Raw genomic sequence first — 228228 nt, 5'->3', positions numbered from 1 at the left:
AATGGCAGATCGACCTCGAATATCAGACCGTCATGGTCTTGAAGGCTGGGCGGCAGTTGTGGGTCGGAAGGCGGCGCCCGTCCACCATAACGTGCTCACGCTTTACCGGTTGAATTGCATTATTTGTGCAGCGCACCGCGATATCTTCGGTTCCATCAAAACGCGGGAAAATCTAATAGACATTTTCGAGCATGGGCATTCATAGCCGCATATGATTGAAAATTGAATCTAGAAAAATGGACAAGATCCACCCATAATGTCCATCATTCCGTCAGATTCGATGGACAAAGGAAAGAAAGAAATCTCATTGATTTAACAACGAAACCATCATGTCCATCGACCGTTTACTTGGGTGTGAATTTTTATGTTTCCTGCGAACGGGTGTTTCGCCAGGATCTGGAAGGGCGGCCCGTGGTGGTGCTCTCCAATAATGATGGTTGTGTTGTCGCGCGCTCGGCTGAAGTGAAGGCCTTGGGTGTGGTCATGGGGACACCGTGGTTTCAGATGAAGAAGCTGGCCAAACGGGAAGGAATCATCGCCCTGTCGAGCAATTACAGCCTGTATGCCGATATGAGCAATCGCATGATGGGGATTCTTTCGACCTTCAGCCCTATTCAGGAAGTCTACAGTATCGACGAATGCTTCCTGGATCTGCGGGGCTTTGCGCAAGACCGACTATTCCACAGGGGACAAGCGGCCCGGCAGAGAGTCCGGCAATGGGTGGGATTGCCGGTCGGGGTAGGCATCGCAGCGACCAAGACGCTCGCCAAGCTCGCCAACCATGTCGCCAAAAAGATGCCTGAATATGCGGGAGTCTGCGTGTGGGACGATCTGGCTGAAGGGGATCAGCAGCGTCTCTTGCAACAACTGCCGGTTTCCGAAGTCTGGGGGGTGGGTCGCCAGTGGACCACGCGATTGCAGGAGGCGGGAATTCAGACGGTCTGGGATCTCCGGCAGACGGATCCCGCGCTGATGCGCAAGCGCTTCAGTATCCTCATGGAACGGAGCATACGGGAACTGCGCGGGGAACCTTGCATCGCCATGGTGGACATCCCGCCGCCCCGGCAGGAGATTCAATCCTCGCGATCCTTCGGCCGGGTAACCAGCGCAGAGGAATTGGGCGAAGCGATCAGCCTGTATACCGTAAAGGCCGCCTATAAACTGCGTCGTCAGGGTTCGGTGGCCGGTGCCCTGCGGGTGTTTATTCACACCAGCCCCTTTCAGGCCCATCTACCGCAATATCATGCCACGAGAACCGTCGCCCTGAATCATCCCAGTCAGGATACCCGGGTGTTCCTGCAGGCCGGCCGCATCGCACTGGTGGACATGTATCGGTCGGGATTGGCTTATGCCAAGGCGGGCGTGCATCTCCTGGAGATCACCTCGGCGGATGCCTTGCAGGCCGACCTTTTTACGTCGGCAGAAGATGAGGCGCGCGCCAATCAATTGATGATCACGCTGGACCAGGTGAATGCGCGTTTTGGCAGCGGCACCCTGCAGCCGGGCGTGGCCGGTCTGCAGGAACCGCGTGGATGGGCCATGAAACGCGGCAACAAGTCCCCTGCCTACACGACACGATGGGCGGATCTGGCCAGAGCAAAGCTGGAATAACCGAGATCAGCCTCTATTCCGGTATAGATAAAAGGCAGCGTGCGGGAGGGTGGTGTGTCCGGGAAAGCGCGTTTGCGCCATGAAAGAGCACCGGCGTAGACTTGTGTCACGGTTCACCTTTCCCCTATTTCTGGACATCGGCATGCCCCCATTACGATTTCCTGCGCTGGTGTTGACGCCACCGGCACAGACCGACAACCCGCTGTCGCCGGAACAAAAGACTTTTAACCGCCTCAGCCAGCAGATTGCCAAAGCCCGCCAGCAGATGAGCGATTGGGAATCTGCTATGGAGGCGACGCGAAAGCGTGTACTCAAGGACCTTCTGCCGTTGCGGGACCAGCATCTGCAATTACGCATTCAGCTGCTGGTTCAGCTGGACACCATCAGTCTGACCCAGAAACTGGGGAAAGCGGATAACGAGACCCTATCCCAGATGATCGCCCGCTTGGCCGAGAACCTCATGACGGAATCCTCCGATCCACAGTTGCAAGAAATACATGATCGGCATGGCGGCCCCGACGCAGAAGAACAGGCCATGTTCGCCGAGATGAAAGCGTCCATGGAGGATTTTTTCAACCTAAACCCTGAAGCTGCGGGTGATGGAAAAGGGTCTTCAGAAAACCCAAAGGCATGGACGGAAGAGGAAACGCCACAAACGCAGTCACAGCGAGAAAGCCAACGTACCAGACCCAAAACGGCCCGGCAAAAGGCGCAAGAAGCACGTCAGGCAGAACAGGCTGGGCAGATCCACCAGTCCCTGCAGGGCATTTATCGGCGTTTGGTCAGCGCCGTGCATCCCGACCGGGAGGCGGATCCGGTCATACGTGCCCAGAAAACGGCGCTGATGCAACGGATCAATCAGGCCTATGGGGAAAATGATCTCTTGCAACTGCTGGCTCTCCAGCACGAGTTGGGCCTGATGGACGCGCAAGCGGTCCATAAGCTGGGCGATGCGCATTTGAAAAAGTATAACCAGGCTCTCAAGGAACATCTGGCCACTTTAAAAGGTAAAATGCAGGCACTTCAGCAGCATCTGGCCGGCAGTCTCGGGATACCCCTTTTTGCCATACACTCACCGCATGGTCTGTCGCGGGATATTCAGGAAACCATTCAGGCAACCCGACAGGACATTAGCGGATTACGGCAGGAGATGAAACGACTTGCGCAACCCGCCTACCTCAAACGCTGGATCAAGACTGGACGACGCGAATTGGCCTCGGAAGATTATATCGACGATGAATTTTACTGATGCGAGGGCCACAGCCACTAAAAATAGCGACCGTATAGTTGGGTGAATGGGCGGAATGCAGCTGCCGACCAACAGACTTCAACGGCGGCAGGGCAGCGTTTGCAGTCATTCCCGTCCAGCTTGGGAACGGGTAATATCGGCCAGAAGCGGACGTTCAGTGACGGCACCACGAACAACCGAAGTTCGACCGAGCAGTAGTTGGCGGCCACACATTTTTGCCATTAGACTTGGTGTCACGGCCTCTATGAGCCCCCTCTGGCTCTTAAATTCGAGACAATCAAATCGGAGAGGAGATGACCAGTCATCAACGCACGAACACGAGGTCAAACGCACACGTCGGTCGCGAATTTGAAGGGGAAGCTGCCGCTTACTTCGTCGAGCATGTAGGCCTTGCCCTCTCGCCCTCCTTCAGCGTGCCTATTGGAGTTGCCGAGATACTCAAGCCACATCGCTTCGACTTGGGCAGCGAAAAACCTCCGCTTCTCGTTGAATGCAAGTCCCATACTTGGACAGAGACTGGCAACATGCCGAGCGCCAAGATCACTGTGTGGAACGAGGCGATGTACTACTTCCTCTTGGCTCCCACACGCTACCGCAAGGTCCTCTTTGTGCTCGAAGCCATGCACCCTAGGCGGTCCGAGACGCTAGCAGAGTTCTACGCACGAGCAAATGGGCACCTGATCCCGTCAGATGTAAGCATCATTGAATTCAATCCCGACACAGCGACCGCACGCACGATCAATCAGCAAAGGCCACCCGGCGTGCGCGTTTCCCTACCACTTGCGCCAATCTCTGCGCCGAAGCAACCACGAGTGGCTCGGCCGAGTAGTCCCCCCTGCGAAGCATATCTAGGCGACTTCACAATTCGTCAGATGGAGACGGGAACGATCGAAGTCCTCAAAGATAGTCTTATCCAAAGTCCCGCGATGCCTCTGCTACATCAATTTGCTGCGCATCTTGGCGTTGACACGAGAAATGGCCAAGGCAACCCAATGAACACGCGGCAGCTTGGGGCGGCACTGATTCGTTCTGCATCTCCTGACAGACACCGCGGCATCCCATCCGAACATGTCAGATCAGAAATGGGCGGTTCCAATGTCAAGTGATGATCAAGCCACAGCGAGTTATGCCCACTCTCGCCCGGAAATGCCAAAGCCTCTGTCTTTGGGGCAGTTGCTGGCGCTCGAATCGAGGATCAAGCAAGGCCTCCCGACCAGCGAGCACGAGCGTCAGCAACATGCTGCCGCCCAAGAGGCATTCAAGTCTGTAATGAGAGGATTCCAAGAGCGCTATGCCAGCATCATGGAGCAGTGGCGCCCAGCGCTGATCAAATTGCCCGATGTGTTCCAGCAGGTCGGGCAGTGGCACAAGGCGATTTCGGATCGATTGGCTCCGGTTTTTGCCGGAATGACTGTCGCACTGAGCGAGATGCCCCCGAAGCTTCAATCGGCGCTGGGCGAAAATGGCTGGTACCTCGACGGTGAGCTGGGAATATCTGATCTGTGGCACCTGGAGGAATTGTTGCTTGCTGGCGAGATTGTCCATGTTGATTTAATCCTAACTCAGCACTATGAAGATCGCTTGCAAGACATCGAGGACCATCTCATCAAAGTTCTCCCAAATCGGGAGAAAATTCTTCGCGCAGCACTTGCGGCGCATCGTCGCGGGGAATTTGAGTTATCCGTCCCCGTGCTACTTGCCCAGTCGGACGGGGCGTGCTTAGATCTGACGGGTTATCACTTTTTCATGAAGGATCGCGCAACTGGGAGGCCGAAAGCCTCGCTCCATGTCACTGCTAGCGCCCGAGATGCGTTCTCAATGGCAATGCTTAGCCCGTTGGCAAACGTCCTGCCGATCAACGCGAGTGGAGGCGACCGAAATCGCAGGATTCAAGACCAGGGCCTGACAGGCTGGCGGGAACTTAATCGGCACTTGGTTTTGCATGGGGAGTCGTTCGACTATGGCACGCAAGTGAATAGCCTCAAAGCGGTTTCGCTGATCAATTATTTGGTTGACTTCCTCAGCGTTCGACTATAAAAATTTCAGCTATATGCAAAAAGTGGTTGACCGGAGATTGTGAGGGGGGTGGCGGGAGAAATGCCTGTCGCGTGCAAGGACTGGTTAACCAGGATCATTCTCAACATGTGCCGTTTTGTGCAAAACAGGGATGAATTAAGCAGTCTGGTCACGGGAATCCGATTCTCTGCCGGCTGCCTATCACCCACGCGACCTGCGATTACGAACGGCGGCAGGGCAGCGGGAGCGGACCTTCCCGTCTGGCTTTGGGACGAGTAATATCGGCCAGAAGCTAACCCCGGATACCAGCAATATAGCCGATTTAGTTCAACAAGCAGCTCAACTTAAGGGGTATAAATGAAAAAAACATTCCCTGGCCACTTTCCCCCAGAGGACAAAGAGATCGGTCGTCTTTGGGAGAACTGTGAAATTATTCTTGACACAAATATATTGCTGAACTTTTACCGGTATTCTGACTCCACCAGAAACGACTTCATAAGGGTTCTGCGAGCGCTCAAAAGTCGCTTGTGGCTGCCCCACCAGGTGGCCCAGGAGTACTTTAAAAACAGACTGAACGTTATTGCGCAACAAGAGAAGTCCTACGATGATACTTTAAAAAATATACAAACGCTACAGAGGGAATTGAGCGATGCGAGGAAGCATCCCTTTCTAAGCGATAAGCTAATGCTGAAATTAACGCTGGTGTTGGGAGATGTTATTAAGGAGCTGGAGGCAACCAAGGAGGCTCACGCGAGTCGAACGTCTTCTGACCCAATTCAAAAAGTAATCGGAGATCTGTTCAATGGAAGGGTGGGAGCGCCCTATCCGGATGGGCATCTTGAGGAAATTTGCAACGAAGGTGAAGCACGCTATGAGAAAAAGATGCCGCCAGGCTATAAAGATAACGAAAAGGACGGTGGTGGAAAGTCATCACCAAGCAGCGTGAGTCGAAAATATGGTGATTTCATCATTTGGCATCAGATAATAAATCGAGCAATAGAAACAAAGAATGGCGTCATATTCATCAACGACGATAAAAAAGAAGACTGGTATTTAATCTTCCAAGGAAAAACTCTCGGACCTAGGCCGGAGCTTATCGAGGAGTTCTTGTCTAAGGCCGGCCAGAGCTTCTACATGTACCAGGCTGATCGCTTTTTAGAGCTCGCCGCAACACATTTAGAGCAAAAGATTACGCCCGAGAGCATGGATGAAATTCGCGAGATTCGGGATTTAAGAAAACGCGATATGGATCGGCATGCTGCGCTCTTTCTGCATCGAGAAGAAGAAACGATGGTCCGTGAGGAAATGAAATTCCGCAAAGAAGAAATTGCGCTCATCGCTAGGGCCACCAACACACGTGAGCGATTAGACGCATCACGGATGCGGTTGCAACAGTTAAGCGTCAAATTAGCTCAGTTGCAGCATGCAAAGGTTATCGTTGACAAAAATCAAGAACAGCCTAGAGGTGAAGGATACGAGGCTCTTGAACAAATATTGGAGGCGCGGAGGTTGGCTGATATTGATGATTTGGAAAAAGAATTGCGACTAACCTATGAAGAATCAGCGACAATAGAGCACGAATACATGTCTATCCAGTATATGCTTGCAGGCTTACATAAGAGCACCGAACAACGCTTTGCACGCGGATAGGGGCAAGTATGGGTGAAGCCAGTCTTGATTGTGGCCTCTGCTGAACCGTACGGAATGGCAGCAATGGGTCGGATGATGTTATTTGCTTTCCGCTGCTGAGTGTCGGCAATCAGTCTGCTGCCGACCATCTGGACTCAACGGCGGCAGGGCAGCGAAAGCGGTCATTCCCATTGTGGCTCGGGGATGGCTAGTATAAGCCATCGGCGTCTGTCAAGGTAGTTGTCGTGTCTCCCATTTTTTAAGCGGCTTTTTATTTAGGGTTTAATGTATGCCCAGCATCATTGTCAAAAACACAAAAGGCCAACATTTGCAATGGCGCAATGTGACTTTCCCTGCAAACGGCGAAATTCCTGTTGATGTCGTTTTGTTCAATAAGTTGGTTCATGAGTTCGTTCCTATTTACGGGAAATGCGGCTTAGTTTGGGATGAAAATGAATTTCAGAAATTATTGCAAAAATTACATCCACCTGAAAGATTCAGATTGATTAAAATTATTGGCCGATGGTTAAAAGACCAAGTTCTGGCAAGGGTAATAATCGGTGTCATTGTTACGATTCTCACAACCGCACTAGTTTTCTATATAAACCAGTGGCTAGGCCAACATCAAGAAAAAAGCCCGCCACAATCCCAATCCGCAAAGGTAACTCCTGAATGAAAAACCCTAACCTGGCGTTCAACACAGATGCTCGGTCGATAAAGCGTGGCTCTGCCGCCGGTTAACTCTACGTTAAACATAATGTGGGAAATATGGAATACGTTAATGCAAGCTTGACGCCCCTTTGCTCCGATAACCTAAATAAATTTCATGGTTTAATGAAGTTTATTCGTGAAAAGGATAAAGAAGGAGAAGTGTTATTATTATTTAGAGGGGAGGAGCAACGTAATGTCAAGAGGCGACTATTTGGGGTCGACTCTAAATTTGAATCAGGCGAGATGTTTCAACGTGCATTTTATTTTGGTGAAAAAGCACGGCACTTTTCTGTAGATCATTCCGATGGGGACCGTTCAGCGCTAACTGACATTAATGATATCTCTGATCATACTTTGGAATTTATCTTTGAAAGGATTGCCAATGTAATAAATATTCCTGAGCGAAGATATCATGTTTTAAAAAACACTTCTAGTAAATTTAGGGAGTATTTTTTTGAGCCATCTAACCGCAGAGATTTTTTAGAAAGAGTGAATGGCGCACATACATCAACGGATAAATTAAAAGTTCGCGATTACTATTTGTACTGGTTGCATACTGCAGGTTCACCAGGTATACGTTTAGAAACTCATTTAGTTTCAACTAGTATTGAAAAAAGAATAGCTAGATACTTCTCAAAGGTTAAAAAGTCCACTAAGGATAATTTTATTTTTCACTATTTTATTCCAAAACCATTTCATTTACATGCAATTTCTCCTTGGTTAAGTGATCACCATCAATTGGTTGTATCTGATTGTGGATTGCCTACTTATAAATCTTTAGGGCTATACCCTAATCAAAAAGAAGTAGCAGTAAAAGGCGCACTATTTCCACATTTTATATTAGGAGTAGAGCTGGTTGCTGAGAAAAAATTTGTTGTGAACTCTCACGCTCAACATATTCACGAGTATCAATACGAAGAAATATCCAAGAGCGGATTCCCTATAGACCAGACTGATTTCGCTGAGAGGATTTTCAATACCGGCTATATCCGTTGGGTACAAACTGATCTAAATGGTAACTTTAACCAAACTGATGTTTAACAAGTGCATGTTGTCGGAATGGTTTCTAGCTGGGCTCCAAACCATCCGCAAATGCAGGCGTTCACTGGTAAGCGCCGAACACCGGTCATATGGATCGGTCAGCCTTACTGATCGCATAGGCCGAACTCCGGGCGCTGACGATTCCCACCTTGAATGGCCGCTTTTGGTCATTTGCTTTTCGCTGCTGAACGACCGCAATCAGTCTGTACCGGCCCTTCAACAGAAGCCCTCTCAGGAAGCCTTTGACAGGGGATGGTACAGATCATAGTTCCGCAAACTGGACACAATCTCATTCCTACCAGTAGCCTTCTGCACACATTCCTCACCGGTTTTCACCTTCAAACCCTTGGCAAGTAAGGATCATCAAGGTTTTTGGCCTCGGAGGCCATAGGTTTCCAACTAGATTTTGCATGTAGCCCTTTATTCTGTGTCATAAACCACGCCCTTTGCCCCGCTCTTTATCGCGGTCACGCACGGTCAGTTTATGCCCCTGTTCCAGCAGTGTCACCAATTTGCCCCTGTATGCGGACAATTCTGACATGGCTTTGTAATCACTGCGGTAGACAGCGATCATGTCCCGTGCGGGGCTCAGGAAGGCCACGGAGCGGTCTTCACTCAAGCTGATCAGTATGCCAGTAGCCTGCCCCCTGGATAGGCAATGCGTTGGGAAACCAGATCCCCCACCTTCGGCTAACCGCTGCGCGTCATTGCGTTTCGGGCGCGTGGGTTCCAAGGGGATATACTTGGAGGGTGGCTGGATGGTTGGCTGATATCCCATATTGTGTAGTGCGGTTATGGTGTTGTGGTGAACCTGTCCCACATTCCCCACGTAATAGCGCATAGCGGCTTCAGCTCGGGCTTCCAGCGCCTGCGGAGTGATTAGCCTGTCGGTATAAAGTTCCTGAATATCCCTCTGGTCATTGTCAGCGTATCGCCCCAGCTTGGATACTGCCAGATCTACCGGCGAAAGCACCAGAATATCGAATTGTTTATCTGGCGACTGCGCCACAAAGATGGCGTCCTCTTCCGCATCTGGATGCATCAGGCCGATGACCGGCGCGTAATTACGATCCCAAGTCAGTGTGCAGCGCCGTCCGTGCTCATCCACGTAGGGTACAAGCACTTCTGGCAAAACTATCCGGTGGGAGAAAATAGCGTCCACGTCCTCCGAGCTGCGGGTCGGGGAATACAGAGCCATGGCGGCACCACCCGTCATGATAAGACGTACCGGCTCTTCCAGTTGGCCGTCCATACAAGATTCCGTTTGTCGGATCAACTCTCTCGCAGCTTGAAAAATGGGCCGTTCGGTGTATAGGTGCGGGTACTCAGCAGACATATGGCGGCCGCAATAACCGCTTGAGACGGTCATAGAGCACTCCGGACGAGAGACGCCAGCGAGCGGCCAGGGCATCCATGGGATTGTGCCGTGAATCTCTGGGAAAAAACGGCAACAAGGGGACTTCTGGCAATTGTTTTGCCACGTCATCCAGCCATGGCAATATTGAACGCTGCCATTCCTCATGCTGCGGAGCGAAATAGCAGAGCAAATCTAGCAAATAGCCTCCCCGTTGGGCTGCCGGCCAGTCATGTTGCCGCAGGTTGAGTTCCAAGGCGTCTCGCAGCCCCTCGCCATCCAGATCTGGATTGGCGTGGCGCGTAAAATAACCGAGAGGTGGTTCCAGGTCGCGCAAGGCCATATCCGGTTGAGGGTTACTCAACAACCGGAACAGTGTGGCCGTCGACAGATCTTCTCGCTGATCTAAGTAGTATAAAGCGGTCAGGGCAGAGTCGCGGCCATAAGGATCAACCATCATTTGCTTCATAATGGGAAGCATAGCACTTTAAAGCGAAATGCCCAGCGCCTGCCCGGCCAAGTGCATTCCCGCTTCCTTGCGCAGATCCTGCCCAGGCGTCTCATAACCCAAGCCTGCCGCCTCCTGTGTGAGCTTCTGGATGCGGCGCTCAGCCAGGAAGCGCTCCGTGCTGCCGACGGTGAGGCCTGCCGGATCCGGGAGTCTGGTGGACACCTGCAGGTGATCCATGAGTTGCCGCAGTTTGCGCAACCGTTCGCCGTCCTTCCGCTTGTTAGCCTCGGTGTATGCTCCGGTAGCCCAGACCCTGATTTCTTCTGTTGCGCTCATCGCTCAACCCCCTTGGCTTTGACCTTGGACTGTTCAACCTGTTTTACCGGATCCACATCCAACTTTTCCCGGAAGAATGCTGCCGTCCGGTTATTTTCTGCATTTTTCAGAATGGCTTCATTCGGTTTGAGCCAGCCACCTTGTCCCTGGACGCGCCCGAAGCGCTTGTCCTTGTCCTGCTCTTCCGGGTGAAACTCGGTGAAATCCGCCCGGGCAATCCGGATCTCGCCAGCCTTCACGTTCGGCGTTTGCACGTTCATGTACAAGGTTGGCTTGTTTTCCCGCTCAATCTTAGCGCTGTAATAACGATCCCCGTTGTTCACACGTTCCTCGAAAGAGACCTTGTGACTTTCGTCAACGCCGGACTCCTTGTTGCTGATCCGCACCGTAGCCTTCAGTTGGTTTTCTTTGTCGACGTAGACACCGGACGAATACCAGGTACTCTCCGGCGTTTTCAGGGCGGATTCCATGCGCGGTAGCTGCTCCCTCGGCGGTGGTATCTGGCTGGCAACGCGGGGAGATAACATCTTTTCCGCTGCAATCTGCACATCCGTGTCCTCATCGCGAACCGCCCTGTCCACCTGCGCGTCGGTCATCCTCTGGTGCAAATACGTCACACCAGCCAGTCGGACCTCTGGCTGTAGGTCGGTTAGCACGCGCTCAACCTGGGTATCGTTCATCCGTTCGGCAAAACGCTCTGTGGCCACTTCTCGCCAGGCGGCGTTACGGATGGTCAGTTCCTTCTCTACCTGCTCGTCTGACAGGCGTGAGCTGAGACTGCCGAGCGCTTGCGCCCGCATTCTGTAATCAGGATCATGTAGTGCCCGGTCGACTTGCGCATCATTCATGCGCATCACCAGACTCTTTGTCGCCTCCGCTCGTACTGTAGGCTCCTTGTCCGTCAATGCGTTCTCCACTTGCTGGTCCCGCATGCGCGGCGCCAGGTCGCTTAGTACAGAGGCGCGAGTCTGTATATCGGGGTCCACCAGCGCCCGGTCGACTTGCGCATCATTCATGCGCCCAGCAAACCGATTGACGGATATGTTCCTGACCGGCGCGTACTCGTCGGTTAATGCGCGCTCTACCTGTACGTCATCCATGGATTTTGACAGACCGGCTACGGCGAACACTCGTACATTCGTGTCGGAATCGGTTAGCGCCCGCTCCACCTGTTGTGCGGTCAGAATATCCGCGTGGTTGTGGACCGCCTCCAGGCGCGCCACACTATCCTTACTGGTCAGCTGCGCCTCGATTTCTGCTGGGTCGATTTTCATAGCGCTCATCGTTCGACCCCCTTGGCTTTGGCTTTGGCCTGCTCAACCTGCTTTACCGGATCCACGTTCAGCTTCTCACGCATGAACTGCATCGTATGATCCTTGTCGCCCTTGACGAGCATGGCCTCATTGGGCTTGAGCCAGCCCCCCTGACCCTGGATGCGGTCAAAGCGTTTGTTCTTGTCCTCCTCTTCCGGGTGGAACTCGGTAAAATCCGTGCGGGCAATCCGGATATCACCCTCCTTCATGGTTGGAGCCTGCACGTTCATGAATACGGAGGGCTTATCCTCGCGCTCGATCTTTGCGCTGTAATAACGCCCGCTGCTGCTGCCCTCACGCTCTTCGAAGGAAACTTTGTGGTGCTCATCCAGACCAGTTTCCTGGTGATTGATGCGCACGGTCGCCTTCAGTTGGCCGTCTTTATCGGCATAGACTCCGGCTGTATACCATGTGCCATCTTGCGCCTTCAGAGCCGACTCCATCCGGGGATACTGCCGTTTCTCTTTGTCAGGGGCGGGCCCTTCGAGGTATTTGACCCCCAGCTTCTCACCGATGGCCTGAATGGTCTTATCCTTGGCGCCGTCCGTGCGCGCCGCATCATTGGGCTTGAGGATCCCACCCTGTCCTTCGATTTGCTGATGCTTTCTGTTTTTCAGCTCCGTAAACGACACCATGGCGACTTCACTTTTGGCGTCGGGGCGAACAAAGACGTGAACATCCGGGCGATCCGGAATCTGCACTTTTGCGTGTAAAAAAGGCGTTCCATTTTTGTCATTCTTGGCCTCGTACTCTACCTTGTGTCGTTCATCAAGAGACTGCTCCTTATTGGTAATGGAGACCGTTCCCTTCAATTGACCTTCCTTGTCCGCATATAGACTCGCCTGGTACCAGGTTTCATCCTGTGCTTTAAGAGAGGCTTCCATTCTGGGGTATTGCCGGGTGGCCTGCGGTGCGTTGGCTTGCTGTTCCATGTTGTGACTCCTTTCTGGCGGTGTTTGCGGAGGGATGGGGTTGTCGAAATTGGTGTTGTCGGGAAGTCCCAAAATCGCGGCTACATCTTTGCTGTCATTTGGGTCCAGAGAAACGCTGGGTTGTTGCATAGGTACCTCCTTCTTTTTTGATGGATGTGGTGAAAAACGATCTTGAAAGGCGGCGATAGCGCGCGTATGGACCGCCGGAATTTTGTCCTCCACGAGGTTTTTTGCATGCGTTCTATCAATTTCCTCTGTGCGCCCGGCCATCTGCAGGGTGTACAGCGTATTCAATCGCACGACCCAATAGGGGTCTTCCAGTGCTCTGTTGATTTGTCGCGGTGACATGTACGGCACCACGGCGGCTATGCCAGATGCGCGTTTGTGATCGTCTGGGAGGGCCATCGCCGCATCAACTTCATGACTATGAGTTTCGCGATACGCCGCCAGTTTGTTTTGCTGATCCATGCACTGTGTCAGTGCCGCCCGGATTCCACCAGGCCCCAGTTCTTGCCGCGCATCCGCCCAATCAGCGCCTTTGGGTCCGCCGATGATCTGAGTTGAAGGCTCAAGATAGCGTGCGGCCAGTCCTGCCTCATCCAGACTACTAATGGCATCCCGAGCACCGCGCTGCCCAACCCTATTGATATCGCGGTCAACCAAAACGCCGATTACGGGAACGGCTGTCCCCCGATTGGTAGGTTTATGTGCTGCCTCAGCTTGTTCCATAGCCCACTTCTGAACGCGTCCCACGTCATAGGCGACGATGCCGGGCAAGCCGCTAGCCTGGATGGCTACCGCTGTAGTCTCGAAACCTTCTCCCAGCAGGAGCATGCCTTTCTCCTGGGCAGTGCCTGTGAGAGGCATGGGCACAGCTTCAGGTGGCGGCGGAAGGCGAATGACACCTTTCCGCCCCAGCATCTTACGATCCAGTTTTTGCCCTTCATCGTTGATAAAGGTCTGTTGTATGCCGCAGATATTCCCGTCGCCGCGCATGGGCAGGATCATGACCGCGCGAGCACCTTCCGGTGAAAAACGGTCCGGCAGGCCGATTCTGACCTGGCCCAGCCAGTGGGTATCATCCAGACCCCGATGAGAAAGATATTGCACGGTGACGTCCCTGGCGGTCTGCCACTGCGCGCGCCGGGCGCCCTTGTTCATGGCAGACAGACCATTCAGGTCTGGTCCGTTGTATAATTCCTGCGGAGTTTTGCAGGCCCATGCGCCATTCCACAGGGTGCGGGCCAACTGGGAATTGTCCGTTTGGCGCGCTATCGGCTGATCTGGAGAACCCGATGGAGAGGGGGCTAAATCCATGGTCCGCAACAATCCCTCGATAGTGCCGCCTGCACCCGTCGCCGAGTCTAAGTACACGCCTTTGGCAGGATTGATCTTGTGGGTTTTGTGTCCGGTACCCAGAACATCCGCTTCTATCTCGCGGCCCAGTATTTGATACGGGATACCCGCTGCAGCCAAGGCGTTGACGATGGTTTCGCGGTTATAGGCATTCATGTCAGCGGCCCAGTGACTTCACTTTTTGAGGTGTGCGATCTTCCACCTTGAGTTCGCCGGTCTTGGTGGGCTTTACCGTCACGGTATGTCCGACCATGGCCCTGATTTCCGCCTGATGTACCTTGTCCGGATCACGACCAGATATCAGCATGGGTTTTCCAGCCGGCTGAATTTCGATCAGATTGGTATCATGCACATGTGTTAATTTTCCGGTGATCTGCATGGCATCAGAGCGGTCCATTTGTTGGAACGGCATCAACCCAAACGGTTTGGCCGGGGTGTCGAAAATATCGGTAGCAGGCTGTGGACCTAGTTCAGGGTTGTGGATTTTCAGTATCCGACCATCATTGCTGATGGAAACATCCACCGGCTTCCCCATGGCTTTGCGCAGATAATCATCGCCAAACGAATCGGTTAGGAAACTCTTGCCGATATCGATGCTGACCGGGCCAAATTCCCGAGTATCCAGCAGCACGGCGTACTTCTCGTAATCCCGCAGCACACCGGAAATGCTCTGCCGGTTGTGGTTCTGGATTTCCAGAATGGGCTTGTCGGGATCCACGGGTTCCTGGCGCACATAGTCGGGCAGGTCTTTACGGTGAGACAGAATGACCCGGTGATACACCTGCTTATCCTGCTCAAGCTGGATATTGTTTTGGTGCATGACGGACGCCACTCGGAATTCGAGGGCCGCCTTAACACCGGGAATTCTGGCAGTATCGGTTTCACGGGATGCGCTTTGCATGTCCAGCTTTTCAATGCCGGGCACGGTGTTGGGCAGGTGACCGGTAATGCTTTGCTGGTCCAAATGCGCCAAAGAATCACCCACAGCCTGAATCTGAGGCTTTCCATCCGGGCCGGGCAGTACCGCTTTGTAGCGCACGGGCTGATCCAGGTTTGTGTCCTGCAATACGACACCCGTATTTTTACGCCCATTTTCATCACGGAACTGAATTAAATCCCCACGATTAAGCTGCATGACCTCTGGTTCCATGACTTTTTCCTTTGCGGGGGCTTCATAGTACTGATAATTGCGGATAAGGGAGTCGTCGCCGTCCCAAATGTCTTTGCTCACAGCTTTCCAAGCCAGTTCTTTTCCCAGGTATTTTTCAATGGCCCGATGGAAAGTGCTGGCGTCTAAGTCCTCTTCCAGAAAAGCCTTATCGCCTTTCTGGTAGGAATAATGGGTAATATCACCTTCGATACCCAATGTTTTAAGATCCGACTTGGGCACTTCCAGCCAGCCGTGACCGGCGTCGCTATGGAAGGGGTACCGTTCGCCTGCATCCGGATCGACGGACAATGGCTTGCGTTCGGGTGACTCAATGGATTTTTCCTGACCGACTTCCAGCAATTTCTGCTGTGCGATGACATAATTCGCCATCTTTTCTGCATCCCGCGAAGCGTGGTAAATTTCGTTTTTGTCGTTTTTTAGAACGGATACCCAGCCCTTCGCGTAGGACTCATGATTTTCAGGATGATGGGGGATACCTGTTTTCTCGGAAATAATGTAGGACGCAATTTCCGCACGCAGTTCTTCTTTGGCCCGTAATGTATAGTCAGAGGCTGTCCCGTTCTGAAACTGCTGTAACCTGCTCCGATTCAGGCGATGCTCTGCCATGGTGGAGTGCGCAATCTCATGCGCCGCCGTGGCATATAAATGTCCGGCATCAAGGAAGGATTCCCTGAGCGGCAAGTGAATATCATCATTTTTAGGGCTGTAAAAAGCCTGTCCCGGACTATCGAATAGAATGGGGGCGGACTGCTCATTCTGGTCAAACAGCTTTTCACCTACCTCATGCATGTCGAAATCGTGCGTTTGCGATGGGTCCATCTCATAGGGCGGGATGCCATCAATCTGCGAGGCGTGGAATACCGTGTAATACTTATGGTAACCACGTCTTTCTTTTTCCGCGGCTGGGGTGGTTTGCCCCTGAAATTTCGGTGTCTCGTTGCCGGTTGTCTCTACATTCTTCTCATAGGTTTTCCAGACCTCGATAGGAATACCGTGCTCCCCTTTTTTGACTTGCCAATCCTGTTCGGTAGCTTGTTTGTAAGTCACCCAGCGGGGATCGCCAGTGGGGGCGACGGTCGCCAATAACATACGGTTCCCGCCGTTGTATTCCTTGCCGGTGACGGCGTTGATTGGGCCGGATCTGGGGCCACCGTCATACGGCCGCTGCCAGGGAGCAGTATTTTCTTCTACTGCGGCGACGATACGATCGGTGACTTCCTGGCGAACATCACGTTTCTCCCGGTTGGTGGGCGTGGTTGTACTGTGTGTCTGGGTTGGCATGGGCGTCCTCGCTTATGCATCTGCATGTCTGAACCAACATGGAGGTATAGCGACGGACTTGGTGGTATAGCCATATCTGATTGCGAATGGTAAAGTTATTTCGTGGGACGGGGCTTACTCCTGTGTTGCGCCAAAGCAATTGGATGGCGATTGGATTGTTCTGTATTAGGAAAAAACAAATGATCAACACGAAGTCCCTGATAATGCTGGTCGATGATATGATCAGGAATTATAAGCACGCTTACGCACCTATAATCTCCGTGGTGATAAGGGCGGCTTCATTTTATGGCGTTGTCGTTGTATTCGCCTATCTTTTTCAAATACATTATGCTCCATCGACATTGGCTGGAGTGATAATACTTGCTCCTTATATATTTGTCGTAGGACTTGTTGTTATTGTGTACGTTTATTTTCTTGCTTCTGCTCCTGGTCTTTTTGTAAGATATTTAATGACCTCCAGAGATCAGAGGAAAGCAGATGGGTGGGCCATATCGTTTGGTATATCTATTGTTACAGTGATATTTGTGATTTTATTGTGGATGGTTAACGAGGGGGCTGTAAGTAAGCTTATTAGCAATCTAGTCGTTACCGTAATAACATTATTAATTAGCGTGGTGAGCTATAAAATTGCAGGGCGCCATTTAAACGAAAGGAAACTGCTGACACTGATAAAGGCGACTTACCTGGTTATGATATTGGCGGTCATAATGCCAGTATACCCGAGGTTCCTGATAGAGCTCACGGGCATAGCCAAGCCCGGAGCCTATATTTATTCATCGCAAACTATGGGCTTCAACAAGGTTGATATACGGTTCATCGGAGCTGAGCATCTTGTTGTTTCACCGTATCTTCCCAATGGTAAGGTTTCTGGAGACTATGTGATTCTGCAGAGGAGGGGCGTTGCTATATTTTCAACTGTTCCGACAGGTCCGCAGATGTCAATATTCAAAAGTCTCGTAGTTAAAAAGTAATAATGAGATAATACTGGTAATAAATCCTATCACAGATACTAGATATACTAGGATAGACACGTTTATCCAGTAAGCTCCTATAACGAGCACCATCCTGGCGATTATAGATATGGTAGCAGTGATCAGCATGGTGATGGCATATGCTCTTTGCGTATAGTATTTGACAATCAGCGACTTGTTTGTCAAGACGATAAAAAATACAAAGGGTAAAGGTGAACCAGCCGCTACTATACCTATCCAAAGAGGACTTCCTGGACGGTATATTTCCAAAACCGTCGGAATTGTCCATGTAATTATGAGCCATAACATCATGAGCCGACTCATAGACGCCTTTGTTTGCCTATTCATTACATTACTACCTCTGATTGGCCAGGAAAACGTCACTTCCAAATATCGTCTCTCATTTGCGCGAGGCAAGCCGATCACGCGGCATCTTCATCGCCTCGCTCGTCCCCCGGATCGGAGAAATCAAACAGACTGCATTGCCGGGAGTTTTCAGCGGCAAGCCGCTTCTGTAACGCGATGTTGATCCAGATGCTCTCCATGCGGGCGGGATCCACTTCTTTGCCGTCTGCCCTGGGTTGCCGGGTGCGGCCAGCTCCGCAGACGGCATCGAAGTCCTGTCTTTGCCATCCCGCATCTTCCAGCGCCTCGTAGCAATCGTTTTGGTAGCCGGAGAGGGCGGCCATTCCCTGGATGCCCAGCAGGACGTCCACCAGCTCTTGGTGGGCCTGGTGATCCATCTCATGCACGTATCCGCCGTCTGCCCGGGTAAGCGGGTGGTACGGCGGATCGCAATAGAAGACAGTGGTCGCGGCATCCCATCGGTGGATGACGCCTAACGCTTCGTCGTTTTCCACATAGACCGTCCGCAGTCGTTCGGCCGTAATCAACAGCTCATCATCAATCACGTGTTTCGCGGCACGTGCCCGATTGTCGTCTACCCGGGCATAGGCCCAGCTGGGCTTTCGGGATAAATCACCGTGGAATGAGGCGCGGGTCATGATGAAGAATCGCGCTGCGCGTTCGATATCGGACAGCGAAGAGGGATCGGCAACGCCCCGCCATGCGTTAAATATTTCCCGGCTGTAGGGGGTGAGCTGCAGGTATCGTTGCAAAGCCTCTGACTGGTTCCGCAGCATGGTGAAAAAGTGCGTCACTTCCGAATCCAGGTCATTGATGACCTCGACCCCTTTGGCGGGTCGTGAAAACAACATACTCGCGCCGCCACAGAACGGCTCGACATAGCACAGGTGCCGGTTTGGTTTCGGGAGTGCCGCGTTGATTCTGTCCGTGAATCGGCCTTTGCCGCCGATCCAGACCAAGGGGCTGCGCATCAGGCACCTCCGATTTTTGTGGTGATCGTGGATCGATCATCGCCGATCATGAGGTCTAAAATGTGTGTCGCGAGGACGGCTGTAGGGGCCTTCGTGCGGGCGTGGCGAGCGAGTCCCCGGCGGATATTCCGCATACCGTCACTTCTTCGGGCCAAAAAACGGGCAATCTCCGTAGCCATGGCTAACTCGCCCCGTGGATCCTGCGAAACGCGCAGAAGCACTTCGCGCAAGGAAATCGGCGTCCGGTCTTCACCGTTCATAGGGTCCCCGCTATCTGGAACAGATGATCCTGCCTTCTGGCGCATCTGCCGCATTACGCGAGCGTTTTCCTGTTTCTGGATGAGGACCTCCATGGGACTGTCCGTATACCGGCAGAGCCCGGCATTCAGTGCATCCGGATGGGCGTGATCCGGGTGCAGTAGATCGATGTCCACCACATCGTCCCCGTTCTGCTCCTCATGGCCGGGGCTGATGGGCTTGGCGTGGGCCATATAGTAAATGTCCTGATGAGACACGCCGATACCTTCGGCGATGAACGTGCGGAATTGGGAGATGGTCTGAAAGTAACCCGAGCACATTCTGTCGATATTGAGGTTGGGTATGCGCTGAAAATCGTGGGATTCTATGACCTGGCGCAATATCCGTGACGCCGCATCCCGTGCATCGGCATGGTCCGCGATGATGAGTTTTTTGCGCAGATAGGTGCCCACGGCGAGGGTGATGGCGGCGATGGACTTATTGAGGTACCAGTGCACGGCATATCCCACATCTGCGGATACTTGAGCCCTTTCCAACTGCTCCCGGTACACGGGGACAGCCTTCCGCAACCAGCGATGAAAATTCTGCGCTGATGCGTGTGTGGTAACACTGGCGCGCGGATCCGGGATAAGCCGATCCTGCGGATCTGGGTCGACGAGGGGGTTGCGCGGAGCCGCCACGGCTTTGGCCTCTTCGCAGTCATCCGTTTCCAACCCTTCGTACCACTCTGGCGCTACCGCATAATCATCACCGTCCTCGGCGGCCTGAATCGCTTCGGGATCATCCAGGAGGAGGTTGAAGCTATCCGTCCTCTCGAAACGCCGCGACGTGGTGCCCCAGGTTTGACGCGCCAATTCTTCACGTTCAGCCAGAGGAAGCGGGTAATCCGTATCGATATCCCCATCGCCGACATCGATAAAATCGTTTTTGTCCTGGTTGGATAGATTGGGCATCACACCGATTCCTTTGCTGAACATGGGTTGGGCTTGCGCTTATTTCGTGATGAACTGGTCATTTGTCGCGCCCACGTCGGTGACCAGGCCAGTTAAATTGCAGCAGGAGGCCGCTCTGACAGAGTCGGTCGAAAGCGGCGACTCCAAGATAATTTTCAATGCCTTGTGCAGTTTCGTTCGAGAGCACGATCGTGGGCTTCATATCCCGGTAACGGAGATCGATCACCTCGAACAGGTGCACTTGTTCACCATCCCCGCCAAATTGCTTGCCGACTTCATCGATAATGAGCAAATCAGCTTGTGCGAACCCTCTCAGAACATCGGTTTCCACCAGGTCTCGTGAGCCTTTGCCCCAGGTCTGGCGAATGCGAGTGATGATGCCGTGCGCCGTGGCATGGAGAACGCTACGGCCCATACCCATGACCGTGCGGGCGATTGCGGTGGCGAGATGGTTCTTGCCGGTGCCAGGGTTGCCGCTGAATACCATGCAGGTGCCTTCTGCGGCGTATTCCGCGAAATGCTCGGCATAATCTCTGCAAGTCTCCAGCACCGCCTGCTGGGCGGGAGTCTCCACGATGAAAGATGCGAAATCACAGCTCTGGTAGCGCGCGGGAATAGCGGCACTTTCCAGCAGGCGACGGGAGGCGTGTTCTGCCGCGCAGACCGGGCAGACTGGAACCATGTATCGAACCACATCGGAGTCATCCACCAGCGAAATGAGATAACGGCCATGTTGTTCGCAGTCGCGAAACTGCGGGTGGCGATCGGGCAGTATGGCGACATTCGCCGGATCGAAGCCCCATCGTTGCAACAGCGCCTGCTGGAGATCATTTATCCGTTGAGGGCGTCCTTTATGATGAGGTGCCTGGGACGGCTGTTTGGGTTTTCTGGAAATGCTCATGACAAGCTCCTTCAGAGGCGAACAACGGAGGGGCGGTTGGGGATGGGTGCCTGATCCCCGTGAGTTGGGAGGTTGGGCGTTTGTGTGGTGACCCATTCGGTGCGCAGTTTCTGCCAGTGGCGCAGCAGGGCGTCCGTGGAATGCCCACAGTCCGCGTACCAGCGGTCGTTGCGGGTCAGGTAGTACGCCGCCACAAGCGGGGCTTCCTGGGCTCCCAGGCGGGCTACAAGGTGAGCCAACTGGCCGTTGACCGCCGCATTGCGGATGGGGTCGACGTGGTATCGCGCGCGGTATGCGCTGCTGTAGGCCGCCCAAGTGGCACTGCTGGGTGCGGGGACACCTTTGGAGGAGGTATCACGCGCCGTCCTGGCCGGGGTTGGCGGTTTTAGCTCGGCAAGGTCTTTGCTCGTCTCGCTGTCAATTGGCACCTCTGCGCGTTCGCTTTTGCGGACCAGCACGGGTGGTAGAAGGCTACGCGTGGTGCTTTGTGCCGACAAAGGATTGGTTACTGAATTTTTCCTTTCCACCAGAGGCGTAGCTCTGGTGGAGGCTTTTATATCTTTTACCGGAATACCGGACTTCGGATGTCTGGCGGTATTCGGTGTTTTTGGGTGTGGCGGTTTAGTGGCGGTATCAATGGTGGTATTGTCCCGCATAGCCCCGCCGTTATTGAGGTTGCGTGTGGCGGTATCTGTGGCGGTTTGGGTATGGCGGTTTAGTGGCGGTTTAGTGGCGGTATTTTTTTGGACAGACTCATCCGTGAACGCCAGCGGGAGGAAAAAAACAAGACGCTTGGACTGCATATCGGAGCGGATTTCAACAAGCCCCGCTCGCTCCAGAAGTGCCGCCAGTCGCCTTACTTGATCCTTGCTAGGAGCACCTGTGGCACCAGCGCCCTGGTGCGGTTCTACATACAGCACCTCGCGAATAGCCTGCCAAGATATCCGCCGTTTCATGCCAACCACGCCGTCTTGGAAGTCCATGTGCCTGCGCATTCCCCGTAGGTAAAGCACCTGGGCGGCAATGGGTAGTCCTTGCAATCGTTCGTCTTCGCCATCATTCCAGCAGGTGGTTGTCATGAGCGTTTCACCCTGGCAGCCTGTTCCAGGACCGCGCGGTGCGCTAATGGCAAATAGAACTGCAGGCTGCCGTCTGATGTCGGAATCTGGACGACCAATCCGGCCTCCTCCAGCAGCTTAATGTTGGCCTTGATTTCCGTAAGTGAGGGGTAGCCGAACAGCGCTCGCGATAAACGTCCGGTGGTGCTATGAAAACGCGGTTTTTTATTCACCTGCATGTGTGCCTCCATGGGGCCGCATCGCGCGGCCTTGTAATTGCAATTTGGTGGGAGACTCCCTCTGTTCGTACAACGACATTGCCATATCCCTGTACTTCAAGAAGGAGTTGCTCCCATGAGTTATGAGGCTTTTGCCATCGGATAAGCGCATGCATATACTGAATTGCAAATTATGTAATCTGGCTGTTCGCACAGCCGCACTCACAAAACTCATTATTTTGGAGAAAGACGCATGTCGGAATTGGGAATGAACGAGCACGGAATGATAAGTACGGCGGCAGAGTTTCACGATGAGTACATTAGAAACGGAACAGTATACAAAGATTTTTCTGCCCATTTTGTCAAATTGAATATACATCCAAAGCGATTTATGTTGACCACAAGGTTGGTGTTCGGCCACATTTTGCTCGCCATCGGGGTATAAAACATCGTTTCAATTGCGACGGCAAACCAAAAATTACGCAAAACATCCCCAAACATCCTCCTGCCACAAAAGTGCTGAAGACAGAGATGGATGTTCCGGAGGCCCTGGTGTTGCGGCGGCGGCCCGTAGTTCTCAAGCAGTATAGTGGACATCGTGATGATCCGCCGGATGCGACAGAAATCGAGCGGCGCAGGTCGGCCCCCGGCCTGTATTCCCGTACCGCTGTCTACTCTTCCTCTCTGGTACGCACATTTGCGGAGGCGTATCTTGAAATCATTTATCTTTGCCATGTTCAAAACAAAGCCGTTACCAATATAAATGACATAATAAAATCTGAACTCACTAAGCATCGCCTCGATCTCTTTAGTAACAAGAGAAATTATTATTCTGGGTTTAGACAACCTTACTTCTCGCCAGACTTTGGCGGTACTTATATCTATGATTTTAAAGATAGCCAAGTTCAAGAGATAAGCGATGGCTATGAAATTGAGAGCGTAAAGCCTGCCACGATAAAGGGCAGCAACTACCCCGTATGCGCTATCATTCACAAAGACACCAAAGAAGTAGATTTGCGATGTGCGCACGCAGCGATTCTCAGCGATCTGGAAAACGCCGCAAGAAAAAACCTCCCAGTTCGCGCCTTTTGTTGCGGGAGTATCGAAATGGTTAACGATAGATGTGATCTGCATATCCATAACCTGGATTTGATCTACTTGCGTAATAAATCATAGACACCTATTCAAAGAGATATGGAGGCTGATAAAAAGTTGGCCATAGAATTGGCGAAATCGAGCGCTGCTGACAAGTGCGGCACGAACACGATGACTTCCAGACGTTTTTCCTTGCCACGAATGAACGGGAGTGAGAAACGTTTTGCGCACGTCCATGGATGAGGAGGCCAACAAATGGTGATCTCAACGATTTTTCTTGTGTTCAGTGCATCCAAAGACAAATTAAACGTATCGCTTCTTGGGTGGTCCTGTTCCGCTTCGCTTGACCAGACAACGAGCTTCCTATCTTGGTACTTCTCAATGCAGAACAACCTGGATAGATGATCCGCAAAGAGTCGAATATCGTTCTGTGCATAACAACATCCAGATGTGAAGGCGGTAGTTCCAATATCTGATAGCCCCCACAGTCCTTCTTCATACTGGGTAACACTGATAACCGGGATATGCACATTTTCCTTTCCGGACGGCCCGCCACCGAAATTCTCAATAATAAAAAAATCAAATTTTCCGGACGATGAGGAAAAACCCATAGCATTCAGCATTTCGATAGCAACGGTTTTACCGTGCGGCAGATCTTTAACTTCTGTCACATTTGCATCGGGATCTCGTAGTATGTATTGGTAAGTCATGGTGTGTGGTACGCCTGTCATTTCTCAGCCCTCTCCACCCAGTAGTTTCTGCACGGCCGCCAGCCGATCTCTGGCCGCGGCGTTCTCGCGCGCTAGCCCGGCCAATCGGGAGATGGCATCCCGCAGCACCGAGAGAGCCTCGGTGGCCGCCGCCTCCATCTGGTCTATGAGTTCCTCGGTGGCAGGGGCGGGATGATCATGTGCCCCACGCGCAGGTGCTGGGGACGTCTGGGAAGCAGGGTCCATGGTGGCAGTCATATATTGATACCAGATTTCGTCATCATCTCCGTGGAACCGTTCGATGAATTCGTCGTCTCCCTTTATCTCGAGTAGCGAGGCATCCAGTGTGTCAATTGCCTGAAGGCCTTCGTCTCGGGTAAGCCCGGTCATTGCGCACAAGGCCGTGAGGGAGACCGTGTCGTTGGATAAGAGGACCTCCAAGACTTTCCCGATCGGATCATTCCACTGGGAGGCGGAGCCCTGAGTTGGCGCGGTTTTGGCGGCTGCAGCTGCAGGCTCCGATCCACGGGCGAGCGCACCTTGAACGGGCGGGTGGACGCTAGGGGTGCATGGAGATGGAGCGAGTTCCACCGTTCGTTCCTCATCGCTGGGTATGTCCTGCAGTTCGCCCTTTTTCACCAGCCAGCCCACGGCCTTGTGGACCTGTTCTCGCAGCAATCCGGTGCGTTGCGTGATTTCGGTCGTCGTGCGCGCGCCGTGCGCCACCGCCGCCAGAATCCGGTCCTTTTGGGAGCCCTCGGTGAAAACGGCGAGCGATTTACCGGTACACGTTGGCCCCACCATCACCGTGTGCCCCAGGTCCCCGACGTGCTCGAAACGAAACGGCGTAGCGTCGGTAGTCACACCGTACAACAGCTCCGGGGCGTTCTCGCCGTTCTGCGAAGGGGATACTCGGGAACCCTCGTTGGCGATCTCGAAGCGGCGCTCCTTCGCGCCTAGCGGGGTAATTTCCACCAGAACGGCGGCGCGGCTTTTGGTCGCTAGTAGTAATGTGGCGTGAATGACGGCGCTGACTTCGGACTTGGTCAGGCCGGTAGCCGCCGCGATTTCGGCATAGGTGCCATACCCTTGCCGCACCGCCTCGACGATCTGTTCCTTCTTCGGCAAATGGGCAAGCGCCCCCGGATTGAAGTCCACGAGGCTGGGCTTCTCGCCCCCGTTGTATTCTCCACCGATGTCTTGCGGAGGTTCGCCAGCGCCGACCGTAAGCCCTGCCAGGGGCAAGTGAGTCTCTGGATTGGTCGATGTGGGTGTCGTAGGCTGCACGGCGGAGGCCTCCTGAGAGGTGGATGGTTCAGAGGAGGGAGCTGGTAGCAGTTCACGCTTTTCGGCACCGATCTGATCGGTCATGACTACGGTCGCCGCCTGCGCCGGTATCGAGGCCTGCACCTCACCTGGGGCGGAACCCCCTCGCGGCCCCACGTCCCTCCGGTAGACGGGACGTTCCCCGCGATATTCCTCACGGGGACCTGTGGGCAGATAGGCGGAACGGGCGGACACAACAGGATCCAGTGCGCTCATGGGCGATGTCCTTGCGTGGAAAAATCTTGTAGGTCGGATTTGCAATGCCACCGAAGCCCGGCAACCTTGGCACTGACGCTAAATTGATGGGGGGTGACCATTTTCATCCTTCAGTCCCTCCAGCCTGCGGTTGCTGTACCGGCACCGGTGGTCCCTCGACCGCCACGATTTTTCGCTTTTCCATGCCGTGTATGGGCCCTTCAGAAAGATGCGGCGGCTGGTACGCTCTTGTGATGGTGTGGATCTGTTTTTTCAGGAGCAGTCTTGCGAATGCTGCAGTCTTAAGTCCTTCCCGTTCCGCGATGGCCTTGATCATGGCTGCGTCCTCTTCGGTGAGGCGCACTTTGATCTCCACGTCATGCAGGCCGGGATTATAGGTCTGGGTTTTCATAAGGACTTGTTCCCGGGGAGAGGGGTAATGAAAAGGAAGGAAACCTCCATAAACGCTTGAGGGTGGGGTTCATATGCCTGTACCCGGAGAAAGCTTTCGGCGGGTAGTGACGCGCCGGTTCGTGCTGCTGCGACGTTCCGCAACACGATGGTCCTGCCCGGTGATGGACTGGGCCTGGGGATTGGGGCCGAAGATGTCGGGGCGGAGTTCTTCACGGGTTAAGCGCCTATCAGCGTCCACAAGTTTGTTTACCAGTTTTGGGCCAGGCAGCTTTCGGCCTGTGGCGCACTGATAAAGATATTTCGGGTCCGTGTGGGCAGCAGTTGCAAGCTGACGTAACCCTGCCGGACCTTCAATCGCGTATATGTCTTTTATGTCCATGGCTAGATGGTAGCGAATCGCTACACGCTGCGCAAGGGGGGGGTAGCGATATGCTGGTTTCTGACTTGGTAGCGAATAGTTACTATTCGGTGATGGATTACAAAGAAAACCGAAAGGCCAATCTAAAGGTGCTTGTGGAGGAATACGGATCGGTTAGGGATCTGGTGGAGGCTATAAGCGCGCGCCTAGGCCAGGAGGAGGCCATAAACACAAAATACTTGGCACAGGTTCTATCTGGGTTTCAGGGTTCAAAAGATCGGCGACCTCGGAGTTTGGGGGATGTGGCGGCCGGCCGGATAGAAAAGGGGTTGGGGAAACCCGCTAACTGGATGGACCAAGACCACTCGGCCCCCATGTCCGGTACAGCCCCCACCCTCTCCGGTAACGCCCCCGTAATTGCATGGAGCGACGCCGAAGGGCCTCCACCAGGGATGGTGACGGTTCCTCGTTTGCGCATGAGCTTATCCATGGGTACCGGCAAGATCATGTTTGAAACCGAAGAGCATGAGGAGGGTAACGCCTTCCGTGCCGATTGGCTGGCTAGCATGTGCCTCAAGCCCGGATCGTGCTTTATGGCAAAGGTCGAGGGTGCAAGCATGGAGCCCAAATTAGAAGAGGGCGAAAGTGTGCTGATCGACCGCGCCCAGACGCTCATCATCGACCGCAAGATTTACGCGATAAGTTATGACGGAAAAATCTACTGCAAGCGCCTTTTTAAGGCTGGGATCGAAGTCATCATGCGTTCGGATAACTCTGAATTCCCTGAAATTCGCGCCGCGGCTGAAGAAGTGCAGATCATAGGGCGCGTGGTGTGGCACGCGGGAAGCCTGTGATGCGCTGGGCTACATTGCTGTTCGCGGGCCCTCCTGTGGGTCAAGCTTGTTAGCCATCGCAGAAAGGAAGATATTGAACCGTGAAGCCGCGTATAGCTGTTTTGTTGTGCCTTTTATTGGCTCCGGTGGCGCATGCGACGGATTGGTTTGTTTTTAATTTCAACACTCTGAACTGCATGAACGCTACTCAATCTGGACCGTTTTGAACTATTCGGGCGTGCACGAGAGATTTCTGGGACAAATGATTGAGGGAATGAAAAAAATGGAAGAAAGCAAAGATGTAGGAAAAAAGATATTTGGTCAATCCGTTCAAGCGATGAATGTTCCTGAGAACTTCTTTTACGCGAATTCTGTGCGCGTCTATTCAGGTGCGGGCGATTGCATGTTGGAGTTTGGCCGCTCGCTTCCGGCTGCGTCCCCAGGAGATACCCCTGCAGCCGTGCCTGTCATTGGCCTAGTGGTCCCTGCCTTGGTGGCCGTGCATCTCGCCAAACAGCTTTTAATGCAGGCAGCGTTGCTGGCTCCACAAATGGTGGAGATGAAAGATATAATTGCCAGTGAATTAGGGGATATCAATGTCGGGACTGCCTCCTGACCATTCCGCCCACGTCGGCGGACTTACCCAGATCAGACCGCCCTATATACAATACGTGGCCGCGTCGGGTTACACTGTACCTGTTAGCAAGCCGATAGTAGAGGCAGGAATGACGACCATTGACGAACGAGTTTCAAAGCTGGATACCTCGGTTGCCGTGCAGGGGCAAGAGATCAAGGGTCTTGCCACGAAGGCAGACTTGGAACGCATGGTTAACGATCTAAAAACATTCGTAACCAACGAGCTTTCACCGATGAAGGCTGACATTGGGAATGTCAAGGTTGACATTGCGTCAATCAAGACTGAGATCACCCACCACGCTACCAAGGCATGGGTGTATGCAACGCTGGCCGTAGCTTCCATCGGAGCCTTAGGTGCCATCGGGAGCATTTTCACCGTCCTAAACGTAGCGCCAAAACACTAACTCACCGCCCCACACCCCCCCAATAACCGGCCCTGAGCCGGTTTTTTAATGCCCAAAATCCGCTGATGGCGACTATAGGAATGTTTTGTTCTGGTTAGTAGCGAATCGCTATTGATTAATAGGTAGCGACTCGCTACTATTATCCTATCACCACAACAGATGGGAGCCAGCAATGGGCCAAGCACTAGCAAGCAACATAGACCGCCTGTTCGTAAAGCAGGAAACCAAGGCTGTCACCCAGAAAATGTGGGGGAAGTAGGATGAACGCTTCCAGCGTGGTTGCCCTAGACGTGGACGGTGTACTCGGTGATTACGAGACGCACTGGCGGGAATGCGCTGAGGAAGTCCTTTGCTGCCGCCTGCAAGGCCGCCCCCTGCTCAAGGTGAGCGAGCAGCACAATATGGGGCTGCGCTACGGGTTGACCGGCAAGGACGTGGATGCCGTCTGGCGAGCTTTTAATGAGGATCCCTTGCAGGGTGCAACCCGCTGGGCGGACCTGCCCCTGTATGACCACGCTTCTGAATTGGTGCTCGCGCTGGAGGATCTGGGTTGTACGGTCTGGGCGGTGACCAGCATTGATGTGCAGCATCGCGCCGCCCGGGCGGAGAGTCTTGCCGGGCTGATTCCTGCCGGCCGCATTGTTTGTGTGGGGTTCGCACCCGGCACCGGCCATGCCGCACCGGCTTATGCCAAGGCAAACGTGTTGCGGGACCTGGGCGCAGTAGCCTTCCTGGACGATCACCCGGCCAACACCAATGCGGCTATTGGTTCGGTTCCCTTATCGGTCCTGCTGGATCGGGGGTATCACGGTCTGGAGGCTCCGGAATATGGGGTGACGGTCATTGATGACCCGATGGATTTCCCGGTGCTCGTGGAAAGTTTACTGATGCGTACGGGGAGGGCGGCATGAACAATATTTGTAGCGTGGAAAACATTTCTGAACAGGAGAAGAAAGATCTGTTGGCTCGGTCTTTCGAAAGTGGCGTGAGGTATGTGGACCCACTGCTCGATTGTGCGGATTCAGTGCCGCGTTCCGTAAATCAAATCGTGGCCGGGCTTGGTTTCCGGGGGGAACTCATGGTTTTCGATAAATCGATGTCGTCTTTTTGGAGCGGTTTTTGCGCTCAATGGCGGGACATTAACATGACGCAGGTAAACGACGTAGACATGGAAAACCTCCGCCACATGCTCGGCATCGGTTCGCACATTAAAAAGCGGCAGTGGGGCTACCGTAATCATTTTGCTCCAGGTGGTGCGGATATACAGAGCATGGAACGACTGGAAGCTGTTGTCCTGGTGCGTAAGGGGCAACCTTATCAGGAGACACATTATTACCATGCCACGGAAGCGGGCTGCGTGGCTGCTGGGTTGAAACCGCATCAGGTGCGAAGGGCGATGGTGCCATAATGCTAACCCCACAACTCATTCTCGGGATATCTGAAGAAATTGTCGTTGACCTGTTCGCTGGCGGTGGTGGCATGTCCACGGCCATTGAACAGGCTATCGGTCGCCATGTGGACGTGGCGGTAAACCATAATGCCGAAGCCGTATCCATGCATCAGGTCAACCATCCGCAAACCAGGCATTATATCGGTGACGTCTGGGAGGTCGATCCAAGGGAAGCGACTGAAGGCAGAGCGGTTGGTTTAGTGCATTTATCATCTGAATGCACGCATCACTCCCAAGCCGCCGGCGGACAGCCGCGCAATCAGTCCAGTCGTTCTCTGACCTGGGTTGGCAAGCGTTGGGCCGGTCAAGCAATGCCCAGAGTCATCACCCTGGAAAACGTCAAGCAAATCCTGCAATGGGGACCACTGATCGCCAAACGCGATAAGGCGACTGGGCGCGTCCTGAAATTGGACGGTACCGTAGCAGAAGCTGGTGAACGAGTGCCCCTCCAAGAGCAATACCTGATTCCAGATCCCAAGCGCACTGGACAAACATGGCGTGCCTTCGTGACGCAGCTCCGGGTTATGGGGTATGCCGTGGAATGGAAGATCCTCTGCGCCGCCGACTTTGGCGCGCCGACAACCCGTGAGCGGTTGTTCATGGTGGCCCGCTGCGACGATGAACCTATCCGCTGGCCGGAACCGACCCATACCAAGAAAAAGACCAAGGGCAAAAAGCGCTGGCGATCGGCGGCCGAGTGCATTGATTGGGATATTCCGTGCCCGTCGATTTTCGAGCGCGAGAAGCCGCTTGCGGACGCGACCCTGCGGCGCATTGCCCGCGGGCTGAAAAAGTATGTGCTGGATAGTGCGGACCCATTCATCATCCCGATCGCCCACTACAACGGGCGTGATGCCTGCAATTCTGCCCAGGAACCGTTACGCACCGTAACGGCTTCTCCGAAGGGCGGGACTTTCGCGGTGGCAGCGCCGGTCCTCGCCAAATTGCGCGGGGACAGCGTTGGCACCCGCATGGATGAGCCTGTGCCAACCATCACTTCTGGTGGAAATTCAAAAAGGCCTGCCGGTGCTCCGCATGCACTCGGAGTTATCAGTCCGGTCCTGGTTCAAACCGGCTACGGCGAGAGGGCAGGACAAGCTCCGCGCTCTCTGGATCTGAAAGCTCCTCTTGGAACAGTGGTGGCGGGTGGAATCAAGCATGCGGTGGCAAGTGCCTATCTTGCACAAATGAACGGCGGATTTAACACCACCCCTGGGCATGACGTGCGGAGGCCTGCGAGTACGATTACCAATACGGGGAGCCAGCAACAGGTGGTAATGGCGCACCTCACGCACCTGCGCGGCAACTGCGATGCACGGGATGTGGAAGACCCGTTGATGACGATCAGCGCCGGCGGTCAGCATCATGGTGTTGTAAGCGCTTTTCTGTCACGCCAGTTTGGAGCCAGCGTTGGTCATGGGGCCGATGCTCCGTTAGGTACGGTTACAGCGGGAGGCGGCGGGAAGAGTGCATTGGTCAGCGCTTTTCTGGCGACCAATACCACTGGTCATACCGGCGTTGGCATGGACGAACCGATACCCACCCTCACCACGGGTCAGCATCAGGCGCAGGTGGAATGCACTCTATCCCCAGATGATGAATCTGGCGCTCTACGTGTGGCCGCATTCCTGATTCGTTATTACGGCGAAGGGGGCCAGTGGGGCGATCCGCGCAATCCCATGGCCACCATCACCACCAAGGATCGCCTCGCATTGGTCACGGTCCACATTGAAGGCACTCCGTATGTCATCGTGGATATCGGACTGCGGATGCTCCAGCCCCGGGAGTTGTATCGGGCTCAGGGCTTTCCGGAGAGTTACATCATTGATCACGGCCATGACGGGCGGAAGTTCTCGAAATCGGCTCAAGTACGCATGTGCGGGAACAGTGTATCTCCACCACCGGCGGCCGCGTTGATACGAGCGAATTACGCGGATGCGCGCGGGAGAATGGTGGCATGAAGAACTGGACCCCGGAGCAAGTCGAACGACTTAACCGCCTCCAGCGCGGCGAATTATACGGGCATCCATACACCTGTCCGAACCGGAGCCTGTCTCCCCATCACGATAATGGCAACGATAAAGGCTGCCTTCTGGCCACCACAGGCGGCTGGGTCTGTCCGGATTGCGGCTATACGCAGGACTGGTTTCACGAGTCATCTCTAAAGCTGTTGTCGAGATCCCAGATGTTCTGCGGTTAGGCGCTAAACGCTTAATTTTCTCAAAAGGATAAAGTGATGAGTAGCCACCAAATCATCAAGAAAGGCCCGGTCATCGGCCAGTACGAAAACCGGCCTATCCGCTTCGCCCCTGCTGGGTGCGAGACTAGTGCCGGAGGCACTTTCAGCGCAGCGGAGAAGCAGGCCCTCGCACAACCGGCATATCTGGAGGCATAGATGGCCCGCCTGACGCTTGCCGACCTTTCCCCAGCCATGCGCGAACAGGTAATGGCGCAATACGCCATAGCGCCGAAGAAGGCGAAGGCCAAGAAACAGGCGAGAGCAACCCTGTCGCCCTACGCGGATCTGTTGGGTGACAAACTGGATACGGGATTCCCGGGCCGAATGCTTCGGGAGTACCAGCCCGTCTAGGGACGCAAGTTTCGCATCGATTTCGCGTTCCCCATGGAGAAGGTCGCTATCGAGTTCGATGGGTACCGGTATCACGGATTCTCGAAGAAGGGCTTCAAGCAAGGCCTGGAGCGCCAGAACATCCTCGTGGCGCACGGCTGGCGGGTATTGCGGTACACGCTGACCGATGTGCGGGACAGGTTGGAGGTGGTCATCAAAGAGATTGAGTCGGCACTCATTTCGTAAAGCAGGAAAACAAGGTTGTCGCATTTATCGCTGTATCACGTTGAAAAAAAGGAGAAGTTATGAAAGCCAGCAGTAACCGCCGTAATCGTTTTGCTCTTGCTGTAGCCCTCATCGTCGCCAGCATGGCATCGGCACCCGTTTTCGCCATGGGCGTGCCGCCAGCATGGCTGCCCTTCCACGGCATCGCCGCAGGCCTGGGTGTCGGCACCGAAGGCGTCGGCATCCAGGGCACCACCGCCATCATCCCCAAGGTGCTGAACCTGAATGTGGGTTTCGATTATTTGCACCTGTCCCGCAGCTTCAATACCAATAACGTCAACTACAAGGCCGGCGTCAACCTGCAGGGCGAGCCCATCACCGTAAGCTGGTTTCCTTTCCAGGGCAATCTCAACCTCACGGCGGGCGTGTTCATCAATCAGAACGGCTTCAACGTGACGGGCACCCCGACCCGTGGCACCTATACGTTCAACGGTCATACCTACACCGCGAGTCAGGTGGGCAGCCTGACCGGCAAGACACATTTCAACGGCGCCGCGCCCTACGTGGGCCTCGGTTGGGGTGACCCCATGGACGGCGGCCGACTGACTTTCACCGCCAATGTTGGGGCGATTTACGAAGGGGCACCTAATGTGAGCCTCACCGCAACCGGTGCCGCCGCGAATCCGCAGCTGGCGAGCGACGTCCAGACCGAGCAGAACAATGTGAACAGCAAGCTGAGCGGATATCAGTGGTGGCCGGTCATGGGTGTGGGGCTGATGTATCGGTTTGAGTAATGTTTTGGCCCGCGCCGTGCAGTTTGCAAGGCGCGCATTCACAGAAAAAGGACAATTTATGAAACACAAAATCGTTTATTTTGCACTGATTATGGGGATGTTTGCATTGTCTGGATGCGCCAGTTTGACTAATCCAGTGCCGATTTCCGGTCAGCATCAAACGGCAAAACAGAAGTACGCGCAGGAGCATCAAAACGGCGTGGAGACATTTTTGAGCGAAGTGATCTGAGCCTATCAAACGATGTATCGGTTTGGGTAATTCCAACCGACTACAAGGCGACGGTGCATTCGGCCCATGGGCAGTCGACGGTGATTCCGATGGGCGGTTATCAGGTGAAAGTCGCGCGGAGTTAGTTATTGAGGTTTGGCCGCCCGCCTTTTCAACAGGGCGGCATATTAAGAACATCAAAAAGGAGTATTTCATGCAACTGGATCAGAAGGCCAAAGACGCTATCGAGGACATCATCAATCGCCGGGAGGGTATCGCCTCCATGCAGGCGCAGATCAAGGAAGATATCAAAGCCGTTGCGGAACACCTGGGAGGTAAGCCCGCGCAGTTGAGTAAGATCATCGCCCTGGTTGAGAAGGAACGTGAGAAGGGCGATGTCATTTCCGGCGAACGGGACATCATCGACGCAGCGGAAGAAATGGCCGCGCAGGCGTAATTTGGTGATTACGCTGGAAGCTGGAGGGTAGAATGTTCCTGACCCCTGATGATTTGCGCGCTCTAACCGGGTATAAGCAATGGCCCAAGCAGGTGCAATGGCTGAGTCAGCACGGCTACCGTTTCGATCTAAACGCGGCCAATCGTCCGATAGTCTTACAGGACGAGGTACAACGTCACCTGCTGGGTGTGGAGCGGGCCAAACCGAAAGAGCCACGGTTTGACAAGCTACATCGGACAGGATAAATCAAGCCAATGGGCCGCCCACGTAGCAAAAATCGTCATCTCCCCCCGCACCTGCATCAGAAAGGTGCGATGTATTACTTCGTCTCATCGGCTGACGGCAAGCGGGTATGGACCAAGCTCTCCAGTAGTTATGCCGAGGCCTTGGCCATGTGGGCGCAACTGGAGGGGGCTGCCGCACAGGACAATACCGTTGGATCTGCCATCGATAGGTTCCTGGCTGAGATTTTACAGACTTACAGCGATAAGACACGCAAGGAATGGCCGCGCATGGCGGGCCTCTTGCGTTCCGTGTTTGGCGAAATGCCGTTGAACGCCGTTCGTCCTCACCACATCGCCCGCTATCTCGATGAGCGGCCGGCCAAGGTGGCGGCCAACCGCGAGATTGGCCTGCTGTCCACCATCTACAGCTATGCCATGCGCTGGGGATCCTGCGACACGAATCCCTGTAGGGGCGTACGGCGCAACAAGGAGAAGGCGCGCACTCGTTATATCACTGATGAAGAGTTCCTGGCGATCCAGGAAAAGGCAAACCCGCAATGGCAGTGCATCATGGATCTGGCCTATCTGACCGCCTTGCGTAAAAGCGATATTCTTCATCTGCGTCTGAGCGATATTCAGGACAACCTGCTGGTCGTGCAGACCTCCAAGACCGGCAAGAAACAAGCCTTTGAGATCACGCCAGAGCTCCGCGATGTTCTGAATCGTGCCAAGGGCCTGCGACGGCGGATTGGAAGTTTGTACCTGTTCTGCACACAGGAAGGTCAGCCGTATAGTGAGAATGGTTCCCTGTGGGCCTGGAAGCGCCTCTGTGTCAGAGCTGGTGTGGAGGATGCTCACTTCCATGATATCCGCGCAAAATCGCTTACAGACGCGAATAGGGCGGCTGGGCGTGACTATGCTCAGGCGCTTGCGGGCCATGCTGACGGGTCGATGACAGAGGTCTATGTGCGCGCCAGAGACACGCAGACCGTCAGGCCTCTCGGCGGAGTTGTAGAAAGAAAGCGAGTTGTAGAAAAGGCTACCTCAAAAAAGTAGCCTAACATGTTGATTAATTGGTCGGGGCGATAGGATTCGAACCTACGACATCCTGCTCCCAAAGCAGGCGCGCTACCAAGCTGCGCTACGCCCCGTCGCCGCAGAGAATAGCCGCTTGCCCCGCTGCGGTCAATCTAAACGCGAAAGACGACGCCGCAAACGGTCCAACTCCCCGCGCGCAAGGCCAATACCATCATTCAGGCGCTGGCGTTCCTTGTCACTGAGTTCTTTGCCTTTCTGGACCAGTTCTTCGCTGTAGATGGCGATGGTGTCGAGCAGTTCCTCAACCCGCTCATTCATCCGCTCGCGAGAAGCCACGACGCGATCCCAGGCCCGGTTAGCCTGATGCCGTAATTGTTCACGGGTACGATCGCCCGTTTGCGGCGCAAAAAGCAGGGCAGTGACCGCTCCGGCTACGGCACCGGCTAGCAAAGCGATACCGAGGGCGCTATACCCAATACCATTATCATTTTCATAATCTATCATGATCAAACTCCTTTATCAGGTGATGACAGTGGGGGCCTTGCGACTCGTAAGACTTTCCATCCGGGCAAGATCGCGGCCAAGCCGGATCAGGTCACGCAGGGCACGTTGCGGGTCCTGTTGCTGGCGCTGCGTATCCTTCTCCAGATATTCGTGATAAATGCGCAAAGTGGCACCTTCGGTTCCCGTACCCGACAGCCGGAATATCAGCCGGGCACCATCGGCAAAGAGCAGGCGCAGGCCCTGATGGGTGCTGGTGCTGCCGTCGATAGGATCGGTATAGGTAAAATCATCGGCCGTAATGATGCTGCGTCCTGCCAGAGTTTGGCCGGGGAGTACCGGCAATTGGGCGATGATAGTTTGGATGATTTGCTCGCCAATTTCTGCCGGGAGCTCTTCGTAATCATGGCGGGTGTAGTAGTGACGGCCAAAATGCCGCCAATGCTGAGTGACGATGTCGGCCACGGATTGCCCCGTATCTGCGATTACCGAGAGCCAGGCCAGCACTGCCCAGAGTCCGTCCTTTTCACGGATATGGTCCGATCCAGTGCCGAAACTCTCCTCGCCACAAAAGGTGATTTTGCCGGCATCCAGCAGGTTCCCGAAGAACTTCCAGCCGGTAGGCGTTTCATAGTGGGCAATGCCCAGTGCCTCGGCAACCACGTCTGCGGCCTGGCTCGTGGGCATGGAGCGGGCGACGCCTTTTAGTCCCTGCCGGTATGCAGGGATGGCCGTGGCATGGGCCGCAAGTACCGCCAGCGAGTCACTGGGGGTCACAAAAAATTGACGTCCGAGGATCATGTTGCGATCGCCGTCGCCATCGGACGCCGCCCCAAAGTCGGGCGCATCTTCTGCGAAGAGGTGGTCCGCCAGAGACTTGGCGTACACCAGATTGGGGTCGGGATGACCGCCCCCGAAATCCGTCAGCGGGACGCCGTTAACCACCGTACCGGCAGGCGCACCCAGACGCTCTTCAAAAATCTCGTGGGCGTAGGGGCCGGTGATCGCGTGCAGGGCATCAAAACGCATCCGGAATGGCCCCTGCAAGAGTCGCCTCAGCGCATCAAAATCAAAAATGCGGGCCATCAGTTCTACGTACTCCGCCACCGGGTCGCAGATTTCTACGCGCATGTCGCCCAGCAAAAATTCCCCATCTTGGTCGATATCTACATCTGCACTGTCTAGTGTCTGGTAACCTTGGATGGTCTTGCTGGCAGCCCAGATGGCGTCAGTGATTTTTTCTGGTGCAGGTCCACCGTTGGCGGTGTTGTACTTGATGCCAAAATCGTGATCCGGACCGCCGGCATTATGGGAAGCGCTGAGGATGATGCCGCCGTGGGCATGCCGCGCGCGGATGACGGTTGAGACGGCGGGTGTGGAGAAGAGCCCCCCCCGTCCAACAATGACTTTGCCCCAGCCATTCGCCGCCGCCATCCGGAGGATGGTCTGTATGGCTTCACGGTTATAAAAACGTCCGTCGCCACCAAGAACAAGGGTCTGGCCGGCGCGATCGGGAATAGCGCTGAAAATGGACTGAACGAAATTTTCGAGATAATGTGGCTGCTGAAAAACTTTGACCTTTTTACGTAGCCCGGATGTACCTGGGCGTTGATCGGCGAAAGGCTGGGTCGCAATCTGCAATACCGCCATGGCACACCTCAGTAGTCGAGCGGAACGTCGATAATAGTGGTTTCCCGACTGGCATCGGTACGAATCCAGACCGTATACCCGCTTACCTGCCAGGTACTGACGACCACCCCGCCGTCGCGAATGGCCTTTTCACTGGCTGTAATGAGGTCTTCTTCCATAGCCTCATCCCACTCGCCCAGGACGTGGTGACGGAGCAATTCCTGCGGATCAATTTCTCCGGATTCGAAGATGGCTTGCGCATCGGGGGATGCGAGGATGGTTCCGGGATGAAAGCGCATATTGTTCTCCATAGTTTTCAGATTATAGCAGGAAATAGCTGTTCACAAGGCAAAGCCTTGCGTGCGCAGAAAATCGCGGCTGGGGGCTGCACACTGGTTCATCAGGTGAATACGGTGCGGGTTGCGGCGCACGCGGCGTGCCCAGATCCGCGGATTGCTCAACCCGGCCGCCGCATAGACCTGTTCGCCTGGAAAGAAACTGGTCCGCAAAAACTGGCGAAACACCTCGCGCAGAATGGGGCTGATGAAACGTTTTTTTGCGCGTCCCATGGCCTGACTGCGCATCTGAATGGTGGTGCGGGCAAAAGCCATGTGACGCGCTTCTTCGCGCATGTGGATGTGGGTGATGGCCAGTACCGCTGCGGGCAGATCCTTGCGTGCAAAGATCAGTCGATTCATGCGGTCCGGTACATCCTCACCGACCAGAATGGTTGCCCAGAAAGCTGCGGAGCCTTCGGGCGCATAACGGGCGAAAAGACGGGCCAAGGGCGGGCGCTCGCTCAAAGGGGTCATAAATGGGAGTTGCGCACGTTGCTGTAATTCCAGAAACATGAGGCTGTGCCCCACTTCTTCCCGCAGCTCATGAAGCTGATAATGGTAGCTGACCGGGTCGCGGTACATCTCTTGTAGCGAGTTGGCGCCCAGGCGTTGGATGAACAGAGCCTCCAGCCATAGGCCCAGTTCGCAGAAAGAGACAAATTCGACCTGGGAAAGACGGATGCGTTCGTCCTGACTTAGTTGTACGTATTCCGGCAATCCATAGAGCGATAGCAGTTCTTCGGGGAGCCAGGCTGTTTCTGCATCGAGGCTTTTCCACGGGACGGCCTGGACAGGGTCCCGGTAGTTACTGCTGTGCTCGTTGAGCCGATTGACCAGTGCGTCGTGATGACGCTGGATTTGGGCGTGCGCGGGGATACGTTGAGCGAAGTTCATAGGCTATTCTGCCACGGACGCTCAGCCGCTCCAAGGGTGCTTTGGCTGCTGCCCGCTCATATTGCGTAACCGGGTAATAGCGCTGTACACGTTATAACGAGGGTGCCACCCCAATGTCTGCTGGGCGTGGCTGATGTCGACAACCAGCGGATTTTCCAGGACCTGTAGCCAGCCGGGATCGCCGAGGCTGGTACTAAAAGGGCGTAGCCAGCTATGTACACGGTGCAGTTGGGTGGGGGAGAGGGGAAGCGGCCAGCGGCGAGGAATGCTTGACCAGGGAATGGGATCGGGTGCCGCGATATTGAATACCCCGCCCCGGCCATAGTCCAGTGCCGCCAGCAGGGCGGTAACTGCATCCTCTTCATGAAGGCATTGAATGGGTAGGTCCGGATCACGCAGTCGTAGTCCGTAAGGGCTCGTCGCTATATCGTTTACCAATGCCTGCCCACGAGGACCGATAATAGCGTGCAAACGGAGCCGCGCGATGGCGGTTTGACTTTGCATGATCGTGAATACATCCAACCACTGTTCCAGCGCAGCCTTGTCCTCACTATAGGCAAAACCCGGTACAGGACGACACGGCTGGCTTTCGCGGATGGGGATGGGATTATCTGGCCAGGCGCCATAAGCCGCCACACTGCTGGAATAGATGACTTGCGGCACGCTGGCTTCTGCTGCCGCACGAAACAGATGCTGACTGCCATCGAGATTAATCCGGCGCATTTCCTCGCGCCATCGGCGTTGCGGTCCGCGGCGCGGACTGAGCACCATAAAGGCGAGATGAATGACGCAGTCCACATGCGTCAGATACTCGACAAGTCGCAGATCGCGTATATCCAAAGGCAGGTATTGCAGGTGCGGATGCTGTATGGCGGGTGCCCGGCGATCCAGGGCAATGACCCGGTGGATGTCCGGGCGGGCGAGCAGAGCGGGTAACAGCGCCGCCGCCGTATGCCCTGCCGCACCTGTGACCAGTACTTGCATTATCGGGGGTGGGTGCCGCGCAGGACAGGTAACACCTCATCGGCGAGTAGGTGCAGCGAGCGTTGGGTTACGGCGCTGGGGACCATCCCGGCACCGACGGCCAAAATCAGCCGATCCACGCCCGCCCGGGCGTAACGGGCCAGTTTCTGACGGCAGGTGTCAGGATCGCCTACCACGACCATACCCATAGTCTCTAGCAGACGCAGACTGAGGCCGCGGCGCAACAGTGGTTCGAGAAAGCCGAGACGGTGATAGTATTCATAGCTTTCCTTGAGCTGTGCGAGGACCGGCCGGGTCTGATCCAGCAGTCGCTGGTAATACCAGGTGAAGCCCTCGGCCCAGTGCCGTGCTTCCGCCGCATCCTCCAGACACAGGCAGCCAATGGTCATGGCAAAACCCGCATTCTTGCCTTTTTGCAACGGACCATCTCCATGGTGTTGTCGCCAGCTCTTTTTATAGGCACGCAGATCTTGTTTGATGAGGAACCACGGTTTAAACGGTCCGGAGAGCACGCCAATGCCTTCCTGTGCTGCCCATTGGATAGTCGTCGGGCTCACTGCTGCCGTCCACAGCGGTGGATGGGGTTGCTGGAGGGGTTTGGGAAGAATATCCAGTTCATCGAAATTATAGAGTTTTCCATGATGGCTGAAGGGTCCACCGCCTGCCTGGCGAAGAATTTGTAAGCCTTCCTGCATATGCCGTCGACTGTCTGCCATTTGGCTGCCAAAAAGTTGATATTCCTTGGGGGAAAAACCACGCCCTATGCCCAGTTCCAGGCGGCCATGGCTGAGGATATCCACGGCGGCGACGCGTTCCGCAACGCGCACGACATGATTGTATGGCAGAACAACGATGGCATGGCCGAGACGCAGATTCTTGGTGCGCTGGCTGGCTGCGGCGAGGAAGGTTTCCGGACTGCTGGAGTGAGAGTACTCGCGCATGAAATGGTGTTCCACGAGCCAGGCGCCGTGAAAGCCCAAGGTGTCGGCGAGGCTAATCTCATCCAGTGTTTCATGATAAACTTGGGCCTCGTTGCGGCCGAGATGGGCAGGTACGGCGAGTTCGTAGAAGAGATCAATATCCACCGCGTTGGAGCCTCCATGACCAGCACTGCATCCACCCCGCCCCAAATGTATGAACGGCTGCAAATTGCCATCTTAACATCGGAGCAGATGCATCTGCACTGGGCCGACGCAGGGACGGGCACGCATGTTGTGGCAGCGGCCGGACTGACCTTGAGATCTATTCGGCCTCGGAGTTGGGCAATGATGATGTCTGCGTGAAAAGCCGCTCGCGATAGTAAGCGAGCTCACTAACGGATTCGCGGATATCGGCCAGCGCTTCGTGGCGCTCGGCTTTGGGGAATTTGGGCAGATGTGGATACCAGCGCGTGGCCAGTTCCTTGATGGTGCTGACATCCATCATCCGGTAGTGAAAAAAGCGTTCCAGCCGCGGCATCAGGCGGGCTAAAAAGCGGCGATCCTGACATACGCTGTTGCCGCAGATCGGTGAGGTACCTGCTGTGACATGCTGGTGCAGGAAGTCCAGCGTTTGTGTTTCCACTGCGGCCGTATCCAGGCGACTATCGCGGACCCGTTGCAGGAGACCGGAAGCGCCATGGGTACGCTGGTTCCAGTCATCCATAGCCGTGAGTGCGAATTCCGGTTGATGCACGGCCAATACCGGACCTTCGCAGAGAATTCGCAGGTTGTTGTCCGTGACCAGCGTGGCGATTTCCAGAATCTGATCCTGTTCTGGTTGCAGGCCTGTCATCTCCAGGTCAATCCAGATGAGGCGGTGTGCTTTGGGGTCCATACGGTATCCTTGTTGAGCGAGCCTAGCCTAGTATACCATCCGCTTTAAAGACACAAAAAAAGACGGACCAGAGGTCCGTCCAATAGCCGCAAAACAACCGCTACAAAACTTGTGTTGCAATCGCCCGTCCTAAAGTTATGTCGACCGATTGCTTGCCCCTTTCGCTCCACACCACCTTTTAGTTTGGGTACCGCTGCTGCCTATGGTGGTATAGTAACTCCGACATATTTCGAGAATATTTCCGGAAAATGGTTTTGCGAGGCTGAGATGGCAGTCGTTTTGATAGTGGATGATGATCAGCGGCTTGCGGCTATGCTGCAGGAGTTTCTCGAAGCCCAGGGCTTCGCGGTGCTATGGGCGGCCAATGGACAGCAGATGCGTCAACAAATGGCGGCGGGCCCGGTGGATGTGATGGTGCTCGACTGGATGTTGCCGGGACAGGATGGCATCAGTCTCGCCAAAGAGTTGCGCAGTAAGGAAGGCGGGCCTCCTATTCTTATGCTCTCGGCTCGTGGCGAGGACGAAGAACGTATCCTTGGACTGGAAAGTGGCGTTGATGATTACCTGGCAAAGCCTTTCAATGCGCGGGAGCTGGTGGCGCGTTTGCGGGCCTTGTTGCGCCGTAGCGGGAAAGATGAGGGCGGCGAAAAACTCCACTTTGGTAATTTCCATTTGCATATGGCCGAGCGGCAGCTCTATCGCGGTGATGTGGAGATTGATGTAAATCCAGCGGAAATGGAACTGTTGCTGGTCTTCGCGCAGCGCCCGCGACGTATACTGAGTCGCGATCTTCTGCTGCAGTTGTTGGGCGGAGAAGAGGACGGGCGCTTTGATCGGAGTATAGATGTGCGGGTGACTCGTCTGCGCAAAATTATTGAAGAGAATCCCCGGCAACCACGCTTTTTGCAGACAGAGCGTGGCGCTGGATATCGGTTCATGCCTGTCCCATGAGTCTGTGGCGTGGACGCAGCCTGTTTTCGCAAACGGCCTGGACCTTGGGGCTGGGCATTGTTGTTCTGCAGATTCTGACCTTAGTGATCATTGTAGCTACGGTGCTATATCCGCTGGCCGAGCGCTCGGCGGAGGATCTGGCAGGTTTGATTGTGATCAGTGCGAAAACCTATGCCGAATTGTCTCCGCAAGAGCGCCCCACTTTTTTAGCCAGTCTGCAGGCCGACAATGGGATAGAAATTGCCACGCATCTGGATCGTTCTATAAAGCATACCCATGGGCATATATATGGCTGGTTGCTGAGTCGTGCGCTGGCCAGGCGCTTAGGAGAACCCGTGCGTGTGGATGTTTTGGGCGGAAGCGTGCGTACGTTTTGGGTGCCGGTTACTGTTTCCGGACAAACGGCTTGGGTACATTTTGACCGAGGGCGCTTGGCCTCGTCTCTCCCTGTCGCCATGATTTTTGTGCTGGCTTTTTCAACCCTCGCGCTGTTGGTGCTGACGATGATTCTGGTACGCCGGGTATTACGGCCTCTCGGCGTGATTTCAGAGGCATTGCGCGGATCGTTAAAGGCACCTCTGCCGAGTCTGCCGCGCGGCGGTGCTTATGAGTTCCAGGATATCCTCAATATTTTCGCTAACCTGCGGACCCGTTTGCAGGCGATGATTAATCATCAGTCGTTGTTGCTGGCCGGGATTTCCCACGATCTGCGTTCACCGCTGGCGCGCCTGCGTATGGCCTGGGAACTGTTGCCGGAGACCACGCCGCAGCGTCTTCGGGACGGCATGTTGCAGGATATGGAGCGGATGGATGAGCTGCTGGCCCAATCTCTTGCGCTGGGTCGCGGTATGGCGGCGAAGGTGGCGGATTTTGATCTGATGGTATTGCTGACCGAAGTGGGCGCGGATTTCACGCGGGAGGGCGGCCACTGGGAGGCAGCATTACCGCGTCGTTATCCCTTCCGGGGAGATCGGGAGGCTTTGCGCCGTCTGCTGTCCAATCTTTTAGATAATGCTTTGCGTTACGGCGGCGGGAGGATGACGGCAGAGTTTAAGAAAACGCCGGGGCATCTCCTGTTACGTCTATGCGATGCCGGCCCGGGAATTCCGGAGGCGGACCTGGAAAAAGTTTTTGAACCGTTCATTCGTTTGGATGATGCGCGCGGGCATAGTGAGGGCAGTGGCCTTGGTCTGGCTATTGCCCGTCAATTGGCAGAAGCGCAGGGGATGCGTCTGCGCCTTTTTAATGCCACCGGTGGCGGGCTTTGTGCGGAGTTGTCTTGGACAGTGTGAGCGGACACTGGGGCTGCCGAAAAAGTTGCCACCGGTGCTGGTGATCGTGCCGAGAGATTGTTTGTCGGCATGCGTCGTCTGGTGAAACTTTTGTGACGTTTGATATGGTCCTGCAGGCCCCTGCTTTGACGCAGTAATGTGCTCAGGAAGATGGTCTACACTGTGTTTGTTCGGTGAACGATGGCGATGCAGGAGGTTGCAATGAACACATTGAGGGCATTGGCGGGTGTGATCGCGGCGATAGTTTTGGGGGGGTGCGCAACGGTTACGCCGGTGAGTGGGCAGTTTCCGCCCATTACACCGCATCAGGCGCAGACGGGGGCGGAAAACGGAAAGCTGGTGCGCTGGGGTGGAATACTGATTCAGGCACGGCCGAAGGCTCAGGAGACCTGCTTTACGGTAATGGCGCTGTCACTACGTCAGGATGGACGGCCTTATCTGGGTCAGAAAAAGTCCGATGAAGGGCGATTTATCGCCTGTGCCCCAGGGTTCTACGACCCGGCGCTTTACGCGGCGGGAAGGGAGCTTACCTTTGTGGGTACGGTGACGGGAGTGCAGGTGGAAAAGGTTGGAGGGTATGCGTATCCTTACCCGCAATTGCAAGCCAGTACCGTGTATCTGTGGCCGCTGGAAGTGCCAGAACCCGCCACGAGTAGGGTCTTTATTAACGGGGGCTGGGGTGGCGGTCCTTGGGGACCTTGGGGACCTTGGGGTTGGTGGGGAGGCCCAGGCTGGGGATGGCCTTAATCTCTAGATTGCCTGCCCGGTATTGCTTAGGGCGGGCAGACCCTTTAATATATACGCTGATATTTTGCCGGGATGGCGGAACTGGTAGACGCGCCGGACTCAAAATCCGGTGGTGGTGACATCGTGTCGGTTCGAGTCCGACTCTCGGTACCAAAAAACTGAAGAAGCCCGGTTCTGCCGGGTTTTTTTGTAGCCATTTTTTCCGTTTTTTCACGGAGCTAGGGGGTTTGGCATGGCGATGCAGCGGCGGTTGGCGTGGTTGGCGGTGGCAGCAGGTGCGGTGGCAACACTGCCGCTTGGCGGGTGTGTTGCGCTCCTTGCAGCCGGAGCTGGCGGCGGGGCGGTGGCTTACGCGGAGAACGGCGGGGTCGCCAATTTCTATGCGTTCTACCCGACTTCGGTGAGTCGGGTCAGTGCGGCGTCCCAGGCGGCATTCGGAGAAATGAACATTCGCTATAACGGTGAAATCCACAAGAGTCCTTCTAAGCTTTTGCTTGAAGGTACCACCCAAGATGGACAGACGGCTAAGGTGACGCTGACGTCCATGGCGACGGATGTTACCAGGGCCAATATCCGCATTGGGACTTTTGGTGACAAGCCGTTGTCTTTGCAGTTTCAAAAACTTCTTTCGCAGCGGCTGGGATTGGCTGCCAGTGCGCAAGCCCCGGCGGGGGTGGTGTTGCCCCCGGCCAGCAGCCAGCCAACGGCGCCACAGCAGCCTGAACAGCAAACAATTCCATTACAGTAATTCACCTTTTTCCATGACTGGATTTGGGTTGCGTGCTGCTGGAGATTGTGTCCTAACGCTTTGATAAAAGCTGTCCGGGTTACAAGAAAAATGCCATTGATATAAAAACGTCATAAAAGGTTCATAAAACTGTCACATTGATTTGCTATGGTGGTCCTTTCGGTTGAAGAGGGGCTACCATGAACCTGCAATATCTCATTCATCTCGCCAACTATTCAGATGGCGTTCTTTACATACTCGGTATTCTGCTGTTGGTTGAGCTGGCGGTGATAGTGGACCGCTTTTGGTACCTGCGGCGCACCATTTTGCGTGGGCTGGTGTTTGTACAGGAGTTGGGTAGCCATGGTCGGCTGGATCGTGAAACGCTTAATAAAATGACTACAAGCGCCGGAGACCTGCCCGAAGCCACTTTGCTGCGAATGGCCGCTTCCCATCACGGACAGGTCAAGGGCGAAGCTCTCGCCAGCCGTCTGGAAGAAAGCGTGCTGGTATTGGCGCCGCAACTGGATCGCCGCCTATGGTTGCTGGACACTATCATCACTTTAGCGCCGCTGCTGGGTTTGTTCGGCACGATTATCGGTATGTTCCACGCCTTTTCGGTGCTGGCCGCGCCGGGACACGCTCCGGCGGCGGTCACCGGTGGTGTGGCTGACGCGCTGGTCGCCACGGCAACCGGCCTGTTTATCGCCATGCTCGGCCTGATCGCTTTCAATGCCTTCAACAATCAAGTACGGCAGATTCTCCTGCAACTGGATTCCGTAAAGACCATGCTGCTCAATCGGATGGACGGTCAGCCCATGCTCACGCCGGACAACAGTGATAAACAGCGCGGTGAAGTGCTGTCTGTGGCAAGGGCCAGTTGATGGAGCGCCGTTACTTCGAGCAGAAGAAGGGCCGGGTGGAAATCATCCCGATGATTGATATCATGCTCTTCCTGCTGGTGTTCTTTATCATGATCACGCTGCAAATGATCCCCGATAAGGGGCTGAATTTACAGCTCCCGACCGCTAGTCAGGCACAGCAGCTTCCGCATCCGCACTACACCATCAATATCGATAAGGATGGATCGGTGAATGTAAAGGGTCATCGCTATGATCTCGACGGCCTGCAGAAAATGCTCGCCACTGATAGCGATCCCGGCAAGACTCAGATCACTATCGCTGCCGACAAGGGCGTGCCCTTTCAGAACTTCGTTCATGTGATAGATCGCTGTCAGAAAGCCGGGGTGAGTGATATCGGGATTGCCGCGAAAGCGAGTAATTAGGAACAGAGGGTTGAATCTTTTGTCAGGATTGAGCGTTGAGAATATAGATGAGGAATATAATCGGTGAATACAATCGTCAGTGATCCATCCTGGGCACCACAACGTCCGAAGGGGCATTTCGGACGCGCATTGTTGGTTGGCGCAGTGTTAGAGGTAGTGCTAGTAGGTGGATTGATTTTGGGGAGTAGTAATACGCCACCACCTAAGCCGATGGTAAAGAAGATTATCGCTATTCACATGGTGCAACCGGCACCTCCCAAACCCAAGCCGGTGCCACCGCCACCGAAGCCGGTAGTACATCCGAAGCCGGTGCCTAAGCCGCTACCTCATCCCATTCCCCAGCCGAAGCCGGTAGTGCAGCACGTGCCAGCGCCCAAGCCGTTGATGGCCAAAACACCGTTGCCTACGGCACCTGTGGTACCGCCTAGTCCGCCGGTAACCACGCCACCACCGCCACCGCCCCCCCCGGCGCCGAGTATGGCTGCACGTGAGGCGGCTGTAGATCAGTACGCTGGCATAGTGCGCGCCCGGGTTCAGGCCGATGCCCATGTTCCGGAGGCCGTCCGGCTGATGCATTTGAGTGGCACCGCCGTGATCACCTTCCGGCTGACGCCGTCGGGCCAACTGCTGTGGGCGAAAATTGCTCAATCCAGTGGTGTGAGACCAATTGATAAGGCGGCGCTGAAATCGGTGGAAGAGGGTGCTTATCCGCCATTTACCAAGAATATGCCGAAACATGCCAGCAATTTTAATGTGGAAGTGCATTTGTCAAGCCACTCCTCATAGTGCAGGTGTGATGGTTTCTGGGTAATTGAAACGAGGGTATTTTCTATGGGGCCACAAAATCGTCGGCAGTTTTTGAAGCAGTTGGGACTGGGGGGCGGTGCAGTTATCGCCGCCCCGCATCTGCTGGGTGTGGCACGTGCTGCGGGAGTCAGCGAGGAAAATCTCCTGCGTCAGAAGATTGAGCATGTGGTGGTGATATTTCAGGAGAACCGCAGTTTTGATCATTACTTCGGTACCTTCCAGCCAAAAAACGGGCAACAGATTATCAATTTGCTAGATGCACAGGGACAGTTGGACCAGCGTTTTCTCGGTTTGCAGAAAAATCCGGCGGGTATCACTTATGATAACCTACCGTTACCTACGGAAATTCCGGGTTTTCAGAACGTGCAATTGCCTAACCAGCCCTTCCACATGGCGCCCTATATTCCCGCCAAAGGCAATGTACATTGGGATCCGAAACATCGGTTTTTCCGCATGATAGCGGAGATTAATAACGGTAAGATGGACCGTTTCGTAGCCTTGGCGGGCGGTAGCAAAACCCTTTTGTCGCGGGACGAATTCAAAAAGATGAGCCCTGAGCAGATCGCCTTTGATTTGGCTCGACCCAGTGGTCCAGTGCTGGGGTATTATACCGGTGAAGATCTGCCCTTCTATCACCGGGTCGCGCACCAGTACACGCTCTTTGATCATTTCTTTCAGGCCATGAGTGGCGGCAGTACCGGTAATGCGCTTTATCTGGCGGCCGCTCGTTCCTGTGTTTATCCCAATGCGCCCAAGGAGGTGTGCGCACCCTTCGATCCGAAAGCGGCCGGTCTGGAACACAGCTTCTTTGATCTGCCCTATGACCACAAAAAAGTCTTGGTCAACGATCTGCCGCCGGTGCAGGGACCGACCGATGCGGATGCCGTGAAGGCCTTGAAGATATCTCCACCCCCGGAGGCACAGACCTACGACAATATCGGTGACCGTCTGGATGGCGCCAAAGTATCCTGGGCCTGGTATAACGAAAACTGGAATCGGGTAAAACCGTGGGCGCTCAAGACCGCTTTTGGTCCCGGTGATGGTTCGGCGGTGATTGACACGGGTCAGTTGTATGTGGCTCACCATAACCCCTTCCAGTACTACCCGCGTTGGCCAGAATATGTGCAGGACGGTCGTATGCGCGACAGTGACGACTTTCTCGCCGATGCCCGTGCCGGCAAACTGCCCGGTGTCTCCTTCGTCAGGGCCAGTGCCGCCCATGACGAACATCCGGCCGACTGCGCACCCGTTTATGGCATGGAATGGGTGGAGCAACTGGTGCGCGCTGCCGCTGATGGTCCGGCCTGGGACAAAACCGCCATCTTCATTACCTATGACGAAGGCGGTGGCTTCTGGGATTCGCTGCCGCCTAAAGTGGTGGACGACTACGGATTCGGCACCCGTACTCCGGCCCTGCTTATCAGTCCTTGGGCGCGCCAGGGTTTGGTGGACCATCACCTGGCCAGCACGGCCAGCATCCTCAAATTCATCGAAACCCGTTTTGGTCTGCAGGCCCTCAACCACCGTGACCGCGATGCCTACGACATGATGGGTGCCTTTGACTGGAATCAGAAACCTGAGCGCTTCAGTATCTGATTGTGGTCAGGCTGGCAACGTTAATGCCTTCTCCATAGCGAGAAGGCAGAGCCCGGCAACCTTGGGTATGCCATAACGACTATCATCCGGGAAGGGTAGGGTGGCACCGGTAAATTGATATCCGCGCCGTTGATAATAAGCGGTCAGTTCAGGACGCTGTTTGATAACCCACAGGCGCATACGCTGGACCTGCCAGGTGCCTCGCGCATATTCCTCTGCAGTATGTAACAACGCATTGGCTACTCCCTGATTTTGCCACGGTGGAGCAACCGAGAGCATCCCGCATTCGGCTACTTCTGCTTCGGTAAGTTGTAAATGACAGCAGGCGATCATTTGGTTTTCTTTCGTGGCGACCAGGAAATAACTGTCCGGCCTCCCGGCGAGTTCTTCCAGCATCGCAACATCACAACGCTGGCCCCCCAGTAAATCCGCCTCTGTAGTCCATCCACCTTTGGCAGCTTCGCCTCGATATACACTATTGATGAGCGCGCAAAGGGCAATAATTTCCGTTTTTTGTGCCATGTGGCAAGGATACAACGATTTTGCATGTGCCATCTTTATTTCCTTGCCCTGTGATTCTGTTGTCATCTGTGACGCTTCCAAATAAAAGCGTTATTTGTCAGAAATTTGTCATTAAAAATTCATAATAATGTCATATTGTATTGCTAGAATCTTGTGCGGTTGTAGAGGATTTATGACAAGTTTTCTCCTGCTGAGGATATTATCATGGCATACTGCCCAACTCTGCGCACCGCAGTAATCATGGCACTCTGTGCCTTACCCGTTCTCGCCCACGCCAATGTGACGGTGCCCGCCGTCAGTGGTGCCGAGGCCGCTGCAACTGCCCCCACTGGTGGCAGTGCTCCGGTGACTATTGGCGAAGTAGAGAAAGAAGCGCCGCCGGAGCGCGGCACTGGCTCCCTGAGTAAAGAACTGGTGAAGCATGCCAGCCCGAATGAAAACTTTCAGAGTGTGTTGCGCAATGTTCCGGGCTTTACCGTAATCAGCACTGGACCCGGTAACCTTACCACCAGTGACAGCACCTTTACCTACCAGGGTTTCAACAGCGATCAGATTGGCGTAAATCTGGACGGTGTACCTCTGATTAACACATTCCGTGGTGGCACGAGCGGTCAGGGTGACGACCACGCTCTCACGCCCATTGGCATGGGTCAATTCTCGGGAGTCTCGGTTTACAGCGGTGCCAACACGCCTTCTGAGACAGGCATCAATGCGTTGGGTGCGACGCTGAATTATCAGCCGCGTATGCCCACTTCAAAATTCTACGCCGAGGTTTCGGGTAGTGGCGGACTTTACTCCGGTGGCGTCGGTGATAGTGCTGCCGGTGGGTTTGGTGTCAACTCAGGTGCTTTGCCGTATACGGGAACCAAGCTTTATGCCAACTACTATTACAGCCCTTTCCACAGCTTTATCAACCATGTTTTCTCCACCAACAACAACTACTATTTTGCGGCGGTACAGCCCTACAACCACGGCATGTCCCAGCTCTCACTGATTACTATCTACAATCATGAGATTGCTCAACAACCATCAACTGTGCCATTACCTTTGTTACAAAAATACGGCCGAAGTTTTCAGTGGGCTCCCAACATCTGGAATGATTATACAACTACGAGCTCGTACACCACTATCTTGGGTTGGAAGTCCATTCTAAATCAGAATATGCTGGCCAAAGCCAAGTTTTTTATAACCCAGAATAAGAATGACCGCACGGCCTATGCCAACGCGGCCTACAAAAATGGATATGATGGTTATCCGTTGCCAACAGCACTAAAAAGCTACGCCAATCCCAGCAAGGCGGGTCGACCAAGTAATACTTATAATCCGACGGCATTATTCGGAAGTAGCTATAATGGTACACAGTATCAGCGCTATGTCGATAATTTCGGTAATGCAGGCTTGATGCCGTCTCTGATCTTCCTCTTGCCGGATAATACCGTCACACTCGGTGGATTGTATATGTTCAGTAAGGATCATTCGGCAGAGTATTGGTATGGCCAATCGGCTGTGCCGATGATCAATGGTTACAATGACGCATGGAATGAGCATGATACCCGTAATTATGGGGATGTCTTCCTACAGGATCGTATCACTTTGTTCAATCATCGTCTGATCATCACTCCAGGTGTCAAGTATTACCTGGTCGATACGACATGTAATGATAGTGAAGGGTATTATTACAATTACGGGGGTAGTGTCAGTAACACCTTTAACTACTGGGAGCCATCTTTTGGGGTGAGCTTCCTCGCCACCAAGAATGCAGATTTGTACTTCCATTATGGCCGGGTATATAAGGTGCCTAATATCAGTGCTTATTATGCGGTTATAGGCTCTACACCAGCGCCTGGGCCAATGTTGGTCAAACCGGAGTACGTGGATAGTATTGATACGGGCATCCGCTATAACTTCGGTGATATCAAAACATCACTGGCTTATTTCCGCCGGATGTTCAGCAATAAGTTCGGTTATTTCTATGATAACCAGACGGGACAGACCTTCCAGTATAATGTCGGCAGCGCACTGTATCAGGGGGTGACTGCTTCAGCGGATGCTAAATTACCCTACCATATGAATGCGTTCATCAACTATAGTCTGACCGATGCCAAATATACGTCGAATTTTGATGCCGCCGATGGTGCATCCGTCAGTAGTGGGGAATATGTCGGTGATGTTCCCATGTACAACCTCAACTTCGGTCTGGGTTATCACTACGCCGGATTCAGTGCACGGGTTACCGACCATGTTGTTGGTTCCCAGTACATCAATACCAATAAGGGAGCGCCTGCAGGCGTTTCCTTGCAGCCCTACAATATCACCAATCTTAATCTGGGTTATGCGTGGCGGCCAGGTGATATGGGTGTGAAAAAAGTTACTGCTAACTTGTATGTGGATAACATTTTTAATGCCAACTACATTCCGTATGAATATGAACAGTTGCGGAGTGCAAAATATGGCGGAAACTTTATTACCGCGCAGGCGAGTGCACCGGCTTTTGTCGGTGCCAGCGTGGCGGCCAAGTTCTAAGGTCTGATTGGTATCAGCGGGTTATCGGCGGTTTTCTAATAGCCCTCTATCCGGTGGCCTTACGGTCACCGGTTTTTTGCTATTTTGATCTCACCAGTAGTAACCCACCCCGCGTATTATACGAAGTCATCATGAAATCGCCATAAGAACCGTTCGGATGCTGGGGCGGAGAGGATGTCAGGCGGCACTACCCCGCGCATGCGCAAGATCGGGATAACCATCCTTTAACCACAGCTCCGGCAGTGTTTCCAGAATCTCCCGCACCAGTTCCGGTCCCCGAAAAATCAGCCCGCTATAGACCTGCAATAGACTGGCCCCGGCCTGGATCTTGGCATAGGCATCTGCCGCACTGAGGATACCACCGACGCCAATGATGGGTACCTGTCCCTGCGTCGCACGATAGAGTTGCGCGATGACGGCATTGGATTGTTCCAGCAATGGTGCACCGCTCAGGCCCCCGCTTTCGGAGAGCCCGGGCTGAGAGGTCGGGCGTTTTATAGTAGTATTGGTGGCGATAAAACCGTCCACCAGGGGTTCCGCGCCTAAGGCTAGGCCACCGATAGCGTTGAGATCAGCATTATCCAGATCCGGAGCGATCTTCAGGAGCAGCGGCAGAGGCGCGCGCTGATACTGTACGGCCAGACGTTGGTTGGCTGCAGCAACAGCACAGAGTAGCCCCCGTAAGGCTTCCTCCCCCTGCAGCAGACGCAGCCCCGGCGTGTTGGGTGAACTGACATTGATGCAGAGATAGTCGCCATAGTGAAAGAGCAGCTCCAGTGCGGCGATATAGTCGTCCTGCGCCTGCGCCAGCGGGGTGTCCCTGTTTTTGCCGAGATTGATGCCGATAGGCACCGGATGGCCAGATAATGCCGCCAGTCTGTGGGCAACCGCGGCAGCCCCTTCACCGGGGAAACCCATGCGGTTGATGACCGTCTGCTGTGCCGGATAACGAAAGACCCGAGGGCGCGGATTACCCGGCTGCGGGCGCGGGGTTACCGTGCCGATTTCGATGAAGCCGAAGCCGAGGGCGGGGAGGGCGGCGGCGGCGTGGGCGTCCTTGTCGTAGCCGGCGGCGAGGCCGACGGGGTTGGGAAAATGCAGGCCCCAAAAGTCCTGCGCCAGACGCGGATCGGTGACGCTATAGTGCTTTGTCAGGTAGGCCATGCTCTGTGGCATGCGCCCCAGTGCTGCCAGCGCAGCGATGCTCAGGGTGTGGGCGCGCTCCGGGTCCAACGTAAAAAGCAGGGGGCGCAGCAGACGGTAGCTCATGCCCAATTCCGGGGTGTGAGGAAGTCATCCTTGAGGCGGGCTTCGGGACTACCGGCTTCGCCCTGCCAGTCGTAGGTCCAGGCTGCCAGGGGGGGTAGGGACATGAGGATACTTTCGGTGCGCCCGCCGGACTGTAGGCCGAAGAGGGTGCCGCGGTCATAGACGAGGTTAAATTCCACATAGCGTCCGCGGCGCAGAAGCTGAAATTGCCGCTCGCGTTCGCCATAGGGCAGGTCCCGGCGCCGGGCGACAATGGGCAGATAGCTGGCGAGGAAGCTGTTGGCCATATCCTCCCAGAAGGCCTGCAGAAGCGCGCCATCGCCATTGAGATCGTCGAAAAAAATACCACCGATACCGCGCATTTCCTGACGGTGTCTGATGGTGAAGTAGTCGTCACACCAGGCTTTGAAGCGCGGATAAAAGCCCAAGTCGTGGCGATCACAGGCGGTTTTGAGGGTGCTATGGAAATGCCGGGCGTCTTCCTCAAAGCCGTAGATGGGCGTCAGGTCGGCACCGCCGCCGAACCACCACACCGGTCCCGCCGAGAAAAATCGGTAGTTCATGTGAACGATGGGGACGTAGGGGTTGCGGCAATGCAGTACCAGAGAGACACCAAGGGCGGTGAAGGTCTGTCCGGCCAGTTCAGGGCGGTGTGCGGTAGCCGAGGGGGGAAGCTGGTCGCCATGAACTTTGGAGAAGTTGACCCCGCCTTTTTCCAGCAAAGCGCCGTCGGCAATAACCCGGGTGCGGCCGCCGCCACCGCTGGGCCGTTCCCACAGATCTTCGCGGAATTTTGCGGTGCCGTCTGCTGCTTCCAGGGCGTCGCAGACGCGATCCTGGAGGCTGCGGAGGAAGGTTTCCATTTCGTCTAAGGATGGCTGTTGCATGCTGTTACTCCCGTAAGATACGGCCGCTGCGGGCATCGACAATACGGCTGGGGCGGCGTTGACCGCCCAGCCGGGCCGGTAGTACCCACAGGGAACGACCAAAATAGCGGTACAAGGTGCGCAGGTCACGGGCTGGTTGTTGCCCTGCCGGATTGGCGCTGGTAGAGACCATGGTGCCGCCAAAGGCGTGAGACAAGGCGACGATGGCCGGGTGGGTACTGATCCGCACCGCAATGCCCTCATGGCGTCCGCGTATCCAGAAGGGGACCTTCGGTGTGGCAGGCAGTACCAGCGTCGTTCCGGGCCAGAGTTGTGCCAGCAGGGCCGGGTCTATTCCTTGCGCAGACCAGTACCGCCGGGTGTCTGCCGCCCGGCCTGCTACCAGAAGAACGCCTTTATGTTGTGGGCGCCTTTTGAGGGCCAGAATCCGGCGCAGCGCGCGGCGTTGGCGCGGGTCGCAGCCCAGTCCCCAGACTCCTTCCGTCGGATAGGCGATGACTCCACCGCGCCGTAAATGCGCTACCCCCCGGCGGATATCCTGACGACGCGGATGGCGAGGCAGCATCAGCCGAAAACGCGATCAGGCGCGCCGCAGGCCACGGTAGCCGATGTCCTGCCGATACTGCAAGCCCGGCCAGCGGATATCGGCGACGGCGGCATAAGCCCGCTGCTGTGCAATCGCCAGGCTTTCTCCCAGTGCCGTGACGCCGAGCACCCGGCCACCAGCCGTAATGACGGTGTCGTGGTCTGTCGTAGTCCCGGCATGGAAGATTTTGACCGTATCCCCCTGCGTCTTATGGAGGCCGAGAATGGGGTCACCTAGCTGCGGATGATCAGGATAACCCGCAGTAGCCAGTACGATACAGAGGGCAGCGCGCCTGTCCCAGGCGAGCGCCTTCGGCAGTAGATCGCCGCGGGCCGCGGTCAGCAAGAGCGTATAGAGGTCGGAACGCAAACGCATCATCAGCGGTTGTGTCTCGGGATCGCCTAGCCGACAGTTGAACTCCAGCACCTTGGGTCCGGCGGGACCGATCATCAGACCGGCATAGAGGAAGCCGCAGTAGGGCGTGCGGTCCGTCATCAACCCCTCTGCCGCAGGGCACATCACTTCGCGTAACACCCGCTCACTCATGGCGGTATCCAAGATGGGGGTAGGGGAGTAGGCGCCCATACCACCGGTATTAGGACCCCGATCGCCGTCGCGCAGGCGCTTGTGATCCTGCGATCCGGCCAGCGGCAGGACCTGACCATCCACCACGATGGCGATGAAACTGGCTTCCTCACCTTCCAGAAACTCTTCGATGACGATGGGGCCCCATTGCAGGAACGCGCGTACTGCAGCTTCCGCTTCTGCGCGCGCCAAGGCCACAACGACCCCCTTGCCAGCCGCCAGGCCATCGGCTTTGACCACTACCGGCAACGGATGCTCACGCAGGTAGCCGAGGGCCGCGCTGGCATCGGTAAACCGTCCGTAGCGGGCGGTAGGAAGACCGTGCCGTTCCATGAAGGCTTTGGCGTGGGCTTTGCTGCCCTCCAGCATTGCTCCGGCAGCATTGGGGCCAAAGACCGGGATACCAGCCCGACGCAGGGCGTCCCCCACGCCCGCTACCAGTGGTGCCTCGGGACCAATGACGACCAGCGCGATGTCCAGCGCATGGGCGGCAGCAACCACCTGACCGGCGTCCGTCGGCTTCAGGGCCAGATTATGGACTTTGGCCTCCGCCGCCGAACCGGGATTGCCGGGCACACAGTAGACCTCCGCCACCGCCGCCGACTGGGCTAGTTTCCAGGCGATGGCATGTTCGCGTCCGCCACCGCCGAGGACCATGACTTTCGCGCCCATCTGCGTTCCCTCCTCAACCATGTCGGAAATGGCGCACGCCGGTGAAGACCATGGCGATGCCGTGTTCGTTGGCGCTGGCGATGACTTCTTCATCACGGATGGAGCCGCCGGGTTGGATAATCACTTTTACGCCCGCGGCAGCGGCCGCATCGACCCCGTCGCGGAAAGGGAAAAAAGCGTCAGAAGCCAGCGCCGCGCCGTGTAAGTCAAAGCCCAGTTCCAGGGCCTTGGCCGCGCCGCACCTGGCGGCATCCACCCGGCTCATCTGCCCCGCACCGATGCCGATGGTCTGGCCTTCGCGGCCATAGACAATGGCGTTGGAGCGTACGTATTTACCGACCCGCCAGACAAAGGCCAGATCACGAACCTCCTGTGCCGTCGGCACGCGGTCCGAGACCACTTTCCAGTCCGCTTCCGCTTCCATGCTCTGGTCAAAGTCCTGTACCAGCAGGCCGCCGCGCACGCGTTTGTAATCCCAGCCTGCCCGCCGCCAGGCGCGACCATCGTCGAAGGCGAGTACGCGCAGGTTTTTCTTTTTGGCCAGAATGGGCCGGGCGTCGGGCGAAATAGTGGGCGCCAGTACCATCTCGACAAATTGGCCGCTCATGAGTTCAGCGGTCTGGGCATCCAGCGGCCGGTTACAGGCGATGATGCCGCCAAAGGCGGATACCGGATCGCCGGCCCAAGCGCGCTGATAGGCGCTGAGCAGATCCAGTCCCACGGCTACGCCGCAGGGATTGCCGTGCTTCACCACGCAACAGGCGGGTTCGGCAAATTCCATCACCAGCGCGACGGCGGCATCACCGTCCCCGATGTTGTTGTAAGACAATTCCTTGCCCTGCAACTGACGGGCGTCCGCCAGTCCGCCGCCGCTGCCGTCGCGGTAGAAGGACGCGGTCTGATGGGGGTTTTCGCCGTAGCGCAGGTCCTGGACTTTCTCAAATTGCAGGGACAGTGTCTGCGGGAAGGTTGTCCGGTTGCCATCGGGACCCAGGCTGGAGAGATAGTTGGCAATAGCACCGTCATAGCGCGCCGTGTGGGCGAAGACCTTGGTCGCCAGACGGAAGCGGGTGCTGGCACCGACGCCGCCGTAACTCTGCTCCATCTCCTGCAGCACGGCGGCATAGTCATTGGGGTCGACGAGGACGGTGACGCTCTCCCAGTTCTTCGCCGCCGCACGGAGCATGGTCGGGCCACCGATATCGATGTTTTCGATGGCTTCTTCCAGCGTGCAATCGGTGCTGGCGACAGTCTCGGCGAAGGGATAAAGATTGACGCAGAGGAGATCGATGGCGGGAATACCATGTTCGGCCATTTGCCGGATGTGACTATGGTTGCCGCGCTTCGCCAGCAGTCCACCGTGGATTTTGGGGTGCAGGGTTTTGAGGCGGCCCTCCAGCAGTTCCGGGAAACCGGTGTAGTCGCTCACTTCTTGCACCGCTACTCCATCGGCCATCAAGACCTTGGCGCTGCCGCCGGTAGAGAGTATTTCCACGCCGAAATCCTGCAGTCGCCGGGCAAATTCCACGACGCCCCGTTTGTCGGAAACGCTGATGAGCGCCCTCGTTATCTCACCCATAAATTCCACGACCTCTGAAAAAGTGGCAGTTCAAAATAAAAAAGGCACGATCAGGAGACCTGTCGTACCCAAACCTCCTGATGGAGGGAGCGTTCTGATTCGCGCTGCGCTGATTCAGCTCAGCTGAACGCCCACATTGTAAAAGAGGCGCCGCCGCTATGCAAGCACGGCCAAGCCTCGGCACTCAACCCGACAGGCCCAATCGCATCTCTCTGGATTTCCATCTGCGTGAAAAACCACCCAGATGGGTTGCTGTGCGGGGGTGCTTTTTGATAACGTTTTTAAAAGGCACAATAGTATGAAATAATGTTGTTATATTTATAGTGTTTTAATGTCTGTTGCCCTGCTTAATAGCAGGGTCGGTAATCACCGCATAGGAGCCCATAATGTCCCAGTTGTTGTATGACGACGGAACGCATAAATGCATTGCCTTCACTGATCTGGTGGAGGGCGAGGGGATTCAGGCCAATCAATTCCTTATTGTCAATAATGGGGAAGGGATGTTGCTCGACCCCGGCGGCAACCTCACATACAAGAACCTGCTGGCAGAGATGGCGAGCTATTTCCTGCCGGCGCATCTCGATTATGTGTTTGCCTCTCACGAGGACCCGGATATTGTTGCCTCTGCCAACGGCTGGTTGCTGATCACCGACGCGAAAATTCTCATCGCCAATGAATGGACCCGTTTCCTGCCGCATTTCTGTTCGAAGGGGATGACCGCTGGGCGAGTCATCGGCATTCCGCCGCAGGGCATGAAGATCAATCTGGCGGGTCAGACACTCTTTGTCGTGCCCGCGCACTACATGCATTCAGTGGGTAATTTCCAGGTTTACGATCCGATAAGTAAGATTCTGTTCTCTGGAGATCTGGGCGCTAATCTGGTCAGCGGGCATGATGCTTCCAAAGTGATTGAAGGTGCGGAAGCGTTTCAGACGCATCGCGCTGCATCAGGCATGGATGACTTCCACCGCCGTTATATGGGAGGTCAGAAGGTTTGCAGACTCTGGACTAATATGGTGCGGGGTATGGATATCGAGTGGATTGTGCCGCAGCATGGCGCATCCTTTAAAGGACAGGAGACGGTCACGGCTTTCCTCGACTGGTTCGAGGGGTTGGAATCTGGGCCTGATCTATTGACCCAGAAGGACTTTCAGTTTCCTCTCCCCGAGAACCTCTAAAGGAGGTGTAGGTTGAATCAGGACATGTTTGACGATCTCAATGCACAACTACACGTCATGTCGCCAGAAATACACGGTGCCGCGTTGATTTCCAACGAAGGGGCGGTGATTTTTCAGGAGGGAGAAACGGTAGCGGACCAGAGCATTATCGGTATCGCAGGGGCTGCCGTTATGCGCCTTGCGGAGCATATCAGCGCTGGTCTTGCCGAGTGCCCGGTGCAGGAAATCAGCGTTCGCTGTGACCGCCATGCAGCGCTTTTTGTGCCAGTGGGAGCGGATGCGCTCCTGATGCTGGTACTCTCAGCGGATACGGATACGCGTCCTTTGGCGGGGGCCATCCCCGCTATGGTTTCTGCGTTGAGCCAACGAGTTGTATCATAAGTTATTTTTCTTTATCGAAGTCGTCATGATTTCGCTCCTTTTGCGAGGGATCCCCTTGTTCCATGCGCGGCGGCGTATCGGTCATGCAGCGCGAGGTTGAGTTTCACTACATTGACCACGGGTTCGCCGAGGAAACCCAGCAGGGGTTCTGTCGTATTTTGTTGGACCAGGTGGCGCAATGTCGCGATATCCATTCCGCCTGCCTGCGCTATGCGCGGGATCTGATAGAGCGCCGCCGCGATACTGATATCCGGGTCCAGACCACTCGCGGAAGAGGTTACGAGATCCACCGGAACCGGGCCTTTCTCGGCGGGGTCTGCGGCCTTAAGAGCCTTGATCCGTGCCGCCACATGCTGTGCCAGAACAGGATTGTTCGGACCCAGATTGGAAGCGCCGGACCCGGCGCCATTGTAAGGCACCGCTGAAGTCGCCGAAGGGCGGCTCCAGAAGTACCGCGCTTCGCGAAAATACTGACCAATAAGGCTGGAACCCACGACCCGTCCATGCTGACGAATGAGTGAGCCATTGGCCTGATGGGGAAACAGCACCTGACCGATACCCGTCATCGCCAGGGGATAGAACAGGCCGGTCAGTACGGCCAGAACCAGGAACAGCAACAGTGCGGTTTTGATGTCTTTGATCATGGTGTCATCCTCCTACAGTACAACCAGCAGCATGTCGATCAGTTTAATAAAGATAAATGGTGCAATAATGCCGCCCAATCCGTAGATCCACACGTTGCGGCGAAGAATGTGCTGCGCCGAGTCGGCACGGAACTTGATGCCTTTGAGGGCCAGAGGAATCAGAAAGGGAATGATGAGCGCGTTAAATATGACTGCGGCCAGAATGGCATGGGTGGGTGAACTCAAGTCCATGATGTTCAGTGCTTCCAGTTGGGGGTAAGTCGATACAAACGCCGCCGGGATGATGGCGAAGTATTTGGCCACATCGTTCGCCACACTAAAGGTGGTGAGGGCGCCGCGGGTCATCAGCAGTTGCTTGCCGATCTGGACAATCTCCAGAAGTTTGGTCGGGTTGGAGTCCATGTCGACCATGTTGGAGGCTTCACGCGCCGCCTGGGTACCACTGGCCATACAGAGGCCCACGTCGGCCTGGGCGAGGGCCGGGGAATCGTTGGTGCCGTCCCCGGTCATCGCCACCATATAACCTTCATTCTGGTATTCCCGGATGCGCGCGAGCTTGGTTTCCGGTTTGGCTTCCGCGAGATAGTCATCGACCCCCGCTTCTGCGGCGATAGCGGCGGCGGTCAAGGGATTGTCGCCGGTCACCATGACGGTACGAATACCCATCGCCCGCAATTCGGCGAAGCGGGATTTGATGTCGGCTTTGACGATGTCCCGCAACTCAATGGCACCCAATACCGCGGCGCCAGAGCAGACCACCAGGGGTGTCGCCCCACCGCTCGCGATATTCTGCACCACGCCGTCCAGCTCCGTAGGCCAGATGCCGCCCAGTGCCTGGACCCAGGTCTTCATAGAGTCTGGGGCTCCCTTACGCAACTGTTGCCCCTCCCAGTCCACCCCACTCATGCGGGTCTCAGCGGTAAACGCGATCAACTGGGCGTCCGCCGGTAAACTGTCCCGGCTCTGCGGGTAATGTTTCTCCGCAAGCGTCACGATACTTTTGCCCTCAGGCGTCTCATCGGCCAAAGAGGCGCGGCGGGCCGCCTGCGCGAGGGTTTCCTGAGTGACGGCTAAAACGGGGTAAAACGCCGCTGCGGATCGGTTGCCGTAGGTAATGGTGCCGGTTTTGTCGAGAAGCAGTATATCTACGTCGCCCGCCGCCTCAATGGCGCGCCCGGAAGTCGCTACTACATTAGATTGCAGCAAGCGCACGATACCGGCAATGCCGATGGCGGGTAATAAGGCCCCGATGGTGGTGGGAATCAGGCAGACCAACAAGGCTACCAGCACCGTCAAGCTGATCACTGATCCGGAGTGGCTGGCGTAATGCACGCTATACCAGGAAAACGGATAAATGGTGATGGTGACCACCAGAAAGACGAGCGTCAAAACGACCAATAGTATGCTTAAGGCGATTTCGTTAGGGGTTTTACGCCGTGCCGCCCCCTCCACCATGGCGATCATTTTGTCGAGGAAGGTGTGTCCGGCCTCCTGCGTCACCCGGATGATAAGCCAGTCCGAGATCACCCGGGTACCGCCGGTGACCGCGCTACGATCGCCACCGCTTTCGCGGATGACGGGCGCGCTCTCGCCCGTGATGGCGCTTTCATCGACGGCAGCGACCCCCGCCACTGCCTCACCGTCGGTGGGCACGAGGTCTCCTGCTTCTATCAGGACAAAGTCACCGCTGCGCAGACTCGCGCCGGGAACCTCCTTATAAGTCGCCGTACGCACCGCTTTGGGCAGCTTCTTGGCGGTGACCTCCTGCTGGCTCTGCCGCAAACTGTTGGCCTGAGCCGCCCCCTGACGTTCGGCCAGCGCTTCCGCAAAATTGGCGAAGATGAGCGTCAGCCAGAGCCAGAAATCGATCACGCCGGTAAAGATCGCCTCGCCGTTACGCACGATCAGATCATGAAAAAAGAGGGCCAGCAGGAGCCAGGAGCCGATGTAGACGACGAACATCACCGGATTGCGCAACTGGCGACGGGGAGAGAGCATGCTGAAACTGTCCCACAGGGCGCCCCGGCTCTGATCCTGCCAGTTGATCGGAGATGCCGCATGTTTATGCTGGGTAGATTCCATGAATATGATTCCTCAGTGAGTCAGGCTGCCAAGGGGCGCCAGTTGATCTGCGATCGGACCCAGCGCCAGTGCCGGAAAGAAGTTGAGGGCGCCGAGTAGAAGGATGACCCCCACCACCAGGCCGATGAAGATCGGGGTATGCGTCGTCAGGGTGCCCGCCCCGGCGGGAATCTTCTTTTTACCCGCCAGCGCGCCCGCCAAGGCCAGCAGCGGCAGATAGGGCCAATAGCGACCGAAGAGTATGGCTATCCCGGTGATGAGGTTGTAAAAGGTCGTGTCACTGCTCAGCCCATCAAAGGCGCTGCCATTATTGTTGGCGGGACTGGTAATGGCATAGAGGATCTCGCTGAAACCATGCGCCCCGGGGTTAAGGGCCCCGGCCCGTCCGGCGCTCGTGCTCACCGCGAGCGCCGTACCGATCAGGACCAGCAAAGGCATGACGAGGATAGCCAGTGAGGCCATTTTGATCTCAAAGGACTCGATTTTTTTACCGAGAAATTCCGGCGTGCGCCCGACCATCAAGCCGCCCAGGAACACCGCAAAAATCATGAAAGCGAGCATCGTCGCCAAACCCGTCCCGACGCCACCAAACACCGTTTCCCCCATTTGCATGAAGAAGAGGTTGACTCCACCGGATAAGGGCATGAACGAGTCATAGGTACTGTTGGCCGCGCCGGTGGAGGTGGCTGTCGCAATACTGCCGAACAGCGCCGACGCACCGGCGCCGATGCGATCTTCTATCCCTTCCATATTTCCACCACCGGCGAGGCTCGTCATATTGACTTGCGTGGCGCCGAGATGGGTAAGCAGCGGGTTACCCAATAGCTCAAAATGTTCACTGACCATGGCTAAAGGGACAAAGAGTACGAGCGTGGCGATCATGATGGCCCAGGCTGTGCGTTTGGCCTTCACCATGTGACCAAACATGAACATCAGGGCAGAGGGAATCAGAATCATGGCCACCATCTCCAGAAAGTTGGTGAAGCCCGTGGGGTTTTCGAATGGATGGGCATCGTTCATATCGAAGAACCCTCCCCCATTGTTACCCAGCATCATGATGGCTTCCTGAGAGGCCACAGGCCCCACATGAATCATTTGGTGAAGGATGGTCTTGCCGCCCGAGACAAAGGGCGCGATGAGATCGGCGCGCACCTCCGCCGTGAGGGTTTGCACCACGCCCTGTTCCATGAGGATCAGCGCAAAGAGCACGGACAAGGGGAGCAACACGTACAGCACGGTGCGCGTCATGTCGACCCAGAAATTTCCGAGATCCTTTGTTTTGTGCCGGACGATGGCGCGAATGATGGGCAGGACGATGGTGATACCCGTCGCTGCCGAGAGGAAATTCTGCACGGTCAGGCCCAGCATCTGCGAGAGGTAACTCATTGTGGAGCCGCCGGAGTAATCCTGCCAGTTGGTATTGGTGGTAAAGCTGACTGCGGTATTGAATGCGGAAGCACTTGGGACGCCGCCGTAGTGCAGCGGATTCAGGGGAAGTACACCTTGTGCCAGTAATAAAGCATAGAGAAAAACGCCACCGATCAGGTTAAATATCAATAGCGCGATGGCATAACGTTTCCAATCCATCTCTTGGCTCACAGAAACGCTGGTGGCGCGGTACAGTCCTCGCTCCACGGGACCCAGCAGACGTGTCGCCCAGAACCGATCGCCGGCATAGACGCGGTGCATATAACGTCCCAGAGGCAAGGCCAGCAGAATGGTCAACAACAAAACCACGGCTGTCAGTATGATGGTGGATATCATAGGAACCGCTCCGGATTAAGCAGGAATACCAAAAGGTAGACGAAGAGTATTACGCCCAATCCGAGGCCTATCCACACGAATGCGTTCATTTTATCCTCCTCAGGCGATCCAATAGCTCAACAACGCCTATAGAAGCCAGGAAAAAACCGATAATAATAAATAAATACATAAATTCCATGCCAATCTCCTTCGTGAGAACGGGCCAATACCGCGCACGCAATCATAATTTTCTCGTATGAAAGCCTAGCAATATTCCATCTATAAATTCCATATAAATCATCTATAAATTATATATAAATGGTATATTTTTGAGTAAATCCCACGCATAGCAGATGGCGGCGCGTTAACCCGCTTGGTAATGGCTGGGCTTTGGCCTATGCTCAAACGCGGGCAGACGCGGCAACGAGGGAGCGTTATGGACGGTGGTATCCGGTACTTGGTAATAACAGATGTCGACTGAAAATCGCAAAGACGGACGACCTGATCCGGATGCCCTGTTGGCACAGGTGCAGCAGGCGGAGCAGGCGCGCCAGCGCGGACGCCTCAAGATTTTTTTGGGTGCCGCCCCGGGCGTCGGGAAAACCTACGCCATGCTGCACTACGGGCAGCAGGAGATGGCCAAGGGGGTGGACGTTTTGGTGGGCATCGTCGAAACCCATCAGCGCAGTGAAACCCAGGCGTTGGCCGATGCCCTGCCGCTGTTACCACGCGTGCATATTCCATATAAAAACGTTGTGCTTGAAGAGTTTGATCTGGATGCGGCCCTTGCTCGCCGCCCCGGGCTGCTCCTCTTGGACGAGCTGGCCCACAGCAACGCTCCCGGCTCTCGCCATAAGAAGCGCTGGCAGGATTTGGAAGAACTGCTGGTCGCGGGGCTTTCCGTAGCGACCACCGTGAATGTTCAGCACCTGGAGAGCGTGCACGAAGTTGTCCAGCAGATTACCGGGATACAGGTTCAGGAGACCCTGCCGGATCAGATCATCCAGCAGGCCGATGAAGTGATTCTGGTAGACATCACTGACGAGGATCTCTTGCAACGGCTCAAGGAAGGCAAGGTATACCTGGGTGAACGCGGCCAGCGCGCGATGACGCATTTTTTTCGTAAAGGCAACCTTATCGCCCTGAGGCAATTGGCATTGCGACTGGCAGCGGACCGGGTTGATCTGGAGTTGCGACAGTTTCATCAACAGAATCTGGAAGAGGGGCGGCGTAGCGGTGGCCGGGATCGTTTGCTGGTGGCCGTGAGTGGCCGCCCGGAAGATGAGCATCTGGTGCGTGCGGCTTATCACCTGGCGACTGCTCAACGGGCCGACTGGCTGGTGATTCATGTGGACACCCCGCGCGGTCTGCTGCAGAAAGCACAGACCCAGGCATGGATATGGAACCACCTGCATCTTGCAGAAAGCTTGGGGGCTGAAACCGCACGGCTGACCGGAGTAAATATCGGCGCGGAGGTTTTGGCTTATGCGCGGCTGCGCGACGTCACCCAGGTTGTACTGGGACAGACGCAGGGCTTGCGTAAATTTCTTTGGTGGTGGCCCGGTTCGTTGACGGCGCATCTATTGAACAGCGAGCGCGGCATTGATGTGGTGATTCACCCATTACCAGTTAAAAAAGCCATCACCGAAGATCGCCGCCTGCGGAATCAACAATATCTTGGCATCGTGGACACGCCCTTGCGCCGCCGCACTCGGAATCGCGCCTTTGTGATCAGCGGGGTAACCGGTCTCGCTTTAAGTGGTCTGGCCTGGTCGCTGGAGGCTTACCTAGGTTTTGCCGGGATCTTCATGCTCTACATGCTGGGCGCGGTGGGCACTGCCTTGATGTACGGCCGCTGGCCCTCCCTCATCACGTTCATTGCCGCCATGGTCAGTTACTACTCGTTTGGATTGGATCGCGGTTTGCCAACCACGGTGGGCTCGCTTGCTTACTTTGCACTGATCCTCTCTTTGATTCTGCTCATTAGTCAACTGGTGGCGCGATCCCGCGAGCAGGAGCTCATGGCTCGGATCCGCGAGCGCCGTGCCCGCAATCTCTATCAACTGGTTCAGGCGCTCAGCAGTGCCCGTGGTGTCGAAGGGATTCTCAACGCCAGCATCGAGAAGTTGCACCAAACCCTGGGTATTGTGGTCGCATTCTGGTTGCCGCTGGCGGACAACACGGGTGGTCCTTTGCAGATGTTTCCAGCGTCCACCGAACTGGAAGCTCCACAACGCAACCTGCGGGCCGCTGCCCGATGGAGCTTTTTGAATAAAAAGAATGCCGGGATGAGTACCGACACGCTGGCGGATATTCCGGCACTGTTTATGCCCATGCTGTCCGGCGAGCGTGCGCTGGGGGTCATGATGCTGTCGGATCTCGATCTGCGTCGGGCTCCTGTAGACTGGTTGCGCTTTCTCGAAACGGTGGCGCGACTCATCGCGGTGGCGCTGGATTCGGCGCAAGCTTCTCTGCAACGTACTGAAGCCGATGTCCGTTTACGGGTCGAACAATTGCAAAATGCGCTTTTAGGTGCCGTTTCCCATGACCTCCGGACGCCTTTGGCTGGCGTGCTGGGTACAGCGACGACGCTGCAGCGCAATGCGCAGGGCTTGACTGCCGATGAGCATGATCTTCTGGAGAACATCCGCGAGCAAACCCAAAAGATGGAACACACCGTGGACCGTATTCTGCACATGGCCGCATTGCAGTCCGGGCGACTCAATATCAAAAAAGAATGGGTTCCCCTGGAAGACCTGTTGGTCAGCGCGCGCGATCAGGTTAAGGCCGTATGCACCGATCGTCCTTTCCAGACGCGGATATCCAAGGACTTGCCGTTGCTTCGCGTGGATCCGCAACTCGTGGTGCAAGTGCTCACTAATCTCCTGGAAAATGCTTGTAGATATAGCCCGAGTGACCGCGCTATCGAATTAGAAGCCTATGCGAACGATGCCGAGATTACCGTTTGCGTCATTGACCACGGCTTTGGCGTACCACCGGGCCGCGAAGAGGAAATATTCACCCGTTTCAGCCAGATTAAACCCCCGGTCGGATTGGGTGGAAGCGGACTAGGTTTAGCGATTTGTGCTGCGATTATTGAGCTGCATGGCGGACGCATTTGGGTGCGTAACAGGGTCGCAGTGCGCGGTGCGGTGTTTTGTTTTACCGTACCTCGGGAGACTGAGCCATCTATGCCACCTGACGGAGACTAAGCCATGACAACCACACACGAAGGCGATATGGATATCCTGCTGGTGGAGGATGACCCGAGTATTGGCGGGTTTCTACAGGCGGCGATGGGCCGCGAACCAGGGTATCGCTTGCACTGGGCAACCACGCTGAAAGATGCCTGGAAGGCTTGGGAAAAACGACAAATCCAGGAAGGGCGGCCGTTCGCCCTGATTCTGCTGGACCTGGGGTTGCCGGATGGGGATGGGCAGGGATTAATCCATCGATTACGTGAGCATGGCGGGGAACAGGCATTAATCATCATCATCTCTGCGCGCGGAAGCGAGGCTGACAAGGTACTGGCCCTCGACAGCGGCGCCGACGACTATCTGACCAAGCCGTTTACCATTGGCGAACTATTCGCACGCCTGCGTGCACATTTGCGGCGCCGACCAGCAGGTTCATCCGCCGAATCTTCCCATTGGGTCATTGGCGTCTTGGAGCTGGATGATCTCACCCATACAGTGCGCAAGGGTGGGGTGCCCATAGCGATGACGCCCAAGGAATATCAACTGTTCCATCTTTTTGTGATGAATCAGGGACGGATATTGTCATATCGACGAATTCTCGGTGCAGTGTGGGGAGAACACAGTAGCGATCAGGCCCACTATGTAAGGTTATATGTCAAACGATTGCGGGAAAAGATTGAGGACGATCCCGGAATGCCACAATATCTGGTGACCGAAAAGGGGGTTGGGTACCGATTTGGCGATCTGGGGGTGTCAAAATGACTATATTCAAGGGCAAGATGCCACGCGTTGTTGCGGCGCGGATAAAACGCTAATCAGTCATCGCCATCCGCATGTTTTTGCGCGATAAACCCGACGCCTTCCAGCACTTGATAAAAGTCCCGCGCATAATAATCGGGCGCCACATCGTTATAGGATTTGCTGCCCTGATTGGAGTCCACAAAGATGGTTTTCATCCCCGCTTGTTGGGCGCCATAAATATCCCGATACATGTCATTGCCGACATAAATGGCTTCATGGGGAGCCACTTCCAATTGCTCCGCGGCCATGGCGAATAATCGGGAATCGGGTTTGCGATAACCGTAGTCACTGGAAATAATACGTATATCAAAATATTTCTTGATACCCAGGGCGCGCATTTCGGGGAGGGCGAAGCAGCGTTGTGCGTCAGAAATGGTGGCCAGTTGGTAGGTTTCCTGCAGGCTTTTCAGCGTGCGCTTAATGCCATCGTAACGCTCCAGGCGGGTGCGGGAGAGGGCACGGTGCAGGCGTGCCAATTCTTTTGCCAGTCTTTCCCGGCCTTTGACCGGTTTGCTGTTCTCCTGGGTGAGCAAGGTGTGCCAGATCGCCTCGACGTCTATTTCCGGATATCGTTCAGCGGATTGGCGTTTTCTCTCTTTCATGATAGCGAAGTAGCGTTCCCGGACCTCTCGCCGGTTCATAAAGACCCGGTGATATGTGAGGTAATGGGAAATGCCCCGATAAATCTCTTCCATTTCTTCATTGGTTTCAATGTTGATCATGGTGCCATAAAGATCTAAACAGACGGCGCGTATGGACATGGTGTTACCTCCGCAGAATGTGAATGGCTTCGTGGACCAGGGCTTGGCTGTAGCGCCAGTCAAGCCAGGAATTACGGGCGATGCGCAACAGGGTCATGCCCATATAAAAGGGGATTCGCTCAGTAATCGATGCAAAAGCCGCATGGCGGTCCGGAAAATGGGTGCTGTATTCCCAGAGAAAATGACCGATAAATGGTTCGGCATGCTCTCCATGATGGGTGGTGCGCATGAAATGATGTTTTATTTCCCCGGCAATCATGCCGAGATCATACGCGCGATCGGCAAACTGCATACGTTCCAGGTCGATGGCGATGGTGCGCCGATGGGCTGCGAAGAGAAAATTGGAGGGTGTGGCATCGCCATGGATCAGGACTTGCCGGTCTGCCCACATGCTGCCCATCTGCTGCCAACGCTCCCGGTAATGATAAAGTTCGCCGGTCTGACGGGCAGATATCCGGTGGCGTCTTTGCAAGCGCTCCATGATCTTGTCAAAATAAGCAAAGTGAGCATCAAAACGCACTGTTTCAGAGCGCGCAGTCCAGTTATGTAATTTGGCAAGGAAATAGGCAAGGTCCGTCAGGCGTGCATATAACAACTTTGCGTCATTGTGTTCAATGCTCTCTTCAATGACGCTGGAAAGCGATTGCCCGGGACAGTATTCCTCGATGAGAACGCTGTTCATATCCCGTGAAATCCCCAGGGGTTGCGGAATATACAGCCGCTCGGTTTTGAGGCCCAAGTCGCGCAGCATATGCATATGCTGCCATTCATTATGGGCCAGTTTCCAGGCCTGTTGTGGATCTTTCCCGATTCGGTTGAAAAATTTACCGATGACTTTCTGCTGTGAATGGGTTTCCTCGTAGAGAAAAACCTCATTAGATGCCGGAAACTGGAATACTCGAAACTGACGGAGCTGCTGTCCTGTGTGTAATTGTGGGAATATCTGCTCTTGCAGATACGCATAGAATGGATCGTGGGGATTCAGGCGGCCTAAATATTTCATTTTAACCCTTTTGCCTTATCATGAATCTCCGGAGGGTAGGGATTGCAGCGCTGGGTGTAACTGTATCCCAATGATTTTCCAGCCTGATTCCGCAGTGCGCAGCAACGGCGCAATATTTTGCAGAATTTGTTGCTCCAGTGCAGCCTTGGCGGTGGTGGAAGTGGTGACACTGGCCAAATCCGGAAACGCCATGAAGGGGTTGGCGATACGTGCGTCAAGCTGTCTCTGTAGAGGGTGAAGATCCTGCCAGGGGCCATTGCCCTGCATGATCGCCACTGGGTGAATAGTGAGGGCTTTGATTTTTCCCGCATGGTCTGTGATGGTGACGCCATAAGACCCAAGATCGATGTTGCGTCGGGTCGGTGTTGGTGCTGCCGGGTTCGGTGTCACCGCTGGTGGGCTGATTCTGCGCAGATGAAGCGGCAGATTAAGGGCAATACCCACGGCGATGGCGGCGAGCAGGACCGCCAGGACACCGAAAATAACCCACCGACCACGCCCGGATTTGGCTTGCTTTTTTTTGCGGGCTGCCAATCTCCGTTTCTCCTTTGCCAAGTGAGCAGCATTTATGGGTTCAATATGTTCTTAGTTGTACCATGGGCAAGGCCGACACAACAAACGTGATGCCATTGGGCGATCTGCAGGATTGCATTACACTCCCGCTGAGAACGGGTATTTACACGGACCATTCAAGAGGGAGTTAGGTCATGGCGGCAGGCCATTTGCGACGGGAGGGGGGGACGATTGGGCTGCTTTATGCGAGCCTGGGGGCCATAGTGGGTTCCGGCTGGCTGTTTGGGCCGCTGCATGCGGCGCAGCAGGCGGGGCCCTTGAGTCTGGGGTCCTGGGCGGTGGGGGCAGTGGCTATCTTGTTGTTGGCGCTGGTGTACGCCGAATTGGGGCCAATGATTCCGCGCAGCGGTTCTATTGTTCATATCAGTCATCTGGGCAATGGGCCGTTGTTAGGTCGCATCTGGAGTTGGATTCTATTTTTTTCCTACGTTTCCATCGCGCCGGTCGAAGTGACGGCGGTGCTCACTTACGCAAATAATTATCTGCCGGGTTTTCTCGCTGGTGAAGCGGGCGTGCTCAGTGATCGGGGTTTTGTCGCCGCTATTTTGCTGCTGGGAGTTTTTGTTTTGCTCAATTTTCTGGTGATTCGCTGGGTGCTGTTGCTGAATAGTGCGGCGACCTGGTGGAAGCTGATTATTCCGGCTGCCACTATCTTCGTCTTGTTGAGCTTTTCCTGGCATCCCGAGAACCTGCAATTGCATCATTCCCAGGGGGATCTGGAAGGCATGTTCACGGCCGTGGCCAGCGCTGGGATTATCTTTTCTTTTTTCGGATTCCGGCAGGCGATCGATCTGGCGGGAGAGAGTCGGAATCCGGGGCGCAGTATTCCCATAGCGGTTATCGGTTCGGTGCTGATTGGCACCATGCTGTATGAGGGCTTGCAATTTGCGTTTCTGATGGCGGTGAATCCTGCTGATCTGGCGCATGGGGGATGGTCACACCTGGCTTTTACTGGGCTCACTGGACCCTTTGCGGCATTGGCCGCAGCCGTGGGCGCCGCCTGGTGGGGGGTTATCCTCTATGTGGACGCTCTGGTGTCGCCAGCGGGTACCGCCTTCATTTACACCACTTCATCGGCGCGTATTACCATGGCGACAGGGGAAATGGGCAGTGCACCGCGATGGCTGGCGCGGATTAACGGCAGTGGCGTGCCCTGGATCGCGCTGTTGGCAGTATACGCGGTTGGTGCACTCTTCTTCTTTCCCTTTCCTTCCTGGCAAAAGCTGGTGGGATACATTTCTTCGGTGACTGTGCTTTCTTATAGCCTGGGGCCGATCGTACTCTTGCAGTTGCGTCGTGCCATGCCCGATGCCGTGCGTCCTTTTCGTCTTCGCGGGGCAGAGATGCTTGCTCCAGCAGCTTTTGTGGTGGCTAATTGGATTATCTTCTGGGCCGGGCTCGACACCCTGAGTTTCACTTTTGTCGCGTTGACCATCCTGATGGTGGTTTTTTTGGTTTACCATTATTTCCTCGCCAAAGAGGGCCGTGCACAAAGCCTGGGATGGCGCTATGCGTGGTGGGTGTTACCCTATTTTGCGGGTCTGTGGATCTGCAGCTATCTTGGTCCGCAAAATCTCGGTGGCAGAGGTCTTTTACCTTTTTTCTGGGATATGGCGATACTTGCTGTATTTAGTCTGGTTATACTGCTTGTGGCATTGCGCACGACAGTGGCAGATCAGGTGATGAGAGATTATGTGGAAGGTCTGAACGCGGTGCCGGAGACGGCGCCATAGCCGATCCCGGCGATTGCTCGTCGGTGTGATAGCGATATTCGGCGAAGACCGTCCTGGCTCCCAGTTGCCCTATTCACGGGGCAGGTAGTCGCCGCGCTCCGGATCGGCGCAGATCTTCAGCGTAAAATCAAAGCGCTCATGATGGTGACGAATGACAGGCAGGGGAATGCGGGGATCCTCCAACTCCAGTTGTGGTTCCGGCAGCATTTTCAACTGGGCGCTTGACCAGATAGGGTTGCGAAGTGGCACGGGGCGCTTTGCTGATGTTATCCATGCTCCCCTCCTGAGCTGGTGACTAAGCATTGACCACGGTAATCAGGACGTCAGGTTTGACAGCCCGTGCCCCCAGCAGATCGCGCCGTTACATATTACCGTCGAATTACCGATCGGTGTCTTCTTAGGATGGTAGTTCAGTCCTGGCCGCCGCGTTATCCCGCATGGCCTTCACCGCCTGCCCCAGGCCTTCCTGAAAGCGGTGACTGTGCCCATGCAACTGGCCGAGCAGGAGATGGAGTTCCTCGCGCGTTCCGCTTTGCCGTACCTGAAGGATTTCCCGGCCCAGGATATGCACTGTTTCGTGCTCGGCCAGCAAGGTCTCCACCTCGGGTAGTTCCGATGCATGGGCATGCAGCCAGGTCGTGATCGGGCAGTCGGCCAGTTCCGTATGCTCGTAATCCTCATGTTTCATCACCGACTCTGCTGCCGCCCGCACCCAGCCCAGATGCTGGTACAGGGCCAGCATCGGCGTGTCCGCATCCCCGACGCCGAGGACAAAGCTGCGCACAAAATCCGCGACCGCTTTCGCCTCCAGCGGCCTGGCAATGGCGTACCCCTGGAGATAGTTGATTTTCATCTCGCGCAGGAAAGCGATGTGCGCTTCGGTTTCCACTCCTTCCACGGTGATGAGGACGCCCATCGCCAAGCCCAGATTGACGAGACTTTCGACGAAAATCAGGTCCTGGGGCTTGTTCGACAACTCGCGGATGAAACTCTGATCGATCTTGATCTCGTCAATGGGCAGATTTTTGAGTCGCAGGAGAGAGGCGTAAGCACTCCCCACGTCATCCAGGGCGATTTTGATGTCCGCGCCGCGCAGCCGTTGCAGATGCTCCAGGGCGGCCTCCTGTTCGAGAATTTCCCCGATTTCCAGCACCTCCAGCACCAGGGATGCCGGGGGGATGCCCGGCTGGGTGGCCAGGATGGCAAAGACCGAATCGGCAAATCCGGGTTGATCGAGTTCTTCCGGGGTGACGTTGACGCTGAGAAAGAGGTCGAGACCCATGTCCCGCCATTGCGTCAGTTGCTGCAGCGCCGTTTGCAGCACGAAGCGTCCCAGTGCCTGACGCTCCCGTACGCCAAGGGAAGGAAGGAACCGATCGGGGGAGACCTCCTGACCCTCCCGGTGCCAGCGGGTCAGGGCCTCAAGGCCCGCCACCCGACCTGTTGCCAGAGCCACCAGAGGCTGATAGCGGAGGGTCACCGCTCCGCTGGCCAAAGCCCGCAGGAAATCCTGGCGCAACGTTTCATCGCCCACGGTGAGGGTGCCGAGATCGGGGTGATAGAGCTGCACCCAACCCGCCTTGGTTGGGCTGGTGCGCGCCTTGGCCGCATACATGGCTTGGTCCGCGTGGCGCAGAAGCAGGTCGGCGTCCCCCTCGTCAAAAGGATAGAGGGTCAACCCCAGACTCGCCTGAATACTGACTATCTTCCCCTTGATGTGGAAGGGCTGCGCAATCGCGGCCTGGAGGCGGGCCAGGACCTGATCCAGTTCATTCATATCGCGCAAGCCTTCCAGCAGCAGCACAAACTCATCGCCGCCCATGCGCGCTATGGTATCCGTCCGCCGCACCGCGTCTTGCAGGCGGCGGGCTATTTCTTTCAGCAGGTCGTCACCGGCGGCATGGCCGTAGGTGTCATTGACCGGTTTGAAGGCATCCAGATCGAGAAACCCCACCGCCAGGAGCCGCTCCTGCCGTTCCGTGCGGGCTAAGGCCTGATCAAACACCAGCCGCAGACCATCGCGGTTGGGCAGGCCGGTCAGGACATCGTGGGTCGCCTGCGTGGTCAGGGTGCGCTCAAAGGTCTGGCGTTGCAGTTCCCATCGGCGATCCAGGAAGAGGATGCGGCGATAGGCCGTCAAGCTGAGTCCGAAAGCGATGAGCAGAAAGACCAGAGGGTATTGAATTTGTCGTTGCCACCAGGCGGCCAGCCATTGAGCCCTGGGGACGGAAACGAAAGCGGTCAATGGATAATGGCTCAAACGGGTAAAAGCGCCAAAGCGATAGATCGGCTCCCCCACCGCGACGACGCCCGCATACGTTCCATGATGTGCATGGGGAGCACGCTGCAGTGCCTGTAGCAAGACTCCTCCTGCAGGCACGGGGTGGGCAAGCATCTTGGAAAGCTTGTTCTGGGGTACGGGCCAGCGCCCTTCAATATAAAAGTCACTTCGGAGCAGACCGACAGCCGTTCCCGTGCGCAAGGGCAGATGGCTCAGGAAGCCACCAATACCACGAAAACGCAGCGGCGTGGTTACAACAAACAAGGGCTTTCCCGCCGAGGAAAATATCGTATATCTCAGGGGGATGACCCAATGACCCACCAATGGCCCGCGGTGCGGGTGGTAGATCCCCATGCCAGGTGTCTGTATGCCTTTCTGGAAAGCCGGCCAGATGGCCGGATTGTTGCGAAAATTCGGGAGCGGCGCGCCGACCGGTGCGGTCGTGGAAGCGATCACCTGCCCACTCGGGGCGATCAGATTCGCGCTGACGATATTAGAAGTGGCCTTCTGATAATCGAGCAGAAGCGTCCGGGCGCGGCGCGGATGATGGAGTGCATCTGCGCGCTGTAACTGCACCGCCAAAAACCGGAGCCCGGAGGCGTGGCCGTCCAGCAGCTTCTGTGCGACGGTTGCGACCATGTCGGATTCCAGCGTCAGACGATACTCACTGTCCTGCTCATAGCGATGCCAGGAGAACCAGGCATACCATCCGGAAAAAACCAATACCCCCACGAATGTCCCGTAAAAGACCAGAAATATGGTCCACCGATAGGGAGGCATAGTGATGGGACGGGTGAGAAATGCGGGAATTTTCGGGATGATTTTCAAATTCAAATGTCCCCGTCACCCAGAGAGCTACCCGTCATGACGGCACCGACATGCGCCGGGGCTCCGGTGGCGAACGTGAAAACCGCAAATGGCTTCGGTCAAACACGTTAACCATGATCGCTCTACCTTGATGCAGAAGCGTAACATGTTACCAGTAGCAGCTTTGGGCGACAACCGGATTGGCCTTCCTGGTTATGGTGCGGGCTCAGCACTGTAAACGCGGAGCGCACCGGTTGCGGGATATCTCTGACCGTGGCACTTTAGAAAAGGTTCTTTATGGTGTTCAAGAGCTTGGCACCAAGGTCCATTCCTGCGCCACTTGTCGTAGAAGCCGTGGGTGCAGCAATGGGTGGATAGCCCGCCAGATAATCGCTGACGCCAATAACATTACTACCGCCACTGATGGTAGGTCCGGTCACGGAAGGCGGTCGGAAGAAACCGGTAGCAGGGCTGCCTGCCATGGCGGTCCGCATGAAGTGAATCCAGATGGGTAGTGCCTCACGTGCCCCCGCAGCCCAGCGGCCCATGCTGCGGTTGTCATCATAACCCACCCAGACACTGGTGGTGATATGCGGACTAAAGCCATTAAACCAGGCATTATTTTCGTGGTTGGTCGTGCCAGTTTTGCCCGCAATGTCATTGCGCCCCAAGCTCTGGGCCGCGACGCCAGTCCCGATCTTGATCACCTGCTGCATCATCTCGGTCAGCAAATAAGCAACCCCCGGCGGAATAGCGGTCTCTTGCGCGGGTGGTGCATAACCCATGGGACAATTGAGCAGGGAGATTTGTGTGCCGCGGTTATTCACAATTTTGGTGATGAGGTAGGGATTCGGCAGAAAACCGCCGCTGGAGAAGACCGCATAGGCGCGGGCCAGCTGTAAGGGGCTATAATCTCCCGCGCCGAGCACCATGGAAGGTACTTGCGGTACCTGCTTGGCCGGAAAACCAAAGCGTTGCACATACTGCGCTGCGTAGGGGATGCCGATGTCCATGAGGATGCGAACACTGGGTACGTTATGGGAGTAAGCCAGGTTTGACCAGACCGGGATCGGAGTATTGGAGAACTTATTGCTATAGTTGGTCGGTGTATAGACCTGACCTGTCGGCAAGGTAATGGACAGGGGGGTGTCTGGAATCGGCGTCTGTGGCGTCATATAGCTGCTTTTGCCTGAAGCAAGCAACGCTGGCGCATCCATGGCTGCGGCATAGACAAAGGGCTTGAAGCCGGAGCCCGGTTGCCGATAGGCAAAAACGGCGCGATTAAAATGGCTGAGTTCATAACTGAAGCCACCGACCAGGGCGTGGATTGCCCCGGTGTGGCTATCCAGGCTCACCAGAGCACCCTGTACCTGGGGAATCTGTGAGAGCTGCCAACCGCTATCTCTGCCAGCGGAGGACCAGACATTAACCCCCCATTCCTGACCTGCCCCTGCCGTAACAGAATGTACATAAGGACGCAGCCAGACCAGATCACCGCTGTGCAGCACCGCATTGACGAGGCGTGGTTTGGGCGCGCCGGGGTGGGGGCGTGCCCAGCTCACATCACGCAAGGTCAGTATGATGTTTTTCTTGCCTTCCAGAGCAACTGTAGCGCTTTTGGCATCGGCACTGACCACGACGCCCCATTTGAGATTGGCCGGGTCATGGGGGGGTAATACATTGGGCCGCTTACCGGTGAGCGCGGCCTGCAATGCGTTGCCGCTGAGACGCTCGATGGGGCCGCGATAGCTTTTGAAGTCCATACTGGATAAACCCATATCGTAATTTTCCAGCCCTATGGCAACGGCTTTGTTCGCGGCTTCCTGATCTTTTGGCAGGATAGTGGTGTACACCTTGAGCCCGGAACGGTAGGTGAAATCGCTGCCAAATTGCTGGGTAAGCCAGTTGGCGATCCAGTCGGTGACGTAGGGGGCACCATTGCTGACCGCCGCATGATAGCGCGATAATATGGGTTCGGCGTTGGCCCTTGCCGCTTCATCCTTGGAAATATAACCACGGTTTTCCAGACGCTTGAGCACATAAGCCCGGCGTCTTTTGGCGAGATCAGGATTGGCCACGGGGTTCAACACGGAAGGTGCCGGGGGGAGCCCTGCAATAGTGGCCATCTCTCCCAGAGTAAGATGGTCGACGCTTTTTCCGAAATAGGTCCGAGCGGCCGCCTGCACACCGTAGGCACCCTGTCCGAGATAAATCTTGTTCAGATAAAGCTCAAGAATCTGCTGATGGGTAAAGTGGTGGGTGAGCTTGTACGCCAGAAGGATTTCCGCGATTTTACGGGAGATGGTTTTTTGCGGGGTCAGGTAAAAGTTGCGGGCCACCTGCTCGGGGATGGTGCTGGCACCCTGCACCGGCGCCATATGAATAAGATCTACGAACGCGGCACGGAGAATTCCCGGATAGCTGACCGGATAATACAACGGGTTGTTGCTGAAGAAACGCGCGTTTTCTGCGGAGATAAAAGCCTCCTGCAATTTGACCGGAATCTGATCAAGGGGCAGGGCATAGCGCATTTGTGGACCCACTTCTTGCAGCAGCGTGCCATCGGCGGCGTAAATCCGCAGAGGTTCGTCAGGATGCCATTCACTGAGTTCGTGAACGGGGGGCAAGGTCTGCCAGATGCGGTAGATGTAAATGCCGATGCCGATCCCGATATTAATCAGAATCAACAGGATGATCAGTACAATCCAGCGACCATAGTGGTGGCGCTTAGGCTGCTTGGCGCGCGCACCCGGGGTCTTAGCTTGAGCCATGCCGTTTCTTCCCGTGTGATGAGTACTTAGCAAAGTCCATGCAGGTCTGTCTGCACTTTGCGAAATACCCTGCCCCCGTTTTTACATTGCGACGCGGCCGATGGCGCAATACTATACCACCATGAATCTCAAGAGTCGCTTCGCGCCCAGTCCCACCGGTTACCTCCACCTCGGTAATGCCCGCACCGCCCTTTTTGCCTGGCTGGCGGCGCGGAGCATGAATGGTACATTTATTTTACGCCTGGAAGATACGGATCAGCAGCGCTCCCCCGATATCTATGAGAAGGCCTTGCTGGAAGATCTGCAGTGGTTCGGCATCGACTGGGACGAAGGCCCGGACCGTGGTGGCGATCACGGCCCCTACCGGCAGATGGAACGTCTGGCCCTCTATGATGCGTACTATGCCCGCTTACAGGCGACCGGACAGGCTTACCCCTGCTATTGCAGCGCCGATGAGCTGGCCGCCGAGCGCGCCGTGCAGCGCTCGGCGGGGAAAGCACCACGTTATGGAGGACGCTGTCGGCATCTCAGCGCCGGGGCGCGCGCCGAGCGAGAGGCGGCGGGTACGCGACCCACGCTGCGCTTCCATATTCCCGACCAAGGCATCCTCAGCGTGCCCGATCTGGTTTGGGGCGAGCGTCAGTATGCGTTGGCTGATCTGGGGGACTTTGTCATCCGCCGCAGTGACGGCAGTCCGGCATTTTTCTTTGCCAATGCCGTCGACGATGCGCTGATGGGGGTGACTCTGGTCCTGCGCGGCGAGGACCATCTCACCAATACCCCCCGGCAAATCCTGATCATGCAGGCGCTGGGTTTGCCGGTGCCGGACTACGGCCACCTGCCCTTATTGCTGGGTACCGACGGCCAGCCCCTGTCCAAGCGCCACGGGGCCACCAGCCTGCGCGATCTGCAGCATCACGGCTATTTGCCAGCGGCGGTACGCAACTACTTGGCGCGCCTTGGTCACCATTACACCGCGACGGATTTTCTGGACAATACGGCGTTGGCCCAGGGTTTTGCGCTGACCCAGATCAGCAAGGCACCCGGCCATTTTGATGCGGTGCAGTTGCAGCATTGGCAGCACGAAGCGGTACAGTCGCTGGACGATGCCGCCGTCTGGAACTGGTTGGCACCCCATCTGCAGGACAAAGTGCCGACGGGGCGGGAAATGCCTTTTGTCGCCGCGGTGCGCGCCAATACTGTGCTGCCCGCCGATGCCCTGGATTGGGCCGAGCGCTGTTTTGCCACCCCCGCAATGGACGCAGAAGCCGCTGCGGCCATCACCGGTGTTGGTCCTGAATTCTGGGCCGCTGCCCAGACGACGCTGCAGGTCGCAGGTGGCGACTACCGGCTCTGGACCAAGGCCCTGCAGCAAGCCAGCGGGCAGCGCGGTAAATCGCTGTTCATGCCCCTGCGCGCTGCGCTTACCGGGCTCACCCACGGACCGGAACTGGCGGCGCTCCTCCCTCTCATCGGTGAAGAGCGCGCGTTAACGCGTCTTCATGCCGCTGCCCAACGCTCCTGAACGCTTGTCGAGGCTGAAAATATGACCACCCTGCCGGTACTGACCCTCTTTGATACCCTGCGCCGCGGTAAAACGCCGCTGGAACTGCTGCGCCCCAATCATGTGGGACTCTACGTCTGCGGGATGACCGTATACGACTTCTGTCATCTCGGCCATGCCCGGGTCATGGTCACCTTTGATATGGTGGTGCGCTATCTGCGCGAGCGCGGCTACGAGGTGACTTACGTCCGCAATATCACCGATATCGACGACAAAATCATTCGTCGGGCCGTGGAGCGTGGCGAGTCGATCCAGTCTCTCACGGCACGTTTCATCGACGCCATGCACGAAGATGAGGCGGCGTTGCTCTGCCAGCGCCCTGATCAGGAACCGCGGGCGACGGAGCATGTGGGTGCCATGCAAACCCTGATCGGCGAACTCATCAACAGAGGACATGCCTATGCGGCGGCCAATGGCGATGTGTACTACGCGGTGCGCAGCTTCCCGGAATACGGGCGCCTGTCCGGCAAATCCATTGACGAATTGACCTCGGGCGCACGGGTGGATGTTGGTGAAGACAAGCGGGATCCTCTGGATTTTGCCCTGTGGAAGGCGGCCAAGCCCGGTGAGCCATCCTGGGCCTCCCCCTGGGGAGAAGGACGGCCTGGTTGGCATATCGAATGTTCCGCCATGTCCGCCGATGCCCTGGGCTGTGCCTTTGATATTCATGGTGGTGGTGCGGATCTGCAATTTCCCCATCATGAGAATGAAATTGCCCAGTCACAGGGCGCGGGCTGCGCTTTTGCCCATTACTGGATGCACAACGGCTTTGTCCGCATCAACGACGAGAAAATGTCCAAATCGCTGAATAATTTCTTCACGGTAAGGGAACTCTTGCCCCGCTATTCGGGCGAGGTGCTGCGCTTTTTCATCCTGTCCAGCCATTACCGTAGTCCGCTGAACTATGGGGAAGAGGCGCTGGAGCAGGCCAAGGCAGGCCTCACCCGGCTCTATACCGCCCTGCGTGGGATGCCTGGGCGCAAAATCGTGGTGGAGCTGGGTAGCGAGTGGCGGGAGCGTTTCCATGCCGCCATGAGTGACGACTTTCATACGCCAGCGGCTCTGGCGGTACTCTTTGACCTGGCCCGCGAGATGAATCGCCTGCGGGATGAGGGCAGCGAAGTTGCTGCACCGCTGGCTACCTTATTACGGGAACTGGCGGGAGTGCTGGGCTTGCTGCAACAAGACGCAGAGGATTTTCTCCGCGGCGATGCGACGAATACCCACTGGATTGAGGAGCGTATTGCCGCGCGCGCCGCGGCGCGGCGGACCCGCGACTTCGCCGGTGCCGATGGGATCCGGCAGGAATTGACAGCCGCTGGAGTCATCCTCGAAGATGGCCCCGGAGGCACGACATGGCGGCAGGAATAAGGCAGCGCTGCTCGCTTAACCCGGGTACTTGAAAGTAGAGGTTCCTCAGTCTTCGCCCAGTGGGAAAGACTGCTGCTCACCTTCGTTGGGAACAGCAACCGGTACGGGTTCCGGTTGCACCGCGGGCAGGATGGATTCCGGAATTGCCGCGTTGATAGATTCCTGAATGGGTTCAGGCACGGGCTCCGCTGCCGTCGGCTGCCCGGTGGCGTGAGGGCGTTCTTCTTCTACCGAACCCCTTTCGATGGTCGCAGCGGCGACGGGAATCGGCGCCGTAGCAGGGACCAGCATCTGGTGCCAGTCGGCGGCGGCAGGTACCGTGCCGGGATAGACGAGTTCTTCCGGAACATGGATGTCATCCACTGGCCCCGCCAGTAGATCCTTATCCTGGAAGCCCTCTGTCGTGTAGGTACCCTCAGCATTTTCCGCGTCCGCAGAAGAAGATGGTTCTGCGCCATTTTCCCCGCCCTGAGTGGAACGCCGGGCACGCGCACGGCGTCCACCACGGCGTCGCCGCCGGCTGTTGCGGTCTTCGCTGTTGCTTTCCTGGGTATCGGTGCCCATCTCGCTGGCCTGCTCCGAGCTCTCCGGCAGTTCAGCGCCACTGGTCTCTGTCAGGAAAGTTGCTGCGTCAACCGGCACATAGCGGGATACCAGTGCCCGCACCAGCCGGGCCAGAATACCCTCTTCCGGCGGAACGGCCACCTTGGCGGACGCTTTCGCCTTCGGGCTGCTGGGTGCTGTTGGGCTGCGTAAAGGGGGTAATACATCCGGCGGCGGCGACGCCGTCAACGGGCTCAGTGCCGCTGATTCGTTCGTCGGACGGCTGGGGCGTGCGGGCAGAGTGCTGTTGTTGCTGCCGACGACTGGTGCCGGTCGGCTGCTGTCGCCTTCCACCCGCGTCCGCTGAATCTGATAATGAGGCGTGACCATGTCCGGCGAAGGAATGATCAGGATGCGGGTATCGGTCTTTGCTTCCAGTTCCAGAATCGGGCGGCGTTTTTCGTTGAGCAGATATACGGCCACATCCACCGGCACCCGACACTCTATCTCTGCGGCACCGGTTTTCATGCACTCCTCGTACAGCAGGCGCAGGACGTGCATACTGGTGGCTTCGCAGCCCCGTATCTGACCGGTACCGTTACAGCGCGGGCAGGGTTCAGAAGAAGCTTCTTCCAGGCTGGCGCCGAGACGTTGTCGGGACATTTCCATGAGACCAAAGCGGGAGATGCGCCCCAACTGCACCCGGGCCCGATCCAGCTTGAGGACGTCCTTGAGCTTGTTCTCCACTTCACGCTGGTGTTTGGGGGATTCCATATCGATGAAGTCGACCACGATGAGCCCACCCAGATCGCGCAGGCGAATCTGCCGGGCGATCTCCTCAGCGGCTTCCAGATTGGTCTGGAAAGCGGTCTCCGCAATATCCTGGCCCTTGGTCGCGCGGCCCGAGTTTACATCTACGGCCACCAGCGCCTCGGTATGGTCGATGACGATGGCGCCCCCTGACTCCAGGCGCACTTCGCGACTGAAGGCCGATTCAATCTGCTGCTCAATCTGATAGCGGGAGAAGAGGGGCACGTCATTGTCATAATGCTTCAGACGATGCACCATTTTCGGCATCATGGAGCCCATGAATTGTACCGCAGCGTTGTAGGCTCCCTCATCGTCGATCAGCACCTCCCCGAAATCTTCGGAGAAGTGATCGCGCAGGGCGCGTACCACGACGTTACCCTCCTGATAAATCAGGAAGGGAGCGGCACGCGGTGCCGCTGTATCGACGATGGCCTGCCAGATCTGTTTGAGATACTCCAGATCGCGCTGCAAGGCCTCCAGTTCCTGACCGATCCCCGCGGTGCGGGCGATGACGCCCATGTTTTCGGGGATGTCCAGGAGTTGCAGGTGCTGGCGGATCTGGGTGCGGTCATCACCCTCAATGCGCCGGGAGACACCACCGGCACGCGGGTTGTTCGGCATCAACACCAGATAGCGTCCGGCCAGGCTGACGAAGGTGGTGAGCGCCGCGCCTTTGCTGGAGCGCTCTTCCTTGTCTACCTGAACGATGACTTCCTGACCTTCCCGCACCAGATCCTGAATGCGTTTGCGGCCCTGTTCCTGCTGCAGGAAGTATTCCCGGGCGATTTCCTTGAGGGGCAGAAAGCCGTGCCGTTCGGCACCGTAATCGACGAAGGCGGCTTCAAGGCTGGGCTCCACACGGGTGATGCGACCCTTGTATATATTGCTTTTTTTCTGTTCCCGATAAGTGCGTTCAATGTCCAGATCGAGGAGTTTTTGACCATCTACCAAAGCCACCCGCAACTCCTCTGCGTGGGTAGCGTTAATCAACATCCGTTTCATAAGTTCTTCTTTCTCCGGCGCTCAACCCGCAAGCCCGAAAGGACCCGTCAGGGAGCGCAGCGTTTGTAATTGGGACCGGCGGGGGTTGCCCGGCGATGCTGAAATTGGGGTCGCGCTCCGAAAAGCGCAGCATCCCAAGTCGAAATATAAGCTATAAAAGAATAGAATCGCAAATTAAAAGCGCAGGGATAGGGTAAACATGGCAGAAAATGGGGTGCGGCAATGGCTGGTAAGCGATGCAGAAGCGGGGCAAAGGCTGGATAACTTCCTCCTGCGGGTGATGAAAGGCGTGCCGCGCTCCCACATCTACAAAATCCTGCGCAGCGGTGAAGTGCGGGTGAATAAGGGACGGGTGCGGCCGTACTATCATCTGGCTGAGGGTGACGTACTGCGTTTGCCACCGGTGCGGGTGGCGGAGCCCAGCGATCCTGCCGTACTGCCTGGCTACTTGCGCAGCCAACTGGAAGCTGCTGTCCTATACGAAGATACCCATCTGCTGGTGCTGGACAAACCCAGCGGGCTGGCCGTGCATGGTGGTTCGGGTCTGAGTTGGGGCATCATCGAAGCATTGCGTCAGTTGCGGCCTGATGCCCGTGAACTGGAGCTGGTACACCGCCTGGACCGCGACACCTCTGGCTGTCTGATACTGAGTAAAAAACGCTCGGCGCTGCGTGCGCTCCATGAGACACTGCGGGAAGGTCTCATGGAGAAACGTTATCTGGCGCTGGTGGCCGGTGACTGGCAGGGGCAGGCGCGTGCCGTGCGTCTGGCCCTGCGCAAGAATACCTTGCAGTCCGGCGAGCGCATGGTGCGGGTGGACCCGGTGGAGGGTAAGGCCGCACATACGCGCTTTCTGCCGCTGGAACATTTCCCTGCTGCGGCACTGCTGCAGGCTGATCTCGATACCGGGCGTACGCACCAGATTCGGGTTCACCTGCAAGCGATTGGGCATTCGGTGGCGGGCGATGAAAAATATGGCGATGCAGTCTTCAACCAGCGTCTGCGTACCCTGGGTCTGCGGCGACTTTTTTTGCACGCGGCGCTGGTGGGCTTCCGCCACCCGCAGGACGGCCGGCCCATGCGTATTGAGGCCCCGCTGCCGGCTGATCTGCAAAGCATTCTGACTCAGTTGCGTAAGCAGTCTGCCGGATGATTTTGCCCCCTGATGATTGCCGCCTGATTATTTTCGATTGGGACGGCACCCTCATGGATAGCATCTCTGTTATCTGCGGCTGCCTGACCCATGCTTTTGCCTATGCCGGACTGGCGGATCGTGGTGAGCAGCAATATCAGGAAATCATTGGGCTGGGATTGGAAGACGCCTTAGCGGTCCTCGCCCCCGATGCGGATAAACCAACCCGGGAACGGATTTTGGAGGGTTACCGGGAATGCTTTTTCGGCACGTCGGCCCGCGAAATGCCCCTCTTTCCGGGGGTGGAAGATACGGTGGTGCAACTCGCCGATGCTGGCTATCAGATTGCTGTGGCCACCGGTAAAGCCCGCCGTGGTCTGGATCGGGTGCTGGGCGAGCATCCGCGCCTCGCCGCTTGCATCAGCGCCAGTCGCTGTGCCGATGAAAGCCGCTCCAAACCCGATCCCCTGATGCTCTACGAATTACTGAAGCACTACGACTTGCCGCCAAGCGCCGCCATCATGGTAGGCGACACGGTGCACGACATGGCAATGGCGGTTGCCGCCGGGGTCTTGCCGGTGGGTGTGCTTTGCGGTGTACACAGCGCGGAACGCCTGGATATCAGCGGTGCTGCGGCTTGTTTTGCCGATCCCACTGTGCTGGCAGGGTGGCTCATCCGCACGCGCGCCGCAACTTTTTGAGGACGTGCCAGGCCACCGGCCCGGAAGGCGGCCAGGGCAAGGCGGTGCCGCAGTCCAATATACTCAGCACGCAGGCACTTGCCTATCGCCCCGTTGGGGCTTGATGGTACCGCATGGCGCGCCCCTCTCTGATAGCAATTGCGAAATTTGGGGATGGTTATGTATCCATAAAAGGGAGTGATATATTGTGGGCGTATAGGTGATCTCTATAGGCCGATGTGTCGGGGAAACTGTCATCATCGCAGCTCTCAGCCACGATGCCATCCGACTGACTTTCCAGGAATGGCTCCCTCAGTCAGTAACGGGCTGAGCCGTCGCCCTGTGTGAAGTAACCGAGGTGAATTTTGTCATCCGCTGAATATCCAATCCCTTCCGTCGCTCTTCTTGCCAGTTATTACGAGTTCCTGGCGGCAGGGGTCGAAGCCTTCATTGCGGCCTTTTATCAGACGCTGGAGGCTATTCCCGAGCGTGCGCAGGTATTGAACCGGCTTTCCCCCGAACGTTACCAACACCTGCGTACGGCGCAGGCACGCCATCTGCGTTTACTCCTGAGTCCGGAAATGGAGACATCCTGGCGCGAGGATGCCCATCTGGCAGGCCGGACCCACTATCGTCACGGTGTGTTGCCATCCTGGGTGGCCGACAGCTACGCCTTGTACTGGCGCCATCTTCTGGAACAGATAGAGCAGCCGGAAATTGCCGCAAGAGATCGTCACCTGCTGCGCTCTTTGCTGGTGGCACGCCTGTTGCGGGATCTGGCTTGGCAGCTTGAAGGCTACGCCGAGGGCTCCGGTGATGTCCGGAACCTACTCCTGCACCTGGACCACCTGATGGTCGGCGCGGACTCCGAAGCAACGATGATCCCACAGATCATGGACTTCCTCATTCGGGAAGGCGGTGTCGACGGCGCTTGGTTCGGGTATCCGGACAGCACTGGCAAGATGGTTGTTATGGTGACTGCCGGAGTAGGCATGGCCGAGTATCTCGCGACCGTCACAGTCAGCATCGACGATACGCCCCAAGGCCAGGGTCCGGCCGGACGCGCATGGCGGACCGAGAAGGTGCAGGTCACCCCAGACTGGGGCAGCGACGCTTCCATGCGGCCGTGGCAGGAGCAGGCCCAGCCTTTTGGCTGGAATTCCAACGCCGCCATCCCCCTGGTTGACTCCAGCGGACGGAGCCGGAGCGTCCTTGCGCTGCTGAGTCGGGAACGGGGCTTTTTTGGACACCCCGACCAGCAGATGATTCTCGCGCATCTCGCCGTGGTCCTGGGGCTCGCGTTGGAACGGTTGCATCTGATTGCGGAAGAGACCGTCCATCGGGAAACCCTGGAGCGACTCAACACCCTGTATCACGCACTCATGGCCGAGGGGGATATCCTTCTGCGCGCGCACAACGAGCGTGACCTTTTCAGGGAAACCTGTCGACGTCTTGCCATCAGCCATCTCTTCACCGCGGCCTGGGTCGGTCATCCCAATGAAGAAGGCTTTATGAAATGCCTAGTTACGGCAGGACGCGGTGCCCAATCCATCGACTCCATCCATCTGAGCGTGGCAGATACCCCGGAGGGTCAGAGCCTTGCTTCCCGGGCCTGGCGGAGCGGACGTCTGCACTTTAGCAACGATTATCTGGCGGATCCTTCTCTGGCGGCGTTGCACGATCTGTTTCTACGGCACCGCTGGCGTGCTTCCGCGGCCATTCCAATCCATCGGCAGGGAGTGATCTGGGGCGTCCTCGTTGCCATTGCTGATCGCACCGGGGTTTTTGATGAGGCGATCCTGGGGCTGTTGGCGCGAATCGCCCGGCTCCTCAGCCATGGCCTCGACGAGATCGATCTTCGGGTGCGCCTCGATGCTGTTCATAGCCAACAGGCCTGGCTCGCCGATCACGATCCCCTGACCGGACTGCCCAACCGTGCTGTTCTATCTCCGCGCCTGGTGGATGCCATGGCCCGCACCCTCCGCCATGAACGGATAATGGCGATAGGTATGTTGGACCTTGATGACTTCAAACCCATCAACGACCAATACGGTCATGCCGCCGGCGACATCCTGCTGACCACCTTTGCTGATCGTCTCCAGGGAGCACTGCGGCAGACTGATTTCGTGGCCCGCCTTGGCGGTGACGAATTTGTCTTCGTCTTTGAAGACCTGAAAAACATGGATGATCTGGAGTTGGTCCTCGCCCGGATCCAGGGGGCCATCGAGGCACCTTTTATACTTCCTGGCGGGGACAGTGTGACCGTGGGGGGGAGTCTGGGGCTGACCTTCTATCCTTTCGACGACGGCGATCCTGATCTGCTGCTACGCCATGCGGACCAGGCCCTCTACACTATCAAGGAAGCAAAGCGAAACCGGCAGCGATTCTGGGCCTATTATCACGCCGATACGGACATGGACGTGACCGTCCTCCGGCAAAGCATGAGCACCCTATTCGCTGCGGGAGGCTTGCGCGTCCATTATCAACCCGTCATTGATCTCGAAAATGGTCAAGTGATAGCTGTGGAGGCATTGGCGCGCTTGCTGGACGGCGCTGGCGAAATCCTCGCTCCTGCCCGTTTTCTATCGTTCCTCTCGGTAGACGAGCGCCGCGCCCTTACCCGGGCGGTCCTCGCCCAGGCGGTTCAGGATGTGACTATCTGGGAAGCAGCGGGGTTTCCACTCAGCGTATCCGTCAATGTGGAACCGGAACTCCTCACCCATGACGCCTGCTTGTATTGTCTGGCGGAAATCATTGGACCGGCCGGGATTGATCCCGCCCGCATCACCCTGGAGATACTGGAGAATGGCGATTTTTTATCTATTGCCAGCGCTCGACAAAGGCTACTGGAAATAAAGGCGACCGGCGTGCGTCTCGCTCTCGACGACGTTGGTAGTGCCTACTCCTCCCTGCTGCGACTCAAGGAACTGCCAATCGACAAGATCAAGCTGGACCAAAGTTTCGTGCGGGAGTTGGCGCAACGGCCGGACAATCTGCATTTTGTGCATAGCCTCCTGGGCCTTGCTCAGGGCTTGGGGGTGGATTTCGTGGCGGAGGGTGCGGAAACGCCGGAAATTCTGGATGCCCTGAGTGCCCTCGGCGTATCACAGGCGCAGGGGTACGCCATCGCGCGCGCCATGCCTGCCGCAGAAATGCTGTCCTGGCTCCGGGCGTACACCCCGGCTCCCTACCGTGGGCCGAAATCGCTGCTCGGACTATACGCCTGTCATTTACGCTTCTGCGACACCATGAAGACGCTTCTGATGCAGGTTCCGATGATTTCCGCGGCCCTTCTTGCAGAGATTGCCACCATTAGCCCGGTAAGCAGCCATGTTGCCAGCTTGGGTTTAGGCACACCCCCCATAGCGCAAGCATATCTTCGTTACCAGGAGGCGATGGCGGCCATTTCTGTCGATATGGCCGCGAAAAAACCCAAGCTGACCATGATCAATGAGGCATCGGCGCTGTTTCTTGAGTGCATCAGGGAGGCCCTTGAGGTATGACCAGGGGGTAATGGCAACAAGCAACAAGGTAGCTCGAATGTCCTGAAAGCGATCTGTACGGGCGGGACTTTTGCGTCTGAATGCCGAGCAACCCCGGATCAGGAAGCCGGTTTGTTGATCTCCTGGCTGATGATGTGCAGCATCTGGGCGTGGATACGCAGATTGCCGGCGACGATGTTGCCGTTTTGTAGGTAACTCTGATCACCCTTGAAGTCGGTGGCGACGCCGCCAGCCTCCTGCACCAGTAGCGCACCGGCAGCGATGTCCCAGGGTTTGAGGTTGAACTCCCAGAAGCCGTCATAACGTCCGGCCGCGACATAGGCGAGGTCCAGGGCCGCCGAGCCAGGCCGGCGGATGCCCGCGGTCTTCAACATCAAAGCCTTGAAGGTGGCGAGATAGGTGTCCAGGTAAGAAAAGTCGCGGAAGGGGAAACCGGTGCCGAGCAGGGCACCGTCCAGATCCTTGCGTTGGGCAATTCGCAGGCGGCGATCATTGAGGTGGGCACCACTGCCGCGGCTGGCGGTAAACAGCTCGTCATGCACAGGGTTGTAGATGACAGCGTGCTCAAGACGGTCGAAGTGGCGGACGGCAATGGAGACGCAGAGCTGCGGCATACCGTGGATGAAGTTGGTGGTACCGTCCAGTGGATCGATGATCCACTCGAAGTCTTTATCGGAGATGCGGCTCCCTTCTTCGGCGAGAATCCCGTGATCGGGATAGGCGCGGCGCACGATTTCAACGATGGCGGCCTCGGCGCGCTGATCAACGTCAGTGACAAAGTCATTGTGCGCCTTAGTGGTGATGCTGATTTCATTGACCCGGTCGAAGCTGCGGTTGATGATATCGCCAGCTTTGCGGGCCGCACGAATAGCGGTAACGAGAATAGGATGCTGCATGGGAACCTTGTGCGAGGATGAGTCGGAGTTGAATCAGTATAAAGGAGAATGGTGGTGGCCGCACGGATGCGGGCGGCGGACATGATCGGGACGTCTTTGCAGGGTTTGCGTATTGTCCTCGTTGAACCCAGTCATCCCGGCAATATCGGCGCGGCGGCACGCGCGATGAAGGTGATGGGGTTGCGCCATCTGGTGCTGATCAATCCGCGTTTCTTCCCCGATCCAGAGGCCACGGCCCTTGCTTCCGGGGCCGAAGATATTCTGGATGCCGCTCGGGTCTGCGCCGATCTGGATACCGCCTTGCAGGGTTGCCACAAGGTCTATGGCACCAGCGCCCGAGATCGTCGTATTCAATGGCCCAGCAGTAACGCGCGGGAGGCTGCGGGAAACATTTTAGCTGATTTGGGCAATGGGGACTGTGCCTTGCTCTTCGGTCGGGAGCGGACGGGCCTGACTAATGCCGAGCTGGATCGTTGCCAAGTGCTGGTGCATATCCCGACGGCGGAAGAATATCACTCCCTGAATCTGGGGCAGGCGGTGCAGGTATTGGCCTATGAGCTCCATATCGCGGCGCTGATGACCCTGCCACAACTGGCAGCGCCGCCGGAAGAGCAGTCCGCCCCTGTCGAGGATATGGAAGGCTTTTACAGACACCTGCAGCATGTGCTGCGCCGCAGCGGTTTTCTTCAGGAATTGCGTGCAACCCGCATGATGCGTCGCCTGCGTCGTCTTTTTGATCGTGCCCGACCCAGTCGGAACGAGGTGAATATTCTGCGCGGCATCCTCACCGAAATCGAGCGCTGGGCTGCTAAAGTAGACAGAAAGGATCAGGATAGTCTTTAATGCGGGGCTGGGTGGTGGCTCGGGTTAAAGTGGGAGGGGCAATGATGGGTGGACACTGGCGGGGTGATCTCGACGCAGTCTTTGCGCGCGACCCGGCGGCGCGCACCCGCCTGGAAGTGTTGCTTACCTATCCCGGCGTCCATGCCCTGTTCCTGCATCGGGTTGCCCATGGCCTCTGGCGTCACCGCTGGCGTCTTCTGGCCCGTAGTCTGGCGGCTTTTTCCAGATTCTGGACTGGCATCGAGATTCATCCGGGGGCGCAGATCGGTGAACGCTTCTTTATTGATCATGGTATGGGGGTCGTTATCGGTGAAACGGCGGAAATCGGTGACGATTGCACCCTCTATCACGGCGTGACCCTGGGGGGCACCTCCTGGCAGCCGGGCAAGCGCCATCCGACCTTGGGGCATGGTGTCATTGTCGGCGCCGGTGCTAAGGTGCTGGGGCCTATTACGGTCGGGGATAATGCGCGGATTGGCTCGAACGCGGTGGTCGTCAAATCGGTGCCAGAGGGGGCTACGGTGGTGGGTATCCCAGGGCGGGTCGTTAGTAAGGGTGAGCATACGGATAACTTCGAAGCCTACGGCTTGACCGGGCAAATGCCGGATCCGGTGGCGCGGGCCGTGGAGTGTATGCTGGAACACATGCATCGCCAGGATGCGGAGATTGCGCAGCTGCGGGAGGGCGTGCAGCGCTTGCAACCGCAAGAGATCATGATGCCTGTGGAGGAAATCGTCTGCAGGCTGGAGGATGATATTCCAGAAAAGTAAAGAAACGCGGGCGGGGAAGAATACTTGACTAATTTAGTATAGATAGTAGGATGTCGTGCAGAGGAGCACCGAATATGAAACTGACGACGAAAGGGCGTTACGCAGTGACCGCCATGCTGGATCTGGCGCTCAATCAGCGTGGTAGCGTGGTGACGGTGGCCGATATCGCGCAGCGTCAGCAGATTTCTGTGGCCTATTTGGAGCAGCTCTTTGGCCGCTTGCGTCGTTATGGTCTGGTGGAAAGTGTACGCGGGCCGGGCGGTGGTTATCGTTTGGCCATGCCGGATTCGGCGATCCCGCTGACGCATATTGTCGAGGCGGTCAATGAGTCGATCAGCACGACCCAATGTGGTGGTGACCCGCAGCAGTGTTGTAAAGGGGATGGGCAGCAGTGTCTTACCCATGACCTGTGGGAAGAGTTGGGAGATCATATCGCTCAATTTCTCGGGGGGATTACCCTCGGACAACTGGTAGAGCAGCAATTAAGTAAGGAATCGGCACAGGTTGTACCGATCCGAATGCTGGACAAAACATCTGTGCGTTCGACGCATAAAACCGCTTGAGACCGTGAGGTGCAAGAAATGAATCAACCCAAGATCATTGAACTGAACAGCAAGCAGTCCTTGCTGATCAATCCGGATCGTCCCATTTATCTGGATTATCAGGCGACGACGCCGGTGGATCCGCTGGTCCTGGAACAGATGCTGCCTTTTCTGACCCATGATTTCGGTAATGCGGCCAGCCGTTCCCATCCCTACGGCTGGACGGCGGAAAAAGCGGTGGAAAAGGCGCGCCAGCAGGTGGCCGATGCTATTCATGCCGACCCCCGTGAGATTGTCTGGACTTCAGGTGCGACGGAAGCAACCAATCTGGCCCTCAAGGGTGCGGCGCATTTCTATTCCGGCAAAGGCAAGCATCTCATCACCTTGCGCACGGAGCACAAGGCGACTCTGGACACCTGCCGCCAGTTGGAACGTGAAGGTTTTGAAATCACTTATCTGGAAGTGCAGGAGGACGGTCTGGTCGACCTGCAGACTTTTGCGGCGGCAATTCGTCCGGATACCATCATTGCTTCCGTGCTGTATGTGAACAACGAAATTGGCGTCATCCAGCCCATGGAAGCAATCGGCAAGATGCTGCGCGCGCAAAAGGTGTTGTTCCATGTGGATGCCGTGCAGGCCCTGGGCAAGATTCCGGTCGATGTGGAAGCCATCCAGGCAGACATGATGAGCCTGTCGGGGCATAAGATTTATGGTCCCAAGGGCATCGGTGTCCTCTATGTGCGGCGTAAGCCCCGGGTGCGGGTCGAGGCCCAGGTGCACGGTGGCGGCCACGAGCGCGGCATGCGTTCCGGGACCTTGCCTACCCACCAGATTGTCGGTATGGGTGCGGCAGCCGAACTGGCCGTACAGTCGATGGAGAGCGATGCCAAGCGTATCCGCCAGTTGCGCGACCGTTTGCTCAAGGGTATTCAGGAACGGGTGGAAGAAACTTATATTAATGGCAACATGGAACATCGGGTGCCGCACAACCTCAATATCAGTTTTGCCTTTGTGGAAGGCGAGTCGCTGATTATGGCATTGAAGGAAATTGCCGTATCCAGCGGATCGGCCTGTACCTCGGCCAGTCTGGAGCCCTCTTATGTGCTCCGTGCATTGGGTAAGTCCGATGAATTGGCGCACAGTTCCATCCGCTTCGGCATCGGTCGTTACACGACGGAAGAGGAAATCGACGCTACCATTGGACTCATCGCCGCGAAAGTGGACAAATTACGGGAGTTGTCTCCCCTCTGGGAGATGCATCAGGAAGGTATTGATCTCAACAGCATTCAGTGGGCTGCGCATTGAGGCTCTTACAAAAGGAGAATAGTCATGGCATACAGTGAAAAAGTGATTGATCATTATGAAAATCCCCGTAACGTAGGGGCGATGGACAAGGACGATAGCGGTGTCGGTACTGGCATGGTGGGTGCACCGGCCTGTGGCGATGTGATGCGTTTGCAGATCAAGGTGAACGGGCAGGGCATTATCGAAGATGCCAAGTTCAAGACCTATGGCTGTGGTTCGGCTATTGCGTCCAGTTCGCTGGTGACGGAGTGGGTCAAGGGCAAAACCCTCGACGAAGCCATGACCATCAGGAACAGCCATATCGCCGAAGAGCTGGAACTGCCTCCAGTCAAGATTCACTGCTCCGTGCTGGCCGAAGACGCCATCAAAGCTGCGGTCGAGGATTACCGCAACAAGCAGGGCGGCGCGCAAGTGGCCGCACCTGCGGAAATGGCCAGTGCCCAAGCGGCACACTAGGATACCGTCATGGCTCTGACCTTATCGGAAAGTGCGACGCAGCAGGTGCGCAAGAGTATTGCTAAGCGTGGCAAGGGTTTGGGTATTCGCATCGGTGTTAAAACCAGTGGCTGCTCCGGCTTGTCCTATGTCATGGAGTTTGTGGACGTCCCCAACCCGGAAGATATGGTGTTTCCCCATGATGATGTGAGTCTTTTTGTGGATCCCAAAAGCCTCATTTATCTGGATGGCACCGAACTGGATTTTACCCGCGAAGGCCTGAACGAGGGATTCCGTTTTAATAATCCCAACGTGAAAGATGCCTGTGGCTGTGGCGAGAGCTTTACGACCTGATGGCGGATTCCTGCTTTCAGTGCGGGGCGGAGCTGGTCGCTCCCTCCGCACTTTGTGCTTCCTGCGGGGTCGTGCAGCCTTTTCGTGCTGATCTGTCGCTTTTCGCGGTGGCAGGCCTGCCAGAAAAGTATGATCTGGATGTGCAGACACTGCGTACGCAGGTGTTTGCGTTGCAAAAAGGCCTGCATCCAGATCGCTTCGCCCATGCGGAACCGACGGCAAGACGTTATTCCCTGGAATGGAGCACTCGCCTCAACGAGGCTTTGGCCATATTGCGGGACCCACTCAAGCGCGCGAATTATCTGTTGCAGTGTCAGGGTGTGGATGCGCTGGGCGAGCAGGTGAAAGTGGCCGATCCTGGGCTGCTGATGACGCAAATGCTCTATCGTGAACGCCTGGAAGATATTATGGCGGCAAGGGACTTGCCTGGCATGGAGGCTTTGCGTCAGGAAGTGGATAAGGCAGTGACCAGGGTGGTGCAGCGTCTCAAAGGGCTGCTGGCCATTTTACCTTGCACAGAGTCGGAAGCTGCGGGATCAGCGGTGCGCGAACTGCAATTTCTCGATAAACTCGTCGGCGAAATAGACCGCAGCGAAGAGTCGTTACAGAATGTCTGAGTGGCAGAACTGCTCGACCATAAACCGGTAAGCAGCTTTAAATTGAACCTGCTTATACAGATAGATCAAGGCGGTACAGCATGGCGTTAATGCAAATTGCAGAACCTGGCGGAGCCGCCGATCCTCATCAACGGCGGCTGGCTATTGGCATTGACCTGGGGACCACCCACTCGCTGGTGGCCGCCGTATTATCCGCGGTGCCCACCGTTATGCGCGATCAGGAGGGTAAATACCTGCTGCCTTCGGTGGTGCGCTACTGCGGTGGCGGTGCGGTCAGTGTCGGCTATCCGGCGGTCGCCGCAGCCGGGCAGGATCCGCACAATACCATTGCTTCGGTGAAGCGCTTTATGGGGCGTGGCCACAGCGATGTGCAGGCCCTCGCCGGACACCTGCCTTACGACCTTGTTCTTGGAGAAGGCATGCTGCGCCTGCGCACGATAGCCGGTGAAAAGTCACCCGTGGAAGTGTCTGCCGAAATATTGCGCGTGCTCAAGGAACGGGCGGTAGAAACCCTCGGTGGCGAGCCGGAGGGCGCGGTGATTACGGTGCCCGCTTATTTTGACGAAGCCCAGCGTCAGGCGACTAAAGATGCCGCCCGTCTGGCAGGACTGAATGTATTGCGCCTGCTGGCGGAGCCAACGGCTGCTGCAGTCGCCTACGGGCTGGACAAAGGCAGTGAAGGTGTCTTTGCCATTTACGATCTGGGCGGTGGAACCTTCGATATCTCCATATTGCGCCTGCAGGCGGGGGTTTTTGAGGTGCTGGCGACTGCCGGTGACTCCGCTCTGGGTGGCGATGACATGGATCATGCGCTGGCCGAATGGCTGCTGCGGGAGGAGGATGGTGACACCGCCGACCCGCTCTGGCGACGACAGGTCCTCCAGCAGGCGCGCCAGGCCAAAGAGGCGCTGAGCAGCACTGACGAAACAATGGTGGCGCTGCTGCCGCCTGGTCGCGCGGCGCTCACGGTGAAACTGGCGCGCCGCCAGTTGGAGTCACTGATTCTACCCGTTATCCAGCGTACCCTCCCGGCCTGTCGGCGGGCGCTGCGGGATGCCGCTTTGAAGTTGGATGAGATTGACGGCGTCGTACTGGTCGGTGGCGCCACCCGGGTTCCCGCCGTGCGCGCGATGGTGGAGGAATTCTTTCAGCAGGTGCCGCTGACGGACATGGATCCCGACCAGGTGGTGGCATTGGGTGCCGCCATTCAGGCGGATGCCCTGGTGGGCAACCAGCGCGAAGATCTGCTGTTGATGGACGTGTTACCCCTGTCCCTCGGTCTGGAGACCATGGGCGGGCTGGTGGAGAAAATTATTCCCCGCAACACCCCTATACCGGTGGCACGGGCGCAGGAATTCACCACCTTCAAGGACGGTCAGACGGCCATGAGTATTCACGTCTTGCAGGGTGAGCGCGATCTGGTGCAGGACTGCCGTTCGCTGGCGCGCTTCAGTCTGCGCGGCATCCCTTCCATGGTTGCCGGTGCGGCAAGGATTCGCGTCACCTTTCAGGTGGATGCCGATGGCCTGCTGGCCGTGAGTGCGGAAGAAGCGAGTACTGGTGTGCGCGCGGAAGTCGTCGTCAAGCCGTCTTACGGTCTGAACGATGAAGAAATTGCGAACATGTTGCAGGACTCTTTCAGGCATGGCGCAGAAGATGTCGTCAAGCGACGCTTGTCAGAGGCCAAAGTGGATGGCGCGCGCGTGCGTGAAGCCCTTGCGACCGCGCTGGCGGCTGATGCGGGCCTGCTGGAGCCGGCAGAGCGCGTGGCTGTGGACAAGGCCAGCGCGGCGCTGGCTGTTGCCCTGTCCGGCAGTGATGCGGATGCCATCACGGCCGCTGCCGAAGCCGTCGAGGCAGCCGCCGGACCGCTGGTACAACGGCGTATGGATAATGCCTTGCGCCGTGCCATCGCTGGCCGTTCCATTGACGATCTGGGAGATTGAATGACTAAAATACGTGTCCTCCCTCACCCGGAAAGCTGTCCCGAAGGGGCGGAGTTCGAGGCTGAACCAGGGGAAACCATTATTGCTGCAGCCATGCGCAACCATGTTCATATTGAACATGCCTGCGAGATGTCCTGCGCGTGCACAACGTGCCATGTGGTTTTGCGGGCGGGCTTCGATAGCCTGGAAGCGGCGGAAGAGAAGGAAGAAGATCTCCTCGATAAGGCTTGGGGTCTGGAGCCTACCTCCCGCCTCAGTTGTCAGGCGAAGGTGAGCGATACCGAACTGGTCATCGAAATCCCCAAATACACCATCAATCTGGAAAAGGAGCGGCACTGATGCGCTGGACCGACACCATGGAACTGGCTATTGCCCTGGATGAAGCCCACCCGGACGCCGATGTGACCCATCTGCGTTTCACCGATCTGCATCGTTGGATATTAGAACTGCCCGATTTTGAAGGCGAACCCGAAAAGTCCAGCGAGGGTATCCTCGAAGCCATCCAGATGGCCTGGCTGGCGGAGAAGGACTGAGTCAGGCGGCGCTATGGCGGATCCAAAAGCCCTTATTGCGCTCTCCGGCGGCGTCGATTCTGCCGTTGCGGCCATTCTCATGCAGGAGCAGGGCTACGAACTCACCGGCGTGACCATGCGCCTGTGGCCGAAAAGCCGCTGCTGCGATGAAAAAGATATCGAAGACGCCGCCGATGTCTGTGCCCGTCTGGATATTCCCTACACGGTGCTGGATTATCGTGAAGCCTTCCGGCGTCAGGTGGTCGATGTGTTTGTCGCCGAATATCAGGCCGGGCGTACCCCCAACCCCTGTGCACGCTGTAACCAATTTCTCAAATTTGATGCCCTGCTGATGGAAGGCGAGAAGCTGGGCGCCTCGCTGCTGGCGACAGGCCATTATGCGCGTCTGGCGGAAACCCCCTCGGGTGCCGCCCTGCTGCGTGGCCGTGACGATGCCAAAGATCAATCCTATTTTCTTTTCGCCATCGGCGCGACGCTTTTGCCCCGCCTGCGCTTTCCCGTGGGTGGCATGAATAAGGACGAGGTGCGCGCCATGGCCCGCAAGCACGGCCTGCCCGTGGCCGCCAAGCAGGATTCTCAGGACATCTGCTTTGTACCGGACGGCGACTACCGCCGCTTTCTGGAGGATTACGCCGGATTGGACATGGCGCAGGAAGGGGAGATGGTCGACAGCCGCGGGCAGATTATCGGCCATCATCCGGGCACCTTGCATTTTACCGTCGGCCAGCGGCGCGGTCTGGGCGGTGGCAGTGGTCAGCCGCGCTATGTCCTCGCGCTGGACCCTGTGCAGAACCGGGTGATCGTCGGCGCTGAGGATGAACTCTACCGCCGTGCGGCCAGCCTGGATGCGTGCAACTGGCTGACGGATTTGTCGCCTGGCGAAAGCCATGCCGTGACCGTAAAATTGCGTTACCGCTCCCGCGCCGAGCCGGCCATACTGCACCTGCTCCCCGATGCCCGGGCCGAACTCCGCTTTCCCGAGCCGCAACGCGCCGTCACCCCCGGTCAGGCCGCCGTCTGTTACCAAGGTGAGCGCCTGCTGGGTGGGGGCTGGATTCGTAACACGGAATAGTCTGTGTGCGCGCGTTCGTTAAGGCATACCCAATATATGCTGTATTTCCGGCAACATTCTCTGTACGCATTTTTTCCCCTCTGCTATGGCTTCGCCGGCACGATAAAACTCCAGTAAGCCAATATGGGATAGTTTTGGAGAAAGCAGGATATCCGGAGGATCTCCGGCCATGCGACTCCGGGTGATCCTGTCCTGCATAATATTGACCGAGCCGGCGATGGCATCAAACAGGCTGGGTGCTTGCTCCTTATCGCCTGTCGCCGGAAATACCGAGGCGGGATACGCCGTGACCAAGCCTGATATTTTTCCGGTAACGTCGGCATCCGGTGTTTCTATGGCCAGGTTATTTTGAAGGCGTTTGCCAACGATATCATCGTTCAATGTTACTGCGATAACAACATCGGCGCCAAGCGCGCGGCAGACAGACACCGGAACGGGGTTCACCAATCCGCCATCTATAAGCCATTTGCCATCGTTTTTGACCGGCGGAAAAAGGCCGGGCAGGGAAATGGACGCAAATACGGCCTCCAGGATTGAACCCGTCATCAGCCAGATCTCGCTGCCGGTTTGCAAGTCGGTTGCGACCGAGGCATATTTTTTCGCAACGATATCTTCTATGGCCGAGGCATCATCAGCCACATACTTTTTGAGAAAATAATGCAGCCGTTCTTTGTTGACAAAACCGTTCAGTGACATGTTGATGGCAAAAAATTTGGCGGTTTCAAACTTTGTCAGTGAGCGCACCCATGCTTCCAGTTTCTCAAGATTATCGGAAACATAGGAAGCGCCAACCAGGGCGCCTATGGATGTGCCACAAACGATATCCGGTACGATTCCATGATCATTCAGCGCGCTTATCACTCCTATATGTGCCCACCCGCGAGCGGCGCCACTGCCAAGAGCCAGGCCAATAGTCATAGTGATCTTCACCCTCCATGCGTTTTTGATGTCACGAGATCCAAATTGTACTGTAGCGCGCCGGCGCAGTGCGCGATAGGGCAGGAGCGGGCGATGTCGGCTCTTTCGCAGCTGCCGGGTGGGGGTCTTTACTGCCTCCCGGTCGACGGTTTTCGTCCTGATCTGGCGGGGTGGCCACGCCGATTTGTGCGGTATGTCGCGCGAAGTTCTTCCGGGAATCGAGATTTACCCATCTTATAGAACCATCGCGTCTCACGCTGGGCTCCCTTCTGCGCCGGTGCCCAGATGCGTCGGGAGAATCCTTCCATCCGCACATGGAAGGGATGGTTCGAGAAGAAGTCGGCGGCATTCACTCAATTCTGGGTGTTCGTATACTCCGATATCCTTGGAACGACTATTTCACTCTGCTGACAGTCGATGACGAACAGCTTCATCTGAACGAATATCTGCGAAACATCTGCCCTGTCCCGCTTCCGTGCATGGAATAGCGACGCAGTGGTCTGGGGTGAAGCCAAAACCACGCCTACGCGAATTGACAGATGTAAGTGACAGGATTCAAGTTGCAATGTTTTTCTGGAGAACCAGGAAGGTCAAAGAGTTTCGGTTCACGTCGGAAGTCGAATAGCCTATAGATGTGAAACCCGTCCTCATATTCCTTGGCAAAGCTGAGCTCTCCCCTGCTGATGAAAAAGGGAGTTTCTTTTCCAAAGGTCGTGGTCTTTACTTCGATGAAGCGTTCGCGGCCAGCGACATCGAACGACAGAATATCATACCCTGACCCATCCCCCCTCGTTTTGGAGACGTGCTCGACACGATCTGCTAAGTCCTTTTTCCCCAATGAGTAGAGTCGATAATGTTCATAATTGAGAGCAAACTCTTCTCCAGCCAATCCCAGTGAGGCATTGCGAGCTTCTCTGGCCAGATAATCTCGCTTCTGTGGAACTGCTCTATATGTTTCAGTAGCTTCAGGTTCACGCACTACATGATTGAACTTTGGCGGATCAACTAGCAAGTTAGAATAATCGGATAACAGCGGCGATACAGCCGGTACTGAGCAGGCAGCATCAACAGCCCGCTCAAAAAGAGAATCGGCCTTTAATCTTTCCTCAACTACATCCCTCAGCAACGCCTGATAGTTGCCGAGCGGCTTGTAGCCAGATATGTAAGGAACTCCATACTCAATAAGTATGGCGCTGATGTTTTGGTGCTTTCTCTCGACTGCTGCGCCAGTTCGGCCATTAAGTCTTTGCAGCAGCAGCTTGCGATGAGCAGATTTGTTATACGACTGACCTGACAACTCCAACATTAGCATATGGAAATAATCAGCGACGGTGGCTTCTACCTCCTGCCTATTCCACACCATTAGCGTCCCGCCAGAGAATATGCTTGGCAGGGTGGGCCACCGATCAGCACCCAAGTTTCCTGCCCTTTCAGTGCGGCGCGAATTTCCCTGTCGATGCTGGCTTCATCGGATTTTCCTAGCTCCAGGCACCTCGCCTCGGTGGTGGCATGTTCGAAGGCGCTGGCTACTGCAGGGACTCCGCGGAAACTGGCCTCGTCGATTTCGCCCCGTATGTACCTGTAGTAGTGTTTGACGTCATTGGTGCCGCGAAGGCGCCTGAACACTGCCCTGAGCGTCAACGTTCGATGTGCAACAGCATCCTTCTCAATGGAAAGCCCGATCTCGAAGAATGGCTGCAGCTTGTGATCCTTCAGAGAGGCAAATCCCTCCCCGAGCCCTCCAGGACCGGCAAAGAGATCGATTATGGGAACTGGCATGCCTCACCCCTTCTGGATGTCCGTTGTTGAGCACAGAGTCCGCACCTCCGTCTCGCGAAAATTTACTCCTACTCCATCCTTGGCTGCAGATCCATCTCGTTCATCCGATTGCATTCATCGAATATCTGAACACGCGAGGTCTTTCGCCGAACGGAAAGGCAGGACGCAAGGGCGCGTCACCCCTGCATGGCCATCTGAACTTCTCGCCCGTCAGACAGCCTCATCCGGATCTGGATGGAGATATTCATCGGAGTTTCGATCGACCGAAAAGCATGACGACCCACTTTATAACGAAACATGAGGTAACCTGACAATAGTGGACATAGACCGGCTGCTGGTCGACAAGCAGCTCACCTATCTGTTCTTTTAGAAGATGGCCGACGAGCGCCGTCGGCCGCCCTACAACCAGCCGAGCCCGGTGCTGCCGGGTTACGATTGGGAAAGCCTGCGCTGGCGGGACGGCGGGGATCGACTTTTCGACTGCACCGCCAACCTTGGAGTCGCTACGCAATCATGTGGTCCCCAAGGCTATGGAAGTGATCACTCATGATGACGCATGTGCTCGCATGTCCTTCGTTCAAAGCACCCAGGGAAAGCCGGCGACTTGGTCATAACTTCCCGGCCTCCTTCAGTGCCGCCTCCACTGTGCTGAGCGGCAGCAGCAACGACTGGGGCGCATCCAGTAGCGGCAGGGCGCCATAAGCCTTGTACCAGGCAGCCACCCGTTCGTTCTTGGCATCGATCAGCAGGGCGATGCCGCCGATTTCGGTCGCCGCCAGGATGCAGCGGCGACCGGCAACGAGCAATAATTGTCCACCCAGGCCGTGGCGCTGCACGGTTTTGTCCACGGCCAGACGGCCGAGACGGAAGACCGGCACGTCGTGGCGGGCAAGGCCCTTTTTCACCAATGCGGGCGTGCGCGCGTAGTCGATGGAGGCCGGACTGAGGCTGTAAAAACCCAGGACACGTTTATCGTCCCCTATGGGTGTGGCGACGAAGGTTTTCGCGCCACCTTTTTCGTGGTTCTGGCGTGCATGGCGCCGCAGAAACGCGTTCAGTTCCGCTTCGCCACAGTCGAAGGCCGCGCGGTCGTGCGCCTTCGAGATGGGCGCTTCATGCCAATCGGGCAGGTTCATAGGCCTTTGGGCAGGTGGCGTGCTGCCGCCAGGAGTTTGGCATTGGGCACTGGCGGGTTCTCCAGCGCATCCAGCACCCGCAGGCTGTCGCGCTCGGACAGGGCCAGGTGCTCAGCCTGTTCGATCACCTTGCGGGCCGCGTCCAGCGCATGGCGCAGAATGAAGTCGGTCATATCGGTATGTTCGAGTGCCACCGCACGCATCAGTGTCGCCTTGTCGTCCGGGCGAACGCGCAGGGCAAGTCGGTTATTGTTTTCAACGATGGTGCGGGGCATGTCGGCCTCCCTTGATGTATGTATTCAAATTGTACGAACATGCGATTGGTCCCGCAAGCTTGTATGGTTTCAAACTGTACGTTCTGGAAACGCGCCTGCAGAGTTTCCTGATATTGACGGCGCCAACGGCGCGCGCTTAAACTGGTCTAAGACTGGTCGAAAAGTGGGGTATCGGATATGTCCGAGATTGGCGCCTATGAGGCGAAGACGCATTTGTCCGAGATTTTGGAGCGGGTGCGCAAAGGGGAATGTTTCACGATCACCAAACATGGGCAGGCGGTTGCTGAGTTACGCCCGCCCGTGGGTCAAGGGCTGGAGGAAAGGCAAGCCGCTGTGGCGCGCATGAAGGCGTTTCAGGCCAGCCATGACTTGGGGAGTGTTTCGTTGCGCGAGTTGATCGACGCGGGACGCAAATACTGATGGCTTTTGTCGCCGACGCCTCCATGACCCTGGCTTGGTATCTTTGGGATGCGGATAGCGAATCCGCCAACCGGGTGCGGGAGCGGTTGCTGGGGGAGGGCATTTGCGTTCCCGCGCATTGGGCGTTGGAGGTGTGCAATGCGCTGCTGGCTGCCGCGCGGCGCGGTCGTATCACCATGCTGGAATTGCGCGAACTGGTGCCCGACCTGCGCCTGCTGCCGGAGATGATAGACCATCAGACGGATGCCGTAGCGTGGTCCGCCACCCTGGGCCTTGCCGAGGAACACCGGTTGACGATCTACGATGCCGCCTATCTGGAACTGGCTTTGCGGCGGAAACTGCCACTTGCAACGCTGGATAAGCAGCTTCATGGAGCGGCGCTCGCCCTGGGCGTTGCGCTCGTGCCTGAGCTCCAAAAATGACGACCACTAGATCGGAGAAACCATGAACATCGCCAGCATCGTCCAAAAACTCTGGAACCACTGTAACCTCCTGCGCGACGACGGCATGCGTTACGGCGACTACGTCGAGCAGTTGACGTATCTGCAGTCTATTCGTAGTGGGGTGTATTGATGGCTCTGTTAGAAACGCGGGAGGAGCATGGCTGCTTTGCTGGACGCATGGGTTATTACACCCATGCGTCCAGCGCCACGGGGGTACCCATGAATTTCGCGGTGTACCAGCCGCCCCAGGCGTTGGCTGGCGCCCGGGTCCCGGCCCTGTATTATCTGGCGGGATTAACCTGCACCGAAGAAACGTTCATGATAAAGGCTGGCGCCCAGCGTTTGGCGGCCGAGCTGGGGCTGATGCTGGTCGCCTGTGATACCAGTCCCCGCGGACTGAACATCCCCGGTGATTCGGAGCACTGGGACCTGGGCGTGGGGGCGGGGTTTTATCTCAACGCAAGACGGCCGCCCTGGACCCGGAATTATCACATGGCCAGTTATGTAGACCACGAGCTGCCCACCTTCATTGAAGAACATTTCCCTGCATCTGCAGAACGCCGCGGTATTTTCGGGCACTCCATGGGCGGTCATGGAGCGCTGGTGCTGGCGTTACGCAACCCGGAATACTGGCACTCGGTATCGGCATTTTCGCCGATCTGCAACCCCGGCACGGTGCCCTGGGGAGAAAAAGCTTTCGGGAATTATCTGGGGCCTGACTGCGAACAATGGCAGGAATGGGATGCCAGCATGCTGATGCGCAAGCACCCCTACCCTGGAGAGATATTGGTGGATCAGGGCGACGCGGATCCTTTTCTGGCTGCGCAACTGAAACCTGAGGCTCTGCAGGCGGCAGCAGAGGCTTCCGGACAACAACTCCGTTTGCGACGGCAGCCGGGCTATGATCACTCCTACTGGTTTATCCAGACCTTTATGGCCGAGCATCTGCGGCATCACGCCCGGAAACTGGGTGGTGCCGGCTGAATTTTTTGCCCTGTGGATTGATGTGTCCGGGCCGGGATCAAGACATAAGGATGGCATTTGCTTGACGCTCCCCCGGTGAGGTTCTAGCATCGCTACCATGCAAATTCTGGTAAATGGTGTGGCCCGTGAGGTGCCGGAGCAGATGACGGTATGGGCGTTGCTGGCGGAGTTCGGCTGGGCGGAGCGTCGTGTGGCCGTTGAATGTAATGGTGAAATTGTTCCGCGTAGCACGCACGCCACAGTGACCCTGGCGGCCGGTGACCGCCTGGAGATCATCCAGGCAGTAGGCGGCGGCTGAGCGTCCTGCACTAACCCCCTTTTTTGAGGTGAAAGATAAACACAATGCGTAAAGATCCTTTGGAGATTGCGGGGCGGGAGTACCAGTCCCGCCTGCTGGTGGGTACGGGAAAATATAAGGATTTTGCCGAGACGCGGGCAGCCATAGATGCAGCCGGCGCGGAAATTGTGACGGTGGCACTGCGCCGGGTGAATCTGGGGCAAAATAAAGACGAACCCAATCTGCTGGAGTTCTTGCCGGCAGACCGCTTTACCATTCTACCGAACACCGCGGGTTGCTATACGACAGAGGATGCGGTGCGCACCTGCCGTCTGGCTCGGGAGCTGGGCGACTGGAAGCTGGTCAAGCTGGAAGTGATCGGTGATCCCCAAACGCTGTACCCGGACATGCGGCAGACCTACGAGGCCGCCAAGATCCTCATCTCTGAAGGCTTCGAGGTAATGGTGTACAGCGGGGATGATCCGGTGGCCTGCAAGGCCTTTGCAGAAATGGGTTGTGTGGCGGTGATGCCGCTGGCAGCGCCGATCGGTTCCGGTCTGGGTATTCGTAATCCTTACAATCTGCGCATCATTCTGGAGCAGGCGACCGTGCCGATTCTGGTGGATGCGGGGGTGGGTACCGCCTCTGATGTGGCGGTGGCCCTGGAGCTGGGTTGTGATGGCGTTCTTTTGAATACGGCCATAGCTGCGGCTAAGGACCCCGTTCTCATGGCGGAAGCCATGCGCCTGGGCGTGGAAGCGGGGCGAAAGGCCTTCCGCGCCGGGCGCATGCCGCGCAAACTTTACGCCAGTGCCAGCAGCCCGGTGGATGGTCTGTTCTTTGAGTAGCAACGATGCCTTGGAATACGCGCGCACAGCACCTCTGGACGAGGAGTTTGTCGAGACAGTGGAACGCTTGGTCATGGGCGCAGTGCCCGGCGGTGTGCTGCCCGACTATGCGGAAGACTGGGACGAAGCGGAGCGTCTGATTGCTCGGCTTGGCGATCAGGGCGTGGGGGTGCGTCTGGAGTTTGCGGTGGATGAGAACGGCCAGCGCTGGCACGTCTATATGGACTGGCAAGAGCCGATCAGCCACGAATGGCAGTTGACCGAGGCAGAAGAGACGACGGCGGCGCAGGCGGTGACGCGGGCGGCGCTGATCTGGTACTGCCAGCAGGAAATCGCGGCGGCCAGCGCTCAGCCGCCAGACGGCTGGGCCTATTTTGAGGTGGTGGAACGTCTGGGTATGGCCCGCGATATGCTGGCGCGCTCGCTGGACGACCACCCGGTGCTGGCCGAGGAGACGGAGATGCTGACCCGTTACCAGGAGCTCCTGGAAAAATTCAACGCACTCTACGAGTTGGCCAACCAGGCGCTGGATCAACGTCTCGGCGCACCAGCGCGCAGCACCATGCACTAGGACTGCCGCTTCCATGCATATTCACGTTCTCGGTATCTGCGGGACTTTTATGGGAGGCATCGCGCTGCTGGCGCGGGCAGCCGGGCACCAGGTAACGGGTTCGGATACCCATACCTATCCGCCCATGAATGACCTGCTGGCCCGCGAAGGGATTACGGTCCATGAGGGTTATGATCCCGCCCAACTGAGTCCTGCCCCCGACCTGGTACTCATCGGCAATGCCCTGTCGCGGGGCAATCCCTGTGTGGAGACCGTGCTGGACCGGCAGATTCCCTATGACTCCGCTCCGGCCTGGTTGTCCCGGGAGATTCTGCAAAGCCGCTGGGTACTGGCAGTGGCAGGCACCCACGGCAAGACCACGACGACCTCCATCCTGACCTGGATATTGCAGGAGGCGGGGCTCAATCCGGGTTTCCTCATTGGTGGTGAAGCGCGTAATTTTGGGGTGTCGGCGCGGCTGACGGACAGTCCTTTTTTTGTGATCGAGGCGGATGAGTATGATACGGCCTTTTTCGATAAGCGCTCTAAATTCGTGCACTATCACCCGCGATCGCTGATTCTCAATAATCTGGAGTACGACCATGCCGATATATTCCCGGATCTGGAGGCGATCATTACCCAGTTCCACCAACTGCTGCGCACCGTGCCGGGCACGGGCGCGATCATCATGAACGATGCGGTGCCGGCACTGGAACAGGTGCTGGAGCGCGGTTGCTGGACGCCCCTGCAACGCTTTGCCGGGGAAGGCGCGTGGCAGGTACGGCTCGATACCGCGGACGGTGGCCGTTTTACCGTGCTGGAGCAGGGCGTGGAGCGCGGGAGGGTCAGTTGGGGGATGGCCGGGGCCTTCAATGCCGAGAATGCGTTGGCGGCCTTGCTGGCCGCACGTCATGCCGGGGTGCCGCTGGCGCTGGGTTGCGCAGCTTTGCAGAGCTTTCAGGGGGTGCGGCGGCGGCTGGAACTGCGGGGTGAAGCCGCCGGCGTGGCGGTGTATGACGACTTTGCCCATCACCCCACGGCCATTGCCGTTACCATTGCGGCCCTGCGTGGGCGGATGGCGGGGGCGGGGCGTCTGGTAGCCGTGCTGGAGCCGCGCTCCAATACCATGAAGATGGGAGTGCACCGACAGACGCTGGGGCAGAGCCTACAGGGCGCGGATCGGGTGTTTGTCTATGCCCCTGCGGACATCGGTTGGGATGTGGCGGGCGCACTGGGCCCTGCCGCACAGCTTTACGCAGATATGGACGCACTCTTGCGGGCGCTGGATGCCGAATTGCACGCGGGGGATCAGGTGCTCATTATGAGTAACGGCGCCTTCGGCGGGATTCACGGACGCTTATTGGAACGCCTCGCCCGCCGAAATTCATCGGCAGAATCGTAACTCCGGTTCAATCCGGCTCAAGGAGCGGTAATGGAAGATTGGCGACGGCAGGAGCGGATTTGTGTGGCCATTACCGGCGCTTCCGGGGCGGCCTATGGGATGCGCCTGGTGGAGGTACTGCTGACCGCCGGGGTGCGAGTCTATCTGCTGATATCGGACGCGGCGCGGATTGTTTGCCGTGAAGAACTGGATCTGGAACTCCCGCCTACGGCAGAGGCCGTGACCCGTTTTCTCAATGAACGGTTCGGCACCGAGCCGGACTTGCTGTCCGTTTATGCCCAGGACGACTGGTTTTCCCCGGTGGCCTCCGGCTCTAATGCGGCGCCGGCCATGGTGGTCTGTCCCTGTTCCGGGGGGACACTGGCGGCCATCGCCCACGGGTTGTCCGGGAATCTGATTGAGCGTGCCGCAGATGTGATGCTGAAGGAAGGCCTGAAACTCATCCTGGTGCCCCGTGAAAGCCCCATCTCCACGATTCATCTGGAAAATATGCTGACGCTGGCGCGGATGGGGGTGCGGATTTTGCCAGCGAGCCCCGGTTTTTACCATCGTCCGCAAAAAATCGAAGACCTGGTGGATTTTATTGTAGCGAGGATTTTGGATCAGTTGGGTCTGCCGAACCGGATCGGACGGCGCTGGGGCGACGGGGAAGGCGTTCCGGCAGCAGATTGAAATCAGGGCTTGGCGCTTAACATTGGCCGGTGGCGCGGAGACCGGTCAGCAGACGTTCGCCGCGCTCCCCGTGGAAGAACTCACGGATGTAAGGATGGTCCACCTGTTGAATCTCGGTGAGCGGCCCAACCGTCAGCACCTTGCCGTCGGCGAGCACCGCGACGCGATCCGCTGTGGCGGCCAGGCTGTCGAGGTCATGGCTGATCATGACAACGGTGAAGCCGATGTCGCCGTGGACCTGGCGGAGCAGGGCGTCAAATTCGGCAGCGGCGATGGGGTCGAGCCCGGAGGTAGGCTCATCGAGAAAGAGAATCTCCGCCTCCATCGCCAGGGCACGGGCGAGGGCAACCCGCTTGATCATGCCGCCCGATAATTCTGCAGGTAATTTCCAAGCGTCATTGGGCTGCAGGCCTACCATTTGCAGCTTCAGGGCTACCAGATCGCTGATTGCGGAGCGGGTCAAATGGCCCCACTCGCGCAGAGGGAAGGCGATATTTTCAAAAACGGTCAGGGCGCTGAACAGGGCGCCTTGTTGAAAAAGCACCCCCCAGCGCTGGCGTAGAGCAATCTGTTCACGCAGATTGAGCCCTTGTGGATTTTTGCCAAGAATGATCATCTGCCCTTCAGCGATGGGAACGAGGCCCATCATGGCGCGCAGCAGCGTGGTTTTGCCGGTACCGCTGCCGCCGACGATGGCAAGTATCTCGCCGCAACGTATGCTCAGATCAAGATGCCGCTGAATCCAGTGGGTTCCGAACCGGGTGGCGATATCGGTGAGGATGATGGCGTTGGGGTGAGCCATCAGCCGCCGCCTCCCGTATTGGCAAAGACCAGGGCCAGGACTGCGTCGATGAGGATCACCAGGGTGATGGACACAACTACCGAGCTGGTCGTTTCCCGGCTCAGGCTAGTGGTGTTGGGCTTCACCTTAAGGCCATGAAAGCCCGCGATCCACGCAATCAAAATGCCGAAGATCGCGCCTTTGGCAATGCCCAGCCACAGGTTGAAACTGGGGACTACGGTAGGCATTTGTTCGATAAAGAAGCCGATACTGATGCCGAGCTCCATTTTGGCCACGAGCATGGCTCCGAAGAGCCCCACCATGTCGGTCCAGAGGACGAGCAGCGGCATTACCAGCGCCAGGGCGATGACCTTGGGCAGGATCAGGCGGCGGATCGGGGGGATGCCGAAAGTGCGCAGGGCATCCAGTTCTTCGGTGACACACATGGCGCCGATTTGCGCGGTGAAGGCGGAGCCGGAACGCCCTGCAAGAATGATCGCGGTGATCAACGGCCCGAACTCGCGCAGAATGCTCAGGCCGGCAATGTTGACGATATAAATATTGGCGCCGTATTGGGCGAGGGTCGAGGCCGACTGAAAAGAAATCACCACGCCGATGAGAAAGCCGATCAGGGTGAGGATGGGCAGTGAGTTCGGACCGGTATTGACGATGGTGGCGGAGATTTCGCGCCACGGAAAGCTGCGCGGGCGGCGCAGTCCGCGCCCGAACTCCAGCAAAAGGGCGCCCATGAGCAGAAAAAGTCCCCAGAGGTCGTGTCCCGTTTCGATCAGGAATGCACCAAGCTGATCGAGAAACTGCCAGGAGCGCCGGGGTGGGGCGGTAACCGGCGGAATCTGCGCCAGACGGGCGAAGATGCTACGATGCTGGTCCTCCATCCGGATATTTTCCGGCAACTGGCCGCCCCAGGCCTGCCAGAGCAGGAGGGCCCCGGCGCTGTCGAGGGCCGCAATGGCGGAGAGATCCCACACTATTTCCGGGTTTATGTTTCGCAGCGCCGCTTCTTGCGCTGCGAAATTACCGCCGAGACGCCGCAGAGTCCAGCGCCCGCTGAGGCGCAGAGTCTGGCCGTCGCGTTCCCAGTTGGGTTGTTGTGCGTTACTTTCCGTCATGCGCGGGTCCGGGCTTTTCTCGGTCATTCCTTAGGTTATACTCGGCGACTGACGTTTGCAGGAGTACACGGATGGCTATTGTTGCACGAAGCTCCGGCTTCACCCAATGGTTTCGGCGCTGGCCCGCGCTGCTGCTGGCCGCGCTGCCGCTCAGCGCCTGCAGCGCGTTTCCGGCGCACCATCCGGAGGTACAGTTACTGAGTATCCAACCGGAGTCGGTGGGGCTGCTTGCGCAGACATTTTTGCTGGCGCTCAAAGTCAGCAACCCCAATGACAGTGCGCTCCATGCCAAGGCGGGGGAGGCGCGTTTGTATGTGCAGAATCATCAGGTGGCTTACGGGTTGCTGGATAAGCCGGTCGATGTGCCTGCCTACGGCAGTGCCACGGTGAATATACCGGTCACGGGCAATCTTCTGCCCTTGCTGGGGGATATCGGCAGGGTCAGCGCCGGGGCCGGGCTCCCCTATGTAATCAAAGGTTATCTGGTGACTGGCCTGTTTGATATGCAGATACCTTTCACCGTCACTGGGGCTTTGCACCTGCCGCTGTCGACGAGCTCCAGCGCAGTTTCGCCTTGAGCGCGAGATGATCGGAGAGGGGCTCGGCGACGGTTGCAATCGACGTAAATTCCAGGTCCGGGCTGCAGAGGATGTGATCGAAGGAAAATCGTGGTGACCAGCTGGGAAAAGTAGGTGGGCTCCAGGGTGGCGCCTGTAGGCCACTTTCGTTGAGGAGCATGTGCATTTCCGGGGAGCGTGCCGTGCAGTTCAGGTCCCCCATGAGAATGAGCTTCGGGCGTCCACGCAGGCGTTGGGCGAGATCGCGTATCTGACTGAGGCGCGCGTGACGACTGAGGCCGAGGTGGGTGATGATCACGGTCAGGGCGCTGCCGCCAATATTGAGCCGATTTTCCAGCATGCCGCGCCCTTTCATAAAGCTCGGCAGGGAATGCTCTATGGTCTCTTCAATGGGCCAGCGGGAGAGAATGCTGTTGCTGTGCTGGGCGAAGTCGCCAAAGTCACGGGTACGCTGTTGCGCCCAGTAAGGGAAATGGGCGCGATCAGCGAGAAAGCCCGCCTGATTGATATACTGGCTGCGAAAAGAGCCCGCATCGACCTCGTTGAGCCCGGCGATATCGGTTTCCTCCAAAATCAGGGCGATTCGCTCCAGGTTGCGCAGACTCTGGCCATGGGGCATCACATACTTCCAGCCATGCAGGAGCATGTGCCGGGCCCGATAGGAACCGATGCCCACCTGGATATTGAAAGAGGTGACAGTAAACTCTGAGGGCTCAGTCATGGTCGAGTTCGATATCGAGCTCCCGCCAGGAAGCGCCATCCCCAGCGACTATAAAGGCGCGCAGGACGATCACCCCCTTGATGCCTGCAGCCAGTAATATCTGGTAGGGCGTATTAGCGGGGAGGCTGTCCGCGATGGGCGTGGCGGCATGGGCATAACGTGCGAAAGGCGTTTCACCGCGCGACCGGATCACCGCGAGTACTGCGGCAAAGTTTGCTGGCGGACAGGGATAGACGGAGATGGGCACGTCAGCGGCAGCGCCGATAAGTCCTTCGCCAACACCGGATTGCAGGTCTGCAAGCAGGGCGTTGGCCAGCGTGCGTGGTAGTTTCAGGCGCTTCATGCGCAGACGCCACAGGCCGGGTCGCGGCGCAGGGCGATCTGCCGCCATTGCCAGCTTTGCGCATCCACCAGCAGGAGTTGTCCGGCCAGCGGGGAATGGCCCGTGCAGAGCAGGCGGATAGCTTCTGCCGCCTGTATACTGCCGAGTACGCCAAGGAGCGGGCCAAGGACGCCGCTGCGTGAGCAGGTATCTTCGGTGTCCTCCATGCCGTCTGGATAGAGACAGGCATAACAGGCGCTTTCCGGTACACGAACATCAAAGATGGCGAGTTGCCCTTCCCAGCGGATGGCCGCAGCACTGACCAGAGGCTTGCCGGCATGACGACAGGCGCGATTGATGGCGTGGCGGCTGCTGAAGTTGTCGGTGCAATCCAGCACCAGATCGTGGGTGTCCAGCGCCGCCGCAAGCGACTCAGCTTGCGCTGTTTCCGTCCAGGCGCTGACCCGAATCTGCTGATTCATGGCGCGCAGTCGATCGCGTGCGGCCAAGGCCTTGGGGCGTCCCAGGTCGGCGTCGCTATAGAGAATCTGGCGCTGCAGATTGCTGAGTTCGACCTGATCCCCATCGCAGACGGTCAGGTTGCCGACGCCCGCGGCCGCGAGATACTGGGCGGCGGGGCAGCCCAGTCCACCCATGCCGATGATCAGTACCCGGCTGGCGGCCAGCGCCTGCTGTCCGGCGATGTCGATTTCCGGCAAGAGAATCTGGCGCGCATAACGCAGCAAGGCAGTGTCGTCGAGGGTGTCAGTCATTGTTGAAGTCATAGTCGATGTCGTTGTCTTGCACGGCCATGCCCATGCTGACGGCGTAGTGGCCTTGCTGGCGATCAAGTCGAGCGTGATAGCGTTCGCGGATAGCGTCCAGCATCCAGAGAATTTCGCTGGGGTGACCAGCGGTATTGTCATGCATCAGGTGACGCAGATAGAGTGCGTCAGCATCGACCCGGATGAGCAGCGGCAGGGGCAGGGAGAGCGGCAACACGAAGCGATGCACCACCCATTCGATAGGGGTTGGCGGCGTACTCTCGGGAATACGGACATCCACCCGGAAATGTCCGCCACCGCCAGCTTGCACGAGCAGCTCGCGGAGGAACTGTTCCGGGAACCCGCGATGCACAATGATCGTGCGTCCGCTGAAGCGTTCCATGAATTGTCGTTGCAGCAGCAGACGGGAGCTTTCATTGAGCATGCTCTCAGTGTAGCAACGCGGAAGGGATTGCTCCAGTTGCGGCGTGCTTTGCCGATGGCCTATTGGCCCAGGGCCAGACGACCGCCATAGCCGGTGAGTTCCAGATAGCCTTTCCCTACGATCTGCTGGCCCGTCACGGCGCGCACGGCGCCTTCCCAGTAGACAGTGCCGCTGCTGCGGCGGGCGTCGAATTCTTGATTGTCCATGAGCGGAACGATAGCAAAATGCAGGCTTCCCACCTGCATCTGCCAGCGCACGGGGTAACGTATGCCGGTTTGCGGCGACTGCCACCAGCCAGTGGGTTGCATGTGGATGTCTTTGCCCGGAATGTTGTGTACTTGGCCCTGCGCATTACGCTCTGTGGCCGCCAGCCAGAAGGGCGCGCCATCGGCGCGGCGCATCATGAAGACCATGAGGGCACCGCCATCCTGCAGATTAATCCCCAGCCAATCCCAGCCGACGGCCTTTTTGGGCAGATACGCCGCCGACCATTCGTGATCCAGCCATGCCTCCCCACGGACCTGTTCCTGCTGTCCTTTGATGACCACCGTCCCGCTGACCTTCAGATGCGGAAGACTGTAGTAGTAGCTGGCATTCTTCGGGTCCGGGCCCTTCTGGCTGATGCCTTGGAGACCTTCGAGTAGCACGGGTTGGGTTGGCGTGAAGCGCAGCCGATAACGGATTTTTTTGCCGTTGATGCGTGCCTCGTAATCCCGCCCCCGCTGGCGCAGATACCAGTGACGAATCCAGACATCGGTATGGTCTCGATCCGCCCCGGCTAATCCGAGACCGGCGCGTGCGGCCCGCTGCGCGGTAAGCAGGTGCCCGATGCGAGGATCACTCAGCGCCGCTTCGGCAAAAAGCAGTTCGCCGGGATTGAAGGCGCTAGGGTTTGCCCAGACCTTGGTGGGCCGGACCCGGAAAAAGGTGATCTGAAATCCCAGCGGTTTTCCCGATGCGCTTTGCAGTCAACCTGTTACATACCACCATTCAATGGGGAAATCCGGGTGACTGCCCAGGGCGTTGGGGAATTGCATGGGGTGCTGCGGGGTGACCTTCACATCCGGCGTAACCTGCAAAGGCAAGGGTGTCCCCGGTAGGCTGGATGCGGCCTGCACCGGTGCACAAATCCAGCAGCACAGCACCAGAAGACCAGGGCATATCCATTTGCGCGCCAATCCCGAGCGTAAATGACTAATCATCGTGCAGCACCGCAGCGGTCTGCCGGATCACTCGCTGCCCGGCCAGCACCATGGTGGCCGTGCTCGCCAGCCAGAGGATGGCACTCAGGGTCAGCAACAGCGGCCAGGACGGATGAAAGCCCATGTGCCAGTGGAAAGACTGGGGATTGACCACTTCGATCAGGATGACGCTGATGGCCATCCCCAGCGCGCCGCCGATGAGTATTCCGAGGAGCGAAAGGATGCTGCCCTCGGCAAAGAGCAAAATACGCAGATCGCGGCGCCGCAGACCCAGATGCCGCAGCATGGCGTATTCGTTGCGGCGCATCAGGGTCTGCGCCCCGAAGCCGCTGCTCACCCCCAGCAGTCCGATCACCATGGCGACCGCTTCCAGTGCATAGGTGGCGGCAAAGCTCTGGTTGAATATTTGTAGGCTCTTACTGCGAATTTCTTTGGGGGTCGCGACCAATAATCGGCCACCATCGGGCAGGGTCTGCCGCAAGTTGCGGATGGCGGCCGGTATCGCGGCGCCAGGACGCAGCCAGAGGGCGACGCCATTGACCGCATCGTCTCCGGACCATGCGCGGTATTGCTGAATGGGTATGGACACTGATCCCTCCTGATAGGCGTAATCCCGATAAATGCCGGCGATGGTCACCACCCGCTCCTGCCCACCCAGCGGCAGATGGATCACCCGCCCGGCCTGCCAGCCACTGAGGCCCGCCAGAATCTCCGAAATCCACACCGGCGGTGGCTGTTGTGGCCCGACGCTAACCGCATGGAGTATCTGCAATTCCCGCTCTGGATCACTGATGTTCATGCCCCGCGCGAGCAGCATCACGGGTGGATGACCCGGCAATAAATTCAGGGTGACTCGCCGCAGGGGGGAGCAGGCGCGGACAGCGGGCAGGGCGCAAAGCTGATGTGCTGCGCCATGGGGGAGGAAGGAGTCCCTATTCATCCCTGCCTGTACATAGAGGTCCGCGCGTAAGATGTCGGTCAGCCAGTTGGCGACCGAGTCGCGGAATGAACCCACCATCACGGCCATGGCCACGACCAGACTAAAGGCCACCACCACTGCAGCCAGGCTTTGCGCCGCCCGCCCCGGCGCGCCCCGCAGTTGTTCCAAGGCCAGACGCCAGACGGGTGCATGGGGCAGGGGAAAGAGCCGGGTCAGTCCGCGCAGGAGTGGTGCCAACAAAAAGAGCAGGGCGAAGAGCAGACAGGCTACTGCGCCGTAGGCCAGATAGGGGATGCCGTGGATGGCCGGAGCCAAAGACCCTGCCAAGGCCAGTCCCAAGAGCAGCAGACCTATCCAGGGATGCTGATGCTGCTGCGAAGCTTGCTCTTCAGTGCCAGCACGCAACGCCAGGGCGGGGGTCGCCCGGCTGCTTTCCCAGGCGGGTAAAAAGGCGCCGGTCAGAGCCGCACCCAGGCCAGCCACGAAAAAGATCAGCATGAGTCCCGGATGCCATTGCAGATGCAAGGCCGTGGCGCTGAAATACCCCGCCCCAAGGTCGCCACCCATGCGTGCCAGGGCCAGCCAGGCCGCCAGCACGCCCAGCGGCAGACCCAGCAGCGCGCCCGGCAGACCCAAAACCGCCCCTTGCAACAATACGGTCAATACGATTTCCCGGCGGCGCAGGCCCAAAACCCGCAACAGGGCCAGTTGCTGCCGCTGCCGCACCACCCCCATGGCCAGGGTGGAATAGACCAGAAAGGCCCCGGTAAACAGCGCCACCAGCGACAGCACCAGCAGATTCACCCGATAGGCGCGCGAGGCATCCGCCGCTACCCGTCCTTGCTGGGCAGGACTTTGCAACACGGCGCCGACCGGCAGATGGTCGCGCCACTGTGCCAGGAAGTCGCCGATGCCCGTTCCGGGATGCAGGCGCAGGTCCACCTGATTCAGGGTGCCGACTCGTCCCCACAGCCACTGCACTGCGGCAATATCCATGACGCCGAATGCTCCGCTACCGCCCACACCGGGTAGTTCCCCGATGATCCGTAGCGTGCGTGGCTGCCCATCCGCATTGAGCGTCAGCGTATCACCTACCCGCAAACCGAGATGCGCCAGCGCCGCCGGGCTCAGGGCAATGTGGTCAGGGGCCAGCATGGCAAGCGGGTTATGCCGGTCGAAAGGCAGCAGCGGTTGCCCCATGCGCGCCGCCTGAAAGGCGTCAATACCCAGAATATGGAGCATCCCTTTGTGGGCAGGATGCAGTACCGGCGCCAGCAAGCGGATTTCCGGAGCGGCCACGGCCACGCCCCTGGACATACTCAGACGCACATACCAATGTTCGGGGAAGCCCCGTCCCGGCGCCGTCAGCGCCAGGTCGGCCTGCCCCGACAGGCGTCGCAGTCCGCTAGAAAAATCACTCACAGCTTGAATGTTGATGAGGGCGATGGCCAGTCCCAGCGCGACTCCCAGCGCAATGCCGATGATGGCCAGTACGCTCGCACCCAACCTTTGGCGCAGCGGGCGCCACACGGCCGCTTGCCACTGAATCCGGGTGATCACAGGGAACGGAAGCCCTGTGCGTCGAAATGCAGACGCCGCTGCGCCCAGCCTGCCGCTGTTGCCGAGTGGGTCACCAGTAAAACAGCCGCCCCTTCCTCTTCTCCTGCTTCACGCAGGAGACTGAGCACAGTTTCCGCCGATTCGGCGTCGAGGCTGCCCGTCGGTTCGTCAGCAAGGATCAGTGACGGGCGATGTACTACCGCCCGCGCCACCGCAACCCGCTGCATCTCGCCGCCGGACAACTCCCGTGGCCAGGCCGCCAAGTGTCCGCTGATCCCAAGGCGCTTGGCCAGTAGGTTGACCCGCTGCTGCATCTCCCGCCGGGGGAGGGCATTCAGTCGCCAGGGCAGGGCGATATTTTCCTCTACGGTCAATTGTGGAATCAGATGAAAGGCCTGAAACACAAAACCCATGTGCCGCCGCCGCAGCAGCGTGCGCGCGTCGTCATCCAGGGTATCGAGCGCTTGACCCTGGAAAGTCATGTGCCCCGCATCGGGGCGATCCAGGCCGGCAATGATATTCAGCAGGGTGCTTTTGCCAACGCCGCTTTCTCCCATGATGGCCACGAAGTCGGCTGGTGCTATGTTGAGGCTCGCATCGCGGAATAACCAACGCTGTGGGTCTCCGGGAAGCCGCTTTGCCAGATTGTTCAGAACCAGAAGTGCAGTCACGCCATTCTTTCCAAGCTTTGCCAAACGCCGATAGTTTACCATACGCCGCCCCCGCCGTAGCGACCACACCATTCTCCTGTTCCTGCACGGTGCATCAAGTTTTGACCTCAGCCCCGCAACGGGTTAGAATCCCGCTACCGGAGAGATGGCCGAGCGGCTGAAGGCGCTCCCCTGCTAAGGGAGTATGGGGCTAAACACTCCATCGAGGGTTCGAATCCCTCTCTCTCCGCCACTCTTACTGGCTTAAAATCCTAACTTTAAAGTGACTGCTCATCGCCCTTGCATCCCAGTTTTATCGTGCTATCCTTCAATCACCTTATGGACTGAAAGAAGTGCTTATCTGTGGGCGCCATCCGGTGCATGTGGTCTCAGATTAAACCCCTCATAATGATAAAAATCTCATGAATGTCCACCAAAGCGTTGTACCCAACTGACTGAGGAGCCCTCTCCAATGAGTGACGCTATTCTTTATGTATCGGATGACAGTTTTGAAACGGATGTACTGAAGTCCTCTAAACCGGTTCTGGTCGATTTCTGGGCCGAATGGTGCGGACCTTGCAAGATGATCGCCCCCATTCTGGAAGAGGTCGCTGGCGAATATGCCGACCGCTTGCAGGTTGCCAAATTTAACATTGATGAAAACCCCGCCACTCCTCCTCAGTACGGCATTCGCGGCATTCCCACCCTGCTCCTTTTCAAAGCGGGCAAGCTTGAAGCCACCAAGGTGGGTGCCCTGAGTAAAGCCCAGTTGACCACATTCCTGGATAGCCAACTTTGAATACACCACGTCCTCGCCGTAAATCTCCCCGGACACCCAAGTCCTTCCCCAATGAAGACATTCTGGTAGACGACGAAGACGATAGTACGCTTTGTCCGGCACCCGGCGCTTCGGCGATGAATCTGACTGATCTTAAGCGCAAAACAGCCGCTGAGTTGGCCGTGATCTGTCAGGAAATGGGGTTGGAGGGTACCGCCCGCCAGAAGAAACAGGAAATCATCTTCAATATTCTCAAGGCGCACGCGCGCAACGGGGATGCCATTTACGGCGAGGGCGTGCTGGAAATTTTGCAGGATGGTTTTGGTTTCCTGCGCGCAGCCTCCGGGTCCTATATGGCCGGGCCGGATGACATTTATGTCTCGCCTTCGCAGGTGCGGCGCTTTCATCTACAGACCGGAGACACGGTTTCCGGGCAGATTCGTCCTCCCAAAGAGGGGGAGCGTTATTTTGCACTGCTCAAGGTGGAGAGCATCAATTTCGAAGCGCCGGAAGCAACCCGCAACAAGGTGAACTTCGATGATTTGACGCCACTGTTCCCCGAAGAGCGACTGCGTCTGGAATCCGACAATATCCCCTACGGCGAAATGGCGCCGCGGATCATTGATTTGGTGTCACCCATCGGTAAGGGCCAGCGCGGTCTGATCGTTGCCCCGCCTAAAACGGGGAAGACGGTGTTGCTGCAGCAGATTGCCCACGCCATCACCGCCAATCATCCTGAATGCTATCTGATCGTGCTGCTCATTGATGAGCGCCCGGAAGAAGTGACGGAAATGCAGCGCTCAGTGAAGGGCGAGGTGGTCTCCTCCACCTTTGATGAACCAGCGACGCGCCACACCCAGGTTGCAGAAATCGTCCTGGAAAAGGCCAAGCGCCTGGTCGAGCACAAACACGATGTGGTCATTCTGCTCGACTCCATTACCCGTCTGGCGCGCGCCTTCAACACGGTGGTGCCATCCTCCGGCAAGGTGCTGACCGGCGGCGTGGACGCCAACGCGTTGCAGAAGCCCAAGCGGTTCTTCGGCGCCGCGCGCAACATCGAAGAGGGCGGCAGCCTGACCATTATTGCCACGGCCCTGGTGGAAACCGGTTCCAAGATGGACGAAGTCATCTTCGAGGAATTCAAGGGCACCGGCAATATGGAAGTCCATCTCGACCGTCGTCTTGCTGAGAAACGCACTTACCCGGCCATCAATCTCAATAAATCCGGTACGCGTCGTGAAGAACTGCTGGTTCCGGCCGAGATGCTCAGCAAAATGTGGGTGTTGCGCAAGTTGCTGGCGCCTATGGATCCGGTGGAATCCATGGAGTTCCTGCTCGACAAGGTGCGTGGCACCAAAACAAACGCGGAGTTCTTTGACTCCATGAACCGTTAAGCGGGTCCGCTGGACGCCCGCCCTGTCCATCCCTATAATTCGCCCCTTTGTATCGAGCCCCCGAGAGTAGCTATCATGAAAACCGATATTCATCCCAAATACGCAGAAATCACCGTCACCTGTAGTTGCGGCAACGTCTTCAAGACGCGCTCGACTGCAACTCGCGACTTGCACATCGACCTCTGCTCCGAATGCCATCCCTTTTACACCGGTAAGCAGCGCGCCGTTTCTGCCGCTGGTCAGGTAGAGAAGTTCCGCAAGCGTTACGGCGGTCAGTAACTCGCCATGATCGAGACCGATGCCCAGGCGGATCTGTGGCGACGGGCGCTGGAGTATCACGCCCGCACGCCAGCGGGTAAGCTTTCGGTCATACCGAGCAAGCCCTGCAGTAGCCAGGAAGATCTGTCTCTCGCCTACACGCCTGGAGTCGCGGCTCCGGTGCGGGAGATTGCTGCCAATTCGGACAAGGCTTACGACTATACCGCAAAGGGTAACCTCGTCGCCGTAGTCAGTAATGGTACGGCGGTGCTTGGCCTGGGCAATGTCGGGCCGCTGGCGGGCAAGCCGGTCATGGAAGGCAAGGCACTGCTCTTCAAACGCTTCGCGGATATTGATGCTTTTGATATCGAAGTGCAGGCGCGCGATGCCGGACATCTCATCGACGTGGTGGCGGCCATCGCCCCCGGTTTTGGCGGCATCAATCTGGAAGACATCGCTGCTCCGGTCTGTTTTGAGGTCGAAGAAACCTTGCAGGCCATGCTGGACATTCCCGTATTCCACGATGATCAGCATGGTACGGCCGTGATTGTGGCCGCTGCGTTGCAGAATGCACTGGAATTGCAGGGTAAGGAGTTAGGTCGCATCAAGGTCGCTATTGTGGGTGCGGGTGCCGCCGGAATTGCCATTGCACGGATGTTGCGGGCGCTGGGCGTGGCGGATATCTTCCTGAGCGATTTGCACGGCGTGCTGCACAGCGGACGCCGGGACCTTACCCAATGGCATAAGCCCTTTGCAGCGGCGCCCCAGGACTGGGATCTGGCGGCGATGTTGCGCGGTGCCGATGTGGTCATCGGCGTCTCTGTGCGCGGTGCTATTCCGGAAGCGGCGTTACCGATGCTGGCGCCCAAGCCAGTGATTTTTGCACTCGCCAATCCCGATCCCGAGATAGACCCTGCCGTAGCGCGGCGCCTGCGTCCTGACGCCATTATCGCCACGGGTCGATCGGATATGCCCAACCAGGTCAACAATGTGCTGGGTTTTCCCTTCCTCTTCCGCGGCGCGCTGGATTGCCGGGCTCGGCAGATCAACCAGCCCATGCTGCTGGCGGCGGTCGATATGTTGGCGAGGCTGGCGCGGGAGCCGGTGCCGGACGCGGTGCAGGCCGCTTATGGGCTGACTGCGACGCAAGGTCTGGCCTTTGGCCCCGAGTACATTATCCCCAAACCTCTGGACCCGCGCCTTCGGCAGCGGGTCTCTGGCGCTGTGACCGTTGCCGCGCGAGAAAGCGGCGTCGCGCGGCGTTAGATCACTATGCGTCTCGCGGATCTGACGGTTCGCGATCTGCGCTTCGCCTTCGGCCAGTTGCTCGCCGCCGTTCTCTTTTTTGCCCTGGTCTGGAAAATCCTTGCTCCCTTTTTGCCAGCCCTGGGTTGGGCGGCTGTTCTCGTTTATGCGACCTGGCCACTGGCTGGTCCTATGCGCCGACATTGGCCGCCCGTGCTGGCAGCAATAGGCGCTACGCTCATGTTGGCGCTGATTTTTATTCTTCCCGCACTTTTCCTGAGCATCACCCTGGGGACGGAGTTGCACCATCTACTGACTGACCTCGCCAGCCAGGATGCACACACGACCCTGGAAGCAAGGCTGAATCAGATACCTTGGGTGCATGATCTGCTCGCCCAGATTCCCGCCCCCTGGAAGGCGAAGCTGATGCCCGGTGCGTTGTCTCCCGATCTCTCCGCCTGGGCGGGGCGGCTGGGCAGTGTTGCGGGCGGGGTCGGGCGTTTCGGCGCTTTGCTTATGCTCGTTCTTATCACCGCCTTTTTCTTCTACCGGCATGGTGAACTGCTGTTGGATCAGTTGCGCCGTTTTATCGGTCAGGTGCTGGGACAGCGGGGTGACGCTTATCTGCGGACGGTGGCCAGCACCATTCGTGCGGTGATTTACGGCATTCTGGCGACGGCGGTGGCGCAGGGGGTCCTTGCGGGGGTGGGTTACGCGGTGGCAGGGCTGCCCGCGCCCGTATTACTGGCTATCGTCACCCTGCTATTCTCCTTTATTCCCATCGGTACGCCTCTAATTTGGGGCGCTGCGAGCATCTGGCTGCTCTTTCAGGGCGATATCTGGGCGGGAGTAGGACTGGCCCTGTGGGGTGCGCTGGTGGTGAGCTGGATTGATAACCTGATTCGCCCGCTGGTGATTTCCAACGCGGTACGAATTCCGTTTCTGCTGGTGCTCTTCGGGGTGCTGGGCGGCATTCTCGCCTTCGGTTTTCTCGGAGTGTTCCTGGGGCCGGTGCTGCTGGCCGTATTGCTGGCGATATGGGACGAGTGGTTGCTGCGGCCAGTGCCTGCTGCGCCGCAGGGTTGAATGCCTGCTCTATGCAGTCAGTGTACTAAGCCCTAAAAATCGTATCAGCGCCCGCTTCTTGGCCTGTCTCCCACTTGGCCCTATACTCTAAGCACTAACCAGACGGTCAGTGTGCTTTTACCCTGCACCCTGTCGCGCCGCTATCCGGGTGTTATCCACGCGATTCACCCCCTGCTGAACTTGCCACGAGGACTTCATGCGCTCCGATATGATCAAAAAAGGTTTTGAACGCACTCCCCACCGCGCCCTGCTCAAGGCCTGCGGTCTCACCGACCAGGATATGGACAAACCTTTCATCGGGGTGGCGAATTCCTATATTGATATCATTCCCGGTCATGTGCATTTGCAGGAATTCGGCCGGATCGTCAAGGAAAACATCCGCGCGGCAGGGGGGGTGCCCTTCGAGTTCAACACCATCGGCGTGGACGACGGTATCGTCATGGGCCACGATGGCATGCGTTACTCGCTGCCGAGCCGTGAGCTGATTGCGGACTCCATCGAAACGGTGGTGCAGGCCCATCATCTGGACGCGCTCATCTGTATCCCCAACTGCGACAAGATCGTGCCCGGGATGATTATGGGCGCGCTGCGCTGCGACGTGCCCACGGTATTTGTCTCCGGCGGCCCCATGGAAGCCGGACATCTGGCTGACGGAACGGCGATCGATCTGGTGACCGCCTTTGAGGCGGTCGGGCAGTTCAAGCGCGGGCAAATCACGCAAATTCGGCTCAAAGAGATTGAAGATAAAGCCTGCCCGACCTGTGGCTCCTGCTCCGGCATGTTCACGGCCAACAGCATGAACTGCCTGATGGAAGTCCTCGGGATTGCGCTGCCCGGCAACGGCACCATTCTGGCGACCGCGGCGGGGCGCCGCGACCTGGTGCGTCAGGCGGCGGATCGGGTGGTGGCGCTGGCCATGGCGGGCGGGCCGACCATGCGGCAACTGGTGGATTTCGACGCAATCGACAATGCGTTCATACTGGATATGGCCATGGGCGGTTCCACCAACACGGTCTTGCATACCCTGGCTATCGCCCGGGAGGCCGGTCTGAATTATCCGCTGGCGCGGCTGAACGATCTGGCGCAGCAGGTGGCCTATCTCGCCAAGGTGTCGCCGGCCTTGTCGACAGTGCATATCGAGGACATCGGCCGCGCTGGCGGCGTCCCCGCCATTCTGCATGAAGTGCATAAGCGCAACCCCAACGTACTGCATCTGGACAAGCCGACGGTCAGTGGCCAGAGTTTGCGCGAGATTGTGACAGCGGCGGTGGTGAAGGACAGCAAGATTATCCATCTGGCCAATGATCCCATTTCGCCCACCGGCGGCCTGCGGGTGGTCTTCGGCAATCTCGCGCCGGAAGGCGGTGTTGTCAAAATTGGTGCGGTGCTGCCGGCCATGCGGAAGTTCTCGGGACCGGCGAAGATTTTTGAGAGTATGGAAACGGCGGCGGACGGTATTCTTGCCGGTGAGGTCAAGGCTGGTAATGTGGTGGTGATCCGTTACGAAGGCCCGAAGGGCGGCCCCGGTATGCCGGAAATGCTGACCCCTACCGCCAATATCATGGGCATGGGGCTGGGCGAAAGTGTTGCATTGATTACCGATGGCCGTTTCAGTGGGGCGACCCGCGGGGCCTGTATCGGCCATATCTCTCCGGAGGCCGCAGAGGGCGGCCCTATCGGTCTGCTGCAAGATGGTGACATTATTTCTCTTGACCTCGATAACGGCAAAATCCACGTCGACTTGAGCGATGCGGTATTGGCCGAACGTCGCAAGCACTGGGTGCCGATCGAAAAGCCCCTGAAGTCATCGTGGCTGCGCCGCTATCGCAAGCTGGTAACCAACGCCGCCAACGGCGCAATCCTGGAATCCTGAGCATTTATGAGTAATGGTGAGCTACATATTGGCGTCTATGTGGATGCCGAAAATATCCGCTACAACGGCGGCTATTCCATGCGTTATGACATACTGCGGCGCTTCGCCGGACGGGAAGGCGAGGCGCGGCTGCTGCGCCTGAATACCTATATGGCGGTAGATGGTGAGCGCATGAAGCGCGACCGTGAATACCGGGAGCGGATTCGTGGCTATCAGCAGGCGGTGCGCGATCTGGGCTGGAAAATCATCGAAAAGCCGGTACGCTGGTTCGTGGACGAAGAAGGCAACAGCATGTCCAAGGCCAATGCTGATCTCGATCTGGCCGTGGATGTAATGCTGCAGTCAGAGCGGCTGGATCAGGTGCTGTTGGTCACCGGCGACGGGGACTTTCTGCAGGTCGTACGCGCCCTGCAGAACAAGGGGTGCCGGGTCGAAGTGCTGGCCTTCCGTAATGTTTCCCGGGAATTGCAGCACGAGGCCGACGCCTTCTATTCGGGTTATCTGGTGCCAGGTCTGATTCCCTCGCGTGGTGATGTGCGGGTGCCGTGGGGGGAGATGGGTTCACGCATCCGCGGTATCTGCATCCGCTGGGAGGCGGATCGTGGTTTCGGCTTTATCCGTTTTTTGACCGCCATTTCCGCCCGTTTGTGGGTGACGGATACCCGTCAGGAGGATTCTCCTTACGAGTCGGCCTTTGTCCATATTTCCGATTTGCCGCGCGAACTGGACACGGATGACCTCCCGAGCCGGGATATTATTCTGGAGTTTGATCTTGAGTCCAGTGAGACGGAAAAGGGTGGCTTCATCGCCCGCCGCTGCACCGTGGTCAATCGCTATGATGGGCGCACTGGCGGCTTGGCTAAACTTCCCGACCGCGCCGTCGCTATGGAACGGGGGGAGGAGGGGGCGGGGCCGTCTTTGGAAGGCGAAGCGGAGGAGATCGAGGCGGTCGCCGACCCCTCCTGACTCCGCTTCACGCTTTCACGCTGCGAAAAAATACCTGGCTGCGGCGTTGGAAGTTGTAGAGGTGCTGCCGCGGCACCGGTAAATCTTCCAAGGTGCCGTTGTGAAAGCTGCGCTCCAGAAACCAGTGGGTCGTCTGGGTGCTGAGCACAAAGATCTGTTCCAGCTTCTGCTCCCGTGCCCGTTCCTGACAGTAATCGAGCAGCCGTTCACCGCGCCCCTGGCGACGATAGCGGCTGTCTACCGCGAGGCAGGCGACTTCGGCCATTCCCTGATCAGGGTAGGGATACATAGCCGCACAGCCAATGATCTTGCCGTCCCGCTCCATGACCACAAAGTGATCTGCTTCCATTTCGAGGCGTTCCCGGCTGCGTCGCACCAGCACACCGCGCTCTTCCATGGGGCCGATCAGGTCAAGGATGCCGGGGATATCGGCGACGGTGGCGGTGCGCAGATGTTCAAAAGGGTCTTGCGAGATGAGGGTGCCGAGGCCGTCGCGAGTAAAAAGTTCGCGCAGCAGCGCACCATCTACATGCCGGGATATGAGATGGACACGATCCACCGTTCCGGCGCAGGCGATGGCAGCGCTGTGCAAATGCTCGCGCAGGTCGCCTTGAATATCGTCGCGTGTGAGTAATTCCGGCAGTTCAGACAGGGTAATCTGACGCAGGAGTTGCCCCTGGGCATCGGTCACGCCGTCTTCATCCATAAAAAAAACCAGCTTGGCGGCATGCAAGGCCAAGGCCACCGCTACGGCCACTTCCTCCGCGCGGATGTTGAACAGGGTGCCCGTCGGCGAGACCCCGATGGGGGAGAGCAGGACGATCTCGTCGGCGGCAAGATGGCGTTGGATAGCCTCCGTCGCCACCCTTCGTACCTGCCCGGTATACTGGTAATCCACCCCCTCCAGCACCCCAAGGGGCTGGGCGATGATGAAGTTGCCGCTGACCACCTGCAACCCGGCATGGGCCATGGGTGAACCCATTTGCCCTTCGGACAATGCCGCCTCCACCGCCAGACGGGCGCCGCCTACCGCCTCACGGAGTATCTGCATGGCCGCCAGATCGGTGATGCGCTTGCCGTTGACCCGCTCGGTGCGCAGTTGGTGGGCCAGCAGTGCCGCGTCAATTTGCGGCCCGGCCCCGTGCACCAGGACGACGTTGATGCCCAGGCTGTTGAGCAGGGCGATATCGTGCGCGAGACTGCGGATGCTGCCATCCGCCAGGACGTTGCCACCAAAATTGAGGACAAAGGTCTGCCCGCGAAAACGGTGAATGTAGGGCGACGACTCGCGGAAGCCGCGGACAAAGCCACTGGCCGTCATCCTCCCAGTCCTAAAGGACGTTCAGGGCGATGGTCGGACGCGGTGTTTTGGGCTGGTTCTGGGCGGCGAACTCCTCCGGGCTATAGGCCTTGAGCGATAGCGCGTGTATTTCCTGACGTACCGGGTCGGTGACCGTATTGACCAGGCGGTGCCGTGCCAATGGGGCCAAGCCCGCGAACTGGCTGCTGACAATGCGCACCTCGTAATGCCCGCCATTGCCGGACGACGCATGACCACTGTGGGCTTCCGTCCGGTCATCGATTTCCAGGAATTCCGGATTCAGGGCGTCACGCAGTAAATTACCAAGGATTTCCTTATTCATGGCAAAAATACTCCTTTATAAGGGCGAACGCTGACATCCGCGTAAACACCGGCACTGAGATAAGGTTCGGCGGCAGCCCAGGTATGGGCATCCTCCAGCGAGTCAAAACGGGCAATGATCAGGCTGCCGGTAAAGCCCGCTTCGCCCGGTTCTTCACAGTCTATGGCGGGGAATGGCCCCGCCGTCAGTAAACGCCCCTCGGATTGCAACTGATGCAGGCGCGCCAGATGATCACCCCGTGCCGTCTGGCGTGTGCTCAGGGAATCGGGATTGTCAGTGCCAATAATGCAGTAATACATGAGCCGTTAGATCCTGTCGGTGATATGCATGCTCTTAAAGTTGCCCCATTTGCGGCAAGTTGGCAACTGTCTTCGCGGATCTGAGGACTACGCCGACGAATCGCCATCCTTAGCCTCCTGTGGCAAAGCACGCGAGATCACCACCGCTTGAAAGAGCACGAAAATGACCGTGAGGGTGAGCATGCCGAAGAGCTTGAAATCCACCCAGATACCCGTTGAAAATGCGTAGGCCACAATCAGATTCAGCGCAGCACCGAAGAGAAAGAAGGCTATCCAGTAGCCATTAAGACGCCGCCAGAAAGACAGGGGCAGGGTGGCCGGCAGTTGTCCGCCCATCAAGCGTTGCAGGAGCGGCTCCTCGCGCCAGTGGGTAAAGAGCAGGGCCGCCGCAAAAAGCACATAGAGAATGCTGGGCTTGATCTTGATGAAGGTGTCGTTATGAAAATACAGGGTCAGGCCGCCGAAGGTCAGGATCAGCAGGGTTGAGACCCAGGTCATGGTCTCCACCCGACCCCGCCGCCACCACTGCCAAAGCATCAACAGGATAGCGGCAACGATCAGTACCTCGGTAGCCGTGTAGATCCCGTGAATCTTGTAGGCCACGAAAAAGAGGATGATGGGGAGAAAGTCGGTAAGCAGTTTCATGACGCGCCACGGTAAATAGGGTTAAGCTGGTGGTATCTAATCACAGAAAGGAGTCCGTGGACAGTGGAACGTCAACAGGTGATTCAGGGCTTGGCCGCCCTTTTGGGGGACAGCAGCAACCATCCGCTGCCCGATTTTGCCGGGGTAAAGGCCGCCCGCTGGCGCCATCTGCCCCTCGGTGGCCGTCTGGAAGGGGTGGCGCGCGTGGACTTGCCGGAGATGGACGATCTGCTCGGTATCGAAGACAGCAAGGCCGCACTGGACTTGAACACCCGCCAGTTTGTCGCCGGTTTCCCTGCCAATGATGCCTTACTCTGGGGTGGGCGGGGCACGGGCAAGTCTTCGCTGGTCAAGGCGCTCCTGCGTCGCTATGCGGATCGCGGGTTGCGGGTGGTTGAAATCGATCCGGACGGCATTCTCGACCTGCCGGAGATTCTCGCCGCGCTGCAGGCGGCGGACCCACAACAGGCCTATTATTTTGTGCTCTTCTGCGATGACCTGTCTTTTGGTGCCGACGACCCCGGCTATAAAACCCTCAAGTCGCTGCTGGACGGTGGGGTGGAGGCGCGTCCAGACAACGTGCTGCTCTACGCCACCAGCAATCGTCGCCATCTGATGCCGCGCCACTTCGCCGACAACGAGGAATATCAGCGCCACGGTGAGGAAATCATTCCCGGCGAGACGGCGGAAGAAAAAATCAGCCTCTCCGAGCGCTTCGGCTTATGGCTGGGCTTTTATCCCTTTGATCAGGCCATGTATCTGGATATTTGCACTATCCATCTGCAGCGCCTGGAAGTGCGGACGCCGCAGGCGGAATGGCGGGAGGAAGCCCTGCGTTGGGCCTTGCAGCGCGGCTCGCGCAGTGGCCGGGTGGCGCGGCAGTTCGCCCGCCACTGGGCCGGATCCAGGGCCTTGGCGGCGGTGCAGACGGTCTAAATTGTGCATGAAGGGGCTACCGCCCCCCGGCATTGACGGGGAAGTGTTGTAATTCGGCCGTTATATGTGCGCGAAATTCGTCGGAAATCCGGTGCGCATCCACCACATCCACCCGGAAGGGTAAGTCGGACTCTGAGAATGCCTCTTCGAGTTCCGCCAGCATGCCAAAGGAAAGGGGTGCGTCGGCACGGATCAATAAATCCAGGTCCGAAAAACGCCGCGCCCTGCTGGTTGCGCGGGAGCCGAATACCCATGCTTCCGTCTTTTCGGGAAGGATTCGTGCCAGAATCTCCCGAATTTCAGCCTGCTCCGTTGGCGAGAGATCAAGCATCCGATGTTCCGAGCGCTCTCAACAAGCCCTCTGCGTCCCCTAAGAACGATTGGGCTGCCTGGTAGACCTCTTCCGCAACGGCTTCGTTGTAGGTATGCGAGGTGATATTCCGCGCCTTGTGATAGGCAAACCACGGGAGGGGATCCGCGATCAGCCCACGTTCTGCGGCGAGGCGGAATAGATCCTGCCGACTCAGCGGGGTAACAGACTCAGCACCCAGATCTTCCACCATTTGTCGACGGAGCATCTTCCAGGCGAGTTCATAGGTATATTCAAAACGCTGAATGACCGCATCACGGATAAATTCGTTCTTGGGTTGCGCGAGCGTGGTGCTCAGAGAGGCCACCGCGTTGCGCAACGGCGTAATGACCAATGCATTGCTCATTTCCGTCTTTCCTTACGCGATCGACTAGGTTGTCGCGCTTGAGTTGCTCAGTGTACCCAACCCGCACGCATCCTACCATTAACAACCGCGGAAGTGGGTTATCCGTAATATTTATCACCAGTTTGTATTGTATCTGGCAAGAGTTATTTCTAGTTCGGTGCCGAGGCATCGAGTACCGACTCATCAACCGAAGCGCGGAAGGCTTCCAGTTCCCTTTACGCTGCCCGCCCTTTGGCCGTCAACTCGATTCCCAGAGCTTTCATGACCGCGAGCGTGGTCTTGAGCGTCGGGTTGCCGCGCTCGCTGAACGAACGGTAGAGCTGTTCGCGGGAAAGCCCGGTTTGCCCGGCGATTTGGGCCATGCCCTTGACGCGAGCGACAACACCCAGGGCATGAGCGATATAGCCAGCGTCGCCAGACTCGAACGCGTTGGCCATGAAGACCGCAATGGCTTCGTCAGAAGTAAGCCCTTCGGCGGGGTCGAAAGTGGTCAGTTGTTGTTCAGTCATGTCAGTTACTCCGTTCGTCGACCTTACCAGCAATCCGCTTTGCGGCCTTGATATCCCTTTCCTGTGTACTTTTGTCGCCGCCGCAGAGCAGGACGATAATCGTATCCCCTCGTTTCTCAAAATAGACGCGATAGCCCGGGCCATAGTGGATACGCAATTTGCTGATCCCCTCTCCAACCGGTTCCACGTCGCCAGCGTGACCGTAGGCGAGGCGATTCAGTCTTGCAGAGATCAAGCCTCGGGCGCGTTCATCCTTGAGCTTCGTCCACCACTTTCTGAATGTCTCGGTTTGCTTGAGTTCAATCGTTACGTGACCCATGCGGCAATAGTAGTTTTTAGACTACTGCTAGTCAAGTCAGGACTTGACTAAGATTGACAAAACCGGTTCGAGTTCCGCCAGCGTGCCAAAGGAAAGGGGTGCGTCGGCGTGGATCAATAAATCCAGGTCCGAAAAACGCCGCGCCCTGCTGGTTGCGCGGGAGCCGAATACCCATGCTTCCGTTAAGAGCGAGAACGAAAAGCGCTATTTTTCATTACAATTGGCGGATAAAAAACCTTCATATGGACGTCCTGAAACTTTCATATAGTCGGCATTAAAGTTACACTTGGCCAATGATGGATACACCACTATATCCTCGATTCCTGCAGCCACGCCTCATCGAGGCCATGGCCGACACACCGGTGGTATTGATCCACGGACCGCGCCAGTGCGGCAAAAGTACGCTCGCCCGGCAGGTAGGCGATGCCGCTGGGTATACTTATCTCAGCTTTGACGACGATGTGCAGCGCGCATCGGCCCAGGCTGATCCCATCGGGTATGTGGCGGACTTGCCCGACAAGGTGGTGCTGGACGAGGTTCAGCGCGTGCCCAACTTATTCACCTCGCTCAAGGCTGCAGTGGACGCCAGAAGGCAGCCGGGGCGATTTATCCTCACCGGTTCGGCCAATGTGTTGTTGGTGCCCAAATTGGCGGATTCGCTGGCAGGACGCATGGATATCCTGCGCCTGCACCCTTTGGCTCAGGCGGAACTGGCCGGGACCGCGCCCAATTTCCTATCCACATTATTCGGGAATGCTTTCAAGACGGGAGCTTGCGGACAGCGGCTCGGTAAAATGCTGGCTGAGCGTGTGGCAGCCGGTGGTTATCCGGCGGCGTTGGCGCGGGCCACGGTACGCCGCCGCGCGAGTTGGTACCGGGATTACGCTGACACCCTGGTGCAACGCGATGTACGCGATCTCGCCCGCATTCACGCATTGGAGGCCTTGCCACGCCTGCTGACACTGGCGGCCGGGCAAAGCGCACGTCTGCTGAATGTGGCCGATCTAGCCGCCCCGTTCCAGTTGAGCCGCCCCACCATCCGCGACTATATGACCCTGCTGGCGCGGGTGTTTCTATTGGAAGAACTGCCGCCCTGGCACAGCAATCGTCTGAGTCGCCTCATCAAGACGCCTAAATTACACTTGGGCGATACAGGCTTGGCCTGCGCTTTACTCGGCGTGGACGCGGCAGCGCTGTGGGATGATCGAGCCCTCTATGGACAACTATTGGAAACCTTTGTCTATCAGGAGCTACGTCGTCATGCCAGTTGGCGGGATGAGCCTGTAACCTTCCATCATTTTCGCGACAAGGACGGCGCCGAAGTGGATATCGTGCTGGAGTCCGGCGGAAAGTTGGCGGGCGTCGAGGTCAAGGCCGCCGCCACCGTCACCGCCGCCGATTTCAAAGGATTGCACCAACTGGAAAGCGCCACGAAGACCTGTTTTGTGGGAGGCGTGGTGCTCTATGATGGCGATGCGGTCGCATCTTTTGGCAAAAGTTTATACGCCGTGCCGCTATCTTGTCTGTGGCGGTGACCGGCGAATCCATCCTTGTGCCGACATGGGTTCTCCTATAGAGTTTATTTATGGTTCTCCCGAAGAGAGGCAGGTTGCCTGAATGAAAGCTGTCATATTGGCCGGAGGATTCGGAACCCGGCTGGCGGAAGAAACGGGGGTACGTCCCAAGCCCATGGTCGAGATCGGGGGGATGCCCATTTTATGGCACATCATGAAACATTACTCGGCCCATGGCATCCAGGAATTCATCATCTGCCTTGGCTACAAGGGTTTCATGATAAAGGAGTTTTTCACCAATTATCTGTTGCGCCGGGCGGATGTGAGCATCGATCTGGCCACCAACGAGATGCATTACCGGCGCCACGACGCCGAACCCTGGCGAGTCCACTTGATAGAAACCGGGGCACAATCCATGACCGGTGGGCGCCTGCGCCGAGTGCGTGAGTACCTGGACGAGGATGAGCCTTTTTGCATGACCTATGGCGACGGCGTCAGCAATGTCGATATCCGCGCCGAGATCGCCTTTCACCGCCAGCACGGACGCAAGGCCACTCTGATGGCCGCGCAGCCACCGGGACGTTTTGGTGTCTTCGAGCTGCATCCCCAAAACGATCATGTCCCTGACTTCTGCGAAAAACCTGACGGCGACCGGGCCTGGGTGAGCGGCGGTTTCTTCGTCCTGAATCCCGAGGTGCTGGACTACATCGAAGGTGACGATACCGTGTGGGAGAAGGGGCCCATGGAACGGCTGGTTCACGAGAACGAACTGATGGCTTATCGCCACAATGGTTTCTGGCAGCCGATGGATACGCTGAGAGACAAGCAATATCTCGAATCACTCTGGGATAAGGGGCAGGCGCCCTGGTGTTCGTGGACGGACGAATGAATATCCTCCGGCGTATCCGGTGCGTGTTGCTGTGGAGGATACTATGAGCACAAACGATTTCTGGCGTGGTCGGCGGGTCTTTCTGACCGGGCACACTGGCTTCAAGGGCGCATGGCTGAGCCTTTGGCTGCAGGAGATGGGCGCAGTAGTCAGCGGCTTTTCACTGGATCCGCCAACCGATCCGAGCCTGTTCCATCTGGCCCATGTCGCTGAAGGCATGCATTCCGTGACCGGTGATATCCGCGACCCGGCCGCGCTGATGTTGGCGATGCAGGCGGCCCAGCCGGAAATTGTGTTTCATCTCGCGGCACAGTCGCTGGTGCGTTATAGCTACGCGGAACCGGTTGAGACCTATGCCACCAATGTGATGGGTACCGTACACTTTCTTGAATCCGTGCGCGTCACCCCAGGCGTGCGCGCCGCTGTCATGGTTACCAGCGACAAATGCTACGAAAATCGTGAGTGGGTGTGGGGATACCGCGAAAACGAAGCTATGGGCGGCCATGATCCCTATAGCAGTAGCAAGGGCTGCGCGGAGCTGGTCACATCGGCGTACCGCAGGTCCTTTTTCGCAACCGAACCGGGCGTCGCACTGGCTTCGGCGCGTGCGGGCAACGTCATCGGGGGTGGCGACTGGGCGCTGGACCGGCTACTCCCGGATATTCTCCGTGCCTGTGCCGCAAACGAAGCGGTGCGCATTCGCAATCCGCACGCCATCCGCCCCTGGCAGCATGTGCTGGAACCGTTATCCGGGTATCTCTTGTTGGCGCAACGGCTTCTGCAGGACGGGCAACGTTTCGCCAGTGGCTGGAATTTTGGTCCTGAAGACCAGGATGCGCAGTCCGTCTCATGGATCGTGGAACAGGTCGTCAATCAGTGGGGCGACGCCGCACGCTGGACACAGGATGCCGGTGAGCATCCCCATGAGGCCCATTATCTGAAACTTGACTGTTCGAAGGCACATACGGAGCTGGGGTGGCAACCACAGTGGGATCTGCGTCACGCATTGAATCAGACGATCAGTTGGCACAAGGCGTATCTTGCGGGAGAGGATCTGCGTGCCGTTTGCCAGGAGCAAATTCGGGCCTATGCTCATAGCGTTCGCAAACGGGAACCGATCATATCAGTCATACCTTAACCTAGTGGAGGCGCACCCATGATTTTCACCGAGTTGTCCGTCGCTGGCGCCTTCCTGATTGATCTCGACCCGCATGCCGACGAGCGCGGTTTGTTTGCCCGAGCCTTCTGCGCACGCGAATTTGCCGAACATGGACTGAAAGATACGTTCGTACAAGCCAACTTCAGCCACAACATCCATCGCGGGACACTGCGCGGCCTGCATTATCAGCGTGCTCCCCATGCAGAGGTCAAGCTGGTGCGCTGTGCGCGTGGTGCACTCTTCGATGTCGTCGTGGATCTGCGCCCCGATTCGCCCAGTTATGGACGTTGGGCTGGTGCCGAACTGAGCGCCGACAATCACTGTGCCCTCTATGTGCCCGAAGGTTGCGCCCACGGCTTTGAAACACTCGTCGATGATACCGATGCGTTTTATCTGGTGTCAGCCTTTTATGCGTCAGGCGCTGAGGCCGGGATGCGCTGGGATGATCCCCAAATAGCTATTGACTGGCCGATATACCCACCCGTACTCATCTCACCCAAGGACGCTGCGGCGTCCCTCTTCAAGGAATACGCCCCATGATGGTCATCGACAAATTCCTCGCCGAACGTGAGACAGCGGGCCGCCCGATTCGCGTCGGCATGATTGGCGCTGGTTACCAGGCGCGTGGTATTGCCTTGCAACTGGTCGCCCGCCGCGCGCCGGGATTACGGCTCGTGGCCATTGCCAACCGCCACCTTGAAGGCGCCCGCCATGCCTATGCGCAGGCCGGTGCCGAGGACACCGTCGCCGTAGAGAGCCCGGCTGCCCTCTTGCAGGCCATTGCCGAAGAGCGCTATGCCGTTACCGAGGATGCCACGCTAGTCACCGACTGCCCACAGATAGATGTGATCATGGAAATCACTGGCAGCGTGGACTATGCCGCAGGTATTGTTTTACGCGCCATTGAACACGGCAAGCATGTGGTCATGATGGATGCGGAACTCGACGGCACGGTCGGGCCGATCCTCAAGGTGTATGCTGACCGCGCCGGCGTATGCCTGACGCAATCCGACGGCGACCAACCCGGCGTCATTGCCAACCTTTATCGGTATGTGCGCTCCATGGGGGCCGAGCCGGTGCTCGCCGGCAACATCAAAGGCCTGCACGATCCCTATCGCAATCCTGATACCCAGGCTGACTTCGCGCGGCGTACTTTCCAGCGTGCGCCCATGGTGACCTCCTTTGCGGATGGAACCAAAATTTCTTTTGAGATGGCGGTGGTGGCTAATGCCTTTGGCTTGAGCGTCTCCTGTCGGGGCATGGCCGGACCCACCGTTCCGGTGGGCACCCATGTGCAAGAATCTCCAGGCTGGTATTCACCTGAAGCACTGGAAACGCCTGGCGGCATCGTTGAGTATGTGGTCCAGGCCGAACCGGGGCCGGGTGTCTTCGTCATCGCCCGCCAGGATCATCCCGTTCAGCGCGAATATCTGAAATACTACAAAATGGGCAACGGCCCTTATTACGTTTTTTACCACCCCTATCATCTCTGCCATTTCGAGGCACATCACAGCATTGCCCGCGTCGCACTCTTCGACGATGCCACGATGGCACCGATGGGTGCGCCACAGGTTGAGGTGATAGCCACCGCGAAGCGCGCTCTGGTTCCGGGGGAGGTGCTGGACGGCTTCGGCGGCTTCCTGAGCTATGGCTTGGCCGAGAACGCCGATGTCGTCGCCCGCGATCGTCTGCTGCCCATGGGGGTGGCAGAAGACTGCCGGATCAAGCGAGCCGTGCCCAAGGATCAGGTGCTCACTTATGATGACGTCGAGCTGCCATCCGGACGCCTGATAGAGCGTCTGCGCCGTGAACAGTCCGGGCATTTTCACATGCCATATGGCGGGAGCTGAACTACGTTCGCCTGCCCAGCGAAAAAGCAGCTTTTCATACCCGTTCCCAGCGCCCGCTTTGGGCGCTGTAGCGTTTGATCACGCGGGCCGGCGCGCCGACAATGACGCAATAGTCGGGAAACTCGCCTCGGACCACGGAATTTGAGCCTACAATGCATTGCTTGCCCAGCACCGTGCCCGCCAGAATTTTTACACCCGAAGCAATAAAACAGTTTTCTCCGATAATGGTCTTTTTAACGATAAGCGGTTGCTGCATCACCGGAACGTCGATCTGTTCATAGGAATGATCATTGTCTGTTATAAACACATCAAACGAAATAACGGTATTCCGGCCGATTACCACCCTATTGGCACAGCCAACGGTGAAGTTCTGCCCAGTATCAACACTATCCTGAATTTCTAATTCCGGCGAAAATTGCTGTCCTCCATACCAACCGGTGAAGGCCTCAATCCTCGCGCCATGACCGATATGAACCTTCTCGCCAATGGAAGTATGCTCAGGACCAGCTATGTTCAAGGGTGAAAAAAGTAACGATCCGTCCCCAAAGTGCTTAAATAATCTCCTGTAGTAAGTTCTTGCAACCAGGCGGTAATATAGCATCCTCAGTTTATTCTGCTTCACCGATACGGGCGCCCTCAAAAAGCTATAAATATTTTGTAGATACATGATATATAATGCCCCACAATCAGAATGGTTTTACTTGTGATACTTGTTTTTCCCGCAATTCTAGCGCAGAAATAAGACCCAATTCTGACAGTGTTATTGGCTCTTCGTCAGGTTGATCGGGTAGGAGTTAGATGATGGTCCCTGAAGATCTGATTCTCTGGCGTGTTAGGAGTGATTCCACCGTGGGCTGGTAGAGCACGTGACTTCTGCGGTGGAGGAAAAACGCTTGGATCTGCACATCAACTTTCCCAAGGGCCGCCGCTTTGCTTACTCCGTCTGTGGTGAGGAATGTCCGGTCCATGACGCCCTTGACCATAATAACACGGTGGCACATGGATGTAAGGGTCTTAAGTAATCTACCTACGGTAGATTTGTCTTGCCTGGGATCCAGATACTTGGCGTAACGGGCGGTATGAAATCGACAAAATCATTCAATCAAATATACTCGCAGAGGTGGTTTACTTTCTTTTGCCAATGACAGACGTATATTCCCGCGACAGCGTATCCACAATGTTGGGCCAGGTGTAACGCAGTTGCGCCGCCGCCCGCCCGGCCGCCCCCATGACGTGCCTCCGATCTGGCCCACCCAACAGCGCTATCACCGCCTCCGCAAGCTCATCGCTGTCGCAGCGCGTTACCATGCCAGCCCCCGCTTGGGCCACCTCGGCATGAATATTCACCTGATCCGAGATTACCACCGGCAAGGCGCAGGCCATGGCCTCCACCACGGTCATACCAAAGTTCTCCGTATAAGACGGCAATACGAAAACATCCGCGTCCACATAGGCCTGAATCACGTCCACCCCATCCAGATGCCCGACGAAATGTACCGAATCTGTCAGGCCACGTTCGGCCACCCAGGCCCGCACCTGCTGCCCGAAGCGGTCATTTTCCGGGCCGACGATGGCAAGCTGCACACCGGAGACCTGCCGCCGGATCGTTTCAAAGGCCTGGATCAGCAGATCAAGTCCCTTCTTGGGATGCAGACGCCCCAGAAACAACACCAGCGGGGCATCGCCCAGTCCCTGCGCCGTGCGGAAAACCCCTCGTGCGGGCAACTGCGCATAGCGGCCCCAGTCAATGCCATTGGGCACCACGAATGATGGCGCGCACAGCCCCAGAAATGCCGCCCGCTGCCGTTCATCCTCTGCCGTATAGTGTATGGCGCCGACACCATGCAGATTGGGGAGATCGAACCAGCGTTCATACAGACGCTTGAGCAGAACGTTGCGTGAACTCTTGGTGTACAGATATGGGTCCAAGGCGCCATGTGGCGTTATAACGTAAGGTATTTTCTGCCTGCGTGCCTGGTAGGCGGCATAGGTCGGTGGAAAACGATACAAGCCGTGGATATGGATAATATCGAAGGTGGAGATTTTATTCTGGACAAAACTTTTGAGCTGTGCGGATAACGTAAGAGGCCGGAATTGCACCGGAAAATAAAGCACTTGCACGCGATCGTGGCAAATCGTAGCTCGACCCGCCGACCGTAACACCCCGTGGGGATAATCCAGATTGGTGGTGCAAACCGTCACATCATGGCCTAAATCGGCCTGCGCGCACGCCAAGGCCATCGTCACCGATACAGGCCCCCCGTACCGGGGTGAGAAAGACTCAATGACGTGCAGGATTTTCATGCCGATTCCGAATGGTGATTGCCACTACGACCGCACGATGAGGCGTCTCATAACCAGCGATCATTGTCTCTGTCATATACCGTTTAGCATTCTCAAGCCCGCGACCAATCAACATATCCCGACGCCCCATGCCCTGGTAATGGCAGCAGCCGCGCCACAGGCATCAGAAACATCAAAATAAATGTCACCTTGGCCACCCACCGCCGTCATCGGTGCCCGGTTGGTTGTCGCGACCAGGCAACCGCAAGCTTGCGCCTCCACAATTGGCCAACCGAAGCCCTCCTGTAATGATGGAAACAAAAGCAGCGCAGCGCCTGAATACAGTGCCCGCAGGTTTTCATTGTCGACAGGTCCGGTTGAATAAGGCGAGCACCATGCCCCTGTGCTAGAAGCCAAGTCTCTGTTTCTGTTAGAAGCGCTTGGCCAGCAATAACCAAACGAAACGCGCGAAATGTTTCGCGTGGCACCGAAGATCCTTAGTTTCATGTGATTTTTCATCGTGCTTTAAGTTCTGTGACGACCGGACAAGCAGCATAATTAGTCTATTGCGCTACAAAAAGCCAGCAGACCAGCAAACATACCCTTGGTTCAGATAAACGAACGTTTTCTGAACACCGAGTAACTGGGCACTTCCAGAGCCAGTTTTGGCCCAGAAAGTGCCTGAAAAAAGGGTCAATTAAACCTTCGTTTTTGCGACCCGAGCCGATCATTAAGAAATGCGAACAAGCGATTTTATTTTATTTGATAAGTCTTCGGCTTTTTTCATGAGCCTGTACTCTATCAGATGGAATGTTACTTGTGAAATTATTATCAAGCTAACTACGGCCAATAAATCTACAGCCCAATGGTGAAGAGGCGTTTCTTTTCCAGGTGTGAGAAGATCAAATGCAATATATAATATAAACCCTTGGAGAAGATACACGCTATATGAAATTTCTCCAAGCTTTCTTGCGGGGCCGGATGTTAATAGACCATACATGTTGTTCCCTAAAGCTATTATTATGAAAATCAAAAAATATAAAAATGGTGCATAATCGTCATAGGCGGTATTAAAGTTGAATACAATAAGTGCTGATGAAATTACAACAATAAGAGAACCGGGGGTTCCAGCGGCTAGCAGTTTAATCGATTTGAACTTTTTTAAGTTATATATTTCATATGCGGCAATTCCAAGGACGAAGATGATAAGGTATCTTGCGACAAAAAAATATCTGTGCATATAGAAAACAAATACCACCCATAACGGTATTATCAAATAATAAAATATTCTGGATAGTTGTGGTTTTCTGGTGGCAATAAAAAATACCGGTAGCGACAAATAAAAAAACCATTCGTATGCCAATGTCCATGTAACGTATGCATTAAAAAGGCCTATGTTTTTCACAGAAAACAGATTTGGCTGTCCTCCCAATGAAAATAAAAAATAATGTAAACAATCCTCTAATGAAGGCGCATTGTAGATTTCACCTTTTGACATGACAACAGCAAAAATAACCAGGATGAATACGCTAAAGTAGTATAGCGGTGCTAATCTCATAACGCGCGAAGAATATAGTTTTATCCAATCTATGCTGCTGGATTGGCGAATTTTACCCCAAAATAAAAAGGCTGTAATCATGAAAAACATGGTTACAGCACCTTGCCCAAGCTGCGTATATAGCTTGGATGGTGGTACAGCCCAGATGTTGCTTTGCTTGTAAAAGTACCAAATAGAAGAATGGTGCATAAATACAAAAACCGCTGCCAAACCGCGCAGACCATCAAGTGATCTATATTTTTGAAATTCCTTGCTTGGCTTTATCTTGTTTAAGATATAGGCAACAAGCAATGCTGTGAGAAATACAACTATAGCAAACAGTGGAGACACCGGATTTGAAGAGCTCAGATATTGAAAATAATTCACGTAATAAGACATTTTATATCATTCCGGTCTGGCGGCCTGCGCTGGTACAGTATTAATGTACTGATTCTTCTGTTGTCGGGCAAGTGCCGGAAGGGATTATTATGAGATATTACGATCACAGTAGGGATTTTTACAGTGGATCGCCTGCCGGCGGCCGCTGTTTGATCTTTCTGATGCTTTGCCACGTGCTGCTGGTGACGCGGAGGACTGCGCGATGCGGATGGGGGAAATCCGCCTTTTGCAAGGCGGGGATGATTGGGTGTGTAATCGTATAGTATTATCTGATGACATATAGGGTTACAGGTAATAACATGGCAGAAATGACGGCATCAGAAACGGCAAGGCTTATTTTCTAAAATGCACCATCGCTTTAAGCGTGAGACGGGTCAGTCCTGACGGCAGGCACGCGAACAGATAAACCATAATACAACGCATGCTTCCAGTCAGGCGGAACGCCTTCATCAAACCCACCCGGGCCTCCGCATTCTCACCAACCAGTAAACGTAATTTTGCTCCGTTGGAACTGTAGAGTGCCAGTTTTTTCTTGATAATTTGGTTCTTTTCCGGGAATGATTGATGCGCTAGAAAGTAGCTGAGCATAAATGCCCTATTTTCTCTGGATATAGCGGCACTGTGCGACGTCACGGAGCCCACATGCACTCGGTATGACATCAACCTGGTTGGAATGTAATAGCACTCAAATGCTGACTTGCAATGCAGAAAACCCATCCACAAGTCGTATACCAAACCTGCACGCTCATCTATTTCGTCAAGGTCTATGGAGCCTGCTCTGAATACGCGTCCAGAGGGTGGTGGTATTACCTCATGGTCGAGAATCGTATCCGTCCGATGCGTGAGCACTCCTTCAGCTAAACCCTCCCTACCCCATCCCCTCGTATTTTTGTCGGATATGGCCACATCTTCCACCCCATCTGCATCGATAATTTTGTGATCACAGAAAACGAGCCCTATTTTTTCATCCTGCTCCATAGGATGGATGAGGGTTTCCAGGAAACGCGCATCTAGTACGTCATCATCATGGATATTCGCAATATATTTACCCTTCGCCAACTTCATGCCGCTTTTGGCGTTCTGCACCATGCTAAGGGACGGTTCACGGCCAATATAATGAATTCGGGGGTCATCAAACACCGTGCACATCCGGGCGATCTCCGGCGAGTTGGAGTTGTCCGCGACAATCAGTTCAAAGTCACCCAGTGTTTGCCCAAGAATTGAGGCCATGGTGATCCTGAGATACTCTATTCGTTTGTACGCCATTAACACAACGGAGACGAGTGGAGCCTGTTCCGAGCCCTCAGACTGAGCGGATGTCATAAAAAATTCCTCCCCATATTTTGTTACGAAACAACCCGTCCGTAGCGGTCATCGAAGCGCACGATGTCGTCCTCGCCCAGATACTCGCCGCTCTGCACCTCGATCATGACCAGATCGATCACCCCGGGGTTGAGGAGGCGATGGGGGGTGCCGGCGGGGATGTAGGTGGACTCGTTGGTGTGGACCAAGCGATCCTCGGTGCCGTTGACGATCTTGGCGGTGCCCGACACGACAATCCAGTGCTCGCTGCGGTGGTGGTGCATCTGCAAGGACAGGGCCGCGCCCGGCTTGACCAGAATGCGCTTGATCTTGAAGCGGGAGCCTTCCTCCAGCACCGTGTAAGTGCCCCAGGGGCGGTGGACGGTGCGGTGCAGGTTATGGGTCTGATGGCCGCGCCGCTTGAGTTCGGCCACGATCCGCTTCACGTCCTGATCGCGGTCCTTGCGGGCGATGAGCAGCGCGTCGGGTGTGTCCACCACGATCAGTTCCTCCACGCCCAGCAAGGCGGTCAGACGGTCCGCGCTATGGACGATGCAGTTCTGCGCATCTTCCAGCACGCTCTCCCCCAGCACCTGGTTGCCGCTACTGTCCGCGGCGAGCAAAGCGCCGAAAGACGTCCATGAGCCGATATCGCTCCAGCCGAAATCGCCCGGTACCACCGCCACCCGGTCGGCGTGTTCCATGACGGCATAATCCACAGAGATATCCACCACCTCCGCGAAGGTCGGCGCCAGTTCCCGGAAATCGGCTTCGCAGCGCCCGTCGGTCCAGGCAGCGCGGATGTCCGCATCGAGTTGCGGCTGAACGCTCGCCACAGCGGACAAAAACGTATCGGCACGGAAGCAGAACATACCGCTGTTCCAGGTGTAACCACCCTGAGCCAGGAACGCAGTGGCGGTGGCGGTATCGGGCTTTTCGACAAAGCGCTGCACGGCAAAGCCCAGCGTTTCGCCATCACGGGTCAGGGCTTCGCCACCCTCGATGTAGCCATAACCGCTTTCCGGCCAGGCGGGCGTGATGCCAAAGGTCACCAGATACCCCTCTTCGGCCAGGCGCCGTGCCCGTGTGACGGCGGCGGCAAAGGCGTCCTGATCCTGCACCAGATGATCGGCGGGGAGGACCAGCAGGATGGCTTCCGGCCCGGCCATGGCTTCCGCCTGCAGGGCGGCGGCGGCGATGGCCGGTGCCGTGTTACGACCCACCGGCTCCAGGAGATAGAACGGTTCCCGCGCCGCTGCTCCGGCCACCTGCGCATAGACATCACGGGTCTGGAAGTAATACTCCCGGTTGGTGACGGTGATGAAACGGGTCACATCCGGCAGGGCCAACGCCCTTTCCACGGTCTTTTGCAGCAGCGTCTCGCCATCGGGCAATTGCAGGAAGGGTTTGGGGTGGCTCCGGCGCGACAGGGGCCAGAGCCGCGTGCCGGCGCCACCGGAGAGGATGACGGGGATCAGCGGGTTCATGCACCAGCCTCTCTCGCCGCCCGCCGCAAGTCGGCTTCGGCCATCATCTGCACCAGCGTGTCAAACTGCACTGTCGGCTTCCAACCCAATTGCTGATGGGCCTTGCCCGGATTGCCGATGAGGATGTCCACCTCGGCGGGGCGGTAAAAGGACGGGTTGACGCGGACGATGACCTTGCCACTCTTTCGGTCGACCCCCTGGGTTTGCTCGTTCTCACCTTCCCAGACCAGATCGAAGCCCGCGTGGGGGGCGGCCTTTTCGACGAACTCCCGCACCGTCCACGTCTGACCGGTGGCGATGACGAAATCGTCCGGTGCGGGCTGCTGCAGCATCAGCCACATGGCGCGCACATAATCGCCAGCGAAACCCCAGTCGCGCTTGCTGTCCAGGTTGCCCAGCTCCACACCACCCTGCAGGCCGTGCCGGATGCGCGCCAGGGCCAGGGTGATCTTGCGGGTGACGAACTCGGTGCCGCGCAACGGGGATTCGTGGTTGAAGAGGATACCGCTGGAGGCGTGCAGACCGAAACTCTCGCGGTAATTCACCGTAATCCAGTGGCCATAGAGCTTGGCGACCCCGTAAGGGCTGCGCGGATGAAAAGGGGTGCGTTCCGATTGCAGCGCTTCCTGAACCTGGCCGAACATCTCGCTGGTGGAGGCCTGATAGAAGCGTGCTTTGGGGTTGGTGATGCGGATCGCCTCCAGCATCCTGACCACCGACGTGCCGCTGACCTCGGCGGTAAGGATGGGCTGGTCCCAGGAGGTGCCGACGAAGCTTTGGGCGCCGAGATTATACACCTCTTCGGCTTGGGACTGCTCCATGGCGCGGATCATGGAGGAGAGATCGATGAGGTCGCCGTCCAGCAATTGCACCTGATCGGCAATGCCCAGTTCGCGCAGGCGGCCGAGGGTGTCGGTGCCGCGGCGGGCGATAAGGCCGTAGACCTGGTAACCTTTTTCCAGCAAAAATTGCGCCAGATAAGCACCGTCCTGGCCGGTGATGCCGGTGATGAGGGCATGTTTCGTCATAGCAGTTGTTTCTCCCAGTCGTTTAGTAGGTCTTGAAGGCTTTGCTCAATGGGTATCAGCGGTTGCCAACCGGTGTCCCGATGCAGGGCCTCGAAACTGGCGACCATGCGTCGTTGTTCCGCAGGGCGCAGGCGGGCCGGGACCTGATCGATGCGCACAACCACCCCGGCCAGCGCGATCAACCGCTGCAGTAGCTCGCGAATACTGTGCTCTCGCCCCGAACAGACGTTATAGACCCCGCCATTCCGGCCCTTTTCCAGCAGGAGGGCATAAGCACGCTCGACGTCCCGCACATCGGTAAAATCACGGGTCACGTCAATGTCGCCCACCTGCAGCGCTGGTGGACGTTGGCCCAGACGAATTTCCGTTATCTGGCGGGCAAAGTCGGTGATGGCGAAGCGCGGGCTCTGACCGGGACCGATATGGTTGAAGGGGCGCGCCATGACGATCTCAAAGCCGGAAGTCTGGCTCCACTGGTAGCACAGGGCCTCTGCGGCCACTTTACTCACGGCATAGGGATTGCGCGGATGCAGCGGATGCTCCTCACGCACCGGCAGGGCGGCTTCGGGCACTTGCCCGTAGGTGTCGCCCGAGCCGACAAAGAGCATCCGCCCCCGGAAGCCGATAGATTGTAGTGCCTCCAGCAGGTTCAGGGTGCCGTAGAAATTGATGTCAAAGGTTTCGTGGGGGTTTTCGAAGGAAGCGGGCACAAAACTCTGGGCGGCCAGATGAATGACCATGTCCGGCTGGATCTCGGCAATGGCGGCGTTGAGCGCCGCGCGGTCGCGGAGATCCAGCCCGACGGGCAACGGCACACAAGGCAGGGCTGCCTGCATGGTTTTGCCGACAAAACCGTTAGCGCCAGTAAGCAAGTGCTTCACCATTTCCCCTTACTTCGGGCCATAATTCAGAAACCAGCGATAGGTGTCCGCCACACCATCCCGCAGGTTAATGCTGGCTCGCCAGTTCTGGGCATGCAGTCGGCTCACGTCCAAAAGTTTGCGCGGTGTACCATCGGGCTTGCTGGTGTCGTAAACGATCTCTCCGGAAAAGCCGACGACCTCGGCCACCAGTGCCGCTAATTCAGCGATACTGATATCCTTGCCGACACCCACGTTGATAATGTCTTCATGGCTATAATGCTGCATGAGATGCACGGCGGCTCCGGCCAGATCATCGACGTGGAGAAACTCGCGCCGTGGCGTGCCCGTGCCCCATACCACCACCTCTTTGGCTTTGGATATTTTGGCCTCGTGAAATTTGCGCATCATGGCCGGCATGACATGGGAGCTTTCCAGATCAAAATTATCTTCTGGCCCATACAGATTGGTTGGCATGAGGCTGATGGCATCAAAACCATATTGGCGTCGATAGGCCTGGCAGGTCTTGATACCGGCAATCTTGGCGATGGCATACCACTCGTTGGTCGGCTCCAGCGATCCGGTGAGCAGGTATTCTTCCTTGATGGGTTGCGGTGCCAGCTTGGGATAAATGCAGGTTGACCCCAGAAATACCAGCTTGCGTACAGCATGCCGTCGCGCCGCATCAATCACATTGTCCTGAATCACCATATTGCTGCGGATGAAGTCTGCCGGATAGGTATTATTCGCGAGGATTCCACCCACCTTCGCCGCCGCCAGAAAGACATGGCTCGGCTGCTGCGTGCGGAAATAGGCCTCTACGGCCGACTGGTCAGCTAAATCTACCTCGCTGCGGCTTGGCAGGAGCAGATTGCTAAACCCCGCCGTCTGTAAGTGCCGTGCGATGGCTGAACCCACCAGCCCGCGGGCACCGGCCACAAAGATACGGTCATCCACATTCATCGCATTGTTCGTATTATTCATGATGCCCCTCTCTTTTCCAGTATCCACATTATTTTCAACTTTCGTCCGGCTGCCATTGAAGGTCTTTCCGCAGGGTGCTTAAATCCTGTTCAAATTTTGCCAGAATGTGATTTTTATCCAAAATGCGTTCCGCATAGGCTCGCGCATTGTGTCCGCAGGCCTCCCGCTGTCCGGGGTCACGGGCGAGGCGCAGGATGGCCTCGGCGAGCGCCGCTGAATCGCCTGGGGAGGTTGTTAAACCCGTATAGGCGCCAGCCACAGCATCATGCAGCGCGGTACCCGGATCAACCGTCGCCACACAGGGCCGACCAGCCGCGAGAATGTTGGTTAGCTTGGACGGCATGACCAAATCCGCCGCATCTCGCCGCTGCACCACCAAATGGATGTCACCGGCCGCGAGCATCTCCGCCAGGCGTTCCACCGGCTGCACCGGCACGAAGCGCAGATTTTGCAGGCCCATCGTCGCCGCCTGCCGTTCCAGCCGAAGCCGCGCCCCACCGGCGCCGGCCATCAAGAATTGCAGGCGCGGCTCGTCGGCACACAGCCGCGCCGCCTCCAGCACCAGTTCCAGCCCCTGCTTCTCCCCCATACCTCCGGCATAGAGGATCAGTACGGTCTCGGGGTCAATGCCAAACTCTTTACGAAAATCGTTCTCACGTGGACCCGGCCGCACTGCCTCAATGTCCGCCCAGTTCGGGAACAACCAGGCGCGCTCCGGCTGTGTGCCCTTCTCGATCACGCGTTGGCGCATCGCCTCGGTAATGGTAGACACCCGCGTGGCATGGCTCAGCAGAAAGGTTTCTATACGATACAGCATCTGCCCCAGCACCCCGCCCGGTAACATACCCAGGCGCAGCGCGGCATCGAGTTGCAAATCCTGGACATGCAGTACCCACGGTACGCCTCTGACCCAAGCATACAGGAGGGGCCATATTCCGATTTGCATCGGTGGCAGTACGGCGATCACCACATCCGGGTTTTTGCGCGAAAAAAAGCGCGGTAGCCAGAATCGCGCCGCGCTCCAGGTGAAGCTCGTCTCCAGAATAATGCGCGTTCGCGCCCTGAGCCGGTCCGCTGCCGGTATATAATGCCGGGCACGATGCACTCGCACGCCCGCCAGCGTTTCGCTACGGAAGCGAAACCCGTCATAGCCCGCAGCCACCTGCCATTGCGGATAATGGGGCAGGCCGCAGATTACCTCCACGGTATGTCCCTGCGCAGCCAGCCACTCCGCCATCTCACCCGTGTACTTGCCGATGCCTGTGGGTTCGGGTGCGTAGTTGAGACCGTAGATGAGGATATTCATACGTGCGCCTTCTGCATATTAATTCTGTTCTCCGGTAAGCAACCGCTTTTTGAACGGTTTTGCCGGCGTACCCTTTGCTAACATCAGCTCAGGAATATCCTCGAACACGGAACTGCGGGCGCCCACCACCGCCCCACGCCCGATTCGGACGCCCGGTGCGACGAACACATCCGTCGCAAGCCATGCCTCAGCGCCGACCAGGATGGGTTTTGTATAGATATCAAAGGTAGGTTGGGTATAATCATGACTGCCGGTACACAAGTAGCAGCGCTGCGACACTACGGCATTGGCGCCAATATCAATCTCGCCCAGACTGTACAGCACCACGTCATCGCCAACCCAAGCGAAATCCCCAATAGAGACTTTCCACGGATAGGTAATGCGTGTGCTGGGGCGAATGATAACGCCTTTCCCAATCTTCGCTCCAAAGAGTCTTAACAAGAAGCGGCGCCAGCCGTAAAGAACCTGCGGTGACCACGTAAACAGGCTGGCCTGGACCAACCACCAAAGCTGCACGTACCACCCTGACCGGCCACGGAAAGTGGCGGGTACTCGAAAGCGCGACAGGTCTTGAGCAAGCATCATTGTCTCTTCCGCCTGGTTCTGTTTATTCATACGCATCCAATACGCTCAGCGTCCATTAAGCCAGTCAATAAGTCAACTTCTGCCCATACAACTTTATTATGGGTAGATTACTTTTTTGACTCGGACTTGTCAGTCTTGCTTTGATAACGGGCGCCCAATTAAAATCTCGCTGTTACCCGTCAGATCGCTTAGCAGCATCTGCCAGCGCCGTTCGTTCTGCGCACTGGTCTCGGCAAAGCGCTGCGCCGCCGCCCTGGATGCGGCTTCAAACGCGGTCGGATCATTGAGCCAAATTTTTATCTGCGCCAGCGCTGCTGGCACGAACGGCTCAGTCGGGTCGATCACCATACCGCAATCAGGACCGACGATCTCCGGAATACACCCACGCCCATAGGCAATGACCGGGATACCGTGGCTCATGGCCTCATGATTCACCTTCGCCTCGGTTTCGTTCTTGTAGCGAGTGGGGAAAACCAACACATCGATGCCCGATAAAAAGTCTTCCTTGTCAGTCCCATACACAGGCCCAAGATACCGGGCACCGTGCAGATTTTTTAAACGCGTATGCACCGTACGCTCCGTCTGGGCATCCTGGTACAGTCCAGCCAGTTTTGCCTGTAACGGCAGCTTTTCAGCCTCGATCGCGGTCATCAGATCCAGGAAGTCGAAGACCCCTTTTTCGGCTGAAAGGTTGCTGAAGAAGCCAACGACGCGCAACTCACGCCGCACACAGATGGAAGTGATCTCGCCTTGCGGATACAAGACGGCGTTGGATATGGGTATGATCAGCGGTATCCCGTATATAGTCTGCAGTCGGTCCGCCATGCCTTGCGACTGTGTGACATGGACTGCCGAAGGTCCAGTAAGGGCGATCAGTATGCGGGCAAGGCGCGTTGGCGCGTCGATATAAGCGAAGCTGGCATGACGTACGAAGACCCGCATCCCACGTAATCGGGCCAGGGCAATGAATGCCGCTTCGTACACTTGCCCCAGGCCACCTGAAACGCTTAGGTAAATCGTCGCACGGTGAAGCCCGCGCATGGTAGCAAGACGGGCCCAACCGCGTAAAGCGCTGGGCAAGCGGCCAAACCGGGCCAGCCATGAGCGGTCGAGGCTGGACGCAGCAGTATTTATGGTGCGTATTTCTGCCCCTAACGCCTCCAAATGGCTACGAACGGCAGCATTCGTAGTAGCGAGGCCGTGCACTGGCGGTGGGAATGGGCCGACCATCACGATTAGTCGCTTTATCGATGCCACTGTTGTTTCCAGAATTTGTAACAGGCCCTTATAACATTTGCCATACCGGGGATTTTCCTGTTATGTCGGTGGGTTCGGCTCAATCGTTGTGTTCTATCACATGGTTCCACAACGACACGCAAGGAATCTTGCTGCGGTCGCAACGATAGACGTACTTACGGGCAATTTCTGTCACTTCTTCCATCAGGCCAAGTTCCAGGGTAATCGGACTCAACCCCAGATGCAGGAAACGATCATTAGCGACATGGAGCTCGTTTTCATCTGCTTCTTTTCTCGGGTTCTTCAAGTAATCTATTTTTGCTTCAGTTTTGTCTGCGATCATCTTGGCCAAGTCTCGTACCCGGTGGGTTTCGGTCATCTGGTTATAGATGTGCACACGATCGCCCCGTTGTGGCGGGTTTTCCAGCGCGAGTTGAACGCACCGGACGCTGTCCTGGATGTGAATAAAGGCGCGGGTTTGTCCGCCGGTTCCATGGACCGTAAGCGGGTAGTCTACGGCAGCCTGCATCAAAAAACGGTTAAGCACGGTGCCATAATCACCATCGTAGTCGAACCGATTGATCAACCGGTCATCAAGCCGTGTTTGCTCAGTCTGAGTGCCCCAGACAATACCCTGATGCAGATCGGTTACCCGAAGTCCGTCATTTTTGTTGTAGAATGCAAATAGCAACTGGTCCTGCGTCTTGGTCATGTGGTAGATGCTGCCGGGATTGGCTGGGTAAAGGATCTCGTTTTCGATGAGTGCACCGTCGTCGGTTTTCACCTTGATGGTCAAATACCCTTCGGGAATTTTCATTCCTGCCGTGCCGTAGCCGTAAACCCCCATAGTGCCAAGATGAGCGACGTGGATATCCTGGCCGCTTTCGACAATTGCCGCCAAAAGGTTGTTGGTGGCATTGAGGTTATTGTCGACGGTATAGCGCTTGTGGTGGCTGGATTTCATGGAGTAGGGGGCCGAACGTTGCTCAGCAAAATGCACGACAGCATCTGGCCGCCAAGCATTGAGTAGATCGAGGAACTGCCGGTAGTTTTCCGCCACGTTGATATTGTGGAAGGCTATATTCCGCCCGGAGGCCTCTTTCCAGGCTTGCAGACGCTCCCCCATGGGTCGGATAGGGGTAAGTGAATCGCACTCTAGCTCAATGTCGATCTTGCGGCGGGAGAGATTGTCAACAATGGCCACCTCGTGGCCAAGCGCCGAGAGATGCAAACTCGTTGGCCATCCACAAAAGCCGTCACCGCCCAGTACCAGTACTTTCATGATTCATCTCCTTTGTCGCGAAACTTCTGTGATTGGTTCAGGCTACCGTTCAACCAGAACAGAACCATGCGATACCAAAGGTAATCAAGCTCTCGCGCCAAGTATATGATATTTTGGTCCCGAAAGGGAATACTACACCTCAGAAACTCCGGTTTCAGGTCATCGGTGATATGCGCCACGACACTTCATAATTGTTGGCTCGAAGTACAATATTCATGTGGATTCCGAACGATCGTCGCCGCTGCGAACGGACCGATAAGCGTTCATATAGCCGGAGATCAATGCCTCTGTTGTATATTGATTGGCATTTTCAAAGCCCAGACCAACCAGCGCATCCCGACCGCCCCATGCTGTGGCAATGGTGACCGCCGCACCTTGGACGTCAGACACGTTAAAGTAAATGGCACCCTGCCCACCCACCTCCGTCATCGGTGCCCGGTTGGTTGTGGCGACCAGGCAACCACAAGCCTGTGCCTCCACAATCGGCCAACCGAAGCCCTCTTGCAATGATGGAAACAAAAGCAACGCAGCGCCTGAATACAGAGCCCGCAGGTCTTCATCATCGACAGGCCCGGTTTGAATAAGCCGAGCACCGTGCCCCTGAGACTGCAGCCAGTCGGCCACCTCTGTTTTGAGCGTTTTGCCGGCGACGACCAGTTGAAAGGCGCGAAATGTGTCATGCTGAGTCAGAGCATCAAAGATCCGCGCCAGTCCGGGGCGATTCTTATACCAGTTATTGCTACCCACATGCAGGATATATGAAACGTCTCCCACGCCCAACCGGTCCAAGCGCGCCTTCCTTTCGGTTTGACCCATGGGGCGATATGGGTAGTTCAACGCATTAGGCACAACAGATGTGCTGCCTTGGGCAGGTAGCCCAATGCGTAACCATTCTCGCTGGGTTTGTTGCGATACACAGACCACATGGGCCGCGCGTTTGAGGCCGCGTAATATCCAGCGTTGAAGAAAGCGTCCTGTGATTTGCAAGGGATTTTCGGGCACCTCCCCCAAAGCGCTGCGTATAGCCAACATATCGTGGCAGGTCACGACACTAGGCGTATTGCCCAGCATCGACGCATACATCCCGTTTCCCTGATCAGCAATATGGACCACATCAAAGCCCATCGCTCGCCACCTCAACAGGGGTGGAAAAAGCAGGAAACGGTCAATGTATCCTAACCATTTACTGATCCCGCCATCGCCGCATTTTAAGCGGCCAAAGACGGGCGTTGGCCTTATCAAGCGCACATCTATGCCGGCCATTTCCAAAGCACGAACAAGCAGATCGGCATAACGGTGCATGCTTTTCTGATCACTGAGTGGATAATTGCCCACTATCAACACTTTCATTCGGGCAACCCATTTTTATACAACGATCCAATAAAATCGGTTACTTTCGCGCGGTAGTGCATCCAAGTAAACATTTTTGCACGCTCCCGGGCGTTTTGTCCCATGCGCAGCCGTTCTTCCGGGTGCGCATGCAAGTATTCCAGTTTTTCCACGATGGCATCGACATCGCGGATTGGCACGACGAAGCCATCCACGCCGTCGCGCACCAGATCACCGGGGCCGTTGGGCGTGGTAATCACGGGCAATCCCGAGGCCATGGCCTCCAGGACAACAAGGCCCATGCCTTCCAGCAGACTGGGAAACACAAACACATCTGCGCTTCGGTAAATTTGGGGGAGATCCGTCTGTGGTACATGGGGTATATGCTTAAAATCGTCGCGGAATGGCGTAAATGGGCTCGAGTCGTCGGGGTACTTTCCCACGAGCACGAGTTCGGTGTCGGGACCTTTAAAACGCTGATAGGCTCGCAATAGGTAGGAAATCCCTTTACGTTGCACAATGCTCCCAACAAACAGTACGTTAAATGTCTTTTTCTGTTCCGCTCCAGGTTGCTCTGGGGAAAATCGCTCAAGATCGGCGCCATAAGGGATGACGATTATCTTTTCTGCAGGAAACCCCTCTTCAATGAAAGCGTTACGTGAAAACTGCGAGCCGACGAGAATCCGGTCCGCCAGTGCACATTCCGCGTCCAGCTCCGGCTCTTGCCAGGCAGGGGCCTGACTCCAGTTGGGCAGCGTCGCGGCAAATGAAGGTTCCATTTCGCGCTCTTCCTCCACAAATCGCTGTATATAACGATGATGGGCAATGGGATAATTGAGCACTTTAACACCAGATGCCCGGGCAAACGCCTTATGGCTCACCTGATAACTGCCCACGACCACTTGGGCAGTTTGCACATGACGACTGGCCACCTCCGCAATCCGCTGCTGGATGCCCCAGTGGAGCTGCTCCGCTAGCGTCTTACCCCGTGCACGCCCAAAGTGCAAAGCGCCGGCGCGCGCAATATCCTGCCACACGGCCGTTTCGCGGATGTCACCCCTGGCCAGCCCAGGCGGCATTGCCCGGCGACCAAAAGTCTTGGTGTAAAGACGCCCGAAGCCGGGCAGACGTTCGACGGTGGACTCCCACGTCCGATGCTGATTCGCGTAGGGACGGATGTACTTTTGCAAAAGCCCGCGTTCCGCCAGCGCTGCGGCCAAGTGATTCATCTCCGGCGCCGTGTAGTTAACAACGAGGACTCCGGATTTGCCTGATGGTGACACGCTCATCGCTCTAACCTCGCAGGACCACCAGCATGATCATTTTTTGTTGAAACAAATTTGGCCGCTGCCAAGGTAACCCCCAGGAAAATCCACGCATATCCGTTTACCGTACCTTGTATAGTGATTGAGCCCATAAATATAACTTCACCAGCAAAGCTGAAAAGCATGAGCGCCAGGGGATCATGATTTTTTTTTGTGGACTTCCATACCTTCACCAGCAACCACAGGGTAAACCATATCCTGAAGAGGGTATAACCAAGACCAAGAACAAGCCCCAAGTCGACGAGATGCGCGGCCCAGTTACTCTCTCTCCCCCATATCCCATAGCCAGTCCATGTGTAGAAGGCCGTGGGCATCTGGACCCAGGACAGACGCGCGGCTGCATTGGTTGCTATGCCCAACAAATATCCAGTGACTGGTGTATTCAAGTAATAAATCCATCCATAGAGGCCGTAAAGCGCACGGCCAAAAGGTCCCAATGCAAAAGCGCTCGCTTCCGCTGCTTGATCCCATCGCGTGATGAATGCCTCATAAGAATTTGGTAATATTATCGGCCACAATACAACTAAAAAGCCAATTGCCAACAGCGGAAAAAACCCCGCACGTATCGCGAGTTGCCGCCTATTTGAGATAATTCCGGCGATGGCAGTTGCCACCAATACAATCCCGCTTTGCGCAAAAGCACCTCTATTACCACTAAAAGCCAACATTGATAACAATGCCATTGTCGCCAAAACCAAAACCCAACGGCGCGCTACCATATTTTGCGCAGAAGTTATCCATCCATAAAGAACTGCGATCGTAAGCGTTGAGATAAGAAGCCCTAAACCCATAGAGCTGGAAAAAAAGCCTGCTGGCCTGATATGCCCCAGCGCCGAAGACAACTGGTTAAACTGATTGGCGGCACCGGCTGCATCTCCTGCGTTGATATGCGAATTGGGAGGTGACATGAATTGCAGTGCCACTACCGGTGCGGAAACAATGCCTATCCACAGCGTATGCCGCAACAGGCGGAGGACGTCGTCCTGATTGAATTCCTTGGCGATGATAAAGGTGAGGGGGATGTAAAAAAAATAATTTAACCAGCCATAGCCAGCAATGATGCCGTAGCGCAGGGCATAATGGCCGATAATCATCTGCACAGGGATGAGCAGCACAGCGGCGCCTGCGAGGAGATAGGCAAAATTGAGTAAAGCGACGCCCCTCGGCCACATATTCTTCATCAAGCTGATGCCATATAGCCAAAGTGTGAATGGCACAGAGATGAAAAACAACGGCTTCTGTAGTTGCGGCAGGCCCCACTTGCGCAATGCACCGGTGAAGATCAACAGCCAATATAGCACAAAGATGGTCCGCACCATCCAGACCCTCGCCGCCTCACGTCTATAGGCCGCGCGGCTTGCATCTGCCTCCCTGATCATCTGCTGTGATAATACGGCCATGCTTAACCTCCCCTACAAAACCTGGATGGACTCGGAGAGTATGGCCAAATACCGCTGCGCCACACGGGATGGCCGATGCAGGTTGAGGTGCTCTGGTGCTGCCGAGAGACAATCCACAACAATCTCTGGATCGGATAATACCTTTTTCAAGCACTGGGCCAAAGCAGGAGCATCGCCGTTGGGAAAAGTGAGGCCAGCCGCCCCGATGGCTTCTTTCAAGCCCCCGCCTTCGGAACCGATGACCACACACCCGCACGCCAACCCTTCCAGGGCGACGACTCCGAACGGTTCATTCCACAAAGAGGGTACCACCAATACACGATGGCTATTGAGCAGTACAGCCAGATCATCGCCTCGTTTTGGACCAACAAAGCGGACTTGTCCCGCAAGCCCAAGGTCCAGAGCCAGTTGCCGCCATGCTTTATCCTCCGGACCACCGCCAATGACTGTCAGATTCGGTCGTAGGTTACAGGATGCCAGGTGGCGCAATGCATGCAGTAAAACTGGCAACCCCTTGTCAGAAACTAAACGCCCAACAAACACCAAATCTTGATCGCGGACAATGCCGGGTATAATCCGGAATTGCCTGTCATCATAAGGATTCGGAATTACTGTGCTCGTTGTCTTATAGTCCATAGCAACCGCTTGACTGACAGCTATACCCGTTGCACTGCGCAGCACCAATCTCTTTAACATGCCCTTTACGCCCAACTGATTAGAACCTCGTGGCAACCAGCCATGGTGGGATACTACCCAAGGGCGGCGAACCAGCATCAAGGGCCAAGCTGTCTGCAAGCTGATATTGTGATGATAGACGACATCGGCCCAAGCTGTAAGACGAAGCAAAGATTTAGCGTGTGGGTGACGCACCACCTTGAAAGGGAAGTCCAGATCGTCTTCATCCGTTGGCGTTTGCGTGACTACCACCACCTCTTGCCCGGCACTCGCAAACTCACGCGCCAAGAGTAACCCAACGCTCTCTAGGCCACCCAAGTTGGGATGGAACGCATGGGAGCAGAAAAGTATTTTCATACAGCCACCTGTCCTCCTGGACGTTTCATGAACGGCCAACGCGTTGTTGCAGATATTCTTTGAACCCTGCACCACCAGTTTTTAAGGAAAAAATAATAGCACTGATCCTGATATGCATCAGCTTTAACCGAGAATGATTTCTCCAGCGAAGAAGAGAAATGGATATCACAATAAATCTGACACCATAACCAATCCAGCCGCCTCTTAGTCTTGCGCAATAAAGGCTGTTAATAGAAAAAGCTAGTTCTCGAAAATCAGAGCTGGCATCAGTAGATGGGTTAACTACAATTATTTGATCTGTGATAATAGTTTTAAATCCAAGGTCATGAATGCGCAAGAATATTTCGCTCTCGCAACCGTATATAAAAAAATTCTCGTCATACTTGATAGCCTTGATCATCTCCGGTCTAACATAGCACAAGGTTGCATGACCAATCACGACCTCCGATCTGCCATGAAAGCTTACATGGCGGCAACGAAACCCTCTCGCAACAGAGTAATGACACCGCTCCGGGCTAGGATAGTCTGGACATAGAACCATTGTTGAGCTATCGGAAAACTCTTTCTCAATGACCTTCGGATCATATCTAGTGAGCAGGGTATCGTGTGCTGAGATCGCTAAAATATCGTCATCCAACCACGTTTGGCAAGCGATAAATTTATTGATTGCACCGCCCCACCCTAAATTACATGATCCGTATATGCAAGCTATGCCGGACTTGTCTATAATGTCTATTAGAAGGCTTTTATTCTCTTGGCTACTTCCATTATCGTAAACAATAATGTCACCGGCATCAATCCCAACCTCCACAAAGTTATTTATAGACTTCTGTAATGCTGTCGGATTATCGTAATGTATAAGCATATATATTATTCTCATAAACCGTATTCCTTACCCAGAAGTTGAAAATGGCAATCTTTATAAACTTAAAATAGCTCTCATGGGGAAGATATCTCAAGAAATCCACGAAGCGTTGCCGCGTGACATGCGATCTTATGCGTCTGATACCACGACCATGCACATTCACCTATGTATTTCGCCTTGTCTGCGTCGATAATTTCTGCTGAGATCCCTGGTAGATAATGCTGCCCGGCCAGCAATCTATCTGATGACGCATATTCCTTCGAAATGACCACAGGGCAAAGACCATGTGCACAGTACGCCGCAAAGACGCTACTCTTTGCTATACAATCGACAGGGTAGGCGATGACCCCAAATAGTGCGTCCCGCAGCAGGTCCGAGATCTTATCCGCCTCAAGCCGCCCATGTTGTGTCACGCCATTGGTCGCCAGGGCATTCATCACTTGCTGATCCGTGACCGGCGATCCTACGTCGTGTATCTCCAGCGACTGGCGATTGGCCCATTGGAAAAGCTCCCTGCCAGCGGCACGATAAGTAACCGTCCGTAGCCCGACCGTACCGAACACCATAAGGCGGTTCTTACGGGCGGCAGACTTTGATTGGAGTTCTCCGATAGTGGAAAAAATCGGCAGAACAGCGTGGGGCTTGCCCCCTGCGCACTGGCGTAGCCATTGTGCTGAACCCTCCCGATTAGTCATCCAGAAGTCCGATATTTCAGCCAGGCGGCGCACCACGTAGCGTTGTACTGGCGACAGCCAAAATGCGGATTTCCAGGGCGGACCAAAGGCGTAAAGCTCATGAAAGAACACGCCAAACTTTTTGATCTCATGCCGCCGCGTCTCCATCTCACGCAAAAGCCACAGCGGGGCGCCCTTTTTACTATATTCGTAGCCACTCATTTGGAGAACGATAGAATCGCCGGTCTGAATCTCCCACGCCGTGGCACTACTCGCGGAAAGTGGCACCACTTTAGCAACGCCAGGCCCGATTTCCGCTTGCAGGATATGCGCGAAATCATAGACACCACCCCGCATACCAGATATAACGACATGAATCATAAGGCTCCGTGGTTTGAATCAAGGGTCTCGTACGCCAACTTTCAATGTCTTTATATTTTTGTCAATACTTGGTATTTAATTGGTGAAATAACCGCCCATAATTTATCGTATAGTCTAATTCTGTGGTTCTTTTGTAGATCTCCCTAGCAGGAACTCCGGCAACAACGGAAAAATCTTCAACATTCTTCGTGACCACAGCTCCGGCACAAACAGCAGAATCTTTTCCTAAAGATATACCCTTTAAAATAATTGCTCTAGTGCCTATAAAAACAAAATCACCTATCAAGACTGGCGCTGTATGGCCTTTAAATATTCTAGATTGTATGTCATGATCAGCAGTTAATATTTGTACTTCTGTTGAAATAGAGACATTGTTCCCAATAATGACGCCCCTCTGTGGTCTGGTCTGCATTTTTGGTTTATGACACTATTATTGCCAATTGCAAAACCACCTCTTGCGTCGAACCATGCGTCCATGAAAATATAAGAATTGGAACCAATCTCGAATCTCATGACTGTCCGATAAAATAATTTACGCAGGCGATGGCTTGGAATATGACTAACAACACGATTCGCAATAAACAGGACTGACTCAGAACGAACACGTAGCAAATAGTTTTTCCATCGACCCATTATCGTTCCCTATCGTAATCATACAAAAGGACTATCGCCATGCTGTTTAGAGTAGGCAACAGGTAAGTCCAATGTCGCGCATTTTCGTTCATGGATATTTCCTATAGCGTATCAGACAGAATCGGCGCAAGCGGAGCGCTGCCGTAACGAGGAAATGCCGCAGTTCTGGCGCAATCCATAACGCCCAGATCATGGTGAACGACACAATGACCGTAATAGCGATGATGCTTTGCGCAGAGACGATGCCTTGAGGTGCCACCACTGCCGCCAAACCGATCAGCGCCGTGGCGGGGAGAGCATGCCGCATGCTGAAGGGAAGCCGGGCTAAGTAGAACAGCACTAATGCCTCGACCGCACCTCTCAAGCTCCATGCCAGTGCTGCCCCCGCCAATCCCAGCCAATGAATCCCACCCCAAAGCATCAGCAGGAAAAACGGGAGCTGAACGAGATGCAGCTTGGCGGTAATGTCAGGACGACCCTGTCCCTGAAGCAAGCCATAGGGGATATAAGCGAGTCCGTTGATCCAAACACCGGCGAGCAGAATCATGCCCGTCGCCGCCGCATGCCGGGCAAACTCCGGACTGATCCAGTGGCTCAGGAACAGAGGAAGGGTCGCCATGCCGACGACGGTCACCAGCGTCATGACGGCGAGAAGCAAGTTCAAACTGCGTTCTGCCAAAAGCCTGCCTTCTTCGCTTTCCGTACGCGAAAAGCGGGGAAACAGGCTGTTGACGAGTGCGCCGGGAAGGATGGATACGCGGGTGACCAGATTGTAGGGCACGGAGTAGTAAGCCACAGCCTGAACGTTGAGCAGCGCGCCGATCAGCATGCGGTCGAAGGTGGCAAGCACAGGCACAATGATATTGCTGATGGAAATCCAGCCACCGTAGGTGAACAGGGCGCGGGCGCGCGTACGGTCGAATAAGGCAGAAGGCACGATGGGCAAGAAACGCCAGACACCAGCGAACAAGAGCACTAAACCTGCTGCGCGGGCAAGGACGATGGCGGGTATCAGCCAAGTGAGTTCAGGGCTGATGAATACCGCCACGATGAGTGGGGCGATCTGCGTCAGCACGGTGTTCAACACACCAGTGAGATTCATGTAGCCAAAGCGCTCGCGCGCCGAAAGAGCGCCGACAAGTACGCCAGCCAGGGTGCCCAGCGGCAGGGCGGCAGCGATCCAGGGCAGGCTGACGAGTACGTTGCGGCGCAGGGCTTCGGGCATGTCAAAAAAATGGGCAAAAACGGGCTGAGCGACGGCATAGACCACTGCGGCGCCTAACAGACCAAAGCCCAGGTTAAGCCAGAGCGCCGTCCAGAAGGTGGTGCTGCGCACCGCAGGCGCTTCGTCATGCTGGCGGGCGAGGTGGTAGGCGCTGGCGCGGGCGAGCCCCATATCGAAAACACCAAAATAGCTGGTAAACAGCCAGACAATCGCCAGCACGCCATAGCGGGCCTCACCGATGGTGTGCAGGTAGATCGGCACGGTGATGAGTGAAACGCCCAAGGGCGCGACCGGCCCGAGGATGTTGTAGAGCGTATGACGGCGGATACTCATCGGTCCCCCTGAAGGGCTTGCAGAGCCACGGCCCGTTGCCGCGCCATGAGGGCGCTCATGCGGGCAACTCTTCCAGCACCGTATTAATCTGTTGCCCTCTCTTCGCCAGCCACGCCAGTCCCGGTGTTATGTAGCGTTCCAACTGCGCCGTGCGATGCAGGTCCGTACCCCAGAGTGTGGGAAATTCATGGTCCAGCAGTCGAGCTGCGAAGACCTGCGCCTGCGTCCCATACTGTCCGGCGAGACTCCCGATGTCGCACTGTAACCAGGCACCAGATTGTTCAATTTGCGGCAACCATGCGGATGGGTCCTGCTCCACGTAGCGATAGCGTTCCACATGCGCTAGTACCGGTTGGTATCCGGCGCGACTCAGCGCTATGAGAATGTCCATACCGCACGGCGCGGGCATGAGGGCGGGGAACTCCACCAATACAATTTTTTGCTTTCCCACAGGCAGATAGAGCACATCCTCCCGATCAATAGCGGCGAACATCGTTGCATCGGCAAAGTATTCGGCGGCCAGGTGCAGGCCAAAACCACTGTCGATGCTTTGCCGCAGGGTATGGAAGGCTTTGCGGAGCCGATCAGGGGTGTTGTCATAGACCCCCGGATAAATATGCGGGGTAAGCACTGCGCCCAGATAACCGAGGGCGCGCATGCCTTCGATGGCTGCTTGCGTTTCTTCCAGGCTGCGCAGGCCGTCATCCACCGCCGGGAGCAAATGGCAATGGAAATCCCACTTGACTGCTGCGGAATCCCGCGCCGGGGCTTCCGGGGCTGCAACTGGCCAGAAGCGGCGCAGTGCCTGCATCACCGTTTTTTGCTCAGAAGTTTCAGCAGCCGCCGCCATCCTTTAGCAGCGGGTTGTAATGACTGGCCATCGGTATCGACGCCATAGCCATAGCCATAGCCGTAGCTCCCTTGGACGCGGATGCCGTTGATGATCAAACCCAGTGGCCGGCCCAGACTGAGAATCCCTTGCAAATGTTCCTGGTAGGCACGGCGCGGGGTGTGGTCGATCTTGGCAATCGTCAGCAGGCGATCAACGAACGGGCCGACGATCAATACATCACCCACCATGGGGAAGGGCGGCGTGTCCATCAGGATGTAGTCGTAATGAGGACGCAGATCAGTCAGCAATTGCGCCATTTTTCCCGATCCCAGGTGCTCACTGGGATTCGGCGGAATGTTGCCCGCGGTGATCACGTCGATCCCCATCTTTTCGTTGTGATGTAACGCTTCCTGCCCGGTAGAGCGCCCGGCGAGTATCCCCGCCAGGCCGGGTTCCTGAGTGATACCAAACGCGCTGTGGGCATGCGGATTACGCAAATCGGCATCGATCAGGAGTACCTTTTTACCATCTTGCGCCAGAGCTGCGGCAATTTGAAAGGTCAGGCTGCTTTTGCCGTCACCGGGGGTGGCCGAGGTCAACGCGACGACCTGACCGCCACCATCTTTCCCTGCAGCTAGATAAAAATTACTGCGGAGAAGGCGGAGTGCCTCACCGTAGCCAGAGCGTGGATCCGGTATCCGGAACAAGGTCTCTTTGTTCCGGGAGGTCGTCGGCGCCAGGGGAAGCAGTCCATATACCGGAAGAAAGGGATAGCGCTGCCGTAGCTCTTCGTCGCTGCGAAAGCCGGGATGTAGGAGGTAACGGATGATAACGACGCTCAAGCCCAGCAGGACACCCAAAAGACCGTAGAGCAGGACATCTCGTTTGGCATTGGGCGCTACCGGCAGATTACCCACCAGGGCCGTATCCAATATCCGGTTTTTAGTGAGGGTGCTAGCCTTGTTGATGGCGGCTTCTTCCTGCTTTTGCAGGAGGAACATATAGAGCTTGCCCAACACTTCGCTGGAGCGTGTCAGGGAGATGACTTCCAGTTCAGACCGGGGGTACTCGCTCATGCTGGCCTGCTGCTCGCTGATGATGGTGTTTATGGACTGTAATTGTTGTGTGGAGATTTTTTCCTGGTTCTGGACCAGTGTGCTGATGGCGGAACGGATGGAGGCAATTTCGGCTTGGGCCTGCACCACCTGTGGGGCGGCGTGGGTATACTGTTTTAGCAGGACGGTAAGAGCGCTCTGCGCGGTGGCCAGTTGGGCGCTGAGACCGTTCAAGACGGGGTCCTGAATACTGCTGAACAGATAGGGATTCAGAGCGCCGCCGGGTTGCGCCAGAGCCTGACGGATTTGTGTCAGGCCGTAGAGGGTGATCTTGATCTGCGAACGCTGGGTTTCATAGTTGGCCAGTTGTCCGATCATTGCCTTGGCACCGGACGAAACCGCAATCACGCCGCTTTTGCTCTGGTAGTGCGCGAGGTGCGCATCTGCAGTGGTTAGCGCGCTGCGGATTTTTTTCAGTTGCTCACCCAGGTAGTCGTAGGTGGCGCCGGCCTGGTCGGTGCTCCAGGACCGAGTTTCATCCAAGTACGTCTGCATCAGTGCATTGGCGAAATCCTCAGCAATAAAGGGGTTCGCATTTTGGACCGAAACGCTGACCAGATAACTCCTCTTGGTGTCAAGAGTGCCCACCCCGCTGCCTCGCAAGATCGAGATGGCGCCCGACTGGGCCATAGCATGGTATACCGCCAAGGCATTTTCGATGCGCAGGTGGTACAGCGTATGGACGCTCGGTACGCTTGCCGCGCGCAGCTCCAGGCGCAATCCTGACCCGACGGCGGGCTGGTTGAGCTGACCGGTGAGCAATACCTGCTGGTCATGGAGTATCCGGTAGTGGCCGCCCGAGCCGAAATCCACGGTCAGAGTCTGGCCTTTCAGGCTGGGGTCGGTGACATGGGCGTAGAGCGCGCGCAAGGCATCCGCAGCCGGAGCATAGAGGGACAACTTCTCGCCACCCAGTCTCCAGCCCGCATCGGTCAGCCCTGAAGGGGGGTGTCCGGTTTTCCAGGCCTGGGCATTGATGCCTGAAGCGAGGATGGCGCGCCGCACAATATCCCGACTCTGGAGGATTTCGATCTGGGTGACCATACTGGAACCCTGCGCGATGCCCGTCAGTTGCGACAGGCCCTCCACCCCCGAAGAAGACCCGGAGTGGTCTTTTTCGGCTTGCCCCAGATATAGTGTACCCTTGGCATTAAATACGGGTGGGGAAATCAGCACCAGAATCACGGCAAGGAAAGCAAAAGCACCCCCTACGATAACAGGCCATTTCCAGCCGGTTTTGATGGCCTGAAGCACCGGCCCCAGATTGATCTCGTCACTGGCCCCCGCATCATGGCCACCAAGCATCCCCGCATGACTGGTCGCAGATCCGCTGTTTGAGGTATTTTGTGCTGTGCCGTTATCGATCACGATATATCCTAGTGCGTCAAATACTTTATAGAAACGAAGGGGTTCAACATTGCGCTGATGGTCTGCAGCGACGGCAATATCAACTGCAGTGTCTGGTTCCAACTGCTGATGTCCGTCTGCGGTACGAAGACGATATCTCCGGATTTGAGGAAGAACGGTGCCGCTTTACCTTCCAGAATGCGTCGGGCATTCACTACATAGAATTGCCCGGTGGCGCCTTCTGAGCGGATGATGCGAATTTCACTCAGGCGCGCAATCGTGAGGTTGCCCACGTTCATGCCCGCATCAGACAAGGCCTGCAACAAACTCAGGCGACCGTTGACAAAAGGGGCCGGCCCCGGCTTCACCACCGCGCCAAACACATAAGCACGCATGGTGGAGACACTGGGGATCACCACCGTGTCGCCGGTTTGCAATGGGATATTTTGTTGCAAATCACCTGCCATGATCAATTGATGAAAGTTCACCGGCAGTTTTTGGCCGTCTTGCACCACATAAGCACCGCGCAGGTTGGCCTGGGCCAGATTGACAGAGCCGCCCAGCGCCATGGCCTCCAGGACATTCAGGGGCCGGTCGGAATACACAAGCCCCGGCTTGGTAAATTCGCCCAGCAGGTAGTAACGAATGCTATGTGCCAACTGGAGTTGCACATACACCTTTGGATCGATCACATAGCGGGCGTAAAGCCGGGTGAGCAGGTCTTTCAGTTGCACCGTAGTCATCCCCGTCACATGCACTACGCCTAGCAACGGCAACTGTATGTTGCCGTCATTGCTGACGAGGGTGCCCACCATCCCCGAAGCGGCCACCCCCGGCTGGGGTACGGAGAGATCCGGATGCATATAGACCGACACCGAAACCACGTCTCCCGCCCCCAAATGATAGGTAATGCTCCGATGCAGGAGGCGATCCATGGTCGCCGGGGAGAGATGCTCTTCGTGCTGGGAAAGTACCGCAGAGGGCAATGCCTGCTTTTGCTGTGGATGGGTCAGCGTCGGAGACCCGGTCATGATCGCACAGCCGGTGAGGGTGCTGCTCATCAGCCCCAGCCATAAGCAACTGCGCCACCAGTGTATGCACCGGAGGACCTTCGATAAGGATGTTTTGATTTTGGTATTAAAATTTGCCGGATAAGCCAACGCCATCTCCAAATATCATGAAACCATAGTCGCTTTTGGCAAAATAGCGGTTCGTGAGGTCGGCGGTGAGCCAACCGATAAATCCACCCGCAATGACATCCGATGCCCAGTGGCCGTCCTGCGCCAGAATACGGGAGATCCCCACCGCAAAGGGAATCGTGTACAGCCAGGGCTGATGATAAATCTGCGCATAGGGGGTGATCACCGCGAAGGCAATGGCGGTATGACCGGAAGGGAAGGATGCGGTTGGGCCGCCGTTGTGGCTAAAAAGGAAGTTGGTGGTCATCACCCGATACTGCGAATTGAATGGGGTGTATTGCGTGGAACTGCTGTTAGGTCCGCCGGGTCGCGCCCGCCCGACGGCGTATTTCAGCAGAAAGACTTCCGCCGTCGTGACCGCCGTCGCAGTGAGCGCGACGCTGGAAGCATGCGCCAGTTTGGCGCTGGCCCAGGGACTCTGAAACCAGGTCGTTCCAGCAAAAATCAAGGAACTATCCGTAAGTATGACGGCGAAATTCAAGGGTACATGACTACGGAAGCTATAGCTCATGTGCGTCTCGACGTAATGGTTGATACCATGATCAAGGAGCATCGTGGTACCTGTTGCGGCCACCCCGATACCGGCCACCCCCCAAAGAGTGTCATACCAGGGCGTGCTGCCGGGAGCGAGGGGTGGGACCAGGCCCTGAATCGGCGGCTGCTGCAGATTGGTAGGTTTGGTCCACCATGCGGGCGGGGCATTCTCTGGCGCTATGGGATGCGTATGCGTGATTGCCGACTGCGAACCGAGCGGGTGCTCTGACGTCACCGCCGAATTGCCGGTCGGACTACTCCCGGTTCCCGCCGTGTTTTCCAGATAACCGGGCACCAACCCGGCAGCAATAAGCTTTTGGGATGGTGCTTGCCCATAGGGATACGTGGCCAGCCATGAAGAACCTTCAGCGAAGGCCACCGGCATCCCAATAACCGCAGCAACAAAACCACCTGCGGCCCAGATTAGACGTGCCATCTCTTCTCTCCTGAGCAATTCTTAATCCTGCTTTTCTGAAAAGAATCCTAACACAGCAAATTACCGAACGGAAATGGAGCAGCAACAATACTTGTCCCGCCATAAATATGATAAAGAACTCTAATATAGCAACTCGTTGAACGAAATGGACCAGTCGCGCACGCCGGACTTGACATGTAAGCATTTCCCATGCCAAATCCCAGTGTCATGGTATTTGATGATGGCGTATGGACGATGAGGAATAGCGATGACCATCATAAAATCCGCGGTAACAATCTCTGCGCGTTCTCGCTGGTCGCAATGGGCGCCTCATACGCTTATTTTAGGTGATATGGCGGCAATTTTGGCGGCTTTTTATTTGGGTCGTCTTTCGCACGCCTTCTATTACCACCTGAACCCTGGCTGGGTGCTGCTCCACTGGTGGGGAGTCCATGCGCAAATCAACCAGCTTCTTTTTCCCATACTGTCGACATTCGGCATCATGGCCTTCGCTTTTAAGGGGCACTATTCCCGGCGCAAGGCCTTTTGGGACGAGACGGGTGAAATATTGGGGGTGTTCATCCTCTTGCTGGCGTTGAATGCGACCATTGCCTTTGCCGGTAAATGGCAGATGTCACGGCTGTGGCTTTTTTCCACTTGGGTGCTGGTCTTGGGATTCTTACCCATGACGCGATGGCTGCTGCGCCGGACTTTGCAGGGTCTGGGGGCCTGGATGCGACCGGTAGTGATCATCGGTTGCGGGCAAAACGCCGCCGAGGCCATTCGTGCCCTGAACAGCGAGCCCATGCTGGGTTATTCCATACAACGGGTGCTGGTGCCAGGGGGCTGCAGTTCGGCCGCCGGGAGCCTTCCCACCCATGCGCCCATAGAGGCACTGGGAGAGTATCCTTTGGCTACCCTGGCTCGTTTGGGTAAACCCCATGTGGTGCTGGCGCTGGATATGGATCAGTGGGAGGCCCAGGAACGACTGGTGCGCTCCCTGGGTCTCAGCTATCCCAATCTCACCATCGCGCCTCCCTTGCGCGGTCTGCCACTTTTTGGCATGGAGGTCATGCACTTCTTTAGCCACGAGGTGCTGATGTTGCGGGTGCGGGACAACCTGGCCCGGCTCAGCCCGCGCATCACCAAACGCCTTTTCGATTTGGTTGCAGCTTCGCTGCTGGTCGTGGTTTTGTCGCCACTGCTCCTTTACATTGCCTGGCGCATTCGCAGCGAGGATGGCGGGCCGGTGTTTTTTTTCCAGAAGCGGATGGGCAGGGGAGGTCGCCAATTCGGCTGCCTGAAATTCCGCAGCATGGTGATGGATGCGGAAGATCGCCTGAAGCGATATCTGCACAGTCACCCCGAGTTGGCTGCTGAGTATGCAATAAATTTCAAGATTCGTAACGATCCCCGGGTGACGCGGATCGGGAAGTTTTTGCGGCGTGGCAGTCTGGATGAACTACCCCAATTATTCAATGTGTTGCGTGGTGATATGAGTCTGGTGGGCCCGCGCCCTTTATTAGAGCGGGAGCTCGACCGTTACGGCGAAAATATTTGCCTTTATCGTTTGGTGCATCCGGGCATTACCGGCTTATGGCAGGTCAGCGGGCGATCGGAAACCACCTTTGATGAACGCGCCCAGCTTGACGCCTGGTATGTGAAGAATTGGACGCTCTGGTATGACATTGTCATCCTGTTGCGCACCGTCAAGGTGGTCTCGCGGCGGGAGGGGGCTTACTGAAGGATTGGCGCGATTTGTTCGGGGCCGCGGCGCCTGGGTGTTATGCCGCAGAATGCCTTTCAGCGGCATAGGACAGACAGACCGCAGGCTGGAATAAAGCCAATTACCTCGGTCGCCAGTGCCGCTCATTGCGCGCGCCGCTTGCGAGCGGCTCCCATCACCAAGCAGTTCCTTTCTGCTGCTCCCAACTCCAGGCATGCTCAATAATCGCGGCCAGATCCGCAAAATTTGGTTCCCAACCCAGGGTATCGCGCGCCTTTTGGCTGTCGGCCACCAACACGGCGGGATCACCGGGGCGGCGGGGCTGAACGTCGGCGGAAATGCCCCGGGCGGTATCAATGACTTCCTGCACCGAAAAGTCCTGACCGTTGCCCAAATTAAAGGTATTGCTTTCCCCGTCGACCAACAAATGCTCCAAAGCCAGCAGGTGCGCGCTGCACAGGTCCCAGACATGAATATAATCGCGCACGCAGGTGCCGTCCGGTGTGGGGTAATCGTCGCCGTAAATAGCTATCTGCGCCCGCCGACCGCTGGCTGCCTGCAACACGAGGGGGATTAAATGGCTTTCTGGATCGTGGCGCTCACCCAGTTCGCCTTCCGGGTCGGCCCCGGCAACGTTGAAGTAACGCAGGCTGGCGAAGTGCAGGCCGTAAGTGCTGTCATAGTCGGCCAGCATCTCCTCCACCATGCGCTTGCTGCGCCCATAGGGATTGATGGAGCGTTGGGGATGCTGCTCGTCGATGGGGGTGTATTCCGGCTCCCCGAACAATGCCGCCGTGGATGAAAATATGAAGCGGCGCACGTTATAGCGGAGCATGGTTTCCAGTAGATTCTGGGTGTTGGCGACATTCTGACTGAGCGCCGCAAAATGCATCACGGCGGCAATGGGGGTCTCCCCGAAAATCCGTTCCAGCAGCGCGATATCGGCCAGATCGCCTTCAAGCAAACGGCCATAGCGGGCGGCCTTCCCGAAAGCCCGTAGAAAGATTATCCAGGATGAGCACTTCATACCCACTTTGGGCGAGCATCTTGGCCATGTGCGATCCGATGTAACCGGCACCGCCGACAACGAGGATGGGGATGGGTTGCTTCATGAGGGGTTATCCGTTTTGATGAGAAGGACCGTTGGGCTTTCCTCCGAACTTGGCTATCAGAGTGTCTGGTGTCCAGATGGTATCCAGAAAAATCAAGCGGAGATTTTGAAAATGATGTAAGTTATTGGTGCGAAAGGGGGGACTCGAACCCCCACATCACTTGGATGCTGGAACCTAAATCCAGTGCGTCTACCAATTCCGCCACTCTCGCAATTGCGCTATCTTATGCGGAATAGCGTTTGCAGACAATGACCGGGGTGTAATGATGGCCAAGTTACAGCAACAATCCCGTTTGCGGCGCTTGCTGGCGGTGGAGTCGGCGCGGATTATGGCCGATGAGGGGGTGTCCGACTTTCGGGCAGCCAAGGAAAAAGCGGCGCGCCGCCTGGGCGCCAGCGGCGACGCCCAGCAGGGCTGGCCAAGTAATGCGGAGATCGAAGCAGAGCTCCAGTCTCGTCTGCAGCTTTTTCATGGCGAGGCCCATAATGCGGAGTTGCGTCAGCTTCGCGAGCAGGCAGCGCAATCCATGCACTGGCTTGCGGCGTTTCAGCCGCGCTTGATCGGACCGGTATTGAGCGGAACCGCGACGCGCCACGCGGCCATTACGCTCCATCTTTTTGCCGATACGCCGGAGAGTGTGATTTTTTTTCTGATGGATCAGCAGGTCGCCTATGAAGAGGCCTGGCAGCGACTTCATTATGGGGATGCACCAGCCCGCGACTATCCTTCCTTAAAGTTGAATTATGCTGGTGCAGACTTGCGTCTGGTCCTCTTTGAGCTGGACGAAGATCGGCGCAGCCCTGCATCACCCGTGGATGGTAGGCCTTTGCGGCGGGCGACACTGGCACAGTTGCAGAAACTGTTGGAGGCGGGTTCACCACCGCCCTGATTGATCTCAGCGTGTTAGGGGTGAGGCTTGGCGCGATCGTACTGTGCGGGCCAGGTGAGGTCTACGCCCAGTTCCTGTGCGGCATGCAGGGGCCAGTAGGGATTGCGCAGGAGCTCCCGGGCCAAAGCCACCGCATCAGCCTGCTCGGTAACCAGGATGTGTTCCGCCTGTATGGCCTCGGTGATGAGGCCGACGGCGACGGTGGGGATGCCCACCTTCCGCCGGATAGCGCTGGCGAAGGGTGTCTGGAAGCCGGGACCGGCGGGAATGACCGCATCCGGCGTCATGCCACCGCTGCTGCAGTCGATGACGTCTACGCCATGCGCCTTTAATGCGTTGGCGAGGGAGATGGACTGCTCCAGATCCCAGCCGCCGCGGACCCAGTCGGTGGCCGAAATACGTACCCAGAGGGGCAGGTGTTCGGGCCAGACGGCGCGCACGGCGGCGGTGATTTCCAGCGGCAGACGCATGCGGTTTTCCAGGCTGCCACCGTATTGATCGCTGCGTTGGTTGCTGATGGGGGAAAGAAAGCTGTGCAGCAGATAGCCGTGGGCCATGTGCAGTTCCAGGACCTCGAATCCCGCCGTCAGCGCGCGTCGGGCTGCGGCTACGAAGTCCTTGCGCGCCTTCTCCAAGTCTTGATCGCCCATGGCGTGGGGCGGGGTGTGGCTGGAGCTGAAGGGTAGGGCGCTGGGTCCCAGAGGCGCCCAGCCGCCCTCGGCATCGGGCGCAATGGGGTTGCCACCGAGGAAGGGCGGCTGGGTGGACGCCTTGCGTCCCGCATGGGCAATCTGGATGGCGGTGACCGCCCCCTGCGTCTTCATGAAGGCGACGATGGGGGCCAGTGCCTGCGCCTGTGCATCCGTCCAGATACCGAGGTCGCGGGGGGAAATGCGGCCTTCCGGGCTGATGGACGCCGCTTCGACCATGACCAGGCCAGCGCCGCCTACAGCGCGGCTGCCAAGGTGCACCATGTGCCAGTCGTGTGCTACCCCATCGGGGGTGGAATACTGGCACATGGGTGCTACGCAGATGCGGTTACGTAGGGTGATGCTGCGCAAGGTCCAGGGAGAAAATAGCCGCCGACTCACGCAGACGCTCCGAGAGAGTGCGTGAAGTGGTCAAGGGTCAGGCGCCAGCCTTCCTGCGCGGCCTCCGGACGGAAGCTGTCCCGGGGATCCGCAAAAAAGCCGTGTGGCGCATCCGGGAATACGGTCAGGGTATAGCGCTTATGGGCGGTGCTGAGCGCGCTGGCAATACGACCATGTTCTTCGGGCGTGATGGATTGGTCCTCCGCGCCGTAGAGCAGCAGCAGCGGCGCCCGCATTTGATGCACCAGATGCAGCAGTGGCTTGCGTCCGACCGGATCCAGATTGGGTGCGATACCGGCGCCATAAAAGGCGACGGCGGCACTGAGCCGGTCGGCATGGACGGCATTGGCCATGAAGGCGAAGCGCCCACCCATGCAGAAGCCGAGTGCGCCGATCGCGTCCTGACGCACTTCGCTACGCTGATGTAGTGCCTGAATAGCGAGGCCGGCCTCCGCCATGGCGAGGTCGTCATTGAGCGTTTTGAGATGGCCGATGGCATTGTCGAAATCGGAATATTCATAAGTTTTGCCATGATAAAGATCAGGCACGATGGCGCAAAAACCCGCCCGGGCAAGACGTTCAGCGACATCCTGAAAGTGCTGGTTGACGCCAAAGGCTTCGATGAACACGACTATGGCTGGGTGTGGACCCGCAGTGCTGGGGCGGGCATACCAGGCCCGTGGACCGTTTTCCAGTTGAATCCATTCAGAGGTAATCTGCGACATGATATTTCCTCGCTGCAGTCAGAAAGCAGAAAAAGGGGCGAAGCCAAAAGTTTCAAATTGCGTATCTGCGGCTTGATACTGGGCAGCGGTCAGGCGGCCAGTGATTTGACATAAAGTTGTAGCTGGCGCAGGCAACGCTGGTAGGCTTCGACAGATTGGGCATTTTTGCCCAGGCCGACGCAGCCTTCAATCGCGGCAACAATGAAGAGCGCTACTTCTTCCGGTTCGACATCGGCGCGCACCTTGCGGGCAATTTGCCCATCGGCCAGGGCGGTTGCCATGACCTCGACCCAGCGGTCCAGAATCTGTTGCAGGCCGCGGCGGAATCCTTCATCGAGAGGACTCATCTCCTGAATCAGATTGTTGAGGGGGCAGCCATAACGGATCACTGATTCGTCAGCTGTGTTGATTTTTTCTTCGAGAATACGCTGGAGGCTGGCTAAAGGGTCATCGTGCTCGGTAAAAGGAGCGAACCAGCGCGTCGCCAGTTGCGGCGCGATAACTTCTTGGATCACGGCAAGACCGAGGTCGCGCTTGGTGCTAAAGTGATGGTAAAGAGCGCCTTTGCTTACCGAGGTGTTGGCAAGGATGCGTTCCAGGCTGGCAGCCTGAAAGCCGGATTCCAGAATTTCGATGTAAGCGGCACTCAGCAGATCGCTGCGCGTCTGCTCCGGGTTGCGGGTTTTTCGTATCGGTTGCGGCATCATATGCTTGCAAGATACCGACCAATCGGTATCTTGTCAAGAAATTCGTGTGGGTTGCCGCCACCGCATGGGTGATGCGGTGGCGCGTTGGCCCCCTGGATCAAAGGCGTTACACTGATCGCCTGGGGTCGAATTGGGGGCTGGCATGAAGGCGTCAATAGATTTTCCGCGGCAGGGCGACAAGCAGAATTCTGCCTTTTTTGAAGAGTGGCTGGGACGCTTGCTGGAAGACCGCGATCGTCAGGGTCTGACCGAAAATATCGGGCGTATTGATAGTCTGATGATTACGGTAGAGCCGGGGCATTCTGCGGCCTATGTCGGTGAGCTTTGCCTGATGACGCCTTATAACTACCTGGTCACCCTGGAAACGGAGCAGCACTCGACCCACATCCTGCGCATCGATATGCATGCCCCCGATGTGCTGGTCCGCGAGGTGAAAGACCCCAACCTGCACGGTATTTTCCGTAGCCTCAATGAGGTTTACCCCATCGGGGCGCAGCGGCCAAACTCCCGCTACATGGGTGAGATCTTTCAGGTTAAAAATCTGCACGCGGTGGTGGAGACGCAGAAGGCCCGGGAAATCCGCTTCTTTAATCAGGAGCAGATCCGACAGATGGAGTTGCCGGGGAATATGGCCATCGTCAAACCCTCTCCTTATACCCACAATATTGTCGGTTACTGGGAGCGCCCCGATAATCATATCCGCGTTTATTCGCTGGGTGTGTCGTCCATTCGGGAGGACATGCAGGTGGCTTTTGAACAGGCCAAGGCATTGCGTGAAAAACTTGGTCTCGACAGGCTACTCCTGCCCATCGACCATTTGGCAACCCGGGTATACAGCCAGAACCGGGAGGCGGCGATTCTGGAGTATCTGACCCTATCCAGTTATTATTACTGGGGTTCTTACGATATTCCTGATCAGAACTCGTCCACAAATGTTACCAAGAATGTGCATTTTGCCAATGAACTCCATAGCCCTGCCAAGGTTTTTACGGCAGCCAATCACCCGTATTTCTGCAATCATCTGATTGGCAAGCCTTCGCCCACCGAGGCCTTTGTACGAAACTTTGGGCCGCGTTTGCACCATCTGGCGGTGGCGGTGAAGGATGGACACACCGGGGATCAGATCAATATCGACTACGTGGTAAGCGCCCTGCGGAATTGCGGGCAGCAATTCCTGCTGGAGGTGGTTGGCTCAGAGCAGGAAGGGCTGAAGCAGATTTTCTCCAGTGCCTCGGAGCATTCCTCACTGATTGTGGAGTATGTACAACGCTTCGGAGGTTTTCAGGGCTTCTTCACTAAGGAGAATGTCGCCGACCTGACGGCGGCGGCGGGGGTGGATGAGATTCTGCGCGACCTGGATGCGGCGGCGCGGGCCTGAGTGTGGATGAACGCTCAGCGATAGCGCAGCGATAAATCCAGGCTGCGCAGGTTCCGGGTGAGGCTGCCGACGGAGATGAAATCCACCCCGGTGGCCGCTACCGCAGCGATATTGTGCACGCCTATATTCCCGGAAGCCTCCAGGGGCAGACGCCCCGCGACCCGCTGCACGGCATGGCGCAGATCCTCCAGGGGGAAGTTGTCGAGCAGCACCATATCGGTGCCAGCCGTTAGTGCTTCCTCCAGCTGCAGCAGATTTTCCACTTCGACTTCTATGCGGGTGAGCGCCGGGGCAATCTGCCGCGCCGCCTGGAGTGCCGCAGTGATGCTCCCGCAGGCGGCGATATGGTTTTCCTTGATGAGAATGCCGTCGTAGAGCCCTAGACGGTGATTGTGGCCGCCACCTATCCGGACCGCATACTTCTGGGCCTGGCGCAGGCCGGGGATGGTCTTGCGGGTATCCAGGAGGCGCGTTTTATGGCCGCTCAGGGCGTCGACATAGGCCCGGACCTGGGTTGCGGTGCCGGACAGCGTCTGCAGAAAATTCAGCGCCGTGCGCTCCCCGGAAAGCAGTGCTCGCGCCGGACCCTCCAGGATGCAGAGGACTTGATCGGGGGCAACGCTGGCACCATCGGTGATTTGCCAGTGCATTTGGATGGTCGACGAAAGTGCCGCAAAGGTGGCTTCGGCATAGGCCTGTCCGCAGAGGATACCCGCCTCACGGCTGAGGATCTGGGCGCGGAGTTGGGTGGCGGCGGGGATCAGCGCCGCCGTCAGGTCACCGCTGCCGATATCTTCGGCGAGGGCCTGTTGTACTGAAAGTGATAAGTCAGCAGGAATCATGCAGGAACCTCGTTGCGGCTGACCCAAAAGAGCCAGGTCAGACCGATCATGGCGGCGATCAGAGATGCGAGGAGAATGCCCAGCTTGGCTTCTTCTTGCAGATTACGGTCGGTGAAGGCCAATTGGCTAATAAATAAGGACATGGTGAAGCCGACGCCGCCCAGCCAGGCGGCGCCGAGCAGGTGCCGCCATTGTACGCCGTGGGGCAGGCGCGCGATTTTGAGGCGTACCGCAATCCAGCTACTGAGACTGATCCCGATAAATTTGCCCAGCACCAGACCCAGACAAGTACCCAGGGTGACCGTACTGAAGAGCATTCCGCTGGATACCTGCGAGAAATTGATGCCAGCGTTGGCCAGGGCAAAAATGGGGATAACCCCGAAGGTGACCCAGGGCTGAACCACATGTTCGAGGCGCTGTTGCGGCGCGATGGCTGCGGAACTGCTGTGTTGCAAGCTCTGGATGATGCCGGCGAGCTGGCCATTCACCAGAGGGTCAAGACGCTTGCTGTGGATGATGGTATCACGCAGGTTCTGCCCGCGGGCACTCATGACGTCGGCCAGTTCGTCTGGCCGGATGCGGCCGCGGGCCGGTATGGTGAAGGCCAGCAATATCCCGGCGACCGTGGCATGCACCCCCGACAGCATGACGAAATACCAAAAGGGCAGTCCTGCCAGCAGATAGGGCAGGGGGTTACGGATGCCGCCCTGATTGAGGAGAATCAGTATGAGTAATAAAATTCCGGCGACGATCAAGGCAGTCACGTTGAGTGCCGGTGTGTAATAAATGGCAATGACGAGCACGGCGCCGAGATCGTCGGCAATGGCCAGGGCGGTGAGGAAAATAATCAGGTTACGGGGAATGCGCCAGGCCAGCAGTACCAGAATACCGATGGCGAAAGCAATATCCGTCGCCATCGGAATACCCCAGCCCCCCGCCGCGGGGCCACTGGGATTGAACTCGTGATAGATCAGCGCCGGGGCAATCATGCCCCCCAGGGCCGCAATGATGGGCAGGGCGGCATCGGCCAGGGAGGAGAGTTCCCCCACCAGCAATTCCCGTTTCAGCTCCAGCCCGACGACAAAAAAGAACACCGCCATCAGGCCATCATTGATCCAGTGATGGAGGCTTTGATCCAGTGCCCAGCCACCCCAATGCAGTCCTAAGTGCTCTTCCCAAAAGGCGTGGTAAGGCACGTGCCAGACAGAATTGCTGAGCACCAGGGTCAGGATCGTGGCGGCGATGAGGACGATGCCGCCCGCCGTCGCCCGCCGCAGAAACTGCTCGAAGGGGGACAGAATACGCCCGAATAAAGGCTCCAGCGGATAAAGCCGACGTTTAGTCATGCCGGTCCCGGCGCCCGGTCACAAATGCTCCAGTCGCTGTGCCTGTTCGCCGAGTTGCAGCAGGGCGGCATCTATTTCGCGCAAACGCTCCTCCTCCTTGGCGACGATTTCGGCGGGCGCGCGGCTGCGGAAGCTTTCCTGGCCCAGCTTGGCCGTGGCCTTGGCATGCTCCTGTTCCAGACGCTGCCGCTCTTTGGCCAGACGCGCGCGTTCGGCAGCCACGTCAATGACGCCCGCGAGGGGGACGAGGACGCGCAGCTCGCCGACCAGTTGCAGGGCGGCGGGTGGTGCTTCTGTTTCGTCGTCCAGCCATGCCAGACTGGCGAGGCGGCTGAGGGCGAAGAGCCAGGGCGCGTATTGTTCGGCACGCTGGCGGTCGCTGGCATTGCCCCCCTGCAACAGCAGGGGCAGGGCCTTGCTGGGCGCAATATCCATCTCGCCGCGCACCGAGCGGATGGCGCGGATGACGGCAAGCAGCCATTCCGTATCACCATCCGCCTGGGCGTCGATACGGGAGAGGTCGGCCACCGGATAGGCGGCGAGGGCAATGCTGTCGCCCGTTTTGCCGATCATCGGGGCGATCCGCTGCCAGAGTTCCTCGCTGAGGAAGGGCATCACCGGGTGCAGCAGACGCAGGCCAGCCTCCAGCACCCGCAGCAGGGTATTGCGGGTGCCGCATTGCTGTGCGGAGGTGAACGGACTGTCACTGCGCAGGACGGGTTTGGTCAGCTCGATATACCAGTCGCAGTAGTCATTCCAGAAAAACTGGTAGAGCGCATGGGCGGCATCAGCAAAGCGATACTGGTCGATGGCGCTGTTAACAGCCGCTTCGCAGTGCTGCAGACGACCGATAATCCAGCGTTCCGGTGCCAATAATTCGCGCTCGCCTTCCAGATCGGCCTGATTTTGTATCTGCATCAGGGCAAAACGCGAGGCATTCCAGAGCTTGTTGCAGAAATTGCGATTCCCTTCCACCCGTTTTAGGTCAAACGTGATGTCACGCCCCTGGGTGGCCAAGGCCGCAAAGGTGAAGCGCAGGGCGTCGGTGCCAAAGGCCGGAATGCCATCGGCGAACTCCTTGCGGGTCGCCTTTTCGATCTTGGCCGCCATTTGCGGTTGCATGAGGCCACGCGTGCGCTTGGCGACGAGATCTTCCAGGCTGATGCCGTCGATGAGGTCGATGGGATCGAGGACGTTACCCTTGGACTTGCTCATCTTCTGGCCTTCGGCATCGCGCACCAGGCCGTGGACATAGACTTCATGAAAGGGCACGTCGTCCATAAAGCACAGACCCAGCATGATCATCCGCGCCACCCAGAAGAAAATGATGTCGAAACCGGTGACCAGTACACTGGTGGGATAGAACTGGGCAAGATCCGGTGTTTTTTCCGGCCAGCCAAGGGTGGTGAAGGGCCACAGCGCCGAACTGAACCAGGTGTCGAGCACGTCTGGATCGCGTTCCAGGACCACCGGCATGCCGTAATGGCGCGCCGCTTCCGTGTGCGCTTCCTCTTCATGGCGGGCGACAAAGATTTTGCCGTCGGGACCGTACCAGGCGGGAATCTGATGTCCCCACCAGAGCTGGCGGGAAATGCACCAGTCTTCAATACGATGCATCCAGTCGAAGTAAGTTTTGTTCCAGTTTTCGGGCACGAAGCGGATGCGGCCTTCTTCCACCGCGCGGATGGCGGGTTCGGCCAGGGGCGCGACCTTCACATACCATTGATCCGTCAGGTAAGGCTCGATGACGGCCTGGGAGCGGTCGCCGCGCGGTACCATGAGCTTGTGCGCAGCCGTGCGTTCCAGCAGATTTTCCGCTTCCAGTAGAGCGAGAATCTGCTTGCGGGCCGCATAGCGATCCAGTCCGCATAAGGCGGCGGGAATGTTTCCGGCAATGATGTTGTCGCCAAAAACCTCCAGCGTGTCGCGAATACGGGCATCGGGGGTAAAGACGTTGAGCAGGGCCAGGCCGTGTCGCTGTCCCACCTGATAATCGTTGAAGTCGTGGGCCGGGGTGATTTTGACGCAGCCGGAACCGAATTCCGGATCGACATAAGCATCACCGATGATGGGGATTTCGCGGTCCATGATCGGCAGGCGCAGCGTCTTGCCGATGAGCGCGGCATAGCGCGGATCTGCGGGGTGCACCGCCACCGCCACATCGCCCAGCAGCGTTTCCGGACGGGTGGTGGCCACCACGAGGGAGCCACTGCCGTCGCTGAGGGGGTAACGGATGTGCCAAAGGAAGCCTTGCTCTTCTTCACTGATGACTTCCAGATCAGAGACTGCCGTGCGCAGGACCGGGTCCCAGTTCACCAGTCGCTTGCCGCGGTAAATCAGACCTTTGTCATGCAGGCGGACAAAGGCTTCGGTAACCGCATGGGAGAGGCCACTATCCAGTGTAAAACGCTCCCGCGACCAGTCGCAGGAGGTGCCCAGCCGCCGCATCTGTCGGGTGATATGTCCGCCCGATTCGTGCCGCCATTGCCAGACCCGCTCCAGAAAGGCACTGCGGCCCATCTGCTGGCGGTCACCGCCTTCCTGTATCAGTTGCCGTTCCACCAGCATCTGGGTGGCAATACCCGCATGGTCGGTACCCGGCTGCCAGAGGGTGCGCTCGCCGCGCATCCGGTGGACGCGGGTGAGGATATCCATGAGCGTGTCCTGGAAAGCGTGCCCCATGTGCAGGGTGCCGGTGACGTTGGGCGGCGGCAGCATGATGCAGTAGGGTGTGCCGTCGCCTTCTGGCTGGAACAGGCCATGGGCTTCCCAGCGCGTGTAGCACTGGGTTTCGATTTTGGCGGGGGCGAAGGGGCGGTCCAGGGTGTCAGTCATAATAGGGTGTATTACTCAATTTCCGAGGTGTTAATCTGATCCAGACCTTCGTGCAGGACACGCTGCAGTATTTCCGGAAGCGCTTTGCGAATGTCTCCAGCCAGGCTTTCGCGCAACTGGATGCCCTCCAGCGCAAGGGTTCGCATGATAGTCAGGCTGACCTGCTCTTTCCAGAGCGTCTGCAGATGCTCTGTCACCAGACCTTCTACCTCATGGATTATGCGTCGTTCAATCTCCTGGAAAAGCAGCCCCTCGAAGTTTTTGAGAAAGTCGAGATCTATGGGAGCTGTCGAAACCGCTGGCGCGACCGTATCTGTGGCGCGCGCTTGCATTGCTGCCATCTCAGGAATGGGCGGCGGTGTTGGTGCCGCATCCGGTTCATGTTCTTCAATATCTTCGTTGACTGTGGGGCGTGGCGCTACCGTTGCGGTATCCAGCCAGTGCGGGTCTGTCTGTGCGTAGCCAGCGCGCGCCGCCGGCATTTCATTGTCCATATAGCGCCAAAGTTGTGGCGGCAGGCCCTCACGCAAAAGATGGGTGAGCAATAAAGGCGCTTCATCACCGGCCTCCAGTTGCTCTGCAAGGACGGGTTCTTTACGTGTCGGTATGCTTGCCATGGGTGTGTCTCCAGTCAGACTTCCAGGGGATGCACCTGCATGGTGAATCCCGCATTCTTTAATCGTTTGTAGCGTTCTCTGGCAAGGTTGCGAGTCTGCTCGGCGACAGGAATGAAGTCGATAAGTCGCTCGCATGCAGGGACAGGTGTCGGCAGTTCGTCCAGTCCGCAGAGCACTAATGCCTTGCTCTGCAGGGGCCAGATGCCGCCATCATGGATGCGTATGGATTCTCCTGCACCCCGGACATGGGGCACAAAAGCACCAGCCTGGAAAGTCCAGAGAAGATCATCCATGACCTGCCCCGTCTCCATGTCCGGGCACAGGATATCTGCTTCTCCCATGACCTGCCAGACTTTCGCGATCACCCGGCACATACCGCGCTGCTGCTCGTGCAGGGTGAGCAGCAGCGGCGGCAACGCATAAAACGAGGCGATGGGCAAACGGTGGTCCTCTCAGGCCACCTGCCGCGCTCGTCGCAGCAAATACTCTACCAACAACGGCACCGGACGGCCCGTCGCCCCTTTATTCTCACCGCTCTTCCACGCCACCCCGGCGATATCGAGATGCGCCCAATGATATTTTTCGGTGAAGCGCGCGAGGAAGCAGGCGGCAGTGATGGTCCCTGCTGGCCGACCGCCGACATTGGAGAGGTCCGCAAAAGAGCTCTTCAGTTGCTCCTGGTATTCGTCGAAAAGCGGTAGCTCCCAGGCCCTATCCATACTTTCCTTGCCGGCGGCAACAAGCGCATGGACGAGTCCTTCGTGGTTGCCGAGCACGGCTGCGGTTTGGTGCCCCAGAGCGATGACACAGGCGCCGGTAAGGGTGGCCATATCGATCACTACGTCCGGTTTGAAACGCTCAACATAGGTTAACGCATCGGCGAGGATCAGCCGTCCCTCGGCATCGGTGTTGATGATTTCCACGCTCAGGCCGTTCATGCTCTTATGGATGTCGCCGGGCTTGGTCGCCTGTCCGTCGGGCAGATTCTCCGAAGCGGGTACCACGGTAATGACGTTGAGCGGGAGTTTGAGTTCCGCCGCCGCCTGAATAGCCGCCAGAGCTGACGCCCCGCCGCACATGTCATATTTCATCTCATCCATCTTGTCGGCGGGCTTCAGGGAGATACCGCCCGCATCAAAGGTGAGACCCTTACCGACCAGAACGATAGGTGCCTGATCCTTGGCGCCACCGCAATATTCAAGAATGATCAGCCGGGGCGGCTGCCGGGACCCGTTGGCGACGCCGAGGAGCAAATGCATTCCCAGGGCTTCCATGGCATCCGGACCGAGGATGGTGCTTTTGATGCCCAGGCGCTGGGCCATGGCCTCCGCTTGCTCGGCGAGCCAGACAGGGGTGCAGATATTTCCCGGTTCGTTGGCTAGATCTTTGGCCCAGGCGACGGCCCGTGCCGTCGCGTGGGCTTGCGCTGCGGCACGCTGAATTTCCGCCAGTTCGGTAGTGTTGCCTTCAGAAACGATGAGTTGCAGGGTATCAAAGGCCCGTTGCGGCTTATCTGCGGGTTTTTTATGCTGGTCAAAGTGATAATCGGCCTCGGCCATCGCCTGAACCAGAATTTTAGCGAGGGCCGCTGCGGAACGATGGACCACAGGGGTATCCAGCAGATGTAAGCTGACGCGGCTGATGCGGGCAGTTTGCAAAGCGCTTGCGGCAGCGAGCGCGGCTTTGCGAAATTGGCTATCCTTGATTTTGCCATGGGTACCGAGGCCGAGGACAAGCACCCGTACAGCGGCAATTTTCGGAACCTGATAGAGCATCTGCGTTTCGCCACAGGCACCGCTGAAATCTCCGGTATGGAGGAGGGCCTGGAGGACGCCGCCACTGGCCTGATCAATCAGCGTGGCAGCGGGGTTCAGTATGCCGCCTTCATACACTCCGACGACCACACAGTCGTTGTTGTCGGTGACTGGGTTCCGGCACTGTACGGCTATCTCCACGGCGGTTCTCCTGATAATCTGTAGGCTAAGGAATTCAAGATGACGTTAAGAGATGGAAAATAAGCCCCAATGGCACCGGGAATCAAGTCTTGCGAGTAATCCTCAGGGGTTGTCCGCTTGACGCGCATCCATATGCAGCTCGTGCGGAACATCACGACCTCTTTTCTGCTGACCTGCCTGGTGGTGCTTGCCATCCTGGCTATCGGCCAGGTGACCCAGTTGTTGAGGCAGGTCGCTTCTGGCCAGTTGCCGTTATCGATTGTACTGCAATTACTGGGTCTGGCAGTGCCTACGCTGTTGGTCATGGTATTACCGCTGGCTTTTTTCTTCGCGGTTTATCTGGTGTTCAGTAACCTCTATCGTTCCAATGAGATGGTGGCCATTCGCAGTACCGGCACCGGGCTGTCGGGACTGCTGCCGTCTGTTGCAGCGGTTGCGGCAGGCGTTTTTTGCCTGGAACTGATGTTGTCTCTTTCCTGGGCACCCGGTGCGCAGCGCCAGTTACAGTCCGAATCTGCGCGCCTGGCCAATGCTGCGGCCGAGGCCATGCTGCAGCCCGGCAGTTTCACGAATTTACCCGGCAATCGGGTTATTTATGTAGGGCAAGCCGTGGGTAAAAACAGTCACCGCTTCCGCGAGATATTTTTGTCTATTGCCCAGGGTAATCAACTGGACTTGGCGACGGCGGCTTACGGGGAGATCAAACCCGGTCAGGACGGTGCCCTGACCCTGGTGCTGGTGGATGGCCAACGCTATCTGGGGCAGCCAGGGCAGGACGGGTTCAAAGTCCTTTCCTTCGCGCATTATCGGGTGTTGCTGGGTAACCCGGTCACTGACGCCGCCCAGCCGGGTGGTATCAGCTGGGGGAGCGCCTCTCTCTCTCAGCTTGGGCGTCACTTGCGGGGCCCCGAGATGCGCTTCGCAGTAACCGAGTTGGAGTGGCGCCTGCTCTGGCCGCTGGCGCTGCCGCTATTGGCTTTACTGGCTATTCCGCTGGCCTACAGTGAGCCCCGGGGGGGTGGACGGGCGGCAGGCATGCTGGTAGGCATACTGTTTTTGTTGGCGATCAATAACATCGTGATTTATGTCAAAGAGCACATGATGAGTGGCAGGATGCCAATTTTTCCCGGATTATTTTGGGTACTCCTGTTGCTTTTGGTGGTGGCCGTGTACACCTTTTTCAGGCGCAGTCGCGATCTGCCGATTTTCCCCATGTGGCCGCGGCCGCGCGCGTCATGAAACGCGCCGACCGGTTGCTGTTTCGTGGCATGTTGCTGTATAGCAGCCTCGTGCTGATTATGCTTCTGGCGCTGGTTTACATCGCCCAACTGGTTGCCAAATCCTCCGGACCGGGGCATGGAGCCTGGTCTATGACGCAGCTGCTTTCCTACACCGCTTTGCAGTTGCCAGACGTGACTTATGATTTGATTCCACTGGCGTTACTGCTCGGTGCACTGGTCTGGATGAGTATCCTGAGCGGCCATTCTGAGGTGATCGCCTTACGCATGTTGGGGTGGTCGGTCTGGCGTCTGGAGCAGCCGCTGTTGCTGGTCGGGGTGTTGGGCGCTGGCCTTATGTTCGCTCTGGGAGAATGGGTAATACCGGTTACCTCACCGGCTGCCGAGGCCATGTGGGCCAATACCGATGCGCCAGGTGCGGGATTCCACAATATGGGGGCGCAGGGGCTCTGGTTGCGCTACGGTGCGCAGATTGTCCAGATTGGTGCAGTGGGTGATGGCGGGAAGATTTTGCAGAATCTGCATATCGCCTGGGTACGCCAGGGTATGGTGGGGGTGGATGCCATGACAACAGCCAGCGCGGCGACATTCAAAGAGGGGCACTGGAGCTTGCACCATGTCCAGATTTTCGCGATTACGCCCGATCAGATACGGGTGACCCGTGCTGCGGAGATGCCCTGGTCAGTCCCGCTCCTTCCGGCCACCTTGCGTAGCTTTGCGCATCCGACACGAACCATGACGCTGTTGACCCTGTGGCAAAGTTATCGGGCTTTGCAGAGCGGCGCGCTGAATATGAATCGCGTTGCCCTCGCCTTCTGGCGCAGAGTGAGTTATCCATGGGTGGGCCTGGTGATGATCTTGTTGGCGGTACCTTTTGTGACGCGCAATCCGCGCGGCGGTGGGCTGGCCGCGCGGATTATGGCGGGGCTGGTGTTGGGGCTGGGATTTCATTTCCTCACGGAGATGTCGGGATATATCAGCGTCTCCGGCGGAATACCCCCTTTAGCTGCTACTTTCTTACCTATTGCGTTCTTTGCGGCGGTCGCCGGGCTTTTGCATCGTTTCACTTGAGTGCGGCGTTACGTTGGCGAATCAATTCCTGATCAAATGCATTGTCGAGTTCCTGTGAGAGTTTGAGCACTTTGCGGAAGAGGCGCGGATCCGCGTCATCCGCCTGGGTACGCAGACGTAAGCGGGCAAGACCATCAAAACTGTGGGCGCGATCGACCAGGTCGTTGGCCGATTGACACTGGTTGCCTTGATAGAGGGCGTTGAGCACTTCAGCGGTCAGCGCATCGTCGAGTTTGTCTTCCTGTGCTGCACGGAGTGCTGCCTCCGGGGCCATGTCTTCGAGGAAGGGATATCCCAGATGCTGATTGAGAAATTGTACAAGTTCTTGATAGGTCATGGTGGACTCCGGGCTTAGAGAGAGCGGGGCATGCCGTCGTTGAGGGAAACATCACACGCTTCGGCGACACGTTGAAAATAATATTGCAAATCGATGGGTATGGTCACGCCGTCGAGTAGACGCAACAGGTGAAAGTCGGCCGTTAGGACGATATCGATCAGCGACAGGGTGCCTGTGTAATAGCGCTGTTTGGCGAGCACTTTGCCGAGTTCACGTAGACGTCCGCGGTTTTCCAGTTGCTGATAGGCACCATAGCGATCATTGGCGAGGGATTCTATAGACTGCTGAAAACGGCGTTCACATTCCTGCCGGTAAAACTCCATATCTTCGGGATCGCTGCAGATTTCTTCATAGGCGGGGAGGACTGAGGCAATAAGACGGTCACGGAGTGCGGTCAGTCCCGCACGCCACTGTACAAAAGCCTCCCATTCGGCTGCTGGAATACTGCTGTGCAGCGCCGGGCTATCTGGATAGCGTGCATCCAGGGCGGCCAGTTCAGCGAGTTTTCCCTGCTGTGCCTGACCGTCTGCATGCACCAGCACCGGCAGTTCGGCAAAGCCCAGATCAAAAGCGCTTTCCTGGTCGCGCAGGGCGCAGGGATGATCGTTCCAGTGCAGCCCTTTGGCGCCAAGGACCATGCGCAGCATCTGGCCTTCCACGGCGGACCAGTGGTGGTAGAGCGTCGGCCCGGTCGTGTTTTCCGGCACGCGTCAGCTTATCCGGCGCACTGCAGGACGTGATGCCACTGGCTGACCGTGATCGGCAAGATAGACAGGCGATTACCTTTGCGGATGAGTGGGCTGTCTAAAAACTCTGGCATGGTACGCAGGCTGTCCAGCGCAATGTGATGCGCAAAAGTCTGGCGGTAAGCCACATCTACCAAGTCCCAGCGCGGTTGCTGGAGGCTGGACGCCGGGTCGTAATGGTTGCTCTGCGGATCGAACTGGGTGGGGTCTGGATGCGCGGTGCTGACTACTTCAGCGGTTCCGACGATGCCAGGGACGGGCACGCGCGAATGATAAATGAAGACCTCGTCACCTATCTGCATGCTGCGCAGGAAATTACGGGCCTGATAATTGCGGATGCCGTCCCAGGGTTCTTGCCCGCGCTGCTGCAAGTCCTGCAAGGAGAAGGCGTCCGGTTCGGTCTTCATTAACCAGTAGGCCATGCGGTCAATCCAATGTTACGGGATGGCCGAGACGCCGGCTCAGCAGGCGGCTGACGGCATCCTCCAGGGATTCCCCGGTCTGGCTATTCCGCCATGTGCCATCTTGCTGCGCGAAACGCGCCGGACCATCGCTGCAAGCCAGCCAGACCTGTTGCACCGCTTCCTGACGGTTGATGATGATCTGACTATCATCGGGCAGGAGTAAAGTGAGTACGCTGTCCACGAGATCGCTCTCCACTTCGGGAGCACTGGCTTCTATTCGGCTCAGCAGATCATTGAGGGTATTTTCGACGGTGACGGCGAAGCTCTGTACGTTCATGGTGCTATCCTCGGTCATCGCTCTATGATGAGACCTGCCGGGCTGCAGGGCAAGTTGTCGTCGGCGTGCCGGTTCCGCAGGAAGGCTTTATGGACGCGGAGCACGATGCAGTATCTTCAGGAAGGACTCCCCGTAAGCCGCCAATTTGCGCGCGCCGATGCCGGGGACGGTAGCCAGCCCCTCCAGGTCGCGGGGGCGCCGTTGCAGCATTTCCATGAGGGTGGCGTCGTGGAAAATGACGTAAGGAGGCACGCCCTGCGCCAGGGCCAGTTCGCGGCGATGCTGGCGCAGGGCTTCCCAAAGATCGGCATCCTGGAGTGCAACTTCCGAGCGTTTGTCGCGCTGCTTGGGTGTCGTGCTTTCATGCTGGCGCAGCGTCAGTTTTTCCTCGCCGCGCAGGAGCGGACGACTGCTTGGGCTGAGGCGCAGTCCACCGTGACCCTCGGCATCGACTTCCACCAGTCCACGCAGTAAGAGATGGCGAAAAAGGGCGCGCCAGGCGTTGGCGGAGAGTTCTTTGCCAATGCCGTAGACGGTCAACTGGTGATGGCCCCATTGCTGGATGCGCGGGTCTTCGCGGGCGAGAAGCACGTCGACCAGATATTGCACCCCGAAGCGCTGACCGGTCCGATGGATGGCAGAAAGGGCTTTTTGGGCAGCGACGGTGGCGTCCCAGGTGGCAGGAGGTTGCAGACAATTATCGCAATTGCCACAGGGTAGGGCGAGGTGCTCGCTAAAGTAGCCGAGCAGGGTCTGCCGTCGGCAGTCGGTGGTTTCGCAAAGGGCGAGCATGGCGTCCAGTTTATGCCCTTCCATCTGTTTGCGTGGCAGGTCGGCTTCCGATTGCTGAATCATTTGCCGTAACTGCACCACATCCTGCAAGCCATAGTGCATCCAGGCCTCGGCGGGCAGTCCGTCGCGTCCGGCGCGGCCGGTTTCCTGATAATAGGCCTCAATGCTCTTGGGCAGGTTCAGATGGGCGACGAAGCGGACATTGGGCTTATCGATACCCATCCCGAAGGCGATGGTGGCGACCATGATTACCCCTTCATCCCGCTGAAAACGTTGCTGGTTGCGGCGCCGCTCGTCGGCGCTCAGGCCGGCGTGGTAAGGCAGGGCGCCGAGTCCCTCGCCTTGCAGCCATTCGGCCACTTCTTCGACGCGCTTGCGGGACAAACAGTAAACGATGCCCGCCTCGCCCGCGTGGCGGTCGCGGATGAAGCGCAGCAAGGCGTTGCGCGCGCCCTGACTACCGCTGTGGATGTGGTAACGGATATTGGGGCGATCGAAGGAGCGGATAAAGACGGCAGCCTTCTGCAACGCCAGTCGCTCGATGATTTCCTGGCGGGTTTTTGAGTCGGCGGTAGCGGTAAGGGCGATTCGCGGCACCTGGGGAAAGCGCTCATGCAGCACCCGGAGCTGCAGATATTCCGGGCGGAAGTCGTGGCCCCACTGGGAGACGCAGTGGGCTTCATCGATGGCGAAAAGATTGACCGTGCTTCTTTGCAGCAGGGCGAGGGTGCGTTCCTGTAGTAAGCGCTCCGGGGCGATATAGAGCAGATCAATGGTACCTTGCAGCAATGCCTCTTCGGTGGCCCGCGCTTCTGCGGGGCTGGCGCTGGAGTTCAGGGCGGCCGCCGCTACGCCTGCCTGACGCAGGGCATTGACCTGATCTTCCATGAGCGCTATCAACGGAGAAATCACCACGCCGACGCCTGCCCGGGCGATGGCGGGAATCTGATAGCACAAGGATTTGCCGCCTCCAGTGGGCATGAGCACCAGCGCATCTTTGGCCGCCATCAGGGTCTGGATCACCTCTTCCTGTGGCGCCCGGAAGGCATCATAACCGAAGGTATGGCGGAGTATTTCCAGGGTGGATACCAATTTTATTTGTTATCCGGTTGCGCAAACATCGGGCAGGATGTCTGGTAAATCACGGGTTCTGTGCCATCAATACGGGCGGCACTGAGTTGGCGGCCCCAGACGCAGCCACTGTCCAATGCCAGCAAACGTGGCTGCACCAGCAGACCCTGGGTGGCCCAGTGACCGCAGATGATGGCGCCAGAGGACTGCTTTTCAAAAAAACGCTGGTGCCAGGGCGCAAACTCATGGGCAGTGTCCTTGGGCGGCGTGTTGGGCCAGCTAAAAAAGCCTTTGGCGGTCACGTAGCGGGCTCGGGTGAAGACGGCGACCCGGAAACGCTGTGCCTCTTCCTCGTTGCGGCAATCCTGCCAGCGGTTGGGTGCCGGCGCTGCCCAGAGTGATCGCATGAAACGCCGCCAGTGACGATCATGCAAGGCGTTTTCGACGGCATCGGCATGACCTTGCGCGGTTGCTATGTCCCAGTCGGGATGGATGGCGGCGTGGACCATGGTCCATCCCAGTTGTGGATCAGTATGCAGTAACGGGCTGCTGCGCAGCCACTCCATCCATTCGTCTACCTGGGGGTCGGCCAGCAAGAGGGCGAGGGTGTCACTTTTTTTTGCCGAGGTAATGCCCGCCCAGCGCGCGAGTGCGTAGAAATCATGGTTACCGAGGACGACCCGCACGCGCTCGTGCCAGGTGTAAAGTCGGTTGATGAGTACGTGGCTGTCCGGCCCCCGATTGACGAGGTCGCCCGCCAGCCAGAGCTGGTCTGTTTGCGGTGTAAAGCCAATTTGCTCCAGCAGAGCGCTAAAGGGTGCATAGCAACCCTGCAGGTCGCCCATGGCATAGATGGCGTTCATATTTTAGAGCGTGATGACCTGATCAGAGAGCTTCATCTGGCGAACGAGGGTTTTCATGCTCGCCATTTTAATGCCGGGAATTAAGGCCCGGTTTTCAGTTGTATGCAGCCATTCGAGACCAATCGCATGCATTTCGGCCCCTAACTCTTGGACCTCCGCGATGAGGTCATGGTGGACACGCCACCGCGCTCCCGGATTTTCCGAATGGAGTGCTAGTGATGCGGCCCCTTCTGCCAGAAATACACTGACCACGATCTCATCGGCGACGGCTGCCGCTGCCATGCGCAGGCCTTGGAGAACGGGATTGCCGCTGGCGTCCGGATGGGATCTGATGAGAATGGTCCAGTGCATGGTCTTTATGCTCTTTGTCATCGGTAACTCTTCAAAATCTTGTAGGTTGGCGTTCCGTTTTGGTGTATGTGTATAAGCTTAGCATGAAAATGCCCAGAGGGAGATTTTGTCTGGCATGGTGCCGGCGCGCGCTTGACCCTTGTCGTAGTCACCGATATAAATCGATTTTGGAAATATCCAATGGAGAACAACGATGCGACTTTGGATGCGGAGCGTGTTGTTTATGGCAGCGTGCATGGTCCCGGTGTTCGCTAGGCTGCCCATGGCAGGCCAAATGGGAACGCCGCTTGCGTGATGCGGCGGCTCTCGCCATTGTCGCGTCACGCCAGCCACCCGCACGCTGGCTGGCGACGCTGACGGCGGCCGCTGTGCTGGTTTTTCTGCTGGCGCCCTTTGCGGCACTGGTTTTTGCCACGGACTGGCATGATTTTCACTTCGCTCCCGGCGATCTCGGCGCTATCCAGGTTTCCCTGCTGTATAGCGGTCTGGCGCTCATGCTGGTGGTGCTGGCGGGGACGCCACTCGCCTGGTGGCTGGCGCATTGTCATTATCGCGGCAAATGGCTGGTGGATGCGTTGCTCTTGCTGCCGCTGCTGACACCGCCCCTGGCTATGGGTATTTTGCTGAGTTCCTTTTACGGGCCTTATGCACCGGTGGGTGGCTTGTTTCGGCAGGCGGGGCTCTATCTGACCAATACCGCACCAGCCTTTGTGCTGGCACAGATCTACGGGGCCATGCCCTACTATGTACTGGCGGCGCGGGCAGCCTTCGAGGGAGTATCTGAAGAGCTGGAGCAGATCAGCCGTACCCTGGGGCGCAACCGCTGGCAGACCTTCTGGCTGGTGACGTTGCCGCTGGCACGTCTGGGGCTGACGGCTGGGGTAGCGCTGGCCTGGGTACGCGCTATGGGGGAGTTTGGTATAGTGCTCATTGTGGCGTATTTCCCGCAGGGTATCCCGGTCAAGCTTTGGGTCAATCTGCAGGATATCGGATTGAGTGCGGTTTACCCCCTGCTCTGGGTTTTCTTTCTGGTCGCGGTACCTTTACCGTTGTGGTTGGGGTTGCGCTCGCGTCGGCAGGGGATGTTTTGATGGTGCTGTGCTAAACCCATGGACATTCGCTATCAGTTAGAAAAGCCGGTCATGCTGGATGTTCAGATGCAAGTGCGGGATTTCACCGTTCTCCTCGGCCTTTCCGGAGAGGGCAAGACTTTGCTGCTGAAGGCCATCGCTGGCTTGATTCCAGCGCGTGGGCATCCTTTCGCCGGACTTGCTGCCGAGCGGCGGCCCATCGGCTATTTGCCGCAAGGTTATGCACTTTTCCCGCACCTGCGGGCTTGGGAGAATGTCGCCTTTCCGCTGCCCAGGGGCGCCGGTCGCCGTGCGCAGGCGATGAATTTGCTGACGCGCGTCGGGCTTGCCGATCTGGCGGAGCGCTCTCCGGCGGCGCTCTCCGGCGGGCAACGCCAGCGGGTGGCGCTCGCCCGCGCTCTGGCCCGGCGTCCTGAATTGCTGTTGCTGGATGAGCCCACTTCGGCGCTGGATATGGCCACTCGCGATGAAATTCTGGACGAACTCATCCGTGAGGTCCACGACTTTGGGGTGCCGGTGCTGGCCGTGAGTCATGATCCACACCTGGCGATGCTCGCCGATCATATGGCCGTATTGCTGGATGGGCGCGTTGTGCAGGAGGGACCTCCCCGTGAAGTGTTTGCGCGACCCGCCACGATGAGGGTGGCACGTTTGCTGGGGTTTCGTAATTTCCTGACGGGACGCGTTGCGGAGATAGAGCGATCCGGAATGGTGGTAGCAGGAGCCGACTGGCGTTTGCGTGCCGGCTTGCAGCACGGCATGCATCCGGGTATGGCGGTGACCGTGGCCATTCGTTCCGAGGACCTCGTGCCGGGTGGAGCGCTGGGTGGAGCGGCGCCGAATGTCCTGAAATTGCAGGTCGCGGCACTGCGCGAGGAGGGGGTTGCCTTGCGCGTCAGAATGGAGGGCACTTTGTGTCTCGATATGCTGTTACCGCGCAGGCAGTGCGCAGGCCGGTCGCTGGTGGTAGGCACCGAGCTGTGGGTGCAGGTGGCACCAGAGCATGTGCATGTAATGGCGGAGTAATTGACAGCAGGGCATTCAGCCCTGCTGTTGCCGCGCCGGGGGCTTTTCGTGGTGTGTTGATATTGACAGAGCTGGGCGATGGCGCCAAGATACGCCTCTTAATTTCCCGCAGACGCGGGATTGTAGATATGGAGAGTACAAAGTTGGCCAATACAGCTCAGGCGCGCAAGCGCGTATTACAAAATGAAAAACGGCGCTTGCACAATGCCAGTTTGCGCTCGCGCCTGCGCACTTATGTGAAGGGTGTGCTGAAGGCCGTTCATCTCGGCAATCAGGAGCAGGCACGCAGCGCATTGCGCGCTGCGGAGTCGGTCATCGACAAAACGGTGAGCAAGGGTGTGGCACACCGCAATATGGCAGCGCGCACCAAGAGCCGGCTCTCGGCTCGCGTCAAAGCCATGGGTAACGTCGCTGGGTAAAGACAGGTAAGCTCCCGCAGCCCGTGCGGGATACAGAGCAGAGGGGGCGATCCGGTTGGGTGGATCGCCCCCTCGCTTTTGTGCGTGGCGGAGGTGCTTATCAGGTTTTGCCGAGCATTCCCCGCAGCCGGGCGAAGGCGGCAGCCGGATCCATTTCTTCTTCGGGGTCCTGATCGCCCTGCCAGTCCAGGTGCTCTTTAGGGATTTCCTGGAGGAAACGGGACGGCTTCGGATGGATATCCTGGCCGTAGCGGCGGCGTTTGCGACAGAGACTCAGCGTCAGTCGGAAGCGGGCGCGGGTCATGCCGACGTAGAAGAGGCGGCGTTCTTCTTCAATCTGCTCCGGGGTTTCGCTGTTGCGGTGCGGCAGCAGTTCTTCTTCGGCACCCACCAGAAACACCTGGGGAAACTCCAGCCCTTTGGCGGCGTGCAGGGTGGACAGGCGCAGTACATCACGGTCGTCGTCCTCCGCGCGCTCCAGTACGTTGAAGAGCATCAGGCGGTTGAGTATTTCCGCGAGGGTTTGCGGGCCTTCGTCCTGTTCTTGCAAGCGCTGCATCCAGCTCAGAAGTTCTTGAATATTCTCCCAGCGCCGCCCTACATCTTTTTCGTCACCTTCATTCTGTAAATACTGCAGATAGCCGATTTCTTCGGGTAGGCTCTGCAAGGCCGGGATAAGCTCGGCTTTGTCCACTTCGTCGGCCTTAAGATTCACCCAGCCGGCGAAGCTGTGCAGGGCAGTGCGCGCCTTTTCAGGTAACTCCAACGCCTCTTCCCAGAGCGCGGCGAAGAGCGAGAGATTGCGTTCCTTGGCGAAGGCGCCCAGGCGCTCCAGTGTGCTGCTGCCGATGCCCCGCCGTGGGGTGTTGACCGCACGCAGGAAAGCGGGATCATCGTCAGGGTTGACCAATAGCCGCAGGTAGGACAAAAAGTCCTTGATTTCACTGCGCTCAAAGAAGGAGAGGCCGCCGGATATCTGGTAAGGAATCCGGGCATTGCGCAGGGCCGCTTCAAAAGGGCGGGCCTGATGGTTGCTGCGATACAAAATGGCGTAATCGCGGTATTCCCCTTGCCGTTGAAAGCGGTCGCGGAGTATGGCGTTGACTACTTGCTCTGCCTCGTCAGTCTCATTGGCGCAGCGCAGGGCGCGGATGCTGTAGCCATCGCCCAGCGTGCTCCACAGGCGTTTTTCAAAGAGGTGAGGATTTTGCGCAATGACCGCATTGGCGGACTGGAGAATGCGGCCGGTGGAACGATAGTTCTGCTCCAGTTTGACCACCTTGAGGTTCGGAAAATCCTGCGCGAGTCGATGCAGGTTGTCCGCGGCAGCACCCCGCCAGGAGTAGATGCTCTGGTCATCATCTCCCACCGCTGTCAGGTTGTGGCGGGTGCCCAGCAGCGTCTGCACCAGGCGGTACTGCGCCCCATTGCTGTCCTGATATTCATCCACCAGCAGGTAGCGGATGCGGTCCTGCCAGTCGTGGCGGGCTTCTGCGTTGTCTTGCAGCAGGCGGGTGGGCAGGAGGATGAGGTCATCCAGATCCACCGCGTTGCAGGCACTGAGGGAGCGCTGATATGGCGCGTATATATTGGCGGCCTCCTGGCCGAGACGGTCATCCGCATGCGTTTCCTCGGGGAAGAAACCGTCATTCTTGAAGCGGGAGATACGTGCCTGAATGGCTTCGGCGAGATCGCTGGGGCCGCTGGCCTCGCGCAGCAGGTTGCGCACCATCCCCAAGCTGTCGCCAGGGTCAATGACGCTGAAGTTGCCGCGATAACCCAGGCGCTCTATGTCTTTGCGCAGGATTTGCAAGCCGAGATGATGAAAGGTGGAAACCATCAGGCCTCGGCTGTTATGGCCCTGCAAAGCCTCCGCGACGCGGTTTTTCATCTCGCGGGCGGCCTTGTTGGTGAAGGTCACGGCGCAGATGTGTTTGGGGGCTATCTGTTGCTCTCGGATGAGATGGACGATTTTCTGAGTGATGACCCGGGTTTTACCCGAGCCGGCCCCGGCCAGCACCAGCAAGGGGCCGTGGATGTGTTTTACCGCTTCCTGCTGTGGCGGGTTGAGTTCAGCCATGGGCATTAGGCAGGGCTAAGCTGCAGCAGCTAATTATCGACTGCCAATGTGCTTTTGGGTGATTCGGAGAAGCCACCCTTATAGGCCCACCAGATCACCAGCGGGCCGAGAATAATCATGGGCACCGATAAGACCTGACCCATGGTGTAGGGACCGAAGACAAAGCCCAACTGAATATCCGGCTGCCGCGTGTACTCCACGATGAAACGGAAGAGGCCATAAAAGAGGACAAACATGCCGCCGACGGCACCGGCAGGACGCGCTTTACGGCTATAGACGGCGAGAATCAGCAGGAGCAGAACGCCCTCCAGCAGAAATTCATAGAGTTGCGAGGGCTGCCGGGGCTGCGGACCACCAGCGGGGAAAACCATGGCCCAGGGGAGATCGCTGACACGACCGAAAAGTTGATCGTTGATAAAGTTGGCGAGACGTCCCAGACCCAACCCGATAGGTACGGCTGGCGCGATGAAGTCCAGCGTCGGCAGAAAGGCATGCTGTTGATGGCGTCGTGCAAATGCCCAGCAGGCGATGACGACGCCCAGGAGGCCGCCATGAAAGGACATGCCGCCATCCCAGATTGCCAACATTTTCAGTGGATTGCCGAGATAATAAGGGAGATTGTACCAGAGCACATAGCCCACCCGGCCACCCAGAATGGCGCCGATGGCCACATAAAATTCCAAGTCGACCACTTGCTCTTTGCCCCAGTTCCAGTGCGCCATACGGCCGCGCCGGATGAGCCAGACGGTGGCTATGACAAAACTGATGATTTCCAGCAGTCCGTACCAATGAATGGTGATGGGGCCGAGCTGGAAGCCGACGGTATTGATATCCGGAAAATGCAGCATAGGGGTCCTCGTAAATTCAGGCCACCATGGCGGAGCGCTGCGCTGCTGTCAAGATATGGCGCAGTAGGGCTTTAACGCGGCAACTGCATGGTGACGCAGTGCAGACTGCCGTGCTGACGGGCCAGCTCGCTGCAGGGGATCGGGATCACTTCCCGGTCAGGGAAGATGCATTGCAGGCGCTCTTGTGCAATGTGGTCGGCGGGGTCGTCGTAGGTGGGCAGCAGAACGGCGGCGTTGAGGATGAGAAAGTTGGCATAGGTCAGGGGGAGACGGTTGTCCTCTTCGTCAGACTGCGCTTGTGCCCAGGGCAGAGGGATCAGGTGGTAGTGCTCGCCGTTACGGTTGCGGAAGGCGCTGAGCTCCGCAGCCATCTGCTGGAGTGGGGCGAAATGACTGTCGTCGGGGTCATCGCAACTCTGGTAGGCGATGGTGTGCGGGTTGCAGAAGCGGGCGAGGGTGTCGATATGGGCATCCGTGTCATCGCCTTCCAGATGGCCGCTGTGCAGCCAGAGGATGCGTTCTACGCCGAGCTGGGTGCGGAGGGCGTCCTCGATTTGCGCCGCGGACCATTGCGGGTTGCGGTTGGGCGAGAGCAGGCAGGCACTGGTAGTCAACAGGGTGCCCGCGCCGTCCACTTCAATACTGCCGCCTTCCAGAACCATCCCGGAAATCTCCAGTGCTGCGCTTCCGTAAGCGCCTTGGGCATACAGGTGGCGGGTAATCTGGTTATCCAGGTCGGCGCGGAATTTGAGACCCCAGGCATTGAAGGCGAAGTCCATCAGTTTATGCTGTCCAACAGGGTTCTGCAGGATGAGGGGACCGTGATCGCGGGTCCAGGAGTCATTGCTGGGAACGGTGTGGAGATGGCAGCGCGCGAGATTGGCACCGGCGTGCTGCAGATATTTCTTGCAGACCTTGCCGCTGGTCGTGTCATGGCAGGCAATGAGTACCTCTTCGCGGAAGCTGATTTCACGGGCGATCCTGGCGAATACGGGCAACACCGCGGCCAGGCGCGGCGCCCAGTCACTATCGGGGTGTGGCCAGGTAAGTTGTACGGCGCGTTGCGGGGCCCATTCCGGGGGTAGGGTATATTTGGTCGTCATGATGCGCTCCGCTTCGCGTGATTCTGACCTGATCATAGTGGTTTAAAGGCTTTTCGTCAGCCTGTCCCCCAGGCTAAACTACGCGCTATGCAAAAATCTGCCGAACGCATTGATCATTTACTGTCCCGCCTGGGATATTGCAGCCGCTCCGAAGTGCGTGATCTGTTGCGCGAGGGGCAGGTGCGCGTGGCCGGAGAGCTGTTGCGCAAAGCCTCTGCCAAAGTGGATGCGGCGCTGGTATGGGTGGATGATGAGCCCATTGATCACCCCCATGCCCTCTATCTGCTCTATCACAAACCTTTGGGCAAGGTTTGTGCGCACGATGATCCGCGCGCCATCTATCAGGATTTCCCCTTGCGCTGGCGCTACCGGCGACCGTCGCTGAGCAGCGTCGGGCGTCTGGACCGTGAGACTAGCGGTGTCCTGCTGCTCACCGATGATGGGGATTGGCTGCACCACTGGACGAGCCCGCGCCGTGCCATTCCCCGGGTGTATCGGGTGACCCTGCAGGCGCCGTTGCGGGACGACGCGGCGGACATCCTGGGCGCGGGCACTCTGATGCTGGAAGGTGAAGAGACCCCTTGTCACCCCGCAGCCATGCAGCGCCTGACCGATCAGGAGGTCTTGCTGACCCTGACGGAGGGGCGATACCATGAGGTTCGGCGGATGTTTGTCGCTCTGGATAATCTGGTGCTGACCCTGCAGCGAGAGGCCTTCGGCCCTTTTGTGCTGGACGATCTGCCTCCCGGTCAGTGGCGTGAACTCACGGAAGCGGAGCGTACGATGGAGAAAATCCCATGATCTGGACGCCGCATGTGACGGTAGCCACTGTCGTCGAGGAGAACGGCCGTTTTCTGCTCGTGGAAGAGGTGGTGGGGGGGCGGCGCTGCTTCAATCAGCCCGCCGGCCACTGGGACCCCGGTGAAACACTGTTGGATGCAGCGGTCCGCGAGACCCTGGAGGAAACGGGCTACACCTTTCAGCCAGAATATCTGACGGGCATTTATCACTGGGAATTTCCTGAGAAAAACCTGACTTATCTGCGCTTTGCTTTTGGAGGGTGCCTGGGTCCCCGGGATATGAGCCGTGCCCTGGATACGGGCATTATCGGCCCAGCCTGGCTGACTCCGGAGGAAGTGGCGGTGCGCCAAGGGGAGATGCGCAGCGTCATGGTCCAGCGCTGTGTGGCCGATTATCAGGCGGGCAAGCGCTATCCGCTGGATCTGCTGCACGTAGGAGTGGACTGACGCTGGCCCGTCTGCGTGCTATATTGCAGCATAAACGCATCGGCAGAGACGATGAACATGATAGACGCGGACGGCTATCGCCCCAATGTGGGCATGATTATTTGTAACGAACACAATCAGGTGTTGTGGGCCAAACGCCGGGGTGAAAACGCCTGGCAGTTCCCCCAGGGCGGCATCGATTACGCGGAAACGCCGGAGCAGGCGATGTTTCGTGAGCTGGAAGAAGAGGTGGGGACGGCCAAGGTCTGTATTCTTGGCAGGACGCGGGGCTGGCTGCGCTACGAAGTGCCCTGTGCCCGTCATCGCACCTCGCGGCGCCGTTATCGTGGGCAGAAGCAGATATGGTTTTTACTGCGTTTTGAAGGCGAAGAGGCGGAAATTAACCTGCGCACCCAGCAGCCGGAGTTTGAGGACTGGCGCTGGGTGGATTACTGGATGCCGGTGAATGAAATCATTGCCTTCAAGCGCCGCGTGTACTGGCAGGCTTTGCAGGAATTGGCGCCGTTGATCAACATGGACCCGCCGCCGATGACGAATCCCTGCGGCTCTGCGGACCGATTCTGAACTAGACCAAAACAACGATGATAGAGCAGGATGGGTACGCCGCGCTCCGTCCCTGATCCCCCAGCCGGCATGGCGGAAAATGGTGCAACGAAAATATGGATGAATTTGTCGATACCTTACTCGGGCATATGGATGCACGGCCGCTGACTTTGACGGGGAACCCTTTTGCCCATGAAGGGGATGGCGAGATAACGCTACGCTTCGACTTTTCGGCCACGCAAAGTGTTATGCGCAAAGCCGACCCCGATAATCTTATTCTAGGATATACCCGGGCAATGATGGGGTTCCTGATGCTCCAGCCAAAACCCGAACGGATCGCGATGATCGGTTTGGGCGGCGGTTCGCTGGCGAAATATTGCCTGCGCCATATCCCGGATGTTGACTTCACGGCAATAGAGATCAACCCCAGTGTTATTGCCCTGCGCGACAAGTTCAAAATTCCTCCGGATGGTCCAAAATTCAAGGTGATTTGTGCAGATGGCGCGGTATATGTCCGAAACCGCTCCAAACTTGTCGATGTGCTGCTCATTGACGGGTTCAACCAGGATGGCCAGGCCCGACAATTATGCAGTGCGGATTTCTACGACCATTGCTATGGCAAACTCCGGAAGGGCGGCGTATTGGTGGTCAATATGCTCAATAGCGATAGAAAATGTGCCACCTATATTACCAGAATCCGCGAGAGATTTGACGACCAGGTCATTGTTATCGAGGCGGAATTGTTTGGGAACAGGATAGTCTTTGCGTATAAGGGAACGGATTTTCCGCTTTTGGCGACCAGGATGGAAGACCGTATCCGTGATCTGGGACCAACACATACCATTTCTTTGTACGCTATTGCACAGAAAATGATGGAGCAGATCGGGCACCACCCATTGGCGGTCCACTCGTGACGATGTATGGGTATCGTGTCATAAGGTAATGCTGATATAGTGGCGTGCAGTATTGCGTTAGTTGCTGCCACTACAGGAAAGCACCATGAGCATGCATCTCACCTTTCGCCAGTTACAGGTGTTTACCGCTGTGGCGAAGCATCAGAGCTTTACGCGCGCGGCGCAGTCGCTTCATCTCAGCCAACCCGCCGTATCCATGCAGGTCCGACAGATGGAAGAGCAAGTCGGACTGCCGCTCTTTGAACAACTGGGCCGACAGATTTATCTCACTGAAGCGGGGCGGGAAATGGCGCGCTACAGTGCCGCCATCACCCAGCAGTTGGATGAGGCAGTGCAGGTGATCAATGACCTCAAGGGGTTGTCCGGGGGACATATTCATATCAGCGTGGCGACCACTGGAGCGTATGTCGCGCCTTATCTGCTGGCGGCTTTCAGTAAATTGCACCCGCAGGTGACGGTCAGTATGGATGTTGCGAACCGGGAGACCCTGCTGCATCAGTTGGCGGAGAATGAAGTGGATGTCGCCATCATGGGGCGGCCACCAGCGGGTTTGTCGCTGGACGCGACGGCTTTTCTGGAAAACCCGCTGGTGATCATTGCCGCGCCCGATCATCCCTTGGCTCGGGTCAGGGCGATTACTCTGGCGACGGTGGCGGCTTATCCCTTCATTATGCGGGAGTCGGGTTCGGGGACGCGGATCGCGGTGGAACAATTTTTCGAAAAGGCCGGAATTGCTCTGCATGCGAGCATTGAAGTCAGCAGCCACGAAGCGATCAAACATGCGGTGCGCGCCGGTATGGGGCTGGGCATCGCTTCTCTGCATACGGTGCGGGAAGAGTTGCAGGCTGGGCGTCTGGCGGTGCTGGATGTGCAAGGCTTACCCATTGAACGCCACTGGTATCTGGTGCATCGTCAGGGGAAGCGCCTTTCGGCGGCTACCCAGGTCTTCCGGGATTTTTTGCTGGATCAGGAAGCGGCACGCTTGTTGCCGGAGTAGGGGATCGTTATCTGGTCAGGGCGATAAATAGTTCCGGTAGTCTTTCCGGCAGCTTGGCAATGTGGTCGATGACCGTGTACTGACGACCGAAAATGTCGGCAACATAGGCGTCGGCCTGGGGATCAAGGCTGATGCAGTAGGTGAAGATGCCGTTGCGATCCATTTCGTTGACCGCCTGACGGGCATCTTCAATGAGGAGACGCTCATCCTGCACGTCGATGTCAGAGGACCGACCGTCGGTGAGTGCCAGCATCAGTTTCTTGTCGGCCTGGCGTGCCGCCAAATAGTGTCCGGCATGGCGCAGGGCGGCACCCATCCGGGTTGAATAACTGGCTTGGAGTGCCGCCAGGCGGCCCTTGACGGTGTCTCCCCAGGGTTCGGAGAAACCCTTGATGTGCTGATAACGCACTGCATGGCGGGTATTGGAGTTGAAGCCGGCAATCGCCAGCGGATCGCCAATTTGTTCGATGGACCAGGCGAGCAACGATACCGCTTCCTGCGATAATTGCAGGATGGTCTGGCCGTCACTACTGCCTTTGACGGGCGCGTTCAGTGATTCGGAGAGGTCGAGCAGCAAAGTGACGGCGATGTCGCGGCCCGCCGTACGATGGCTCATGTTGATGCGTGGATCGGGAGGGCTGCTGCTCTTGAAATCGATCCAGGAACGCAAAGCGACATCCAGATCCAGTTCGCTGCCTTCTTCCTGATAACGGATGCGCACTTTGTCCTGCGGTTTGAGCAGGTCGAGCAGGCGTTTTAGCCGTCTGGCCAGTGCTGCATGCTTGAGGAGCAGTTGATCTATCGTTGCGGGTGACGCCGAGGCGTGCAACCCTTCGTATAGGCTGACCCAGTCCGGTCGGTAACTCTGGCTTTGGTAATCCCACTCAGGATAGTGGCGTGGCGGCAGGCCCTGCGCTTCAGGATCCGGCGCCGTGCGGTGCTCCTCGTCGAAGGACTCTTCTTCGTCGCCCGCTTCAATGAAGCGCCACAGCCCGCGATTGTCGTCACGGTAGTTGATTTCGGTATCGGCGAAATGCATTTTGGCGAACTGATCGCTCTGGCGGCGCGTGGTGGTGACATAATCCAGTGCCAGCCGGGCCATGCTCGCCGTGTCGGCATTCCCGCCCGCGAGTTCCGCCTGGAAGCGCTCGACAAAGTCCTTGAGTACGGGGTTACGGTAGCCGTGTTCCGGGTCGAGCAGCGCTCGCAATAGCATCGTCAAGCGATGGCGCAGGCAGGAGGTGGTCTCTGGATCCAGGCCTCTTCAGCAGGTTTGGGGTGCAGCGCGAGGAATAGCGCCCGCAGGCCGGGATAGGTCTGGATGAGCAGGGTGTCGATGCGGGCATCCTCGAAAAACTCCACCGCCAGGCGCTGGAACGGGCTCCAGTTATCTGCTATCTGCGGCGTTGACCAGCGCCGGTGGCCGACCATGTGCGCCAGCGTCGCGCGATAACGGTCCAGGGCACGGGCGCCCGGCAGATCGTCCAGCACATCCGGCAGCCGCATACCGAGTGAGTCATAGTAAGGCTGCGGCTTGCGCAGCGTCGCAAAAGCGGTGGAATAGGGTACCAGTACTTCGCTGTCCTGCCACAGTCCGCGCAGATAGAGAACCAGCTTGCGTTCGACATCCACCAGCAGGGTGCCATGCCGTTCGCGCTGCATCACCGCCGGGCTGTCAGCCGACTGTAGTGAGAAGAAATCTTTTTGGCGTTCAGGGTGCTGGAGATAATTACGCACGCCGTAGTTCACCCAGTTGCGCAAGCCATCCACCGTCAAGCACTGTAGTAAAGCGGGTGCCTGGCGCAGCAGGTCGGGTAGGCCGGGGCTGGGTGGGTCTGATGATGGCCGTGGATGGAGCCGGTGGTCCGTTCCATCATGTCGCGTAGCGTATTCAGGTAATCTCTCAGCAACGCGCGGCTCTGCAGGGCGCGGGTGACCGGTGCCAGGGTTTGCAGAAATCCGCCAATGGTGTTGCCGTTCGGCGAACGTTGCATGTGCTGCACCATCTGCATGACCGGCTCCAGAGCCGAATCGCCCAGCGCCGTGCCGATATCCGGCCACTCTTCGAGAAAAATCAGGACCGGTTCTTCACCCCGCCCGAGTTTGCAGAGCGTCCGCGCCGCATCGATATACGCGCTCATCCCCGCCGGGCTGAGGCTGGCGGCGGCTTTGGCGATACAATCGGGAAAGACCTCGCCGACCCAGGGAAAGCGGCAGTCGAGCTGGTCCCGGTAGGCCGCTGCCAATTGTGGCGGCAGAGCGGTGTTGTGCAGGTGGTCAGTCATGGGTATCCCGTACGGCGATGTTTCAGGTGAAAGTCATGTCGATGGCGTGTTCCAGTGTCGCACGAATGTCGGCATCGTCGGTGATGGGCTGAACCAAAGCCATGCGGCAGGCCGAACGCGGCGCTACTCCATCGTCAATCAGCATCGCTGCATAGACCAGGAGCCGGGTGGAGATGCCCTCATCGAGACCATGCCCCTTGAGACGGCGGGCAGTGGCGGCCACCGTGACCAGTTGGGCGGCTATGGTGCTTGCCACGCCGGTTTCCTTCACCAGAATCTCGCTTTCCAGTTCGGCGTTGGGATAGTCGAACTCGAAGCCGGTAAAGCGCTGTTTGGTAGATTGCTTGAGATCCTTCATCAGCGACCGGTAGCCGGGATTGTAGGAAATCACTATCTGAAAATCAGCATGGGCGCTGATCAGCTCACCCTTTTTGTCCAGCGGCAAGGCGCGCCGATGATCGGTGAGCGGGTGGATCACTACGGTGGTATCCTGACGTGCTTCGACAATCTCATCTAGATAGCAGATGGCGCCGTAGCGCGCGGCCACCGTCAGCGGGCCGTCCTGCCAGCGGGTACCGTCTTTGTCCAGCAGCCAGCGGCCGACCAGATCGGCGGCGGTCATGTCCTCATTGCAGGCCACGGTGATCAGTGCTTTGCCCAGCCGCCAGGCCATGTATTCGACAAAGCGGGATTTGCCGCAGCCGGTCGGTCCCTTGACCATCACCGGCAAGCGCTTGCGATAAGCGGCCTCAAACAGGGCCACTTCGTCATGCTGAGCTTGGTAAAATGGCTCCTTGCCTACCCGATACTGATTGAGGATGGAGGAATCTGTTGCAGTCATGCGGTGCTCCGTTCTGGGTTCGGCGCCAGCGGCGCCAAACGGGAAAAGGTGGATTTTAAAACAGGCTGCGGGACCTCGCTTGCAATAAAAACGCCCCCGGATGGGAGCGTTTTCACCCGCTTTACCGGAACCGGTCGAGGGCCTACTTGTGTACGCCCAGTTTTTCGCGCCAGCCTGGGTAGAGCTTGTCGGCATCACCGGGGAAGGACTCGAAGGCCCGTGCGAATTCCTGGTGCTCCCTGGCGTACGCAATGGGATCAGCTCCCGCCTTCCAGCATTCGTAAGCCTGCCGCAGGGAGACCGCGCCAGCCGCCGGGCTGTCGATATGACCGTAGGCGCCGCCACCTGCCGTGTTGATCACGTTGCGGTGGCCGAGATTCTCGAAGAAACCGGGCAGGCGCAGGGCATTCATGCCGCCGGAGATGATGGGCGTGGTGGGCTTCATGCCGTACCACTCCTGATGGTAGACGGGGCCGTCACAACTGTCGCGCTCGATCATGTAGGCGATGTTGCGGTCGTCAGCACCGCCCTCCATCTTGCCGTAGCCATGGTGCCCACATGAATACCGGAGGCACCCTGCAGGCGGGCCATTTTAGCCAGCACGAAGGCGGTGTAGCCGCGATTGGCGCTGGGCGAGGTGATCATGCCGTGTCCGGCGCGATGGTAGTGCAGATACTGCCCGGGGTACTGGCGGCGCGCCGTAGTGATCATGCCGGGGCCACCCACGAAACCATCCACCAGAAAGGCCAGTTTGTCGGCATCGGGACCGAAGGTTTCCAGGGCGAAGTCAGCGCGGGCGCACATTTCGTAGTGGTCGTCGGCGGTGATGTTCATGGAGAACAGCTTGGCCGCACCGGTTTCGTCCATGGCGCGTTTCATGGCGTCATAGACCAGCGGGATGGTTTTTTTCACCGGGGCGAAGACCTGGTTGCCCTGGGGTTCGTCATTCTTGATAAAGTCGCCACCGAGCCAGAACTGGTAGGCTGCTGCGGCAAATGGTTCGGGGCGCAGACCCAGCTTGGGCTTGATGATCGTGCCGACAATATAGCCGCCGTTCTGGACCGGGCGACCGAGGATACGCCACAGATCAGAGATGTCCTTGGCCGGGTCGTCAAACAACTGGATGGCGCGCGGTGGCATGAAAAAGTCGATCATCTGCCCGTGTTCGATGTCGCCCATGCCCTGGTTGTTGCCGATGACCAGAGTCAGGAAGGAGACGATCATCATGCGGCCATCGGTGACGTTGCGGTCGAACAGCTCCAGCGGATAGGCGATGCGCATATCCTCGGCGGCTTCGTCGATGTGATAGACCAGGGCGTCCACGCCCTTGGTGAGGTTGTCGGTGGTCGATACTTCGACGTTGGTGCCGGTAGACGATTCTGCGGCAAAGTGGGCGGCAGCTTCGAGATAGCCGTGGCCCGCTTTGGACTTCATTTTATAGGCTACCAGAATGTGTTTGCCATTGCTTATAAGATCGTTTTCTTGCAGAGAAAGATCGGCATAACGATTAGATTGATCCATGATTACTCATTTTATGTGCATATTAAGATATGAAAAAATGTTTTTCGCCAGCTGCACAGTTGATTCGGCTAACGGATATTTACAAGCAGAATATTTTTAATAAAAAATCTGACCATTATAGCACCAACAATACTGGTAACATAAGCAGAAAAATATTATTAACCCAATAAGTAAAGCATTATGAATTACTTCTGCCCACGCTTTGCCGGGCAGTGCTCAACCTGTGAGGGTCAGGATCATAGCTCGTATCAGCGCTCTATCCGCTCCCCGGACACCTGCAAAAGTCCCCGCAGCAGGGCGTCAGGATCCGGCGGACAGCCTGGTACCTGCAGATCCACCGGCAAGACCTCTGCGACGCCGCCCATGACCGCATAACTGCCCTGGAACACGCCGCCGCAACCGGCGCAATCGCCAATGGCGATGACCTTCCGGGGTTCAGGCATGGCGTTGTGGCAATCTTGTAAGGCGGCGACCATATGGCGGGTCACCGGCCCGCTCACGGTGAGCACGTCGGCATGCCGGGGCGAGGCGGTAAAGCGAAAGCCCGCCTGCTCCAAGCCATAGTGGGGGCCATTCAGGGCATTGAGCTCCAACTCGCAGCCATTACAGGAGCCCGCATCCACATGGCGGATGCTGAGACTGTGGTGAAAACCGCTGGGGCTGGCGGAGGATGGGTCACGCTGTGTCCGCGGTGGTGTCTCTCCCACCCTTCCCAGCCGCAGGGCCGCGCGCAATATCCGGTACATTACTGCCTCCTTCCGGGAGTCGCCCGGGCGTCGTGCTTAAAGATCATGGCCGCTGTAACTCAGATTGAAAGATTTATTGATGAGCGGGAAATCCGCGACGATATCGCGCAGAACGGCCTCTTCCAGGGCCGGCCAGAGTGTCCACGACGGGTCCTGGGGATGACAGCGGCAAATATGCCCCTGTTCCATACGCAGCCAGAAAAATACCTCTCCCCGCCAGCCCTCCACCCAACCAATGCCTTCCCCCGTTGCGTCCCGGAGATCCAGCGGGTGGTACACGTTTCCGCCAGGCAGTCGACGGAGGATTTCCTCCTGCAGGCGCAGCGACTCGAAAATTTCCTGAAAACGTACGGCCATGCGCGCCGCGACATCGCCTTCTGCGGCGCTGGCCATCCGTACCTGGAGTTGGTCATAGGGGCTGGTGGGGAACTGCACCCGCAGGTCCCAGGCTTGGCCGCTGGCCCGTCCGGCGACCCCCATGAGTCCCAGTTGCGCCGCCCGTTTGGGGGAGATTATGCCGAGTTGCACCACCCGGTCGCGCAGGCCGCCGTGCTCGGCAAGGATTTCCTGCAGGCGCCCGACGGCGGTTTTCAGCGTCTGCCCGGTACGCTGCAGGGTTGCGACGGCCGCCACCGTGAGATCACCGTCCACCCCGCCCGGCAAGACTTGGTCCATGAGATAGCGATGCCCGAAATAGTGTTGATTCTCGCGCAGCAGGTCCTCTTTGAGGGCCTGAAACTGAGTCAGGGCGAAGGCCAGTCCGGCGTCGTTGCCGATGGCACCGAGATCACCGAGATGATTGGCCAGCCGCTCCCGTTCCAGGCAGAGGGCGCGCAGCCATTGGGCACGTTCTGGCACCGGCGCGTTGGTAATCTGCTCAATCGCCTGCGCATAACTCCAGGCATAAGCCACCGTACTGTCGCCGCTGATCCGTCCGGCCAGACGCGCGCCTGCTGCTACGTCCAGGCCCTGGAAGAGGCGCTCGACGCCCTTGTGCGTGTAGCCGAAGCGTTCCTCCAGGCGCAGGATTTCTTCCCCCAGGACCTGGAAATGGAAATGCCCCGGCTCGATAATGCCAGCGTGTATAGGCCCGACCGGAATCTCGTGGGTGTCCGGGCTGCTCGCGGCTAGGAAGGTGTAGTCGCGATCTGCGGCGATATCCAGACCTTCTCCAGAAAAATCGGTGCGCAGGGGAAATTGATCGGCTGGCCAGGCGGCATGCCGCAGCCAGGGGCGGGTATCGTCTGTCCCCGTCGCGCGGATGCCCAGCAGGTCATACAGGGTACGTTCCATGCGCAGAGCGCCCGGGAAAACGGTGGCCAGGCTCGGATAGGCTGCAATGGCGGGGTCCACGATCATTTCCGCGCGGATGATGCCGGTCTCGGACAGAAACGCTGCATGGACGAGATAGCCTGCTTCCGTGCTGCGGCGGTCCTCGCCCCAGAGCGCCAGCAGGCGTCCGCCTTGCGCACGGATGTTCTGGGCGGCGAGCGGCCAATACTCGTTGTAGAGGCGACCGGACCACACCGGTAACGGGGTGCCCCATCGCTTGAAATCCGTCAGTAGGCGCAGTGCTGGGTTGGGCATGATGGCCGTCCTTATCCGTGGAGGAGCAGGGCGGCATGCTGCATCCACTGGACCAGCGTCCAGGGGATGAACACCCCGAGCAAAATGACCAGGGCCAGTTGGATGAAGACCGGGATGATGCCGGTGGTGGGTTGGCGGGCGATACCTTCCGGGGCGGGCCCGAAGACCATTCCCTGCAGGCGCGGAAAAATTCCGGCAAAGGCTACACCCAAGCCCAGCAGGAGCACCGGCGTGAGCCAGGGCTGGTTCTGCAAGGTGCTGGTGATAATGAGAAATTCACTCAGGAAGAGGCCGCTGGGTGGCATCCCCAGGATAAAGAGCACCGCCAGCATGAGTGCCCAGCCCAGGACGGGGCTGAATGCCAGCAGGCCGCGGATGCGCTGTATTTCCCGGCTGCCGACACTCTGTACCGCTTGTCCGACCGAGAAAAACACGGAGGACTTGGTCAGGCTATGGCTGATCATGTGCAGTAAGCCCGCAAAACTCGCCAGTGGTGCGCCGATCCCGAAAGCGAAGGTGGCCAATCCCATGTGTTCAATGGAGGAATAGGCGAAAAGCCGCTTCACATCGCGCTGCCGCAGCATGGAAAAGGCCGCCACCAGCAGGGAGAGTAAACCGAAGCCCATCAGCAGCCGACCGGCGAAGTCCGGACCGAGGGCACCGTCCACCAGCACTTTGGCGCGCAGCACGGCGTAGAGGGCCACATTGAGCAAGAGTCCGGAAAGTACCGCCGAAACCGAGCTGGGGCCGCTGGCGTGGGCGTCCGGCAGCCAGTTGTTGAGCGGGCTCAGGCCGATTTTGGTCCCGTAGCCCACCAGCATGAAGATGAAGGCGATGGCCATGACCTGCGGCTGTAATTGACCGCGCACGGCTTCCAGATGCGTCCACAGCAACGCATCCGCACCGTGCCCCAGCACTTTCTGGGCGGCGAAATACAGCAGGATCGTACCGAATAGCGCCATCGCCAGACCGACACCGCAGAGGATGAAATATTTCCAGGCGGCCTCCAGGCCCTCCGCCGTGCGGAAGAGACTCACCAGCAAGACCGTGGACAGGGTGGCGCCTTCCATGGCCACCCAGAGGATGCCCATATTGTTGGTCAGCAAGGCCAGCAGCATCGTCGTAAGGAAGGTTTGGAACATGGCGTGATAGAGGCGGACACGCCGGCGGGAGAGCGACCAGTGGACGATTTCCTGCCGCATATAGCTGCGGGAGAACCATGCCGTGCTGAGTCCCACCACGCCATCCACCAGTATCAGCAGGATACTGAGATCGTCCACCATGAATTGTCCGTTGCCCGCGGTAAATGCGCCGTCGCGCAACACCCGCACCGCCAGCGCCAGGATGGCCAGTAGGGTTAGCATATTGATGCCGATAAACAGGGCCGCACCCCGGCGTCCGTCCCCCCAGAGGGCGAGCAAGGGGATGCCTGTCGCCGCGCATAACAGCACCAGTAGAATCGGCATCATTCCTCCCGGATATGTTCCAGATGCTGGAGATCCATGCTGTCGAAGGTCTCCCGTATCTGAAAAAAGAACACGCCGAGAATGACGAAACCAATCAGGGCGTCCAGGGCTACGCCCAGTTCCACGATCAGCGGCATCCCCAGGGTGGCGCTGGTGGCGGCGAAGAAGAGGCCGTTATCGATAGCCAGGAAGCCCACCACCTGGGAAATGGCCTGGTGCCGGGTGATCATCATCAGGAACGCGAGCAGCACGGCAGCGAGGGCAATGCCGACCATGCCGCGGGTCACCGCGCCGGTCAGGGCGGTAATGGGTGCGGCGAGGGAGAAAGCGAAGATGACCAGAGCGATGCCCGCGAGCAGGGTCAGGGGGATGTTGAGCACCACCTCGACATCGCCACGCACCTGAAGACGCCGCAGTAGACGATACAGGACCGTCGGGATCAGGATGGCTTTCAGGCTCAGGGTAAGGGCTGCGGAAAGCCATAACTCTGTTTGTCCGGTCAGTAGCGCCACCAGCGCTGTACCGGCGGCGAGGACTACCCCTTGCCAGGCGAGAAGATGAATCAGGGTGAGTAGCCGCCGTTGCGCCAGCATGGCGAAAGCCAGCAATAAAAGCAGGGCAGCGAGGAGCCTCAGCAGGGGGATGCCCCAGGTAAGCCCCTGTGCAGTAATCGTCATATTACGCCCCCAGCATGAAGAAGCTCAGGAGTCCGATGACCCCGAGCAGAAAAGCCGTGGCCATGAATTCCGGCGCCCGAAAGAGGCGCAGCTTGGCGAGCAGGGTTTCGACCAGTGCCAGGATAAGGGCAGCGGCCGCGAATTTCAGCAGCAGGAGCGGCAGGGTCAGGGGCAGGGCCGCAACTTCTGCGGCGGGCACGATACCCCAAGGCAGGAACAGGGCGATGCCGATGGACACATAGAGCACCAGCTTGATCTGTGCCCCCCACTCCATCAGCGCCAGGTGCCGTCCCGAGTATTCCAGGAGCATGGCTTCGTGGATCATGGTCAGCTCCAGATGGGTGGCGGGATTGTCCACGGGAATGCGCGCGTTTTCCGCCAGCAGCACCATGAAAAAGGCGGCAGCGGCGAAAACCATACTGGGGTGCAGGGCAAAGCGCAGTTGCTCCAGATGGGCGACGATCACGCTGAGCGAGGTGGATTGGGAGAGCAGGGATGCCGTAAAGAGTGTGGCCAGCAGGGCGGGTTCCGCAAGCCCCGCGATCAGCATTTCCCGATGGGCACCCAGAGTGGCGAAGGGCGTCCCCGTATCCATGGCCGCCAGCACCTGAAAAACCCGCGCCAGGGCGAACAAACCCACCAGGGCGATGACATCGGCAGCCGGTGCCAGGGGCAGGCCGGTGGCGAGAATGGGGATGATTCCGGCCGCCAGCCAGAACGCTCCGAAAATCCCGTAGGGTGCGAAGCGGAAGAGCCAGGATGTGCCCTCTGCCTGCAGGGATTCTTTATGGAACAGGCGATAGAGATCGCGGTAGTTCTGCCAGCAGCCAGCTGGCCGCCGGTTCTGCAGAATTGCCCGCAATGCCCGCAGCAGCCCGGCAAAGAGTGGCGCGAGAAATGCCACCAGCAATACCTGTGCCACTTCCAGCAGTAGGGCGGTCATCGCCAGAGCGCCAGCAGGATCAGCAGGGTCAGAAAACTGTAAAGCAGATACAGGGTGATGCGACCCTGCTGCAGGCGCAACACCTGAGTCGATATAAATAAGACGATGTGGTTCAATGGTTTATACATGATACGGTACACCGGTTCGCCGATCCGTAACTGCCAGCGGCCGGTATCGTCCGTCTCCCGCTCCGCCTGATACAGCGGGGCGAATATGCGCAGAAGGGGTTGCGCAAAGCCCATGGGACTATCCTGCATGGCTGGCGTCCGAACGGGAAAGCCACAGGCCCAGGCCGGCACGCGCCGCAAGGGTCGGCCAAAGAAACTCCAGATCAGGAGAAAACTCAGACCGAGGGCGGTCGCCATGCCGAGGAAGAAAATCACCGGGCTGTAACTGGCGCGTTGTGCGGAGACCGGGGTCAGCCACAGCCCTTGCTGGACGGCGAAACCCTGACCGAGCATCTCCAGCAACACGGGATGCAGCAGATTCAACAGGACACCCGGAAAAAGTCCGAGGAAAATGCAGGCGACACTCAGCAGGGCCATGGCCGATCGTTCCCAGCGTCCGGCCTCGTGGACATGCTGGGTGCTGCGCGCCTGGCCGAGAAAGGCGATGCCGTAAAACTTGACCATGACATAGGCCGCCAGAGCGACCGCCAGCACCACGCCGGAGGCCGCCAACGGTAAGACCGCACTGAGGGTGCTTTGCGGCAGGGCGGGGGAGAGCAGAAAGGCTTGCAGGAGCAGCCATTCGGAGGCAAAGCCGTTGAGCGGGGGTAAGCCGGCGATGGCGAGGGTGCCCAGGAGCATAAAAAATGCGGTCTGGGGCATCTGCCGGATCAGGCCGCCCAGGCGATCCATGGCCACGCTGCCGGCTCCGTGCAGCACGCTGCCACTGCCGAGAAAAAGCAGTCCCTTGAAGAAAGCATGATTCAGGGCGTGATACAGGGCGGCGGCCAGGGCCAGGGCTGCCAGGGCGTTGAGCCCATGTGCGCGGAAGATCAGGGCGAGGCCGAAAGCCACCATGGTCAGGCCCATGTTTTCTATGGAGGAATAGGCCAGCAGGCGCTTCATGTCGGTCTGGACGGCGGCGAAAAGCACTCCGAAGAGGGCCGTCGCGAGGCCCACCACCAAGACAAAAGGACCCCACCACATGGCCAGCTTGTCGAGGAAGAGAAAATCCACCCGCAACATGCCATAGAAGGCTATCTGCAGCATTGCCCCGCTCATCAGCGCGGAGACCGGGGCCGGGGCGGCGGGGTGGGCATCCGGCAGCCAGATATGCAGGGGGAGCAGCCCCGCCTTGGCACTGAAACCGAAAAAGGTCAGGAGAAAGGCGGCCGTTGCCCAGAACGCATTGAGGGGGGCGTGCAGCATGGCGCTGAATGGCCCGCCCTGGCTTATGGTCGCCCCGGCGAGGATGACAAAGCCCAGCAAAATGGCCAGCGCGCCCAGGTGGGCGATGAGCAGATAGAGGAAACCGGCGTGTTGGCTATCGGCTTTTTCATGTTCCGTCACTACCAGAAAATACGAGGCCAGCGCCATGCTTTCCCAAGCGACCAGAAAGGTGAAGGCGTTGGCCGCCAGCAGAACCAGCCCCATCCCCAGTAGAAAAACGTGGTATTGGAGCATCAAGCGGCGCAGTGCCGGCCCGGGCAGGGAGCGGAAATAGCCGGTGGCAAACAGCGCTACCGCGCAGGCCAGCAGTCCCAGCAGGATCAGGAAAAATCCCGAGAGGGGATCGATCTGGAAAGACCAGGGCAGCGCGGGGAGCGGGCCGCGCAGTTGCAGATGGTCCGGGGTGGCCGTCAGCGCGGTGAATCCGGCGGTGCTCAGGAGCAGGGCGACCATGCTGCTGAGGGGGAAGACCAGGCGGCAGGCGAGGGTCGGCCAGCCGCCCAGCAGAAAGCCCGATAACCCCAGGCCCAGCCAGAGCAGTAATGCCCCGGTGGCCAGATCCAGGGGCAGGCAGGAGATCACTGGGCTACCACCACCAGCAGAGTAGTCGCGTTGTCACCGTGGTTGTGCCAGTTGTGGGGTAGGCGCGGATCATAGTAGATGGCGTCGCCTTCTTTCAGCGCTGTCGATATGCCGCTTTGCTCAAAGGTGGCCGTTCCGCGGGTGACAATGGCGAACTCTTCGCCATCGGCGCTGGCGTAGGGGTGTTCACCACACTCTCCACCGGGTTCGAGCACCATCAGCAAGGGTTGCATCTTTTTTTGCGGCAGGCCGCGGGCCAACGGTTCCAGTGAAGCGTGGGAACCGGCGCTGTAAAACTTGCGGCGGTCACCGACGCGCATGATCAATGGTAAACCCGCCGTTTCTCCGTCATCGAAAATCGCGACGATAGGAATCTGCAGCGCCACGCAGATCTTCTCCAGCGTGGCGATGGAGGGGGAGTTCTGCCCGGTCTCGATCTGCGAGAGGGCGCTGGGTGAAATTTCAGCACGTGCCGCCAGCCCGCGCACGGACCAGCCTTTATCCTCGCGAAGCTGCCGAATTTTTTTGCAGACCTGTTCCATGGGCGGAGAGTGTACGTTAAAACACGCGCCATGTAATCTATTTTGGACGATGGTGATGAGCACTTCGTCAAAAAGACGCGGCGATGGCATCCTGTAGACGGCTAAATCTGATTCGCTCCTGTTCCAGTCGTAATCCGGGACGGAGGCGGTTGTCGCGGAGGATGTCGTAGAGGACGCGTTCGCTTTCGGTCAGGTGAGGCAGATCCTGTACGGTGGGTTTGTCTTCCTCTCCCCAGAAATCCTGATGCGTCATCAGGGTTTCTTCATCCATGAGCAAGGTCTGCACCTGCGGAAAGTACTTGCGCAAGTGGTTGAGGATGGCGAAGCCGTGGGTGTCGATGTCTCCCCAATAATGGATAGCGCAGCGCGTAAGCCAGTGGGCCTGGGACAGTGCGTCCCAGCCGTAACCCGCGCCAAAAATGACGATGGCGTCGGAGACGCGGGGGAAGGCGAGGAAGTTGGTCTCATTTTCGGTGATGAAAACCCTGCGAACCGGTAAATCCAGGGCGGAGAAGCTGGCGGCATCCAGGGTAATGTCGGGACAGAATGTGCCGGGGAGCAGCGTTATCCCGGCGTCCAGCAACCGAAAGCGGATGCGCGGCGCTTTATCGAGAAAGCCGTAGCGGGCGGCAAACTGGCTGATACCCCGATACTCAGGGGCGATGGCCTCTGCGGACAGGAGCGCATCGCAGAGTTCGGACAGCACGGTGCGGTGGCCTTCAATAAACTTGCTGTGGATGCCGGGAATATCCACTTGGCGCAGGTAGATACCGGGGCGGGGATGGTCCGCCATCCAGTCCAGCACCGCCAGCAGTTGTGGCCAGACGGCAGCGTAGTCCAGCGCCTGCAGCGGTTTTCGGTGCAGCCAATCCAGCAGTGCGGGGTGCCGGGATGCCGTCGATGCCCATATTGCCCGAAAACGCCGGGCATCGTGCTGCTTGCTGATCAGGGTGAGGGCATCTTCTTCGGTATCGACCCAGAGGGAGGCGGGCAGCCGTTGCGCGCCGAGCACCCGGTGCTGAGTCTCGCGCCATTCGATGCGGGTCTTCGGGATAGCGGTCAGGGCACAGATCCAATCACGGACGGCGGCGAATTGTTCGGTCAACTCTGCTGAATTCGGGCTTTTCAGGATCAGCCGCAGGGGGAAAAGCGTGACATCGGCGGTCAGCGCCCGCAGTAACTCCCCGCGCTCCCAGAGCCGCTGGAGTTGCTTGCGGACGTCCACCGCAGAGGTCCAGTTCACGGAGCGAGGTCTGCCTTGTGCGCACGGTATTCCGTGATAGACAGATTACGCAATTTGGAGTCCTTGCCACCTGCATTGTGCACGAAGCCGACGTGGGCGACGAAGGGTTCGATGATGTGGATTTTCTGTAGCGGAGTGACGATAAGTAGTTGCAGGTTGAGTTGCTGGAAGAGACGCAACCCGTACCGCGCCGACTCGTCGGAGCCACGACCGAAGGCCTCGTCAATGACCACGAAGCGGAAGGAGCGGGAGCGCACCGCGCCCCATTCCAGACCGAACTGATAGGCGAGACTGGCGGCGAGAATGGTATATGCCAGTTTTTCCTTCTGCCCGCCGGACTTGCCGCCGGAGTCGGTGTAGTGCTCGTGTTCGCTGTCATCCTCGCGCCAGCGCTCGCTGGCGGCGAAGAGGAACCAGTTGCGCACGTCAGTGACCTTGGCGGTCCAGCGGCGATCCTGATCGGACAAGCCCTCGCGGCCCCGGAAGCGGTCAATGATGCTTTTGACCTGCAAAAACTTGCTCTCGGAATACTGGGCATCTTCGGAGCCAGTCAGCGCCCCTTCGGTGCATCTGCGCAGTTCCGTCTGGAAGTCACGGGTCTCGGCATCGGGGCTGGGCTGGGATTCCAGTACGATATAACGACCGGGGTTGTAGTCGATCTGCGCCAGGGATTCGTTGATCCGGGCGATGCGTTCCTTGATGGTTTCGCGCTCACGGGCGAGTTGCGCGTTGAAATTGGCGATCTCGTTGATGGTGTTGACGTTGAGCAGATCTTTGAAGCGGGACTCAAAGCGCGGCAGGTCGTCACTGTTCAGGGTGTCGAGCAGGTTCTGATATTCAAAACCAGCAGCCAGACTGGCATCGTAATCCTCGGTTTCCAGTTTGTAGGCGTCCTTGAAGGCAGACATGGCCTTGATGATTTTCTCAGCCAGCCCAGCGATTTTTTTGTTTTCGCTATCCATTTTGCTCTGCAGCCACTGGCGCAGTTCCTGCTCGCGACCTTCGCAGGATTCAATAGTGAGTTGGTACTCACCGGACGGTTGGCTGCGCAGTGCCTCCAGTTTTTGTGACAGAATCGGGTCAGCGGTGTTTCCCGCCAGTTGTTTCTGGGTTTCCTCCCGCAGTTTTCCGGTATCGCTCCGGCGCTGTTCCAGCTTGGAACGCTTGTCTTTGGCGGCTTCCAATTGGTTCTCGGTGCCGCTGAGGTTCTGGGATGCGTCCTGTAACTGTATATTCAGAGACTTGAGGATGTCCGACGCCGATTCCAGCGCCTGCCGTTCGTTCTCCAGGCGGGCGATTTCCGTGGCGATGGCCGCCCAGTCCAGTTCTTCGTAGTTGTTGAACTCTTCCAACCGGGCGAGGGTCTGCAGTCGTTCCTCCAGCGCCCTGCGTGCCGACTGAATGGCGCCCAGGCGGCTGCCGATTTCACTGAGAAAGGTTTCGAGCTGGCGCTGGGTAGTTTCCAGCACGGTAATTTTAGCGGTGTTGCTCCAGCCCAGTACATAGCGGCTGCGGTCATCGATGGGGTGGCGGTCATCCTTTTCGTGCCGTCCGCCGGGGTCTTTGATCTGGCCGGCGCGGGTGATGGCGCGGGTCTCGCGGCGGAACTGCTCCGGGGTGCCGCAACAAGCCACGTCAAAGCGATGCGCCATTTCCCGTTGCAGCCAGTCGTAGAAAAGGGAATCGGGTTTGACAGAGAGTTTGCGGAGCAGGGAGTCCGGGTGCAGTTCGGGCATTTCGCCCTGCTTGCGCGGTCGCACATGGAAATAGACCAGTCGCCCGCGCAATTGGTTGCTGTCTACCCAAGCCGCCACATCGGCGTAGCGGGCATCGGGCACCAGTAGGGAGAGCCCGAAGTTGTGCAGCAAACGCTCCGCCGTACCTTCCCAGGCACTATCCTCGGGCCGCACCTGAAGGAGTTCACCGGTAAAGGGCATTTCTTCTTCGTCCACGCCCAGCGCTGCACAGAGGGCGCTGCGAATCTGGATTTGCCGGGTGTCGATGTTACTGCGGCGTTGCTTCAGGCTGGCGATTTCCGCGCTTCGGGTTTCATACTCCTCCCGTCCTTTGCGAAAGGCGAAATCTTCTTCCCGCTCTTGATTCTCCAGGCCAGTCGCCTGTTCCCGCAGGCGATCGCTGAGTTCGCCCAGTTGGCTGTGTTGTTCCTGAAAGGCCGCAGCATGCGCGGCTGGCGTCTCGGCCATCTTCTGGACGAGTTCAGCGTAACGGTCCGCCTTGTGCCGGCGGCGGTCACGCTCCTGCCCGGCGCGTTGAATTTCCAAGCGCAACTGCTCCAGCCGGTTGCCGCCGTTCTGGGCGATGGCTTGGCGGATGGCATCGACGGCCATGCGCTGTTCGTTGCGGCGCTGATCCAGCCGTTGCACCTGCGCATCCAGACGGGTCCAGTCTTCGTTGATACTGGTGAGGCGTTTGTCCAGCAGGGCCAGCTTTAGTCCGGCGAAGTGGGCGCGCAGGCCTTCGCGGCACTGGCGCAGATCATCGACCGCGCTTTCCAGACTCCGGTATTGCGCGCAGTCGGCCACCAGCGGTGTCAGCAGTTGCACCTGACGCTTGGCCTTGAGCACGGCGGCATGGGCACGGCTGAGGTCGTCGAAATGGGTGATGAGGGCACCGATGCGCGGGGCGACGTCGAAGGGTTCCAGCATGTGATTGCGCACGAAGTCGGTGAGATTGCCAACGGATTTCATGGAGACGGTCTGGTGGAAGAGTTCCAGTGCCTGGTCGTTTTCAATGCCGAAGCGACGGCGGAACCAGGCGCTGTATTTGGGAAAACTGTCTTCGATGTCGACGCCTTCGTCGCGCAGTCGCTTGCGCAACTGGCCAATGTCGGTGCCGAATCCGGAAAAATCACGGGTGATGGAGAGATCGCTTTCGGCCATGGCAAAGAAGCGGGCGGGCTGGCCTTGGGCATCCTTCATCCAGAAAATTTGCGCCAGGGTCACCGTGGATTCATAACCCGCATTATGGAAGACTCCGAGAATCACCGAGTAACTGTTCTGACCGCGCAGAGCCACGGGTTTGGCCGCTCCCGTCACCTCGTTGCGCTCCGATTTGTAATGCCCGAGTACGTAAGAGCGCAGGCTGCGCTCCTTGCTGTCGGCACCGGCGGCCTTGTTGTAGGCGATGCGCTGGGCTGGGACCAGCAGGGTGGTGATGGCATCTACCAGGGTAGACTTGCCGGAGCCAATGTCACCGGTCAGCAGCCCGTTCTGGCCGTCCAGGGTGAGGGTCCAGACGCGCTGGTCGAAGGTACCCCAGTTGAAGACTTCCAGCCGTTGCAGGCGAAAACCCGAGAGGGTATCGTCGCCGAGAAAATCCAGTTCCAGCGCTTGTGCTTCAATCATTGGCAGTGTCCTCTGTGCGGCCTTCCACGCCGCTGCATTGTGCCTGATAGTCTGCCAGTCTCTGGTCAAAATCTGCCAGCCAGTGCGCGTCGACAAAGGCCTTGAGGATACGCCGCACTTCAAAGCTGGCCGGGCCGCTACTGGTCTTCAAGCGGCGCAGAAAACCCAGCTCGACAATTTTGTTGATGTGATTCTCGATCTGATCGACGATACGGGTCTCGTTGCTGCTGTCGGGCAGGAAAACCCGCAGTAGTTCGACGATTTCCTCGCGACTCAGCACCAGACGGGTGTCTTCGCCGCCGGCATCGAATTCCGCCAGCTTTTTGCGCAGCAGGGCGAGCAACAGGCTCACTGGAAAAGACAGGGGCCGGCGGGCAATCAGGCGAGGCAGAGGGGTCACGCCCGGATCATCGGATTCTGGACGGCTTTTCAGAAAGGCATAGCCTTCCGCTTCGTCGAGGACCAGTTCCAGACCAAGTACGGAGATATAATCCCGCGCCTGCGGGTGCAGATTCAGCAGGTCGCCCCACAGGCGCTCGTTGCCCTCCCGGTAGATCACCCCTTTGAGGAGAGGAATAACGAGTGTGGAAAGCGTTGCGGCTTCTTCTTCCATCCTTACCTCATAAAAATGATACGCGGCAACTGTGCCGTTCTCTCAACGATAACATCATTCCGGTTGCGAGCATTCCAGTGAATCTGCTCGGGTGTGTCCTCATCCACCGCCGTTTTGAAGGCCTCGCTGCCGAGTTGCAGGTAGACTACCAGCTCCGCCAGCCCCTGGCGCAAGGGTTGAGATTCGGTTAGCTCGCGCAGGGTAATCTGGGAGCGCTCCTGCAAGGCGTGGCGGATGTGGCCTGTCAGTTGGACCGTATCCACGAACACCTGCTGGTAGAGCGCTGCGGCATCGACATCGTCTTCCCCTGCTTGCAGGGTGATTGCCGCAATCAGGGGCTTGAGAGTGGGGGTGTGCAAGGGTCTTTCCATGGGCAGTTCAATACGGACGCTCAGCTCCGCCATTTCCATGGCATCGACCGTCGGTGGATCATCGCGCAGGGCCAGCGCCTTGGCTTCGATGCCGTGCAGAATATCCATGATGCGCCGGTTTTCCAGCCAGGCCTTATCGTCCAGAAAGCGCCGCAGTTGTTGGGAGAGTTGCGCTACGGTGCGCTGGGTATGTTCGCCGGCCTCCAGCCAGTCGTAATGTACCCGCCGCATCCGGGCGTCGGGTTGGAGCGCCACCACCGGCCCCAGCCCCAGCACCTGGTCGAGCATCGCCGTCAGTTCTTCCTGCCGCTGGCTGGACATGAGGAAGTCCCAGAAGGCACGAAAGCTGCGCCCCTGATCGGAGTCTGCTATGGCATCGCGCTCCCCCATGATCTCCTCCAGTAGCGCCCCTTTGGCCCCTTCCCAGAGGGCAATGCGCTCGCGCACCCGCCGGTCCAACAAGCGGAAGTTATGCTCCACCTCGCGGAAGTCGCCCAACAGCTCTCGCGCCAGTTGCATGAATTGCTGAAAGCGGTCCTTAAGAGCGGTGTCGTCCAGCAGGGCAATGTCGCCCGCCAGGACCCGCGCGATTTCGGCATCAATCTCATTCCGCCGTTTCTGCAAGTCGGCCATACGGACAGCGGGATCACTCTCGCTGCCTTCGCTCATCTGTCTGAGCAGGTCGAAGAGGGTGAGCAGACGCGACTCCGTCCCGATAAATTGCCGTGCCGTGAGGCTGTTCAGCCAGGCGATAGCCTTCTCCGTGGCCGGAGTCAGGTCGAACTGGGGCTCATCACTGCCCTGGGCGTAGAACTTGCGTAGCCAGGACTTCTCCGGGCTGGCCCAGTCGTTGAGATAGTCGATGGCGTCTTTGGGAAACGCCTCCGGCCCCAGTCGCTGGCGCAGGGCGTAGAGTTCATCTTCCAGTGTCTCGGCCAGATCAGCGGCGGCAATAATGCGGACATTGGGCAGCACAAAGACCCGATGCAGAAAACTCGCCACCAGCGGCGCATGGTCCGAGCGCAGCAAGCGCCACGCCGGATGATAGTTGCGCAGGGCATCGAGAGTGGTGAAGTCCATGGCCTTCAGCCTTTTCCGGGCGTTCGCTACACGTTGAACAAGAAGTTCAGCACATCTCCATCCTGCACCACATATTCCTTTCCTTCCGCCCGCATCTTGCCCGCTTCCTTGGCCCCGTGTTCGCCTTGGTACTGAATGAAATCGTCATAGGCGATGGTCTGGGCGCGGATGAAGCCACGTTCAAAATCACTGTGGATAACCCCCGCCGCCTGTGGCGCGGTGGCGCCCACCGGGATGGTCCAGGCACGGACCTCTTTGACGCCGGCCGTGAAGTAAGTCTGCAGGCCGAGCAAATGGTAAGCCGCACGAATGATGCGGTTGAGGCCAGGTTCCTCCAGCCCCAGGTCCTGCAGAAAAGCGTTTTGCTCCTCCGGCTCCAGTTCTGCCAGTTCTGACTCAATGGCGGCGCAAACCGGGACGACGCTGGCGTGCTGTTCAGCGGCCCAAGCCTCCAGCGGCGCCCGCCAGGGGCCATCCTGTAACTCATTTTCAGCGACATTGGCAATGACCATGAGGGGTTTCATGGTCAGCAGGCAGAGGCTGCGCAGATGCTCTTGCTCCTCGCTGTTCAGGTTCAGACTGGCGGCTGCCTTGCCTTCATTGAGATGGGGCAGGAGGCGGGTCATGGCGGCAACTTCAGCCACCGCGTCCTTGTTGCCGCCCTTGGCTTGCCGTGCCACCCGCGCCTGCGCCTTCTCCACGGTACTGAGATCAGCCAGAATCAGCTCCGTCAGCACCACCTCCAAATCCGCCACCGGGTCTACATGGCCGCTCACATGGACCACGTTGGGGTCCTCAAAGCAGCGGGTGACCAAGGCAATGGCGTCTGTTTCGCGGATATGGGCGAGAAACTGATTGCCCAGACCCTCACCCTGCGCTGCACCGGCCACCAGCCCGGCGATGTCTACAAACTCCATGGTGGCGTGCTGTACCTTCTGTGGTTTGACGATCGCTGAGAGGGCCTCAAGACGGGGATCCGGCACGGCAACCAGGCCGACGTTCGGCTCAATCGTACAGAAGGGATAGTTCTCCGCCGCGATACCTGCTCTGGTGATGGCGTTGAAAAGGGTGGATTTGCCGACATTGGGTAAGCCGACGATGCCGCAGGCCAAAGCCATAAGAAACTCCTAATCGCTATGCAGAGTTTTTTGCGCCGCATCCGTGCGGCCGCTGAGAAAATCGGGAAGTACGCCGAGACTACATTCAATCGCCTCGTCAATCAGGGTCTTATCCGCTGCCGTCGGAGCGCCGAGCACATAACCGATGACCGCATCTTTGTGCCCTGGATGGCCGATACCGATGCGCAGCCGCCAGTAATCGCGGGTGCCCAGGGCACGGTCGAGATCGCGTAAGCCGTTGTGCCCGCCATGACCACCACCGCGTTTCAGTCGTGCCTTGCCTGGGGGTAGGTCCAGCTCATCATGAATCACCAGAATCCGTTCCACGGGCACTTTATAAAAGGCCGCCATAGCCTGTACCGGGCTACCGCTGCGGTTCATGAAATCCTGCGGCATACACAGCCCCAGTTCCAGTCCGGAAGCGCGTGCCGTAGCGGCCAGACAATGCCAGCGCTTTTCCATACGTAAAGACGCCCCGACCCGGTCTGCAAAGGTCTGGAGCGTCCAAAAACCGGCATTATGGCGGGTCCGGGCATATTCCGCACCGGGGTTACCCAGGCCCGCCAACAACCAGTCCATAAGGCCTCAGGCGGTGGTCTCCGGGGCTTCTTCCGCCTCGGCACCGGTACGCGGATTGTGGATGGAGACGATTTCCTTGTCATCATCATGTTGCAGGGGCAGGAGGATGACGCCTTCGGGCACCGTGATCTGGGACAGGTGCAGACTTTCCCCCACCAGCAGCGTGCCGATGTCGATTTCAATGGCTTCTGGCAGACGGCCCACCGGGGCTTCCACTTCGACTTCCACCAGGGCGCGGTGCAGTACACCGCCGGCCTTGATACCAGCACAGGTCGTCTCGTTCAGGAAGTGGATAGGTACGTGCAAATGCACCCGCTCACCGGCATGCACACGCAAAAAATCCATATGCAGGACTTCTTCCTTGTAGGGATGCATCTGAATGTCGCGGATCAGCGCGGTTTCTTTCCCTTTGGGGAATTCCAGGGTGATGACGCTGGTATAGGCGCGGTCATCGGGCAGCAGTTTGCGGAGCAGGCGGGCTTCAATGCTGAGGCCCAGCGCCGGCTTGCCGTCTCCGTACAGCACGGCGGGCACCATACCGGTACGGCGCAGGCGGCGGCTGGCCCGACGGCCATTTTCTTCACGCGGCTCGGCCGCAATCGCAAAATCTGTCATTTTTTGGACTCCTTATGGTGTCATGGAATGAGCGGGGCGAGGGTTGACAGAACCTTTCTCCCCAATAGCAAGGGGCGCATCATAATGCGCCGCGGGTTTTTCGGCAACCTTTTCTGGTGTTTTTTCATCGGGCTGCAAATAGGCTTTGATCACCGCGCGAGCCACCGGCAGGGCTTGCCAGGCATTGTGCCCGCCATATTCCACTACCACTGCGACGGCGATTTTGGGGTGATGTACCGGTGCCCAGCCGATAAAAAGAGAGTCGTTGTTATAGACCGTGTGGCCATTTTTATAACCCACCGGTACTTGTGCCGTGCCTGTTTTCCCAGCGATGGTAATGCCGGGAATGCTAATGGTATGGCAGGTGCCGGTGGTGACACAGGCCTCCATACCCTTATGGACGGCATGCATGGCCGCTGCCGAAATATGCAGATTAACGGGTTGCGCATGAGGAATGGCTTCTGTCTGGCCGGTGCTCTGGTTGATGAGCGCTTTGGCGACCTGGGGCTGAACCAGATAGCCGCCGTTGGCGAGGGCGGCGACCGCACGGGCTAATTGTAATGGCGTTTCCAGCAAATAACCCTGACCAATTCCGAGAATGACGGAGTCTCCCGTGTACCAGTGCGCATGCAGATGCTTGCGTTTCCAGGCGGGGGTCGGCACCAGACCACTGGCGCCGCCGGGCAGGTCGATGGGAGGCGTTTTGCCGAAGCCGAATCGCCACAGGGTCTTGTCCTGCAGGGCGATGCCCATCTTCACCGCGAGCTTGTAGTAAAAGACATCGACCGACCAGGCCAATGCCTTGGTCAGGCCGGTGTTGCCGAATCCCGCCCGGTTCCAGTCCCAATAGGTGTGGCCGCCGAGCTGATAATTGCCCGCACAGAAGGTATGAAAATCCGGAGGGATGATGCCTTCCTGCACCGCCTCTATGGAATAGAAAGGCTTGGCGCAGGACCCCGGCGGATAGAGGCCATTGTCCGCACGGTTCATCAGCGGCCGTTCCGGATTGTCCAGGAGGCTCTGCCAGTGGGCTTTGCTGATGCCGTCCACGAACCAGTTGGCATTGAAGCTGGGGCTGGTGATCATGGCCAGTACGGCGCCGTTGTTAGGGTCCAAAGCGACGACGGCACCGCGATAGCCTTTGTCTTTTTGTAAGGCCTCAGCCCCCGCCTGTTGCACGCGCAGGCGCAGATGGGTGAGCAAATTGTCTCCGGGCTGCGCCGGCACCTCGCGCAGTGTGCCCACCTGTAGTCCGCGCGCGTCGATATCCTTGATCCGATAGCCCATGGTGCCGCGGATCTGGCGTTCATAATAGCGCTCCAGGCCACTCTTGCCGATATAGTTGCGTCCGACATAATTGCGGGCGTGAAAATCCTGCAGATCGGTGGCAGTAACAGGGCCGACATAGCCGACGACGTGCGAGAACAGTGCATCATAGGGATAATAGCGATGCAGCAAGGCGACCACCCGCACGCCGGGTAGATTCAGCGCGCGCACGGCTACAGTGGCGATCTGCGTCGCGGTCAGATTGGCCTTGAGGACCACTGGATCGAAGCCCGGCTTTCCCAGGCGCAGTTCCTGAAAGTGGCGCATATCGTCTGCACTCAGGTCGAGCATCTGCTGCAGGCGCTGCAAGGTCCCCTGCAAATTGGGCACCTGGTCGGGGGTGATTTCCAGGGCATAGGTGGGCTGGTTTTCCGCCAGCACCTCACCATGCTCGGCAAGCACCAGGCCGCGGGGCGGAGCAACGGGGACGAGAGCTACGTGATTATCGTAAGCCAGGGTGCGGAATTTGGAAAAATGCAGTATCTCGAGGTCCATAACACGTAATACCACGGCGAAAATCGCCAACAGCATCAGTACCGTCGCGACGCCAAGCCGGAAGCGAAAGCTGCGATTACGTTGGTCAGGATTAGAAAGAGGCATAATCGGGAACGACCTGGTTCAGTTTGCAAATGGCTGGGGCGCTTCGTACACTCGGAAGCAAAATCCTTGGTGAGATGGGGTGGCGCAGTGTTGGAGTCCCGTTTTGAATCTCTGTTCGCAGAGCTGGAAAGCATTATAACGGATTATCGCGGCTTGCGTCGTCATCTGGAAGGAGACGGGCGTGATAAGCGTTCCCTGCAGAGCCTGCAAAAACAAATCCAGATGCTCAATGCCGAAAATGTCCTGTTGCGGGAACGTCAGGAAGGCGTATGCCTGCGCTTGAGTGAGCTCCTCGCGCAGGTGAGTCAGTGGGAAAACGAAGCATAACCATACCGATGGAGATGACCGTGCCAGAAATAATCCGCAGTTCCATCACCCATCACGTCAATATCACTTTGCTGGGGCAAAGTTATCAGGTGCCCTGTCAGCCCGAGGAACAGGTACTTTTGCTGGAGGCGGTAGCCTTGCTGAATCAGCAGCTCGAAGCCACCCGGGCCGGGGGCCGCACGATGGGTAAGGAGCGCGCGGCGCTGATGGTGGCGATTAATCTGGCCGCAGATCTGCAGCGCGCGCGCCAGGAATTGCAGGCGCGCGATGATCAGCTCAATGCGGTGGAGGCCCGCCTGCGTCGGCTGGTTGACATGGGTAAGGGGGCGGAGTAGCTTGGGTCTTGCTCCCTGCGGGGCGCGAGTAGCCGAGATGATTCCTGAACCAACATTGTCTATCCAGGGAGTCCTCAGTCATCATCGTGGTGTGCAGCTCCCTTGCGGAGTGGCCTGAAGCGATGTGTGGATTCCCACCTGTACATCAGGTTCTGGGGGTAGCGGGCTGCACGACCCAGGCGGGGGGTTCTTTTGTTTTCAGGGCTGGATGATATACCTGCGAAAAGCCCGTTACGTCGACGCATGCGTCAGCAGCGACGTGACCTTTCCGCCGAGGCATTATATTCCGCAGCCGTGGCCTTGTCTGACCATCTAGTGCGTCTTAACCACTTTCAGCGGGCTCGCCATATCGGCCTCTACTGGCCCATGCAGGGTGAAATCAGCCCCTTGCCGGTCATGCAGCATCCCATTGCGGCCAATAAGCATTTTTATCTGCCGGTGCTCGCCGGACATTTTGCGCGCAGCCTGCGCTTTGCACCCTTTCACCCTAATACTGTCCTGCGCCATAATCGCTTTCGCATTCTCGAGCCGCAGGTATCTCCCCGCCAGCACTGTGCTGTGCGTGAACTGGATTTGCTGATCCTGCCGCTGGTGGCTTTTGACGCCGAAGGTTATCGTCTGGGGATGGGTGGGGGCTTTTATGATCGCAGTCTGGCGCATTTGCCCCACCGCCGCAGTTGGCGGCGACCGCGGCTGATCGGGGTAGGTCATGCTTTTCAGGAAGTGCCCCATGTGCCCAGAGAGCCCTGGGATATCCCCCTAGGCATTGTCTGTACAGAAAAGGGTTGTTACAGGATCAGCGCATGATGACACAAGTACTTTCATAATCCCCACACTCCCCGGCCATGTTGAGACAGCGGATGGTGTTGCCAGCTTCTGCGGTCTGCTGATGACGGTAGACACAGGTAATGGTCAATGCAGCGTGGCTCGCCGTGTGCGTTATGATTTCCCGCAGGAAGTAGCGTAGCCGGAACTGGGAATTATACCCCTTCCAGCCATGCACGGCGGCGTGCAAGGACGACTTCATCCACATCCTCCAGCAATTCCAGCCAGGCCGTATCCGGTGGCGGCGGAGCCGGGGTCAGTTGCGTTTCCATAAGGATGTCATCGCGGAAGAAGTGGATACGTAGTGCCGCACCCGCGGGAAGCGCATCCAGTTGTGTCGGTACTTGTTCCGCTGTGCTCCGGACGCCATCGAGAGCAACGAGAATGTCGTCCGGCGACAATCTCGCCTGTTCCGCCGGGCCGCCCGTTTGCACATGACACAACTGAGCGCCCAGCGCGTGTGGTCGCCAAGTCGCTCCCAGCCAGGCTTGCGGGGTTTGCGCGCTGGCCTGACCGCCCTCATCCTGCGGGCCACTGGCCGCGCGCAGACGTAGGGCAATGCCCATTTCTGCCAAGAGCGCGCGCAGCGGCAGGTCGGTTTTCTCCGTGATCCAGGACTCCAAACGCGCAGCGAGCGGCGACCCGGCGAGCGCCTCGACCAGATTGATGCATTGGCCTTCCGGCAGTGCTTTGCCGGTGCGGCCGTAATCTTGCCACAGCCGGGCGAGCAAGGTGTCGAGGCTCCGGCTGCCAGCACTTTCCAGGCGCAGGCTGAGGTCCAGACAGAGGGCCAGCAGGGCGCCTTTGTTATAATAACTGACCTCAAAGTTGGCGCTGTTGACATGGGGATGATAGAGCTTGATCCAGGCATCTTCACTGGATTCCGCCAGACTTTGCAGGAAACGTCCGGGGCGACGCAGCAGGCGAGTCAGCTCCTTCCCGACGCCGCGCAGGTATTGCGCGGGCGTGGTCAGACCGGCGCGGCGCAGGCAGAGATCATCATAGTAGGAGGTGATGCCCTCGAAGATCCAGAGGTCGCGGGTGAGCGCCTCCCGATCCAGGGCGCTGGCGCTGGGCACAGCGGGACGAATGGCCTGCACCAGCCAGCTATGGAAATACTCGTGACTGACCAGACCGAGGAAGCGCTGATAATGGTCTGCGTTATGGCCACTCAGGTCATCCCGGGCGCAGAGGAGGGCGCTGGAAGCGCGATGCTCCAATCCCCCATAGCCATCAGCACTGGTCATGCACAGAAAGTGGTACTCGGTGAAGGCGGCATCGCCCCAGAAACGCTGTTGCCAGTCACAAATGCGTGTCAGGTCGGAACCCAGCCGCTGCAGGTCTGCCTGATGGATGCCTTGAATGAGCAGGTGATGGGGCCGCTCTCCTGCCGAAAAGTCCAGCAGCGTGAGCGTGCCCATGAGCAGCGGATGATCAATGAGGGTGCGATACCCAGAGGCAATAAAGCTGCCCCAGCCCCAGGTCGCACCGCTCTGCCGGGGGAGGGCGGTGGCCACCCGCCAGTCTTCCGGACCTTCCAGGAGGACTGCGTGCGCTTGGTCTTCCTGCCCCAGGACCCGCAAGTAGATGGCCGGGCCGTTGAAAAAGCCCCCCTGATCATCCAGATATGCCGTGCGTACTGAGCGGTCGAAAGCGTACACGGCATAATGGACGACGACCGGACCATGGCCCGCCGCGAGACGCCAGCGGTCCTTGCCGATTTTGTGCAGGGCGACATCCTGCCCATTACGCTCGGCGCGGATTTGTGTCACATGACGGGCGAGGTCGCGGATCGTATAACTGCCGGGCACCCAGGCGGGCAGGGCGAGGATCTGTCCTTCCGGGTCCGGTTCGGAAATGCTCAGGGACACTCGAAAAAGGTGTGCTTGTGGCTCGGCGCTGATCTGGTAATTCAGTGGGACAAAACTCAAGGCGGCACTCCTAACACCAGGCGGCGGCAAGGGTGCGAAAAGCCGGGTGCGCCGCGTCGCCCAGCCACTCATAAAATACCGACTCAGCCGACGGCGACCGTAACTCCCGCCTGCCGTAGCCGCTCCAAAGCGGGTTGTGCTGTTCGGCGTCACGGCTGGCGGCGGCTACCGCCCTCGGGCTGCCCGCCAGCAGTCTGGTGATGTTGTGCAGCAGTGGCGTCCGTCGTATGGTGGGGAGGGTGCCGAGCAGGCGATCCTGCAGATCAATGGCGAGGATGATGCTCTGCCCAGCCTGAATACGCATAATCGCTCAGAATACAAAGCGGGCTGGCAGCGGCTTGTGACGCAAGGGCGGAATTTCTGTCTCGAAGAGCTCCGAGTATTCAAAAATGCCTGGCTGGGAGTGGAAAATCCGCCGCACCCGCATGGCGGGGCCGGTGCCGAGAATAGCTATTAATCGCCCGCCGACGGTCAGTTGTTCTTTGAAGATCTCCGGCAGCACCGGCAAGGATCCGGTGATACAGATGGCATCATAGGGTGCATTGTCCGCCCAGCCAGTGGAGCCATCACCAATATGCAGGTGGGCATTATGCACGCCCTGCACCCGCAAACAGCCTTCTGCCGTTCGGGAGAGTTCGGCGCGATCCTCGACACTGTGTACCATCCCCGCGAGTTGTGCCATCAGTGCCGTCAGGTAGCCGCTTCCGGTGCCGATCTCCAGCACTCGATCCTGTTCATGCAGATCCAGCTCTTGCAAGACCCGCGCCTCCATCTTTGGCGTCCACATGATCTCGCTGTGCCCCAGCGGTAAAGTAAAATCAGCAAAAGCCAAATGCCGATAGGGGGTCGGCACGAAAAGCTCACGCTTTACTTGCGCAACAGTGGCCAGCACACGAGGGTCGAGCACATCCCAAGTGCGAATCTGGGTGTCAATCATGGTACGGCGGAGGGTGTCAAAGTCCATAGAGAATCAGGGTTCCAGTAGTTTTCCACCATTTAGGCATGGGTCTTGTGGCAAGTCAATCCACGCGCTCATCGCGCACCCGCAAGATGGTGATTGGCTTGGCGTCCGTCCTGTGCTCCAATAGCCGCTGATATTGCAAAGGAGTTCCTCTTGGAGAGCCGTGCGCACGCGCTGGTAGCACTCATTTTTTTGGCCGTACTGGGTGTCGGAGTGGCGGTAGTCGGATTGTGGATGCATCATGGTGCGCAGCCCGGCGTCGCCTTCGACGTGATTTCCCCCTACAGTGTAGCGGGACTCACCCTTCAGGCACCGGTGCGCTTCAAAGGGGTGCGGGTGGGGGACGTGACCGCGATTGGTCTGGATCCGGCGAATCCGCGCATGATCAGGGTGCGGATCAAGGTGGATAAGGCGACGCCCATTACCCGCGCGACCTTCGCCGAACTGGCGCCGCAAGGGGTGACCGGGCTGAGTTATTTGTCCCTGACCGATCACGGCACCGACTTCGCACCCTTGCCGAGGGTGTCCGGTCGGCTGGCCGAAATTCCCATGCATCCCAGCTTTTTTGAGGTGCTGTCCCGTAATGGCGAATCACTGGTGAACCGCAGCAACGAGTTGGCCAACCGCCTGAACGCCCTTTTAACGGACGAGAATCGCACACGTTTTGCGCAGACGCTTACCCATGTGGACCGGGCCACAGACCAGTTGGTGCAAATGGAGACCGCACTGTTGCCGACCCTTAAAGCCCTGCCTGCCATGGTCGCTGCCACCCGGTCTACCATGGAGGCGAGCCATCTGCTCATGACCCATCTTGATGCCCTGACCGTGGCGGCGCAGGCGCCGCTGGCGGATACGGCGGCGGCCGCCAAGTCACTGCGTGGACTCAGTGTTGCCGGAGAGCGGGCGGTGAATACCCTCAATTATGTCACCTTGCCGCAGGTGCATCGCCTGACCCAAAGCCTGATGACCAGCAGCGCGGCGTTGGCAGCTCTCAGTCATTCGCTGCAGCGCTCCCCGCAATCATTGCTCTACGGCGATCGTGGCCCGCCGCCGGGACCGGGTGAGTCGGGTTTTTCCGCAGGAGGAAACTGAGCGTATGCAAGACCCTTTATCTAAATATTCACCCGCAGGGAAACGCATGGTGCTGGCGGGCCTGGTTCTGCTCGCCGCTGGCTGTGCCAGCAGCGCGCCCTGGCAGGCACCCTACGATATTACGCCGCCGCACCCCGCCGCCCCTCTGGTCAGCAGCAAGGGCACAACGACGGCGCTGCCCGTGCTGCGTTTGACTCGGGTCAGCGCTGCGCATTGGCTGCAAACGGACGCCTACCAGTATCATTTGCTCTATCAGGAGCCACAGCGTCTGCTGGTCTACCGGGACGCCCGCTGGGTTGGCACTCCGCCGCAGATGATTGCCAGCCGCTTGCAATATCAATTGATCGGCTCGGGCCAGTGGCGGGCGGTTTTGGCGGGACAGTCCAATGGCATGGCGACCTGGCTATTGCAGGTCAGGCTGACGGATTTCGTGGTGAATTTCAGTGGGCCGGATGCGGGCAAGGCTCTGGTCGCGGGTACCGCGACGCTGGTGCAGGCTGCTGATCACCAGGTGGCTGCTCAGCACAGCTTTTATTTCACCGAGACGCTGCCCAGTGCAAGTGCGCAGGGTGGTGCCGTGGCCATGGCCGGGGCGAGTGAACATTTTGTCACCGCGGTGAGTGGCTGGGCCGCGCAGATGGCGGGCATCGGGAAGTCTGTGCCCCAGCCTTAGGCTTTTACTTCAGTCCTCCTGGTGCTTGACCACCAGCACCGGACAACTGGCGTGATGGACAATGTCATTGGCGACAGAACCCAGCAGCAATCGGCCAATGGTGCCGTGCCCATGACTACCCACTACCAGCATATCCACTGCATGGGCCTTGCCGAAGGCAATCACCGCCTTCCCGATATTCTCCCCACTTTCCTCCAGTTCTACCTGCGGTGTGATGCCGCCTGCGGCTACGGATTGGCGCAGTTTTTCCATCTCGGCATGCGCCAGATGGAGCAGCTTTTCGCGCAGATCCAGGGTGGGCGGCAAAATTTCTTCCGGCATCTGCAGATTGAGCATTTGCGGGTTGAAAATGTGGAGCAGGGTGAGGCGGGCGTCGTGTAACTGGGCCTCTTGCGCCGCCATCCGGGTGGTGTACAGGGCCATCGGTGAAAAATCGACGGCCACCAAAATATGCTTTATAGGGGTCTTTACGGGTGATTTATTCACGGGGATGCTCCTTGCGCAGGGTGTCCATGAGTTGCGTTTCGTCCAGCAGCACGTTTTCGGTGGCGCGCCGCGCCTGGTATTCCCAAACGCCCTGCGCCAGCACTTTGTCACTGACCACAATGCGATGAGGCAGACCGATCAGATCCATGGTGGCAAACTGCACACCCGGACGCTCATCGCGATCGTCGAGCAGTACGCTGTAGCCCTGCGCCTCCAGGCGATCATGCAGGGCTTGAGCGGCGGCAGCCACCTCCGGCGACTTGCGCGCATTGATGGCGACGATGCCGACTTCAAAGGGTGCCAGGGCCACTGGCCAGGTGATGCCACGATCATCAAAATGTTGCTCCACCGCCGCCGCCACCACCCGCGACACACCGATACCATAGCAACCCATGGTAACCGTGGCGTCGCGGCCGGTCTCGTCCAGCACGCTAATACCCATGCTCTTGCTGTAGCGTTCTCCGAGTTGAAAGACGTGCCCCACCTCAATGCCCCGGCGGATGCTTAGCCTGCCCTCCTGGCAATGCGGGCAAGCATCCCCGGCACGGACATTGCGCAGATCCGCTGCCGCCGGGCGCGGTAAATCGCGGTCCCAGTTCAGGTTGATCCAGTGCAGATCCGCCGCATTGGCGCCCGTGCTGAAATTGGCCACGCCAAAGGCGCGGTGATCCGCCATTATGGAGATAGGCAGCAACGGATCCTTGGGACCAATGAAGCCCAGGGGCGCGCCCGTGGCGGATACGGCTTCAGCCGAGCTGGCCAGGTGCACCTCCTGCGCATTCAAGGCGTGTCCGGCCTTGACCAGATTCAGTTCATCATCGCCGCGCAGCAACAACATGATGATCTTGCCGTCGGCGACCACCAACACGGTCTTGACGATTTTTGTGGTGCTGATGCCCAGATGCTCAGCCTGCTCCGCTACGCTGCGGATACCCGGCGTCTGCACTTGTGCGGCGGCCAGCGGCATCTCCGCCTCCGCAGTGTCGGGGCGACTCTGGGCCTTTTCCATATTCGCGGCATAGTCGCAGTGGTGACAGGAGACGATGGCATCTTCTCCCGAATCCGCCAGCACATGAAACTCATGGGAGCGCTTGCCCCCAATGGCCCCGTTATCTGCTTCCACCGCGCGGAAATTCAGTCCGAGGCGGGTGAATGTCCGCTGATAGGCTTCATACATGGTCTGGTAGGTGATCTCCAGCGAGGCGTGATCCATATGGAAGGAATAGGCATCCTTCATGATGAATTCACGCCCGCGCATCAGCCCGAAGCGGGGACGGATTTCATCGCGGAACTTCGTCTGAATCTGGTAGAAATTGACGGGAAGCTGTCGGTAAGAGTGAATCTCCCGCCGCACCAGATCGCTGATGACTTCCTCATGGGTCGGTCCCATGCAAAAATCGCGGTTATGACGATCCCGCAAGCGCAGCAGTTCCGGGCCGTACTGTTCCCAGCGACCCGACTCCTGCCACAGCTCGGCGGGTTGCACCAGCGGCATCAGCAGTTCCTGTGCGCCGCTGCGGTCCATCTCCTCGCGTACCACCCGCTCCACCTTGCGCAATACCCGCAAGCCCAAGGGCATCCAGGTGTACAAGCCGGAAGCCAAGCGGCGGATAAAGCCCCCGCGCAGCAATAACTGGTGACTGATGAGTTCCGCTTCGGCGGGTGTCTCCTTAAGGGTGGGGATGAAGATCTGACTGGCGCGCATAAAAATCCCTGTTGAACGATAGCGTACAGTGTAAGAAAGGGTGGGAGACAAAGAAAGGGGCGGCGCGCGCGAAAACCGGCGATCGGCGAATTATAGAACTTGCGGCTAGGCGCACCCAACGGAGATTTATGACGTGATGCCTTTTGCTGATCTGAAAATTTGCGGCAGTAAGGAGGAGGCTGGCTTAAGAAACAACAACCGCCGGGAAATCTCTGCGATCCGTCGGCGCTGGCATGAGCATTCATCATGCCAGTTAGGTGAAATGCCGAAATTCCACCTCTCAGTAGATTTGACCAATGCCTCATGGTCACTGGCAGAAAAATTAAAATTGCCGCGAGTTGGGTGCTTCCCCATGCCCGCGTGGCGCGAATAGTAAAGTCTATGCAGAACGGGGGTCAAATATATCAGGAAGGCCCTCCCATCCCTGTGCGCTTGCTATGATCGTGATGGAGCGTGATGATGCCAATCGCCAGCGGCTGGAGCGTCTTGTCGGGTATCTCTTCGGGTGTGTTCCGTGCCGGACGCCATCTCCGCGCGGAATAGGCCTGAAGCGATGCTCCAAATCATCCATGCGTAACAACGATTACGTTTCGCTCGATTTTATTAGCTTTCCAAATCTCTTCACGATAGGCCACTGTGGTGACCTTCTGGAAATGCTTATAGCCGGTTTTTCTACAAACCTATATGCTAGCTCTGAAACGAGGAATGTAACACCGATAGATAATAATAGCAGGACAGGCAAGCTG

General features: G+C 57.5%; 229 protein-coding genes, 4 tRNA genes, 1 other RNA gene and 4 pseudogenes (1 of these 238 running past the window's edge). 97 read left to right on the top strand and 141 right to left on the bottom strand.

Annotation, left to right across the window (positions count from 1 at the left end; all coding sequences use genetic code 11):
• The first annotated feature begins 354 nt into the window (after positions 1–354).
• The 7 genes from H2515_RS11005 (at position 355) to H2515_RS10975 (ending at position 8257) form a co-directional block, all read left to right on the top strand.
• A complete protein-coding gene (locus H2515_RS11005) occupies positions 355–1611 on the top strand; it encodes a Y-family DNA polymerase (RefSeq protein ID WP_232821627.1) in 1257 nt (418 codons plus the stop codon).
• A 142-nt stretch (positions 1612–1753) separates the two neighbouring features.
• On the top strand, positions 1754–2860 hold the full coding sequence (locus H2515_RS11000; RefSeq protein WP_198660119.1) for a J domain-containing protein: 1107 nt from the start codon (positions 1754–1756) through the stop codon (positions 2858–2860).
• 293 nt (positions 2861–3153) lie between these two features.
• Entirely contained in the window at positions 3154–3966 is an 813-nt protein-coding gene (locus H2515_RS10995; protein ID WP_198660118.1) for a hypothetical protein, read from the top strand.
• The gene (locus H2515_RS10990; RefSeq protein WP_198660117.1) at positions 3929–4897 is read left to right on the top strand and encodes a hypothetical protein; all 969 of its coding nucleotides are present in this window, start codon (positions 3929–3931) and stop codon (positions 4895–4897) included. The genes H2515_RS10995 and H2515_RS10990 overlap by 38 nt, the downstream gene beginning before the upstream one ends.
• Before the next feature lie 336 nt (positions 4898–5233).
• The gene (locus H2515_RS10985) at positions 5234–6526 is read left to right on the top strand and encodes a PIN domain-containing protein (RefSeq protein WP_198660116.1); all 1293 of its coding nucleotides are present in this window, start codon (positions 5234–5236) and stop codon (positions 6524–6526) included.
• Between the two features lie 268 nt (positions 6527–6794).
• Positions 6795–7181, top strand: a complete 387-nt coding sequence (locus tag H2515_RS10980; RefSeq protein WP_198660115.1) for a hypothetical protein — start codon at positions 6795–6797, stop codon at positions 7179–7181.
• A gap of 92 nt (positions 7182–7273) precedes the next feature.
• Positions 7274–8257 (top strand): hypothetical protein, encoded by a 984-nt coding sequence (locus H2515_RS10975; RefSeq protein ID WP_198660114.1) that lies wholly within the window; start codon positions 7274–7276, stop codon positions 8255–8257.
• 430 nt (positions 8258–8687) lie between these two features.
• Here H2515_RS10975 and H2515_RS10970 read toward each other — a convergent pair whose 3' ends face one another.
• The 6 genes from H2515_RS10970 to H2515_RS10945 form a co-directional block, all read right to left on the bottom strand.
• Positions 8688–9509 carry a DUF6036 family nucleotidyltransferase gene (locus H2515_RS10970; protein WP_198660113.1) on the bottom strand — a complete coding sequence of 274 codons (822 nt, stop codon included), beginning with the start codon at positions 9507–9509 and terminating at the stop codon, positions 8688–8690.
• A gap of 73 nt (positions 9510–9582) precedes the next feature.
• Positions 9583–10071, bottom strand: a complete 489-nt coding sequence (locus tag H2515_RS10965; protein ID WP_232821359.1) for a hypothetical protein — start codon at positions 10069–10071, stop codon at positions 9583–9585.
• Between the two features lie 27 nt (positions 10072–10098).
• Positions 10099–10398, bottom strand: a complete 300-nt coding sequence (locus H2515_RS10960) for a hypothetical protein (protein ID WP_198660111.1) — start codon at positions 10396–10398, stop codon at positions 10099–10101.
• Positions 10395–11681: a HEAT repeat domain-containing protein gene (locus tag H2515_RS10955; protein ID WP_198660110.1), complete on the bottom strand. Its 1287-nt coding sequence runs from the start codon at positions 11679–11681 to the stop codon at positions 10395–10397. Before H2515_RS10955 ends, H2515_RS10960 begins: the two co-directional genes overlap by 4 nt.
• Positions 11678–14155 carry a toprim domain-containing protein gene (locus tag H2515_RS10950; RefSeq protein WP_198660109.1) on the bottom strand — a complete coding sequence of 826 codons (2478 nt, stop codon included), beginning with the start codon at positions 14153–14155 and terminating at the stop codon, positions 11678–11680. Before H2515_RS10950 ends, H2515_RS10955 begins: the two co-directional genes overlap by 4 nt.
• A gap of 1 nt (position 14156) precedes the next feature.
• Entirely contained in the window at positions 14157–16451 is a 2295-nt protein-coding gene (locus H2515_RS10945) for an ArdC family protein (protein ID WP_198660108.1), read from the bottom strand.
• 179 nt (positions 16452–16630) lie between these two features.
• On the opposite strand from H2515_RS10945, the gene H2515_RS10940 reads away from it, so the two are divergent.
• The gene (locus H2515_RS10940) at positions 16631–17422 is read left to right on the top strand and encodes a hypothetical protein (RefSeq protein ID WP_198660107.1); all 792 of its coding nucleotides are present in this window, start codon (positions 16631–16633) and stop codon (positions 17420–17422) included.
• A 422-nt stretch (positions 17423–17844) separates the two neighbouring features.
• On the opposite strand, the gene H2515_RS10935 is transcribed toward H2515_RS10940, so the two are convergent.
• The 10 genes from H2515_RS10935 to H2515_RS10890 all read right to left on the bottom strand — a co-directional run bounded on the left by H2515_RS10935 (position 17845) and on the right by H2515_RS10890 (position 26125).
• Positions 17845–18759: a DNA adenine methylase gene (locus tag H2515_RS10935; protein WP_198660106.1), complete on the bottom strand. Its 915-nt coding sequence runs from the start codon at positions 18757–18759 to the stop codon at positions 17845–17847.
• Positions 18759–19970, bottom strand: a complete 1212-nt coding sequence (locus H2515_RS10930) for a hypothetical protein (protein ID WP_198660105.1) — start codon at positions 19968–19970, stop codon at positions 18759–18761. The genes H2515_RS10935 and H2515_RS10930 overlap by 1 nt, the downstream gene beginning before the upstream one ends.
• A gap of 58 nt (positions 19971–20028) precedes the next feature.
• Entirely contained in the window at positions 20029–20871 is an 843-nt protein-coding gene (locus H2515_RS10925; RefSeq protein ID WP_198660104.1) for an ATP-binding protein, read from the bottom strand.
• 11 nt (positions 20872–20882) lie between these two features.
• A complete protein-coding gene (locus H2515_RS10920) occupies positions 20883–21950 on the bottom strand; it encodes a hypothetical protein (RefSeq protein ID WP_198660103.1) in 1068 nt (355 codons plus the stop codon).
• Positions 21947–22168 carry a hypothetical protein gene (locus tag H2515_RS10915; protein ID WP_198660102.1) on the bottom strand — a complete coding sequence of 74 codons (222 nt, stop codon included), beginning with the start codon at positions 22166–22168 and terminating at the stop codon, positions 21947–21949. Before H2515_RS10915 ends, H2515_RS10920 begins: the two co-directional genes overlap by 4 nt.
• Before the next feature lie 285 nt (positions 22169–22453).
• On the bottom strand, positions 22454–23281 hold the full coding sequence (locus tag H2515_RS16110; protein ID WP_232821358.1) for a hypothetical protein: 828 nt from the start codon (positions 23279–23281) through the stop codon (positions 22454–22456).
• Positions 23282–23331: 50 nt separating this feature from the next.
• Positions 23332–23973, bottom strand: coding sequence for a hypothetical protein (locus H2515_RS10905; RefSeq protein WP_198660100.1), 642 nt, complete (start codon positions 23971–23973; stop codon positions 23332–23334).
• A gap of 3 nt (positions 23974–23976) precedes the next feature.
• Positions 23977–25494 (bottom strand): hypothetical protein, encoded by a 1518-nt coding sequence (locus tag H2515_RS10900; RefSeq protein WP_198660099.1) that lies wholly within the window; start codon positions 25492–25494, stop codon positions 23977–23979.
• A 103-nt stretch (positions 25495–25597) separates the two neighbouring features.
• Complete coding sequence (locus H2515_RS10895; RefSeq protein ID WP_198660098.1) at positions 25598–25885, bottom strand: ribbon-helix-helix domain-containing protein; 288 nt, start codon at positions 25883–25885, stop codon at positions 25598–25600.
• A gap of 69 nt (positions 25886–25954) precedes the next feature.
• Positions 25955–26125 carry a hypothetical protein gene (locus H2515_RS10890; RefSeq protein WP_198660097.1) on the bottom strand — a complete coding sequence of 57 codons (171 nt, stop codon included), beginning with the start codon at positions 26123–26125 and terminating at the stop codon, positions 25955–25957.
• Positions 26126–26316: 191 nt separating this feature from the next.
• On the opposite strand from H2515_RS10890, the gene H2515_RS10885 reads away from it, so the two are divergent.
• The 14 genes from H2515_RS10885 to H2515_RS10820 all read left to right on the top strand — a co-directional run bounded on the left by H2515_RS10885 (position 26317) and on the right by H2515_RS10820 (position 35101).
• Positions 26317–27099 (top strand): S24 family peptidase, encoded by a 783-nt coding sequence (locus H2515_RS10885; protein WP_198660096.1) that lies wholly within the window; start codon positions 26317–26319, stop codon positions 27097–27099.
• Between the two features lie 253 nt (positions 27100–27352).
• A complete protein-coding gene (locus H2515_RS10880; RefSeq protein ID WP_232821357.1) occupies positions 27353–27694 on the top strand; it encodes a hypothetical protein in 342 nt (113 codons plus the stop codon).
• A 109-nt stretch (positions 27695–27803) separates the two neighbouring features.
• Complete coding sequence (locus H2515_RS10875; RefSeq protein WP_198660094.1) at positions 27804–28118, top strand: hypothetical protein; 315 nt, start codon at positions 27804–27806, stop codon at positions 28116–28118.
• Positions 28119–28378: 260 nt separating this feature from the next.
• The gene (locus H2515_RS10870; RefSeq protein WP_198660093.1) at positions 28379–29029 is read left to right on the top strand and encodes an HAD family hydrolase; all 651 of its coding nucleotides are present in this window, start codon (positions 28379–28381) and stop codon (positions 29027–29029) included.
• A gap of 14 nt (positions 29030–29043) precedes the next feature.
• Positions 29044–29526, top strand: coding sequence for a hypothetical protein (locus H2515_RS10865; RefSeq protein WP_232821356.1), 483 nt, complete (start codon positions 29044–29046; stop codon positions 29524–29526).
• Complete coding sequence (locus tag H2515_RS10860; RefSeq protein WP_232821355.1) at positions 29526–31529, top strand: DNA cytosine methyltransferase; 2004 nt, start codon at positions 29526–29528, stop codon at positions 31527–31529. The genes H2515_RS10865 and H2515_RS10860 overlap by 1 nt, the downstream gene beginning before the upstream one ends.
• A 275-nt stretch (positions 31530–31804) precedes the next feature.
• The gene (locus H2515_RS10855) at positions 31805–31963 is read left to right on the top strand and encodes a hypothetical protein (RefSeq protein ID WP_198660091.1); all 159 of its coding nucleotides are present in this window, start codon (positions 31805–31807) and stop codon (positions 31961–31963) included.
• Complete coding sequence (locus H2515_RS10850) at positions 31964–32158, top strand: hypothetical protein (RefSeq protein ID WP_198660090.1); 195 nt, start codon at positions 31964–31966, stop codon at positions 32156–32158. It abuts the gene before it with no gap.
• 15 nt (positions 32159–32173) lie between these two features.
• Entirely contained in the window at positions 32174–32383 is a 210-nt protein-coding gene (locus H2515_RS10845) for an endonuclease domain-containing protein (protein WP_269802067.1), read from the top strand.
• 59 nt (positions 32384–32442) lie between these two features.
• The gene (locus H2515_RS10840) at positions 32443–33156 is read left to right on the top strand and encodes a hypothetical protein (protein ID WP_198660088.1); all 714 of its coding nucleotides are present in this window, start codon (positions 32443–32445) and stop codon (positions 33154–33156) included.
• Between the two features lie 58 nt (positions 33157–33214).
• Positions 33215–33385 (top strand): hypothetical protein, encoded by a 171-nt coding sequence (locus H2515_RS10835; protein ID WP_198660087.1) that lies wholly within the window; start codon positions 33215–33217, stop codon positions 33383–33385.
• A gap of 193 nt (positions 33386–33578) precedes the next feature.
• A complete protein-coding gene (locus tag H2515_RS10830; RefSeq protein WP_198660086.1) occupies positions 33579–33821 on the top strand; it encodes a hypothetical protein in 243 nt (80 codons plus the stop codon).
• 32 nt (positions 33822–33853) lie between these two features.
• Positions 33854–34066 (top strand): DUF4224 domain-containing protein, encoded by a 213-nt coding sequence (locus H2515_RS10825; RefSeq protein WP_198660085.1) that lies wholly within the window; start codon positions 33854–33856, stop codon positions 34064–34066.
• Between the two features lie 9 nt (positions 34067–34075).
• Positions 34076–35101, top strand: coding sequence for a tyrosine-type recombinase/integrase (locus tag H2515_RS10820; RefSeq protein WP_198660084.1), 1026 nt, complete (start codon positions 34076–34078; stop codon positions 35099–35101).
• Positions 35102–35119: 18 nt separating this feature from the next.
• On the opposite strand, the gene H2515_RS10815 is transcribed toward H2515_RS10820, so the two are convergent.
• From H2515_RS10815 to orn, 8 genes are all read right to left on the bottom strand, one after another.
• Positions 35120–35196: transfer RNA gene (locus tag H2515_RS10815), tRNA-Pro, on the bottom strand.
• Between the two features lie 34 nt (positions 35197–35230).
• The gene (locus H2515_RS10810) at positions 35231–35587 is read right to left on the bottom strand and encodes a YtxH domain-containing protein (protein ID WP_035194073.1); all 357 of its coding nucleotides are present in this window, start codon (positions 35585–35587) and stop codon (positions 35231–35233) included.
• 15 nt (positions 35588–35602) lie between these two features.
• Positions 35603–37234 (bottom strand): alpha-D-glucose phosphate-specific phosphoglucomutase, encoded by a 1632-nt coding sequence (locus H2515_RS10805; protein ID WP_065413804.1) that lies wholly within the window; start codon positions 37232–37234, stop codon positions 35603–35605.
• An 8-nt stretch (positions 37235–37242) separates the two neighbouring features.
• Positions 37243–37512 carry a hypothetical protein gene (locus H2515_RS10800; RefSeq protein WP_014028479.1) on the bottom strand — a complete coding sequence of 90 codons (270 nt, stop codon included), beginning with the start codon at positions 37510–37512 and terminating at the stop codon, positions 37243–37245.
• A 42-nt stretch (positions 37513–37554) separates the two neighbouring features.
• Complete coding sequence (locus H2515_RS10795) at positions 37555–38445, bottom strand: diiron oxygenase (RefSeq protein WP_065413803.1); 891 nt, start codon at positions 38443–38445, stop codon at positions 37555–37557.
• Between the two features lie 21 nt (positions 38446–38466).
• Positions 38467–39429, bottom strand: coding sequence for an NAD-dependent epimerase/dehydratase family protein (locus tag H2515_RS10790; protein WP_198660083.1), 963 nt, complete (start codon positions 39427–39429; stop codon positions 38467–38469).
• Positions 39429–40514, bottom strand: coding sequence for an LLM class flavin-dependent oxidoreductase (locus H2515_RS10785; protein ID WP_198660082.1), 1086 nt, complete (start codon positions 40512–40514; stop codon positions 39429–39431). The genes H2515_RS10790 and H2515_RS10785 overlap by 1 nt, the downstream gene beginning before the upstream one ends.
• Positions 40515–40671: 157 nt before the next feature.
• Positions 40672–41244, bottom strand: coding sequence for an oligoribonuclease (gene orn, locus H2515_RS10780; RefSeq protein WP_014028483.1), 573 nt, complete (start codon positions 41242–41244; stop codon positions 40672–40674).
• A 267-nt stretch (positions 41245–41511) separates the two neighbouring features.
• Here orn and H2515_RS10775 point away from each other — a divergent pair, with 267 nt between their 5' ends.
• The 9 genes from H2515_RS10775 (at position 41512) to H2515_RS10735 (ending at position 48649) form a co-directional block, all read left to right on the top strand.
• Positions 41512–42195 carry a response regulator gene (locus H2515_RS10775; RefSeq protein WP_198660081.1) on the top strand — a complete coding sequence of 228 codons (684 nt, stop codon included), beginning with the start codon at positions 41512–41514 and terminating at the stop codon, positions 42193–42195.
• Positions 42192–43487: a sensor histidine kinase gene (locus tag H2515_RS10770; RefSeq protein WP_198660080.1), complete on the top strand. Its 1296-nt coding sequence runs from the start codon at positions 42192–42194 to the stop codon at positions 43485–43487. Before H2515_RS10775 ends, H2515_RS10770 begins: the two co-directional genes overlap by 4 nt.
• A 201-nt stretch (positions 43488–43688) precedes the next feature.
• Entirely contained in the window at positions 43689–44234 is a 546-nt protein-coding gene (locus tag H2515_RS10765; RefSeq protein WP_198660079.1) for a Slp family lipoprotein, read from the top strand.
• A gap of 66 nt (positions 44235–44300) precedes the next feature.
• Positions 44301–44387: transfer RNA gene (locus H2515_RS10760), tRNA-Leu, on the top strand.
• A 79-nt stretch (positions 44388–44466) separates the two neighbouring features.
• Positions 44467–44982 carry a DUF3568 family protein gene (locus tag H2515_RS10755; RefSeq protein WP_198660078.1) on the top strand — a complete coding sequence of 172 codons (516 nt, stop codon included), beginning with the start codon at positions 44467–44469 and terminating at the stop codon, positions 44980–44982.
• 179 nt (positions 44983–45161) lie between these two features.
• Positions 45162–45845 carry a MotA/TolQ/ExbB proton channel family protein gene (locus H2515_RS10750; protein WP_198660077.1) on the top strand — a complete coding sequence of 228 codons (684 nt, stop codon included), beginning with the start codon at positions 45162–45164 and terminating at the stop codon, positions 45843–45845.
• Positions 45845–46246, top strand: coding sequence for an ExbD/TolR family protein (locus H2515_RS10745; RefSeq protein WP_198660076.1), 402 nt, complete (start codon positions 45845–45847; stop codon positions 46244–46246). Before H2515_RS10750 ends, H2515_RS10745 begins: the two co-directional genes overlap by 1 nt.
• Before the next feature lie 63 nt (positions 46247–46309).
• A complete protein-coding gene (locus H2515_RS10740) occupies positions 46310–47032 on the top strand; it encodes an energy transducer TonB (RefSeq protein WP_198660075.1) in 723 nt (240 codons plus the stop codon).
• Between the two features lie 45 nt (positions 47033–47077).
• Positions 47078–48649, top strand: coding sequence for an alkaline phosphatase family protein (locus H2515_RS10735; RefSeq protein ID WP_198660074.1), 1572 nt, complete (start codon positions 47078–47080; stop codon positions 48647–48649).
• 6 nt (positions 48650–48655) lie between these two features.
• Here H2515_RS10735 and H2515_RS10730 read toward each other — a convergent pair whose 3' ends face one another.
• Entirely contained in the window at positions 48656–49204 is a 549-nt protein-coding gene (locus tag H2515_RS10730; protein WP_232821353.1) for a GNAT family N-acetyltransferase, read from the bottom strand.
• A 171-nt stretch (positions 49205–49375) separates the two neighbouring features.
• Between H2515_RS10730 and H2515_RS10725 the strand changes: the two genes are divergently transcribed.
• Positions 49376–51694 carry a TonB-dependent receptor gene (locus H2515_RS10725; protein WP_198660072.1) on the top strand — a complete coding sequence of 773 codons (2319 nt, stop codon included), beginning with the start codon at positions 49376–49378 and terminating at the stop codon, positions 51692–51694.
• Positions 51695–51871: 177 nt separating this feature from the next.
• Here the strand turns inward: H2515_RS10725 and H2515_RS10720 are convergent, their stop codons facing one another.
• From H2515_RS10720 to purH, 5 genes are read right to left on the bottom strand one after another with little or no spacing between them, the layout of a single operon-like run.
• Complete coding sequence (locus tag H2515_RS10720; RefSeq protein ID WP_198660071.1) at positions 51872–52963, bottom strand: quinone-dependent dihydroorotate dehydrogenase; 1092 nt, start codon at positions 52961–52963, stop codon at positions 51872–51874.
• Positions 52960–53850: an oxygen-dependent coproporphyrinogen oxidase gene (gene hemF, locus H2515_RS10715; protein WP_014028493.1), complete on the bottom strand. Its 891-nt coding sequence runs from the start codon at positions 53848–53850 to the stop codon at positions 52960–52962. The genes H2515_RS10720 and hemF overlap by 4 nt, the downstream gene beginning before the upstream one ends.
• Before the next feature lie 4 nt (positions 53851–53854).
• Positions 53855–54415 carry an L-threonylcarbamoyladenylate synthase gene (locus tag H2515_RS10710; protein ID WP_065412688.1) on the bottom strand — a complete coding sequence of 187 codons (561 nt, stop codon included), beginning with the start codon at positions 54413–54415 and terminating at the stop codon, positions 53855–53857.
• Positions 54416–54430: 15 nt separating this feature from the next.
• Positions 54431–55693, bottom strand: a complete 1263-nt coding sequence (gene purD / locus H2515_RS10705) for a phosphoribosylamine--glycine ligase (RefSeq protein WP_065412687.1) — start codon at positions 55691–55693, stop codon at positions 54431–54433.
• A gap of 13 nt (positions 55694–55706) precedes the next feature.
• Complete coding sequence (gene purH, locus H2515_RS10700) at positions 55707–57272, bottom strand: bifunctional phosphoribosylaminoimidazolecarboxamide formyltransferase/IMP cyclohydrolase (RefSeq protein WP_198660070.1); 1566 nt, start codon at positions 57270–57272, stop codon at positions 55707–55709.
• Positions 57273–57658: 386 nt separating this feature from the next.
• Between purH and H2515_RS10695 the strand changes: the two genes are divergently transcribed.
• On the top strand, positions 57659–58450 hold the full coding sequence (locus H2515_RS10695; protein ID WP_035194111.1) for an oxygen-binding di-iron domain-containing protein: 792 nt from the start codon (positions 57659–57661) through the stop codon (positions 58448–58450).
• A gap of 12 nt (positions 58451–58462) precedes the next feature.
• Positions 58463–58831, top strand: a complete 369-nt coding sequence (locus H2515_RS10690; RefSeq protein WP_014028498.1) for a roadblock/LC7 domain-containing protein — start codon at positions 58463–58465, stop codon at positions 58829–58831.
• Positions 58832–58854: 23 nt separating this feature from the next.
• On the opposite strand, the gene kdpC is transcribed toward H2515_RS10690, so the two are convergent.
• Genes kdpC through kdpF form a run of 4 tightly spaced genes read right to left on the bottom strand, consistent with a single transcriptional unit; the run spans position 58855 to position 63410 of the window.
• Positions 58855–59475, bottom strand: a complete 621-nt coding sequence (gene kdpC, locus H2515_RS10685) for a potassium-transporting ATPase subunit KdpC (RefSeq protein ID WP_035194115.1) — start codon at positions 59473–59475, stop codon at positions 58855–58857.
• A gap of 12 nt (positions 59476–59487) precedes the next feature.
• Positions 59488–61557: a potassium-transporting ATPase subunit KdpB gene (kdpB, locus tag H2515_RS10680; protein ID WP_035192144.1), complete on the bottom strand. Its 2070-nt coding sequence runs from the start codon at positions 61555–61557 to the stop codon at positions 59488–59490.
• 12 nt (positions 61558–61569) lie between these two features.
• A complete protein-coding gene (gene kdpA, locus H2515_RS10675) occupies positions 61570–63321 on the bottom strand; it encodes a potassium-transporting ATPase subunit KdpA (RefSeq protein WP_198660069.1) in 1752 nt (583 codons plus the stop codon).
• Positions 63318–63410, bottom strand: a complete 93-nt coding sequence (kdpF, locus tag H2515_RS10670; RefSeq protein WP_198660068.1) for a K(+)-transporting ATPase subunit F — start codon at positions 63408–63410, stop codon at positions 63318–63320. The genes kdpA and kdpF overlap by 4 nt, the downstream gene beginning before the upstream one ends.
• 360 nt (positions 63411–63770) lie before the next feature.
• Between kdpF and H2515_RS10665 the strand changes: the two genes are divergently transcribed.
• Both H2515_RS10665 and H2515_RS10660 read left to right on the top strand, forming a co-directional pair.
• A complete protein-coding gene (locus H2515_RS10665) occupies positions 63771–66512 on the top strand; it encodes a sensor histidine kinase (protein WP_198660067.1) in 2742 nt (913 codons plus the stop codon).
• A gap of 3 nt (positions 66513–66515) precedes the next feature.
• Positions 66516–67259, top strand: a complete 744-nt coding sequence (locus H2515_RS10660; RefSeq protein WP_065412681.1) for a response regulator transcription factor — start codon at positions 66516–66518, stop codon at positions 67257–67259.
• A 53-nt stretch (positions 67260–67312) separates the two neighbouring features.
• Here H2515_RS10660 and H2515_RS10655 read toward each other — a convergent pair whose 3' ends face one another.
• Genes H2515_RS10655 through H2515_RS10645 form a run of 3 tightly spaced genes read right to left on the bottom strand, consistent with a single transcriptional unit; the run spans position 67313 to position 69596 of the window.
• Positions 67313–68059: an HAD family hydrolase gene (locus tag H2515_RS10655; RefSeq protein ID WP_065412680.1), complete on the bottom strand. Its 747-nt coding sequence runs from the start codon at positions 68057–68059 to the stop codon at positions 67313–67315.
• A gap of 4 nt (positions 68060–68063) precedes the next feature.
• The gene (locus tag H2515_RS10650; protein ID WP_035194123.1) at positions 68064–69062 is read right to left on the bottom strand and encodes an aminoglycoside phosphotransferase family protein; all 999 of its coding nucleotides are present in this window, start codon (positions 69060–69062) and stop codon (positions 68064–68066) included.
• Between the two features lie 18 nt (positions 69063–69080).
• Entirely contained in the window at positions 69081–69596 is a 516-nt protein-coding gene (locus H2515_RS10645) for a hypothetical protein (protein ID WP_198660066.1), read from the bottom strand.
• Between the two features lie 173 nt (positions 69597–69769).
• On the opposite strand from H2515_RS10645, the gene H2515_RS10640 reads away from it, so the two are divergent.
• A complete protein-coding gene (locus H2515_RS10640) occupies positions 69770–71368 on the top strand; it encodes an APC family permease (protein ID WP_085537906.1) in 1599 nt (532 codons plus the stop codon).
• 69 nt (positions 71369–71437) lie between these two features.
• Here H2515_RS10640 and H2515_RS10635 read toward each other — a convergent pair whose 3' ends face one another.
• From H2515_RS10635 to H2515_RS10625, 3 genes are all read right to left on the bottom strand, one after another.
• Complete coding sequence (locus H2515_RS10635) at positions 71438–71617, bottom strand: hypothetical protein (RefSeq protein ID WP_065414458.1); 180 nt, start codon at positions 71615–71617, stop codon at positions 71438–71440.
• Positions 71618–71765: 148 nt separating this feature from the next.
• Positions 71766–74483, bottom strand: a complete 2718-nt coding sequence (locus H2515_RS10630; protein ID WP_232821352.1) for a bifunctional diguanylate cyclase/phosphodiesterase — start codon at positions 74481–74483, stop codon at positions 71766–71768.
• 254 nt (positions 74484–74737) lie between these two features.
• Entirely contained in the window at positions 74738–77227 is a 2490-nt protein-coding gene (locus tag H2515_RS10625; protein ID WP_198660065.1) for a penicillin-binding protein 1A, read from the bottom strand.
• Between the two features lie 100 nt (positions 77228–77327).
• Here H2515_RS10625 and gltX point away from each other — a divergent pair, with 100 nt between their 5' ends.
• Positions 77328–78752, top strand: a complete 1425-nt coding sequence (gltX, locus tag H2515_RS10620; protein WP_232821351.1) for a glutamate--tRNA ligase — start codon at positions 77328–77330, stop codon at positions 78750–78752.
• Between the two features lie 21 nt (positions 78753–78773).
• On the top strand, positions 78774–80162 hold the full coding sequence (gene cysS, locus H2515_RS10615) for a cysteine--tRNA ligase (protein ID WP_198660064.1): 1389 nt from the start codon (positions 78774–78776) through the stop codon (positions 80160–80162).
• 45 nt (positions 80163–80207) lie between these two features.
• Here cysS and H2515_RS10610 read toward each other — a convergent pair whose 3' ends face one another.
• On the bottom strand, positions 80208–82517 hold the full coding sequence (locus H2515_RS10610; RefSeq protein ID WP_198660063.1) for an Rne/Rng family ribonuclease: 2310 nt from the start codon (positions 82515–82517) through the stop codon (positions 80208–80210).
• A 199-nt stretch (positions 82518–82716) separates the two neighbouring features.
• Between H2515_RS10610 and rluC the strand changes: the two genes are divergently transcribed.
• From rluC to H2515_RS10595, 3 genes are all read left to right on the top strand, one after another.
• Entirely contained in the window at positions 82717–83670 is a 954-nt protein-coding gene (rluC, locus tag H2515_RS10605) for a 23S rRNA pseudouridine(955/2504/2580) synthase RluC (RefSeq protein ID WP_198660062.1), read from the top strand.
• Positions 83667–84350, top strand: a complete 684-nt coding sequence (locus H2515_RS10600; protein ID WP_198660061.1) for an HAD family hydrolase — start codon at positions 83667–83669, stop codon at positions 84348–84350. Before rluC ends, H2515_RS10600 begins: the two co-directional genes overlap by 4 nt.
• A 344-nt stretch (positions 84351–84694) precedes the next feature.
• On the top strand, positions 84695–87832 hold the full coding sequence (locus H2515_RS10595) for an EAL domain-containing protein (RefSeq protein ID WP_198660060.1): 3138 nt from the start codon (positions 84695–84697) through the stop codon (positions 87830–87832).
• Between the two features lie 98 nt (positions 87833–87930).
• On the opposite strand, the gene H2515_RS10590 is transcribed toward H2515_RS10595, so the two are convergent.
• Positions 87931–88728, bottom strand: coding sequence for an inositol monophosphatase family protein (locus H2515_RS10590; protein ID WP_035194140.1), 798 nt, complete (start codon positions 88726–88728; stop codon positions 87931–87933).
• Positions 88729–88782: 54 nt separating this feature from the next.
• On the opposite strand from H2515_RS10590, the gene H2515_RS10585 reads away from it, so the two are divergent.
• The 11 genes from H2515_RS10585 (at position 88783) to mnmA (ending at position 97145) form a co-directional block, all read left to right on the top strand.
• Complete coding sequence (locus tag H2515_RS10585; RefSeq protein ID WP_232821350.1) at positions 88783–89571, top strand: RNA methyltransferase; 789 nt, start codon at positions 88783–88785, stop codon at positions 89569–89571.
• Positions 89571–90341 (top strand): serine O-acetyltransferase, encoded by a 771-nt coding sequence (gene cysE, locus H2515_RS10580; RefSeq protein WP_332873288.1) that lies wholly within the window; start codon positions 89571–89573, stop codon positions 90339–90341. Before H2515_RS10585 ends, cysE begins: the two co-directional genes overlap by 1 nt.
• Before the next feature lie 74 nt (positions 90342–90415).
• Positions 90416–90904, top strand: coding sequence for an Rrf2 family transcriptional regulator (locus H2515_RS10575; protein WP_035194142.1), 489 nt, complete (start codon positions 90416–90418; stop codon positions 90902–90904).
• Between the two features lie 18 nt (positions 90905–90922).
• The gene (locus H2515_RS10570) at positions 90923–92188 is read left to right on the top strand and encodes an IscS subfamily cysteine desulfurase (protein WP_232821349.1); all 1266 of its coding nucleotides are present in this window, start codon (positions 90923–90925) and stop codon (positions 92186–92188) included.
• A 24-nt stretch (positions 92189–92212) separates the two neighbouring features.
• Positions 92213–92644: a Fe-S cluster assembly scaffold IscU gene (gene iscU, locus H2515_RS10565; protein ID WP_014028522.1), complete on the top strand. Its 432-nt coding sequence runs from the start codon at positions 92213–92215 to the stop codon at positions 92642–92644.
• Between the two features lie 9 nt (positions 92645–92653).
• A complete protein-coding gene (gene iscA / locus H2515_RS10560; protein WP_014028523.1) occupies positions 92654–92977 on the top strand; it encodes an iron-sulfur cluster assembly protein IscA in 324 nt (107 codons plus the stop codon).
• On the top strand, positions 92977–93594 hold the full coding sequence (hscB, locus tag H2515_RS10555) for a Fe-S protein assembly co-chaperone HscB (protein WP_051984878.1): 618 nt from the start codon (positions 92977–92979) through the stop codon (positions 93592–93594). The genes iscA and hscB overlap by 1 nt, the downstream gene beginning before the upstream one ends.
• An 80-nt stretch (positions 93595–93674) precedes the next feature.
• Complete coding sequence (gene hscA, locus H2515_RS10550) at positions 93675–95540, top strand: Fe-S protein assembly chaperone HscA (RefSeq protein ID WP_198660059.1); 1866 nt, start codon at positions 93675–93677, stop codon at positions 95538–95540.
• Positions 95541–95879: an ISC system 2Fe-2S type ferredoxin gene (gene fdx / locus H2515_RS10545; protein ID WP_035194148.1), complete on the top strand. Its 339-nt coding sequence runs from the start codon at positions 95541–95543 to the stop codon at positions 95877–95879.
• Entirely contained in the window at positions 95879–96073 is a 195-nt protein-coding gene (gene iscX / locus H2515_RS10540; protein ID WP_035194150.1) for a Fe-S cluster assembly protein IscX, read from the top strand. Before fdx ends, iscX begins: the two co-directional genes overlap by 1 nt.
• A gap of 13 nt (positions 96074–96086) precedes the next feature.
• Positions 96087–97145 (top strand): tRNA 2-thiouridine(34) synthase MnmA, encoded by a 1059-nt coding sequence (gene mnmA, locus H2515_RS10535; RefSeq protein WP_198660058.1) that lies wholly within the window; start codon positions 96087–96089, stop codon positions 97143–97145.
• 18 nt (positions 97146–97163) lie between these two features.
• Here mnmA and H2515_RS10530 read toward each other — a convergent pair whose 3' ends face one another.
• The 6 genes and pseudogenes from H2515_RS10530 to H2515_RS10505 all read right to left on the bottom strand — a co-directional run bounded on the left by H2515_RS10530 (position 97164) and on the right by H2515_RS10505 (position 101253).
• Positions 97164–98063 (bottom strand): patatin-like phospholipase family protein, encoded by a 900-nt coding sequence (locus tag H2515_RS10530; protein WP_198660057.1) that lies wholly within the window; start codon positions 98061–98063, stop codon positions 97164–97166.
• A 128-nt stretch (positions 98064–98191) separates the two neighbouring features.
• Positions 98192–98584, bottom strand: a pseudogene (locus H2515_RS16550) (AIPR family protein).
• A gap of 2 nt (positions 98585–98586) precedes the next feature.
• A complete protein-coding gene (locus H2515_RS10520; RefSeq protein ID WP_083091501.1) occupies positions 98587–99426 on the bottom strand; it encodes a DUF3883 domain-containing protein in 840 nt (279 codons plus the stop codon).
• A complete protein-coding gene (locus tag H2515_RS10515; RefSeq protein ID WP_198660055.1) occupies positions 99426–99842 on the bottom strand; it encodes a DNA cytosine methyltransferase in 417 nt (138 codons plus the stop codon). Before H2515_RS10515 ends, H2515_RS10520 begins: the two co-directional genes overlap by 1 nt.
• A gap of 608 nt (positions 99843–100450) precedes the next feature.
• Positions 100451–100978 carry a GNAT family N-acetyltransferase gene (locus tag H2515_RS10510; RefSeq protein ID WP_198660054.1) on the bottom strand — a complete coding sequence of 176 codons (528 nt, stop codon included), beginning with the start codon at positions 100976–100978 and terminating at the stop codon, positions 100451–100453.
• Entirely contained in the window at positions 100975–101253 is a 279-nt protein-coding gene (locus H2515_RS10505) for a type II toxin-antitoxin system TacA family antitoxin (protein ID WP_198660053.1), read from the bottom strand. The genes H2515_RS10510 and H2515_RS10505 overlap by 4 nt, the downstream gene beginning before the upstream one ends.
• 177 nt (positions 101254–101430) lie before the next feature.
• Here H2515_RS10505 and H2515_RS10500 point away from each other — a divergent pair, with 177 nt between their 5' ends.
• The 9 genes from H2515_RS10500 to H2515_RS10465 all read left to right on the top strand — a co-directional run bounded on the left by H2515_RS10500 (position 101431) and on the right by H2515_RS10465 (position 106849).
• Positions 101431–101673: a type II toxin-antitoxin system Phd/YefM family antitoxin gene (locus H2515_RS10500; protein WP_065413372.1), complete on the top strand. Its 243-nt coding sequence runs from the start codon at positions 101431–101433 to the stop codon at positions 101671–101673.
• Positions 101673–102095, top strand: a complete 423-nt coding sequence (locus H2515_RS10495; RefSeq protein ID WP_198660052.1) for a type II toxin-antitoxin system VapC family toxin — start codon at positions 101673–101675, stop codon at positions 102093–102095. Before H2515_RS10500 ends, H2515_RS10495 begins: the two co-directional genes overlap by 1 nt.
• A 22-nt stretch (positions 102096–102117) precedes the next feature.
• A complete protein-coding gene (locus H2515_RS16105) occupies positions 102118–102246 on the top strand; it encodes a type I restriction-modification system subunit M N-terminal domain-containing protein (protein WP_232821347.1) in 129 nt (42 codons plus the stop codon).
• Entirely contained in the window at positions 102246–103100 is an 855-nt protein-coding gene (gene fghA, locus H2515_RS10490; RefSeq protein ID WP_198660051.1) for an S-formylglutathione hydrolase, read from the top strand. The genes H2515_RS16105 and fghA overlap by 1 nt, the downstream gene beginning before the upstream one ends.
• A gap of 97 nt (positions 103101–103197) precedes the next feature.
• Positions 103198–103398 carry a sulfur carrier protein ThiS gene (thiS, locus tag H2515_RS10485; RefSeq protein ID WP_014028534.1) on the top strand — a complete coding sequence of 67 codons (201 nt, stop codon included), beginning with the start codon at positions 103198–103200 and terminating at the stop codon, positions 103396–103398.
• Between the two features lie 44 nt (positions 103399–103442).
• Positions 103443–104225 carry a thiazole synthase gene (locus H2515_RS10480; protein ID WP_198660050.1) on the top strand — a complete coding sequence of 261 codons (783 nt, stop codon included), beginning with the start codon at positions 103443–103445 and terminating at the stop codon, positions 104223–104225.
• Positions 104218–104796: a hypothetical protein gene (locus H2515_RS10475; RefSeq protein WP_223306782.1), complete on the top strand. Its 579-nt coding sequence runs from the start codon at positions 104218–104220 to the stop codon at positions 104794–104796. Before H2515_RS10480 ends, H2515_RS10475 begins: the two co-directional genes overlap by 8 nt.
• A gap of 13 nt (positions 104797–104809) precedes the next feature.
• A complete protein-coding gene (gene mpl, locus H2515_RS10470; RefSeq protein WP_198660049.1) occupies positions 104810–106177 on the top strand; it encodes a UDP-N-acetylmuramate:L-alanyl-gamma-D-glutamyl-meso-diaminopimelate ligase in 1368 nt (455 codons plus the stop codon).
• A gap of 30 nt (positions 106178–106207) precedes the next feature.
• Positions 106208–106849: a flavin prenyltransferase UbiX gene (locus H2515_RS10465; protein WP_198660048.1), complete on the top strand. Its 642-nt coding sequence runs from the start codon at positions 106208–106210 to the stop codon at positions 106847–106849.
• A gap of 16 nt (positions 106850–106865) precedes the next feature.
• Here H2515_RS10465 and H2515_RS10460 read toward each other — a convergent pair whose 3' ends face one another.
• Both H2515_RS10460 and H2515_RS10455 read right to left on the bottom strand, forming a co-directional pair.
• Entirely contained in the window at positions 106866–107651 is a 786-nt protein-coding gene (locus H2515_RS10460) for an ABC transporter ATP-binding protein (protein WP_014028539.1), read from the bottom strand.
• The gene (locus H2515_RS10455) at positions 107651–108760 is read right to left on the bottom strand and encodes an ABC transporter permease (RefSeq protein ID WP_232821346.1); all 1110 of its coding nucleotides are present in this window, start codon (positions 108758–108760) and stop codon (positions 107651–107653) included. The genes H2515_RS10460 and H2515_RS10455 overlap by 1 nt, the downstream gene beginning before the upstream one ends.
• Before the next feature lie 71 nt (positions 108761–108831).
• Between H2515_RS10455 and H2515_RS10450 the strand changes: the two genes are divergently transcribed.
• Positions 108832–109338, top strand: coding sequence for an LEA type 2 family protein (locus H2515_RS10450; RefSeq protein ID WP_014028541.1), 507 nt, complete (start codon positions 108832–108834; stop codon positions 109336–109338).
• On the opposite strand, the gene H2515_RS10445 is transcribed toward H2515_RS10450, so the two are convergent.
• Genes H2515_RS10445 through H2515_RS10415 form a run of 8 tightly spaced genes read right to left on the bottom strand, consistent with a single transcriptional unit; the run spans position 109283 to position 116005 of the window.
• Positions 109283–110059, bottom strand: coding sequence for an endonuclease/exonuclease/phosphatase family protein (locus H2515_RS10445; RefSeq protein ID WP_087454988.1), 777 nt, complete (start codon positions 110057–110059; stop codon positions 109283–109285). The genes H2515_RS10450 and H2515_RS10445 overlap by 56 nt on opposite strands.
• Entirely contained in the window at positions 110052–110402 is a 351-nt protein-coding gene (locus H2515_RS10440) for a hypothetical protein (protein ID WP_198660046.1), read from the bottom strand. Before H2515_RS10440 ends, H2515_RS10445 begins: the two co-directional genes overlap by 8 nt.
• Positions 110399–111154: a HesA/MoeB/ThiF family protein gene (locus H2515_RS10435; RefSeq protein WP_198660045.1), complete on the bottom strand. Its 756-nt coding sequence runs from the start codon at positions 111152–111154 to the stop codon at positions 110399–110401. Before H2515_RS10435 ends, H2515_RS10440 begins: the two co-directional genes overlap by 4 nt.
• The gene (locus H2515_RS10430; RefSeq protein ID WP_198660044.1) at positions 111147–111590 is read right to left on the bottom strand and encodes a hypothetical protein; all 444 of its coding nucleotides are present in this window, start codon (positions 111588–111590) and stop codon (positions 111147–111149) included. Before H2515_RS10430 ends, H2515_RS10435 begins: the two co-directional genes overlap by 8 nt.
• 59 nt (positions 111591–111649) lie before the next feature.
• Positions 111650–112558, bottom strand: coding sequence for a lipocalin-like domain-containing protein (locus H2515_RS10425; RefSeq protein ID WP_269802066.1), 909 nt, complete (start codon positions 112556–112558; stop codon positions 111650–111652).
• Positions 112559–112792 carry a hypothetical protein gene (locus H2515_RS16100; RefSeq protein WP_232821345.1) on the bottom strand — a complete coding sequence of 78 codons (234 nt, stop codon included), beginning with the start codon at positions 112790–112792 and terminating at the stop codon, positions 112559–112561.
• Positions 112785–115262, bottom strand: coding sequence for an ABC transporter permease (locus tag H2515_RS10420; RefSeq protein WP_232821344.1), 2478 nt, complete (start codon positions 115260–115262; stop codon positions 112785–112787). The genes H2515_RS16100 and H2515_RS10420 overlap by 8 nt, the downstream gene beginning before the upstream one ends.
• 26 nt (positions 115263–115288) lie before the next feature.
• The gene (locus tag H2515_RS10415) at positions 115289–116005 is read right to left on the bottom strand and encodes an ABC transporter ATP-binding protein (RefSeq protein ID WP_198661456.1); all 717 of its coding nucleotides are present in this window, start codon (positions 116003–116005) and stop codon (positions 115289–115291) included.
• Positions 116006–116102: 97 nt separating this feature from the next.
• Between H2515_RS10415 and H2515_RS10410 the strand changes: the two genes are divergently transcribed.
• The 8 genes from H2515_RS10410 (at position 116103) to H2515_RS10375 (ending at position 123542) form a co-directional block, all read left to right on the top strand.
• A tRNA-Ser gene (locus H2515_RS10410) sits at positions 116103–116195 on the top strand.
• 219 nt (positions 116196–116414) lie between these two features.
• Positions 116415–116741: a thioredoxin TrxA gene (gene trxA, locus H2515_RS10405; protein ID WP_014028549.1), complete on the top strand. Its 327-nt coding sequence runs from the start codon at positions 116415–116417 to the stop codon at positions 116739–116741.
• The gene (rho, locus tag H2515_RS10400; RefSeq protein ID WP_438356896.1) at positions 116738–118114 is read left to right on the top strand and encodes a transcription termination factor Rho; all 1377 of its coding nucleotides are present in this window, start codon (positions 116738–116740) and stop codon (positions 118112–118114) included. Before trxA ends, rho begins: the two co-directional genes overlap by 4 nt.
• Positions 118115–118189: 75 nt before the next feature.
• Complete coding sequence (gene rpmE, locus H2515_RS10395; RefSeq protein ID WP_014028551.1) at positions 118190–118393, top strand: 50S ribosomal protein L31; 204 nt, start codon at positions 118190–118192, stop codon at positions 118391–118393.
• A gap of 6 nt (positions 118394–118399) precedes the next feature.
• Positions 118400–119638 carry a malic enzyme-like NAD(P)-binding protein gene (locus H2515_RS10390; RefSeq protein ID WP_198660042.1) on the top strand — a complete coding sequence of 413 codons (1239 nt, stop codon included), beginning with the start codon at positions 118400–118402 and terminating at the stop codon, positions 119636–119638.
• A gap of 6 nt (positions 119639–119644) precedes the next feature.
• Positions 119645–120703, top strand: a complete 1059-nt coding sequence (locus tag H2515_RS10385; RefSeq protein ID WP_198660041.1) for an AI-2E family transporter — start codon at positions 119645–119647, stop codon at positions 120701–120703.
• A gap of 196 nt (positions 120704–120899) precedes the next feature.
• Positions 120900–122576 carry a dihydroxy-acid dehydratase gene (gene ilvD / locus H2515_RS10380; RefSeq protein ID WP_014028554.1) on the top strand — a complete coding sequence of 559 codons (1677 nt, stop codon included), beginning with the start codon at positions 120900–120902 and terminating at the stop codon, positions 122574–122576.
• 6 nt (positions 122577–122582) lie between these two features.
• Complete coding sequence (locus tag H2515_RS10375; RefSeq protein WP_198660040.1) at positions 122583–123542, top strand: LabA-like NYN domain-containing protein; 960 nt, start codon at positions 122583–122585, stop codon at positions 123540–123542.
• Between the two features lie 7 nt (positions 123543–123549).
• On the opposite strand, the gene argA is transcribed toward H2515_RS10375, so the two are convergent.
• The 4 genes from argA to H2515_RS10355 all read right to left on the bottom strand — a co-directional run bounded on the left by argA (position 123550) and on the right by H2515_RS10355 (position 126129).
• Positions 123550–124863, bottom strand: a complete 1314-nt coding sequence (argA, locus tag H2515_RS10370; protein WP_198660039.1) for an amino-acid N-acetyltransferase — start codon at positions 124861–124863, stop codon at positions 123550–123552.
• 10 nt (positions 124864–124873) lie between these two features.
• Positions 124874–125185 carry a BolA family protein gene (locus H2515_RS10365; protein WP_198660038.1) on the bottom strand — a complete coding sequence of 104 codons (312 nt, stop codon included), beginning with the start codon at positions 125183–125185 and terminating at the stop codon, positions 124874–124876.
• Positions 125182–125484: a YciI family protein gene (locus H2515_RS10360; protein ID WP_014028558.1), complete on the bottom strand. Its 303-nt coding sequence runs from the start codon at positions 125482–125484 to the stop codon at positions 125182–125184. The genes H2515_RS10365 and H2515_RS10360 overlap by 4 nt, the downstream gene beginning before the upstream one ends.
• A gap of 87 nt (positions 125485–125571) precedes the next feature.
• Positions 125572–126129 carry a septation protein A gene (locus H2515_RS10355; RefSeq protein ID WP_035194211.1) on the bottom strand — a complete coding sequence of 186 codons (558 nt, stop codon included), beginning with the start codon at positions 126127–126129 and terminating at the stop codon, positions 125572–125574.
• Between the two features lie 63 nt (positions 126130–126192).
• Between H2515_RS10355 and H2515_RS10350 the strand changes: the two genes are divergently transcribed.
• Positions 126193–127065 carry an ATP-binding protein gene (locus H2515_RS10350; RefSeq protein WP_198660037.1) on the top strand — a complete coding sequence of 291 codons (873 nt, stop codon included), beginning with the start codon at positions 126193–126195 and terminating at the stop codon, positions 127063–127065.
• A gap of 16 nt (positions 127066–127081) precedes the next feature.
• Here H2515_RS10350 and H2515_RS10345 read toward each other — a convergent pair whose 3' ends face one another.
• The 5 genes and pseudogenes from H2515_RS10345 to H2515_RS16095 form a co-directional block, all read right to left on the bottom strand.
• Positions 127082–127396: a nucleotidyltransferase family protein gene (locus H2515_RS10345; protein WP_014028564.1), complete on the bottom strand. Its 315-nt coding sequence runs from the start codon at positions 127394–127396 to the stop codon at positions 127082–127084.
• Positions 127389–127781, bottom strand: coding sequence for a nucleotidyltransferase substrate binding protein (locus tag H2515_RS10340; RefSeq protein ID WP_198660036.1), 393 nt, complete (start codon positions 127779–127781; stop codon positions 127389–127391). Before H2515_RS10340 ends, H2515_RS10345 begins: the two co-directional genes overlap by 8 nt.
• Positions 127782–127996: 215 nt before the next feature.
• Positions 127997–128290 carry an addiction module antidote protein gene (locus H2515_RS10335; RefSeq protein ID WP_198660035.1) on the bottom strand — a complete coding sequence of 98 codons (294 nt, stop codon included), beginning with the start codon at positions 128288–128290 and terminating at the stop codon, positions 127997–127999.
• A 1-nt stretch (position 128291) separates the two neighbouring features.
• Positions 128292–128609, bottom strand: a complete 318-nt coding sequence (locus H2515_RS10330) for a type II toxin-antitoxin system RelE/ParE family toxin (RefSeq protein ID WP_198660034.1) — start codon at positions 128607–128609, stop codon at positions 128292–128294.
• 36 nt (positions 128610–128645) lie between these two features.
• Positions 128646–128783 (bottom strand): annotated as a pseudogene (locus H2515_RS16095) (nucleotidyltransferase domain-containing protein); the annotation flags it as partial.
• Positions 128784–128956: 173 nt separating this feature from the next.
• Here H2515_RS16095 and H2515_RS10320 point away from each other — a divergent pair.
• From H2515_RS10320 to H2515_RS10300, 5 genes are all read left to right on the top strand, one after another.
• Positions 128957–130144, top strand: coding sequence for an ATP-binding protein (locus H2515_RS10320; RefSeq protein WP_232821343.1), 1188 nt, complete (start codon positions 128957–128959; stop codon positions 130142–130144).
• A gap of 82 nt (positions 130145–130226) precedes the next feature.
• Positions 130227–131012, top strand: a complete 786-nt coding sequence (gene rfbF, locus H2515_RS10315; RefSeq protein ID WP_065413964.1) for a glucose-1-phosphate cytidylyltransferase — start codon at positions 130227–130229, stop codon at positions 131010–131012.
• Positions 131013–131055: 43 nt separating this feature from the next.
• The gene (gene rfbG / locus H2515_RS10310) at positions 131056–132150 is read left to right on the top strand and encodes a CDP-glucose 4,6-dehydratase (protein ID WP_065413963.1); all 1095 of its coding nucleotides are present in this window, start codon (positions 131056–131058) and stop codon (positions 132148–132150) included.
• An 18-nt stretch (positions 132151–132168) separates the two neighbouring features.
• Entirely contained in the window at positions 132169–132711 is a 543-nt protein-coding gene (gene rfbC, locus H2515_RS10305; RefSeq protein ID WP_035194223.1) for a dTDP-4-dehydrorhamnose 3,5-epimerase, read from the top strand.
• Positions 132708–134021 (top strand): NAD(P)H-dependent oxidoreductase, encoded by a 1314-nt coding sequence (locus H2515_RS10300; RefSeq protein WP_198660032.1) that lies wholly within the window; start codon positions 132708–132710, stop codon positions 134019–134021. Before rfbC ends, H2515_RS10300 begins: the two co-directional genes overlap by 4 nt.
• Positions 134022–134055: 34 nt before the next feature.
• Here the strand turns inward: H2515_RS10300 and H2515_RS10295 are convergent, their stop codons facing one another.
• Positions 134056–134688: an LbetaH domain-containing protein gene (locus tag H2515_RS10295; RefSeq protein ID WP_198660031.1), complete on the bottom strand. Its 633-nt coding sequence runs from the start codon at positions 134686–134688 to the stop codon at positions 134056–134058.
• A gap of 134 nt (positions 134689–134822) precedes the next feature.
• Here H2515_RS10295 and H2515_RS10290 point away from each other — a divergent pair.
• A pseudogene (locus tag H2515_RS10290) lies at positions 134823–135004 on the top strand (ISL3 family transposase); the annotation flags it as partial.
• Between the two features lie 142 nt (positions 135005–135146).
• Here H2515_RS10290 and H2515_RS10285 read toward each other — a convergent pair.
• The 24 genes from H2515_RS10285 to H2515_RS10170 all read right to left on the bottom strand — a co-directional run bounded on the left by H2515_RS10285 (position 135147) and on the right by H2515_RS10170 (position 162970).
• On the bottom strand, positions 135147–136325 hold the full coding sequence (locus H2515_RS10285; RefSeq protein WP_198660030.1) for a glycosyltransferase: 1179 nt from the start codon (positions 136323–136325) through the stop codon (positions 135147–135149).
• A gap of 108 nt (positions 136326–136433) precedes the next feature.
• Positions 136434–136811 (bottom strand): glycosyltransferase, encoded by a 378-nt coding sequence (locus H2515_RS16545; RefSeq protein WP_198660029.1) that lies wholly within the window; start codon positions 136809–136811, stop codon positions 136434–136436.
• A gap of 223 nt (positions 136812–137034) precedes the next feature.
• Positions 137035–138240: an acyltransferase family protein gene (locus H2515_RS10275; RefSeq protein WP_198660028.1), complete on the bottom strand. Its 1206-nt coding sequence runs from the start codon at positions 138238–138240 to the stop codon at positions 137035–137037.
• A gap of 333 nt (positions 138241–138573) precedes the next feature.
• The gene (locus H2515_RS10270; RefSeq protein WP_198660027.1) at positions 138574–139563 is read right to left on the bottom strand and encodes a glycosyltransferase family 2 protein; all 990 of its coding nucleotides are present in this window, start codon (positions 139561–139563) and stop codon (positions 138574–138576) included.
• Positions 139564–139586: 23 nt separating this feature from the next.
• The gene (locus tag H2515_RS10265) at positions 139587–141029 is read right to left on the bottom strand and encodes a mannose-1-phosphate guanylyltransferase/mannose-6-phosphate isomerase (protein ID WP_198660026.1); all 1443 of its coding nucleotides are present in this window, start codon (positions 141027–141029) and stop codon (positions 139587–139589) included.
• Entirely contained in the window at positions 141026–142057 is a 1032-nt protein-coding gene (gene gmd, locus H2515_RS10260; RefSeq protein ID WP_198660025.1) for a GDP-mannose 4,6-dehydratase, read from the bottom strand. The genes H2515_RS10265 and gmd overlap by 4 nt, the downstream gene beginning before the upstream one ends.
• Positions 142054–142941 carry a GDP-mannose 4,6-dehydratase gene (locus tag H2515_RS10255; protein WP_198660024.1) on the bottom strand — a complete coding sequence of 296 codons (888 nt, stop codon included), beginning with the start codon at positions 142939–142941 and terminating at the stop codon, positions 142054–142056. The genes gmd and H2515_RS10255 overlap by 4 nt, the downstream gene beginning before the upstream one ends.
• 6 nt (positions 142942–142947) lie before the next feature.
• Positions 142948–143901, bottom strand: coding sequence for a GDP-L-fucose synthase (fcl, locus tag H2515_RS10250; protein ID WP_255305427.1), 954 nt, complete (start codon positions 143899–143901; stop codon positions 142948–142950).
• Positions 143902–143935: 34 nt separating this feature from the next.
• A complete protein-coding gene (locus H2515_RS10245) occupies positions 143936–145207 on the bottom strand; it encodes a WcaI family glycosyltransferase (protein WP_198660023.1) in 1272 nt (423 codons plus the stop codon).
• 18 nt (positions 145208–145225) lie between these two features.
• Entirely contained in the window at positions 145226–145822 is a 597-nt protein-coding gene (locus H2515_RS10240; protein WP_198660022.1) for a putative colanic acid biosynthesis acetyltransferase, read from the bottom strand.
• Between the two features lie 99 nt (positions 145823–145921).
• The gene (locus H2515_RS10235) at positions 145922–147022 is read right to left on the bottom strand and encodes a glycosyltransferase family 4 protein (RefSeq protein ID WP_083091534.1); all 1101 of its coding nucleotides are present in this window, start codon (positions 147020–147022) and stop codon (positions 145922–145924) included.
• Between the two features lie 106 nt (positions 147023–147128).
• Positions 147129–148310 carry an NAD-dependent epimerase/dehydratase family protein gene (locus H2515_RS10230; protein WP_198660021.1) on the bottom strand — a complete coding sequence of 394 codons (1182 nt, stop codon included), beginning with the start codon at positions 148308–148310 and terminating at the stop codon, positions 147129–147131.
• Positions 148311–148523: 213 nt separating this feature from the next.
• A complete protein-coding gene (locus H2515_RS10225) occupies positions 148524–149660 on the bottom strand; it encodes a glycosyltransferase family 4 protein (RefSeq protein WP_065413663.1) in 1137 nt (378 codons plus the stop codon).
• Positions 149657–150928, bottom strand: coding sequence for a glycosyltransferase family 4 protein (locus H2515_RS10220; protein WP_198660020.1), 1272 nt, complete (start codon positions 150926–150928; stop codon positions 149657–149659). The genes H2515_RS10225 and H2515_RS10220 overlap by 4 nt, the downstream gene beginning before the upstream one ends.
• The gene (locus H2515_RS10215) at positions 150925–152364 is read right to left on the bottom strand and encodes a hypothetical protein (RefSeq protein ID WP_198660019.1); all 1440 of its coding nucleotides are present in this window, start codon (positions 152362–152364) and stop codon (positions 150925–150927) included. The genes H2515_RS10220 and H2515_RS10215 overlap by 4 nt, the downstream gene beginning before the upstream one ends.
• Before the next feature lie 12 nt (positions 152365–152376).
• Complete coding sequence (locus tag H2515_RS10210; RefSeq protein WP_198660018.1) at positions 152377–153396, bottom strand: glycosyltransferase family 4 protein; 1020 nt, start codon at positions 153394–153396, stop codon at positions 152377–152379.
• A 25-nt stretch (positions 153397–153421) separates the two neighbouring features.
• Positions 153422–154276, bottom strand: coding sequence for a glycosyltransferase family 2 protein (locus H2515_RS10205; protein WP_232821342.1), 855 nt, complete (start codon positions 154274–154276; stop codon positions 153422–153424).
• 59 nt (positions 154277–154335) lie between these two features.
• Positions 154336–155316, bottom strand: coding sequence for a hypothetical protein (locus tag H2515_RS10200; RefSeq protein WP_232821341.1), 981 nt, complete (start codon positions 155314–155316; stop codon positions 154336–154338).
• Between the two features lie 61 nt (positions 155317–155377).
• The gene (locus tag H2515_RS10195) at positions 155378–155728 is read right to left on the bottom strand and encodes an acyltransferase (protein ID WP_198660015.1); all 351 of its coding nucleotides are present in this window, start codon (positions 155726–155728) and stop codon (positions 155378–155380) included.
• Between the two features lie 309 nt (positions 155729–156037).
• The gene (locus H2515_RS10190; protein WP_198660014.1) at positions 156038–157507 is read right to left on the bottom strand and encodes a flippase; all 1470 of its coding nucleotides are present in this window, start codon (positions 157505–157507) and stop codon (positions 156038–156040) included.
• A gap of 55 nt (positions 157508–157562) precedes the next feature.
• Positions 157563–158357, bottom strand: coding sequence for a tyrosine-protein phosphatase (locus H2515_RS10185; protein ID WP_232821340.1), 795 nt, complete (start codon positions 158355–158357; stop codon positions 157563–157565).
• Positions 158318–160822 (bottom strand): GumC family protein, encoded by a 2505-nt coding sequence (locus H2515_RS10180; RefSeq protein ID WP_232821339.1) that lies wholly within the window; start codon positions 160820–160822, stop codon positions 158318–158320. Before H2515_RS10180 ends, H2515_RS10185 begins: the two co-directional genes overlap by 40 nt.
• A gap of 8 nt (positions 160823–160830) precedes the next feature.
• Entirely contained in the window at positions 160831–161862 is a 1032-nt protein-coding gene (locus H2515_RS10175) for a polysaccharide biosynthesis/export family protein (RefSeq protein ID WP_232821338.1), read from the bottom strand.
• A gap of 76 nt (positions 161863–161938) precedes the next feature.
• Positions 161939–162970 carry a phosphatase PAP2 family protein gene (locus H2515_RS10170; RefSeq protein WP_198660012.1) on the bottom strand — a complete coding sequence of 344 codons (1032 nt, stop codon included), beginning with the start codon at positions 162968–162970 and terminating at the stop codon, positions 161939–161941.
• A gap of 247 nt (positions 162971–163217) precedes the next feature.
• Between H2515_RS10170 and wbaP the strand changes: the two genes are divergently transcribed.
• Positions 163218–164693, top strand: coding sequence for an undecaprenyl-phosphate galactose phosphotransferase WbaP (wbaP, locus tag H2515_RS10165; RefSeq protein WP_065413653.1), 1476 nt, complete (start codon positions 163218–163220; stop codon positions 164691–164693).
• Positions 164694–164850: 157 nt separating this feature from the next.
• On the opposite strand, the gene galE is transcribed toward wbaP, so the two are convergent.
• From galE to H2515_RS10155, 3 genes are all read right to left on the bottom strand, one after another.
• Positions 164851–165639, bottom strand: a complete 789-nt coding sequence (galE, locus tag H2515_RS10160) for a UDP-glucose 4-epimerase GalE (protein ID WP_269802043.1) — start codon at positions 165637–165639, stop codon at positions 164851–164853.
• Positions 165632–165787 (bottom strand): NAD-dependent epimerase/dehydratase family protein, encoded by a 156-nt coding sequence (locus H2515_RS16350; RefSeq protein ID WP_269802042.1) that lies wholly within the window; start codon positions 165785–165787, stop codon positions 165632–165634. The genes galE and H2515_RS16350 overlap by 8 nt, the downstream gene beginning before the upstream one ends.
• 125 nt (positions 165788–165912) lie before the next feature.
• Positions 165913–165998, bottom strand: a tRNA-Leu gene (locus tag H2515_RS10155).
• Between the two features lie 51 nt (positions 165999–166049).
• Between H2515_RS10155 and H2515_RS10150 the strand changes: the two genes are divergently transcribed.
• Positions 166050–166676 carry a nucleotidyltransferase gene (locus H2515_RS10150; protein WP_232821336.1) on the top strand — a complete coding sequence of 209 codons (627 nt, stop codon included), beginning with the start codon at positions 166050–166052 and terminating at the stop codon, positions 166674–166676.
• A 14-nt stretch (positions 166677–166690) separates the two neighbouring features.
• Here the strand turns inward: H2515_RS10150 and H2515_RS10145 are convergent, their stop codons facing one another.
• From H2515_RS10145 to H2515_RS10135, 3 genes are all read right to left on the bottom strand, one after another.
• Positions 166691–167767, bottom strand: coding sequence for an NADH:flavin oxidoreductase/NADH oxidase (locus tag H2515_RS10145; RefSeq protein WP_198660011.1), 1077 nt, complete (start codon positions 167765–167767; stop codon positions 166691–166693).
• Positions 167764–168492 carry a dienelactone hydrolase family protein gene (locus H2515_RS10140; protein WP_198660010.1) on the bottom strand — a complete coding sequence of 243 codons (729 nt, stop codon included), beginning with the start codon at positions 168490–168492 and terminating at the stop codon, positions 167764–167766. Before H2515_RS10140 ends, H2515_RS10145 begins: the two co-directional genes overlap by 4 nt.
• Before the next feature lie 89 nt (positions 168493–168581).
• On the bottom strand, positions 168582–169199 hold the full coding sequence (locus tag H2515_RS10135) for a TetR/AcrR family transcriptional regulator (RefSeq protein WP_172804458.1): 618 nt from the start codon (positions 169197–169199) through the stop codon (positions 168582–168584).
• Positions 169200–169341: 142 nt separating this feature from the next.
• On the opposite strand from H2515_RS10135, the gene H2515_RS10130 reads away from it, so the two are divergent.
• Complete coding sequence (locus tag H2515_RS10130) at positions 169342–170577, top strand: hypothetical protein (RefSeq protein WP_198660009.1); 1236 nt, start codon at positions 169342–169344, stop codon at positions 170575–170577.
• Between the two features lie 14 nt (positions 170578–170591).
• Here the strand turns inward: H2515_RS10130 and nadC are convergent, their stop codons facing one another.
• Genes nadC through H2515_RS10100 form a run of 6 tightly spaced genes read right to left on the bottom strand, consistent with a single transcriptional unit; the run spans position 170592 to position 178172 of the window.
• The gene (gene nadC / locus H2515_RS10125; RefSeq protein ID WP_065413648.1) at positions 170592–171419 is read right to left on the bottom strand and encodes a carboxylating nicotinate-nucleotide diphosphorylase; all 828 of its coding nucleotides are present in this window, start codon (positions 171417–171419) and stop codon (positions 170592–170594) included.
• Positions 171416–172765 (bottom strand): Na+/H+ antiporter NhaA, encoded by a 1350-nt coding sequence (gene nhaA / locus H2515_RS10120; RefSeq protein ID WP_198660008.1) that lies wholly within the window; start codon positions 172763–172765, stop codon positions 171416–171418. Before nhaA ends, nadC begins: the two co-directional genes overlap by 4 nt.
• Before the next feature lie 18 nt (positions 172766–172783).
• Positions 172784–175600 (bottom strand): valine--tRNA ligase, encoded by a 2817-nt coding sequence (locus H2515_RS10115; RefSeq protein WP_065413646.1) that lies wholly within the window; start codon positions 175598–175600, stop codon positions 172784–172786.
• 11 nt (positions 175601–175611) lie between these two features.
• On the bottom strand, positions 175612–176217 hold the full coding sequence (locus tag H2515_RS10110; RefSeq protein ID WP_198660007.1) for a hypothetical protein: 606 nt from the start codon (positions 176215–176217) through the stop codon (positions 175612–175614).
• 14 nt (positions 176218–176231) lie between these two features.
• The gene (locus H2515_RS10105; protein WP_198660006.1) at positions 176232–176657 is read right to left on the bottom strand and encodes a DNA polymerase III subunit chi; all 426 of its coding nucleotides are present in this window, start codon (positions 176655–176657) and stop codon (positions 176232–176234) included.
• Positions 176658–176669: 12 nt separating this feature from the next.
• Entirely contained in the window at positions 176670–178172 is a 1503-nt protein-coding gene (locus H2515_RS10100; protein WP_198660005.1) for a leucyl aminopeptidase, read from the bottom strand.
• A gap of 117 nt (positions 178173–178289) precedes the next feature.
• On the opposite strand from H2515_RS10100, the gene lptF reads away from it, so the two are divergent.
• Both lptF and lptG read left to right on the top strand, forming a co-directional pair.
• Complete coding sequence (lptF, locus tag H2515_RS10095; protein ID WP_041648771.1) at positions 178290–179411, top strand: LPS export ABC transporter permease LptF; 1122 nt, start codon at positions 178290–178292, stop codon at positions 179409–179411.
• Entirely contained in the window at positions 179408–180481 is a 1074-nt protein-coding gene (lptG, locus tag H2515_RS10090) for an LPS export ABC transporter permease LptG (RefSeq protein ID WP_014028632.1), read from the top strand. The genes lptF and lptG overlap by 4 nt, the downstream gene beginning before the upstream one ends.
• Here the strand turns inward: lptG and H2515_RS10085 are convergent.
• The 7 genes from H2515_RS10085 to H2515_RS10055 form a co-directional block, all read right to left on the bottom strand.
• Positions 180474–180818 carry a hypothetical protein gene (locus H2515_RS10085; protein WP_198660004.1) on the bottom strand — a complete coding sequence of 115 codons (345 nt, stop codon included), beginning with the start codon at positions 180816–180818 and terminating at the stop codon, positions 180474–180476. The two genes, lptG and H2515_RS10085, sit on opposite strands and share 8 nt — an antisense overlap.
• Before the next feature lie 14 nt (positions 180819–180832).
• The gene (locus H2515_RS10080) at positions 180833–181525 is read right to left on the bottom strand and encodes a glutathione S-transferase family protein (RefSeq protein ID WP_198660003.1); all 693 of its coding nucleotides are present in this window, start codon (positions 181523–181525) and stop codon (positions 180833–180835) included.
• An 8-nt stretch (positions 181526–181533) separates the two neighbouring features.
• On the bottom strand, positions 181534–181986 hold the full coding sequence (locus H2515_RS10075) for an EVE domain-containing protein (protein WP_198660002.1): 453 nt from the start codon (positions 181984–181986) through the stop codon (positions 181534–181536).
• 4 nt (positions 181987–181990) lie between these two features.
• Entirely contained in the window at positions 181991–182305 is a 315-nt protein-coding gene (gene cyaY, locus H2515_RS10070; protein WP_014028636.1) for an iron donor protein CyaY, read from the bottom strand.
• An 87-nt stretch (positions 182306–182392) separates the two neighbouring features.
• Positions 182393–184189: a DNA helicase RecQ gene (gene recQ / locus H2515_RS10065; RefSeq protein WP_198660001.1), complete on the bottom strand. Its 1797-nt coding sequence runs from the start codon at positions 184187–184189 to the stop codon at positions 182393–182395.
• Positions 184190–184191: 2 nt separating this feature from the next.
• Positions 184192–185031 (bottom strand): symmetrical bis(5'-nucleosyl)-tetraphosphatase, encoded by an 840-nt coding sequence (locus H2515_RS10060; RefSeq protein WP_198660000.1) that lies wholly within the window; start codon positions 185029–185031, stop codon positions 184192–184194.
• A 3-nt stretch (positions 185032–185034) separates the two neighbouring features.
• A complete protein-coding gene (locus H2515_RS10055; protein ID WP_232821335.1) occupies positions 185035–185403 on the bottom strand; it encodes a hypothetical protein in 369 nt (122 codons plus the stop codon).
• A 266-nt stretch (positions 185404–185669) separates the two neighbouring features.
• Between H2515_RS10055 and H2515_RS10050 the strand changes: the two genes are divergently transcribed.
• The 3 genes from H2515_RS10050 (at position 185670) to rpsT (ending at position 187918) form a co-directional block, all read left to right on the top strand.
• Positions 185670–186473: an ABC transporter permease gene (locus H2515_RS10050; protein ID WP_198659998.1), complete on the top strand. Its 804-nt coding sequence runs from the start codon at positions 185670–185672 to the stop codon at positions 186471–186473.
• Between the two features lie 18 nt (positions 186474–186491).
• The gene (locus H2515_RS10045) at positions 186492–187499 is read left to right on the top strand and encodes an ABC transporter ATP-binding protein (protein ID WP_198659997.1); all 1008 of its coding nucleotides are present in this window, start codon (positions 186492–186494) and stop codon (positions 187497–187499) included.
• A 143-nt stretch (positions 187500–187642) separates the two neighbouring features.
• Positions 187643–187918 (top strand): 30S ribosomal protein S20, encoded by a 276-nt coding sequence (gene rpsT, locus H2515_RS10040; protein ID WP_035194295.1) that lies wholly within the window; start codon positions 187643–187645, stop codon positions 187916–187918.
• A gap of 100 nt (positions 187919–188018) precedes the next feature.
• On the opposite strand, the gene H2515_RS10035 is transcribed toward rpsT, so the two are convergent.
• The 3 genes from H2515_RS10035 to H2515_RS10025 form a co-directional block, all read right to left on the bottom strand.
• Positions 188019–189998 (bottom strand): UvrD-helicase domain-containing protein, encoded by a 1980-nt coding sequence (locus H2515_RS10035; RefSeq protein ID WP_176712603.1) that lies wholly within the window; start codon positions 189996–189998, stop codon positions 188019–188021.
• Between the two features lie 29 nt (positions 189999–190027).
• The gene (gene lgt, locus H2515_RS10030; RefSeq protein WP_014028644.1) at positions 190028–190846 is read right to left on the bottom strand and encodes a prolipoprotein diacylglyceryl transferase; all 819 of its coding nucleotides are present in this window, start codon (positions 190844–190846) and stop codon (positions 190028–190030) included.
• 71 nt (positions 190847–190917) lie between these two features.
• Positions 190918–191949 carry an agmatine deiminase family protein gene (locus tag H2515_RS10025; RefSeq protein WP_083091522.1) on the bottom strand — a complete coding sequence of 344 codons (1032 nt, stop codon included), beginning with the start codon at positions 191947–191949 and terminating at the stop codon, positions 190918–190920.
• A gap of 87 nt (positions 191950–192036) precedes the next feature.
• Here H2515_RS10025 and H2515_RS10020 point away from each other — a divergent pair, with 87 nt between their 5' ends.
• The 5 genes from H2515_RS10020 (at position 192037) to H2515_RS10000 (ending at position 195650) form a co-directional block, all read left to right on the top strand.
• Positions 192037–192750: a pseudouridine synthase gene (locus tag H2515_RS10020; RefSeq protein ID WP_035194300.1), complete on the top strand. Its 714-nt coding sequence runs from the start codon at positions 192037–192039 to the stop codon at positions 192748–192750.
• A complete protein-coding gene (locus tag H2515_RS10015; protein ID WP_198659996.1) occupies positions 192747–193196 on the top strand; it encodes an NUDIX hydrolase in 450 nt (149 codons plus the stop codon). The genes H2515_RS10020 and H2515_RS10015 overlap by 4 nt, the downstream gene beginning before the upstream one ends.
• A gap of 57 nt (positions 193197–193253) precedes the next feature.
• On the top strand, positions 193254–193760 hold the full coding sequence (locus tag H2515_RS10010; RefSeq protein ID WP_035194486.1) for an RNA pyrophosphohydrolase: 507 nt from the start codon (positions 193254–193256) through the stop codon (positions 193758–193760).
• Positions 193761–193855: 95 nt separating this feature from the next.
• Complete coding sequence (locus H2515_RS10005) at positions 193856–194653, top strand: spermine/spermidine synthase domain-containing protein (protein WP_065413637.1); 798 nt, start codon at positions 193856–193858, stop codon at positions 194651–194653.
• Between the two features lie 85 nt (positions 194654–194738).
• Complete coding sequence (locus tag H2515_RS10000) at positions 194739–195650, top strand: LysR family transcriptional regulator (protein WP_198659995.1); 912 nt, start codon at positions 194739–194741, stop codon at positions 195648–195650.
• A gap of 7 nt (positions 195651–195657) precedes the next feature.
• On the opposite strand, the gene H2515_RS16085 is transcribed toward H2515_RS10000, so the two are convergent.
• From H2515_RS16085 to mrdA, 20 genes and pseudogenes are all read right to left on the bottom strand, one after another.
• Positions 195658–196866, bottom strand: a complete 1209-nt coding sequence (locus H2515_RS16085; RefSeq protein ID WP_232821624.1) for a nitric oxide reductase activation protein NorD — start codon at positions 196864–196866, stop codon at positions 195658–195660.
• Between the two features lie 2 nt (positions 196867–196868).
• On the bottom strand, positions 196869–197411 hold the full coding sequence (locus tag H2515_RS16080) for a hypothetical protein (protein WP_232821334.1): 543 nt from the start codon (positions 197409–197411) through the stop codon (positions 196869–196871).
• An 11-nt stretch (positions 197412–197422) separates the two neighbouring features.
• Positions 197423–197935, bottom strand: coding sequence for a hypothetical protein (locus H2515_RS16075; RefSeq protein WP_232821332.1), 513 nt, complete (start codon positions 197933–197935; stop codon positions 197423–197425).
• Positions 197936–197957: 22 nt separating this feature from the next.
• Entirely contained in the window at positions 197958–198776 is an 819-nt protein-coding gene (locus H2515_RS09990; RefSeq protein ID WP_198659994.1) for a CbbQ/NirQ/NorQ/GpvN family protein, read from the bottom strand.
• Between the two features lie 142 nt (positions 198777–198918).
• Positions 198919–200297 (bottom strand): annotated as a pseudogene (locus tag H2515_RS09985) (ribulose-bisphosphate carboxylase).
• A gap of 248 nt (positions 200298–200545) precedes the next feature.
• Complete coding sequence (locus tag H2515_RS09980) at positions 200546–201043, bottom strand: NADH-quinone oxidoreductase subunit B family protein (protein WP_065413635.1); 498 nt, start codon at positions 201041–201043, stop codon at positions 200546–200548.
• Between the two features lie 36 nt (positions 201044–201079).
• The gene (locus tag H2515_RS09975; RefSeq protein ID WP_065413634.1) at positions 201080–202630 is read right to left on the bottom strand and encodes a hydrogenase large subunit; all 1551 of its coding nucleotides are present in this window, start codon (positions 202628–202630) and stop codon (positions 201080–201082) included.
• A gap of 11 nt (positions 202631–202641) precedes the next feature.
• The gene (locus H2515_RS09970; protein ID WP_232821330.1) at positions 202642–204099 is read right to left on the bottom strand and encodes a hydrogenase 4 subunit F; all 1458 of its coding nucleotides are present in this window, start codon (positions 204097–204099) and stop codon (positions 202642–202644) included.
• The gene (locus tag H2515_RS09965; protein WP_198659993.1) at positions 204096–204773 is read right to left on the bottom strand and encodes a formate hydrogenlyase; all 678 of its coding nucleotides are present in this window, start codon (positions 204771–204773) and stop codon (positions 204096–204098) included. The genes H2515_RS09970 and H2515_RS09965 overlap by 4 nt, the downstream gene beginning before the upstream one ends.
• A 1-nt stretch (position 204774) precedes the next feature.
• Positions 204775–205716 carry a respiratory chain complex I subunit 1 family protein gene (locus tag H2515_RS09960; RefSeq protein WP_065413631.1) on the bottom strand — a complete coding sequence of 314 codons (942 nt, stop codon included), beginning with the start codon at positions 205714–205716 and terminating at the stop codon, positions 204775–204777.
• Complete coding sequence (gene hyfB, locus H2515_RS09955; protein ID WP_198659992.1) at positions 205713–207695, bottom strand: hydrogenase 4 subunit B; 1983 nt, start codon at positions 207693–207695, stop codon at positions 205713–205715. Before hyfB ends, H2515_RS09960 begins: the two co-directional genes overlap by 4 nt.
• Positions 207692–208327, bottom strand: a complete 636-nt coding sequence (locus tag H2515_RS09950; protein ID WP_232821328.1) for a helix-turn-helix domain-containing protein — start codon at positions 208325–208327, stop codon at positions 207692–207694. Before H2515_RS09950 ends, hyfB begins: the two co-directional genes overlap by 4 nt.
• A complete protein-coding gene (locus H2515_RS09945) occupies positions 208305–209480 on the bottom strand; it encodes a DUF3322 domain-containing protein (protein ID WP_065412862.1) in 1176 nt (391 codons plus the stop codon). Before H2515_RS09945 ends, H2515_RS09950 begins: the two co-directional genes overlap by 23 nt.
• Positions 209477–212845, bottom strand: coding sequence for an ATP-binding protein (locus H2515_RS09940; RefSeq protein ID WP_198659991.1), 3369 nt, complete (start codon positions 212843–212845; stop codon positions 209477–209479). Before H2515_RS09940 ends, H2515_RS09945 begins: the two co-directional genes overlap by 4 nt.
• Positions 212838–213458 (bottom strand): DUF4194 domain-containing protein, encoded by a 621-nt coding sequence (locus H2515_RS09935; RefSeq protein WP_065412860.1) that lies wholly within the window; start codon positions 213456–213458, stop codon positions 212838–212840. The genes H2515_RS09940 and H2515_RS09935 overlap by 8 nt, the downstream gene beginning before the upstream one ends.
• 2 nt (positions 213459–213460) lie before the next feature.
• Entirely contained in the window at positions 213461–214909 is a 1449-nt protein-coding gene (locus tag H2515_RS09930) for a DUF3375 domain-containing protein (protein WP_198659990.1), read from the bottom strand.
• A 26-nt stretch (positions 214910–214935) separates the two neighbouring features.
• Positions 214936–216027 carry a redox-regulated ATPase YchF gene (ychF, locus tag H2515_RS09925; RefSeq protein ID WP_014028663.1) on the bottom strand — a complete coding sequence of 364 codons (1092 nt, stop codon included), beginning with the start codon at positions 216025–216027 and terminating at the stop codon, positions 214936–214938.
• A gap of 9 nt (positions 216028–216036) precedes the next feature.
• Positions 216037–216606, bottom strand: coding sequence for an aminoacyl-tRNA hydrolase (gene pth / locus H2515_RS09920; RefSeq protein WP_065412858.1), 570 nt, complete (start codon positions 216604–216606; stop codon positions 216037–216039).
• 6 nt (positions 216607–216612) lie between these two features.
• Positions 216613–217221 carry a 50S ribosomal protein L25/general stress protein Ctc gene (locus tag H2515_RS09915; protein WP_065412857.1) on the bottom strand — a complete coding sequence of 203 codons (609 nt, stop codon included), beginning with the start codon at positions 217219–217221 and terminating at the stop codon, positions 216613–216615.
• A gap of 12 nt (positions 217222–217233) precedes the next feature.
• A complete protein-coding gene (gene mrdA, locus H2515_RS09910; RefSeq protein ID WP_065412856.1) occupies positions 217234–219147 on the bottom strand; it encodes a penicillin-binding protein 2 in 1914 nt (637 codons plus the stop codon).
• A gap of 87 nt (positions 219148–219234) precedes the next feature.
• On the opposite strand from mrdA, the gene H2515_RS09905 reads away from it, so the two are divergent.
• From H2515_RS09905 to H2515_RS09890, 4 genes are all read left to right on the top strand, one after another.
• Positions 219235–219474, top strand: coding sequence for a hypothetical protein (locus tag H2515_RS09905; RefSeq protein ID WP_035194330.1), 240 nt, complete (start codon positions 219235–219237; stop codon positions 219472–219474).
• Between the two features lie 20 nt (positions 219475–219494).
• A complete protein-coding gene (locus H2515_RS09900) occupies positions 219495–219809 on the top strand; it encodes a cell division protein ZapA (protein WP_035194494.1) in 315 nt (104 codons plus the stop codon).
• Between the two features lie 9 nt (positions 219810–219818).
• Positions 219819–219999, top strand: a non-coding RNA gene (gene ssrS, locus H2515_RS09895) — 6S RNA.
• Between the two features lie 53 nt (positions 220000–220052).
• On the top strand, positions 220053–220616 hold the full coding sequence (locus H2515_RS09890) for a 5-formyltetrahydrofolate cyclo-ligase (protein ID WP_198659989.1): 564 nt from the start codon (positions 220053–220055) through the stop codon (positions 220614–220616).
• Here the strand turns inward: H2515_RS09890 and H2515_RS09885 are convergent.
• Genes H2515_RS09885 through H2515_RS09870 form a run of 4 tightly spaced genes read right to left on the bottom strand, consistent with a single transcriptional unit; the run spans position 220606 to position 223529 of the window.
• Positions 220606–220836: a hypothetical protein gene (locus H2515_RS09885; protein WP_065412853.1), complete on the bottom strand. Its 231-nt coding sequence runs from the start codon at positions 220834–220836 to the stop codon at positions 220606–220608. The genes H2515_RS09890 and H2515_RS09885 overlap by 11 nt on opposite strands.
• Positions 220790–222565 carry a M61 family metallopeptidase gene (locus H2515_RS09880; protein ID WP_065412852.1) on the bottom strand — a complete coding sequence of 592 codons (1776 nt, stop codon included), beginning with the start codon at positions 222563–222565 and terminating at the stop codon, positions 220790–220792. The genes H2515_RS09885 and H2515_RS09880 overlap by 47 nt, the downstream gene beginning before the upstream one ends.
• 10 nt (positions 222566–222575) lie before the next feature.
• The gene (locus H2515_RS09875; protein WP_232821327.1) at positions 222576–222869 is read right to left on the bottom strand and encodes a hypothetical protein; all 294 of its coding nucleotides are present in this window, start codon (positions 222867–222869) and stop codon (positions 222576–222578) included.
• Positions 222870–222875: 6 nt separating this feature from the next.
• A complete protein-coding gene (locus H2515_RS09870) occupies positions 222876–223529 on the bottom strand; it encodes a protein-L-isoaspartate O-methyltransferase family protein (RefSeq protein ID WP_035194334.1) in 654 nt (217 codons plus the stop codon).
• Positions 223530–223679: 150 nt separating this feature from the next.
• On the opposite strand from H2515_RS09870, the gene H2515_RS09865 reads away from it, so the two are divergent.
• Together H2515_RS09865 and H2515_RS09860 are read left to right on the top strand one after the other, a co-directional pair.
• Entirely contained in the window at positions 223680–224618 is a 939-nt protein-coding gene (locus H2515_RS09865; RefSeq protein ID WP_065412851.1) for an MlaD family protein, read from the top strand.
• 4 nt (positions 224619–224622) lie between these two features.
• Entirely contained in the window at positions 224623–225291 is a 669-nt protein-coding gene (locus tag H2515_RS09860) for an ABC-type transport auxiliary lipoprotein family protein (RefSeq protein ID WP_198659988.1), read from the top strand.
• A gap of 9 nt (positions 225292–225300) precedes the next feature.
• On the opposite strand, the gene H2515_RS09855 is transcribed toward H2515_RS09860, so the two are convergent.
• The 3 genes from H2515_RS09855 to H2515_RS09845 form a co-directional block, all read right to left on the bottom strand.
• Positions 225301–225777: a universal stress protein gene (locus H2515_RS09855; protein WP_198659987.1), complete on the bottom strand. Its 477-nt coding sequence runs from the start codon at positions 225775–225777 to the stop codon at positions 225301–225303.
• Entirely contained in the window at positions 225770–227482 is a 1713-nt protein-coding gene (locus H2515_RS09850; RefSeq protein ID WP_198659986.1) for a proline--tRNA ligase, read from the bottom strand. The genes H2515_RS09855 and H2515_RS09850 overlap by 8 nt, the downstream gene beginning before the upstream one ends.
• Before the next feature lie 583 nt (positions 227483–228065).
• Positions 228066–228228, bottom strand: partial view of an acyltransferase family protein gene (locus H2515_RS09845; RefSeq protein ID WP_198659985.1) — the final stretch only. 1043 nt of this gene lie beyond the right edge of the window; only the last 163 of its 1206 coding nucleotides appear in the window; the start codon falls outside the window, past its right edge — the gene reads right to left on this strand; its stop codon occupies positions 228066–228068.

This window comes from Acidithiobacillus ferrivorans (genome assembly GCF_016250455.1).
In the GTDB taxonomy this organism is placed as follows: Bacteria; Pseudomonadota; Gammaproteobacteria; order Acidithiobacillales; family Acidithiobacillaceae; genus Acidithiobacillus; species Acidithiobacillus ferrivorans.
Note: the sequence above shows the minus strand (reverse complement) of the source record. Positions and strands in the feature narration are given on the sequence as shown.

Coding starts and splice junctions, on each gene's coding strand:
- H2515_RS09970 (WP_232821330.1), bottom strand. CDS start 204,099: ATGATGCCGATTCTACTGGTGCTGTTATGCGCGGCGACAGGCATCCCC.
- H2515_RS10345 (WP_014028564.1), bottom strand. CDS start 127,396: ATGCTTGATCTCTCGCCAACGGAGCAGGCTGAAATTCGGGAGATTCTG.
- H2515_RS10045 (WP_198659997.1), top strand. CDS start 186,492: ATGGACATTCGCTATCAGTTAGAAAAGCCGGTCATGCTGGATGTTCAG.
- H2515_RS10375 (WP_198660040.1), top strand. CDS start 122,583: ATGAGTAATGGTGAGCTACATATTGGCGTCTATGTGGATGCCGAAAAT.
- H2515_RS10735 (WP_198660074.1), top strand. CDS start 47,078: ATGGGGCCACAAAATCGTCGGCAGTTTTTGAAGCAGTTGGGACTGGGG.
- fghA (WP_198660051.1), top strand. CDS start 102,246: ATGGCTCTGTTAGAAACGCGGGAGGAGCATGGCTGCTTTGCTGGACGC.
- H2515_RS10200 (WP_232821341.1), bottom strand. CDS start 155,316: ATGATTCATGTCGTTATATCTGGTATGCGGGGTGGTGTCTATGATTTC.
- iscA (WP_014028523.1), top strand. CDS start 92,654: ATGGCTCTGACCTTATCGGAAAGTGCGACGCAGCAGGTGCGCAAGAGT.
- H2515_RS10195 (WP_198660015.1), bottom strand. CDS start 155,728: ATGCAGACCAGACCACAGAGGGGCGTCATTATTGGGAACAATGTCTCT.
- nhaA (WP_198660008.1), bottom strand. CDS start 172,765: ATGACTAAACGTCGGCTTTATCCGCTGGAGCCTTTATTCGGGCGTATT.
- cysE (WP_332873288.1), top strand. CDS start 89,571: ATGCGGGGCTGGGTGGTGGCTCGGGTTAAAGTGGGAGGGGCAATGATG.
- H2515_RS10255 (WP_198660024.1), bottom strand. CDS start 142,941: ATGGTGAAGCACTTGCTTACTGGCGCTAACGGTTTTGTCGGCAAAACC.
- H2515_RS10460 (WP_014028539.1), bottom strand. CDS start 107,651: ATGGCTCACCCCAACGCCATCATCCTCACCGATATCGCCACCCGGTTC.
- H2515_RS09885 (WP_065412853.1), bottom strand. CDS start 220,836: ATGAAGTCGTCCTTGCACGCCGCCGTGCATGGCTGGAAGGGGTATAAT.
- argA (WP_198660039.1), bottom strand. CDS start 124,863: ATGACGGCCAGTGGCTTTGTCCGCGGCTTCCGCGAGTCGTCGCCCTAC.
- cyaY (WP_014028636.1), bottom strand. CDS start 182,305: ATGAACGTACAGAGCTTCGCCGTCACCGTCGAAAATACCCTCAATGAT.
- H2515_RS09965 (WP_198659993.1), bottom strand. CDS start 204,773: ATGACGATTACTGCACAGGGGCTTACCTGGGGCATCCCCCTGCTGAGG.
- H2515_RS09950 (WP_232821328.1), bottom strand. CDS start 208,327: ATGCCATCGCCGCGTCTTTTTGACGAAGTGCTCATCACCATCGTCCAA.
- H2515_RS10450 (WP_014028541.1), top strand. CDS start 108,832: ATGGCTATTGTTGCACGAAGCTCCGGCTTCACCCAATGGTTTCGGCGC.
- H2515_RS10695 (WP_035194111.1), top strand. CDS start 57,659: ATGTCCCAGTTGTTGTATGACGACGGAACGCATAAATGCATTGCCTTC.
- iscX (WP_035194150.1), top strand. CDS start 95,879: ATGCGCTGGACCGACACCATGGAACTGGCTATTGCCCTGGATGAAGCC.
- rfbC (WP_035194223.1), top strand. CDS start 132,169: ATGATTTTCACCGAGTTGTCCGTCGCTGGCGCCTTCCTGATTGATCTC.
- H2515_RS10005 (WP_065413637.1), top strand. CDS start 193,856: ATGGATGAATTTGTCGATACCTTACTCGGGCATATGGATGCACGGCCG.
- H2515_RS10960 (WP_198660111.1), bottom strand. CDS start 10,398: ATGAGCGCAACAGAAGAAATCAGGGTCTGGGCTACCGGAGCATACACC.
- H2515_RS10010 (WP_035194486.1), top strand. CDS start 193,254: ATGATAGACGCGGACGGCTATCGCCCCAATGTGGGCATGATTATTTGT.
- H2515_RS10225 (WP_065413663.1), bottom strand. CDS start 149,660: ATGAAAGTGTTGATAGTGGGCAATTATCCACTCAGTGATCAGAAAAGC.
- rpmE (WP_014028551.1), top strand. CDS start 118,190: ATGAAAACCGATATTCATCCCAAATACGCAGAAATCACCGTCACCTGT.
- H2515_RS10600 (WP_198660061.1), top strand. CDS start 83,667: ATGATTTTGCCCCCTGATGATTGCCGCCTGATTATTTTCGATTGGGAC.
- H2515_RS10530 (WP_198660057.1), bottom strand. CDS start 98,063: ATGACTATTGGCCTGGCTCTTGGCAGTGGCGCCGCTCGCGGGTGGGCA.
- H2515_RS10500 (WP_065413372.1), top strand. CDS start 101,431: ATGTCCGAGATTGGCGCCTATGAGGCGAAGACGCATTTGTCCGAGATT.
- H2515_RS10060 (WP_198660000.1), bottom strand. CDS start 185,031: ATGAACGCCATCTATGCCATGGGCGACCTGCAGGGTTGCTATGCACCC.
- wbaP (WP_065413653.1), top strand. CDS start 163,218: ATGACCATCATAAAATCCGCGGTAACAATCTCTGCGCGTTCTCGCTGG.
- H2515_RS10270 (WP_198660027.1), bottom strand. CDS start 139,563: ATGACATCCGCTCAGTCTGAGGGCTCGGAACAGGCTCCACTCGTCTCC.
- H2515_RS09975 (WP_065413634.1), bottom strand. CDS start 202,630: ATGCCCAACCCAGCACTGCGCCTACTGACGGATTTCAAGCGATGGGGC.
- pth (WP_065412858.1), bottom strand. CDS start 216,606: ATGGACTGGTTGTTGGCGGGCCTGGGTAACCCCGGTGCGGAATATGCC.
- H2515_RS10855 (WP_198660091.1), top strand. CDS start 31,805: ATGAGTAGCCACCAAATCATCAAGAAAGGCCCGGTCATCGGCCAGTAC.
- H2515_RS10495 (WP_198660052.1), top strand. CDS start 101,673: ATGGCTTTTGTCGCCGACGCCTCCATGACCCTGGCTTGGTATCTTTGG.
- H2515_RS10445 (WP_087454988.1), bottom strand. CDS start 110,059: ATGACTGAGCCCTCAGAGTTTACTGTCACCTCTTTCAATATCCAGGTG.
- H2515_RS10805 (WP_065413804.1), bottom strand. CDS start 37,234: ATGGCGGTATTGCAGATTGCGACCCAGCCTTTCGCCGATCAACGCCCA.
- H2515_RS10975 (WP_198660114.1), top strand. CDS start 7,274: ATGGAATACGTTAATGCAAGCTTGACGCCCCTTTGCTCCGATAACCTA.
- H2515_RS10990 (WP_198660117.1), top strand. CDS start 3,929: ATGTCAGATCAGAAATGGGCGGTTCCAATGTCAAGTGATGATCAAGCC.
- H2515_RS10875 (WP_198660094.1), top strand. CDS start 27,804: ATGACGACCATTGACGAACGAGTTTCAAAGCTGGATACCTCGGTTGCC.
- thiS (WP_014028534.1), top strand. CDS start 103,198: ATGCAAATTCTGGTAAATGGTGTGGCCCGTGAGGTGCCGGAGCAGATG.
- gmd (WP_198660025.1), bottom strand. CDS start 142,057: ATGACGAAACATGCCCTCATCACCGGCATCACCGGCCAGGACGGTGCT.
- H2515_RS10190 (WP_198660014.1), bottom strand. CDS start 157,507: ATGAGTATCCGCCGTCATACGCTCTACAACATCCTCGGGCCGGTCGCG.
- kdpF (WP_198660068.1), bottom strand. CDS start 63,410: ATGAACGCATTCGTGTGGATAGGCCTCGGATTGGGCGTAATACTCTTC.
- H2515_RS10930 (WP_198660105.1), bottom strand. CDS start 19,970: ATGCCCAATCTATCCAACCAGGACAAAAACGATTTTATCGATGTCGGC.
- H2515_RS10135 (WP_172804458.1), bottom strand. CDS start 169,199: ATGATGCCGCAACCGATACGAAAAACCCGCAACCCGGAGCAGACGCGC.
- H2515_RS10170 (WP_198660012.1), bottom strand. CDS start 162,970: ATGGCACGTCTAATCTGGGCCGCAGGTGGTTTTGTTGCTGCGGTTATT.
- H2515_RS09870 (WP_035194334.1), bottom strand. CDS start 223,529: ATGGACTTTGACACCCTCCGCCGTACCATGATTGACACCCAGATTCGC.
- gltX (WP_232821351.1), top strand. CDS start 77,328: ATGGCGCAATACTATACCACCATGAATCTCAAGAGTCGCTTCGCGCCC.
- H2515_RS10075 (WP_198660002.1), bottom strand. CDS start 181,986: ATGGCCTACTGGTTAATGAAGACCGAACCGGACGCCTTCTCCTTGCAG.
- lptG (WP_014028632.1), top strand. CDS start 179,408: ATGAAACGCGCCGACCGGTTGCTGTTTCGTGGCATGTTGCTGTATAGC.
- H2515_RS10860 (WP_232821355.1), top strand. CDS start 29,526: ATGCTAACCCCACAACTCATTCTCGGGATATCTGAAGAAATTGTCGTT.
- H2515_RS10015 (WP_198659996.1), top strand. CDS start 192,747: ATGATCTGGACGCCGCATGTGACGGTAGCCACTGTCGTCGAGGAGAAC.
- H2515_RS10510 (WP_198660054.1), bottom strand. CDS start 100,978: ATGAACCTGCCCGATTGGCATGAAGCGCCCATCTCGAAGGCGCACGAC.
- purD (WP_065412687.1), bottom strand. CDS start 55,693: ATGGGCGCGAAAGTCATGGTCCTCGGCGGTGGCGGACGCGAACATGCC.
- H2515_RS10790 (WP_198660083.1), bottom strand. CDS start 39,429: ATGCAAGTACTGGTCACAGGTGCGGCAGGGCATACGGCGGCGGCGCTG.
- H2515_RS10110 (WP_198660007.1), bottom strand. CDS start 176,217: ATGGCAAGCATACCGACACGTAAAGAACCCGTCCTTGCAGAGCAACTG.
- H2515_RS10940 (WP_198660107.1), top strand. CDS start 16,631: ATGATCAACACGAAGTCCCTGATAATGCTGGTCGATGATATGATCAGG.
- H2515_RS16105 (WP_232821347.1), top strand. CDS start 102,118: ATGAACATCGCCAGCATCGTCCAAAAACTCTGGAACCACTGTAACCTC.
- H2515_RS10390 (WP_198660042.1), top strand. CDS start 118,400: ATGATCGAGACCGATGCCCAGGCGGATCTGTGGCGACGGGCGCTGGAG.
- H2515_RS10085 (WP_198660004.1), bottom strand. CDS start 180,818: ATGACCTATCAAGAACTTGTACAATTTCTCAATCAGCATCTGGGATAT.
- H2515_RS10235 (WP_083091534.1), bottom strand. CDS start 147,022: ATGGTCGGCCCATTCCCACCGCCAGTGCACGGCCTCGCTACTACGAAT.
- mnmA (WP_198660058.1), top strand. CDS start 96,087: ATGGCGGATCCAAAAGCCCTTATTGCGCTCTCCGGCGGCGTCGATTCT.
- fcl (WP_255305427.1), bottom strand. CDS start 143,901: ATGAATAATACGAACAATGCGATGAATGTGGATGACCGTATCTTTGTG.
- H2515_RS16350 (WP_269802042.1), bottom strand. CDS start 165,787: ATGAAGCAACCCATCCCCATCCTCGTTGTCGGCGGTGCCGGTTACATC.
- H2515_RS10720 (WP_198660071.1), bottom strand. CDS start 52,963: ATGAGCTACCGTCTGCTGCGCCCCCTGCTTTTTACGTTGGACCCGGAG.
- H2515_RS10055 (WP_232821335.1), bottom strand. CDS start 185,403: ATGACAAAGAGCATAAAGACCATGCACTGGACCATTCTCATCAGATCC.
- H2515_RS10825 (WP_198660085.1), top strand. CDS start 33,854: ATGTTCCTGACCCCTGATGATTTGCGCGCTCTAACCGGGTATAAGCAA.
- H2515_RS10935 (WP_198660106.1), bottom strand. CDS start 18,759: ATGCGCAGCCCCTTGGTCTGGATCGGCGGCAAAGGCCGATTCACGGAC.
- H2515_RS10020 (WP_035194300.1), top strand. CDS start 192,037: ATGCAAAAATCTGCCGAACGCATTGATCATTTACTGTCCCGCCTGGGA.
- H2515_RS10745 (WP_198660076.1), top strand. CDS start 45,845: ATGGAGCGCCGTTACTTCGAGCAGAAGAAGGGCCGGGTGGAAATCATC.
- H2515_RS10765 (WP_198660079.1), top strand. CDS start 43,689: ATGAACACATTGAGGGCATTGGCGGGTGTGATCGCGGCGATAGTTTTG.
- H2515_RS10520 (WP_083091501.1), bottom strand. CDS start 99,426: ATGGTGTGGAATAGGCAGGAGGTAGAAGCCACCGTCGCTGATTATTTC.
- H2515_RS16075 (WP_232821332.1), bottom strand. CDS start 197,935: ATGACTGACCACCTGCACAACACCGCTCTGCCGCCACAATTGGCAGCG.
- H2515_RS10175 (WP_232821338.1), bottom strand. CDS start 161,862: ATGAGCAGCACCCTCACCGGCTGTGCGATCATGACCGGGTCTCCGACG.
- ilvD (WP_014028554.1), top strand. CDS start 120,900: ATGCGCTCCGATATGATCAAAAAAGGTTTTGAACGCACTCCCCACCGC.
- H2515_RS10945 (WP_198660108.1), bottom strand. CDS start 16,451: ATGCCAACCCAGACACACAGTACAACCACGCCCACCAACCGGGAGAAA.
- H2515_RS10140 (WP_198660010.1), bottom strand. CDS start 168,492: ATGTCGCAGATTACCTCTGAATGGATTCAACTGGAAAACGGTCCACGG.
- H2515_RS09915 (WP_065412857.1), bottom strand. CDS start 217,221: ATGACAGATTTTGCGATTGCGGCCGAGCCGCGTGAAGAAAATGGCCGT.
- H2515_RS10880 (WP_232821357.1), top strand. CDS start 27,353: ATGAAAAAAATGGAAGAAAGCAAAGATGTAGGAAAAAAGATATTTGGT.
- H2515_RS10650 (WP_035194123.1), bottom strand. CDS start 69,062: ATGAAATATTTAGGCCGCCTGAATCCCCACGATCCATTCTATGCGTAT.
- H2515_RS10265 (WP_198660026.1), bottom strand. CDS start 141,029: ATGAACCCGCTGATCCCCGTCATCCTCTCCGGTGGCGCCGGCACGCGG.
- H2515_RS09875 (WP_232821327.1), bottom strand. CDS start 222,869: ATGCGTATTCAGGCTGGGCAGAGCATCATCCTCGCCATTGATCTGCAG.
- H2515_RS10000 (WP_198659995.1), top strand. CDS start 194,739: ATGAGCATGCATCTCACCTTTCGCCAGTTACAGGTGTTTACCGCTGTG.
- H2515_RS10840 (WP_198660088.1), top strand. CDS start 32,443: ATGAAAGCCAGCAGTAACCGCCGTAATCGTTTTGCTCTTGCTGTAGCC.
- H2515_RS09960 (WP_065413631.1), bottom strand. CDS start 205,716: ATGACCGCCCTACTGCTGGAAGTGGCACAGGTATTGCTGGTGGCATTT.
- H2515_RS10480 (WP_198660050.1), top strand. CDS start 103,443: ATGCGTAAAGATCCTTTGGAGATTGCGGGGCGGGAGTACCAGTCCCGC.
- H2515_RS10385 (WP_198660041.1), top strand. CDS start 119,645: ATGCGTCTCGCGGATCTGACGGTTCGCGATCTGCGCTTCGCCTTCGGC.
- ychF (WP_014028663.1), bottom strand. CDS start 216,027: ATGGCTTTGGCCTGCGGCATCGTCGGCTTACCCAATGTCGGCAAATCC.
- kdpB (WP_035192144.1), bottom strand. CDS start 61,557: ATGGAATCTACCCAGCATAAACATGCGGCATCTCCGATCAACTGGCAG.
- H2515_RS10360 (WP_014028558.1), bottom strand. CDS start 125,484: ATGTATTACTGCATTATTGGCACTGACAATCCCGATTCCCTGAGCACA.
- H2515_RS10320 (WP_232821343.1), top strand. CDS start 128,957: ATGGCCGACACACCGGTGGTATTGATCCACGGACCGCGCCAGTGCGGC.
- fdx (WP_035194148.1), top strand. CDS start 95,541: ATGACTAAAATACGTGTCCTCCCTCACCCGGAAAGCTGTCCCGAAGGG.
- H2515_RS09860 (WP_198659988.1), top strand. CDS start 224,623: ATGCAAGACCCTTTATCTAAATATTCACCCGCAGGGAAACGCATGGTG.
- H2515_RS10215 (WP_198660019.1), bottom strand. CDS start 152,364: ATGGCCGTATTATCACAGCAGATGATCAGGGAGGCAGATGCAAGCCGC.
- H2515_RS10830 (WP_198660086.1), top strand. CDS start 33,579: ATGCAACTGGATCAGAAGGCCAAAGACGCTATCGAGGACATCATCAAT.
- hscB (WP_051984878.1), top strand. CDS start 92,977: ATGGCGGATTCCTGCTTTCAGTGCGGGGCGGAGCTGGTCGCTCCCTCC.
- mrdA (WP_065412856.1), bottom strand. CDS start 219,147: ATGCCTCTTTCTAATCCTGACCAACGTAATCGCAGCTTTCGCTTCCGG.
- iscU (WP_014028522.1), top strand. CDS start 92,213: ATGGCATACAGTGAAAAAGTGATTGATCATTATGAAAATCCCCGTAAC.
- H2515_RS10230 (WP_198660021.1), bottom strand. CDS start 148,310: ATGAAAGTACTGGTACTGGGCGGTGACGGCTTTTGTGGATGGCCAACG.
- H2515_RS16085 (WP_232821624.1), bottom strand. CDS start 196,866: ATGCTATTGCGAGCGCTGCTCGACCCGGAACACGGCTACCGTAACCCC.
- H2515_RS10505 (WP_198660053.1), bottom strand. CDS start 101,253: ATGCCCCGCACCATCGTTGAAAACAATAACCGACTTGCCCTGCGCGTT.
- H2515_RS10455 (WP_232821346.1), bottom strand. CDS start 108,760: ATGACGGAAAGTAACGCACAACAACCCAACTGGGAACGCGACGGCCAG.
- H2515_RS10725 (WP_198660072.1), top strand. CDS start 49,376: ATGGCATACTGCCCAACTCTGCGCACCGCAGTAATCATGGCACTCTGT.
- H2515_RS10570 (WP_232821349.1), top strand. CDS start 90,923: ATGAATCAACCCAAGATCATTGAACTGAACAGCAAGCAGTCCTTGCTG.
- cysS (WP_198660064.1), top strand. CDS start 78,774: ATGACCACCCTGCCGGTACTGACCCTCTTTGATACCCTGCGCCGCGGT.
- H2515_RS10915 (WP_198660102.1), bottom strand. CDS start 22,168: ATGCAGGTGAATAAAAAACCGCGTTTTCATAGCACCACCGGACGTTTA.
- H2515_RS09890 (WP_198659989.1), top strand. CDS start 220,053: ATGCGTCAGCAGCGACGTGACCTTTCCGCCGAGGCATTATATTCCGCA.
- H2515_RS10955 (WP_198660110.1), bottom strand. CDS start 11,681: ATGAGCGCTATGAAAATCGACCCAGCAGAAATCGAGGCGCAGCTGACC.
- kdpA (WP_198660069.1), bottom strand. CDS start 63,321: ATGATATCCACCATCATACTGACAGCCGTGGTTTTGTTGTTGACCATT.
- H2515_RS10755 (WP_198660078.1), top strand. CDS start 44,467: ATGGCGATGCAGCGGCGGTTGGCGTGGTTGGCGGTGGCAGCAGGTGCG.
- H2515_RS10295 (WP_198660031.1), bottom strand. CDS start 134,688: ATGTATCTACAAAATATTTATAGCTTTTTGAGGGCGCCCGTATCGGTG.
- H2515_RS10285 (WP_198660030.1), bottom strand. CDS start 136,325: ATGAAAATCCTGCACGTCATTGAGTCTTTCTCACCCCGGTACGGGGGG.
- H2515_RS10330 (WP_198660034.1), bottom strand. CDS start 128,609: ATGGGTCACGTAACGATTGAACTCAAGCAAACCGAGACATTCAGAAAG.
- trxA (WP_014028549.1), top strand. CDS start 116,415: ATGAGTGACGCTATTCTTTATGTATCGGATGACAGTTTTGAAACGGAT.
- rluC (WP_198660062.1), top strand. CDS start 82,717: ATGGCAGAAAATGGGGTGCGGCAATGGCTGGTAAGCGATGCAGAAGCG.
- H2515_RS10965 (WP_232821359.1), bottom strand. CDS start 10,071: ATGATGGTTGATCCTTATGGCCGCGACTCTGCCCTGACCGCTTTATAC.
- H2515_RS10895 (WP_198660098.1), bottom strand. CDS start 25,885: ATGAAAACCCAGACCTATAATCCCGGCCTGCATGACGTGGAGATCAAA.
- H2515_RS10610 (WP_198660063.1), bottom strand. CDS start 82,517: ATGAAACGGATGTTGATTAACGCTACCCACGCAGAGGAGTTGCGGGTG.
- H2515_RS10210 (WP_198660018.1), bottom strand. CDS start 153,396: ATGAAAATACTTTTCTGCTCCCATGCGTTCCATCCCAACTTGGGTGGC.
- H2515_RS10920 (WP_198660103.1), bottom strand. CDS start 21,950: ATGACAACCACCTGCTGGAATGATGGCGAAGACGAACGATTGCAAGGA.
- H2515_RS10800 (WP_014028479.1), bottom strand. CDS start 37,512: ATGCGCTTTCATCCCGGAACCATCCTCGCATCCCCCGATGCGCAAGCC.
- H2515_RS10025 (WP_083091522.1), bottom strand. CDS start 191,949: ATGACGACCAAATATACCCTACCCCCGGAATGGGCCCCGCAACGCGCC.
- hscA (WP_198660059.1), top strand. CDS start 93,675: ATGGCGTTAATGCAAATTGCAGAACCTGGCGGAGCCGCCGATCCTCAT.
- H2515_RS10995 (WP_198660118.1), top strand. CDS start 3,154: ATGACCAGTCATCAACGCACGAACACGAGGTCAAACGCACACGTCGGT.
- H2515_RS10665 (WP_198660067.1), top strand. CDS start 63,771: ATGTCGACTGAAAATCGCAAAGACGGACGACCTGATCCGGATGCCCTG.
- H2515_RS10820 (WP_198660084.1), top strand. CDS start 34,076: ATGGGCCGCCCACGTAGCAAAAATCGTCATCTCCCCCCGCACCTGCAT.
- H2515_RS10205 (WP_232821342.1), bottom strand. CDS start 154,276: ATGAGAATAATATATATGCTTATACATTACGATAATCCGACAGCATTA.
- H2515_RS10430 (WP_198660044.1), bottom strand. CDS start 111,590: ATGCTCAATGAAAGCTCCCGTCTGCTGCTGCAACGACAATTCATGGAA.
- H2515_RS10115 (WP_065413646.1), bottom strand. CDS start 175,600: ATGACTGACACCCTGGACCGCCCCTTCGCCCCCGCCAAAATCGAAACC.
- rfbG (WP_065413963.1), top strand. CDS start 131,056: ATGAGCACAAACGATTTCTGGCGTGGTCGGCGGGTCTTTCTGACCGGG.
- H2515_RS10245 (WP_198660023.1), bottom strand. CDS start 145,207: ATGAATATCCTCATCTACGGTCTCAACTACGCACCCGAACCCACAGGC.
- H2515_RS10275 (WP_198660028.1), bottom strand. CDS start 138,240: ATGTCTTATTACGTGAATTATTTTCAATATCTGAGCTCTTCAAATCCG.
- H2515_RS10870 (WP_198660093.1), top strand. CDS start 28,379: ATGAACGCTTCCAGCGTGGTTGCCCTAGACGTGGACGGTGTACTCGGT.
- H2515_RS09850 (WP_198659986.1), bottom strand. CDS start 227,482: ATGCGCGCCAGTCAGATCTTCATCCCCACCCTTAAGGAGACACCCGCC.
- H2515_RS10970 (WP_198660113.1), bottom strand. CDS start 9,509: ATGGACGGCCAACTGGAAGAGCCGGTACGTCTTATCATGACGGGTGGT.
- H2515_RS10925 (WP_198660104.1), bottom strand. CDS start 20,871: ATGAGCATTTCCAGAAAACCCAAACAGCCGTCCCAGGCACCTCATCAT.
- H2515_RS10150 (WP_232821336.1), top strand. CDS start 166,050: ATGATGGCCAAGTTACAGCAACAATCCCGTTTGCGGCGCTTGCTGGCG.
- H2515_RS10795 (WP_065413803.1), bottom strand. CDS start 38,445: ATGAACTTCGCTCAACGTATCCCCGCGCACGCCCAAATCCAGCGTCAT.
- H2515_RS10220 (WP_198660020.1), bottom strand. CDS start 150,928: ATGAGCGTGTCACCATCAGGCAAATCCGGAGTCCTCGTTGTTAACTAC.
- H2515_RS10440 (WP_198660046.1), bottom strand. CDS start 110,402: ATGAAGCGCCTGAAACTACCACGCACGCTGGCCAACGCCCTGCTTGCA.
- H2515_RS10130 (WP_198660009.1), top strand. CDS start 169,342: ATGAAGGCGTCAATAGATTTTCCGCGGCAGGGCGACAAGCAGAATTCT.
- H2515_RS09990 (WP_198659994.1), bottom strand. CDS start 198,776: ATGACTGCAACAGATTCCTCCATCCTCAATCAGTATCGGGTAGGCAAG.
- H2515_RS10770 (WP_198660080.1), top strand. CDS start 42,192: ATGAGTCTGTGGCGTGGACGCAGCCTGTTTTCGCAAACGGCCTGGACC.
- orn (WP_014028483.1), bottom strand. CDS start 41,244: ATGGACCCCAAAGCACACCGCCTCATCTGGATTGACCTGGAGATGACA.
- H2515_RS11000 (WP_198660119.1), top strand. CDS start 1,754: ATGCCCCCATTACGATTTCCTGCGCTGGTGTTGACGCCACCGGCACAG.
- H2515_RS09940 (WP_198659991.1), bottom strand. CDS start 212,845: ATGATTGAAGCACAAGCGCTGGAACTGGATTTTCTCGGCGACGATACC.
- H2515_RS10435 (WP_198660045.1), bottom strand. CDS start 111,154: ATGACTGACACCCTCGACGACACTGCCTTGCTGCGTTATGCGCGCCAG.
- H2515_RS10950 (WP_198660109.1), bottom strand. CDS start 14,155: ATGAATGCCTATAACCGCGAAACCATCGTCAACGCCTTGGCTGCAGCG.
- H2515_RS10900 (WP_198660099.1), bottom strand. CDS start 25,494: ATGAGCGCACTGGATCCTGTTGTGTCCGCCCGTTCCGCCTATCTGCCC.
- H2515_RS10660 (WP_065412681.1), top strand. CDS start 66,516: ATGACAACCACACACGAAGGCGATATGGATATCCTGCTGGTGGAGGAT.
- H2515_RS10300 (WP_198660032.1), top strand. CDS start 132,708: ATGATGGTCATCGACAAATTCCTCGCCGAACGTGAGACAGCGGGCCGC.
- H2515_RS10905 (WP_198660100.1), bottom strand. CDS start 23,973: ATGACAGGCGTACCACACACCATGACTTACCAATACATACTACGAGAT.
- H2515_RS10335 (WP_198660035.1), bottom strand. CDS start 128,290: ATGACTGAACAACAACTGACCACTTTCGACCCCGCCGAAGGGCTTACT.
- H2515_RS10850 (WP_198660090.1), top strand. CDS start 31,964: ATGGCCCGCCTGACGCTTGCCGACCTTTCCCCAGCCATGCGCGAACAG.
- H2515_RS10590 (WP_035194140.1), bottom strand. CDS start 88,728: ATGCAGCATCCTATTCTCGTTACCGCTATTCGTGCGGCCCGCAAAGCT.
- H2515_RS10980 (WP_198660115.1), top strand. CDS start 6,795: ATGCCCAGCATCATTGTCAAAAACACAAAAGGCCAACATTTGCAATGG.
- H2515_RS09930 (WP_198659990.1), bottom strand. CDS start 214,909: ATGGACTTCACCACTCTCGATGCCCTGCGCAACTATCATCCGGCGTGG.
- lgt (WP_014028644.1), bottom strand. CDS start 190,846: ATGCTGCATTTTCCGGATATCAATACCGTCGGCTTCCAGCTCGGCCCC.
- H2515_RS10810 (WP_035194073.1), bottom strand. CDS start 35,587: ATGATAGATTATGAAAATGATAATGGTATTGGGTATAGCGCCCTCGGT.
- H2515_RS10775 (WP_198660081.1), top strand. CDS start 41,512: ATGGCAGTCGTTTTGATAGTGGATGATGATCAGCGGCTTGCGGCTATG.
- H2515_RS10640 (WP_085537906.1), top strand. CDS start 69,770: ATGGCGGCAGGCCATTTGCGACGGGAGGGGGGGACGATTGGGCTGCTT.
- H2515_RS10415 (WP_198661456.1), bottom strand. CDS start 116,005: ATGGTAAACTATCGGCGTTTGGCAAAGCTTGGAAAGAATGGCGTGACT.
- H2515_RS10710 (WP_065412688.1), bottom strand. CDS start 54,415: ATGCTGCCTCGCCATCCGCGTCGTCAGGATATCCGCCGGGGGGTAGCG.
- hemF (WP_014028493.1), bottom strand. CDS start 53,850: ATGCAACAGCCATCCTTAGACGAAATGGAAACCTTCCTCCGCAGCCTC.
- H2515_RS10655 (WP_065412680.1), bottom strand. CDS start 68,059: ATGTCCATACGCGCCGTCTGTTTAGATCTTTATGGCACCATGATCAAC.
- H2515_RS09980 (WP_065413635.1), bottom strand. CDS start 201,043: ATGTACCGGATATTGCGCGCGGCCCTGCGGCTGGGAAGGGTGGGAGAG.
- mpl (WP_198660049.1), top strand. CDS start 104,810: ATGCATATTCACGTTCTCGGTATCTGCGGGACTTTTATGGGAGGCATC.
- H2515_RS10465 (WP_198660048.1), top strand. CDS start 106,208: ATGGAAGATTGGCGACGGCAGGAGCGGATTTGTGTGGCCATTACCGGC.
- H2515_RS09935 (WP_065412860.1), bottom strand. CDS start 213,458: ATGGAAGAAGAAGCCGCAACGCTTTCCACACTCGTTATTCCTCTCCTC.
- H2515_RS16110 (WP_232821358.1), bottom strand. CDS start 23,281: ATGCAGATCACATCTATCGTTAACCATTTCGATACTCCCGCAACAAAA.
- rfbF (WP_065413964.1), top strand. CDS start 130,227: ATGAAAGCTGTCATATTGGCCGGAGGATTCGGAACCCGGCTGGCGGAA.
- H2515_RS10035 (WP_176712603.1), bottom strand. CDS start 189,998: ATGGCTGAACTCAACCCGCCACAGCAGGAAGCGGTAAAACACATCCAC.
- H2515_RS16100 (WP_232821345.1), bottom strand. CDS start 112,792: ATGATTAGTCATTTACGCTCGGGATTGGCGCGCAAATGGATATGCCCT.
- H2515_RS10240 (WP_198660022.1), bottom strand. CDS start 145,822: ATGAATAAACAGAACCAGGCGGAAGAGACAATGATGCTTGCTCAAGAC.
- nadC (WP_065413648.1), bottom strand. CDS start 171,419: ATGATTCCTGCTGACTTATCACTTTCAGTACAACAGGCCCTCGCCGAA.
- purH (WP_198660070.1), bottom strand. CDS start 57,272: ATGGGTGAGATAACGAGGGCGCTCATCAGCGTTTCCGACAAACGGGGC.
- H2515_RS10355 (WP_035194211.1), bottom strand. CDS start 126,129: ATGAAACTGCTTACCGACTTTCTCCCCATCATCCTCTTTTTCGTGGCC.
- kdpC (WP_035194115.1), bottom strand. CDS start 59,475: ATGATCAAAGACATCAAAACCGCACTGTTGCTGTTCCTGGTTCTGGCC.
- H2515_RS10515 (WP_198660055.1), bottom strand. CDS start 99,842: ATGCCAGTTCCCATAATCGATCTCTTTGCCGGTCCTGGAGGGCTCGGG.
- H2515_RS10575 (WP_035194142.1), top strand. CDS start 90,416: ATGAAACTGACGACGAAAGGGCGTTACGCAGTGACCGCCATGCTGGAT.
- H2515_RS10730 (WP_232821353.1), bottom strand. CDS start 49,204: ATGGCACATGCAAAATCGTTGTATCCTTGCCACATGGCACAAAAAACG.
- H2515_RS10365 (WP_198660038.1), bottom strand. CDS start 125,185: ATGAATAAGGAAATCCTTGGTAATTTACTGCGTGACGCCCTGAATCCG.
- H2515_RS10985 (WP_198660116.1), top strand. CDS start 5,234: ATGAAAAAAACATTCCCTGGCCACTTTCCCCCAGAGGACAAAGAGATC.
- H2515_RS10885 (WP_198660096.1), top strand. CDS start 26,317: ATGCTGGTTTCTGACTTGGTAGCGAATAGTTACTATTCGGTGATGGAT.
- H2515_RS10750 (WP_198660077.1), top strand. CDS start 45,162: ATGAACCTGCAATATCTCATTCATCTCGCCAACTATTCAGATGGCGTT.
- H2515_RS10835 (WP_198660087.1), top strand. CDS start 33,215: ATGAAACACAAAATCGTTTATTTTGCACTGATTATGGGGATGTTTGCA.
- H2515_RS10340 (WP_198660036.1), bottom strand. CDS start 127,781: ATGAGCAATGCATTGGTCATTACGCCGTTGCGCAACGCGGTGGCCTCT.
- H2515_RS16545 (WP_198660029.1), bottom strand. CDS start 136,811: ATGAAACTAAGGATCTTCGGTGCCACGCGAAACATTTCGCGCGTTTCG.
- H2515_RS10625 (WP_198660065.1), bottom strand. CDS start 77,227: ATGGCTCAAGCTAAGACCCCGGGTGCGCGCGCCAAGCAGCCTAAGCGC.
- H2515_RS10185 (WP_232821340.1), bottom strand. CDS start 158,357: ATGGCGGCGGCTGCTGAAACTTCTGAGCAAAAAACGGTGATGCAGGCA.